The sequence below is a fragment of the Streptomyces yatensis genome, assembly GCF_018069625.1.
Taxonomy (GTDB): Bacteria; Actinomycetota; Actinomycetes; order Streptomycetales; family Streptomycetaceae; genus Streptomyces; species Streptomyces yatensis.
This window is the reverse complement of the sequence record NZ_CP072941.1, coordinates 806010-1036695: the sequence shown is the minus strand read 5'-3', so window position 1 is coordinate 1036695 and position 230686 is coordinate 806010. Positions and strand designations below refer to the sequence as shown.

178 protein-coding genes and 2 pseudogenes (2 of these 180 only partly in view) are annotated in these 230686 nt (G+C 72.6%); 84 read left to right on the top strand and 96 right to left on the bottom strand.

Features of this window, described 5'->3' with window-relative positions:
* On the bottom strand, positions 1-140 hold the 5' end (the start) of the coding sequence (locus tag J8403_RS03945) for a hypothetical protein (RefSeq protein WP_211121880.1). Its footprint begins 754 nt before the window's first position; only the first 140 of its 894 coding nucleotides appear in the window; it begins with the start codon at positions 138-140; its stop codon lies beyond the left edge, outside the window.
* Positions 140-1408 carry a VWA domain-containing protein gene (locus tag J8403_RS03940; RefSeq protein ID WP_211121879.1) on the bottom strand — a complete coding sequence of 423 codons (1269 nt, stop codon included), beginning with the start codon at positions 1406-1408 and terminating at the stop codon, positions 140-142. Before J8403_RS03940 ends, J8403_RS03945 begins: the two co-directional genes overlap by 1 nt.
* A 168-nt stretch (positions 1409-1576) precedes the next feature.
* Here J8403_RS03940 and J8403_RS03935 point away from each other — a divergent pair, with 168 nt between their 5' ends.
* Positions 1577-4381 carry an alpha/beta fold hydrolase gene (locus tag J8403_RS03935; protein ID WP_211121878.1) on the top strand — a complete coding sequence of 935 codons (2805 nt, stop codon included), beginning with the start codon at positions 1577-1579 and terminating at the stop codon, positions 4379-4381.
* Positions 4378-5229, top strand: coding sequence for an ABC transporter permease (locus J8403_RS03930; RefSeq protein ID WP_211121877.1), 852 nt, complete (start codon positions 4378-4380; stop codon positions 5227-5229). Before J8403_RS03935 ends, J8403_RS03930 begins: the two co-directional genes overlap by 4 nt.
* Before the next feature lie 64 nt (positions 5230-5293).
* Here J8403_RS03930 and J8403_RS03925 read toward each other — a convergent pair whose 3' ends face one another.
* Positions 5294-6475, bottom strand: coding sequence for an FAD-dependent monooxygenase (locus J8403_RS03925; protein ID WP_211121876.1), 1182 nt, complete (start codon positions 6473-6475; stop codon positions 5294-5296).
* Between the two features lie 712 nt (positions 6476-7187).
* Between J8403_RS03925 and J8403_RS03920 the strand changes: the two genes are divergently transcribed.
* The 3 genes from J8403_RS03920 (at position 7188) to J8403_RS03910 (ending at position 11497) form a co-directional block, all read left to right on the top strand.
* Entirely contained in the window at positions 7188-9479 is a 2292-nt protein-coding gene (locus J8403_RS03920; protein ID WP_246585679.1) for a glycosyltransferase, read from the top strand.
* Positions 9476-10726 (top strand): acyltransferase family protein, encoded by a 1251-nt coding sequence (locus J8403_RS03915; protein WP_211121874.1) that lies wholly within the window; start codon positions 9476-9478, stop codon positions 10724-10726. The genes J8403_RS03920 and J8403_RS03915 overlap by 4 nt, the downstream gene beginning before the upstream one ends.
* A 246-nt stretch (positions 10727-10972) precedes the next feature.
* Positions 10973-11497 (top strand): extensin, encoded by a 525-nt coding sequence (locus J8403_RS03910; protein ID WP_246585678.1) that lies wholly within the window; start codon positions 10973-10975, stop codon positions 11495-11497.
* A gap of 10 nt (positions 11498-11507) precedes the next feature.
* Here J8403_RS03910 and J8403_RS03905 read toward each other — a convergent pair whose 3' ends face one another.
* The 5 genes from J8403_RS03905 to J8403_RS03885 all read right to left on the bottom strand — a co-directional run bounded on the left by J8403_RS03905 (position 11508) and on the right by J8403_RS03885 (position 17048).
* Positions 11508-12326, bottom strand: a complete 819-nt coding sequence (locus J8403_RS03905) for a lysozyme (RefSeq protein WP_425519880.1) — start codon at positions 12324-12326, stop codon at positions 11508-11510.
* A gap of 319 nt (positions 12327-12645) precedes the next feature.
* Complete coding sequence (locus J8403_RS03900; RefSeq protein ID WP_211121872.1) at positions 12646-13296, bottom strand: TetR/AcrR family transcriptional regulator; 651 nt, start codon at positions 13294-13296, stop codon at positions 12646-12648.
* Positions 13297-13306: 10 nt separating this feature from the next.
* Entirely contained in the window at positions 13307-15469 is a 2163-nt protein-coding gene (locus J8403_RS03895) for a xanthine dehydrogenase family protein molybdopterin-binding subunit (protein WP_211121871.1), read from the bottom strand.
* Positions 15466-16467, bottom strand: a complete 1002-nt coding sequence (locus tag J8403_RS03890; protein WP_211121870.1) for an FAD binding domain-containing protein — start codon at positions 16465-16467, stop codon at positions 15466-15468. Before J8403_RS03890 ends, J8403_RS03895 begins: the two co-directional genes overlap by 4 nt.
* Positions 16464-17048 carry a (2Fe-2S)-binding protein gene (locus tag J8403_RS03885; RefSeq protein ID WP_211121869.1) on the bottom strand — a complete coding sequence of 195 codons (585 nt, stop codon included), beginning with the start codon at positions 17046-17048 and terminating at the stop codon, positions 16464-16466. Before J8403_RS03885 ends, J8403_RS03890 begins: the two co-directional genes overlap by 4 nt.
* Positions 17049-17099: 51 nt before the next feature.
* Here J8403_RS03885 and J8403_RS03880 point away from each other — a divergent pair, with 51 nt between their 5' ends.
* Together J8403_RS03880 and J8403_RS03875 are read left to right on the top strand one after the other, a co-directional pair.
* Positions 17100-18251, top strand: a complete 1152-nt coding sequence (locus J8403_RS03880; protein ID WP_211121868.1) for an XdhC family protein — start codon at positions 17100-17102, stop codon at positions 18249-18251.
* Positions 18252-18332: 81 nt separating this feature from the next.
* Complete coding sequence (locus J8403_RS03875) at positions 18333-19676, top strand: MFS transporter (RefSeq protein WP_211121867.1); 1344 nt, start codon at positions 18333-18335, stop codon at positions 19674-19676.
* Between the two features lie 614 nt (positions 19677-20290).
* Here the strand turns inward: J8403_RS03875 and gndA are convergent.
* From gndA to J8403_RS03855, 4 genes are all read right to left on the bottom strand, one after another.
* Positions 20291-21745, bottom strand: a complete 1455-nt coding sequence (gndA, locus tag J8403_RS03870) for an NADP-dependent phosphogluconate dehydrogenase (RefSeq protein ID WP_211121866.1) — start codon at positions 21743-21745, stop codon at positions 20291-20293.
* Between the two features lie 401 nt (positions 21746-22146).
* The gene (locus tag J8403_RS03865; protein WP_211121865.1) at positions 22147-22443 is read right to left on the bottom strand and encodes a hypothetical protein; all 297 of its coding nucleotides are present in this window, start codon (positions 22441-22443) and stop codon (positions 22147-22149) included.
* Positions 22444-22918: 475 nt separating this feature from the next.
* Entirely contained in the window at positions 22919-24217 is a 1299-nt protein-coding gene (locus J8403_RS03860; RefSeq protein WP_211121864.1) for an amidohydrolase family protein, read from the bottom strand.
* A 77-nt stretch (positions 24218-24294) separates the two neighbouring features.
* On the bottom strand, positions 24295-25464 hold the full coding sequence (locus J8403_RS03855; RefSeq protein ID WP_211121863.1) for a trans-sulfuration enzyme family protein: 1170 nt from the start codon (positions 25462-25464) through the stop codon (positions 24295-24297).
* Between the two features lie 155 nt (positions 25465-25619).
* Between J8403_RS03855 and J8403_RS03850 the strand changes: the two genes are divergently transcribed.
* From J8403_RS03850 to J8403_RS03820, 7 genes are all read left to right on the top strand, one after another.
* Complete coding sequence (locus J8403_RS03850; protein WP_211121862.1) at positions 25620-26057, top strand: Lrp/AsnC family transcriptional regulator; 438 nt, start codon at positions 25620-25622, stop codon at positions 26055-26057.
* Positions 26058-26704: 647 nt separating this feature from the next.
* Positions 26705-33829 (top strand): type I polyketide synthase, encoded by a 7125-nt coding sequence (locus J8403_RS03845; protein WP_211121861.1) that lies wholly within the window; start codon positions 26705-26707, stop codon positions 33827-33829.
* A gap of 5 nt (positions 33830-33834) precedes the next feature.
* The gene (locus J8403_RS03840; protein WP_211121860.1) at positions 33835-38472 is read left to right on the top strand and encodes a type I polyketide synthase; all 4638 of its coding nucleotides are present in this window, start codon (positions 33835-33837) and stop codon (positions 38470-38472) included.
* Positions 38462-38785, top strand: a complete 324-nt coding sequence (locus J8403_RS03835; RefSeq protein WP_211121859.1) for an acyl carrier protein — start codon at positions 38462-38464, stop codon at positions 38783-38785. The genes J8403_RS03840 and J8403_RS03835 overlap by 11 nt, the downstream gene beginning before the upstream one ends.
* A 4-nt stretch (positions 38786-38789) precedes the next feature.
* Positions 38790-39611 (top strand): alpha/beta fold hydrolase, encoded by an 822-nt coding sequence (locus J8403_RS03830; RefSeq protein WP_211121858.1) that lies wholly within the window; start codon positions 38790-38792, stop codon positions 39609-39611.
* Positions 39608-40798, top strand: coding sequence for a glycosyltransferase (locus J8403_RS03825; RefSeq protein WP_211121857.1), 1191 nt, complete (start codon positions 39608-39610; stop codon positions 40796-40798). Before J8403_RS03830 ends, J8403_RS03825 begins: the two co-directional genes overlap by 4 nt.
* Positions 40799-40824: 26 nt before the next feature.
* The gene (locus J8403_RS03820) at positions 40825-42672 is read left to right on the top strand and encodes an ABC transporter ATP-binding protein (protein WP_211121856.1); all 1848 of its coding nucleotides are present in this window, start codon (positions 40825-40827) and stop codon (positions 42670-42672) included.
* Between the two features lie 64 nt (positions 42673-42736).
* Here J8403_RS03820 and J8403_RS03815 read toward each other — a convergent pair whose 3' ends face one another.
* Both J8403_RS03815 and J8403_RS03810 read right to left on the bottom strand, forming a co-directional pair.
* Positions 42737-43573, bottom strand: coding sequence for an SGNH/GDSL hydrolase family protein (locus J8403_RS03815; protein ID WP_211121855.1), 837 nt, complete (start codon positions 43571-43573; stop codon positions 42737-42739).
* A 169-nt stretch (positions 43574-43742) separates the two neighbouring features.
* Positions 43743-44225 (bottom strand): Lrp/AsnC family transcriptional regulator, encoded by a 483-nt coding sequence (locus J8403_RS03810; RefSeq protein ID WP_211121854.1) that lies wholly within the window; start codon positions 44223-44225, stop codon positions 43743-43745.
* 162 nt (positions 44226-44387) lie between these two features.
* Between J8403_RS03810 and J8403_RS03805 the strand changes: the two genes are divergently transcribed.
* Entirely contained in the window at positions 44388-46733 is a 2346-nt protein-coding gene (locus J8403_RS03805) for a transketolase-like TK C-terminal-containing protein (RefSeq protein ID WP_211128063.1), read from the top strand.
* A gap of 146 nt (positions 46734-46879) precedes the next feature.
* Here J8403_RS03805 and J8403_RS03800 read toward each other — a convergent pair whose 3' ends face one another.
* The 4 genes from J8403_RS03800 to J8403_RS03785 all read right to left on the bottom strand — a co-directional run bounded on the left by J8403_RS03800 (position 46880) and on the right by J8403_RS03785 (position 50244).
* Positions 46880-47374, bottom strand: a complete 495-nt coding sequence (locus J8403_RS03800) for a hypothetical protein (RefSeq protein ID WP_211121853.1) — start codon at positions 47372-47374, stop codon at positions 46880-46882.
* Between the two features lie 208 nt (positions 47375-47582).
* Positions 47583-48134 carry a DoxX family protein gene (locus J8403_RS03795; protein WP_211121852.1) on the bottom strand — a complete coding sequence of 184 codons (552 nt, stop codon included), beginning with the start codon at positions 48132-48134 and terminating at the stop codon, positions 47583-47585.
* Positions 48135-48225: 91 nt separating this feature from the next.
* A complete protein-coding gene (locus J8403_RS03790; RefSeq protein WP_211121851.1) occupies positions 48226-49620 on the bottom strand; it encodes an MFS transporter in 1395 nt (464 codons plus the stop codon).
* Positions 49621-49731: 111 nt separating this feature from the next.
* Positions 49732-50244 carry a metallophosphoesterase family protein gene (locus tag J8403_RS03785; protein WP_211121850.1) on the bottom strand — a complete coding sequence of 171 codons (513 nt, stop codon included), beginning with the start codon at positions 50242-50244 and terminating at the stop codon, positions 49732-49734.
* Positions 50245-50346: 102 nt separating this feature from the next.
* On the opposite strand from J8403_RS03785, the gene J8403_RS03780 reads away from it, so the two are divergent.
* Positions 50347-50913, top strand: a complete 567-nt coding sequence (locus tag J8403_RS03780; RefSeq protein ID WP_211121849.1) for a tyrosine-type recombinase/integrase — start codon at positions 50347-50349, stop codon at positions 50911-50913.
* A 108-nt stretch (positions 50914-51021) separates the two neighbouring features.
* Positions 51022-51708, top strand: a complete 687-nt coding sequence (locus J8403_RS03775) for a GntR family transcriptional regulator (protein WP_211121848.1) — start codon at positions 51022-51024, stop codon at positions 51706-51708.
* Between the two features lie 34 nt (positions 51709-51742).
* Here the strand turns inward: J8403_RS03775 and J8403_RS03770 are convergent, their stop codons facing one another.
* Positions 51743-53128, bottom strand: a complete 1386-nt coding sequence (locus J8403_RS03770) for an aminopeptidase P family protein (protein WP_211121847.1) — start codon at positions 53126-53128, stop codon at positions 51743-51745.
* A gap of 147 nt (positions 53129-53275) precedes the next feature.
* Here J8403_RS03770 and J8403_RS03765 point away from each other — a divergent pair, with 147 nt between their 5' ends.
* A complete protein-coding gene (locus J8403_RS03765; protein ID WP_211121846.1) occupies positions 53276-55612 on the top strand; it encodes a collagenase in 2337 nt (778 codons plus the stop codon).
* A 100-nt stretch (positions 55613-55712) separates the two neighbouring features.
* Here the strand turns inward: J8403_RS03765 and J8403_RS03760 are convergent, their stop codons facing one another.
* The 6 genes from J8403_RS03760 to manD form a co-directional block, all read right to left on the bottom strand.
* Positions 55713-59219 (bottom strand): phosphodiester glycosidase family protein, encoded by a 3507-nt coding sequence (locus tag J8403_RS03760; protein WP_211121845.1) that lies wholly within the window; start codon positions 59217-59219, stop codon positions 55713-55715.
* Between the two features lie 159 nt (positions 59220-59378).
* Complete coding sequence (locus J8403_RS03755) at positions 59379-59801, bottom strand: YchJ family protein (RefSeq protein ID WP_211121844.1); 423 nt, start codon at positions 59799-59801, stop codon at positions 59379-59381.
* A 144-nt stretch (positions 59802-59945) separates the two neighbouring features.
* Positions 59946-60953 carry an NAD(P)-dependent alcohol dehydrogenase gene (locus J8403_RS03750; protein WP_211121843.1) on the bottom strand — a complete coding sequence of 336 codons (1008 nt, stop codon included), beginning with the start codon at positions 60951-60953 and terminating at the stop codon, positions 59946-59948.
* A gap of 33 nt (positions 60954-60986) precedes the next feature.
* Positions 60987-62357, bottom strand: coding sequence for an MFS transporter (locus J8403_RS03745; protein WP_211121842.1), 1371 nt, complete (start codon positions 62355-62357; stop codon positions 60987-60989).
* A 33-nt stretch (positions 62358-62390) separates the two neighbouring features.
* The gene (locus J8403_RS03740; protein ID WP_211121841.1) at positions 62391-63824 is read right to left on the bottom strand and encodes a mannitol dehydrogenase family protein; all 1434 of its coding nucleotides are present in this window, start codon (positions 63822-63824) and stop codon (positions 62391-62393) included.
* Positions 63821-65038, bottom strand: a complete 1218-nt coding sequence (gene manD, locus J8403_RS03735) for a D-mannonate dehydratase ManD (RefSeq protein ID WP_211121840.1) — start codon at positions 65036-65038, stop codon at positions 63821-63823. The genes J8403_RS03740 and manD overlap by 4 nt, the downstream gene beginning before the upstream one ends.
* A gap of 169 nt (positions 65039-65207) precedes the next feature.
* Between manD and J8403_RS03730 the strand changes: the two genes are divergently transcribed.
* A complete protein-coding gene (locus J8403_RS03730) occupies positions 65208-65966 on the top strand; it encodes a GntR family transcriptional regulator (RefSeq protein WP_211121839.1) in 759 nt (252 codons plus the stop codon).
* Positions 65967-66018: 52 nt separating this feature from the next.
* Here J8403_RS03730 and J8403_RS03725 read toward each other — a convergent pair whose 3' ends face one another.
* The 13 genes from J8403_RS03725 to J8403_RS03665 form a co-directional block, all read right to left on the bottom strand.
* The gene (locus tag J8403_RS03725; RefSeq protein WP_246585677.1) at positions 66019-66702 is read right to left on the bottom strand and encodes a discoidin domain-containing protein; all 684 of its coding nucleotides are present in this window, start codon (positions 66700-66702) and stop codon (positions 66019-66021) included.
* Positions 66703-67199: 497 nt separating this feature from the next.
* Positions 67200-67760, bottom strand: coding sequence for a phage tail protein (locus J8403_RS03720; RefSeq protein WP_211121838.1), 561 nt, complete (start codon positions 67758-67760; stop codon positions 67200-67202).
* 1 nt (position 67761) lies between these two features.
* The gene (locus J8403_RS03715) at positions 67762-69732 is read right to left on the bottom strand and encodes a putative baseplate assembly protein (protein WP_211121837.1); all 1971 of its coding nucleotides are present in this window, start codon (positions 69730-69732) and stop codon (positions 67762-67764) included.
* Positions 69729-70136, bottom strand: coding sequence for a GPW/gp25 family protein (locus J8403_RS03710; RefSeq protein WP_059142917.1), 408 nt, complete (start codon positions 70134-70136; stop codon positions 69729-69731). The genes J8403_RS03715 and J8403_RS03710 overlap by 4 nt, the downstream gene beginning before the upstream one ends.
* A 3-nt stretch (positions 70137-70139) precedes the next feature.
* Positions 70140-70415: a PAAR domain-containing protein gene (locus J8403_RS03705; RefSeq protein ID WP_211121836.1), complete on the bottom strand. Its 276-nt coding sequence runs from the start codon at positions 70413-70415 to the stop codon at positions 70140-70142.
* A gap of 78 nt (positions 70416-70493) precedes the next feature.
* The gene (locus J8403_RS03700; RefSeq protein ID WP_211121835.1) at positions 70494-72416 is read right to left on the bottom strand and encodes a VgrG-related protein; all 1923 of its coding nucleotides are present in this window, start codon (positions 72414-72416) and stop codon (positions 70494-70496) included.
* A 3-nt stretch (positions 72417-72419) separates the two neighbouring features.
* Positions 72420-73223 carry a CIS tube protein gene (locus tag J8403_RS03695; RefSeq protein WP_211121834.1) on the bottom strand — a complete coding sequence of 268 codons (804 nt, stop codon included), beginning with the start codon at positions 73221-73223 and terminating at the stop codon, positions 72420-72422.
* Between the two features lie 3 nt (positions 73224-73226).
* On the bottom strand, positions 73227-73658 hold the full coding sequence (locus J8403_RS03690) for a phage tail protein (RefSeq protein ID WP_211121833.1): 432 nt from the start codon (positions 73656-73658) through the stop codon (positions 73227-73229).
* A 25-nt stretch (positions 73659-73683) separates the two neighbouring features.
* Complete coding sequence (locus J8403_RS03685) at positions 73684-75264, bottom strand: hypothetical protein (RefSeq protein ID WP_246585676.1); 1581 nt, start codon at positions 75262-75264, stop codon at positions 73684-73686.
* A gap of 126 nt (positions 75265-75390) precedes the next feature.
* Complete coding sequence (locus J8403_RS03680; protein WP_211121831.1) at positions 75391-75534, bottom strand: DUF6760 family protein; 144 nt, start codon at positions 75532-75534, stop codon at positions 75391-75393.
* Entirely contained in the window at positions 75531-75962 is a 432-nt protein-coding gene (locus J8403_RS03675) for a hypothetical protein (RefSeq protein WP_211121830.1), read from the bottom strand. The genes J8403_RS03680 and J8403_RS03675 overlap by 4 nt, the downstream gene beginning before the upstream one ends.
* Positions 75962-76405 carry a phage tail protein gene (locus J8403_RS03670; RefSeq protein ID WP_059142910.1) on the bottom strand — a complete coding sequence of 148 codons (444 nt, stop codon included), beginning with the start codon at positions 76403-76405 and terminating at the stop codon, positions 75962-75964. The genes J8403_RS03675 and J8403_RS03670 overlap by 1 nt, the downstream gene beginning before the upstream one ends.
* 72 nt (positions 76406-76477) lie before the next feature.
* Positions 76478-78046: a phage tail sheath family protein gene (locus J8403_RS03665; protein WP_211121829.1), complete on the bottom strand. Its 1569-nt coding sequence runs from the start codon at positions 78044-78046 to the stop codon at positions 76478-76480.
* A gap of 261 nt (positions 78047-78307) precedes the next feature.
* Here J8403_RS03665 and J8403_RS03660 point away from each other — a divergent pair, with 261 nt between their 5' ends.
* Together J8403_RS03660 and J8403_RS03655 are read left to right on the top strand one after the other, a co-directional pair.
* Positions 78308-81652 carry a phage tail protein gene (locus J8403_RS03660; protein WP_246585675.1) on the top strand — a complete coding sequence of 1115 codons (3345 nt, stop codon included), beginning with the start codon at positions 78308-78310 and terminating at the stop codon, positions 81650-81652.
* Between the two features lie 90 nt (positions 81653-81742).
* Positions 81743-82507: a hypothetical protein gene (locus J8403_RS03655; protein ID WP_211121828.1), complete on the top strand. Its 765-nt coding sequence runs from the start codon at positions 81743-81745 to the stop codon at positions 82505-82507.
* Between the two features lie 89 nt (positions 82508-82596).
* Here the strand turns inward: J8403_RS03655 and J8403_RS03650 are convergent, their stop codons facing one another.
* The 5 genes from J8403_RS03650 to J8403_RS03630 are packed head-to-tail and all read right to left on the bottom strand — an operon-like array spanning position 82597 to position 85044.
* Positions 82597-82869 (bottom strand): SDR family NAD(P)-dependent oxidoreductase, encoded by a 273-nt coding sequence (locus J8403_RS03650; RefSeq protein ID WP_246585674.1) that lies wholly within the window; start codon positions 82867-82869, stop codon positions 82597-82599.
* Between the two features lie 60 nt (positions 82870-82929).
* Entirely contained in the window at positions 82930-83691 is a 762-nt protein-coding gene (locus J8403_RS03645) for an aminotransferase class IV (protein WP_246585673.1), read from the bottom strand.
* A gap of 34 nt (positions 83692-83725) precedes the next feature.
* Positions 83726-84241, bottom strand: coding sequence for a DinB family protein (locus tag J8403_RS03640; RefSeq protein ID WP_211121827.1), 516 nt, complete (start codon positions 84239-84241; stop codon positions 83726-83728).
* Between the two features lie 60 nt (positions 84242-84301).
* On the bottom strand, positions 84302-84652 hold the full coding sequence (locus J8403_RS03635; protein WP_137968999.1) for a VOC family protein: 351 nt from the start codon (positions 84650-84652) through the stop codon (positions 84302-84304).
* 20 nt (positions 84653-84672) lie between these two features.
* A complete protein-coding gene (locus tag J8403_RS03630; RefSeq protein ID WP_211121826.1) occupies positions 84673-85044 on the bottom strand; it encodes a MerR family transcriptional regulator in 372 nt (123 codons plus the stop codon).
* A 222-nt stretch (positions 85045-85266) separates the two neighbouring features.
* On the opposite strand from J8403_RS03630, the gene J8403_RS03625 reads away from it, so the two are divergent.
* Positions 85267-87207: an alkaline phosphatase family protein gene (locus J8403_RS03625; protein ID WP_211121825.1), complete on the top strand. Its 1941-nt coding sequence runs from the start codon at positions 85267-85269 to the stop codon at positions 87205-87207.
* 12 nt (positions 87208-87219) lie between these two features.
* Here the strand turns inward: J8403_RS03625 and J8403_RS03620 are convergent, their stop codons facing one another.
* From J8403_RS03620 to J8403_RS03600, 5 genes are all read right to left on the bottom strand, one after another.
* Complete coding sequence (locus J8403_RS03620) at positions 87220-87825, bottom strand: DUF4291 domain-containing protein (RefSeq protein WP_211121824.1); 606 nt, start codon at positions 87823-87825, stop codon at positions 87220-87222.
* Positions 87826-87910: 85 nt separating this feature from the next.
* Positions 87911-90025, bottom strand: coding sequence for an ATP-binding protein (locus J8403_RS03615; RefSeq protein ID WP_211121823.1), 2115 nt, complete (start codon positions 90023-90025; stop codon positions 87911-87913).
* The gene (locus J8403_RS03610) at positions 90022-90717 is read right to left on the bottom strand and encodes a Pvc16 family protein (protein ID WP_211121822.1); all 696 of its coding nucleotides are present in this window, start codon (positions 90715-90717) and stop codon (positions 90022-90024) included. Before J8403_RS03610 ends, J8403_RS03615 begins: the two co-directional genes overlap by 4 nt.
* 7 nt (positions 90718-90724) lie before the next feature.
* The gene (locus J8403_RS44270) at positions 90725-93475 is read right to left on the bottom strand and encodes a VWA domain-containing protein (RefSeq protein WP_211121821.1); all 2751 of its coding nucleotides are present in this window, start codon (positions 93473-93475) and stop codon (positions 90725-90727) included.
* 225 nt (positions 93476-93700) lie between these two features.
* Entirely contained in the window at positions 93701-94309 is a 609-nt protein-coding gene (locus tag J8403_RS03600) for a helix-turn-helix transcriptional regulator (protein WP_246585671.1), read from the bottom strand.
* 264 nt (positions 94310-94573) lie between these two features.
* Between J8403_RS03600 and J8403_RS03595 the strand changes: the two genes are divergently transcribed.
* Positions 94574-95947 (top strand): COG1470 family protein, encoded by a 1374-nt coding sequence (locus J8403_RS03595; RefSeq protein ID WP_211121819.1) that lies wholly within the window; start codon positions 94574-94576, stop codon positions 95945-95947.
* A 50-nt stretch (positions 95948-95997) separates the two neighbouring features.
* Here the strand turns inward: J8403_RS03595 and J8403_RS03590 are convergent, their stop codons facing one another.
* From J8403_RS03590 to fdh, 4 genes are all read right to left on the bottom strand, one after another.
* Positions 95998-96792 carry an eCIS core domain-containing protein gene (locus tag J8403_RS03590; protein WP_211121818.1) on the bottom strand — a complete coding sequence of 265 codons (795 nt, stop codon included), beginning with the start codon at positions 96790-96792 and terminating at the stop codon, positions 95998-96000.
* Between the two features lie 175 nt (positions 96793-96967).
* Positions 96968-98038, bottom strand: a complete 1071-nt coding sequence (gene nrfD / locus J8403_RS03585) for an NrfD/PsrC family molybdoenzyme membrane anchor subunit (RefSeq protein ID WP_211121817.1) — start codon at positions 98036-98038, stop codon at positions 96968-96970.
* Positions 98035-99060 carry a 4Fe-4S dicluster domain-containing protein gene (locus J8403_RS03580; RefSeq protein WP_211121816.1) on the bottom strand — a complete coding sequence of 342 codons (1026 nt, stop codon included), beginning with the start codon at positions 99058-99060 and terminating at the stop codon, positions 98035-98037. The genes nrfD and J8403_RS03580 overlap by 4 nt, the downstream gene beginning before the upstream one ends.
* Entirely contained in the window at positions 99057-102320 is a 3264-nt protein-coding gene (fdh, locus tag J8403_RS03575; RefSeq protein ID WP_211121815.1) for a formate dehydrogenase, read from the bottom strand. The genes J8403_RS03580 and fdh overlap by 4 nt, the downstream gene beginning before the upstream one ends.
* Positions 102321-102381: 61 nt before the next feature.
* Here fdh and J8403_RS03570 point away from each other — a divergent pair, with 61 nt between their 5' ends.
* Positions 102382-103116 (top strand): DUF429 domain-containing protein, encoded by a 735-nt coding sequence (locus tag J8403_RS03570; RefSeq protein ID WP_211121814.1) that lies wholly within the window; start codon positions 102382-102384, stop codon positions 103114-103116.
* Between the two features lie 213 nt (positions 103117-103329).
* On the opposite strand, the gene J8403_RS03565 is transcribed toward J8403_RS03570, so the two are convergent.
* The gene (locus J8403_RS03565; protein ID WP_211121813.1) at positions 103330-104487 is read right to left on the bottom strand and encodes a transglycosylase family protein; all 1158 of its coding nucleotides are present in this window, start codon (positions 104485-104487) and stop codon (positions 103330-103332) included.
* A gap of 1534 nt (positions 104488-106021) precedes the next feature.
* Here J8403_RS03565 and J8403_RS03560 point away from each other — a divergent pair.
* Entirely contained in the window at positions 106022-106855 is an 834-nt protein-coding gene (locus J8403_RS03560) for an MOSC domain-containing protein (protein WP_211121812.1), read from the top strand.
* A 64-nt stretch (positions 106856-106919) separates the two neighbouring features.
* Here the strand turns inward: J8403_RS03560 and J8403_RS03555 are convergent, their stop codons facing one another.
* Together J8403_RS03555 and J8403_RS03550 are read right to left on the bottom strand one after the other, a co-directional pair.
* Positions 106920-107330, bottom strand: a complete 411-nt coding sequence (locus J8403_RS03555) for an SRPBCC family protein (protein ID WP_211121811.1) — start codon at positions 107328-107330, stop codon at positions 106920-106922.
* 61 nt (positions 107331-107391) lie between these two features.
* Positions 107392-108405 (bottom strand): Lrp/AsnC family transcriptional regulator, encoded by a 1014-nt coding sequence (locus J8403_RS03550; RefSeq protein ID WP_211121810.1) that lies wholly within the window; start codon positions 108403-108405, stop codon positions 107392-107394.
* Between the two features lie 93 nt (positions 108406-108498).
* Here J8403_RS03550 and J8403_RS03545 point away from each other — a divergent pair, with 93 nt between their 5' ends.
* Together J8403_RS03545 and J8403_RS03540 are read left to right on the top strand one after the other, a co-directional pair.
* Positions 108499-110169, top strand: a complete 1671-nt coding sequence (locus tag J8403_RS03545; RefSeq protein WP_211128060.1) for an AbgT family transporter — start codon at positions 108499-108501, stop codon at positions 110167-110169.
* Between the two features lie 47 nt (positions 110170-110216).
* The gene (locus J8403_RS03540) at positions 110217-111371 is read left to right on the top strand and encodes a M20 family metallopeptidase (protein WP_211121809.1); all 1155 of its coding nucleotides are present in this window, start codon (positions 110217-110219) and stop codon (positions 111369-111371) included.
* 121 nt (positions 111372-111492) lie between these two features.
* Here the strand turns inward: J8403_RS03540 and J8403_RS03535 are convergent, their stop codons facing one another.
* Positions 111493-111729, bottom strand: a complete 237-nt coding sequence (locus J8403_RS03535; RefSeq protein ID WP_211121808.1) for a DUF397 domain-containing protein — start codon at positions 111727-111729, stop codon at positions 111493-111495.
* Between the two features lie 5 nt (positions 111730-111734).
* On the bottom strand, positions 111735-112595 hold the full coding sequence (locus J8403_RS03530) for a helix-turn-helix domain-containing protein (RefSeq protein WP_211121807.1): 861 nt from the start codon (positions 112593-112595) through the stop codon (positions 111735-111737).
* 212 nt (positions 112596-112807) lie between these two features.
* Here J8403_RS03530 and J8403_RS03525 point away from each other — a divergent pair, with 212 nt between their 5' ends.
* Positions 112808-113278, top strand: coding sequence for a hypothetical protein (locus J8403_RS03525; RefSeq protein ID WP_211121806.1), 471 nt, complete (start codon positions 112808-112810; stop codon positions 113276-113278).
* Between the two features lie 11 nt (positions 113279-113289).
* Here the strand turns inward: J8403_RS03525 and J8403_RS03520 are convergent, their stop codons facing one another.
* Both J8403_RS03520 and J8403_RS03515 read right to left on the bottom strand, forming a co-directional pair.
* Positions 113290-115263 (bottom strand): pyridoxal phosphate-dependent aminotransferase, encoded by a 1974-nt coding sequence (locus J8403_RS03520; protein WP_211121805.1) that lies wholly within the window; start codon positions 115261-115263, stop codon positions 113290-113292.
* 233 nt (positions 115264-115496) lie between these two features.
* On the bottom strand, positions 115497-117800 hold the full coding sequence (locus J8403_RS03515) for an ATP-binding protein (RefSeq protein WP_246585668.1): 2304 nt from the start codon (positions 117798-117800) through the stop codon (positions 115497-115499).
* A gap of 376 nt (positions 117801-118176) precedes the next feature.
* Here J8403_RS03515 and J8403_RS03510 point away from each other — a divergent pair, with 376 nt between their 5' ends.
* From J8403_RS03510 to J8403_RS03485, 6 genes are all read left to right on the top strand, one after another.
* A complete protein-coding gene (locus tag J8403_RS03510) occupies positions 118177-118371 on the top strand; it encodes a DUF5999 family protein (protein ID WP_208519910.1) in 195 nt (64 codons plus the stop codon).
* Positions 118368-118874, top strand: a complete 507-nt coding sequence (locus J8403_RS03505) for an ATP-binding protein (RefSeq protein ID WP_211121804.1) — start codon at positions 118368-118370, stop codon at positions 118872-118874. The genes J8403_RS03510 and J8403_RS03505 overlap by 4 nt, the downstream gene beginning before the upstream one ends.
* Before the next feature lie 228 nt (positions 118875-119102).
* The gene (locus J8403_RS03500; protein ID WP_211121803.1) at positions 119103-122003 is read left to right on the top strand and encodes a helix-turn-helix transcriptional regulator; all 2901 of its coding nucleotides are present in this window, start codon (positions 119103-119105) and stop codon (positions 122001-122003) included.
* 57 nt (positions 122004-122060) lie between these two features.
* The gene (locus J8403_RS03495) at positions 122061-124817 is read left to right on the top strand and encodes an AAA family ATPase (RefSeq protein WP_211121802.1); all 2757 of its coding nucleotides are present in this window, start codon (positions 122061-122063) and stop codon (positions 124815-124817) included.
* Positions 124807-127614, top strand: a complete 2808-nt coding sequence (locus J8403_RS03490) for an ATP-binding protein (protein WP_211121801.1) — start codon at positions 124807-124809, stop codon at positions 127612-127614. The genes J8403_RS03495 and J8403_RS03490 overlap by 11 nt, the downstream gene beginning before the upstream one ends.
* Positions 127615-127946: 332 nt before the next feature.
* Positions 127947-128552 (top strand): LuxR C-terminal-related transcriptional regulator, encoded by a 606-nt coding sequence (locus J8403_RS03485; RefSeq protein ID WP_165449217.1) that lies wholly within the window; start codon positions 127947-127949, stop codon positions 128550-128552.
* 73 nt (positions 128553-128625) lie between these two features.
* On the opposite strand, the gene J8403_RS03480 is transcribed toward J8403_RS03485, so the two are convergent.
* Positions 128626-130311 (bottom strand): PucR family transcriptional regulator, encoded by a 1686-nt coding sequence (locus J8403_RS03480; RefSeq protein WP_211121800.1) that lies wholly within the window; start codon positions 130309-130311, stop codon positions 128626-128628.
* Positions 130312-130513: 202 nt separating this feature from the next.
* On the opposite strand from J8403_RS03480, the gene J8403_RS03475 reads away from it, so the two are divergent.
* From J8403_RS03475 to J8403_RS03465, 3 genes are all read left to right on the top strand, one after another.
* On the top strand, positions 130514-131773 hold the full coding sequence (locus tag J8403_RS03475) for an aspartate aminotransferase family protein (protein WP_014057220.1): 1260 nt from the start codon (positions 130514-130516) through the stop codon (positions 131771-131773).
* Between the two features lie 89 nt (positions 131774-131862).
* Positions 131863-133335, top strand: a complete 1473-nt coding sequence (locus J8403_RS03470; RefSeq protein ID WP_211121799.1) for an NAD-dependent succinate-semialdehyde dehydrogenase — start codon at positions 131863-131865, stop codon at positions 133333-133335.
* A gap of 126 nt (positions 133336-133461) precedes the next feature.
* A complete protein-coding gene (locus J8403_RS03465; protein WP_211121798.1) occupies positions 133462-134838 on the top strand; it encodes a CAP domain-containing protein in 1377 nt (458 codons plus the stop codon).
* A gap of 49 nt (positions 134839-134887) precedes the next feature.
* Here the strand turns inward: J8403_RS03465 and J8403_RS03460 are convergent, their stop codons facing one another.
* A complete protein-coding gene (locus tag J8403_RS03460; protein ID WP_246585667.1) occupies positions 134888-135622 on the bottom strand; it encodes a peptidoglycan-binding domain-containing protein in 735 nt (244 codons plus the stop codon).
* Between the two features lie 173 nt (positions 135623-135795).
* Between J8403_RS03460 and J8403_RS03455 the strand changes: the two genes are divergently transcribed.
* Entirely contained in the window at positions 135796-137049 is a 1254-nt protein-coding gene (locus tag J8403_RS03455; RefSeq protein WP_211121797.1) for an FAD-dependent oxidoreductase, read from the top strand.
* Positions 137050-137110: 61 nt separating this feature from the next.
* Here the strand turns inward: J8403_RS03455 and J8403_RS03450 are convergent, their stop codons facing one another.
* Positions 137111-138631, bottom strand: a complete 1521-nt coding sequence (locus J8403_RS03450; protein ID WP_211121796.1) for an amino acid permease — start codon at positions 138629-138631, stop codon at positions 137111-137113.
* A gap of 115 nt (positions 138632-138746) precedes the next feature.
* Complete coding sequence (locus J8403_RS03445; protein ID WP_211121795.1) at positions 138747-139754, bottom strand: hypothetical protein; 1008 nt, start codon at positions 139752-139754, stop codon at positions 138747-138749.
* A gap of 233 nt (positions 139755-139987) precedes the next feature.
* Between J8403_RS03445 and J8403_RS03440 the strand changes: the two genes are divergently transcribed.
* From J8403_RS03440 to J8403_RS03430, 3 genes are all read left to right on the top strand, one after another.
* Positions 139988-141484: an FGGY family carbohydrate kinase gene (locus J8403_RS03440; RefSeq protein WP_211121794.1), complete on the top strand. Its 1497-nt coding sequence runs from the start codon at positions 139988-139990 to the stop codon at positions 141482-141484.
* Positions 141485-141556: 72 nt separating this feature from the next.
* Positions 141557-142984, top strand: coding sequence for an NAD(P)/FAD-dependent oxidoreductase (locus tag J8403_RS03435; RefSeq protein ID WP_211121793.1), 1428 nt, complete (start codon positions 141557-141559; stop codon positions 142982-142984).
* Positions 142981-144234, top strand: coding sequence for an NAD(P)/FAD-dependent oxidoreductase (locus J8403_RS03430; protein WP_211121792.1), 1254 nt, complete (start codon positions 142981-142983; stop codon positions 144232-144234). The genes J8403_RS03435 and J8403_RS03430 overlap by 4 nt, the downstream gene beginning before the upstream one ends.
* A gap of 26 nt (positions 144235-144260) precedes the next feature.
* Here the strand turns inward: J8403_RS03430 and J8403_RS03425 are convergent, their stop codons facing one another.
* Positions 144261-144650 (bottom strand): RNA-binding S4 domain-containing protein, encoded by a 390-nt coding sequence (locus tag J8403_RS03425; RefSeq protein ID WP_211121791.1) that lies wholly within the window; start codon positions 144648-144650, stop codon positions 144261-144263.
* Positions 144651-144680: 30 nt separating this feature from the next.
* On the opposite strand from J8403_RS03425, the gene lpdA reads away from it, so the two are divergent.
* Both lpdA and J8403_RS03415 read left to right on the top strand, forming a co-directional pair.
* Positions 144681-146081 carry a dihydrolipoyl dehydrogenase gene (gene lpdA, locus J8403_RS03420; protein ID WP_211121790.1) on the top strand — a complete coding sequence of 467 codons (1401 nt, stop codon included), beginning with the start codon at positions 144681-144683 and terminating at the stop codon, positions 146079-146081.
* 65 nt (positions 146082-146146) lie between these two features.
* A complete protein-coding gene (locus tag J8403_RS03415; protein ID WP_343245248.1) occupies positions 146147-148804 on the top strand; it encodes a SpoIIE family protein phosphatase in 2658 nt (885 codons plus the stop codon).
* A gap of 71 nt (positions 148805-148875) precedes the next feature.
* Here the strand turns inward: J8403_RS03415 and J8403_RS03410 are convergent, their stop codons facing one another.
* From J8403_RS03410 to J8403_RS03385, 6 genes are all read right to left on the bottom strand, one after another.
* Positions 148876-149874 (bottom strand): MBL fold metallo-hydrolase, encoded by a 999-nt coding sequence (locus J8403_RS03410; RefSeq protein ID WP_211121789.1) that lies wholly within the window; start codon positions 149872-149874, stop codon positions 148876-148878.
* Between the two features lie 311 nt (positions 149875-150185).
* The gene (locus J8403_RS03405) at positions 150186-151688 is read right to left on the bottom strand and encodes a glutamate synthase subunit beta (protein WP_211121788.1); all 1503 of its coding nucleotides are present in this window, start codon (positions 151686-151688) and stop codon (positions 150186-150188) included.
* 38 nt (positions 151689-151726) lie between these two features.
* The gene (locus J8403_RS03400; RefSeq protein ID WP_211121787.1) at positions 151727-152785 is read right to left on the bottom strand and encodes an NAD(P)H-dependent flavin oxidoreductase; all 1059 of its coding nucleotides are present in this window, start codon (positions 152783-152785) and stop codon (positions 151727-151729) included.
* Positions 152785-153522 (bottom strand): CoA-transferase subunit beta, encoded by a 738-nt coding sequence (locus J8403_RS03395; protein WP_211121786.1) that lies wholly within the window; start codon positions 153520-153522, stop codon positions 152785-152787. Before J8403_RS03395 ends, J8403_RS03400 begins: the two co-directional genes overlap by 1 nt.
* Positions 153519-154382, bottom strand: a complete 864-nt coding sequence (locus J8403_RS03390) for a CoA transferase subunit A (RefSeq protein ID WP_343245247.1) — start codon at positions 154380-154382, stop codon at positions 153519-153521. The genes J8403_RS03395 and J8403_RS03390 overlap by 4 nt, the downstream gene beginning before the upstream one ends.
* A 6-nt stretch (positions 154383-154388) precedes the next feature.
* Positions 154389-155144 carry an enoyl-CoA hydratase family protein gene (locus J8403_RS03385; RefSeq protein WP_211121785.1) on the bottom strand — a complete coding sequence of 252 codons (756 nt, stop codon included), beginning with the start codon at positions 155142-155144 and terminating at the stop codon, positions 154389-154391.
* Positions 155145-155223: 79 nt separating this feature from the next.
* On the opposite strand from J8403_RS03385, the gene J8403_RS03380 reads away from it, so the two are divergent.
* The 3 genes from J8403_RS03380 to J8403_RS03370 all read left to right on the top strand — a co-directional run bounded on the left by J8403_RS03380 (position 155224) and on the right by J8403_RS03370 (position 158266).
* Entirely contained in the window at positions 155224-156039 is an 816-nt protein-coding gene (locus J8403_RS03380; RefSeq protein WP_211121784.1) for an SDR family oxidoreductase, read from the top strand.
* Position 156040: 1 nt separating this feature from the next.
* Complete coding sequence (locus J8403_RS03375) at positions 156041-156955, top strand: SDR family oxidoreductase (protein ID WP_211121783.1); 915 nt, start codon at positions 156041-156043, stop codon at positions 156953-156955.
* Between the two features lie 132 nt (positions 156956-157087).
* Entirely contained in the window at positions 157088-158266 is a 1179-nt protein-coding gene (locus tag J8403_RS03370; RefSeq protein WP_246585666.1) for a serine hydrolase domain-containing protein, read from the top strand.
* A gap of 46 nt (positions 158267-158312) precedes the next feature.
* Here the strand turns inward: J8403_RS03370 and J8403_RS03365 are convergent, their stop codons facing one another.
* Both J8403_RS03365 and J8403_RS03360 read right to left on the bottom strand, forming a co-directional pair.
* Positions 158313-159305, bottom strand: a complete 993-nt coding sequence (locus J8403_RS03365; protein ID WP_211121782.1) for a patatin-like phospholipase family protein — start codon at positions 159303-159305, stop codon at positions 158313-158315.
* 68 nt (positions 159306-159373) lie between these two features.
* Positions 159374-159754 carry a hypothetical protein gene (locus J8403_RS03360; protein ID WP_246585665.1) on the bottom strand — a complete coding sequence of 127 codons (381 nt, stop codon included), beginning with the start codon at positions 159752-159754 and terminating at the stop codon, positions 159374-159376.
* Between J8403_RS03360 and J8403_RS03355 the strand changes: the two genes are divergently transcribed.
* Positions 159753-160355 (top strand): phytoene desaturase family protein, encoded by a 603-nt coding sequence (locus J8403_RS03355; RefSeq protein WP_211121781.1) that lies wholly within the window; start codon positions 159753-159755, stop codon positions 160353-160355. The two genes, J8403_RS03360 and J8403_RS03355, sit on opposite strands and share 2 nt — an antisense overlap.
* Here the strand turns inward: J8403_RS03355 and J8403_RS03350 are convergent.
* The 5 genes from J8403_RS03350 to egtA form a co-directional block, all read right to left on the bottom strand.
* Entirely contained in the window at positions 160325-161563 is a 1239-nt protein-coding gene (locus J8403_RS03350; protein WP_211121780.1) for a transglycosylase family protein, read from the bottom strand. The genes J8403_RS03355 and J8403_RS03350 overlap by 31 nt on opposite strands.
* A 266-nt stretch (positions 161564-161829) precedes the next feature.
* Positions 161830-162795 (bottom strand): L-histidine N(alpha)-methyltransferase, encoded by a 966-nt coding sequence (gene egtD, locus J8403_RS03345; protein ID WP_211121779.1) that lies wholly within the window; start codon positions 162793-162795, stop codon positions 161830-161832.
* A complete protein-coding gene (gene egtC, locus J8403_RS03340) occupies positions 162792-163547 on the bottom strand; it encodes an ergothioneine biosynthesis protein EgtC (protein WP_211121778.1) in 756 nt (251 codons plus the stop codon). The genes egtD and egtC overlap by 4 nt, the downstream gene beginning before the upstream one ends.
* Entirely contained in the window at positions 163547-164875 is a 1329-nt protein-coding gene (egtB, locus tag J8403_RS03335) for an ergothioneine biosynthesis protein EgtB (RefSeq protein WP_211121777.1), read from the bottom strand. Before egtB ends, egtC begins: the two co-directional genes overlap by 1 nt.
* Positions 164872-166128: an ergothioneine biosynthesis glutamate--cysteine ligase EgtA gene (gene egtA, locus J8403_RS03330; protein ID WP_211121776.1), complete on the bottom strand. Its 1257-nt coding sequence runs from the start codon at positions 166126-166128 to the stop codon at positions 164872-164874. The genes egtB and egtA overlap by 4 nt, the downstream gene beginning before the upstream one ends.
* 250 nt (positions 166129-166378) lie before the next feature.
* Between egtA and J8403_RS03325 the strand changes: the two genes are divergently transcribed.
* The 5 genes from J8403_RS03325 (at position 166379) to J8403_RS03305 (ending at position 171734) form a co-directional block, all read left to right on the top strand.
* Positions 166379-167383: an NADPH:quinone oxidoreductase family protein gene (locus J8403_RS03325; protein ID WP_211121775.1), complete on the top strand. Its 1005-nt coding sequence runs from the start codon at positions 166379-166381 to the stop codon at positions 167381-167383.
* A complete protein-coding gene (locus J8403_RS03320) occupies positions 167380-168585 on the top strand; it encodes an acyl-CoA dehydrogenase family protein (protein WP_211121774.1) in 1206 nt (401 codons plus the stop codon). The genes J8403_RS03325 and J8403_RS03320 overlap by 4 nt, the downstream gene beginning before the upstream one ends.
* A complete protein-coding gene (locus J8403_RS03315) occupies positions 168582-169721 on the top strand; it encodes an acyl-CoA dehydrogenase family protein (protein ID WP_211121773.1) in 1140 nt (379 codons plus the stop codon). The genes J8403_RS03320 and J8403_RS03315 overlap by 4 nt, the downstream gene beginning before the upstream one ends.
* A gap of 126 nt (positions 169722-169847) precedes the next feature.
* On the top strand, positions 169848-171365 hold the full coding sequence (locus tag J8403_RS03310) for a GMC family oxidoreductase (RefSeq protein ID WP_246585664.1): 1518 nt from the start codon (positions 169848-169850) through the stop codon (positions 171363-171365).
* Positions 171366-171539: 174 nt separating this feature from the next.
* Positions 171540-171734, top strand: coding sequence for a hypothetical protein (locus J8403_RS03305; RefSeq protein ID WP_020866016.1), 195 nt, complete (start codon positions 171540-171542; stop codon positions 171732-171734).
* Between the two features lie 36 nt (positions 171735-171770).
* Here the strand turns inward: J8403_RS03305 and J8403_RS03300 are convergent, their stop codons facing one another.
* Together J8403_RS03300 and J8403_RS03295 are read right to left on the bottom strand one after the other, a co-directional pair.
* Positions 171771-173159, bottom strand: coding sequence for a family 2B encapsulin nanocompartment shell protein (locus tag J8403_RS03300; protein WP_211121771.1), 1389 nt, complete (start codon positions 173157-173159; stop codon positions 171771-171773).
* Between the two features lie 71 nt (positions 173160-173230).
* A complete protein-coding gene (locus J8403_RS03295; RefSeq protein ID WP_211121770.1) occupies positions 173231-174643 on the bottom strand; it encodes a family 2B encapsulin nanocompartment shell protein in 1413 nt (470 codons plus the stop codon).
* Positions 174644-175040: 397 nt separating this feature from the next.
* On the opposite strand from J8403_RS03295, the gene J8403_RS03290 reads away from it, so the two are divergent.
* Both J8403_RS03290 and J8403_RS03285 read left to right on the top strand, forming a co-directional pair.
* Positions 175041-175946, top strand: a complete 906-nt coding sequence (locus J8403_RS03290; RefSeq protein ID WP_211121769.1) for a phosphatidylinositol-specific phospholipase C/glycerophosphodiester phosphodiesterase family protein — start codon at positions 175041-175043, stop codon at positions 175944-175946.
* Between the two features lie 80 nt (positions 175947-176026).
* Complete coding sequence (locus J8403_RS03285; RefSeq protein ID WP_211121768.1) at positions 176027-176527, top strand: GNAT family N-acetyltransferase; 501 nt, start codon at positions 176027-176029, stop codon at positions 176525-176527.
* On the opposite strand, the gene J8403_RS03280 is transcribed toward J8403_RS03285, so the two are convergent.
* Both J8403_RS03280 and xylB read right to left on the bottom strand, forming a co-directional pair.
* Positions 176508-177806, bottom strand: a complete 1299-nt coding sequence (locus J8403_RS03280) for an ROK family transcriptional regulator (protein ID WP_211121767.1) — start codon at positions 177804-177806, stop codon at positions 176508-176510. The two genes, J8403_RS03285 and J8403_RS03280, sit on opposite strands and share 20 nt — an antisense overlap.
* A 50-nt stretch (positions 177807-177856) precedes the next feature.
* The gene (xylB, locus tag J8403_RS03275; protein WP_211121766.1) at positions 177857-179314 is read right to left on the bottom strand and encodes a xylulokinase; all 1458 of its coding nucleotides are present in this window, start codon (positions 179312-179314) and stop codon (positions 177857-177859) included.
* A gap of 118 nt (positions 179315-179432) precedes the next feature.
* On the opposite strand from xylB, the gene xylA reads away from it, so the two are divergent.
* Positions 179433-180602: a xylose isomerase gene (gene xylA, locus J8403_RS03270; RefSeq protein ID WP_211121765.1), complete on the top strand. Its 1170-nt coding sequence runs from the start codon at positions 179433-179435 to the stop codon at positions 180600-180602.
* 56 nt (positions 180603-180658) lie between these two features.
* Here the strand turns inward: xylA and J8403_RS03265 are convergent.
* The 4 genes and pseudogenes from J8403_RS03265 to J8403_RS03255 all read right to left on the bottom strand — a co-directional run.
* Positions 180659-181630, bottom strand: a pseudogene (locus tag J8403_RS03265) (pectinesterase family protein); the annotation flags it as partial.
* A gap of 413 nt (positions 181631-182043) precedes the next feature.
* Positions 182044-182157, bottom strand: a pseudogene (locus J8403_RS43420) (Pycsar system effector family protein); the annotation flags it as partial.
* Between the two features lie 12 nt (positions 182158-182169).
* Positions 182170-183447, bottom strand: coding sequence for an SWIM zinc finger family protein (locus J8403_RS03260; protein ID WP_211121763.1), 1278 nt, complete (start codon positions 183445-183447; stop codon positions 182170-182172).
* The gene (locus J8403_RS03255; RefSeq protein WP_211121762.1) at positions 183444-186392 is read right to left on the bottom strand and encodes a DEAD/DEAH box helicase; all 2949 of its coding nucleotides are present in this window, start codon (positions 186390-186392) and stop codon (positions 183444-183446) included. The genes J8403_RS03260 and J8403_RS03255 overlap by 4 nt, the downstream gene beginning before the upstream one ends.
* A gap of 130 nt (positions 186393-186522) precedes the next feature.
* On the opposite strand from J8403_RS03255, the gene J8403_RS03250 reads away from it, so the two are divergent.
* Positions 186523-186705 carry a hypothetical protein gene (locus tag J8403_RS03250; RefSeq protein ID WP_014057263.1) on the top strand — a complete coding sequence of 61 codons (183 nt, stop codon included), beginning with the start codon at positions 186523-186525 and terminating at the stop codon, positions 186703-186705.
* A 197-nt stretch (positions 186706-186902) separates the two neighbouring features.
* Here J8403_RS03250 and J8403_RS03245 read toward each other — a convergent pair whose 3' ends face one another.
* The 3 genes from J8403_RS03245 to J8403_RS03235 form a co-directional block, all read right to left on the bottom strand.
* Positions 186903-187700 carry a hypothetical protein gene (locus J8403_RS03245; protein ID WP_211121761.1) on the bottom strand — a complete coding sequence of 266 codons (798 nt, stop codon included), beginning with the start codon at positions 187698-187700 and terminating at the stop codon, positions 186903-186905.
* A gap of 101 nt (positions 187701-187801) precedes the next feature.
* Positions 187802-188338 (bottom strand): PadR family transcriptional regulator, encoded by a 537-nt coding sequence (locus tag J8403_RS03240; protein ID WP_211121760.1) that lies wholly within the window; start codon positions 188336-188338, stop codon positions 187802-187804.
* A 339-nt stretch (positions 188339-188677) separates the two neighbouring features.
* Positions 188678-189298, bottom strand: a complete 621-nt coding sequence (locus J8403_RS03235; protein ID WP_211121759.1) for a class I SAM-dependent methyltransferase — start codon at positions 189296-189298, stop codon at positions 188678-188680.
* Positions 189299-189539: 241 nt separating this feature from the next.
* On the opposite strand from J8403_RS03235, the gene J8403_RS03230 reads away from it, so the two are divergent.
* Entirely contained in the window at positions 189540-190058 is a 519-nt protein-coding gene (locus J8403_RS03230; RefSeq protein ID WP_211121758.1) for a roadblock/LC7 domain-containing protein, read from the top strand.
* Positions 190027-191220 carry a zinc-dependent alcohol dehydrogenase gene (locus J8403_RS03225; RefSeq protein ID WP_211121757.1) on the top strand — a complete coding sequence of 398 codons (1194 nt, stop codon included), beginning with the start codon at positions 190027-190029 and terminating at the stop codon, positions 191218-191220. The genes J8403_RS03230 and J8403_RS03225 overlap by 32 nt, the downstream gene beginning before the upstream one ends.
* A 53-nt stretch (positions 191221-191273) precedes the next feature.
* Here J8403_RS03225 and J8403_RS03220 read toward each other — a convergent pair whose 3' ends face one another.
* Positions 191274-191702, bottom strand: a complete 429-nt coding sequence (locus J8403_RS03220) for a PPOX class F420-dependent oxidoreductase (RefSeq protein WP_211121756.1) — start codon at positions 191700-191702, stop codon at positions 191274-191276.
* A 119-nt stretch (positions 191703-191821) separates the two neighbouring features.
* Here J8403_RS03220 and J8403_RS03215 point away from each other — a divergent pair, with 119 nt between their 5' ends.
* A complete protein-coding gene (locus J8403_RS03215; RefSeq protein WP_014057270.1) occupies positions 191822-192226 on the top strand; it encodes a roadblock/LC7 domain-containing protein in 405 nt (134 codons plus the stop codon).
* 99 nt (positions 192227-192325) lie between these two features.
* The gene (locus J8403_RS03210; protein ID WP_211121755.1) at positions 192326-193279 is read left to right on the top strand and encodes a DUF6397 family protein; all 954 of its coding nucleotides are present in this window, start codon (positions 192326-192328) and stop codon (positions 193277-193279) included.
* A 30-nt stretch (positions 193280-193309) separates the two neighbouring features.
* Here J8403_RS03210 and J8403_RS03205 read toward each other — a convergent pair whose 3' ends face one another.
* Together J8403_RS03205 and J8403_RS03200 are read right to left on the bottom strand one after the other, a co-directional pair.
* Positions 193310-194224, bottom strand: coding sequence for an acyl-CoA thioesterase (locus J8403_RS03205; RefSeq protein WP_211121754.1), 915 nt, complete (start codon positions 194222-194224; stop codon positions 193310-193312).
* Positions 194225-194285: 61 nt separating this feature from the next.
* Positions 194286-196814 (bottom strand): DEAD/DEAH box helicase, encoded by a 2529-nt coding sequence (locus J8403_RS03200; RefSeq protein WP_211121753.1) that lies wholly within the window; start codon positions 196812-196814, stop codon positions 194286-194288.
* Between the two features lie 136 nt (positions 196815-196950).
* On the opposite strand from J8403_RS03200, the gene J8403_RS03195 reads away from it, so the two are divergent.
* Positions 196951-197742 carry a metal-dependent hydrolase gene (locus tag J8403_RS03195; protein ID WP_211121752.1) on the top strand — a complete coding sequence of 264 codons (792 nt, stop codon included), beginning with the start codon at positions 196951-196953 and terminating at the stop codon, positions 197740-197742.
* A 47-nt stretch (positions 197743-197789) separates the two neighbouring features.
* On the opposite strand, the gene J8403_RS03190 is transcribed toward J8403_RS03195, so the two are convergent.
* Together J8403_RS03190 and J8403_RS03185 are read right to left on the bottom strand one after the other, a co-directional pair.
* Positions 197790-199571: an ABC transporter ATP-binding protein gene (locus tag J8403_RS03190; protein WP_211121751.1), complete on the bottom strand. Its 1782-nt coding sequence runs from the start codon at positions 199569-199571 to the stop codon at positions 197790-197792.
* Complete coding sequence (locus tag J8403_RS03185; RefSeq protein ID WP_211121750.1) at positions 199568-201511, bottom strand: ABC transporter transmembrane domain-containing protein; 1944 nt, start codon at positions 201509-201511, stop codon at positions 199568-199570. Before J8403_RS03185 ends, J8403_RS03190 begins: the two co-directional genes overlap by 4 nt.
* 154 nt (positions 201512-201665) lie before the next feature.
* Between J8403_RS03185 and J8403_RS03180 the strand changes: the two genes are divergently transcribed.
* Positions 201666-202406 carry a L,D-transpeptidase family protein gene (locus J8403_RS03180; RefSeq protein ID WP_211121749.1) on the top strand — a complete coding sequence of 247 codons (741 nt, stop codon included), beginning with the start codon at positions 201666-201668 and terminating at the stop codon, positions 202404-202406.
* Between the two features lie 151 nt (positions 202407-202557).
* Here the strand turns inward: J8403_RS03180 and J8403_RS03175 are convergent, their stop codons facing one another.
* Complete coding sequence (locus J8403_RS03175; protein ID WP_211121748.1) at positions 202558-202998, bottom strand: MarR family winged helix-turn-helix transcriptional regulator; 441 nt, start codon at positions 202996-202998, stop codon at positions 202558-202560.
* Between the two features lie 133 nt (positions 202999-203131).
* Here J8403_RS03175 and J8403_RS03170 point away from each other — a divergent pair, with 133 nt between their 5' ends.
* Entirely contained in the window at positions 203132-205018 is a 1887-nt protein-coding gene (locus tag J8403_RS03170; protein ID WP_211121747.1) for an ABC transporter ATP-binding protein, read from the top strand.
* Positions 205019-205060: 42 nt separating this feature from the next.
* Here J8403_RS03170 and J8403_RS03165 read toward each other — a convergent pair whose 3' ends face one another.
* The gene (locus tag J8403_RS03165) at positions 205061-205858 is read right to left on the bottom strand and encodes an AfsR/SARP family transcriptional regulator (protein ID WP_211121746.1); all 798 of its coding nucleotides are present in this window, start codon (positions 205856-205858) and stop codon (positions 205061-205063) included.
* A gap of 175 nt (positions 205859-206033) precedes the next feature.
* Positions 206034-206231 carry a hypothetical protein gene (locus tag J8403_RS03160; RefSeq protein WP_014057281.1) on the bottom strand — a complete coding sequence of 66 codons (198 nt, stop codon included), beginning with the start codon at positions 206229-206231 and terminating at the stop codon, positions 206034-206036.
* A 178-nt stretch (positions 206232-206409) separates the two neighbouring features.
* Here J8403_RS03160 and J8403_RS03155 point away from each other — a divergent pair, with 178 nt between their 5' ends.
* From J8403_RS03155 to J8403_RS03055, 21 genes are all read left to right on the top strand, one after another.
* Entirely contained in the window at positions 206410-206988 is a 579-nt protein-coding gene (locus tag J8403_RS03155) for a Pvc16 family protein (protein WP_211121745.1), read from the top strand.
* On the top strand, positions 206985-207710 hold the full coding sequence (locus J8403_RS03150) for a carboxypeptidase-like regulatory domain-containing protein (RefSeq protein WP_211121744.1): 726 nt from the start codon (positions 206985-206987) through the stop codon (positions 207708-207710). The genes J8403_RS03155 and J8403_RS03150 overlap by 4 nt, the downstream gene beginning before the upstream one ends.
* A gap of 10 nt (positions 207711-207720) precedes the next feature.
* Positions 207721-209985 carry a phage tail sheath C-terminal domain-containing protein gene (locus J8403_RS03145; RefSeq protein ID WP_211121743.1) on the top strand — a complete coding sequence of 755 codons (2265 nt, stop codon included), beginning with the start codon at positions 207721-207723 and terminating at the stop codon, positions 209983-209985.
* 20 nt (positions 209986-210005) lie between these two features.
* Positions 210006-210461: a phage tail protein gene (locus tag J8403_RS03140; RefSeq protein WP_014057285.1), complete on the top strand. Its 456-nt coding sequence runs from the start codon at positions 210006-210008 to the stop codon at positions 210459-210461.
* A 1-nt stretch (position 210462) separates the two neighbouring features.
* Entirely contained in the window at positions 210463-211956 is a 1494-nt protein-coding gene (locus J8403_RS03135; protein ID WP_211121742.1) for a phage tail sheath family protein, read from the top strand.
* Positions 211953-212471 (top strand): phage tail protein, encoded by a 519-nt coding sequence (locus tag J8403_RS03130; RefSeq protein WP_211121741.1) that lies wholly within the window; start codon positions 211953-211955, stop codon positions 212469-212471. Before J8403_RS03135 ends, J8403_RS03130 begins: the two co-directional genes overlap by 4 nt.
* Positions 212472-212485: 14 nt before the next feature.
* On the top strand, positions 212486-212662 hold the full coding sequence (locus tag J8403_RS03125) for a putative phage tail protein (RefSeq protein ID WP_246585663.1): 177 nt from the start codon (positions 212486-212488) through the stop codon (positions 212660-212662).
* Positions 212663-212774: 112 nt separating this feature from the next.
* Positions 212775-213446 (top strand): CIS tube protein, encoded by a 672-nt coding sequence (locus J8403_RS03120; protein ID WP_211121739.1) that lies wholly within the window; start codon positions 212775-212777, stop codon positions 213444-213446.
* A gap of 10 nt (positions 213447-213456) precedes the next feature.
* Positions 213457-214638 carry a phage late control D family protein gene (locus J8403_RS03115; RefSeq protein WP_211121738.1) on the top strand — a complete coding sequence of 394 codons (1182 nt, stop codon included), beginning with the start codon at positions 213457-213459 and terminating at the stop codon, positions 214636-214638.
* Between the two features lie 2 nt (positions 214639-214640).
* A complete protein-coding gene (locus tag J8403_RS03110; protein WP_246585662.1) occupies positions 214641-215336 on the top strand; it encodes a phage baseplate assembly protein V in 696 nt (231 codons plus the stop codon).
* Positions 215333-215746, top strand: coding sequence for a GPW/gp25 family protein (locus tag J8403_RS03105; RefSeq protein WP_211121736.1), 414 nt, complete (start codon positions 215333-215335; stop codon positions 215744-215746). The genes J8403_RS03110 and J8403_RS03105 overlap by 4 nt, the downstream gene beginning before the upstream one ends.
* Complete coding sequence (locus J8403_RS03100; protein WP_211121735.1) at positions 215743-217692, top strand: putative baseplate assembly protein; 1950 nt, start codon at positions 215743-215745, stop codon at positions 217690-217692. The genes J8403_RS03105 and J8403_RS03100 overlap by 4 nt, the downstream gene beginning before the upstream one ends.
* Entirely contained in the window at positions 217689-219740 is a 2052-nt protein-coding gene (locus J8403_RS03095; RefSeq protein WP_211121734.1) for a putative baseplate assembly protein, read from the top strand. The genes J8403_RS03100 and J8403_RS03095 overlap by 4 nt, the downstream gene beginning before the upstream one ends.
* A complete protein-coding gene (locus J8403_RS03090; protein WP_211121733.1) occupies positions 219737-221701 on the top strand; it encodes a phage tail protein in 1965 nt (654 codons plus the stop codon). Before J8403_RS03095 ends, J8403_RS03090 begins: the two co-directional genes overlap by 4 nt.
* A gap of 12 nt (positions 221702-221713) precedes the next feature.
* A complete protein-coding gene (locus J8403_RS03085) occupies positions 221714-222970 on the top strand; it encodes a hypothetical protein (RefSeq protein WP_211121732.1) in 1257 nt (418 codons plus the stop codon).
* A gap of 2 nt (positions 222971-222972) precedes the next feature.
* Positions 222973-225009 (top strand): coiled-coil domain-containing protein, encoded by a 2037-nt coding sequence (locus J8403_RS03080; RefSeq protein ID WP_211121731.1) that lies wholly within the window; start codon positions 222973-222975, stop codon positions 225007-225009.
* Entirely contained in the window at positions 225006-226142 is a 1137-nt protein-coding gene (locus J8403_RS03075) for a hypothetical protein (RefSeq protein WP_211121730.1), read from the top strand. Before J8403_RS03080 ends, J8403_RS03075 begins: the two co-directional genes overlap by 4 nt.
* Positions 226143-226144: 2 nt before the next feature.
* Positions 226145-226675 carry a hypothetical protein gene (locus J8403_RS03070; protein ID WP_211121729.1) on the top strand — a complete coding sequence of 177 codons (531 nt, stop codon included), beginning with the start codon at positions 226145-226147 and terminating at the stop codon, positions 226673-226675.
* The gene (locus J8403_RS44265; RefSeq protein WP_281427898.1) at positions 226672-228546 is read left to right on the top strand and encodes a serine/threonine-protein kinase; all 1875 of its coding nucleotides are present in this window, start codon (positions 226672-226674) and stop codon (positions 228544-228546) included. Before J8403_RS03070 ends, J8403_RS44265 begins: the two co-directional genes overlap by 4 nt.
* Positions 228547-228551: 5 nt before the next feature.
* Positions 228552-230654 carry an ATP-binding protein gene (locus J8403_RS03060; RefSeq protein ID WP_211121728.1) on the top strand — a complete coding sequence of 701 codons (2103 nt, stop codon included), beginning with the start codon at positions 228552-228554 and terminating at the stop codon, positions 230652-230654.
* Between the two features lie 5 nt (positions 230655-230659).
* Positions 230660-230686, top strand: the 5' end (the start) of a protein-coding gene (locus J8403_RS03055) for a hypothetical protein (protein WP_246586296.1). The gene runs 276 nt beyond the window's last position; only the first 27 of its 303 coding nucleotides appear in the window; it begins with the start codon at positions 230660-230662; its stop codon lies beyond the right edge, outside the window.

The window sequence follows — 230686 nt, the reverse complement described above, 5'->3', positions numbered from 1 at the left end:
GTACGGAAGTTCGTACCCGCCTCGGTGGGGGCGCCGTCCTTCTTGTCGTCCGCGCCGTCCGCGGCGGCCGGGGCGGCGGTGGTCAGCCAGGCGGCGGCACACAGGGTGAGCGCGGCGCCCACGGTACGCAGGGCTCGCATCAGTTGGACCTCCAGACGGTGACACGCCAGCGGGCCAGCCAGCCCCACAGCAACCCCGCGAGCAGCCCGCCCACGGTGAGCACGCCCAGCAGTATCCAGCCGCGGCCCAGGCCGAAGGCGGCCACATCGGCGGGCGGATCGTCGTTGCCGACCACATCGACGGCGAGCTCCACCGGGAGGCCCGGGGCACGCTTGACGGAAGCCGGTGCGGAGAAGGACTGGCTCAGCTCCAGGCACACCGTCCGCGCGGTCCCGTCCTCGTCGTCGTCCACATCGGCGACCGGATAGCGCAGCCCGCTGGAGAGGACGTCCGTACGGCCGCTGCCCGCCTCGCTGCCGCGCACCAGCTCCCGGCCGCCCGGGGTCATCGCCCGCAGCAGCACGCCGTAGTCCGGGTCGACGGCGCGGTCCACGGCCACGCTCGCCGAGGCCCGCAGCTCCTGACCGGGCGCCACGCGCATCCGGTACCAGCGGTGTTCGCCGAAGCTCTCCCGGTCGCTGTAGAGGCCGGAGCCCAGGTACGGGGCCTTCGCGCACTGTGCGGCGCCCCGCACCGGCGTGGGCGTCTGCACGGGGGTGTCGGCGGAGCGCCGGACCAGCTGCTTGATGCGGCTGGAGAGCTGGTCCCGGTGCTGGATCGCCGTATAGGTGCCACCGGTGGCCTCGGCGATGCAGCTGAGCTGCTCGCGGACCTTGCGGTCCAGCGTCAGCCCGAGCGTGTCGACGACCAGGTGGGTTCCCTGGGCGGCCAGTTCACGGGCCACATCACACGGGTCGGGCTGACCGCAGGAGTCCTCGCCGTCCGTGATCAGCACGATCCGGCGGGTGCCGTCGCCGCTGGAGAGGTCCTTGGACGCGCCGCGCAGCGCGAGCCCGATGGGCGTCCAGCCGGTGGGGCGCAGCGTGGCGACGGCCGCCTTGGCCTCGGTGCGGTCCACCTGGCCCACCGGGTAGAGCTGCTCGCTGTCCCGGCAGCCGGCCACGCGGTCCTTGCCCGGGTAATTGGCGCCGAGGGTGCGGATGCCCAGCCGCACCTCCTCGGGAGTGGCGTCCAGCACCTCGTTGAACGCCTGTTTCGCTGCCGCCATCCGGGTGTCGCCGTCGACGTCGCGGGCCCGCATGGAGCCGCTGACGTCGAGCACCAGTTCGACCTTCGGGGAATCGGAAGCCGGTTCGCCGGCCATGGCGGGGGGAGGGGATATCAGGCCGCAGGCGAGGGCCGCGAGCAGCCCCAACGCGCCTGTCGCCAGACGTTTCTTTATGATCACCGGCGCATCTTATGGAGCTTCATCTGACGGATCCAAAAGCCCGGTCGCCGCGGCCGGGGGCATACCGCGCCGGGTGTACGGCAGGTGTCCGGGTACTCCCCCGGGAGGGGACGAGAATCCGTCTGGTGTCAGCTCCGGCGTTCGCATCCTCCTCTTAGGGTTGCGGGTATGGATCTCCGAAAGACCCGGCTGCGAGGCCGGCGCCTGGCCGCCGCCGTGGCCGCCGCGGCCGTCCTCGCGGGCGCGGGCACCTGGGCGGCCGCGGCCTCCGACGACCGGCCGGCCGTGCACCGCCAGGACCGCGTGCTGGACATGCCGGGGGCGCGCATCGACACCTCGTACTTCACCTCGGGCTCCGGCCGAAGGCCCGCGGTCCTGCTGGCCCACGGCTTCGGCGGCAGCAAGGACGACGTACGCGACCGGGCCGAGGAGCTGGCCCGCGACGGATACGCCGTGCTCACCTGGTCGGCGCGTGGATTCGGCAGATCCACGGGGAAGATCGGGCTGAACGACCCGGACCATGAGGTGGCCGACGCCCGGCGGCTGATCGACTGGCTGGCGAAACGCCCCGAGGTGCGGCTCGACGGCCAGGGCGACCCCCGGGTGGGCGTCGCCGGCGCCTCCTACGGCGGGGCGATCTCCCTGCTCGCGGCCGGATACGACCGCCGGGTCGACGCCATCGCGCCCGAGATCACCTACTGGAACCTCGCCGACGCGCTCTTCCCGAACGGTGTCTACAAGAAGCTCTGGGCCGGGCTGTTCTTCACCACCGGCTCGGCCGACCTCACCCAGGCCCAGGGAGGCCAGGAGGACGCGAACGGCGGGGGAGGAGCGGGCGGCGGCATGGGCCAGTCGGACCCGGGAGGCGCGAACGGCGGGGCGGGCCAGGGCGTCCGGGCAGACCCCGGGGACACGAACGGCACGGGGGACGAGAGCGGCGGGAAGCCCCTGGGAGGCCAGGGCTGCGGCCGCTTCGAGAAGCGGCTGTGCGAGATGTACGAGCGGGTCGCGGTCGCCGGGAAGCCCGACGCCGCCGCCCGCCGGCTGCTCGAGGCCCGCAGCCCGTCCGCCGTGGCCGGCCGGATCAAGGTCCCCACGCTGATCCTCCAGGGACAGGTCGACTCCCTCTTCCCCCTCGGCCAGGCCGATGAGATGGCGAAGTCGATCCGGGCCACCGGGGCGCCGGTCGCCGTCGACTGGACGGCCGGCGGACATGACGGCGGTGACCGCGAGACCGCGCGCGTGGGGGCGCGCACCCATGCCTGGTTCGACCGCTACCTCAAGGGCGACAAGGCCACCGACACCGGGCCCGCCTTCCGGATCAGCCGCACCGGCGGCATCGACACCACCAACGGCGCGGTCCAGCTGCGCGGCGCCACCGGCGACCGCTACCCGGGCCTCGGCGACGGCACCCGGAAGGTGGCACTGCCCGGACGCGAGCAGTCGTTCGCCAACCCGCCCGGTGCGGGGCCGCCCTCCATCTCCACGGTGCCGGGCGTGGCCGGGCTGTCCCAGGCGTCCTCGCTCGGCGTCGGCCTCTCCCTCGACGTGCCGGGCCAGTTCGCGCGGTTCGACTCGGAGCGGCTGGGCCGGCCCCTGCGCATCACCGGATCGCCCGAGGTGAAGGTGCGGGTCAGGTCCGACACGGACGACGCCGTCCTGTTCGCCAAGGTCTACGACGTGGGCCCGGACGGACAGCAGGTGCTGCCCGAGCAACTGGTCACTCCGCTGCGCGTCACCGGCGCGAAGCAGGGCCGTACCGTCACCGTCCGGCTGCCCGCCGTCGACCACGAGCTCATCGCGGGCCATCGGCTGCGGCTCGTCCTGGCCTCCACCGATCTCGGCTACGCCTCCCCGACCGAGCCCGCCACCTACACGGTCGGGCTCGTGGACGGCGGCCTGACGGTCCCCACCGCACCCGCGGTGCACACCCAGCCCGCCCCGCTGCCCGCCTGGGTGTGGGGGCTGCCGCTCGCCGCGGCCGTGGTGGCGCTCGGGCTGGTGCTGACCGGCAGGCGGCGTACGGCCACTCCCGCGCCCGATCCCGAATTGGCCGAGGTGCCCCTGCAGATCACCGGTCTCAGCAAGCGCTACGCCAAGTCCGCCGACCGCTACGCGGTGCGCGAGCTGTCCTTCCGCGTCGAGAAGGGGCAGGTGCTCGGGCTCCTGGGGCCCAACGGCGCGGGCAAGACCACCACCTTGCGCATGCTGATGGGGCTCATCGCCCCCGACGAGGGCGAGATCCGTGTCTTCGGCCAGGCCATCAGGCCCGGCGCGCCCGTACTCTCCCGCGTCGGCGCCTTCGTCGAGGGGGCGGGCTTCCTGCCGCATCTGACCGGCAGCGCCAACCTGGAGCTGTACTGGCGGGCCACCGGCCGTCCCGCCGCCGACGCCCATATCGAGGAGGCGCTGGAGATCGCGGGCCTGGGCAGCGCGCTGGAGCGTGCGGTGCGCACCTACTCCCAGGGCATGCGGCAGCGGCTGGCCATCGCCCAGGCCATGCTGGGCCTGCCCGATCTGCTGATCCTCGACGAACCGACCAACGGCCTCGACCCGCCGCAGATCCGCGAGATGCGCGAGGTGATGATCCGGTACGCCGCCGAGGGGCGCACGGTGATCGTTTCCAGCCATCTCCTGGCCGAGGTCGAGCAGTCCTGCACCCATCTGGTCGTCATGGACCGCGGCCGGCTCATCCAGGCCGGCCCGGTCGGCGAGATCACCGGCAACGGCGGCAGTGTGCTGGTGGGCCACGACGGCGAGCTGAGCGACGTCCACGTCGACAAGGTGAACGCGCTGCCCGGTATCGCCTCCGCCGCCCGCACCGCCGACGGACTGCTCGTCCAGCTCGACGGGACCACCCCGGCACGGCTGCTCACCGAACTGGTGCGGCTGGAGATCCCGGTGACCAGCTTCGGGCCCAACCGGCGCCTGGAAGACGCCTTCTTGACGCTGATTGCAGGAGGATCCGCGTGAGCTCCCTGTCCCAGGTCGCGCCCGGCTACCGGGCCCATCACACCCTGCCCCTGCGGGTCGAGGCCGTACGGCAGCTGCGCCGCCGACGGACCCTGGTCATGGGGCTGGTGCTGGCGCTGCTGCCGTTCGTCCTCGTCGCCGCGTTCGCCATCGGCGGCACCCCCGAGGGGCGGGAGGGGGTCACCCTGATGACCACGGCCACCGCCTCCGGCGCCAATCTCGCCGCCACCGCGCTGTTCGTCTCGGCCGCCTTCTTGCTGGTGGTGCCGGTGGCGCTGTTCTGCGGTGACACCGTGGCCTCCGAGGCCAGCTGGTCCTCGCTGCGCTATCTGCTGGCCGCGCCCGTGCCCCGGGCCCGGCTGCTGGGGAGCAAGCTGGCGGTGGCCCTCGCGTTCAGCGCGGCCGCCATGGTGCTGCTGCCGCTGGTGGCGCTCGGGGTGGGCACCGCCGCGTACGGCTGGGGGCCGCTGCGGATGCCCACGGGTGGTGAACTGCCGATCGGGGAGGCCCTCGTCCGGCTCGCCCTCGTGGTGCTGTACATCTTCCTGTCCCAGCTGGTCACGGCCGCTCTCGCGTTCTGGCTCTCGACCGTCACCGACGCGCCGCTGGGCGCGGTGGGCGGCGCGGTGGGGCTCACCATCGTGGGCAATGTGCTGGACGCGGTCACGGCGCTCGGCTCCTGGCGCGACTTCCTGCCCGCGCACTGGCAGTTCGCGTGGGCGGACGCACTCCAGCCCCATATGGAATGGGGCGGAATGGTGAAGGGCGTCTCGGTGTCCGTCGCCTATGCGCTGGTGCTCCTCGCGTTCGCCTTCCGTGGCTTCGGCCGCAAGGACGTGGTGTCCTAGCCGGCCACGGGGTCACGAGGCCACGGGGTCACGGGGTCACGTCCAAGCCCGGCAGGCGGCCCGGTCAGTAGTCCTTGAGGCTGTAGGAGTTGACCACCTCGTAGAAGCCGTCACCGATATGGCTCGAGTCGGTGTCGGGCTCCTGCCCGGGCGACGCGGTCTCCGCGTCCCTCCGTGCCTTGTGGTCCAGCGCGATCTGCTGGTTGGCCGTGGCATAGTCCCGCAGCTCGCGCTCGTAGGCCGCGAAGGCCACGGTGTGGTCGCCGTCGGCGGCCTTGAGCTCGCCCGCCAGGACATAGGCGCCGACTATGGCCAGGCTGGTGCTCTGGCCGGACATCGGCGAACCGCAGTAGCCGGCGTCGCCGACCAGGGCCACCCGGCCACGGGACCAGGTGTCCATACGGATCTGGGCCGACACGTCGAGGTGGAAGTCGGGCGCCCCCCACATGTACTCCAGCAGCCGTGGCATCTCCCAGCGCGCGTCCTTGTGCCGCTCGGCCACCAGCCGCTTCTGCTCCGAGACGCTCCGGGAGCCGAGGAACTGGGCGGGCGGTTCGTCCGAGTCGATGCCGACGTAGACCCGGACCTCGGTGTTCTCGCGGACACTCATCACCATGCCGCCCCAGACGCCGCCGGACATCTGGTAGACGACCTCCCAACGGTCGAGCCCCAGATAGTTCGGCGCCGTCCACACGCCCAGATAGCCCCCCATGAGGTGGAGGAATCGCTCCTCCGGGCCGAAGACCAGCGCCCGGGTGGAGGAGTGCACCCCGTCGGCCGCCACCACGATGTCGAAGGCGCGCGAATCGCCCCGGTGGAAGGTGACCGCCACCTCATCGGGGCCCTGGGCGAGCGAGGCGATCGAATCGTTGAAGAGGTACTCGATTCCGTCGCCCCCCGCGGCCATCAGAACCGAGGACAGCTCGTCCCGGAGAATCTCGACGTCGGGCCTGGCGAGATCTCCGCCGGTCATGGTGCGCTCGGTGGTGCTGAACAGCTCCTTGCCATCGCCGTCGACCATCGACATACCGCGCAGCCCGGTGCGGTGCGCCCGGATCTCCTCCAGCACACCCATGCGCGCGCACGCCTCCAGCGCCGGGCCCCGTACGTCGATCGCCTGTCCGCCCGGGCGCGGCCCCGCGGCGCGCTCCACCACGGTGACCTGGAAACCATAGCGGTCCAGCCAGTAGGCGAGGGCGGGCCCGGCGATACTGGCGCCGGAAATCAGGACCCGGGTATTGCGCATGGTGTTGTCCCTTCCGAATTCAACCACCGAATGTGGTGCCTGGAAAAAGACTGGCCGCGGGTACCGACACCGCACCGACGTGGCGCCGACGCCGGTTCGCCGACCCGCCTATGCCCCACCGACGCGGTACCGACAGAGCTCCGACACCCCGCCGCCGTCGGGAAGTTGGGGCCGGTGGCGAGCGCCCCGTCGGCACGCGGAACTCTCTCATCGGTTAATGAGAGTGTTACTTCGATGTGTTGTGTGGTTCCGTAGTGATCGATGAGACTAAGGATTCCGACCGGTCAGCCCAAAAGATCGGTCGACCCGCACTGGTGACGTTCGGTCCGCCCCCCACGATCCGAACAGGATGGGACCTTATGCGTATTTCCCTGGAGCACGTTCGCGTGTCCCCCGCCGCCGTCGCGTCCGTCTGCCCGAGACCCCGCCGGAGACCTCACCTCTCCCCGCGCGGATCGGCCACGGTCGCGGCGTAGCCGCCTCTCACCACTCACCGAACGGCGGATCGCCCCGGCCTTCCCGGCGACGCCGTCCTCCGGCCTGCCCGTAGCCGCATGCCCCTGTAGGCATGCCCGCGGGCCACGTGGTCTGCCCTGACCCCGGCCGGAACGTCCGCGCGCCCACGGCCCGTTCGGTGACGCACGTCTTCCAGAAAGGAACCACTCAGGTGCTTACTTCGCACCACCCACGATCACGCGAATACCAGCAACCCGTGCCCACCGCTCGCGGCGATGTGTCGGGACCGAGCGGGCGGGTGCTGGCGGTCGGCACACCGGGCCCCAGGCTCGATCAGCTGACCCGGACACTCGTCTCGACCGGGCATGAGGTGAGCCATGCGGAGCCCGGCGACGTCAGCCGTCAGATGCGGCAATCCCCTCCGGACGCGATCGTCGCCCTGGACGACGCCGACGACGGGCTGGACCTGATACGTGAGGTCCGTGCCGTGCCCGCGGGACGGGCGCTGCCCCTGCTCGTGGTCACCTCCGACCCCGGCCCCGTCGGCGTCGCCGGCATGCTGCGCGGCGGCGCGGACGACTGCGTGCCGGACAGCTCCGACCCCGTCGAGCTCTCCGCCCGGATCGAGGCCAAGCTGCGCCGGGTCCCGGTCCCCGTGGAGAATCTGCTGCTCGACCCGCGCACCGGTCTGTACTCCCAGCCCCACTTCCTGGGTGAGCTCGACCGGGAACTCAAGCGGGTCGACGACAGCCGCGTCGGTGGTGTCGTCGCCATGGTCGGCGTCGCCGAGATAGCCGCCCTCGAAGCCCGGCTCGGGCCGCGGGTGCGCCGTGAGGTCGCCGAACGTCTCGCCGGAGTGGCGGAGAAGCTGGGCGGCGTCTGCGACCGGCTCGGCTGGGACGACGACGGCCATCTGCTGATGCTGATGCCCGGCGTGGACGAGGACACCGCGCGCGGCGAACTGCAGAAGTTCGCCAACGCCGTGGCCGGGACCCGCTTCGTGGTCGCCGATGAGAACGTCCGGCTGACCCCGGCGATCGGCTGGACCCCGCTGGCCGACTGCCCGGACCGCGCCCAGGCCGTCGCCAACTCCCGCAACGCGGTGGAGGAATCGATCCGCCACCGGGATCTGCGGCCGGTGAAGTACGCGGCCTGGATGCGCGGCAGCCACCGCCGTCGTCGTCCCCTGGCCACCGCGCTCCGCGCCCTGCTGTCGGCGCTCTCGCCCATCCTGGTGCTGCTCTTCGGCGTGGGCATCCCGTTCGTCTTCTACCAGCAGATGTACGAGCTGGGCTGGGACGTCGGCTCGGCCGCCTACTGGGTCGTGGTGTCCGGGCTGGTGCTCTCCGCCGCGATGATCGTGCTGGAGTGCCTGTTCTCGCTCGACGCCAAACCCCGGCCCGAACGGCCCGCACAGCCGTATCCGCCGGCCAGCGCGGTCATCGCCGCGTATCTGCCCAATGAGGCCGCGACCATCGTCGACACCATCGAGTCCTTTCTGCGCCTGGACTACCCCAACGAGCTGGAGATCGTGCTCGCGTACAACACGCCGCACCCCATGCCCGTCGAGGAGACCCTGCGGGAGATGGCCCGCCGCGACCCGCGGCTGGTGCTCATGCCGGTGGCGGGCAGCACCTCCAAGGCGCAGAACGTCAACGCCGCGGTCACCCGGGTGCGCGGTGAGTTCGTGGGCATCTTCGACGCGGACCACCACCCGGTGCCGGACGCCTTCCAGCACGCCTGGCACTGGCTCTCCAATGGCTATGACGTGGTCCAGGGCCACTGTGTGATCCGCAACGGCGAGAGCTCCTGGGTCTCCAAGCTGGTGGGCGTTGAGTTCGAGGCCATCTACGCCGTCAGCCACCCCGGCCGGACCCGGCTCTACACCTTCGGTGTCTTCGGCGGCTCCAACGGCTTCTGGCGCACCGATCTGCTCGCCCGCACCCGGATGCACGGCACGATGCTCACCGAGGACATCGACTCCTCGATGCGCGCCCTGCACGAGGGGGCCAGGATCGCCACCGACCGCACGCTCATCTCGCGCGAACTGGCGCCCACCACCCTCAAGGCGCTGTGGAACCAGCGGTCGCGCTGGGCCCAGGGCTGGCTCCAGGTGTCGCTGAAGTACCTGTGGCGCGGGCTGCGCTCCCCGGCCTTCACCGCCCGCCAGAAGGCGGGGCTGGTGGTGCTCTTGGGCTGGCGTGAGGTCCAGCCGTGGCTCACCCTGCAGATCCTGCCCGTGCTGCTGTACTCGGCGTGGCGGGCCGGCGGCGTGGACCAGCTCGACTGGGCGGTGCCGGTCTGCCTGCTGGCCACCTTGTTCACCCTGTCCGCCGGGCTGGTGCAGGCGCTGTTCGCATGGCGGCTCGCGGTGCCCGAACTGCGCCGTCGCAGGGCGTGGTTCTGGCGATACCTGTTGGTGTCCACCTTCTTCTACAGCCACTTCAAGAACATCGTGGCCCGTCAGTCGCTCCTCAAGGAGGTGCTGCGGGACCGCCAGTGGCGGGTCACCCCGCGACCCGGCGAGAAGGCGGTGAAGCGGACATGAGCACGGTGTCCACGACCATCGCACCCAGTACCGCCCCCCGGGCGGTCAACGGCACACCCGCCAAGGGCACGCCCTCGCGGAACCGGATGAGCCAGGAGATCCAGGGTCTGCGGGGAATGGCGGCGCTCCTCACCGTCGTCTTCCACGTCTGGCAGCAGTACTACACCTACGACCGGGACGGCGCCCACTCACCGGTGCCCAACCGGTACGCGAACGCGCTGGTGTCGTTGGAGGTCATCGACCTCTTCTTCGTCCTGTCCGCGTATCTGCTGACGCTGTCCTACGCACGGGCGGCGATCGAGGGGGGCTCGACCCGGCCCGGCCGGGTGTTCCTCTTCCGGCGGGCCATCCGGATCGTCCCGCTGTACTTCCTGGCGGTGACGTTCATCTGGGCCACCCGCAATCCCACCCTGCCCGGCGAGTGGTCCGATCTGCTGCACCACCTCACCTTCACCCAGGTCTTCGACCAGGAGCAGATCTTCTACACCATCGGCCCCACTTGGTCGTTGTCGCTGGAAATCATGTTCTATGTGGCGCTGGTGGGACTCGGCCCGCTGGCCGTCCGCGCCTGCCGTCCGCTGCGCCGGAGGGCCTCCCGAGTGGCGGTGTGCGCGGCCGGATGTGCCCTGCTGTACATCGGGCCGTTCATCTGGATCGCGGTCGCCCGCTACGGGCTGGACATCCCGCACACCGAATGGCCGGTGTACTTCGGTCCGCAGGCCCGCTTCGGCGGGTTCGCGGCGGGCATGGGCCTCGCCGTGGCGATGATCGCCCTCGGCGACCGCGGACGGCTCGACGCGAAGGTGGCGATCCCGCTGCGGGCAGCCGCCCTCGTGGGGCTGTATATGTTGTCCTACTCCGGTACGGAGGCGGAGGACTTCCCCACCACCTTCTACCATCCGTTGTCCGCCCTGCTGTGGATGCTGCTGCTGTACAGCACCATCCATGTGCGGCGGCAGGGGCGGTGGCACTCATGGCTCACGGCCCGCTGGCTCACCGGTGTCGGTCTCGCCAGCTACAGCCTCTTCGTCTGGCATGAGCCGATCATGCTGGGGCTGTTCAACGCGGGGCTGCTGCCGCCCGACGGCCAGGAGGGCTTCCCGTCGGCCGTGGTCATCGTGCTGGTGGTGGCGGTGGCCGCCGCCGCGGTGAGCTACTGGGCCATCGAGTACCCGGCGAGCCTGCTCGGCAAGCTCAAGGACGGTCAGGGCCGTTCACGCGACTTCTATCCGGAGGCCGCGCGCTAGCCATGGACAAACGTTCCCCGGTGTACGGGTGGCCGTACACCGGGGGGCCATGGTTATCATCTGGCTCGTTCTTTACTCTGTAACACGTGTGCGTCGGACATCAGTTCCTCTCGGAATCGGGCCTTCCGGTGCACCGCACCCAACCCATGCCATAACGGGGAGACCAGCGAAATGGGTCGACACAGCCGACCGACCGCCGCTCAGCAGGCGCGTACCACGACGCTCAAGGCGGCTACCGCCCTCGGAGTGGCCGGAACCATAGCCTTCGGCCTCCACTCCACGGCCGGCGGTGACAAGTCCGTGCAAGCCCGCTCCGATGTGAACACACAGCAGGAGCAGGCGCCGCACATCGACCCCGCCGTCGACCACTCGCCCTCGCAGAGCCATGTCTCGCCCAGCGAGTCCACGAAGCCGAAGCTGATCTCCGACGAGACGGACGCCGCCACTCCCGGTGGCGGGGCGACGGACCGGAGCGCCGGCGCGCAGCGGCCCGCCACCCCGGCCACCCGCGACGCGGCCCCCTCCAAGGCCCCGACCACCCACGCGGCCCCCACCCCGGCGCAGCGGGACGACCAGGTCCCCTCGGAGCCCTCCTCGCCGAGCGAGACGACCCCGAGCGCCGATCCGACCACCCCCTCGCAGCAGCCCAGCCAGCCGCCGCAGTCCACCCCCGGCGGGAGCGGTCACCACGGCAAGGGTCTGGTGGGCGGTCTGGTGGACGGTGTCGGGGACACGCTCGACGGAGTGCTCGGCGGTGTGCTCGGCGGCTGAGCGCCGCCGCTCACCCCGTGGCCAGCGCCTTGAGGCCGGCCAGGCTTCCGTTGAACCTGTTGTGGTCGCCCACCAGCGGTCCGGTGGCGGTGTACTGCCACAGGGTGTGGGTGTCCCAGCCGGCCGGCAGGGCCCCGGGGGTGGCGGCGTACCGCGCCAGCCACAGCGGGTTCCGCTCGGCGAAGGCGGCACTGTTCCCGGTGCACGTCTGCCACCAGCCGGTGGCCGTGTAGATCACCGGCTGGCGTCCGGTGCGCTCCTTGACCCGCGCGGTGAAATCGCCGATCCAGTCCACGATCTGGGCCGCGGTCAAGCCGAAGCAGGTTGCTCCGTACGGGTTGTACTCGAGGTCCAGGACGGGCGGCAGGGTCTTGCCGTCGTCCGACCAGTCGCCTCCGTTGCTCACGAAGAAGTCGGCCTGGCGGGTGCCGCTGGAACGATCCGGCAGGGCGAAGTGGTAGGCGCCGCGGATCATGCCCTGCTGGTAGGAGCCGTTGTACTGCGCGGCGAACGAGGGGTTCTTGTAGGTCGTGCTCTCGGTGGCCTTCACATAGGCGAAACGGACGTTGTCGTCCCACAGGGCCGCCCAGTCGACCGAACCCTGATGGTCGCTGACGTCCACACCCTCCACCGAGCCCGCTCTGGTGGCCCTGGGCGCGGCGTCGGGGTCGGACTTCTCGTGGCGGGCGATCGTCGAGCCCATCCAGTCCCGCTCGGGGTGCGGGACGGATGCGGGGGCCGGGTCGGAACCGGCGTGGTCGGGGTCGGTCGTCGAGGCCACGGCCGGGACGAGGGTGGCGAGGACGGCGGCGGTGACCGCCACCCCCAGTGCGCCGATGGCGTGCGGCGAGCGCAGACGCGAAGGGGCCCGGTGGGCGCCCTGAGAGCCTGTGTCATATCCCCGGCCGGGCGTGCGGCGTCTGGCACGCACGCTCGCCGCGTTGCCGAAACGCCCACGTGGCTCCGCCACGAGGGCGCTCCGGCGCCTTGCGATCGCACGCACCAGACGCCGCACGCTGATCCGACCGGGGACATGACACAGGCTCTTACCGGATTTCAGGGACATCTGTTCCTCCGATCCGTTCCGCAACGACGGTATGCGCGCCGAACGAAGAACGTGAAGCGGAACGGGAAATTCTGCCCCTCCGTCAGCGGTCCCGTGCCACCACCTCGCCGACGGGCCCCGACGGCACGCCGTAGCCCGCCACCAGCGCCCGCGCGGCCTGGGTCGCCCGGGCGGCGACCCCCTCGACCACCTCCTCGGGATCGCCGAACTTCCCTTCCAGCAATTGGGCGACATACCCCCGGGCGAGTGCATGCAGCGCGTCGAGCAGCGCCACGGCCGTCCCCGGTCCCTCGCCCGGAGCGATCACCTCGAAGGCGCTCGGCAGCAGCAGATCGACGAACTCCCTGGTGCTGTCCCGTAGCTCCGGATGGGTGGCCCGCAAACCCGGGGCGAACAGGATGTCCAGCCCGCCGCGGTAGCGGGCGGCCGCACGCACGAAGCTGCCCGCCACCGTCGCCAGCCGCTCCTGGGCGGACCCGGTCCCGGCCGCGGTCTCCAGGTAGATGGCCCGCAGCCGCCGCGAGACCTCCAGCGCGGCGGCCGCGAGCAGTGCGTCACGGTCGGCGAAATGGCGGTACGGGGCACCGGGGCTGACACAGGTGCGGCGCGCGGCCTCCGCGACGGAGAAACCGCGCACCCCTACCTCGTCGACGATCTCCAGGGTCGCCTCCACCAGCGCGGCGGCCAAGTCGCCGTGGTGGTAGGTGGCGCGTCCCTTCGGCGTGGGTGCCATTCGGGTGACCCTACCCGACCCCAGGCCCCGGCTCGTCAGCCCCTGGCCTGCGCTTTTCGGCGGATCGGGCCACCCGAAGCGCCTCCCGCGAGCGCTCGATGCGGATCGGCAGATCCCGCACCCGCGCTCCGGTCGCATGGTGGAAGGCGTTGCCGATGGCCGCCGCCGCGCCCACGATGCCCAGTTCGCCGATGCCCTTGGCACCCACCGGGTTGGAGGTGTTGTCGGTCTCCTCCAGGCACACCACGTCCAGCCGCGGAACATCGGCGTGGGCGGCGATGTGATAGCCCGCGAAGTCATGGTTGGCGAAGTCGCCGAAGACCGGATCGACCTCGCCGATCTCCAGCAGCGCCATCGACAGACCCATCGTCATGGCTCCCAGGAACTGCGAGCGCGCGGTGTGCGGATTGACGATCCGACCGGCCGCGAACACGCCCAGCATCCGGTCCACCCGGACCTCACCGGTGTCGCCGTCCACCCGCACCCGGGCGAACTGCGCCCCGAAGGTGTGCCGCGACAGATCCGCCCGCTGCCCCAGGTCCTCGGTGGTGTCGGCCACCACCTCGAGGCCGCCGTCCGGGACCGCACCCGCGTAGACGTCCAGCTCCTTGAGCAGCGCACGGCACGCCTTGTCCACCGCCCAGCCCCAGGAGGCGGTGCCCAGCGAACCGCCCGCGAACGGCGCCATGCCCAGCGACGCGCGGCCGATCTCCAGCCGCAGCCGCGACACCGGAATGCCCAGCGCGTCCGCCGCCACCTGGGTGAGGGCGGTGCGGGCACCCGTGCCGAGGTCGGCGGCGCCGATGCGCACCCGGAACGTGCCGTCCTCCTCGGCGCGCGCCACCGCGGAGGAGGGGAAGGTGTAATCCGGGTGGTGCGAGGCGGCCACACCGGTGCCGACCAGCCAGCGCCCCTCGCGCCGGATGCCCGGTGTCGGATCGCGGTGCTCCCAGCCGAAGCGCGCCGCGCCCTCGCGCAGGCAGGCGACCAGGTTGCGGCTGCTGAACGGCTTACCGCTCTCCGGGTCGTGCTCCGGCTCGTTGCGGATCCGCAGCTCGATCGGGTCCATGCCCAGCGCCTCGGCCAGCTCGTCGACGGCCGACTCCAGCGCGAACATCCCCGGAGTGTGGCCGGGTGCGCGGAACCAGGCGGGCGTCATCACATCCAGCGGCGCCACCTTCACCGTCGTACGGGCGTTGGGCGCCGCGTACATCATCCGCGTCGAGGACACCGTCTGATCGGCGAACGGCACCAGGGCCGAGCGCTGCTGCACCGACTCGTGCTGGATCACCGTCAGCCGGCCGTCGCGCCCGGCACCCAGCCGCACCCGCTGGATCGTGGGGGAGCGGTAGGGGATCAGCTGGAACATCTGCTGCCGGGTCAGGGCGATCTTCACCGGCCGTCCGACGGCCCGTGCGGCCAGCGCCGCCAGCACCGTGGGCGAGCGCGGAATGCCCTTGGACCCGAAGCCCCCGCCGATGTACTCGGCGACGACCTCGACCGCGCCCAGCTCGATCCCGAACAGCGCGGACAGCAGCTGCGCGCTCATGTACGGGCCCTGGTCGGAGTTGAACACCGTCAGCCGGTCCTCGTCCCACACCGCGATGGTGGCATGCGGCTCCATCGGGCTCACATGCTCGACAGGGGTGGTGTACGTCCGGTCCACCCGCACCGGAGCGGCGGCCCACGCCGCGTCGGCGTCACCGCGCTCGACCAGGCCGGCGCTGCCGTCGGTCACCGCCTCGGGGATCTCCAGCCGCTCGTCGTCGGCGCGCAGCACCACATCGTGCGGCTCCCGCTCATAGCTCACCCGGACCGCCGCCGCACCCTCGCGCGCCGCCTCCAGCGAGGTGGCCACCACGGCGGCCACCATCTGGCCGTGGTAGGCCACCTGGGGGGACTGCAGCACGAAGAGGTCCGCGCTCGCCTCCGCCTCGGCGTTCAGCCGCGGGGCGTTGGTGTGGTCGAGCACCGTCAGCACACCGGGCAGGGCCAGCGCCGGGGCGGGATCCACCTCCGTCACCCGGCCGCGGGCGACGGTCGCCTGCACCGGCCACACGTAGCCGACGCCCTGAGTGGGGAACTCATAGGCGTAGCGGGCCGCGCCGGTCACCTTGTCCAGGCCGTCGACCCGGGTCATCGGGGCGCCGACGCTCTGCTCCACGGTGGTCATGCGCGGTCCTTCCTCGCGACGAGGTCGCGGACGCCCGCGACGATCAGATCTATGGCCAGGTCGACCTTGAAGGCGTTGTCCGGCAGCGGCCGCGCCTCGGCCAGCTCGGCCCGGGCCGCCTCCCGCAGCGTCTCCTCGTCCGGCCGGCCGCCGCGCAGCCGCTCCTCGGCGATCCGGGCCCGCCACGGCCGGGGCGCCACCCCGCCGAGCGCGATCCGTACGTCCCGGAGCGAGCCGTCCTCCGCCACGGACACCGCGGTGGCGGCGCTCACCAGCGCGAAGGCGTACGACCAGCGGTCACGCACCTTGCGGTAGCGCATCCGGGCGCCCGGCGGCGGCGGGGGCAGCTCCACGGCGGTGATGAGGTCGCCGTGGTCCAGGACGGTCTCCCGGTGCGGTGTGTCGCCGGGCAGCAGATACAGCTCCGCCACCGGAACGGTGCGCGAGCCGCCGTCCACGGACCGCAGATGCGCCACCGCGTCGAGCGCCACCAGTGCCACCGCCATGTCGGAGGGGTGGGAGGCCACGCAGTGGTCGGAGGTGCCCAGCACGGCCAGATCGCGGTGCGCACCCTGGATCGCCGGGCACCCGGAGCCCGGTTGGCGCTTGTTGCACGGCTTGGTCACATCCTGGAAGTACCCGCAACGGGTGCGTTGCAGCAGATTGCCGCCCACCGTGGCGGCCGTGCGCAGCTGCCCGGACGCCCCGGCCAGCAGCGCCTGGGACAGCAGCGGGAAGCGCTCGCGGATGCCCGGATCGCCCGCCAGAGCGCCGTTGCGCACGGTGGCGCCGATGAGCACGGAGCCGTCGTCGCGGTGCTCGATCCGGTCGTACGGCAGCCGGGAGACGTCGATGAGCAGCCCGGGGCCGGTGACGCCGAGCTTCATCAGATCCACCAGATTGGTGCCCCCGCCGAGATAGGTGGCGTCGGGGTGCTCGGCGATCAGCGCGGCCGCCTCGTCGGCGTCGCCCGCGCGGGCGTAGGCGAATTCCTTCATCGGGTGCCCCCGACCGTGGCGGTGTCCTGGGCTTCGGCGCCCGCGGCCTCCAGCACGGCCTCCACGATGCCGTTGTACGCACCGCAGCGGCACAGATTGCCGCTCATGCGCTCGCGCACCTCCCGCGCGTCCAGCTCCGAGACATCGGCCACCCCGGCGGCGGTGTCCTCGGTGACATGGCTGGGCCAGCCGCGCCCGGCCTCGCCCAGCGCTCCGATGGCGGAACAGATCTGGCCCGGGGTGCAGTAGCCGCACTGCAGCCCGTCGTGGTCGAGGAAGGCCCGCTGCACCGGGTGCAGCTCGCCGCCGTCCGACAGAGCCGCCACGCCCTCGATGGAAACGATCTCGCGCTCCTCGGCGGTCACCGCGAACACCAGGCAGCTGTTCACCCGCTCACCGTCGACCAGCACCGTGCAGGCCCCGCACTGACCGTGGTCGCAGCCCTTCTTGGTGCCCGTGAGCGCCAGCCGCTCGCGCAGCACATCGAGCAGGGTCGTCCGGTTGTCGATGGTCATGGAGTGGGACGTGCCGTTGATCCGCAAGGTGATGTCGCTACTCGGTGAGTGATGTGAGAGGCTCATACATTGAATGTATCAACCTCTTACATGGGTCGGCGAGGAGATTTGGATTCCATGCGAGACGTCGTAGCGCAGATGCACCGATGGTGGGGCGAGGGCGAGCCGTTCGCCCGGGCCACGGTGGTGGCGACCTGGCACTCCTCCCCGCTGCCGCCCGGGACGAGCATGCTGGTCGGGCCCGATGGCGCCGCGATCGGCAGTGTCTCCGGCGGCTGTGTCGAGGGCGCCGTCTACGAACTGGCGCAGGAGGTGACCGACAGCGGCAGGCCCGTGCTGGAGCGCTATGGCGTCAGCGACGACGACGCCTTCGCGGTCGGGCTGACCTGCGGCGGAATCATCGATGTGTATGTGGAGCGGGTCGACCCCGAAGGCTTCCCCGAACTGGGCGAGGTGGCCACGGCGGTGGCCGCGGGGGAGCCGGTGGCCGAGGTGATCTGCGTGGCCGTCGAGGGGCCCGACCCGGAGGGGCGGCTGGGCCGCCGGCTGGTCGTACGGCCCGAGGGCAGCTCGGGCTCCCTCGGCTCCGCGCGGCTGGACGCGGCCATCGCCGAGGACGCCCGCGGACTGCTGGCCGGCGGGCGCACCGAGACCCTGCGCTACGGCTACGACGGCACCCGCATGGACGAGGAGCTCACCCTGTTCGTCTCGGTCCACGCCAGCCCGCCGAGGATGCTGGTCTTCGGCGCCGTGGACTTCGCGGCGGCCATGGCCCGGATCGGCGCGTACCTCGGCTACCACGTCACCGTGTGCGACGCCCGGCCGGTCTTCGCCACCGCGCGCCGCTTCCCCGAGGCGCACGAGGTGGTGACCGACTGGCCGCACCGCTATCTGCGCACCGAGGCGGAGGCGGGCCGGATCGACGAACGCACGGTGGTCTGTGTGCTCACCCACGACCCGAAGTTCGATGTGCCGCTGCTGGACGTCGCCCTGCGCCTGCCGATGGCCTACGTCGGCGCCATGGGCTCCCGCCGCACCCACGACGACCGGCTCCGCCGGCTGCGCGCCACCGGTCTCGGCGAGGAGGCGCTGGCCCGGCTGGCCTCGCCGATCGGCCTGGACCTCGGCGCCCGTACACCGGAGGAGACCGCGATCAGCATCGCGGCCGAGATCATCGCCGACCGCGGGGGCGGCAGCGGCACCCGGCTGACCTCCCTGAGCGGCAGCATCCACGGCCGGCGGGTGATGCGTCCCGCGGCCGGAGACTGAGGGAGCCGGGGCCACGGCGCGGGCCGGGGGTCGTCACAATGGTTCCCGGCCCGAATGGATGTAGGAGGAATCGAACCAGCCGTGGAGACCGCCAGAAGCAGCGACGACGAGATAGAACCCACCGCCCGGCACGACGACACGACCCCCGGAGCCGGGGACGGCGCCCCCGCCCCGCCCCCGAAGGCCGGCTGGCGCCGCTGGGTGATGGACACCCGGCCGCTGCGCCACCGCCCCTTCCGGCGGCTGTGGACCTCCACCACCGTCACCGCCGTCGGCAGCCAGCTGACCGCCGTGGCCGTCCCCAAGCAGATCTACGACATCACCGGCTCATCGGCGTGGGTCGGCTACGCCAGCTTCGCGGGGCTCCTCCCGCTGGTGGTCTTCGCGCTGTGGGGCGGGGTGGTCGCCGACCGGATGGACCGGCGCACCCTGATGCTCGTCACCAACGTGGGCATCGCCGTCACCTCGCTGCTGTTCTGGGCACAGTCCTTCGCCGGTCTGGACTCGGTGGCCGTGCTCATGGTGCTGCTCGCCGCCCAGCAGGGCTTCTTCGGCATGAACTCCCCGGCCCGCAGCGCCTCCGTCGCCCGCCTCGTCCCGGCCGACGAACTGCCCGCCGCGGGCGCCCTGCAGTCCACCGTCGCCCAGACGGGCATGATCATCGGCCCGCTGCTCGCGGGCGCGTTGATCCCCGTCCTCGGTCTGCCCACGCTCTATCTCATCGACGCCGTGGCGCTGTGCATCACCCTGTGGGCCGTCTGGCGGCTGCCCGCCCTGCCGCCGCTCACCGAGGACGCCGGGGGCGGGGGCCGACGGGCCGGGTGGCGCGATGTGGTCGACGGCTTCCGGTACATCGCCGCCCACCGCATCCTGCTGATGTCCTTCCTCGCGGACATCATCGCCATGGTCTTCGGCATGCCCCGTGCGCTCTTCCCCCAGCTCGCCTCGCACACCTACGCGCCCTGGGGCGAGGGGTTCGCGCTCGGCCTGCTCTTCGCGGCGATCCCGATCGGCGCGGTGGCCGGCGGCCTGCTGTCCGGCACCTTCTCCCGCGCCCGCCGCCACGGCCTGATGGTCATCGCCGCCGTGGTGGCCTGGGGCGTGGCCATCGCCGGATTCGGGCTCAGCCCGAACCTGTGGTGGGCGGTGGCCTTCCTGGCGCTCGCGGGCGTCGCCGACATGGTCTCGATGGTCTTCCGCGGGGCGATCCTCCAGTCGGCCGCCACCGACGACATGCGCGGCCGGATGCAGGGCGTGTTCACCGTGGTGGTGGCGGGCGGCCCGCGCATCGCCGACCTGCTGCACGGCACCGCGGGCTCCCTCGTCGGAGCCCGCGCGGCGGTCGCCGCGGGCGGGCTGCTGGTGGCCGTCAGCACGCTCGGGCTGGCCGCCGCGGTGCCCGCCTTCCGCCGCTACACGCCCTGACGCCGCGGCCGCGGCGCGACGGCACGGGCGCGGGCGCGGCGCGACGGGCACGGGGGGCCGGGCCTTGGCGCGATGGCCACGGGGGCCGGGCCGCGGCGGGACGCCACGAGGGTCGGGCCGCGGTGCGACGGCGCGGGGGCCGGGCCTTGGCGTGAGGCGCACGCGGGGCCGGGTCGTGGCGCGACGGCCACGGTGGGCTGGGCCGCGGCGGGGCGGGCACGCGGGGCCGGGTCGCGGCGGGACGCCACGAGGGCCGGGCCGCGGCGCGACGGCACAGGGCTGGGCCGCGGCGTGATGGGCACGGGGACCGGGCCTTGGCGCGGTGGGCACGCGGGGCGACGCCACGAGGGGCGGGCCGTGGCACACCCGCACGCACGAGGTCGGTGGTACACCCGCACGACGGCCGTGGCGCACCCGCACGCACGAGGTCGGTGACGCAACCACACGAGGGGCGCGGCGCACACGGCGCGGCCCTCGTGCGGACATGGCGCACACGGCGCGCCCCTCGTGTCGTGCGGGCTCGGCGTACACGGCGCGGCCGCGCACACAACGGCACGAGGGCCGTGTCCTCCCCGCCGGAACCCGGCGCGGGGACACGGCCCTCGCGACGTCGGTCAGGCCGTACGCTCGTCGCGGTCGGCGCCCCACATCGTGTGGAACGAACCCTCGCGGTCCACCCGCCGGTAGGTGTGCGCGCCGAAGAAGTCCCGCTGCCCCTGCACCAGCGCGGCGGGCAGCCGCTCCGAGCGCAGCGCGTCGTAGTACGCCAGCGCCGCCGAGAAGCCCGGGGCCGGCACGCCCAGCTCGACCGAGGTGGCCACCACTCGCCGCCACGCGTCCTGCGCCGCGCCCAGCGCCTCGGCGAAGTGGTCGTCGGTGAGCAGCGTGACGGGCTTGCGGTCCTTGGCGTACGCCTCGGTGATCCGGTTCAGGAACCGCGCCCGGATGATGCAGCCGCCGCGCCAGATCTTCGCGACCGCCCCGGGGTCGATGTCCCAGCCGTACTCCTGGCTGCCCGCCTCGATCTGGTGGATGCCCTGTGCGTACGCCACGATCTTCGACGCGTACAGCGCCTGCTCGACGTCGTCGGCGAACCGCTCCGCCGCCGCGCCCGTGAGCTTCTTGCCGGACGGCCCCGGCAGCCCCTGCGAGGCGTCCCGCAGATCCGCGTGGCCGGACAGCGAACGGGCGAACACCGCCTCGGCGATCCCGCTCACCGGCACGCCCAGGTCCAGCGCGGTCTGCACGGTCCAGCGGCCGGTGCCCTTCTGCTCGGCCTGGTCCTGCACCACGTCCACGAAGGGCTTGCCGGTGGCGGCGTCGGTGTGCCCGAGCACCTCTGCGGTGATCTCGATCAGATACGACTCCAGCCGGCCGCCGTTCCAGGTGCGGAAGACCTCCGCGATCTCACCCGGCGTCATGCCCAGTGCCCGCCGCAGCAGGTCGTACGACTCCGCGATGAGCTGCATGTCCGCGTACTCGATGCCGTTGTGCACCATCTTCACGAAGTGGCCGGCCCCGTCCGGGCCGATGTGGGTGCAGCAGGGGACGCCGTCCACCTTGGCGGAGATGTCCTCCAGCAACGGCCCGAGCGACTTGTAGGATTCCGCCGACCCGCCGGGCATGATGCTGGGCCCGTTGAGCGCGCCCTCCTCGCCACCGGAGATGCCGGTGCCCACGAAGTGCAGCCCGCGCTCGCGCAGGGACTTCTCCCGGCGCCGGGTGTCCTCGAAGTGGGCGTTGCCCCCGTCGATGATCACGTCGCCCTCTTCGAGGAGGGGTGCGAACTCCTCGATGACGGCGTCGGTGGGCGCACCCGCCTTGACCATGATGACGAGCCGCCGCGGCCGCTGCAGGGCCGCGACGAACTCGGCGGCGGTCTCGGCCGGCACGAAGTTCCCCTCGTGGCCGTGCTCCTCCATCAGCGCCTTGGTCTTGGCGAACGTGCGGTTGTGGAGAGCGACGGTGTGCCCGTGCCGGGCGAAGTTGCGGGCGAGGTTGCTGCCCATGACGGCGAGCCCGGTGACGCCGATCTGGGCGGTGGGCTGGGTGGTGGAAGGGCTGGGCATACGGTGTTCCACTCCTGTCACGCGCATCGAATGCTTATGCGAGGTGGCAACGACGAGGGGAGCGGGGATCTTCCCTCCGGGGCAGCCGGGCATCGCCCGGTCATAGTTGCACGATGTTCCCGACGGCGGACGCGTGTCCGAAGAAAGCGCCCGAGGTGTGTCATTTTTCTCCCGCCCGGCCGGTGTGGCGAGTTGTGGAGTGTCCACAAGGCGGCTGGTGGCGGCTTCGTCGAGCCGCCGACTGGTCGTTCTGATCAACAGGGGCGGTTCGTCAGCCACAACAGACGCGCAGAGTCCCCCGCTCCATGCGGGACCCCTCCCGAGAGGTTTGCGCTGTGGGCCGGCTCGCACCGTGGGTCCCGCTGGAGTTCCCCGGCGGCGCCGCGGAAACGGCACTTGCCCTACTTCGCCGGGAAGAGCCGCAGCTTCGCGGTGTCCCCCACGAGGGCGAGAACGGCGATCGACAGCTCGTTGACGGTGGAGGGCCCGCCCTGGTCGGGGCGCTGCCCGAGCAGGTTGGAGGCGAATCCGCTCGCGTCGACCGAGCTCAGGTCCACGCCCTCGGCACCGACGGCGCTCACCGTGAACGGTCCCGCCCGAAGGCCGTCGGCGCGCGGGATCTCGGTGCCCTTCGTCACGACGATCGTGCAGCTTCCGTCCGCACACGCCCGCAGCTCGGCCGGGGTTGACGGCGTCATCGGCTGCACCGCGGTCGGCGACGGTGATGAGGAGGGCTTCGTGGGCGTTGGCGAGGCGGGGGACGGTTCGGCCGAACGCGAGGGTGCGGCTGGCGCGGGCGCCCCCGTGTCGCCGCCCGAGTCGGAGCCGCAGCCGGTCAGCGCGGCGGCGAGGGCCAGGACACAGACGGTCCCCGCCGGGCCGCGCGCCGCGGACAGCCTGGTCCTGTGGCGGTGGGCCGGTGATTCCGATGGCGTCATGGGACCGTTCTAAACGCGGGTGCCCGGGAGGGGTCCCGCGCACCCGTCACGTCGTAGGACCAGGTCTTCTGAGCCATCGGGTGAGATGAGGCCGTTGACGTGGTCTTGGTGGTTGTGGAGGGTCGCCACGTCGGTGTTCTCGCCGCGGTCGATTGCGGCTCCGGCCAGGACCTCGTGCAGCGACCCCATGGTGGAATGCCAGGCGTTGGACGCGCCGGTGTCGATGAGGACGCGGCTACTGGGAGTCGGGCTGCGGGCGCCAGGGGCCGTCGAGCCGGACGCCGGCGGCCGCCGCGATGCGGTCGCGGGAAGCGGTCAGCCGGGTCTTGAGCGCGGGCAGGTCCACGCCCACCAGGGCTCCGTCGCGCTTGACCACGCGGCCGGCGACGAGCACGGTGTCGACCAGCCCGGGATGACCGGCGGAGACGATGGTGCCGGCCGGGTCGGTGACCGGGAACACGGTGATGTCGTCGGTGCGCAGCAGGATGACGTCGGCGTCCTTGCCGGGTGTGAGGCTGCCCGTGCGGGCGCCGAGTCCGCATGAGGCGGCGGCGTCGATGGTGGTGAACTCCAGCAGGTCGCGGGAGCCCAGGCCACCGTCCAGGCCGCGCTGCACCGCGAAGGCGGTGCGCATGGTGGAGAACATGTCGCCGCCGACCGAGGGGACGTCGTCGATGGACAGGGTCGGGCGCAGGCCGGCGGCCAGTGCCTGGCCGGTCAGCGGGTTGCCGAAGCCCATCTTCAGCTCGACGTCCGGGCTGATCGAGATCGAGCTGCCCGCGTCGGCGAGCATCCGCAGTTCTTCGTCGCTGATGCCGTTGCCGTGCACGAACGTGGTGGTGTTCCGGAGCAGGCCGTGCTCATGCAGCTCGGCGATGGGGCGCTGGGTGCCGTCGGAGCCGGTGTGCAGGCTGGTGCGCAGGCCGAGTTCGGCGGCCAGCTTCAGCTCCCGGGCGACGGTGTCCAGGCTCGTGTCCTCGGGCCCGCGCAGCCCCCACGCCATGGTGACCAGGCCGCCGTCGGGCAGCTCGGCGCGGACGCGGCGGATCGCGTCGTCCACGGAGCCGGCGGAGCCCCAGCCGGCACCGAGGCAGAAGACGGACCGCCCCGGTACATCGCGCAGCGCGGCAATGGCCGCGTCCTCGTGCTCAGGGCCCTGCGCAACGTGGTACCAGTCCAGCATCGTGGTCACGCCCGAGTGCAGGGCCTCCAGGCGGCCGAGCAGGGTGCCCAGATATACGTCCTCGGGCCGGTAGTGCGGCTTGACGGTGCCGTGCATGGCGACGGCCCACTCGGGAAACGTCCAGTCCGCGCCCGCGCCCCGGAACGCGGTCTGCCAGGCGTGACGGTGGTTGTCGGCGAAACCGGGCATGACGATCCGGTCACTCGCGTCGATCACCTCGGCGTCGGCCACCGCGATCCGCTCGGCCACCTCGACGATCACACCGTCCTCGATCAGCACGTCGCCTCGGTGGAGATCGCCGACAGTCGGGTCCATGGTGACGACGGTGCCGCCGGAGAGAAGGGTCTTCATCAGTGAGGTCCTTTACTTCGGGTGGTTCACGATCACGTGCGGTACGGCGGGAAGTGGCTGCTGTGGTGCGAGGCCGCTCAGTGGTGTACGGCGTCGGCCGCGGCGAGGGCGTCGGCGACGAGGTCGGCGGTGTCCTCGGTGCCGGCCGCCAGCCGCACCAGGCCCGCCGGGACGGCCTCGGTGATCTGGTCGTCGCTGAGCATTCCGGCCCACATGGAGGCCGGGTGGACGGCGAGGGATTCCACACCGCCGAGGCTGGCCGAACGGCGGGGGTAGCGCAGACGGGACAGGAACGCGTCGGCCATCTCGTATCCGCCGGTGAACTCAACGCTGAGTACTCCGCCGAATCCGTTCATCTGGTCGACCGCCAGCTTGTGTTGTGGGTGGGTCGCCAGGCCGGGGTAGTGCACGCGTGTCACGGCCGGGTGGCCGCTCAGTGCCTCGGCGAGGGCGAGGCCGTTGTCGTTGTGCCGCGGCACGCGCAGTGGCAGGGTGCGTATGCCGCGCAGCAGCAGCCAGGCGTCGACGGGGCCGAGGGTGGCGCCGGTGAGCAGACTGGTGTCCCAGATCCGGTCCAGGATCTCCGCCGGCCCGGCCAGCACTCCGGCGGAGACATCGGAGTGGCCGTTGAGGTACTTGGTCGCGCTGTGCCAGACCACGTCGATGCCGAAGTCCACCGGGCGCTGGTTCAGCGGGGTGGCGAAGGTGTTGTCCGCCAGGGTCAGCACACCGTGGGCGCGGGCCAGGTCGGCGACGGCGCGCAGGTCGGTGATCTGCAGCAGCGGGTTACTCGGTGTCTCCACCAAGATCATCCGGGTCTTGGGGGTGAGAGCCTCCTCGAACGCCTCAGGGTCCCTCTGATCGACCAGCGTGGTGGACACGCCCAGGCGCGGCAGCAGGTTCAGCAGGACCGAGGCGGTGCCGCCGTAGGTGGACTTCTGCCCGACGACATGGTCGCCGGAGGACACCAGGGCCAGCACGGCCGTGGTGATCGCGGCCATGCCGGACGCGGTGACCATCGCGGCCTCGGTGCCCTCCAGTTCCGCGACGACGGCGGCGGCCTGAGCGTGGTTCGGGTTGCCGAAGCGGGTGTAGAAGTCCTGGCCCCGCGGCTCGACGGCGCCGGCGGCGAACGTGGTCGCGTCCTGGGCCGAGAACGCCGCCGTCTGGTAGATGGGCGGCGCCACGGCGCGGCTGGGGTGGGTCTCACGGTCGGTGTGAACGGTGACGGTGCTCTTGCCCGGCATGGCTGGCCCTTCCGGAATGCGGCGCTATGGCGGTATCCAGCATGGCCGCCGTCGACACAGACGTGACCCGGCTGCCGGCAATCTTGGCAAGATCTTGCGCTCGAGTACGGCATTCATTTGTGCTACAGAAGCTCTGTAAGCAATATCCTGCTGTCATGGATGAAGTGGACCGGTCGATCCTGGCCGTACTCGAACGGGATGGCCGTATCAGCAACAACGAGCTCGCCGCCCGCGTCGGGCTGACGCCCTCACCGTGCCTGCGGCGCGTACGGCAGCTGGAGGAGACCGGGGTCATCCGCGGCTACCGGGCGCTGATCGACCCGGCGGCGGTCGGCCGCGGGCTGCGCGTCTTCGCGGGGGTGCGGCTGATGCGGCACACCCGCGCGGCCGTGGTCGCCTTCGAGGAAGAGGTGATGGAGCTGCCGGAGGTGATCGCCTGCCACCACATCACCGGCAACTTCGACTACCTGCTGCAGGTGGAGGTCGCCGACCTGCCCGCCTACGAGGACTTCCACGCCAACCAGCTGGCCGCCCTGCCCGGCGTCGGCACGGTCAACAGCTTCGTCATCATGAAGACACTCGACACCGCATGACAGCCCCGCTGCGGGGGTGACGGTATCGCGACACCCACCGCACGTTCGCCGGCAGCGCCGCACCCCCACCCACTCCCCGCCCCACCTGAGCACGAAGGACGGCCAGTCGAATGCCGTGGTGTCCGTCATTCGCCCAGGGCGGCGGCCTGTTCGGCTTTGACGGATCCAAACCAGCATGTCATCCCGGTGGCATAATTCCCGGCACTCGCAGGAGCGTAAGGGCGGCTAATTGGCATTCATATTCCGCCTCCACCTGGTTTGGTGGGTGACGTGGCCGCAAGACGGCCGTTGTCCTGGAGGTGGGCGCCGGGGGAGTTGGGCTCGCTGTGCGGTCGCTACGGAGAGTGCGGGGCCCGGGTGGGGGTTGTGCGTTGCGCTGGAGAATCGCGTGATCTGCCACACATCTCAGTGACGTTATCGCGACGCCTGTGTTTCTGCCGCATGACGCATTCATGTGGTGGGCACTCCCGCGTCGTGCGGTGTTTCGGTGAATGCCTCGGGGCGGTATCCCGCGTGCGCGGTTTCCCGTATTCAAAAGGGGATGGGCCTTATGAATGGGAGTGAGTTGTCACGCTCAGTGACAGGTTGACTGCTTGTCATGACCCCCAGTTGACTACTGATCATCACTCCCCCCACAGGAGACTCCCATGCGGACGCTCGCCACCCCTGCGCCGTCAGAGGCACCTGCAGACGCCGTCCTCGCGGTCAACCCGCTGCATCGCCCCTCGCCCCGCCTCACCGCCGCGGCGGGCCGGGCAGGGGCCCTCGGTGTGCTCGAACTGCCCGAGCGCCGCCGCGATGCCCTCGAGGTTCTGCGTCGCACCGCGCGCTGGTCCGGCGGCCGTCCCTTCGGGGTCCGGGTCCGTCCTGGCTGTCCGCTGGGCGTCGCGGACCTTCCCGAGGGCGCGACGACCGTGCTGCTCGCCGACCCCGCGCGGACCGCCGCCGCCTTCCCCGGGCGCCGCGTCCTCGTCGAGGTCACCAGCCTCGCCGGAGCCGCAGACGCCGTTCAGGCCGGTGCCGCCGGGCTGCTGCTGCGCGGCGGCGAGTGCGGCGGCCGGGCCGGTGAGCTGAGCACGTTCGTCCTGCTGCAAGGGGTTCTCGCCGACCCGGGGATCGCCGTGCCGGTCTGGGCGTGGGGCGGCATCGGCCCGCGTACGGCCGCCGCCGCGGTCGCCGGTGGAGCGGCGGGCGTGGTGCTCGACGTCCAACTCGCGCTACTCGACGAGGCCGAACCGGAGGCCGAGACCGTCGAGGCTCTCGGCTCGCTGGACGGTTCCGAGAGCGTCCTCGTCGACGGGGTGCGCTTCCTGCGCCGCCGCGGACCGCAGGCCCCCGAGCCGCCCGCCGACGGCGCCGCCGTCGAACGCGCCTTCGCCGCCGCCGATCCCCCGCGGCGCCTCCTGCCGGTCGGTCAGGACGGCTACCTCGCCGCCTCCTTCGCGGCCAGGTCCGCCACCGTCGCCGAGGCGGTCCGAAGGGCCCGCGACGCGATCGGCCGGGCCACCGTCGATACGCGAGCCGCCGCCGCGCTGGCCGAGGGCTCCGCCGGGGCCCGCGCGCTCGGCAGCCGCCTGCCCATCGCCCAGGGCCCGATGACCCGGGTCAGCGACGAGCCCGCGTTCGCCGCCGCCGTGGCGGCCGACGGCGCCCTGCCCTTCCTCGCGCTCGCCCTCGCCGACGCCGCGCGCACCCGCGCCATGCTGGAGCGCACCCGGGACGCGCTGCCCGAGGGCGCCTCCTGGGGCGTGGGCATCCTGGGCTTCGCCGACGAGCGGGTCAAGGAGGCCCAGCTCGCCGTCGTCCGGGAGCTGAAGCCCACGCACGCCATCATCGCGGGCGGCCGTCCCGCACAGGCCGCCGCACTGGAGGCGGAGGGGATCTCGACCTTCCTGCACGTGCCCTCGCCGGGGCTGTTGCGGCAGTTCCTCGCCGCGGGCGCCCGCAAGTTCATCTTCGAGGGCGCCGAGTGCGGCGGTCACATCGGGCCCCGCAACAGCTTCCCGCTGTGGGAGGCGCAGACCGAGGTGCTGCGCGAGTTCCTCGACGAGCAGGGTCCCGCGGCGGCCACGGAGCTGACCGTGCTCTTCGCCGGTGGCATCCACGACGCCCGGTCGGCCGCCATGGCCGCCACCGTCGCCGCCCCGCTGACCGAGGCGGGCGCCGCCTTCGGTGTGCTGATGGGCACCGCCTACCTGGTCACGGCCGAGGCGGTCGGCGCGGGCGCCATCCGGCCGCTGTTCCAGCGACGGGTCCTCGCCGCCGACCGCACCGATCTGCTGGAGACCGCGCCGGGCCACGCCACCCGGTGCGCGGCCAGCGAGGTCACCCGCGACTTCGCCGCGCTGCGGGACGAACTCACCGCCCAGGGCGTGCCGGACCGCGAGGTCTGGGAGCGCCTGGAGCGGTTCAACGTCGGCCGGCTGCGCATCGCCTCCAAGGGCGTCGAGCGGGTCGGGGACGAACTGCGCCCGGTGGACGAGGAACGCCAGGGCGCCGAGGGCATGTTCATGGCCGGCGAGGTCAGCGTGCTGCGTGCCGAGGTCACCACCATCGCGGACCTCCACCGGGAGGTGACCGAGGGCACCGCCGTCTGGCTCGCCGAGCGCGCCGCCACCGTCCCCGCCCCGGCCGCCGAGGAGGCACCCGCGCCGCTGCGCGTCGCCGTGGTCGGCATGGCCGCGATGTTCCCCGGCGCCCGCGACCTGGGCGAGTTCTGGGCCAATGTGGTGTCCGGCACCGACAGCGTCACCGAGGTGCCCGCCGAACGCTGGGACCCCGAGCTGTACTACGCGCCGGACGGTGACGGCGAACGCACCCCCTCCCGCTGGGGCGGCTTCCTGCCCCGGATCCCGTTCGACCCGCTGAGCTACGGCATCCCGCCCGCCTCGCTGCCCAGCATCGAACCCGTGCAGCTGCTCGCCCTCGAGGCCGCCCGGCGCGCACTCGCCGACGCCGGCTATGCGGGGCCGGAGGCCGACCACCGCCGCACCTCGGTGATCTTCGGCGCCGAGGCGGGCAGCGACCTGTCCAACGCCTCCACCCTGCGCACCGTGCTGCCCGCCTACGTCGGCACGCTGCCGCCCGGTCTGGAGGAGCAGCTGCCGAAGCTGACCGAGGACTCGTTCCCCGGCATGCTCGCCAACGTCATCGCGGGCCGCATCGCCAACCGGCTCGACCTCGGCGGTGCCAACTACACCGTCGACGCGGCCTGCGCCTCCTCGCTCACCGCCGTCGACGCCGCCTGCAAGGAACTCGTCACCGGCACCAGCGACCTGGTTCTGTGCGGCGGCGCCGACCTGCACAACGGCATCAACGACTACCTGCTCTTCTCCTCGGTGCACGCGCTGTCGCCCTCCGGCCGCTCGGCCACCTTCGACGCGAGCGCGGACGGCATCGCCCTCGGCGAGGGCGTCGCGTGCGTGGCCCTCAAGCGCCTCGCCGACGCCGAACGCGACGGCGACTGCATCTACGCGGTGATCGACGGCGTCGGCAGCGCCAGCGACGGCCGTGGCCTCGGCCTGACCGCGCCCCGCCCCGAAGGCCAGCGCGCCGCCCTGACCCGCGCCTACGCCAACGCCCGGGTCTCCCCGGCCGAGGTCGGCCTGATCGAGGCGCACGGCACCGGCACCGTCGTCGGCGACCGCACCGAACTCGCCACCCTCACCGAGGTGTTCCGGGAACACGGGGCCGAACCCGGCTCCTGCGCCATCGGCTCGGTCAAGTCGCAGATAGGGCACACCAAATGCGCCGCCGGACTGGCCGGACTGATCAAGACCGCCCTCGCGCTCCACCACGGCGTCAAGCCGCCCACCCTGCACCTCGGCAACCCCAACCCGGCCTGGGAGGCGGACACCAGCCCCTTCGCCTTCCACACCGCCACCGCCCCCTGGGCCGTCGAACCGGCCGACCGGATCGCGGGCGTCAGCGCCTTCGGTTTCGGCGGCACCAACTTCCACGTCGTCCTGCGCGCCCACGACCAGGCGCCCGCCGCACACGCCCTGGACGCCTGGCCGGCCGAGCTGTTCACCTTCCGCGGCCACCAGGAGCAGGCCGCCATCAAGGCGGTCCGCGCGCTGCTCACCCTGATCGAGCAGGACGGCGGCCACGCCCGACTGCGCGACCTCGCGCGCCACGCCGCCCACCGCAGCGACCAGGCCGCCGTGCGCGGCGAACCCGTACAGATCGCGGTGGTCGCCCGCTCGTCGGCCGAACTGCCACAGCTGCTGCGCCGGGCCGCCGAGGGCGAACACGCCCCCGCCGACGGCATCCACCTCGCCCGCGCCGTGCCCCGGGAGGTCGCGGAGGGACAGCTCGCGCTGCTCTTCCCGGGCCAGGGCAGCCAGCGCCCCGGAATGCTCGCGCCGCTCTTCGTGGCCTTCCCCGGACTCCACCGCCATCTGCACCTCGGCGCCCGCTGGGCCGACGCGCTCTTCCCGCCGGCCGCGCTCGACGCCGAGGCCGCGGCCCGCACCCAGGCCCGGATCACCGACACGGCGGTGGCCCAGCCCGCCCTCGGCATCACCGCGCTCGCCGCCACCGACCTGCTCGGCTCGCTCGGGGTGCGCCCCGCCATGGCCGGCGGCCACAGCTACGGCGAACTCGCCGCGCTCGCCGCCGCCGGAGTGTTCACCCCCGACGAACTGCTCGCCGCCAGCGCCGCCCGCGCCGAGGCCATCCTCGGCCGGGTCCCGGAGGGCGACGCGGGGACCATGGCCGCCGTCGGTGCCTCCGCCGACCAGGTCGAGGAGGTGCTGCGCCTCGCGGAGCTGGCCGACGACGTGGTGGCCGCCAACCACAACTCGCCCACCCAGACGGTCATCTCGGGCCCGAGCGAGGCGGTCACCGCCGCCGTCGCGGGGCTGAAGGACGCCGGATACGGCGCCAAGCCGCTGAGTGTGGCCTGCGCCTTCCACAGCCCGCTGCTCGACGGCGCGGGTGAGGACTTCGGCACCCACCTCGCGGGACTGGACCTGCCGACCCCGGCCTTCCCGGTCTGGGCCAACCGCACCGCGGCCCGCTACCCCGACGACGCCGAGGGCATCCGCGCCGAACTGACCGCCCAGCTCGGCTCCCCGGTCCGCTTCGCCGAACAGATCGAGGCGATGTACGAGGCGGGCGCCCGGGTCTTCGTCGAGGCCGGGCCCGGCCGGGTGCTCAGCCGCCTGGTGACGGACGTGCTCGGGGACCGCCCGCACCGCACCGTGCCGCTGGAGGACGGCCGTGACGGCGGACTGCCCGCCTTCCTGACCGCGCTCGCCCAACTCGCCGTCAGCGGCACCGAGCTGCGCACCCGGCCGCTGTTCACCGGCCGCGACACCGTCGACCCCGCTACCGCCAAGGCCGTCCGTCGGGCCGGTTTCACCGTCGACGGCCACCTGCTGCGCCGCGCCGACGGCGCCTTCCCGCCGCACGCCCTGCTCCCCGCCCGACCCGTGACGGAGTTCACCGTGTCCGACCCGCGTCACCTCCCCGCGCCGGCCGCCGGCCCCGAAGCGCTGATCGCGGAGTTCCTCCGCAGCAGCCGGGAGATGGTCTCCGCCCAGCGCGACGTCCTGCTCTCCTACCTGGGAGCACCCGAACTTCCGCCCGGGACGACGACGCGGCCGACCGCGCAGGCGATACCCGCGGCACCCGTCGTCCCGGCCGTCACCACGTCGTCGGCCGATGCCCCCGGGCCCGTCGCAGTGCCCGTCACCGTGCCCGCCGCCGCGCCGGGTGGCTCGGTCCTGGACACCGTTCTCGAGGTGGTCGCGGGGCTCACCGGCTATCCGGTGGACATGCTGGAGCCGGATCTGGATCTGGAGGCCGATCTCAGCATCGACTCCATCAAGCGGGCCGAGATCGCCGGTGAACTGGCCGCCCGGCTGGGCGTCGCCGCCGAGGGAGGCGAGCAGCTGGAAGAGCTGAGCGGCGTCCGTACCGCCGAGGGCATGGCCTCGCTCCTCGCCGCCCGGCTCGGCACCTCCGCAGCCGTCCCGACTGCCGCGCCCGCCCCCGCCGCGGCAGGCGCCCCGGCCCGTGACGTGCCGGTCCTGGACACCGTTCTCGAAGCGGTCGCGGAACTCACCGGCTACCCGGTGGACATGCTGGAGCCGGATCTCGATCTGGAGGCCGATCTCAGCATCGACTCCATCAAGCGCACCGAGATCGTCGGCGAACTCGGCGCCCGCCTCGCCCTGGACACCGCCGAGGCGGACCTCGAAGCGCTCAGCGGCGCCCGTACCGTCGCCGCGCTCAGCGCCCTCCTGGAGGCAGCCCTCGGCTCCGTTCCGGCGCCCGCCGAGGCCCCCGCCCCCACCCTCGCCGTCGACGGGCCACGCCCGGAGATCACCGCCCCGCAGCGGCTGCTGTTCACCGAGCACGTCCTCGAACCGGTCACCGCCCGCCCCGAGCCCGGCCGCCGGGTGCAGATCCTCGGCGGCGGCGACACCGCCGTCGAGCTGTCCGCGCTGCTGGCCGAGGCCGGCATCGAGACCGAGCTGGTCCCCGACGGCGAGCTGCCCGCCGCGGGCGAGGAGACGGTGGTGCACCTGACGCCGCTGGACGCCGAAGGACCCGTACTGCCCGGAGCCTTCGCCCTCTACCAGCGGGTCCTCGCCGCCGGGCCGCGTCGCCTGCTCGCCGCCGACCGCCGGGGCGCCGGGGCGCCCAGTGGGCTGCGCGGCTTCTTCCGTACGGTGGCCCGCGAGTACCCCGAGACCCGCGCCACGCTGGCCGAGCTCCCCGACGGGGCGAGCGCCGCCGAGGCCGCCCGCGCCCTCTTCGCCGAACTCGCCGCCACCGAGCCCGAGCCGGTGGTGCTGTTGGACCAGGGCGGCGGGCGCCGCGCCCCGCGCCTGGCGCTCACCCCGCTCGGCTCGATCGCCACCAGCGGCGCCGGACCGGCGGGCGACGGCGCCGCCGAGGCCGAGGCCGCCGGGCTCGACCGTGAGTCGGTGGTCCTCCTGGTCGGCGGCGCGCGGGGCATCACCGCCCGCTTCGCCCGCACCCTCGCCGCCGCGGCCCGCTGCCGCCTGGTCCTCTTCGGCCGCACTCCGGAACCCGCGGCCGCCGAGGACCCGGCCACGGCCGGTGCCACCGACCGCGCCTCGCTGCGCGGCGCCCTGCTCGCCGCGAAGCTCACCACCACTCCCGCCGAGACCGAACGCCGGGTCTCGGCGATCCTCGCCGAGCGCGAGGTACGCGCCACCCTGGCCGCCCTGCGAGAGCTGGGCGGTGAGGCTGAGTACCAGCGGGTGGACGTGACGGACACGGAGGCCGTCGGCGCCGCGGTCAAGGAGGTGTACGCCCAGTACGGACGGCTCGACGGGCTGGTCTACGCCGCCGGGCTCATCGAGGACAAGCTGATCGCGGAGAAGACCCCGGAGTCCTTCGCCCGGGTCTTCACCACCAAGGCCGACGGCGCCGCCGGCGTCCTCGACGCGGTGGACCGGCTGCCGGTGAGCCCACGCTTCGCCGTCCTCTTCGGCTCCATCGCCGCCGCCCTCGGCAACCGCGGCCAGAGCGACTACGCCGGCGCCAACGACGCCCTGGAAGAACTGGGCCGCCGCTGGTCCGGTGCCGAGCGGCGCGGCCTGACCGTGCACTGGGGCCCCTGGGCCGCCTCCGAGACCGGCGGCGGCATGGTCGGCCCGGAGCTGATGCGCTCCTACGCGGCCCGCGGCATCAAACTGATCGACCTGGAGGAGGGCCCGCTCAGCCTGCTGCGCGAACTCGCCTACGGCGCCCCGGACGAGCACACCGTCGTCTACACCGCCTCCGGCTGGTGACCACGATGCCCACCCCCGCACCCCTCGGCGGGCCCGAGCCACAGGGTGAGCCGATCGCCGTCGTCGGCATGGAGGTCTTCCTCCCCGGTGCCCCCGATCTGGCCGCCTACTGGCACAACATCACCACCGGCGCGGACGCCATCACCGAGGTGCCCGCCGACCGCTGGGACCCGCTCTTCTACGACCCGGCCGCGGCGACCGACCCTGCCGCCGGGCGGCGCAGTGACCGGTTCTACTGCCGTCGCGGCGGATTCGTGGACAGCGGCGCCGAGTTCGACCCGACGCGCTTCGGGATCATGCCGAGGTCGGTGCCCGCCACCGACCCCGACCAGCTCATCGCGCTCGACGTGGCGTACCGCTCCCTTCAGGACGCGGGCGGTGAGTCCGTCCTGCCCGCCCGCCGCGAACGCGCCGGGATCGTCCTCGGCCGCGGCGGCTACCTCACACCGGGCCTGGTCCGCCTGGACCAGCGGGTCCGCACCGCCAACCAGCTCGTGCTCACCCTGCGCGAGCTGGCCCCCCAACTCGACGAAGCCCAGCTGGAGTCGGTGCGCGCCGGGTTCTGCGAACGGCTCGGACCCGAGGAGCCGGAGTCCGCGATCGGCCTGGTGCCCAATCTGGTCGCCTCCCGCGTCGCCAACCGGCTCGATCTGCGCGGACCCGCCTACACCGTGGACGCCGCCTGCGCCTCCTCGCTGGTCGCCGTGGACCACGCGGTACGCGAACTCACCTCCGGGCGCTGCGATGTGATGTTCGCGGGCGGGGTGCACCACTGCCACGACCTCACCCTGTGGAGCGTCTTCAGCCAGCTCGGCGCGCTGTCCCCGAGCGAGCGCATCCGCCCGCTGCACCGGGACGCGGACGGCGTCCTGATCGGCGAGGGCACCGGCGTGGTCGTCCTCAAGCGGCTGGCGGACGCGCGGCGCGACGGGGACCGGATCTACGCGGTGATCCGCGGCACCGGAGTGGCCGGCGACGGCCGCTCCGCGAGCCTGTTCAACCCCGACCCGGGCGGCCAGATCCGTGCCGTCCGCCAGGCGTGGGAGGCCGCCGGGCTCGACCCGCGCGCCGCCGACGCGCTCCAGCTCCTCGAGGCGCACGGCACCGCGACGGCCGCCGGGGACGGCGCCGAACTCCGTACGGTGGCCGAGGTGTTCGGCCCCGCGACCGCCGGGCGCGCCGTCATCGGCTCGGTGAAGTCGCAGATCGGGCACACCATGCCGGCCGCCGGCGTGGCCGGTCTGATCAAGGCGGCGCTCGCCCTGCACCACGAGACGCTGCCGCCCACCCTGCACTGCGACGACCCCAACCCGGCCCTCGAAGCCACCCGGTTCACCACGCTCGCCACCGCCCGTCCCTGGGACGAGGTCGCGGGCGGCGCCCCGCGCCGGGCCGCGGTCAACGCCTTCGGCTTCGGAGGCATCAACGCACACGTGGTACTCGAACAGCCCGCCGCGGTCCGCGGCCGCCGCCCGCGGGTGACCGTCGGCGAGCCGGAGCGCGTACTGCGGCTGGCCGCCCGCACCCCCGAGGAACTGGCCGCCCGGCTCGACGCCGAGGACGGCGCGGTGCTCGCCGCGAGCCTGCCCGAGACGGGCTCGCCCGCGGCGGGCCCGGTGCGGCTCGGCATCGTCGACCCCACGGCACGCCGCCTGAAAACGGCGCGCCGGGCGGTCGGCAAGGGCGAGCCCTGGCGCGGGCGCGGCGATGTGTGGTTCACCCCGCGCCCGGTGCTCGGCCCGGCCGGTGGGCGCACCGCCTTCGTCTTCCCGGGCCTGGAAGCCGAGTTCACCCCCAAGGTCGACGAACTCGCCGCCCGGCTCGGCCTGGACTGGTCCTACGACGAGGAGGCCGAGGTCGGCGACGTCGGCCGGCACGGCGCCGCCGTCTTCCAGCTGGGCCGGCTCCTCGACACCGCGCTGCGCCGCCTGGACGTGGCGCCCGACGCCGTGGCCGGGCACAGCGTGGGGGAGTGGACCGCGATGGCGGCGGCCGGGGTGCACACCCCCGAGGAGGTGGACGCCTTCCTGGCCGGCTTCGACCCGGACGCGCTGCGGGTGCCCGGCCTGGCCTTCGCCGTCCTCGGCACCGCCGCCGACCGGGTCCTCGACCGGCTCACCGGCCGCGAGGACGTGGTCCTCAGCCACGACAACGCCCCCAACCAGTCGATGATCTGCGGACCCGAGGAGGCCGTCGCCGAGCTGGTGGCCGACTTCCGCACCCAGGGCGTCATCGCGCAGGTGCTGCCCTTCCGCTCCGGCTTCCACACCCCGATGCTCGCCCCCTACCTGGACCCGATCCGCGAGGCGGCCGAGCGGTACACCCTGCACCCACCGCACACCGCGCTGTGGTCCGCGACCGTCGCCGCTCCCTTCCCGGCCGAACCGGAGGCGGTCCGCGAGCTGTTCGTGCGCCACCTGCTCGAACCGGTCCGCTTCCGCGAACTCGTCCTGCGGATGTACGAGGCGGGCTTCCGGGCCTTCCTGACCCTGGGCGCGGGCCAGCTCGGCTCCCTCATCGACGACACCCTCGCGGGCCGCGATCGCCTGGTGGTGCCCGCGCACTCCACCTCCCGCGACAGCCTCGCCCAGCTCCGCCGGGTGACGACCGCGCTGTGGACCGAGGGCGCCGACCCGGACGTCACCCCGCTCAACCCTCCTGGTGATCGGGCGAGTTCGAGCATCCGCCCGGTACGCCGCGCCGGGATGAAGCTCGACCTCGGCGGCGCCCTGGTCTCCCTCCCCGCCGCCGGACACGGTCTCCTCGTCACGACACCGGACCGCACCGCGCGGCCCCGGCGCCCGGCTGTCCCGGCCGCCCGAACCGAGGCCCACACCGGCGCGCTCGACCGGTCCGGCCACGCCGGCGGACACCACCCGGTGGCCGCCGAGTTCTCCGCGCTGCTCACCGACACCAACGCTGTCGCCGCGGAACTCCTCGACGCGCTGGGGCGGCGCCGCGGCCCCCGGGTCCCGGCGCGTCACCGGCCCCCGGCCCCGCGGTCCGGCGCCGTCGCACCGCGGGCGGTCAGCCCGAACAGCTCCAGCGGCTCCAGCGGCTCCACCGGCGCCGACGGCCTCGCGGCCGTCCCCGCCGCCCTGCGGATCGACGTGGACCGGATGCCGTACCTCCGCGACCACTGCTTCTTCCGCCAACGGCCCGGCTGGCCCGACGAGGCCGACCGGTGGCCGATCGTGCCCGCGACCACCGTCATCGACCACCTCGTCCGGATCGCGGAAGAGGCGATGCCCAGCCAGAGCGGACAGCGGGTGGTGGCCGTGCACAACGTGCGGCTCCAGAAGTGGATCGAGGCCATCCCCGCTCGTGACGTGCCCGTCGCGGTGCGCCGCTCGGCTCCGGACCGGATCGAGGTCGGGCTCACCGGCTTCGCGGGCGCCGAGGTCCAGTTCGCCCCGGGACCCGCCGAGCCGCCCGCCGTGTGGCCGGTGGACCAGGCCCGCGAACGGGTCCCCGAACTGGCCGCCGAACAGCTCTACACCGAGCGGTGGATGTTCCACGGCCCCGCCTTCCAGGGCGTCACCGAACTCACCGCGATCGGTGAACGGCATGTGCGCGGCGTCCTCACCGCGCCCGGACCACCCGGCGCGCTCCTCGACAACGTCGGCCAGCTCCTCGGCTACTGGATCATGGCCACCCTCACCGAACGCACCACGGTCTTCCCGGTCGGCATGGCCCGGATCGCCTTCCACGGCCCCGAACCGGCCGCCGGCACCGCCCTGGACTGCCATATCCGCATCCGCGAGGTCACCCCCACCACCCTCACCGCCGATATGCAGCTCGTCCACGACGGCCGGGTCTGGGCCGAGTGCGCGGGCTGGACCGACCGGCGCTTCGACACCGACCCCGGCATGCGTCTGATGGACCGCTTTCCCGGCCGGAACACCCTCTCCGAGGAGCGCACCGGGGGATGGAGCCTGGCCCATGAGCGCTGGCCCGATCTCGCCACCCGCGACCTGATCATGCGCAATGTGCTCGGCGGCGCCGAACGCGACCGCTACGCGGACCAGCCTCCGACCCGCAAGCGCCGCCATCTGCTCGGCCGCATCGCCGCCAAGGACGCGGTCCGCAGGCTGCTCTGGGCGGAGGGCGCGGGCGACATCTACCCGGCCGAGATCGCCCTGCACAACGACGCGGCCGGCCGGCCCGTGGTGACCGGTGTGCACGGCCGCAACATCGGCCCGGGCCTGACGGTCTCCCTCGCGCACAGCGCCGAGGCGGCGGTCGCCCTGGCCCGCCGCGGACCCTGCGGCATCGACCTCGAAGAGGTCACCGCCCGGCCCGCCGCCGCCGTCGCGGCGGCCTGCGGCCCCGAGGAGCGCGCGCTCCTCGCCCGTACCGCCGCCGCGGGCGAGGAGAGCGAAGACCTGTGGTTCACCCGTTTCTGGGCGGCGAAGGAAGCCGTCGCGAAGGAGCGCGGTACGGGGCTCGGCGGACGACCTCAGGAGTACCGGGTCACCGCCGCCCGTCCCGACCTGCTGCGGGTGGAACACGCGGGCCGCGCCTGGGAAGTGCGCTGCGATCAGGTGGTGGCCCCCGCGGGGCTGCCCGAACGGAACTATGTCGTCGCCTGGACCACGGGCGGCGCCGAGCCAGTCAGTCAGGAGAGCCAGCATGACCACTGAGGCGACCACCCCCAAGGCCCTCAGCATCGATGAGGACACCGTCCTCGCACAGATCGCCGCGACGCTGCGCGAGCTGCCCGACGCCGGTCTGGAGGACGCCGAGATCAGCCGCGAGACGCTGTTCCACGACGACCTGGAGCTGGAGAGCATCGACCTGGTCACCCTCGCCGGCCTGCTGCGCGAGCACTACGGCGAGCGCGTCAACCTCGCCCTGTTCATCGCGGACCTGGAACTCGACGAGATCATCGCGCTGACCGTGGGTCAGCTCGCCGACTACGTCACCGCCTCGCTCCGCGCCACCGAGGAGAGCTGACCGGATGGCGAAGACACCCACCGGCGACATCACCACCCATGTGCAGGAACTGCGCGCGGGCGCGGCCGCCGAGGGCGAGCCCCCGGTGGTCGTCCTCGTGCACGGTCTGCTCACGGACTCGCTCGCCAGCTACTACTTCACCCTCGGCCCGGCGCTGTCCGCGGCGGGCATGGACACCGTGATGTACGACCTGCGCGGACACGGCCGCACCGACCGGCCGCCCACCGGCTACCGCCTGGAGCACTTCGTCGAGGACCTGGCGCTGCTCCTGGACGCCCTGGGCGAGCACCGCCCGGTGCACCTGGTCGGCAACTCCTTCGGCGGCACCGTCGCCGCGGGGTTCGCCGCCTGGCACCCGGACCGCACCGCCACCCTCACCATGATCGAGTCCGAGCCGCCGGTGGCCACCTGGGCCACCCATATCGCGGACGGCCTGGCGCACGCCCGCCGTGACCTGGTCCACGACCACGCCATCGAGTGGATCAAGGAGCGCTACGGGGCGCACACCGCCCGGCTCTCCCGCACGGCCGCGCGCATTCTGCAGACCACCACGCTGGCCGAGGACGTCCCGGCCGGACGGCTCATCGACGACGACCTGTCCGCGCTGCGCTGCCCGCTGCTCGCCGTCTTCGGCAGCGATTCCGGGCTCAGCGCCCAGGTGCCGGAGCTGGAGGCCAAGGTCGCACAGTGCCGCACCGTGGTCCTTCCGGACCAGGGCCACTCGGTCCTGGTCGAACAGCCCGGCCGCACCCGTGACCTCGTCGTGGACTGGGTGCGCGAGCACCACGCGCGCCGGTCGGGCGCCTGGGCCGGAGCGGCCGGATGAGCCGCTTCCTCCTGGTCGCACCGCCGCTGACCGGGCACATCAACCCGCTCGTCGCCGTGGCCGCCGAGCTGACCGCTCGCGGCCACGAGGTCGAGTGGTGCGGCTACGCCGACCGCATCCGCGACGCGGCCGGACCCGCCGCCGTCGTCCACGAGTGCGTGCTCCCCGAAGCCGGCGAACTGGTCCGCCCGCCGACCCTGACCGGCCCGGCCGCCTTCCGCTTCCTCTGGGAGGGTTTCTTCATCCCGCTCGCCGAGGCGATGGCGCCCGGCGTGGCGAGCGCGGTGCGCGCCTTCCGCCCGGACGCGGTCGTCACCGACCAGCACGCGGTGGCCGGCGCCCTGGTGTGCGAACGCCTCGGCGTCCCGTACTTCACCTCGGCCACCACCTCGGCCGAACTCATCGACCCGCTGGCCGATCTGCCCAAGGTGGCCGCCTGGCTGACCGGCCGGCTGGACGCACTGCGGGCGGCGATCGGCGACCCGGCCGCAACGCACGACCCGCGCTTCTCCCCGTACGGCGTCCTCGCCTTCACCAGCCGGGAACTCGTCGGCGACGAGGCCACCCTGCCCTGGGAGCGGGTCCATCTGGTCGGCCCGGCCATCGCCGACCGGCCCGGGGACCCGGACTTCCCCTGGGAGGCCCTCGACCCCTCCCGCGACCTGGTCTTCGTCTCGCTCGGCACCGCCAACAGCGACGCCGGCGCACGCTTCCTCCACGAGGCCGCCGGAGCGCTGCACCTGCTCGCCGACCGGGTGCAGGGCGTCGTCGCGGACCCCGGCGGCCAACTCACCGACCCGCCGCCCGGCATCCTGGTGCGCCCCTACGTCCCCCAGCTCGAACTGCTCGGCCGGGCCAGGGCGGTGGTCAGCCACGGCGGCCACAACACTGTCTGCGAGACCCTCTGGCACGGGCTGCCGCTGGTGATCGCCCCGATCCGGGACGACCAGCCGATCGTGGCACGCCAGGTGGCCCAGGCGGGCGCCGGTATCCGGGTGCGCTTCGGACGGGTGGACGCGCCCAAGCTCGCCGAGGCGCTGCGCACGGTCCTGGACGACACCGGTGGGCACCGCACCGCGGCGGCGGCCATCGGCAGGTCGTTGCGCGCCGCGGGCGGCCGGCACGCCGCCGCCGACCACCTCGAACAGCTCGTCACGGCGCACCCGGCGGCAGCCGCGGGCCGCTGAACGCATCCCCCATCCCGGAGCACCCCATGACCACAGCCCACCCGATGCCTCCGCCGCAGGCGCCGAGCCCCGCGTCCGACGGGCTGCCGGACTCCGGCATCCGCCCGCTGCGGGCGCTGCTCCAGCAGGCCCGCCCCTACCGGTTCGTCCTCCTCGGCTCGCTCCTGCTCGCCCTGGCCGCCAGCGGCTGCGGGCTCGTCCAGCCGCTGGTGGCGCGGGCGGTCCTGGACGCCCTTGCCGACGACACGGCGGTCACCGGGCCGCTGGTCCTGCTCGGCGTCCTGGTGGTGGCGGGCGCCGTCCTGACCGGACTTCAGTCCTGGTGGCAGCAGCGCACCTCGGAGCAGGTCGTCCGCTCCATCCGCCGCGACCTGGTCTTCCGCCTCATCCGGCTGAAGATCCCCGAGCTGGACCGCCGTCCGCCCGGCGATCTGGTCGCCCGTGTCACCTCCGACAGCGCCCTGGTGCAGAACGCCGCCACCCAGGGCCTGGTCATGATCACCAATGGGCTGCTCACCGTCGTCGGCGCCATCGTGCTGATGGGCACGGTCCACCTCGGCCTGCTCGGCGTCACCCTCGCGGTCCTGCTCGGCACCGGCGCGCTCCTCGGACTGATCCTGCCGCGCATCCGCGAGGCCGTCGCCCGCGCCCAGAGCTCCGTCGGCGCCATCGGTGCCGCCCTGGACCGCTCACTCGGCGCCGCCCGCACCGTCAAGGCCAACGGCGCCGAATCCCGGGAGACCGCCCGCGCCGAGGCCGCCGTCCAGGAGGCGTACCAGGCGGGTCTGACCGGCGCCAAGTATGTCGCCCTGGTCCAGGTCCTGTCCGGCGTCGCCATCCAGGCGGCCTTCCTGGCGGTGCTCGGCGTCGGCGGTGCCCTGGTGGCCTCCGGGGACCTCGACGCCTCCCAGCTCATCGCCTTCCTGCTCTACGTCTTCTACCTGGCCAGCCCGATCGCCTCGCTCCTCGGCGGCCTCGGCATGCTCCAGCAGGGCCTCGGCGCCATCGTCCGCATCGAGCAGGTCAAGCATCTGCCGGCCGAGGACGACGTGGACCTCCCCGAGCGGGTGGCGCCACACGCCGCGCGGTCGGCACCGGCGCCACCGGTCGAGTTCGACGCCGTCCACTTCGCCTACCCGGGGCGCGGCCCGGCCCTGCGCGGCATCAGCTTCACCGTGCCCGGCGCCACCCGCACCGCCCTGGTCGGCCTCTCCGGCGCCGGCAAGACCACGATGTTCGCGCTGCTCCAGCGCTTCTACGAACCGCAGGCGGGCGCCATCCGGATCGGCGGCCAGGACATCGCCCGCATGTCCCGTGCCGAGGTCCGCCGCCGCATCGCCTACGTCGAGCAGGAGTCCCCGGTCATGGCGGGCACCCTCGGCGACAACCTCCGCTACGCCGCGACCGGCGCCGGCGACGAGGACATCGCCGAGGTACTGCGCCTGACCCGGCTCGACTCCCTGATCGCCAGGCTGCCCGACGGCCTGGACACGGAGGTCGGCAACCGCGGCGTCACCCTCTCCGGCGGGGAGCGCCAGCGCCTCGCCATCGCGCGTGCCCTGCTGCGCAGGCCCGAGGTCCTGCTGCTCGACGAGGCCACCGCCCAGCTCGACGCCAGCAACGAACAGGCCCTGCGGGAAGCGGTGGACCAGGCCGCGCGCCGCTGCACCGTCATCCTGATCGCCCACCGCCTGTCCACGGTCACCGACGCCGAGCAGATCATCGTGCTGGAGGACGGCGGGATTCGCGCCGCGGGCTCCCACGAGGACCTGGTCGGCGCCGACACCCTCTACCGCGAACTCGCCGCCTCCCAGATGCTCGTGCCCGCCGTGGACGACCGGCCCCCGGGCCCCGACGCGCACCTGACACTGTGAACGAGCGCCCCGGGCCCCCGCGTTGACGAGGCGGCCCGGGGCCCGGAACGGACGGCTGCCGCCGTCAGCCCGTGATGGCGTTCAGCGCGGGCAGGTAACCGTCGCGGTGCCCGGCCTGGTTCGGGTGGTACGACTCGTTCAGCTTGTCCCACTCCAGGCTGGTCACCCAGGTGGTGTTCCCCGAGCAGATGGTGTGCGGGTCGAAGGCCGGCCGCGGGTCGAGGAAGGTGAAGCCCGCGTTCGCGGCCTGCTGCGCGAGGACGGTGTTGAGGACGTCGGCCGCCGAGTTCAGCGCGCTGCGCTCGGTGTCGCTCAGCCCGAGGATGCCGCAGCTGCCGCCGATCTTGTACAGCCGGGGATACCCCACCACGACCACCCTGGCGCCCGGCGCGGCTCCCTTGATGGCCGTGTAGGTGTCGGCCAGCGTGCCCGGCAGCACACCGGTCGCCGCCGCCTTCGCGGCATCCACCCCGGCGACGCAGTCCTTGTCGTCCAGGGTGAGGATGCAGTTCTGCAGAACGCTCACGAAGCCCACGTCGTTGCCGCCGGCCTGCACCGTCACCAGCGTCGCGTCCGCGGTGAGCTGAGGCACCTGCCGGCTCTTGACCTCCGCGGCGGTCGCGCCGGAGCAGGACGCCTCCACAAAGGAGTACGAGGTGTGCTGCGCCGCCCACAGCCGCGGGTAGGACAGCGGCCCGCGCCGGCAGGCGTCGTTCGGGTCGTCATAGGTCCGGGTGCCGGGCGCGACGGCGTACGAGTCGCCGAGCGCGATGTACTTTCCGGCCGCCTCCGCCCCGGTCGGAGCCGCCTGCGCGGCGGGCGCCGCGGTGACGGCGAGACAGGCCGCCGCCAGCGCGGTGAGAAGAGAGGTCAGTGGTCTGCGTGCGCGTGCAGTGCGCATGCGAACTCCCGTGAGTGTGGGGGAAGTCTGACCACACTGAAGTAACAGTCCCAGGATTCGGAATCGATAACTCCACGGAAAGCCACGGGTGTTCCGCACACCGCGAAAGACATCTTCGGACGGTAGCGAAGACCTCGTCGTAGGCCGGGCCGTGTCCCCCTGCAGCCCGCTATCCACCCGCCGCGGCGCGGCGCAGCAGCGGGGTGAGGCGGTGCGGCACCAGTTCGCGCATGGCCAGGGCCGTCGTGGTGCGCTCGATGCCGGGGATGGCGAGGATCTGTCCCGCGATGCCGTACAGGGCCTCCACGTCCGTGGAGGCCACCCGTATCAGCAGATCCGTCTCGCCGCTGAGGCCGAAGACCTCCACGACCTCGTCGATGCCCGCCAGCGCTTCGGACACCTCGGCCAACCGGTGCTGATGGACCCGCGCGGTGACGAACGCGGTGAGGGGATGGCCCAGCGCCTTCGGGGTGATCCGGCGCTCGAAGGTGTCCAGCGCGCCGCCCTGCTCCAATCTGGCCACCCGGGCCTGGACCGTGTTGCGGGACAGCCCCAGCTGCTCGGCCAGGGCGACGATGGTGGCGCGTGGATCGGCGGCAAGGGCGAGCAGGATCCGCGCGTCGGTGGCGTCCACGCCTCGCTCATCGCTCATGGTGCCCAATCGATGTCCCTCATCCGCCTCGGAGTCTGAGCAGAATGCACAGTCCTGCGGGAACATGTTGTGCATCCAAAGGAATATCTGTCTACTTGCGGAGCACAACGTCAATTTTCGCGGAAGCAAGGTGCGGACAGTGGGGTGCGCTCTGTGACGGTCATGAACTCGGAGCCGAGGCCGGCCGGCGGCAAGGGCCCGGGCGTCGCCCGGGAGGCGGAGCTCGCCGCGCTCGAGGCGGTCGAACGGCGCGTGCTGTGGCTGTCCACGGCGATCATCGATCATGCCAACCGGGTGCGGCCGAACCCCTCGGGCCTGAAGGTCGGCGGTCACCAGGCGTCCAGCGCCTCGATGACCTCGATCATGACGGCGCTGTGGTTCCACGCGCTGACCTCCGAGGACCGGGTGTCGGTCAAGCCCCACGCCTCGCCCGTGCTGCATGCGATCAACTACCTGCTGGGCGAGCTGGACGAGTCCTATCTGACCACCCTGCGCGCCTTCGGGGGCCTGCAGAGCTACCCCAGCCGGTCCAAGGACCCCGACCCGGTCGACTACTCCACCGGTTCGGTCGGCATCGGCGCCACCGCGCCCCTGTGGGGGGCCATCGCGCGGCGCTACGCGGAGGGGCATTTCGGCGGGGCCGGTACCGGACGGCAGTACTCCCTGCTGGGCGACGCGGAACTGGACGAGGGCGCGATCTGGGAGGCGATCCAGGACCCGATGGTGCCGGGCCTGGGCGAGGTGGTGTGGGTCGTCGACCTGAACCGGCAGTCCCTGGACCGCGTGGTGCCCGGTATCGCCGCGGAGCGGCTGCGGGGCATGTTCACCGCGGCCGGCTGGCAGGTGATCAACCTCAAGTACGGGCAGCTCCTGCAGGGGTTGTTCGCGCGGCCGGGCGGCGAGGCGCTGCGCGCCCGTATCGACGCCATGGGCAACCCCGAATACCAGCGCCTGCTGCGCTGTTCCGCCGACGAACTGCGTGAGCGCCTGCCCGGCACCGGCTCCACCGCCGGGCCGATCGCCGACCTCATCGCGCCACTGGACGATGGCTCGCTGCTGGCGGCGGTGCGCAACCTGGGCGGCCATGACATCCGCGCCCTCATGGACGCGTACGACGCCGTGGACGACACCCGCCCCACCGTGATCTTCGCGTACACGGTCAAGGGCTGCGGGCTGCCCACCGAGGGCCATCCGCAGAACCACTCCTCACTGCTGACCGGCGACCAGATGAAGGCGCTGGCCGACCGTCTGGGGACGAACCTCGACCGCCCGTGGGCGCCCTTCGGCGACGGCTCGCCGGAAGCGGCCCTGTGCGCCGCGGCCGCCGATCGGCTGCGCCGCCCCGGACGCGTGTCGCGGCGGCCCCCCGAGGTGCCCGCCGACCTGGCCCGACCGGCGCCGACCGGTACCGGCAACACCCAGCAGGCACTCGGGCGCGTTCTGCTGGACCTCACCCGGCGGGCGCCGGAGGCGGCGGAGCGGATCGTCACCGTCAGCCCCGACGTCAGCTCCAGCACCAATCTCGGTGGCTGGCTCAACAAGGTCGGGGTGTGGTCGCCGACCGAGCGCCCCAACTGGTTCGCCGACGATGCCGAGACGATCCTGCACTGGCGGGAGCGGCCCACGGGCCAGCATGTGGAGCTGGGCATAGCGGAGACCAACCTGGTCGGCCTGCTCGGCGAACTGGGCACCACCTGGAGCCGCTGGGGCCAGCCGCTGCTGCCGATCGGTGTGGTCTACGACCCCTTCGTCAACCGGGCGCTGGAGCCGTGGTCCTTCGGCATCTACGCCGGTGGCCAGTCGATCCTGGTCGGCACGCCGTCCGGCGTCACGCTCGCCCCCGAGGGCGGTGCCCACCAGTCGATCACCACTCCGTCACTGGGCATCGAGCAGCCCGGCTGTGTCACCTACGAACCCGCCTTCGCGATCGACACCGAATGGTGTCTGCTGGCCGCGCTCGGCAACCTCGGCCGTCCGGACGGGAGTTCGGCCTACCTGCGGCTGTCCACCCGGCCCGTCGACCAGTCCGCGGCCGCGGTGCCGACCGACCCGGCCGCGCGTGAGCGGCGCCGCCGGCACGCGGTCGCCGGAGCCTACCGGCTGAGGCGGCACGAGAACCCGGTGGTGACCCTCGCCGCGATGGGCGCACTGGTCCCGGAGGCCCTGGCCGCGGCCGACCGGCTCGCGGCACTCGGCCACGGCGCCGATGTCGTATGCGTGACCAGCCCGGACCTGCTCTTCCGCGCGCTGCAGGCCCGCCGTGGCCTGTCGGAGGACCCGACCTGGATCCTCGACCAGGTCTTCCCCGCCGAGCGGACCACACCGCTGGTCACCGTGCTGGACGGCCACCCGCACACCCTGTCCTTCCTGGGCACGATCCAGAACACGCCCGTCACCCCCCTCGGCGTGACCCGGTTCGGCCAGTCCGGTGCGATCGAGGACGTCTACCGCCACCACGGCATCGACAGCGATGGCATCGTCGCCGCGGCGCTGGACCACGTCGAGTAGGGCCAGGGGCAGTAGGGCCAGGGGCCCGGAGGCCCGCGAGGCCCGCACCTTCGAGGTGCCGCACATACGAGGGTGCCGTCCGGTGGGGGACGGCACCCTCGTATCCGCGGCCATTCCAGCCGTTGGCCGATGTTCTGGGTCCGGTGCTATCTCGGCATCTCCGTGGACGTGCCGTTCACCGTCCCGGTGGCCCTGGTGGGGCGCTCCAGGATGCCCCGGGTGTCGGGCGGGGCCGGTTCCGGGGCGCCGGTGGTGTGCTGCGGGCCCGTGGACTCGGCGGCGGCGCTGCCGTTCGCGGTGCCGTTGTGCGGATGCGCCGACCCGTTGATCTTCTCGATCGCCTGCCGGGCCTGCTCACCGGGGGAGCGGGCCGCCAGCGGCGGCGAGGGGTGGGGCGGCGTGGCCGCGGGCTGGGTCCGCTCCCGCTCGGGCTTGGCGTGGACGCCGAGGGTGTGGGTCCCCTGGCGCAGCCGATGGCTGACCGCCTCGTCGAGACTCACCGGCCGCTGCGTCTGGGCCGCCAGCCGACCGGCCTCCTGGCCCAGCGCGGCGACCACTTCCCAGGGCAGATGGAGCACCAGGCGGACTTCGGCGTCGCCATCCGGCAGCGCCTGGATGGGAGGGATGAACCGGTCATTCATGGACGGGGCCTCCGGTCTCGGTATCGGCCTGTGCGGGCGGCGCGCGTCCCATGGGCAGGACGCACACAGAGCGATACGGAGAACCGGCCCGCGGTGTTCACCCGTGCGACGGCGATCCTTCTCCCCGCCCCGCGCCCGGGCTCCTGGTGGCCCCGCGCCCGGGCTCCTGGCGGCCCCGCGCCCGGGCTCCTGGCGGCCCCGGTGGCCGTCAGGTCTTGCTGAGCAGGATCGTCACCGTCGCCAGGATCGCCGCCAGCACCAGCATGGAGATGCCGTAGATCAGTCGCTGCGACCGCAGGAGGGGGAGGAACGCGTCGACGGAGATCCGGCCGGCACCGGAGAGCGCGAGCCCGGCGGCGCCGACCCCGACCAGCAGCGGGAACTCGAAACCGCCGAAATAGCCGAGCGGCGAGGCGGCGGCGACGGCGTTGGCCATCGTGCCCGCGACGGCCGCACCGGCGAGCGGCGTGAGCAGCCCCACGGCGAGGGCGAGGCCGCCGAAGGTCTCGGTCAGCCCGGCGATCACGGCCATGGCCTTGGGCGCCGGATAGCCGAACTGCGCGAATGCCACGGCCGTCTTGTCGATGCCCAGGCCGCCCCACCAGCCGAAGAGGTGCTGTGCACCGCGCGCGGCGACGATCAGCCCGACGCCGAGCCGGAGAACCAGCAGACCGACATCGTGGGCTCGGAGCACATGCGCCGCTGACCTGGGCGAGGCCGGGGCGGGTGCGGTGGCGTTCTCGGGGTGGGAAGAAGTCATGGCGCCCTCGTCTGGTCGGGCTCGGCGCGGATCGCCGAGCCGAGATCCGATATGCACCTTAAATACTTTTTATTCCACCGAGCTGTGGGGTTCAATCCGGGCAGCCGCCGGCGGCGGACCGGCCTCCGCGTGACCCGCCGGGCGGCCGTACCGTCGTCAGCGCCAGAAGCGCGGCCCCGGCCAGACAGCAGCCCCCGGCCGCCATCAGGACCGCGTTAACCGCTGTGGCCGCGGCGGTGCCGTGCGCGTCGGCGGCGGATCCGGACAGGGCCACCCCCAGCCCCGCCGCGGTGGTGATGACCGTCTTGGTCACCCCCGACGCCTCCCCGGCGCGCTCGGGCCGCACCACCGCCTGGGTGGCGATGAGGGTGAGGGCGCCCGCGACCCCGAGCGCGGCCCCGCAGGCCGTGACCGCGACGAGGAAGACCGGCAGGGTCGGCGCCGCGGCGGCGGCCCCCAGCGCCGCCGCCCCCAGCACCAGGACCCCGGCCATCGCCCGCACCGCGTACGCCGTGCCGATCCGCCCCGCCACCGGCCCGGCCAGCGCCATCGCCGCCGCCGGGGCCAGGAAGGCCGCCCCCGCGCCCGCCGCCGACAGCCGCCACGGCCCCTGCAGCGCCAGGGGCACCGCGAACAGGACGACCACGGTCGCGGCATTGGCCGCCGCCCCCGCCGCCGTGAGCGCCACGAAGGGCCGGTTGCCGAACAGCGCGAGATCCACCAGCGGATGCGCCGCCGCCCGCTCATGCCGTACGAAGACGGCCCCGAGCCCGACCGCCAGCGCCACGGCCACCGCCGAACGGCCCGAGGCCCAGCCCCACGGCTGCCCCCGGTCGACCAGGACCGCGAGCGCCGCGAGCGCGCCGGTCACCGTGACCAGCCCCGCCACGTCCACGGACACCGGCGCGGTGGTGTCGCGCGACTCCCCGGCCCATGCCGCGCACACCGCGGCGATCAGCGCGAGGGGTACGTTCAGCCAGCACACCGCCCGCCAGGACACCGCCTCGGTCAGCACCCCGCCGACGTAGGGCCCGCACACCGTGGCCACGCCCCCGATCCCCAGTGCCCGGCCCATGACCCGCGCCCGCGAACCAGGCGGGCAGGCATTGGTCAGCAGCGCGAGACCGGCTGGCATGGCCATCGCCCCGCCCGCGCCCTGCACCACCCGCGCGCCCACCAGCACCGGAAGCGACGGGGCCAGCGCACCGACCAGCGACGCCCCGCCGAACACCGCGAGCCCCGCCATCAGCAACCGGCGGCGGCCGTACAGATCACCCAGCCGCCCCGCGCCCGCCATCAGCGCGCCGGCCGCGAGCAGATACCCGCTCACCACCCACTGCAGGCCGCCGCCCGCCGCCCCCAGATCCCGCCCGATCCCGGGCAGGGCCAGGTTCAGCGCGAACGCGTCCAGCTGGACGCAGAACACGGTCGCGGACACCGCCGCCAGTGCCCATCGCCCCGCGGACCCGCCACTTACCGTCGTCATCACACACTCCTCGGCATCCGAAAAGGACCTGTCGGACACCGGGGCTGAAAAGAGAGACGAGCGAACGGAGGGAAACGGGCGCGGCCATCACACCCGGGGAACGGCGATCGGTCAGCGGCGGGGCGGCAGCCGGTGCAGCTCCACGGCGGTCAGCCGCCCGGCCTCGATCGCGGCCGTCAGATACGTACAGTACGGCTGCCGGCGCCGGTCGGTGGGGGAGCCCGGGTTGAGCAGCCGCAGCGGCCCCCGCGGCCCCTCGGCCGTGGAGTCCCACGGGATATGGCTGTGGCCGAACACCAGCACATCGAGGTCCGGGAACCGCTCGGCGCAGCGCCGCTCGCGCCCCCGCGCCGCCCCGGTCTCGTGCACCACGCCCAGCCGCACCCCCGCCAGCTCGGCCCGGGCCACCTCCGGCAGCCGCGCCCGCAGCTCGGGCCCGTCGTTGTTGCCGTACACCCCGATCAGCCGGCGCGCTCGCTCCTGGAGCAGATCGAGAGTGGCGAGGTCGACCCAGTCACCCGCGTGGATCACCACATCGGCGTGCGGCAGCCGCTCCAGCAGCTCCCCGGGGAGCGCCTTGGCGCGCCGGGGGAGATGGGTGTCGGACATCAGCAGAAGGCGCACACGGACGACCGTACCGCCGAGATGGCCTTGACGAGGACATCGACGGAGGAAATAGTGTGCCAAGCGACTCGGTGGCGGTCGCGAGGCTCCCAGGGGGTGGACATGGCAGCGCGGTCCCAGCCGCGGACGGCGAAGGAGACGGCGCGGGACCGCTATCCGCGGCCGCTGGTCCAGGCGGCGGAGGCGGAGTGGATCTGGCGGCAGCTGTCGGTGCGGGCGATGGAGGACGGCGCGAAGCCGGAGACCGTACGGCTGGCCGTGGTGGTGGGCCTGGCGCGGGCCAGCGGCGCCCGGTACGGCGGGCTGCTGCGCTGCACCATGTCGGCGCTGGACCTGGACGCCGGATGGGTGACCATCGAGCACGGCAAGCATCGCGTCCCGCGCCGGCACGGCCTGGACCGCGGCACCGTGCTGGTGCTGCGCCGCTGGCTGCGGGTGCGGCAGGAGCTCTGCGCGGAGCTGGAGGGGTCGGTGCCGGACGCGCTGTTGCTGACGGTGCACCACACCCATGACAACGGCGTGACCGTGGTCGCCGGGCTGCCCATCACCCGGCAGGGGCTGGTGCTCTCCTGGCGCCGCTTCGTCCACCGTACGAACGCCCGGTACGCCGGTCGCCGCCCACCGCTGCCCACCCGCTTCGAACAGGTCCGCCGGGTCTGGGACACCTGAGCCCGGACCCCGGCGGGTCCCCGCAGGGCCGTTGTCGGTCCGTCGGCGCAACGTGACATTGTACGCTGGCACTCCGCGCCGACTCGACGTGCCATTCGGAGGGCCGAGATGGGTGAACTCAAGCATCGGAGCCTGGCCACCGTTCAGCACCGGCTGCGCGACCAGGTCGCCCATCAGCTGCGTGCGGCCCTGATAGCCGGTGAACTCCGGCCGGGCACGGTCTACTCGGCGCCCGGTCTGGCCGCGGACTTCGGGGTCTCGGCCACACCGGTGCGGGAGGCCATGCTCGACCTGGCCCGCGAGGGTCTGGTCGAGCCGGTGCGCAACAAGGGCTTCCGGATCACCGAGGTGAGCGAGCGCGATCTCGACCAGTACACCGAGATCCGGGCGCTGATCGAGGTCCCGGTCGTCGGCCGGGTCACCCGCACCGCGACCCGCGCCCAGCTCGAAGCGCTCCGCCCGATCGCCCTGGAGATCGTCGACGCGGCCGCCGCGCATGACCTCGTCGGCTACCTGGAGGCCGACCGCCGCTTCCATCTCGAACTGCTGGGCCTCAATGGCAATGACCGTCTCGTCGAGACGGTGAGCGACCTGCGCAAGCGCTCCCGTCTCTACGGCCTGACCTGGCTCGACGAACACGACCAGCTGCTGCCGTCCGCCGAGGAGCACGTGGAACTGCTCGATGTGATGCTGGCCGGGGACGTCGAGGCGGCGGAGGCCTGCATGACCCGCCACCTCGGCCATGTCCGCTCCCTGTGGGCCCAGGGCCGCGGGGAGGCGGCGCGAGTGCCCTGACGGGCGCCGAACCCCTTGGACGCGCGACCGCGGATCAGCCGGACGGGGTCAGCAGCCGGTCCATCCACTCCTCCACCGCATCGGCCGTGCGGGGCAGGGCCGTTGACATCAGACGGGCACCGTCGGCCGTGATCACCAGATCGTCCTCGATGCGTACCCCGATCCCGCGCAGTTCGAGTGGCAGGGTCGTGTCGTCGGGCTGGAGGTAGAGGCCCGGTTCGACGGTGAGGACCTGGCCCTCTTCCAGGACGCCGTCCAGGTACTGCTCCGCGCGGGCCCGGGCGCAGTCGTGGACGTCGAGCCCGAGCATATGGCCGGAGCCGCACAGGGTGTAGCGCCGGTGGAGGCCGCTCTCGGCGGTGAGCGCCTGGGCGGCGGGGATGCGCAGTACGCCCCAGTCGGCGAGGCCCTCGGCGAGCACGGTGGAACAGGCGCGGTGGAAGTCGCGGAAGCTCGCGCCCGGTTTGAGGGCGGCGATCCCGGCGTCCTGCGCGGCGAGCACCAGTTCGTAGACCCGGCGCTGGACGGGGGAGAAGCGCCCGGACAGGGGCAGGGTGCGGGTGATGTCGGCGGTGTAGAGCGCGTCGGTCTCCACGCCCGCGTCGAGCAGCAGCAGCTGCCGCGGGTCGAGCGGGCCGTCGTTGCGGGTCCAGTGCAGCACACAGGCGTGGGCGCCGGCGGCGGCGATGGTCTCGTAGCCCGTGCCGTTGCCCTCGGCGCGGGCGCGCAGCTGGAAGACGCCCTCGATCCAGCGTTCGCCGCGGGGGTGCCGCAGGGCCGAGGGCAGGGCGCGGACGACGTCCTCGAATCCGGTGGTGGTGTGATCCACGGCCTGCTGGAGCTGGGCCACCTCCCATGGGTCCTTCACCAGGCGCAACTCGCTGAGCGCGGCGGCGAGTTCGGGATCGCGGGTGGCGTCCCGGCCGGGGCCGAGGCGGGCGAGGCCGTCCAGGTGGGCGCAGCGGAGGCCGGTCAGCCGCTCTGCCTCGGCCAGGTCGGGGCGGCGGCCGACCCAGAACTCGCCGTACTTGCGGTCCCGGTAGAACTCCCCGCCCTCGTCGCGTGGTGCCCGCGGCCGCAGGTAGAGCACCGGCTCGCCGTCCGGCTCGAGGACCAGTACGTGGCCGGGCTGGTCCTCGCCGGTCAGCCCGGTCAGCCAGGCGTACGCGCTGTGCGGGCGGAAGCGGTGGTCGCAGTCGTTGGAGCGGACCTTCAGCTCGCCGGCCGGGATGAGCAGCCGCTCGCCGGGGAAGCGGGCGGTGAGCCGGGCCCGGCGGCCGGTGAGCCGCTCGAAGCCGGGGACGCGGGAGTCACCGGCGGGTGGGGTGGGGGCCCAGCCGTCGGCCATCGAGCGGGCGAGGGCGTCCGATACGGGCAAATCATGGCTGCCGGTGTGGAGTTGGGCGGCACGTGCGGTCACGGACACCTCCGGTGAAGGAAATCTGGATGACCTTTTCCTGACGCCTTGTCAGTGCAATTTCACATTACTATGTTACAGGTCACACCTCGTGAAGTGAAGGCCAGTGCCTCGGGCCCACTCACCCCCCACCGCCTCTTGGAGGTTCAGGTGTTACATCCGCGCTCCTCGCGCAGACTCCTGCCGGCCGCGGCCCTCGTCGCCGCGCTCGTGATGCCCCTCGGGCAGGCCGCCGCGGCCGCCCCCAGGGACCTCGCACCATCCGCCCATCCGTGGCAGCCGAAGGCGGCGCCGAAGCCCCCGCCGCGGCCCGCCGCCAACCGCTTCGACCACGCCCAACGCCTCAAGCGAGAACCGCAGTTGAGCGCTCCTCCGGCCCCCGCGCCGCGCTCCGTCACCACCGACGGACGGCCGCCCGGCCCGCTGTCCGGGCCGGCCACCCCGCACCACCACAGGAAGCCGTCGGTCGCCCCCTGCACTCTCGACGGCGTCACCGGGCTGAGCCCCGATCAGCTGGCCGACTTCCTCGCCGACCCCGCGGTCACCGCCGACGGCTGTCTGCGTGACCTCATCTGGAACTGGGACCCGCGGCTCATCCCCGTCATGTCCGACGCGCACGTCCAGACCGTGGCCCGGCGCATCGCCTCCCTCGCCCCCGGCCACGACGGCGCGAACACCGGTCACCTGTACGAGATGTTCACCTACCTGCACGCGGTGGCCTACCACGACTTCTCGCACGACGAGATCGACACCACCGACGCCCCCACCGTCAACGCGGTGCGCGGCGCGGTCGACGCCTTCGGCGCCGCGCCCCGCACCTTCGACGGCACCCGGGCCAACGCCGACACCCTGCGCGAGGCCCTGATCGCCTGCAGCGGGCCCGGCGGACGCCAGTACCAACTCGGCCTGGTCAAGAACGTCCTGGCCACCATGGACCCGGAACACACCGCCACCAGCAGGGACCAGTCCTGGGGCAACGCCGCCCTCTCCGCGCTCTCGCTGAACTACCTGGGCGTCTACTCCGGCAACCAGGACGGGGAGTTCCGGGCCGCGGTCGCCGCCGACCCCGGCTACCGTGCCGCCTTCAAGGCGTTCGCCGACTACACCCACCTCAAGGACACCCCCAACGCCTGGGTCGTCCGCGACGCCCTCCTCGAGTACGGCCGCTTCGGCGAGATCGACTCCCTGAGGCAGCAGACCATCACCGACCTCGGAGCCCTGCTGCCCGTCACCGTCCGGAACTTCGGCGAGGGCAGCGCGCCCTGGGGCAAGGTCGTCTCCTGGCTCATCACCCTCGAGGCGTGCGAGCCCTACGGCGTCTGCAAGAAGGACATCGAGAAGCGGATCTTCCCGAACACGTACTCCTACGACAACGGCGGCATCAAGGTCCGCACCGCCCTCGACCGCGCCACCGTCGATCAGCTCTACTATGCGTCCAAGCAGGTCAGGGCCCAGTTCCACCGGGTGCTCGGCACCGAGGAGCCGCTTGCGGGCGACCCGAACACCACGCTCACCATCGTGCTGTACGCCTCACGCTCCGACTACGAGGTCTACCATCCGATGCTCACCGGCATGGGCACCGACAACGGCGGTGTCTACATCGAGCGGGGCGCGACCTTCTACACCTACCAGCGCCGAGTGCCGCAGGACTCCTCCCTCACCCTGGAAGAGCTCTTCCGGCATGAGTACACCCACTACCTCAACGGCCGGTTCGCCGTCCCCGGCTCCTTCGGCGAGGGCCCCTGGTACGAGGCCGACCGCACGACCGCCATGGACGAGGGCAGCGCCGAGTTCTTCGACGGCTCGACCCGTGACGACGGCATCCGCGTACGCCAATCCCTGGTCCGCGACATCATCAACGACACCCGGGGCGGCAGGCCGCGGATGACGATCAACGAGATGCTGCACGCGACCTACGACCGCGACGGCTTCCGCTTCTACTCCTACGCGGGCACCTTCTTCGAGTTCCTGTGGCGCGACCACCCGGCGAAGCTCCAGGAGATGTACCGGTTCATCCGCGCCGACGACCCCGTCGCCTTCGACAACTGGCGCAACCAGCAGGGCGCGGACGTCAACCTCCAGCTGCAGTACGACGCGTTCCTCGACGCCCAGATAGCCATCGTCGACGACCTGTTCGTACCGGACACCACGTACGTGCCCAACCAGAACCTGACGCTCACCGACGCCGCCGGGGCGCAGAGTGCCTTCTCCCGGGCCACCGGCAACCAGCCCGTCTGCAAGGACAACGGCGACGGCGAGCACGGGCGGTTCGTCTGCACCGGCCGGATCACCGCGAACCTCAGCGATCCCGGCAGCCTCAACAAGATCTTCACGGAGATGTCCGAGGCGGTCGACGCCGATCTGCTCGACCGTTCCGAGCCCGCCGCCGTCGACTTCGGCGATATGAACTGCAGCTTCGGCCGGCCCACCGTGACGGGTAACTCCGGTACCGCGGACTTCAGTTGCGAGGGACCGCTGCGGCGGTGACCTGACGTTCGGTACCGCGCATCCGCACCCGCTCGGTGCGGATGCGCGGGCCGATGTCCCGGCGGGCCGGCCGCCGGAACCGTGTTCCGCCTAAGCGCCCTCAGGCCGCGGGCGCCGCGGCCGCCGCGGTGACGGTGAACCGCGCCTGTGCGGTGGCGCCGTTCACGCTCACCGCGAGGGTGGCCGTTCCCGGGCGCAGCGCGGTCAGCTTGCCGCTGGCCGGGTCGTACGCCGCCACATCACGGCGCCCGGCGTCGTCCGGATCGCCGATGTGGACGCGTGGCGAGCCGGTCCAGTCCGCGCTCAGCGGGAAGCCGACCGGCACCCGGCGGGCATCGATCCCCTCGCCCTGGAAGACGGTCGCCGTGATGTCGGCGGCCTGCCCGGTGTGCAGGTTGTCCGGGGCGGTGACGGTGAGCCCGTCCACATGGGCGCGGGTCTGCACGGACACCCAGTCCGGGCCGCCCTGCCACGGTGCGTGGCGCGCGGCCGCCTGGTCCCGGGCGGAGACGTGGTCCACGCCGACCATCGACCAGCCGGTGAACCCGCCCTGGTTGGGCGGGGTGGCGGGGTTCTTGCCCGAGTTCCCGTTGATCAGGTACGGGACGCCGTCCACCCGTGAGGCGTGGAAGGTGCCGACGTGGCTGCCGATGAACCCCGCGCCCTTGCCCGTCGTGCGGCGGAAGTCGGTCAGCCAGCCCTCCAGCAGCGCCGCCTCCTTGCGGTCGCCGAGCTGGCTGCCCTGCTGTGGGGTGGGGTCGCGCGGCGGCACATGCTCGATCACCATCACCGAGCCGACGTCGGGGTCCTTCGCGGCCGCGTCCAGCTGGGCGCGCAACTCCTTGATCTGGTCGAAGCCACCGGCGCGCAGCCCCAGCCGTGAGGTGTCCAGGGTGAGGAAGCGGGTGCCCTGGTGGTCGAACGAGCGGTGGGCGGGCCCGAATTCGTTTGTGAAGTTGTCGATGGAGCCTCCCATCACCTCATGGTTGCCGGGCACGTAGTACCAGGGCAGCTCATCGCCCAGCTCCTCCTTCAGCACGGTGCGGGCGAAGGACAGATCGGCGGGGGAGCCCTCGTCGACCAGGTCCCCGTTGATCACCAGGAAGTCGGGCTTGGCCGCCTTGATCTCCCGCAGGGTGCGGCGGGCCTGGGCGACGATCGGGCTGCCGGGATCGCGGGCCACGAACTGCGCGTCGGACATCACCGCGAACCGCCAGTCGCGTCCCCGCACCCGCGCGGCGGTGGAGATCAGCGGATCGGGGCGCACGCTCTCGGTGGGCAGTTCGACGGAGGGCGGCACCCGTGCCGACAGGTCGTCGATGACGACACTGCCGGTGTACTGGCGGGTGGCGGCGGTCTCGGCGAGGTAGAAGCGGTTGACCTTCAGGGGATACGCGACTCCGGCCGGGACGGCGAAGTCGACATGCCGCCATCCGGTCCAGGTCACATACGGTCCGCGGAGCAACTGGTCGGAGCCGGCCGCGTCCTTGAGGTGCAGGGTGGGCCACGCCCCCTTGCCGTCGCCCTTGATCCACAGGCCGAAGGACTGCGGCTGCCCGTCCACCTCGATCTGCTGGGGCGGGGTGACATAGGCGGCGCGGGTGGCCGTGGACTGGGTGAAGTCGTAGTCCAGCCGCAGCCCGGTGCCGGTGTGGCCGTCGGGCGTGGCCTCCGCCGAACCGGAGGCGCGGGCCTGGCTGAAGGTCCAGCCGTCGGCGTCGTCGAAGGACGCCTCCTGCCGCTCGGTCAGGCCGACGGTGACGGCGAGCACCGTGGTGGCGCCGCCGACGCGGACCTTGACCTGCCCCGCGGCCTGGTCGTGGCGCGCCGTGACGGTGAAGGTGCCCGTCCGGGCGTCCGGGGCGATGTCGAACAGCGCGTGGTCGTAGGAGAGCCGCACATCGGACGGCTCGACGGGGGCGCTGGTGCCGTGCGCGTCCAGGCCGACGATGCCGAAGCGGCCCGTGGCCTCGGCGTCGGCCAGGCCGACCAGCCGGCTGGTGGGCTGGATCCGGTCCAGCCGGTCCAGGACGGTGAGGCCGAGGTCGCCGTGGGCGGCGCCGTGGCGGGCGGTGACGGTGGTGTCACCGCCGTGCCGGGCGGTGAAGGTGCCGTCGGAGCCGACCCGGCCGATATGGGAATCGGCCGTCCGCCACTGCGGGGCGCCGTCGGCCGGGCCGTACGTCTCGTCGTAACCGGCGGCGGTGAGGCGGCGGGTGAGCCCGGGGAAGACCCGCTCGGGGTGGCCGCCCCGGACCGGGTCGGCGGTGGGCGCGGACGCGCGGTCCATCGCGGTGTCCACCCAGAAGCCCTTGAGCCGGCCGCTGCCGTCGGGCGCGGTGAGGGCCAGGCCGTTGGGGACGGTACGTTCGGCGCCGTCGGACGGGCTGTTCTCCACCCGGGTGGTGTCGCTGCCGGGTTCGCGGGCGACGAGCGTGGAGGAGCCGCCGCCGTCGAGGTTGAGCGCGCTGTAGGCGCCCGCGTCCTTCATCATCAGGCCCAGCTCGGTGAGGGTGACGCCGCCGCTGTCGGCCTGCCGCCCGTCCACGGTGAGGATCTGCATGGTGCGGCCGTCGCGGGAGAAGCCGACCGCGGTGCGCGGCGCCGTGGTGTTGTTGCCCTCGCCGTCGTGGCCGACCGGCTTGCCGTCCACCACCAGCAGTTCCCGGCCGCCGAGGGCCGTGCGCGGCAGGTCGCCGTCGTCGGTGCGCGGCCGGTACTCCATCGACACCGCGTCGCCGACGGCCAGTGCGGACAGCTCGTCGGCCCCGGCGTCCCGGCCGAGCAGCACGGTCGCACCGGCCGGGATCGGGCCCTTGCCGGGCGCGGTGGCCGCCTTGGTGACCTTGCCGTCCACGACCGTGACCTCGGCGGTGCGCCGTGCGCCGTCCACGGTCTGGGCGCGGTCCGCCTCGCCCCACTGGGCGGTGTACGCCCCGATCCCGGTGGCCGGGACGTTGGCGGCGTTGAGCGCCGCGAGCGGATGGGGGCCGTCGGGGAGGGTCAGGGTGCCGTCGAAGTAGAGCTGGAGGACGCGGCCCGCGTCGGCCGGGCCGATGCCGACGGCCTGGGCGGGCCCGGCCGCGGAGGCGGAGTTGACGAGGCGGCCGTCGCCGATGCCGTTGCCCTCGGGGGCGCCGGTCTGGTTGATGTCGAAGAAGTCACCGTTGATCGCCGCGACCGTGCGGCGCCCCGGCCCGGCGTCGTGCTCGGCGGCCAGTTGGGACACCGTCCGGCGCTTGGCGACCTGGTCGGGGTGGAGATAGTCGACCTTGGTGCCACCGGCCAGGTCCACCGACAGCGCGTCGACCCGCAGCCATTTGTCCGACTCCAGCCGGTCGTACGAGGTCAGCTTCACCCCCGGGGCGACCGGCCGCGAGGAGCGGGCGGTCTGCAGCCCGTCGCCGTCGGCCACCGATCGGGTGCCCGGCGCACCGCTGGCGGCGGGCGGCGCGACCGGCCGCAGCATCTCCGTGGAGACCCGCGGCAGGGGTTCGGGCGCCGGGGCGGGGGTGGTGTCGGCGGTGGCCTGGCCGGCGGCGCCCAGCACAAGGGCGGACACCGCGGCCAGGGCCGCCAGGGGTCTGGCGAACGCGACAGGAGGCACGGCAACTCCATGGGGCCAGGGGACTCGCGTGGTTCACACGCACAGCGCCCCAGCATCGCCCGGGAGTTGACCGGGCACCAGAAGGCGTCGGCGACGACACGGGAAACAAATGACCAAGTCGGCGCGGACCGTGATCGCGCCGGCCGCCGTGGGGCGGGGTCAGTCGCCGGTCACACCGTCGAGATACACCCAGTCGCCCTCGTGCCGTACGAAGCGGCTGTTCTCGTGGAGCGAGCCCGTGCGGCCGCCCTCGGTGTAGTGGGCGCGGAACTCGACGGTGCCGGTGGTGTGGAACGCGCTGCCCTCGGTGGTGCCCAGGATCTCCAGGCGCACCCAGCGCAGCCCCGGGTCCGGCCCGGCACCGGACGGCCGGGTGGTGGGGTGCCAGCTGCGCAGCAGATACGCCTCGTCCCCGACGGCGAAGGCGCTGTAGCGCGAGCGCATCAGCTGCTCGGCGGTGGTCGCGCGGGCCTGGCCGCGGTGCAGCCGGCCGCAGCAGTCGTCGTAGGCCGCGGGCAGCCCGCAGGGGCAGGAGGCCGGGGTGGGGCGGGCCGGCTGCGGGCGTCGGGTACGTCGGGACATGATCCCATTGTGAGGGGTGGGACGGGCGGGGTGCCGCCCCGGCCCGGACGGCGGCCCACGGCTCGACTGTTCGGGCGGCCTTGGCTCAGGCTCGGCCGCTCGGACGGTCATGGCTCAGGGCCCGGCCGCTCGGACGGTCATGGCTCAGGGCTCGATGACGACCTTCAGCTGTGCGGGGTCGGAGAGCGCCGTCTCCAGGGCGTCCGCCGTGCGTTCGAGGGGGAAGCGGGCGGTGATCAGCGACTCCAGGTCGATCCGTCCGGTGGCGGCCAGGGACACCGCCGCGGGGAACTCCCCGGCGTAGCGGAAGGCGGTGACCAGGGTGAGCTCCTGGCGCTGCATCCAGGCCAGCGGCAGTGTGGTGCGAGGCCGGGGCGGGTTGCCGACGGCGACCACGGTGCCGCCGGGGCGTACCGCGTGCGCGGCAGCGGCCAGGGCGGACTCGATGCCGGAGCAGTCGAGCGCGATGTCGAACACCGGATCGTGGGGGAGGGGTTCACGGGAGGTGTCCAGGGCGCGGTCGGCGCCCAGGCGGCGGGCGTGGGCCAGCCGGCCGGGGTTGACGTCGGTGACCACGGTCTCGCCCGCCCCCACGGCGCGGGCGGCCTGGAGGACCAGCAGGCCGATCGGCCCGGCGCCGGTGATCAGCACCCGGTCCCCGGCCGCCACCTTGCCGCGGCGCACCGCGTGCAGGGCGACCGCCAGGGGTTCGATGAGCGCCCCGGAGGTGAGGGGGAAGCCGCCCGGGAGCGGGTGGGCGAACTCCGCGGGCACGGTCAGCCGCCCGGTCAGGGCGCCGTCGGTGGGCGGGGAGCCGAAGCAGCGGCCGCGGGGGCACTGGTTGTAGCGGCCCGCGCGGCAGGCGCGGCAGCGTCCGCACGGGATGGCGGGCTCGATCGCGACCCGGGTGCCCGCGGGCAGGGGGCCGTCGCCCGCCACGACCGTTCCGGCCGCCTCGTGGCCGAGCGCGGTGGGGGAGCGGAGCACAGTGGGGCCGTTCTCGCCGTGGGCGTAGTAGTGCAGGTCGGAGCCGCACAGCCCCACCGCGCCGATCTCCACGAGGACCTCGCCGACGGCGGGTTGGGGTATCGGGCGCCGTTCGATGCGCACGTCTTTCGGGCCGTGCAGGATCGCGGCGGTGGCGTCGTTCATCTCGGGGTGGTTCTCCTCGTGCGTGAGTGGGGCTCAGGCCGCGGACAGCCGCAGCGGTTCGACGCGCTGGACGACCAGGCCGTAGGTGAGGGCGCCGACCACGCACAGCGCGCCGGAGAGCATCAGCGGTGCGACGAAGGAGTGGTGGAAGAAGCCCAGCAGCAGCCCGGTGGTGGTCGAGCCGAGGACCCCGGCCAGGTTGGAGGCGAAGTTCTGGATGCCGCCGAGCGAGGCGACATGGCGCGGGGTGGGCGCGACGTCGGCGGGCAGGCTGGCCACCGAGGCGGCGGAGAAGGCCAGGCTCGCGTAGCTGACGGAGAGCAGCACCAGGGCCCACATGGCGCTGGGGACGAGCACGGCGAAGGCGATGACCGAGGAGAAGAGCATGCCGCACACCAGACAGGTCTTGCGGGCCCGGGTCACCGACCAGCCGCGGCGCAGCAGCGTATCGCTGGTCCAGCCGCCGAGCAGACTGCCGGCGATGGCGACGATGCCGGGCAGGGCGCCGTAGAAGCCCAGCTTGAGCAGGTCGAAGCCGCGGGCGTCGACGAGGTAGCTGGGGAACCAGGTGATGAAGAAGTAGATGACGTAGTTGAGGCAGAAGAAGCCGATCATCATGCCCCAGACCGTGCGGTGGCGGAACAGGTCGCGCCAGCGCACGGCGGGCTCCTGCGGCGCCGTCTCCTCGGCGGGGTTCTCCTCGAGCCGGGCGCCGCCCGCCGTGACATACGCGCGCTCCTCGGCGCTGAGCCCGTCGCGCGCCGTGGGCTCGCGGTACGCCTTCAGCCACAGCGCCACCCACAGCAGGGCCACGGCGCCGGTGACCCAGAACGCCATCCGCCAGCCCTGCCAGGCGATCAGCGCGGTCACGACCGGGGCGGCGACGGCGGTGCCGGCGCGGGCGCCGTTGTCCCAGACGCTGTTGGCCAGCGCCCGTTCGCGCACCGGGAACCAGCGGGAGACGGACTTGGCGCACGAGGGGTAGGCCGGGGCCTCGCCCGCGCCGAGGGCGAGGCGGGCGAAGAGCAGGCTGCCGATGCCCCGGACGAAGCCGGTGCCCACGGTGACCAGCGACCAGAGCAGCCCGCCGATGGCGAACATGCGCTTCTCGCCGTAGCGGTCGATCAGCGCCCCGGCGGGCAGTTGGCCCAGCGCGTAGGTCACGAAGAACATGCTGAGGACGACGCCCTGCCACTCGGGGCCGATGTGCAGGTCATCGGTCATATAGGGCAGGGAGATGGAGATGGTGGCGCGGTCGACGTAGTTGACGGTCATGCCCAGGAAACAGAGGAAGACCATCAGCCAGCGGGTGTTGTGCCGCAGGCCGCGTGGGCGTGGCGGCCCGGTCGTGGCCTCGTCCTGGGCCGGCGCGTCGGTGGCGGGGGCGACTCTGGGCGTCTTCAAGGCGGCTCTCCTTGGCAGGGGTGGTGCGTGCGGTCAGCGCGGCGGCCGGGCGCCGGAGTCCAGCTCCGCCCGTACGGACGCGATGAGGGCGGTGTCGTCCGCGAGGTCGCCTGCGCCCAGCAGCCGCAGCAGCCGGCGCGGGGCCCCGGAGTGCGGGCCGTCCCAGGCGCGGCGCAGCTCCTCGGCGCGCGGATCGTCCAGGGGGTGGTCCCGGGTGAGGCGGGCCCACGCGGCCAGGGCCGTGGCAAGGAGGGGGGTGTCCCGTCCGGCGGCGCGCAGCTCGCGCAGCGGGGCGAGCCACCGTTCGGGGATCTTCTGGGACCCGTCCATGGCGATCTGCTGGATACGGTGTTCCATCGCGGGGTTGGCGAAGCGGTCCACCAGGCTGTCGATGTAGGCGGGGAGGTCAAGACCCTCGGTGGGCGGCAGGCTCTGCCCGGCCTCGGCACAGTAGGCGCGTACGGTCTCCTCGCCCCATCCGGTGGCCAGGACATCGGCGACGGTCTCGCATCCGGCGGCCAGGCCGAGACAGGCGATGAGCGAGTGGGCGCCGTTGAGCAGCCGGAGCTTGGCGAGCTGGTAGGGGGCGACATCCGCGACGAAGCGCACCCCCGCCTCCTCCCAGCGCGGGCGGTCGGCGGCGAAGATGTCCTGGAGGACCCACTGGGTGAACGGTTCACCGGTCACCGCGCCTTCGTCGGCCACGGTCAGCGCGCGGGCGGCGGCCCGCCGGTCGGCGTCGGTGGTGGCGGGGACGATGCGGTCGACGACGGTGGCGGGGAAGGCGACCGAGCCGGTGATCCAGTCCAGCAGCCGGTCACGGTCCTCCCACGCGGTCGCGGCGATGAACTCCCGTACCAGGCGGCGCAGTACGGCGCCGTTGTCGGCCATGTTGTCGCAGGACACCAGCGAGACGGGGGCGCCGCCGGCCCGCAGCCGGGCGCGCAGCCCCGCCGCGAGCTGCCCGGCCACGCTCGCGGGGGCGGGCCGTCCCTCCAGGTCGCCCCGCACGAGCGGGTCCGCCAGGGCGAGTCCGCCAGTGGCGGCGTCCCGCCGGTAGCCCTTCTCGGTGACGGTGAGGGTGACGACGGTGACCTCGGGGGAGGCGAGGAGCGCGCCGAGCCGGGCGCCGTCGTCGGCGGCGTGCAGCACCTCGGTGACGGTGCCGACCACGCGGGTGACCGGGCCGTCGGGGCGCCGCTCGGTGAACGAGTACAGCCCGTCCTGCGGGTGCAGCGCGTCCACGACGGTCCGGCTGCGCTGGGTGACACCGGCGATGCCCCAGCCACCGCCGTGCGCCGCCTCGGCGGCTTGAGTGGCCAGGGCCTGGTGGGCGCGGTGGAAGGCGCCGATGCCCAGGTGCACGATCCGGGGGCGCAGCGCGCGCGGGTCGATCGGCGGGCGGCTCTCGGCGGGGACGTCGGGCAGGGTGGCCAGGGACAGGCGCCGCGGGGAGTTGGTGGTCACCAGTCGTGCACCGACCCGTCGGTACGGCGGCTCACCGGAAGGTACTTCGGGTCGTACGGGAAACGGGCGGCCGCCTCCTCGTCGAGCTCGATGCCGAGGCCGGGCGCGGCCGAGGGGTGCAGCGCGCCGTCGCGCAGCTCGTAGGCCGGCCGGAACACCTCATGGGTGAGCGGGTCGTGCGCCATGTACTCCTGGATGCCGAAGTTGGGCACGGTGACATCGAGGTGGACGGCGGCGGACATGCTCACCGGCGACAGGTCGGTGGCGCCGTGCGAGCCGGTGCGCACCTGGTACAGCTCGGCGAGGTGGAAGATCCGCCGCAGATGGGTGATGCCCCCGGCGTGTACGACCGAGGCGCGGATGTAGTCGATGAGCCGCTCGGTGATGAGCTGCTGGCAGTCCCAGATGGAGTTGAAGACCTCGCCGACCGCTATCGGGGTGGTGGTGGAGTGGCGGATCTGGCGGAAGGACTCCTGGAGCTCGGCGGGGGTGGGGTCCTCCATCCAGAACAGCCGCACCTCCTCCAGGCTGCGGCCCAGCCGCCCGGCTTCGGTGGGGGTGAGCCGGTGGTGGACGTCGTGCAGCAGATGGAAGTCGAAGCCGAACCGCTCGCGGACCGCCTCCAGATAGCGCGGCGCGAAGTCCAGATACGCCTCGGTCGACCAGGGCTGTTCCTCGGGCAGCGCGCCGGTGGCGGGCTCGTAGACGGTGGCGACCGCGCCGTGGCGGATGCCGTAGGTCCCCGGTGAGCCGGGGACGGCGGCCTGGGCGCGGATCGCGCGGTAGCCCATCTCCCGGAAGCGGGCGACGTCCTCCAGCAGCTCGGGGACGTCGCCGCCGCTGGCGTGGCCGTAGACCATGGCGCCCTCGCGGGCCTTGCCACCCAGCAGGTCGTACACCGGAAGGCCCGCGACCTTGCCCTTGATGTCCCACAGCGCGGTGTCCACGGCCGAGATCGCGGTCATGGTCACCGGGCCGCGGCGCCAGTAGGCGCCCTTGTAGAGGTAGTGCCAGGTGTCCTCGATACGGGCGGGGTCGCGGCCGATCAGCAGCGGTACGAGGTGGTCCTCCAGATAGGAGGCGACCGCGAGTTCGCGGCCGTTGAGGGTCGCGTCACCGAGACCGGTCACGCCGTCGGAGGTGGTCACCTTCAGGGTCACGAAATTGCGACCCGGCGAGGTGATGATGACCTTGGCCTCCGTGATCGTGGCCATACGCATGTGCTCCTCACTGAGCGGGCTCCCGGGGCCTCCGGGCGGATCCCGGGGGCTGTACCGGGGTTCCGGAGGGCTCCCGAGGGGCTCCGGGGGTGGAGTCCGGGCTGTCGGTCGGCTACCATACAAGTACGTCAGCGAGACGAGTCAAGGGTTCGGAAGGGGTCGGATGGCACCGGCGGAGGGACTGCACGCGGCACGCTCCCGGGGGCGCAACACCCGGCAACTGGTCCATGAGGTGCTGCGTTCGCGCATCGTCAGCCTGGAGCTGGAGCCCGGCTCCGCCGTCTCGGAGAACGACCTGGCGGCCGAGCTCGGAGTCAGCCGCACCCCCGTCCGCGAGTCCCTGATCCTGCTCGCCGACGAGGGGCTGGTCGACATCTATCCCCAGATGGGCACGTTCGTCTCGCGCATCCGGGAGCGCGATGTCGCCTCCGCCCAGTTCATCCGGGAGGCACTGGAGTGCGCCGCGCTGCGGGAGGCCGTGGAGAAGGCCACCGCCCGCGACGTGGCGGAGCTGCGGGTGCTGCTCACCGCGCAGGAGGAGGCCGACCGCCGCTCCGATATGCGGGGCTTCTTCCAGCTGGACGAGGATTTCCACGCCCGGCTGATGGCCGTCAGCGGACACGCCTCCGCCTGGCCCGTCGTCAGCCAGGCCAAGGCCCAGCTGGACCGCGCCCGCAGGCTCTCACTGCCCATGACCCAGCAGATGTCCCTGCTCATCGGCCAGCACCGCGAGGTGGTCGACCTGCTGGAGGAGGGCGACCTGGACCGGGCCGACGAGGCGCTCCGCTCCCATCTGCGGCTGGTCTTCAGCGATGTGGAGAAGATCCGCGCCAAGCACCCGGAGCTCTTCAGCGACCAGGACGCCCCGCTCAGGCCGCGCCGCGACAGCGCCCGGCGCACGGCCTCCCGGGGAGAGGGCTGACCGTGGGCCGCCCAGGGCGAGGTGTGACCGGCCGTCAGGAACGCACCCCACGTCACTGACGGCCGAAGAACTCCACCTCGGCGATGGCCGTCCGCCGGTCGGAGCGGGCGCCGTACGCCGCGTCGACCGACAGCCGGATCCGCACCACGTCCGAGCCGTGCACATCGAAGCTCTGCTGACCGGGCTGGTCCTGGAGGTTGACGCCCTTGGTGGTGCGCTCGCCCTCCGAGGTGACCAGGGTGAGGGTGAGCTCCGAGGGCCGCGCCTGGGTCAGGAACTCATCCGCCTTCGCCGAGCGCCCCGAGGTGATCAGCAGCTTCCGCAGCCGCACCGGCCGGTCGAAGTCGGCCTCCAGGTACTGGCCCGTGCCCGGGCCCGCGGTGGCCGGCGCCCAGTACCGGTTGTTGTAGCCGTCGAAGGCCGCCCCGGCCCGGTGGCCAGGCGCCTGGCTGGAGCCGCGTACCGCCGTGGGATGCAGGGCCTTTGGATCGCCGGTCTGGTCCTGGGTGAAGGTGAAGACCTCGGAGAGCTGGGAACGGGCGAACCACGCCGCCGCGGCCAGCACCAGCACCAGCACCGGAAGGGTCAGCCGGGGCCGTGGCCAGGTCCGGTGGGTGGGCCTGCTGCCCGCGGCCAGCGGGCGCCGGGCGTCGCGCCGGAAGATCCGGCACCACCAGGGCAGCCGACGCGGCCGCCCGGGCTCCGGCGCGGAGTCGAGCAGGATGCCGCAGCGCACACAGAGCCTGCGGTCCGGCGGATTGTCCGCACGGCACCGGGGACACGGGCGGCCGGGGCGGCGCGGCGGGGCGTCCGGCCTCGGGGGCGCGGCCGGGGGCTCGACCGGCGCATCCGGCCGGTGGTCCGGACCGGTACCGGTGTCATCCAGCCGGTCCCCGGGCCGCCGGGGCGCGGCCGCGGGCTCGTTCGGGCGCACGGCGGGCGGTGTCACGGGGTGCGGAGCGGTGTCCGGGGCGGCGGGCGGAGCTACGGGCGGGGCGGCAGGCGGAGCTACGGGCGGAGTGGCAGGCGCAGCGGCGGGCGGGGCGGGTGCCGGAGTGGCCGGGGTGGACGGCGCGGGGCGTGGCCCCTCGCCCGTACCGGAGCCCGGCGGGGTGACGGGCGGCGCCGAGCCCCCCGGCCGCCGGTCCGGTTCCTCGTCCCAGGCCAGGAACGCCTCGCAGGAAGCGCAGAAGTGCGCCCCCGCCTCGTTGCGGTGTCCGCAGTCCGGACAGATCATGACGCCCCCGTCCCCTCGGCCGAGACCTCCACCCGGTAGACGACATGCGCCGGCACCTCCGCGGCGAGCAGCCGCTCCAGCCGCAGCCGGGTCGGCGCCACCGCGTCGGCGTCCGGCACCGTGAGCCGCACCGTCACCCACGGCCGCGCCGAACCGGGCAGCGGCGCCCCCGGTTCGGTGGACCAGTCCGTGGCGCCGCTCTCGATGATCTCCGGTTCGATCCCGGTCTCCACGCGCACGGCCGCCGCCAGCCCCTCCCGGGTGCCCCGCCGGCGGTGGCGGGTGACGGCGCCGGCCACCACCGCGCGCCGCTGGGTCACCGGGCGCTCCGGGTCCACCTCCACCGCCACCCACTCGGCCAGCCACGCCAGCAGATCCTCGGGCGCGGTGCGCGGATGCAGATGCGCGGGCAGATTGTCCAGGGTGAGCAGCACCGGTGCCAGCACCTCGTCCAGGGCGCTCAGAAACCGCTCCAGGAACGGATGGTCGAGATAGACGGCGGGAAGCTGATGGAGCAGGGGATGGGCCGTGGGCAGCCCGGGAAGTGTTCCGCGCACCTCAGGCCTCCCGTACCCGCAGCTGGTGCTCATAGCTGAACACCAGCGCATGCCGGTCCAGTTCGATCCTCGTGGTGGCCTCCGCCCGCTGCCCGGTCACCGGGTCCGCCGGAAACAGCCGTACGTCCTCGACGAGATCCACGCCGGGCACCCGCTGCAGCACCGCGAACACCTCACCGGAGTGCACCGGCCGCCCGAACGGCCAGCCCTGCCCCTCCGGCCCGCCGGTCAGCGGGTTGAAGTAGCCGTACAGCGCGGTCAGCGCCGCCTCCCGCAGCCGCTCGGCGGCCACCCCGCGCCCCGCCTGCACCGAGGCGACCACGGTGACGCCCTGGTAGTACGGCGGTCCCACCGCCAGCCGGGTGCCGATCGGGCGCCGCTCGTCCAGATAGGCCGAGATCATGGCGAGGGTGTCCGGCGGCGGGATCAGCTCCTCGAACCGGATCCGCCCCCGCTCGTCATCGCGACCGGCCGGAACGACCAGCAGCCGCACCCCGCCCGCCGGATCCTCACCCTCGCCACGGCCATCGGCCTCACCCGCCGGTACACACGCCACCCGGGCGGCGTCGGGCGCCACCTCGCGGGCCAGCTGCTCGTAGTCATGCGGTACGACCGCCCGGTGCAGGGTGCGCAGCGTCAACGGGCCCCGCACTCGCGCGTTCTCCACCGTCTCGCCGTCCACCCCGCCCAGCGCCGGGCGCCGGTTCTCCACCCGCGCCACATACGGCAGCGAGCTGCGCAGCACCCGCAGCGCACCGCGCGCCACATTGCCCCGATGCCCGCCACCCGTACGGTAGGCGCGCACCCGCACGGGCGAGCCCTTCGGCGGCACCGCCCCGAACAGCCGCAGCGTGCCGTCGGGCTCCCGCACCGCCGGACCGAAGTCCACCTGCCCGGAGTTGGGGTCCAGCGTGATGTGCCGATCGTACGGCGTGGAGTGCGCGAAGTTGTCCACGCGCGTCCACTCCACCCAGCCGTGGCCCTCGGCCACCTCCACCACGAACGGCTCCTCGCCCGCCACCACCGGGGGCCGCGCCACCCGGAAACCCTGCCCCGGCACCCCCTCCGACAGGCCCAGGACCTCCTCGACCACGCTCTCCGCGTGTGCGGCCTCCACCGTGCCGCCGATGGTGAACGCACTGGCCTGACGCACCGTCGGGGACGCCACATAGGTGGGCTGGTCCGCAGCCGCCTCCAGCAGCCGGCAGCGCAGCCACCCCCCGGACTCGCGCACCAGCACCGAGGAGGTGTGGGTGGCCGGCACATGCAGGATGACCTCGCCGGCCTTGTTGAACCCGCCGGTGTCGTCCTTCTCCACCTCGCAGGACGTCCAGGCGCTGCCGTCCCACGCCTCCCACAGCAGTGGCGGGCGGCGCGGATCCACGCCCACGCCGTCCACCCGGCAGTCCAGCCGCAGCACCACCGCGCAGCCCGGCACCGGCTGGGAGAGACCGAGGTAGAGACAGTCGCCGGGGGTGGGCGTGCGGCCGAAGCAGGGCACATCACGGCCCAGCGCCAGCTCCTGCGAGCGGTCGGTGGCATCGCCGGCGGCCGGCCAGGTGGCCAGACGGGTCAGCTCGCACGGCACCACCGACAGATCGCGGCCGGTGGTGAAGACCACCGCCTCCTCGGTCTCGGTGCGCACCGTGGCCACCTCCGTGCCCGCCTGGATCCGCACCGGCTCCGGCTGCGGCGCCGACAGCCAGAACGTGGCCTCGGTGCGCGCCGCCGTCGGGGGATAGAGCCGCACCCCGATCAGATCGAGGAAGGCCAGATAGTTCTTGTCCGGCACCCGGTTGAGCCGGTACACGAGCTGGTCGACCATGGTGGCGAACGCCTCGATGAGCGTGACACCCGGATCGGAGACATTGTGGTCGGTCCACTCCGGACAGCGCTGCTGCACCAGCCGCTTGGCCTCGTCCACCAAACCCTGGAATCTGCGGTCGTCCAGGTTCGGGCTGGGGAGTGTCATCCGCCCTCCTCGCCGTGCGGGATCACATAGAACGGGAACACGAGGTTGCGCGGGTCGTTCGCGCCGCGCACCGCGTAGCCGATGTCGATGTAGAGCACCCCGTTGTCCGCCTCGTCGAAGCGGACGGCGACGTCCGCCACCTCGATCCGCGGCTCCCACCGCTCCAGGGCCAGCCGCACCTCGTAGGCCAGCTGCCCGGCCGTACCGGCGTCCGCGGGCGCGAACACATAGTCGCCGAGGGCGCAGCCGAACTCCGGCCGCATCGGCCGCTCACCGGGCGAGGTGGCCAGGATCAGCCGGATCGACTCCTCGATCTCCCGCTCCTCGCGGACCAGGGCTATCGATCCGGTGGCGTCCGTACGGGGTGGGAACGCCCAGCCCGCGCCGATGAACTGCCGCCCCATCCCTCACCCTCCGATCAGCACGCTCGGGCACCCGGACGTGATGGGCGAGCCGCACCCCGCCGCGTCACCCACCCGCGCCGCCGGCCGGCCGCCGATGAGCACCGTGGAGCTGCCGGGCGGGGCGATCTGCGAGGTGCTGTGGGCGGCGGGTGAACCGCACTGGTGGGCGGTGCCCACGGTGGCCGCGGGCCGCCCGCCGATCAGCACGGTGGGCTCGCCGGGCGGTCCGATCGTCCCGGGGTGGCCGGTGGGATCGCCGACGCGTGCGGCTGCTGGCATGTGCTGTGCCCCCTGCCTGGTCGCTGTCTCTTCGCTCGCTCGTCTCTTCACACCGACTCGGCGCTGTCGTGTGCGGTGTCAGTTGATGCGCACCATCGGCGCGCTGACGGAGAGCGAATCCCCGCCCTTGAGCTCGGTGCGGGTGGTGCCGCTCACCGCCACCTGGTTGCCCCGCACCTCCACCGCCCCGCCGGTGGACAGCTTCACCTGGCCGTTGCCGCCGTCCACCTGCACGCCGCCGCGGGCGGTCAGCTTCACCGTGGCGCCGCCCAGCTCCAGCGTGCCGTCGCCCGCGTCCAGGGACACCCCGCTGCCCGCCTTGATGGACACCTGCTCCTTGGCCTCGATCTCCACCGTGCCGTCGCTGTGCACCACGATGGCCGTGCCCTTGCGGTCGAGGTTGATCCGGAGCTTTCCATCGCCGGTGACCAGCCGTACGCCCTGCGGGCCGTTCGCCGCGTCGAGCAGCTCCAGCTTGTTGCCGCCACGGGAGCCGAACGCGCGCTTGTTGACCGCGCCGCTGGTGGGGTCGACCGCCGCCGTCTCCTGGCCGTCGCCCTGGCCCCGCTGAGGACCGAGACCCTGCCCCTGCCCCGAAGCGCCCTGTCCCTGCCCCGGTCTGTCCTTGCCGTTGTAGAGACCGGCGAGCACATACGGGCGGTCCAGATGGCCCTGTTCGAATCCGATCAGCACTTCGTCGCCGACCTCGGGGATGAACGCCTCCCCGCCACCGGTCCCGCCCGCCTGGGCGGTGCGCGCCCAGTCGCTGGCGTACTCGTCGGACAGCCAGGGGAACCGCACCTTGACCCGGCCGAGCCCGTCGGGGTCCTTGGTGTCGGTGACCGTGCCGTTGGCCAGCCCCGAACACCGGGTGGCGGTCTCCGCGCCACCGCCACCGGACCCGCCGCCGGTCAGCCCGAACAGCGAACGCTCCTGCTGCCCGGACACCGTCACCCAGGTCTCATAGCCGCGCACCGGGTCGAACACATGCCGCGAGGAGGTGACGGTGTAGCGCCCCTCGAAGGGTTTGCCGACCCCGGCCAGGGTGACCGCGCCACCCGCCCGCACCTCCGGATTGCCCCGGATCACCGCCTCCAGCTCGGCGAACGACCCCGCGATGCGCGCCGCGAGGGCCTTGGCGGCCTGGTCCACCTGCGCCTGGTGGCCGTACGGCGCGTCGGACACCACAAAGCTGGCCTCGCCGAACGGCCGCGCCACCTCCGCCGCCGTCACCCCCAGGTCCAGGGTCGCCGCCTTGCCCGCGTCCGCGCGGCCCACCAGCGGCTGCTTGGTCTTGACGTCCCAGCCCCGCACCTCGACCGTGGACACCTGCTCGGCCGCCGACACCCCGGCCCGGCAGCGCAGCAGATTGTCCCCCATCTCCAGCACCAGGGGGTCGCGGGCGGCGCGCGCCGAGGTGTCCGGGGCGCCACCCGCCTCGGTGGGCTTGGCGAGATGCAGCCGTCCGTCCGTCACATACACCTGGGCGCCCGCCTCCTCGGCGAGCCCGCGGAGGAACTCCCAGTCGCTGATGTTCGGCTGCGCCACATGCTCCAGCACCGGGCCCGCCACATCGACCTTCCCCGGCTTCAGCCCCGCCCGCCGCGCCACCCGGACACAGATGTCGGCGAGGGTCATGTTCTGGTAGCTGGCCACCTGACGGCCCCGGAAGAGCCGGTGCGACTCGTCCAGCCCGCGCACCACCGTGAAGGTGCCGGTGTCGTCGATCTCCACCTCCAGCGCGGTGACGCTCCCGGTCAGCAGGGGACGCGGCGAAGGCCCGCCCCCGGCGCCGGCCAGCAGCCGCACCTCGGTACCGATCTCCACCCCCGCCTGCTCCAGCAGCACCCGGCTGGGGTCGCGAAAGCGCAGCACGAACAGATCGGGCAGCGTACGGCTGTCGTCCACATACCCCTCGACCAGCGTGTTCGCCAGCGCGGGGGAGAGCGGACGGCCGCCGAACTCCACCACCAGGGCCTTGGCGACGCTCTGCTGGGCCATCGCTCACCGCCCCCCGCCATGACCGTCGCCGTGGGCTCCGGCCCCCTCGTCGCGCTCCAGCTCGTCCAGCGCCGGAAGCAGCAGCTCGATCCCGCCTGGCAGCCGCATCGGATCGTCGATCCCGTTGGTCTCCGCGATGACCCGCCAGGCCGCCGGATCGCCGTACTCACGCCAGGCCAGCAGCGGCAGCGTGTCGCCGGTGCGCACGCGGTGCACCCGGCGTGCGTGCAGCGCGCCCGAGGTCGGATTCTGCCCCGGCGTCTCCCCGGTGATCTCCTCCATCGTCACCTGGCACACCGCCCGGATCGGCACACCGGAGGTGGTGAACAGGGTGTATTTCGCCTGCACTTGGCTGACGTAGCCGGGGAACCCGGTGAGCCCGCCCCAGTGGAACACCACCCATGGCGGCGAGGCCCGCTGCTGCTGCCGGGTCTCGTTGGTCGGCACACAGCAGGTGAACAGCCGCTCCACCGAGGTCACCACGCTGGTGTCCTGGGTGTCGCTCGCGTCGAAGAACATCTCGACGGTCAGCTTGCTGGGCTGCGGCCCCTGATACTCGGGCGGCCCCGCGCTCTTCGCCCCCTTGGCCGGGGTGCGCTTCCAGGCCGCCGCCTTGGTCAGGCTCAGCTCCTTGGGGTTGAACTGGAAGTCGATCCGCCCGCACGGCCCACCAGGCGTGAGACCACCACCCGGTGGCGGGGTGCGCAGCTCCAGATAGGCGTGCTCCAGCTTGGGCCGGGCCCCGCCACCTGTCCTGCCCGCGGCGGCCCCGCCGCCCGCCGCGCTGAACGCCACGGGTGAGCTCATGGGTCAGCCCTCCATCACATAGCCGTGGTGGGCGATCTCGATGGTCTCCATGGCCACCTTGGGCGACTCCGGGTTGAACGACGGTCCGGTCCAGCGCACCGGCACCACCTCGAGCAGACCCCACTGCGCCACCTTGTGCCCGTCGCCCGTCCGCGCCTCGATATGCGCGGTGCGGCGGGCGATCCCGGTGGTCATGCTCGCGAACCACTTGGCCACCTTCTCGGTGTCACGGGTCAGTGGCCGGGACAGCTTGATGTTGGGGTACTTCAGCCGGGTGGGCAGCTGCCACAGATGGCTGTTGTTGCCACCCTCCTCGCGCAGTTCCAGCACCACCTCGCAGCCGAGGCCCTCACAGGTGTTGAACGAGCCGAGCTCGATGCCGTCGACCGTGACGACGAAACAGACGCTGACCGCCGGGTCATCGGTAACGGGCATGCCGTGTCCCTTCTCTCCGCACTTGTCAGTGCCTGGTGTTGATCAGATGTCCGGCCCGTTCGCGCTCCAGCCGCAACTCCGCCTTCAGCAGCCGGCTCAGCGGGCCGTACAGCGCACGGACCAGCTCGTCGTCCACCTTGGGCGCCCCGCCCTTGCCACCGTGTCCCCCCGGTTCTCCCGGTGTGCCGTCATGGGGCGCGCCTGCGGGGGACGGCTCGGGAGCGGACTCGAAGGGCGGGCCTGCCGCCGGTGGCACGGCGGGCGGCGGGGCGGACGGTGGCTCGGCGGACAGGTCGGGCGGAGCGGGCGGGTCAGGGGCCGGGGCGTCGGGAGGATCCGGGCTCATGGCATCGCGCTGCACGGGCGGGAGGAACCGCGCCCGCCGCTGTATCCGCGGTGCGGACGGGGCGGGCGGCACGGACGGAACGCGCGAGGGCGGGAACACCACGGAGCCGTCCGCCATGCGCTGCGCCACCCCGGCGGCCACCGCCACCGAACCGGCGTCGACCGGCGGACGGGCCGGGGCCGTCGGGGCGGTGGCCGGTGTCGGCGCGGTGGGGCGGTGCCCGGTGGCCGGGGGCGGGGGAGCGGCGGCCGTGGGCGCCGCCGACCGCTGGGCCGTGGGCGCCGCCGACCGCTGGGCCGTGGGTGTCGTCGGGGGATTCGTGGCCGACGTCCCGCCCGCTGCCGTCGCCCCCGGACTCGTGCGGGCCGGGCCACCGGCAGCGGACCAGCGCACCGGCACGACGGGTGGCTCGGCGGCGGGCACCGGACCGGAGCCGCCTGGCCGGTCGGGCATGTCGTACGCGCCCGAGAACAGCGGCACCGATCGCTGTGCCACGAGCGGCACCACGGGCCCGGCCGCCGGTGCGGGTTCGGCCGCCATCGGCATCCCGCCGGCGGTGGCCCGTTGCAACGGTACGGGTGGGGTCGTGGGGGTGGGAGCGGATGGCGTACCGGTGTCCGCCGTACGCACCACCAGCGGATCGTCGGCGAGCAGTGGCCTGGACGGTGCGTCGCCGCGCGGCAGCTCCGGTGGTACGGCTTCCGGCTGCTCGGGAGTCAGGGCCCCGGTGCTGGCCACGGGTGTGCGCTGGGCGGTCGGCGGCAGCTCGGTCAGCGGCTCGCCCAGGCCGAGGGCGGCGGACCGCTGGACCGGTGGCGAAGGCGATGTCGTAGGGGGCACATCGCCCGCTGCCGCGGCGGGCCGTGGCGTGGCGAGGGGCAACGTGGTCAGCTGCCGTATCCGTTCGTCCGGAGGGCGGGCGGAGATCAGCGGCTCGACCACCTCCGGCGCGTCCGGGGTGGCAGCACCCTCCGCCACCCGCCGTACGGGTGCGCTCCGAGGCGTGGCCAACTCCCGCGCCACGACGGGACCGACCTCACGGTTCACCGTCGGCGGTGTGCGGGCAGCCGGGTTCGGCGTATCGGCAGGGGGCGACGGCATGGCGAGACCGTGCCCCACCCCGGACGGTGCCTCCAGGTCCACCAGATGGCCGAGCGTCCCGAGGAACGACGCGTTCTGCCACGTCCCCAACCCCGCCCGGAACCCCGAGGGATCGGTCACCAACTCGGGCGCCACCACCGTCCGTTGCAACGGCGGCACCTCCCGCCACCCCGGCACGGCAGGCGGCCTCAAGGGGCCCGTCTCCGTCTCCGATCCGGTGTGCGCCGTGTTCCCGGTGCCACTTGGCCGGTGTCCGGCCAGCCAGGACAGCAATCCCATGTCATGTCACCGCTCGTTCAGCCGGACAATGTGGTCCACGTACCGCAATCGGTCGGTGTGCTCGAGGTCGAGGATCTGGTCGAGGGGCCAGTGGAAGTGGTAGGCGAGGTACGCGACCTCCTCATGGATCCGGTCGGCCGCGTACGTCACGATTCCCCCAGGCGACCACCACCGGACAGATCCACCGCGAAGTTCTCCTGGCACGAGGGGCAGGTGACCGCGGCCCTGGTGTGCCCCTCGGCGTTGATCCTGCGGTAGAAGTCCTGCAGAAAGGCGAGGTCGGAGGCGAACAGGTCCTCGACGATGCCCGGATGGATGTCCTCGATCGAGCCGAGCCGGGTGAGCACCCGGGAGATCAGCACCACCGAGAGATAGGCGGAGTTCTCCCGCACCCGGTCGTCCCGCAGCGGGATCAGCTCATCGCGGGCGGTGGCGAGCCGCATGATGCCGTCGCGGTGCACCGTCCCGGATTCGTCCACGTATCCGCGCGGCAGCTCGAAGGGGAACTCCGTCCGCAGGGTCTCGGTCTGCCGGTCCGGGGCCGCCCGCTCGGGGGATGCCGCGATGGTACGCCGCATCAGTCGACTTCCACGCTCTCGTAGGTGATGGCCAGCTTCTCGGTGAGCACGGAGGTGTCACCGGCCTTGAGCGTGCTGATCTCCAGGGACTTGGGCCAGGCGTTGATGAGCTTGTACCGCTTGATCGGAATGCCCTCGTAGTCGTAGACGATGATGGAGCCGTTGCGCCGGGCATTGGTCATCTTCCCGAACCGGGAATCCTTGATCCACTGCTCGAAGCTGTTGTCCTCGGTCAGACCGCGGGTGACCGTGACCTCACCGGCCTTGGGACGGCCGGGCAGCTTCTTGATGGCGTACTTCCCGTCGGCGGTGTTCTGCTTCAGCTCGATCACGTCCTGCTCCATCTTCAGACCACTGACCTCGGTGATCTGCCTGATGAGCACGCTGTCGAATTCCAGCCCGAAGGAATGTCCCACGGAGCTGTCGAGTTCGGGGAGCGGCATACCAGCCTCCTAGGATCGGGTCGGTCGTGGTGGTCATCACTCATCAACCGCTCATCACTCATCAACCGCTCATCACTCGTCAACCGCTCCCGTGCCCGCGGAGAGCTGGGCGAGCCGGAACACCACGAACTCCGCGGGCTTCACCGGGGCCACCCCGACCTCACAGATCACCTGCCCGGCGTCGATGGACTCCGGCGGATTGGTCTCGCGGTCGCATTTCACATAGAAGGCCTCGTCCGGGGTCAGCCCGAAGAGCGCGCCCTTGCGCCACTCATTGACCAGGAACGCCGAGATGGTGCGCCGGATACGGGCCCACAGGGCGTCGTCGTTGGGCTCGAAGACCACCCACTGGGTGCCCGCCAGAATCGACTCCTCCAGGTAGTTGAACAGCCGCCGCACATTGAGATAGCGCCAGGACGCGTCATCGGCGAGCGTGCGCGCGCCCCACACCCGGATGCCGCGGCCGGGGAAGGCACGGATGCAGTTGAGCCCGATGGGGTTGAGGAGGTCGTGCTCGCCCTTGGTGATCTGCGTCTGGAGCGCGACGGCGCCCCGTACCACCTCGTTCGCCGGGGCCTTGTGCACCCCACGCGTCTCGTCGTTGCGCGCCCACACCCCCGCGATGTGTCCGCTCGGCGGTACGAAGGCGTCCCGGCCCACGGCCGGGTCGAACACCTTGATCCACGGGTAGTAGAGGGTGGCGTACCGGGAGTCGAACCCGGTCGTCTCCTCGCGCCAGGTCTTGATCTGCCGCGGGCTCAGGGCGGGCGGCGGGTCGAGAATGGCGATCCGGTCGCCCATCGCCTCGCAGTGGGTGATCAGCCCGCGCTGCACCGTGATCACCGTCTCGAGGTCCACCGCACCCCGCTGGTAGGCGCTCATCAGGTCCGGCGCGGCCACCATGGTGATCTCCTCGACCGCCTCCAGACCGCCGAATCCGGTCCGCTGGTCGGGATCCCCCACGTACGAGTCCGCCGACAGCGCGTCCGGCACCACCGCCGCGCCGGCCCCCGGGCCGGCACCGGGAGAGGCGGCGAGCGTCACCACCTGCGACTCGGGCCTCGCGGGCGCCGCGCCCTTCCCCGGCTCCTCCAGCCTGATCAGCTGGGACCGGGCCCTGACCTGCGTGGCCACGTTCTCCTTGCTGCGCTTGGTGGTCACGGCCGGGTAGGTCTCCACGACCACTCCGTCCCGCTTGACCACCAGCGCGAAGACGTCCTGCGGCGGGTCGTCGCCCTCGGGGTCGGCCACCTCGACGGTGATCTCCCCGGTGGCACCGGGAAGGGTGCGGACGACATACGGCCCGAGCTGGGCCGAAGGCCCCGAGGCGACCTCCTTCGCCGTGCCCGCGCGCTCTCCGCCCGGCTCCGCCTCCTCCGCGCCGCCGATGCGCACGACGTAGCAGATGCCACCACCATTGGCGAAGAAACCGTAGATGGAGGAGGCGAGGTAGGTGCCCTCGACGAAGTCCCCGAAAACGGTGGTGAACTGCGTCCAGTTGGTGATGAGCGTCGGCTCGTTGAACGGCCCCTTCTGCGCGAACCCGATGAAGGCGGCGACCGAGGTCCCGACCCCCTCGATCGGCCGCGACCCGGATTCCACCTCTTCGACGTAGACACCCGGGGACAAGTACGACGGCATGCCACTCTCCTTGACCGGGGAAACGAGAGCGATTGTTCCCGGGAAAAGGATCAACGGGAACGGGCTTTCGGCCGCCCCGGCGTACACAAGGCCCTGCCCGAAGAGGCAGCGGATTCCCTTTCCCGATAGGGCAGAAAGCCCTGCCCCCATCGCTGCCCGGTCTGCCACGGGCTTGGAGGGGGTGGAACCAGCACCCTGACATACATGGCGCGCATACATGTCGCGGACGTATCGCCGGCCGCCCGGTGACCGGATGACGCGATGAAGTCTGCCTCGGAGAAGTCCGGGAAGTCTGCCGCGTCCGCGAAGCCGGGGGCGAGGGAGCGCACGGCACCGCAGCCGACCTCGGCCCCAGCCCCGTCGGCGGCCTCTGAGCAGGCGGCCGCGCCTGTCCCCCCGTCCGCCGCCCCCGGTCTGTCCCCCCGCCACCTCCAGCGCCTGCAGGCCGCGGCCGGGAACACGGCGGTCTCCCGTCTGGTCGCCCAGCGCTACGCGGCGCCGGTGAAGCCTCCACCGGCCCAGGCCCCCGGCTTCCGCAAGGTCCAGTCGGACGTCGCGGCGAAGAAGCGGAAGCTGTCCCAGCACCACCCCGCGACCGCGGAGTCCCGGTCCGCCCAGGACGCGGCGGTGGCCCCGCCGGACGACAAGGAGGCGCAGGGCAAGGCGGCCAACGCGGAGAAGATGAACGCCGCCAAGCCGGGGGAGTTCGACAAGGCGGGCTTCATCGCGGCGGTGAACGAGGCGATCGCGGCGCAGGCGCCCAAGAACCTCGACGAGGCAGACAAGTTCGCCGACTCCGGCAAGGCCGACAAGATCAAGGGCGAGGTCGACGGCAAGGTCACCGACGGCAAGAAGGCGTCCTCGAAGGACATCGAGACGACCACGAAGGCCGCCCCCGACACCTCGAAGGCCAAGGAGAAGCAGGTCACGCCCATGGGGCCGGACCAGCCTCCGGCCAACCCGGGCGCACCGAGCGCCGCCGACGCCACTCCGCGGCAGCAGCCGCCCGAGGTCACGGACTTCTCGGAAGGCCCGAAGAAGACCGATCAGCAGATGGCGGACGCGGACGTCACCGAGGAGCAGCTGGCCAAGAGCAACGAGCCGGAGTTCACGGACGCCCTGGGCGAGAAGAAGAAGGCGGAAAAGCACTCCGCGACGGCCCCGGCGCAGGCCCGGGGAGCGGAGAAGCGGCAACTGGCCACCGCGAAGTCACAGGCGGCCGCGGCCGGCACCCAGGCCATGTCCGCCCTGACCGCCACCCGCGCGGGCGCGGGCAAGCAGGTCGACGGCGGCAAGGGCGAGGCCAAATCGAAGGACGAGAAGAAGCGGGAGGAGGTCACCGCCAAGCTCCAGAAGGTCTTCGACGCCACGCAGAAGGACGTCGAGGGCATCCTCGACGGCCTCGACGGCAAGGTGGACAAACAGTTCGAGGAGGGCGAGAAGAAGGCCCGGGACGCCTTCAACACCGACCAGAAGCGCCGGATGAAGGAGTACAAGGACAAGCGCTACGGCGGCTTCTGGGGCCCGGCCAAATGGGCCAAAGACAAGATCGCGGGCATGCCGGAGGAGGCCAACCAGCTCTTCCAGGAGTCCCGCAAGCTCTACGTACGTCTGATGCAGGGCGTCATCTCGTCCATCGCCGACACGATCGGCACCGAACTGGGCAGGGCCAAGGCCCGTATCGCCAAGGGCCGCGCCGAACTGAAGGCGGAGGTCGACAAGCTCCCCGCCGAACTGAAGAAGTACGGCCAGGACGCGGCGAAGGACTTCGCCGGAAAGTTCGACGGCCTGGAGTCGGAGGTCAACGACAAATCGAAGCAACTGGTCCAGACCCTGGCCCAGAAATACACCCAGGCCCTCAATGCGGTGGACGAGGAGATCAAGAAACTCCAGGAGGCGAACAAGGGCCTGGTCCAGAAGGCCGTGGACGCCGTCGTCGGCGTCATCAAGACCATCAACGAGCTCAAGAACCTCCTGATGGGCATCCTGGCCAAGGCCGCCGGCGCCATCATGAAGATCATCAAGGACCCGATCGGCTTCCTGGGCAACCTGGTCCGCGCGGTGGGCGCGGGTCTCCAGCAGTTCATCTCCAACATCGGCACCCACCTCCAAACGGGCCTGGTCTCCTGGCTGTTGGGGACTTCGGCCAAGGCCGGAATCGAAATCCCATCAAAGTTCGACCTCAAAGGCATCATCCAGCTGATCGCCTCCTTGCTGGGCCTGACCTGGGCGAACATCCGCGCCCGCATCACCCGTAAGGGCGTCCCCGACCAGGCCATGAGCGCTGCCGAACAATCCGTCCCGGTGGCGAAGGCCCTCGCCACCGAGGGCCCGGCGGGCGCAGCCAAGGAAATCACCGCCGAAACCGGCGACCTGAAGTCCACCATCCTCGAAGAGCTCAAGTCCTACCTGATCCCCACGGTCATCATCGCGGGCATCACCTGGATCCTCTCCCTCCTCAACCCCGCCTCCGCCTTCGTCCGCGCGGTCAAGGGCATCATCGACATCGTCACGTTCATCGTGAACCAGGGCGCCCAGATCGTCGAATTCGTCAACGCGGTCCTGGACGCGGTCATAGCCATAGCCAACGGCGGCGCGGCCGGCGTCCCCAAGACGATCGAAACCGCCCTCGCCGCGAGCATCCCCCTCCTGATCGGCCTCCTGGCGTCGCTGCTCGGCATCGGCGGCCTGGCCAACAAGATCAAACAGGTCTTCCAAAAAGTCTCCCGCCCGGTCAACCGCGCCATCGACAAAATCGCCGCCAAAATCGCCCGGGCCGCCAAGAAATTCTCTAATGGCTTCAAGGGAAAGCCTGGATCCGCTGACAGGGGAAACTCGGCGGATGCTGGCGCGAAGCAGTCGGACAAGCGAGCCGCGATTCGAGATGCGGAAGCCCTTCTCGCGTCTCGGCCGACCCGAAGCCAGGCCGCATCAAAACTTCCAGCCCTATCGCGTAACCATCGGGTTCCGCTGCGACTGGTTGTAGAGTCCACCGATGCACAGGGCCAGAAGGTGCATGTTCAGGCGATGGCCACCTCCAGCCATGTGTTGCCGGTAAGGCCCCGAGAGATTCTGTTGTTGAAAACACCGAATCTGGACAGGTTGGAGAAGCTGCAGCCAGGAACGAGTCAGAGATATGTGGACGATTTCAAGAATAAGTACGAAGGGAAGCAGTCTATCGTCAAATACGTTGAGGGGCGAGCGGCGCGCAAACTTGGTCGCGTCAAGGAGAAGCCCGGTATAGACGCCTACAATGCGGAATCCGGAATGGGCGTCGCAAAGAATAACCAGACAATCGAAATATTGAACCTCAAAAAGAAGGTGGAGCGCGAAAGGATTCCCGACTTCTTCCTCAGCGGACAGGTCGTCGGGGATGTCAAGGATGTGGCGGTGCAGAGCTATGACGAGCAGATGAGGGACAACACTCGAATCGCAAAAGGCTTGCGTGTGCGACTCCGTGGCAGCAGTGCAATGCTGCCTGCTGCCAACCGATTTGACATCGTCGTACGCGCCCCTTCGGATGAACACCCCGAGGGCACGCATGTGACCGGGCCCCTCAAGGAGGCCATAGCTGATAGTGGTGGAATAATATACGAGGTGCTGTGAGGTTGGAGTGAGAACCGAAGTGTGCTGAATTATTCCCAGGCGCCTCGAAGTCGCAGTTGATTAAGACATCGACTCGAAAGGATGAGAGAAATGGGAAATGCCTTTCGGGCATCTGTGTACACTCCTCAGGACCTTTCAAGCCTGCGCTCAGTACAGACGCTCTGGCAGGTTCTGGTTGATCCGCTGATTTCTCCATCTCGGTTCGATTCCGTTGAGAGGGCCCGGAGTGAGTTCAGCCCGCAAAGTTTTGGTGCGGCGTGTGATCTCTACTCTGCAGAAGGCGTGCTTTTCGTGCGAGGAAGGAACGCAAAGTTCAAGGCCATGTTCTCGTACCTGTCCGACCGGCTGGCGAAATGGACCTTCTGGTGGGATCTGGCGGCCATGAAAGGTGATCAGGGTGGTCGGTGGCTACAGTGGCTCTACGGACTTTGCATTCAGCTACCGCCGTATTATGGATTCGCCTGTTCGGTCGATGAATACGATGCGAAACATACAGTGGTCGAGACAAGCGGGTCGGGCGCTATGACCCAGGCCGTTGGGGTCTCCGCCGCGGATTTTCGAAGGTTTCTTCCGGGCGTGTACTGGCTGACGATCTTCGGCGCTGATCTGGTAAATCACTTCGGCGCCAAGTTGCAATCACTGCCCGATGCTCACTCCATCAGCATCAGTTCTGATCAGACGGTAGTGCTGCTGGACTCGCCAGTCGTTCCCGAAGCAATGGGGGAACGACTTCGCGTCGAAGCCGACTTGAGGTCGTTGCTGGGTGCCAAGTATTTTTTTGACCGGACCAACGTAGATGTTGAGTACGAACCGGTGCCAGGTCTCGCCAGGGCCTTGGGCGAAACTTCCAGATGAAGGTGGCGGTAGTCAGTTGGCGCCCGTATGGAGGACTTCCTGTTGCCACGCATCGCGGGGCTGGGTGTGGAGGCGCCAGTAGTGGTCCGCTACTCGTCCGGGTCGAAGTCCGTGCCGGGGGCTACGGGGCCGTCGACGGTGACCGTAGCCACGTGGACGCCGGAGGGGCCGTATTCCATGTCGAGGAGTTGCACCAAGGTGCGGACCCCGGCCTTGCCGAAGGACAGGCTCACATAGGCGGGCTTGGGCTGGGGCATGCCGCCCGTGACGATGAACGTTCCGCTACCCCGCTCCGCCATCGTGGGCAGCACATGCGCGGCGGCGGTGGCCGCGCCCACCACGTTGACCGCCCACGCGTCCAAGTGGCCGCGGGCCGACAGCCTGACATCCGTGTCAGAGTCAGGCCCAGGTCCGATCAGGGATCAGATCGCGTCCCACTCCACCGCGTCGTACGCCGCGCCCACTCGCCCCATCAGCTCCTCATCCACCGTGTACTCCACCTCGTCGATCCGCCGCACTGGTGCGAACCCCTGTGAGTTGGTGAGGAACGCCGAGCGATAAGCGGAGAGGTCCGCGAGGGTTACCTGGCGGCGGGTCGAGGGGAGGCGGGGTTCCAGGAGGGCCATCGTGATGCCCCGTAGGGAGGGGGCGTCCGGCCAGGTCACGGATGCGCCGTCCCAGAAGGCGATGTTGGTGATCGCGCCCTCGGCCACCACACCCTGCCCATCCGTCAGCAGAGCCTCGTCGTGTCCGGCGCGGTGCGCGGCCGTGAGGTAGTGGTTCTGGCCGAAGCCGCCCAGGTGCTTGATGTGGGGGAGTTCGCGGACGAAGGGGACCGACATCACGGATTTCGGGCCCCTCGGCATCGTCTGCGGGGGACGCACCGTGACCATCAGGGTGGCCCGCTCGTCGTCCTGGGGCCAGTAGACGTACACCCGGAGCGAGACGTCGCGGACATCGGCGGCGTGCAGGGCGTGCCGGACGTCCGCTCGTACGCGCTCCTCGTCGAGGTCGCCGTCGAACAGTTCCCGGGTCGCCGACCGCAGCCGGTCGAGGTGGAGGTCGAGGCCGCGGACCCGGGCGTCTCTGATCTGCATCGCCGTGAAGTGCCCGTAGCTGGTGAGCGCGGGCAGCCGCAATGTGTCCGCGGTGGCGGGCGAGCCGTTGATCTCGATGTAGGTCACCCGGCCACCGTAGCGGGGCGTCAGGAGTGGCCCTTTAGTAGTAGCCCTTCGCCCCGTCGACGAGTTCCCGAATGGTGTCCATATGGCCGGCGTGGCGGGCGGTTTCCTCGATCATGTGGAAGAGGATCCACCGCAGGCTGGTGGAGGTGGCGTTGAAGTCCGGGTGGCGGCCGGTGTCGTCCAGGGCGTGGGCCGCGATGATCTCGTTGGACACCTCGCACTGCCGCGCGTAGTCCTTGAGGAGCTGGGCGAGCGGGACGCCCTCGACCCTCATATCGGCATCCTCGACGTCCTCGTCGAACCGGGGGCCCTGGGCCGGGCGGCCGAGGAGGACGATCTCGAACCACAGGTGCTCCACCCAGCGCATATGGGAGACGAGTCCGGCCAGGGTCATCTGGGGCGAGGTGGGGAGGAAGGATCGGTGGGCGTCCGCGTCGGACAGGCCCTCGCACTTCCACGCGATGACGGCACGCTGCATATCGAGCCAGCCCAGCAGCTGGGTGCGCTCATCGGCGGTGCGGGGCGGGCGGATGCGCGGTGGTGTCGTCATGAGCGGTGACGCTAGCCCAGTGCGTGGGCGGAGCCCAGAGCGTGGGCGGGGCGCATCGGGTTATCGGCGGTGGCTCAGCACATTGATCACGCGGCCGTTGGGGTCGCGGACGAAGAAGCGGCGCACGCCCCACTCCTCGTCCCGCAGGGAGTGCACGATCTCGGCACCGCTGTCGCACATCGCCGCGTAGGCCGCGTCCACATCGTCCACCTCGACGCTCACATCGGGGACCACCGGCCCGGTCTCGTCGTGGGTCAGCACGCTGATCTGGGCGGTGGGGTTGGTGGTGGAGGCGAGGGTCATGATCCAGCCCTGGTTCATCACCTCTTCGAAGCCCAGGAGACCGTAGAACTCCCGGTTCTCCCGCATCGCTTCGGACCGGACGTTGGGTACGACACGGCGGACGGTCATCGTGGGCTCCCCGGGGTGGGTCAGCTGGCGGTGTTGTTGCTGAGGACGGCGTCAAGGTAGTCGGCGATCGCGTCCCGGTTGCGGGTCAGGCACTCGATGCGTTGGGTCATACGGTCCCGCTCGTTCTCCAGCGTGGCGATCATCTCCGGTGTGGCGTCGGAGAAGTGAATGCGCCGGGGCTTGTCGAGGCACGGCAGGATCTGCTTGATGATCCGGGTCGGAAGCCCCGCGTCGAGCAGCCCCCTGATCTGCAGCACCCGGTCGACGAGACGCTCGTCGTACGAGCGGTAGCCGTTCGCGCAGCGGTCGGGGAGGATCAGCCCCTGCTCCTCGTAGTAGCGCAGCAGCCGGCGCGGTGTGCCGGTGCGCTCCGAGAGCTCTCCGATACGCATGTGTCCGTTCTCCCGCGCTGAATCGAATCCTTCACATCCATGTGAAGGATTCAGCGTATCGTGGGGCGGGAGCGCTCGCGAGCGGGCGGGCGGAAGGCGCCGGGAAAAATGCCAGGTGATTGAACGGAGGCCCCCGGCACGCCGTACGGATAACGACGGGCCCGACTACCCGAGCCGGGGCCGCCGTGCCACCACCGGGCTTCGCAGGGAAGGACCTTCGGGTTGTCGCGCCAATCGAGCTCTCATCAGCGGTCGGAAACGGACAAGGGAACCACGGAGCAGGCCCCGACGGAGGGCCCGACTCCGGAGAGTCCACCTGAGGTTGAGGTTGCGGCTGAGGTTGCGCCTGAGGCCACGCCGGATCTCCCCGCCCAGCGGCAGGATGACACCGGAGAGCGGGACGGGGTCCCCGACCAGGAGGTGAGCTCCGTCCGCGACACGGCCGCCGCCCCCAAGGGCTGGCGGGCCACTTACCCCGCCGTGGCGCGGGCGGTGGCATGGGCGGCCACGGGGCTCTCCCTCGCCCTCGTGTTCATCGCCCTCCTCCTGCCGACCCAGCTCAGCCTCGTCGAACCCAGCGCCTTCATGCGCATCCCGGTGGAGGGCGTGTTCGGCGCCACGCTGCTGCTGATGCTGCCGTCGATGGCGCGGCGGGTGGTGGCGGTGCTCGCCGGGGTGGTTCTCGGGGCGCTGACCATCTTGAACCTGCTCGACATCGGCTTCAACGAGTTCCTCGGCCGTGGGTTCAACGTGGTGCTCGACTGGATACTGCTGGACGACGCCCAGTCGTACGTCAAGGACGCGCTCGGCGAGACGGCCGCCACCGCAGCCCTGATCGGTGTCGTGATCCTCGCCGTCGCCGTGCTCGTCCTGATGGGGCTCGCCGTCCTGCGGATCAGCAACGTCATGGCGAGGAACAGCGCCGTGGCGACCCGTACCACCCTGGTGCTCGGCACCGTGTGGGTCATGTGCGCGGCGCTCGGTGTGCAGGTGGCCGGGGCGCCGTTCGCGTCCCGGAGCACCACCGCGCTCGTCCAGGACCGGGCGGAGCGGGTGCGCAAGACCCTCAAGGACGAGCGGGAGTTCGCCAAGGTGGCCGCCGTGGACACCTACGGCGACACCCCCGGCGACCAGCTGCTGACCGGGTTGCGCGGCAAGGACATGATGTTCACCTTCATCGAGAGCTACGGCCGCTCGGCCATCGAGGACCCGGCCATCGCACCCGGTGTCGACAAGACCCTCAAGAGCGCCACCAAGCGGTTGAACAAGGCCGGGTTCGCCTCCAAGAGCGGCTGGCTCACCTCGGCCACCTACGGCGGCAGCAGCTGGCTGGGGCACTCGACCTTCCTCACCGGCCTGTGGATCGACAACCAGAACCGCTACCGCACTGTCACCGCGGGCGACCACATGTCCATCACCCGCGCCTTCCAGCGCACCGGCGCCTGGCGAACGGTCGGCATCATGCCGGGAGTCACCAAGGGCTGGCCGGAGGGCAAGTTCTACGGCCTCGACCACGTCTACGACTCCCGGGACCTCGGCTACAAGGGCCCGAAGTTCAGCTGGTCGACCATGCCCGACCAGTACACCCTCAAGGCGTTCGAGCACCTGGAACACGGCAAGAAGCGCGACAAGCCGCTGATGTCGGAGATCATCCTGACCTCCAGCCACCAGCCCTGGGCGCCCATCCCCAAGACGATCCCCTGGAGCCAGGTCGGCGACGGCTCGGTCTACAAGGCCATCCAGAAGGCCGGCAAGAATCCCGCGGACGTGTTCACCGACTCCAGCAAGGTGAAGGCCGAGTACGGAAAGTCCATCCAGTACTCGGTGAACAGCCTCATCGACTATGTGCTGAAGTACGGCAACAAGAACACCGTGCTCGTCTTCCTCGGCGACCACCAGCCCCTCTCGCGGGTCAGCGGCAACAACGCCAGCCGGGACGTACCGGTCGCGATCGTCGCACACGACAAGGCGGTGCTGGACCGGATCTCCCACTGGGGCTGGGAGGACGGCCTGATGCCGGGCGCGAAGGCCCCGGTGTGGAAGATGAGCTCCTTCCGCGACCGCTTCCTGGACGCCTACGGCCCGAACCCGGGCGACGGCACGGCCCCCGCGCCGCCGTCATCTTCGCCGAAGGCCTCGGCGAAGGCTTCCGCGAAGCGATAGCCCTCGGTGGTCCTAGGCGCGCAGATGCGTCAGCAATCCGTCGGCGGTCGGATACGGCGGCTCCTGGGGCAGCAACGGGGCGGCCGCCTCCAGGTCGCCCTCGCGGACGAGCGTGTGGATCTCGCGGGCGAGTGGGGTGACGTCGCGGACGGCGACCGTCCACTCGTCCGCGTATCGCCGGGCCGCCTCACCCGCGAGACCCAACTGCAGCGAGCGGTGGGGGAGCGGCCGCAGCAGCAGATCCCGCTCGGGGTCCCACTGCACACGCGAGGGAGCCTGGCGCAACTGCCCTCTCCAGGACGCCTCGTCGGAGTGGAAGCCGCGTACGTAGTGGGACAGGCAGGCGTTGCGCAGCGCCCACTCGAAACCCTCACGGGTGATGTCGACGGCCAGGACGGTCTCCTGCCCTTCCTTCTCGCCCCAGCCGCAGCGGTACATCATCCAGAGGAACGACGGTTTGACCCATGTCATCCGGTCCCGCTTCCAGGCGGCCGGGAACCCGCCGTCGCGAGCCGCGGGCAGGCCGATATGGGGACCGTATGCCTGGTACACGGTGACCGTGGAGGCGGTGTGCCGGGCACGGATCTGGTGGCGGGGCGGGCCGATCGGTTGTTCCATGGTCCACCAGGGTGGCGGTGGCCGATGCGATCCGGCCAGTGATTTTCGCGGCCGTAGTGGTGCACCGGGCCCGCCACCCGGTCCGTCAGTCCGTCAGCAGGGACATGTACGGGCCGAATTCCGAGGCCAGGGTCAGGCGGCCCAGTTTCTGGTATTCGCGCTGCAGTGCGTGGATGAGGTCGGGCATGGTCACCGGGTTGCCGGACTCGGCCGCGAGGTAGGCGGCGGTGACGGCCACCGAGCGGATGTTGCCGCCCGCCAGTTCGAAGGACTCGGCGCAGAAGTCCAGGTCCAGATCGGTGGAGCGGGGGAGGGCGGTGCCCAGGGAGCGGTCCCACAGCAGGCGGCGGTGGTCGGCGTCGGGGAGGGGGAAGTCGATGACGAGGTCGAGGCGGCGGGTGAACGCGTCGTCGAGGTTGGCGCGGAGGTTGGTGGCGAGGATGGCCAGGCCGTCGAAGGTCTCCATGCGCTGGAGGAGGTACGCGCTCTCGACGTTGGCGTAACGGTCATGCGCGTCCTTGACCTCCGAGCGCTTGCCGAAGATGGCGTCGGCCTCGTCGAAGAGCAGAACACCGTTGATGCCGGCGGCCTCGGAGAAGATGCGCTCCAGGTTCTTCTCGGTCTCGCCCACGTATTTGTCGATGACGGTGGCCAGATCGACCGTGTAGAGGTCCAGGCCCAGGTCGGCGGCGATCACCTCGGCCGACATCGTCTTGCCGGTACCGGAGTCCCCCGCGAAGAGGGCCGTGACACCGCGTCCCCGGCCACCGCCCGGCCGCATGCCCCATTCGCCCAGGACCCGGTCGCGGTGGCGGGCGCGGGCGGTGAGTTCATGGAGCTGGGCGAGGGTGCCCGGAGGGAGTACGAGGTCGGACCAGCCCACGGCCGGTTCGATGCGGCGGGCGAGGCGGTCGAGGCCCGCCGCGTTCTGGGCGCGGGCCCCGGCGCGGATGTGGTCGGGATGGAGGGTGCCGCCGTCCAGCGCCGCGCTCTGGGCGGCGCCCCGGGCGGCCCGGGTGATCTGGTCGGGGGTGAGGAGGAACGGGGAGAGCAGGCGGGTGAGGTCGAGGTCCGCGGGGAGCGGGGCGCGGTAGGCGTCCGACCAGAGCGCCGCCCGGGCCGGGGGTTCCACCCGTGGGGCATGCAGCAGCAGCGGCGGACGGGAGGACCACGCGGCGTCCCAGGGGGCGCGGCCGGCCAGCACGACGGGGAGCGGGGTGTCGGCCACCAGCCGGATGACCTCGGGTTTGTCGCGGATCAGGGCGTCGATCGGACCGCACACCAGACCCGAGGAGGTGAGTCGGGCCTCTCGGGAGAGGATCCGCACCGCCTCGGAGGGGTGGGGGTCGCGGGCGAGGCGCTCCAGGTCGACGCCGAGGACGCCGTGGCCCGCCCGGGCGAGGGCGGAGGCTCCCAGCGCCGTGCCCGCGCCGCCCTGGTCCTCCCGTAGATACGCCAGGGGGTCACCGGAGGCGAGGGCGCGGGCGAGCGGCGCCGGATCGCCGACGCCGGACACGTCCTGCCACGGGGCGAGCAGTTCGACGATGCGCGGATCGGGTGTGTCATCGCCGAGAAGGTGCGCCGTGACCCGGTCGGGGACGCGGAGCGCACGGGCCAGGAACGGGCGGTCCGGCTCCTCGACCAGCAGCAGACCGCCCGCGCGCAGCGGGGCCTGCGGGCTCAGCCCGGCCCGTGCGGCCGCGTCGGCGGCGGAGAGCCCGCACAGGCTGAGGGCGAGACCGATGGCGGGCCGACGACGGGTGACATCGTCGTTGAGATAGCCGTAGAACCGCTCGAAACGATCGTCCAGATCCGGGATGAGCGCGATCAGCAGGATCTCCACATCGAGTGCGGGGAGGCCGAAGTCGTGGGCCAGGGCGCTCAGCCGGGTCGGTCGGCCCGCGCGGGCCGCGGCGTCGGCGCGCGCCTCGGTCTCGGCGAGCAGAGCGGCGTCGGTGGTGTCGGGGGTGGCGGTGCCGTCGGGGGCGGCGGAATCGGGGGAGCGTCCGGAGTCGAGAAGCCGGTGGATGGTCTCGTCGCTGAGATAGAGGCCGCGGAAGGCGTCGTCGGGGTTGGGGTCGGTGAGCTGACGGGCGTGGACGGCGCGCCGTATCCGCTGTTCGACGAGGATGGCGCGGTCGAGGAGATGGCGCAGGCTCGGGTTCGGTGTCCCTGTCTCCGCGTCCGTCGTGCTCCTCATTCCGTGTGCTCTTCGGCCACGCGGGAGGCGATACCGGTGCGACGGGCCCCGTACACCGGCAGCTCGGCGCCGCCCGGCATCGGCTGCGTGGGCGCCGCGGGCGCGGGGGCGTCCCGTGAGGAGTCCGAGAAGCCCAGGCGCACCCCCTCCTCGCCCACCTGCGGACCGGCCGGATAGACGGGCGATTCGGTGACCGGCACACTCACCACCAGGTCGAGCGACGGCTTGAGTTCGCCCCCGAGCGCGCTCCACACATCGGCGAACGACCGGTCCTCGGGCGGCGGCAGCGCGACCGTCATGGGCACGGAGACGCCGAGCTCGGCGAGCGTGCCGGTGAGCCGCTCGGCGGGCAGGGCCTCGTACCGCAGCAGACAGGACAGCAGCGAGGAGAGCAGCCGGTGTTCGTCCTCGGGGCGCCTGGTCCACGCGGTGATGAGGTACGAGAGTTTGAAGTACCGGGGCGGGCGGCGCCGGGCCACGATGGCGCCCTGCTCGTCGTACTCATTGAGCAGACCGCGCTCCCGGCGCCGCATGTCCTCGCGGATGTCGTACAGATAGAGATTGACGGTGGGGGCGTTGACCTTGGCGGCCCAGTCGCGGGTGGGGGCGTCGAAGACCACGGTCACCTGGCCGCCCGCCAGGGCCTCGGCCCGGAACATGGCGCGCAGCGCCTCGTCGACCTCGTGGATCACGGATCTCTCACCCCCGGCCGGCGAAGTCGGGCGGCTGCAGATTGCGCCGTACGACGAGCACGGGCTTCTCCAGCCGCTCGAGCCCCGTCACCGCGGCGCGGAGGGTGCGGGGACCGAGCCGGTCCTTGCGCAGCACCAGCACCTGGGCCTCGAACGTGCCGTCGCGACCCACCCGTACGGTCGACCGGGCCGCGGTGACGCCCGGATTCCAGCTGAGCGCGACCGTGGCGCCGGGCGGGAAGTCCTTGCCGCGGGCCACCGCCACATCGCCGGGGCGGGCGACCTTGGGGGTGACGGTCAGCTTGGGTTGCAGCACCTGGACGCGGGCCGTGTCCGTGTTGTCGGCGCGCCGGGGATCGCGTGGCGAACCGCTGACGGAGACCTTCAGATCACCGCGGATCGCGGTGCGGTAGACGGCCGTCTGGGTCACGGTGATCCGTCCGCCCGGCGCGATGGTGCACGGGGTGGTCCGGGTGCAGCCCGACAGCGTGGACAGGTCGCGGTCGTCCGCGTCCTCGGTACGGGGCCAGGCGGTGGTGACCACGACGTTCGTGGCCGCCTTGGGACCGGCGTTGGTGAGGGTGAGGCGGGCCCCGGCCCGCAGCCCGGCGTAGGTCGGCGTGGGGCCGACGGTGGTGGTGACGGCGAGATCCGCCTCGTCCGGCACGGGGGCCGGGAGCACGGTGAAGGTCGCCGTGCCGGTGCCGGTGTTGCCGGACGAGTCGGTGGCGGTGCAGCTGACCCGCGTCCTGCCGACCGGGAAGCGCGAACCGGGGGGCGGATCGCAGCTGACGGGCAGATCGCCGTCGACCGCGTCCTGGGCGGTGGCGGTGAAGTCGACCTCGGTGCCGTTGTCGTCGGTGGCCTCGATGGTGCGGTCGTCCACGGTGACGACGGGGGCGGTCACATCGTTGACGGTGATGCTGATGTGCTGCTGGTAGTCCTCGGGGGTGGGGTCGTCACCGCCGTCCCCGCCGCCGGGGCCGCCGTTCTGACCGCCGTTTTGCTGGCCCCCGTTTTGATCCCCGCCGTTCTGGCCGCCGTTTTGCTGTCCGCCGTTCTGGTCGCCACCATTCTGGCCGCCGTTTTGATCCCCGCCGTTTTGACCGCCGTTTTGCTGGCCCCCGTTCTGGTCCCCGCCGATCTGGCCACCGTTCTGCCCGCCCCCGTTCTGGCCGCCGTTCTGTTGGCCGCCCGCGTTCTGGCCGCCGTTCTGCTGGCCGCCGATCTCCCCGCCGCTCCCGCTGGTGGCTCCGCCGAGCAGCCCGCCGATGACCCCGGCGTTCTGGCCGCCGTCGGCTCCGCCGATCACACCGCCGATGACCCCGGCCACGGAACCGCCGCCCGCACCGTTGCCCCCGGCTCCGGAACCGCCGTTCGCCTCGCCGCCGCAGTCACCGCCGGACCCTCCGATGAGTCCGCCCAGCACCCCGGCGATCACCCCGCCGTTGCCTCCGTTGTCCGAGCCTCCGACACCGCCCACTGCCAGGCCGGCGATCGAACCGCCGCCGCAGCCGTCGGATCCGCTCGACACACCACCGGCAGCGCCGCCGATGAGTCCGCCGTTCCCGCCGTCGTCGGTGCCGCCCACCGCGCCGCCGATGGCCCCCGCGACCGATCCGCCGCCGTCGGGGCCTGAGCCGGTGTCGCCGCTTGCGCCGGTGTCGCCGCTCGCGCCGGTGTCGCCCTCATGCGGGGTGCCCGGGAGGTCCTGGCTGTTCCCGTTCCCCGGCTGACCACGGAATTCCCGGGCGGGTACCACGTCGTCCGGCATCTGCCCGGTCGGTGGTTTGCCGTCGAGCAGGAACTGCACGCCACAGTGCACGGTGGCGCCCTGCGGCGCGTCGTCCGCCACCGTGATGGTTTCGGTGAACGTGGCCACCTCACCGCTGGTCACCTGCCGGGTGGCCGGATCCAGGGTGACCGAGAGGGCGGGGTCGCAGCCGAAGGTCTGATAGCCGACGGTGGTGGGCAGATTGGTCAGCCCCTCCGCCACCGTGTCGGCCACCTCGTCGGCCTCGATGTCCTGGAAGAGCCTGCCGCCCGTGGCCCGGACGACCTTGGTCGCCTGATCGGGGTCGTGTGTCGGCTCCTGGTTCTGGCCCGGGCCGTTGCCGTTGTCGCCGTTGCCGTTCAGGCCGTCGCCGAGCTCGGTCGCCACATCCACGGCCAGGACGCGAACGCCCCCGTCCTTCAGCGCGTTGATGCCATCGGTGAGCGAATGCCCCTTGCTGGGGTCATGGCTGGAGGCGTCGCCGACGAGGACGACGACGGGGCTGGCGCCCTCCCGGAAGGTGCCGCTCGCTCCGTTGGCGATCTGCCACAGACCGTTGATCCAGTCCTCGGCGGGCCCGGGGCTGTACGAGCCGCGGTCGTCGGTGAGCCGGTCGACGCCCGCGCGTACGTCGTCGAGGTCGTCCGTCAGCCCCTGGAGCACGGTGAACACCCGCTCGCCGTCGACCTGTTGGTCTCCGTAGGTGGCGACGGCGAAGCGGGAGTCGGGCTGCTGCTCACGTACCTTGCTGGTGATCTGTTCCAGGTTGGCCTGGACGTTGTCGATGGTGGGCTGCATGCTGCCCGTGCCGTCGACCAGCAGCACCACATCCGGCCGGGGTGGGACCACCGGTGTGCGCACCTTCTTGTCCACGGTCAGCGCGTCACCCGGGTCGAGCGGCTCGTCCACCACGGCCGGGGTGACCGCCGGACCCTCCGCGGCCGCCCGCTTGCCCGCGGCCGCGCCCGGTACGACGCTGATCATCAGGAGCAGAACGGCGGTCAGCGTGCCGACGCGCGACGCGCGAGCCCGCGCGTCACCATGTACCCCGGCAATCGGTCGAAAGTGCTGGAACCCGCGCACAGAACGCACAGAACACCCCACTCGAGATCGGCGCGCCGGGCTCCACGATCGCGTTTCACCGGGGAGTGGCGCACCGAGGGGTGAGCCAGCCCTTAGGGAAGGGCCGGCTGCCCCTTGAGGCAATGCTCATATCAATCCCTGCCGGAGCGCGTATGCCACGGCATGGGAGCGATTACGGAGATTCAGCCGCGTCATCACAGCGTGCAGAACGTTTTTGATCGTGCGTTCGGAGTAGGAGAGCTTCATGGCGATATCCGCCGTGTCATAGCCCTCGGCGACCAGCCGGAGCACCTCGATCTCCCGGGTGGCCAGACCGGTGAAGTTGAGCCCGTTCGGCGCCAGCACCTGGCCCTGGAGCCGACCCACCTGCTCGAGCAGGCTGCCCAGCAGATCCGGGGGAACCCGGCCCTCGCCCTTCGCCACCGCGGCGATCACCTGCACCAACCGCTCCGGCGTCGCCTCCGCGCGGCGGACGACCCCGACGAAGCCGCACTCCGCGGCGTTGACCAGTTGCTGTTCATCGATCTGGGTGGTGACCAGCACCCCCCGCGCGGCGCTGGTCCGTTGAATCTGGCGCAACACGCGTAGAGCGCCGTCATCGAGAACGTCCAGGACGACGACCACGACCTGCGGTGAGTCGGGTTCGTCCCAGTCGATGAGCCTGACCTCGGGCCGGGTGCGCAGTTGGCTGGCCACTCCGGCCCGCGACAGCGGGTCTTGGGCGCGCAGCGCCACCGTAACGCGTTCTCCCGTCGTTTGATTCACGTCGCTCTCTCCCCTCGGGCGACTGAGGGAGGATCATGATGAAACATGCTGAGCATGACGTGTCCATGTCATCTCCACATTTCATTCACATTCGCCTCCCTTTAACGGCCAACCACAGTAATCCCCCTAGTTCTCCAAGGGAATTGGGCGTGGCTCACCGGGCACCGCAATTGCCCGAAAGTGTGACTGCGCGGCCGCTGCCGACGCCATGAACCGGAGAATAGGGTGCGCGGCATGAGTGTTTCGGCGAGCCTGGACGAGTCCTCCGTCGCGGTCGAGCCCGGCGGCGAGGCCGAACTCCCCGTACAAGTGCTCAACTCGGGAACCACCGTGGAGGAGTGCCGCTTCGAGGTGGTCGGGCCCTGCGCCGACTGGACCACCGTGGAACCGGAGACCCTGTCGCTCTACCCGGGCGCGACGGGTACGGCCACCGTGAAGCTGCGTCCGCCCCGCAGCCCTCGGACGGCTCCCGGGGAGATACCGCTCGGGCTGCGGGTGGTGCCCACCAGCGAACACAGCGAGACCACCGTCCTGGAGCGCGGCGTGACGGTGCGGCCCTTCACCGAGGTCACCTCGGAGCTGGTGCCCCGCGGTTCCACCAGCGCCTGGCGCGGCCGTCACAAGGTGGCGGTGGACAACCGCGGCAACACCCCGCTTCCGGTGGCGCTCAGCGCACGCGGCGCCACCGAGCGGGCCAAGCCGGCCTTCGAGCCCGCCGAGCTGACCGTTCCACCGGGCGAGGCCAAGTTCGCCACGCTCAGGGTCCGTCCCACCCAGCGGCTGTGGCGCGGCACTCCGATCACCCATCCGTTCCAGGCGGTGGTGACACCTCGGACGGGGGAGGGTCAGGACCCGTATGAGCCGCTGGTCCTGGACGGCACCTACGAACAACAGGCCATCCAGCCCCGCTGGCTGCCCCGGGCGCTCGCCGCCGCCGTCCTGGTGGCCGCGCTCCTGGTGGGCCTCTGGTACGCGCTGCTGCGCCCCACCGTACGGTCGGCCGCCCGGGAGGCGATCACCCCGCAGGCGGTCGAATCCGCCGTGAAACAGGGGGACAAGGAGAGCGGTGGAGCTCAGGACGGACAGCAGGACGGACAGCGGGGCGGCCGGCAGGGGGCGTCGGGCGGCGGCGGTCAGGACGGCGGCCAGGTCGGGGGCTCGACCGGCCCCGGCGGCGGCAAGTCCCGCGCCCCGTCCGACGGTTCGAATGCCGAACCCGGGGAGCCGGGCGGGCCCGCGGCCCCGACCAGCGCACGGGTGCAGGTGCGCGACGCGGTGGGTGGCGGGGCCGCCGAGCGGACCGCGTACACGGTCCCCGACGGGAAGAGCTTCGAACTCACCGACATCGTGGTGCAGAATCCGCAGGGCGACGCCGGGACGCTGGTCATCTCCAGTGACGATGGACAACTGCTCAATCTGGCGCTGGAGAACTTCCGCGACTCCGACTACCACTTCGTGACCCCCATCCAGGTGGCGGCCAAGGGCAAGGTCACGATCTCGGTGAGCTGCCGTGAGGTGGGCAGGCCGGTGAAGGCTCCGGCGCCGTCCCAGTGCTCGGAGTCGCTGTTCCTGGGCGGCAAGATCTCGGCGACGAAGACCAACGGCTGACGGGACGGTCGCAGGGCGGGGCCACCACCGCAGGGTGGGCCCCGGGCGGTCTATCCCTCGGGCGGGGCCTCCTCCTCGTCCTCGGCCCCGCTCTCGGCCGCCCGCTGGACGAACGACCCCTGGACGTCCGCCGGCTCCTCGTCCTCGTCCGCCTCCTGGCGCTGCACCGGCGGCGCGGCGGTGGAGGGAGCGGCCGCCGCCGGGGCGGGCGCGGGGGCCGGGGCGGGCGACGGCTCCGCCATCACCCGCTCGGCGTTGGCCGACGCCTCCTGCTCGAAGCGGTCGGACGGATCGCTCACCCGGATCCCGCCCGGGGCCTCCGTCCCGTCGACCGGGCCGCTGCGCTGCTGGATGACATGGGTCAGCTCATGGGCGAGCGTGGTGCTGCCCTGATGCGAGGACGGGTCGTAGGCGTCCCGCTGGAAGACCACGTTGTTCCCCACCGTGTAGGCGTGGGCGCCGACCTCCTTCGCCGACTCGTGTGCCGCGGAGCCGGTGTGCACCCGTACGTCCCCGAAGTCGGCGCCGAGCCGGGCCTCCATGTCGCCGCGGGTGTCGGTGTCCAGAGGCTCCCCGCCGCCGGACGCGAGGACGTCATGGACGCTCGACCGCCCTTCGCCCTCCTCGCCCCGCTCGGCGTCCCGCTGGATCGCCGCTCCGACGGCCGAGTTGCCGACCGTGCGCTGCAGGGTGCTCATCCCGGAAGGGCCGAGCACCTCCGTACGGCCCGTGGCGGCGGCCCTCAGGAGATGCCGAAGTTCCGCCTGCTCATCGGGGCCCGGCCGCTTCGGCGAGGCGAGGGATTCGTCGTGCTCGTGTCCGTGGTCGTGCTCATGTGCGTGCATCTGCCGCTCCCCGGGGACTGCCGCCCCACACCGGATGTCCGCCTCCAGCCAGCGTCGCGGGGCGGATGCCGCGCCGTCCAGGCCGGGGCCCACCGGGGAAGGGCAGTGCGGAGTGCCCTTTCGGGCAGCGCCGTACGGCCGCGGCGGGGGCGGTCGTACGGCGCGCCGCGGTGGGTCAGCCGTCCTGCGGCCGGTCCCGCTGTGCGTCGGGCCGTTGCCGCTGTGCGTCGAGTCGTTCCCGCTGGGGCAGGACCGTGTACTTCGGGTCCTCCGCCGACCGGATCCCGGCGTGGAAGACCCCGAAACGGGTGCAGACGGAGGCCGCCAGCAGGGCCGCGCCGCTGAGGGCCGCGGCGGTGCGGCTGCGGCGGCCGAGGAGGGCGCCGCCGAGGGCGCCCGCGGCCGAAAGTGCCTCGGCGGCGCGCATCAGCCGGCCCGCCCGGCCCTCGCGGTAGGTTTCGGCGACCACGCCGACTCGCCGCTCCATGGCCTTGACGGCGGCGTTCTCCAGCGCCGTGCCGAGGACCGCGACCCCGCGCGCCGGCGCGTTCTCGGCGACCGGCGAGACCAGCAGGGCCATGCCGCTCGCCGCCGTGGCGGCCGAGCCGATGAAGACGAACGGCATTTCGCGGTAGCCGTCGTGCCATGCGGGGATGGCCGTGTTGGCGGCCAGCACCGCCGTGTACGAGGCCACCGCCGGGCCCAGCAGCCCCGCCCCCACCGTGGCCGCCCGGCCGGCGCGCGGCAGCCGCCGCGCCACGTCCGAGGCGGCCGCCGCACCGGCCATCGGGCCGTAGACCATCAGCAGCCATGAGCCGACGCTCATCGGCGAGGTGGGCTTGAAGACCCGCAGCATATTGACGAACCGCTCGGGGCGCCCGAGGTCGTGGATCAGCGCGGCGGTGGAGCCGGCCAGGGCCGCCACCGAGGACACCTTGAGCGCGCGGGCCATGACCGGACGGCCGGTCAGCTCGGCACCCGCCGCGAGCACCGAGCCGGCGCCCGCGAGCCCGCCGAGGAAGAGATAGCCCGCGACGTCCCGGGCGCTCCAGGTGGGCGGATTGAGCACCGGCCGCCCGTAGTAGGAGGTGAACTCCGCCCGGGGGACCATCGACTGATCGCCCTTGCGGCCCTTCCCGCCCTTGCGTCCGCGCCGCTCGCCGTTCCCCATCCCCTTGCCGACCAGCGCGTCACGGTCCGGCCGGGCGCCGCGGATGCCGTCACGGGTGACGTCAGACTCGCTCATCGGCCCCACCTTCCGGTGCGGCGCCCGCTCATGCCGCCGTGGGCCGCGAACACGGCGGCCACGCCACCGAGCAGGGTCAGCGCCGCGGCGCCCGCGTGCCGCCACATCGAGGGCAGATCGCGGGTGGTGACGACCGGGTCCGGCGGCAGCCCGTACACCTCCGGCTCGTCCAGCAGCAGGAAGAAGGCGCCGTCGCCGCCGACACCGTCCTCCGGGTCGTGTCCGTACAGCCGGGCGTCCGCCACCCCCACCCGGTGCAGCTCCTCGACCCGGGCGGCGGCGCGCTCGCGCAGCTCGTCCAGGGGGCCGAACTGGATGGAGTCGGTGGGGCACGCCTTGGCGCACGCGGGTTCCTGGCCGGCGCCGAGCCGGTCGTAGCACAGGGTGCACTTATGGGCCCCGCCGTCCTGGGGCCGCACATCGATGACCCCGTACGGACACGCGGCCACGCAGTAGCCGCAGCCGTTGCAGATGTCGTCCTGGACCACCACGGTCCCGAACTCGGTGCGGAACAGCGAACCGGTCGGGCAGACGTCCAGGCATGCCGCGTGCGTGCAGTGCTTGCACACGTCCGAGGCCATCAGCCACCGCAGCCCGGTCTGCCCGTCGGCGGACGGGGACGACGCCGGGGAGGTGGGGGTGATCGCGGCCTCTGCGACCGGGGTCCCGGAGCCCCGCGCCGCGAGGGCCAGCACATCGACATCGCTGTGGTCGACCGCCGCCTCGGCCCGGCCCAGCGGCTTGCTCTGCTCGATGAAGGCCACATGGCGCCAGCTGGAGGCGTCAAGGCCCTGGGTGTTGTCGAAGGACATGCCGGTGAAGTCCAGCCCGTCCTCCGGGATGGCGTTCCACTCCTTGCACGCCACCTCGCACGCCTTGCAGCCGATGCACACCGAGGTGTCGGTGAAGAAGCCGACCCGGGGCGGATGCCCGTCGTGTCCGGCGTCCCCGGCCACGTCCGGTTCGGCTCCGGCCAGCAGATTGCGGCCGATCAGTGACGAGCGCCGGGAGGTGTCGGTCATCCCCGCACCTCCGTTCCGGTCCGCGCCGTGATCCCGGCGCGCCGCCGATAGTCTTCGAGTAGAGCCGTCAGCTCCGGGCCGCGGGGGCGGCGGCCGGGACGGATGTCGGCGCTCAGCGCCTTCACCTCCTGGATGTGGACGTTCGGGTCGAGAGCGATGGCGGACAGCTCATTGGCGGCGTCCCCGCGCGTGTAGCCATTGGGGCCCCAGTGGTACGGCAGCCCGATCTGATGCACCGTGCGGCCCCCGGCCCTGATCGGGGACATCCGCTCGGTGACCATCACCCGGGCCTCGATCACCCCGCGCGCGCTGACCAGCGTCGCCCAGCCGGTGTGCTCCAGATGCCGCTCGCGGGCCAGCTCGGGAGAGACCTCGCAGAAGAACTCCGGCTGCAACTCGGCCAGATACGGTGTCCAGCGGCTCATCCCGCCGGCCGTGAAGTGCTCGGTGAGCCGGTAGGTGGTGATCATGTACGGGAACACCTCGCTGCCCGGCTCGTCCCCGCTGGGATGGAAGGCGTTGTGCACATCGGAGATCACCTCCCGGACCGGGTTGCGCTGCTGCTCCGGATAGAGGGGATTGCGCACGGGTGAGTCCTGGGGCTCGTAGTGCGTCGGCATCGGACCGTCCACCAGCCCGGCCGGGGCGTACAGCCATCCCTTGCCGTCGGCCTGCATGATGAACGGATCCACTCCGCTGAGCGCGTCCGGGCCCCGGGCGTCCTCGGGCGGGCGGTAGGAGGGCGCCCGGTCGGGGATGAAGTCCGGGATGTCATGGCCGGTCCACCGCTCCTGGCTCTCGTCCCACCACACCAGCGCCTTGCGCTCGCTCCACGGCCGGCCGGCCGGATCGGCCGAGGCGCGGTTGTAGAGGATGCGCCGGTTGGCGGGCCAGGCCCAGGCCCATTCGGCGGCGATCCAGTCCTGCTCGGTATGCGGCTTGCGGCGGGCGGCCTGGTTGACGCCGTCGGCGTACACCCCGCAGTAGATCCAGCAGCCGCAGGAGGTGGAGCCGTCGTCCTTCAGCTGGGTGTACGCGCTGAGCGGCGCGCCCCGCGCGTCGCGGCCGTTGATCTCGGCCAGGACCGCCTCGGCGCTGGGCTCGGCGAGCGGGCCCTCGGTGGGATACGACCAGGCCAGATCGTGGACGGCCCGGTCCATGGGGTCGGTGGAGTCCTTCAGCCGCTCCTTGACCAGCCGCCCCAGGTGGTACATGAACCACAGATCGCTGCGTGCCTCGCCGTCCGGCTCCTTGGCGGCGAAATGCCACTGCAGCATCCGGTTGGTGTTGGTGAAGGAGCCGGACTTCTCGGTGTGGGCGGCGGCGGGGAAGAAGAACACCTCGGTGGCGATGTCCTCGGTGCGCAGCTCGCCGGTCTCGATCTCCGGTCCGTCCTTCCACCAGGTGGCGGACTCGATGAGGGAGAAGTCGCGGACCACCAGCCAGTCCAGATTGGCCATGCCGAGGCGCTGCATCTTGGTGTTGGCCGAGCCCACGGCGGGATTCTCACCCATGAGGAAGAAGCCCTTGCAGACTCCGTTCAGCATCTCCTTCACGGTGTGGTAGGTGCTGTGGGAGCCGGTCAGCCGGGGGAGATGGCCGAAGCAGTAGTCGTTGCCGGCGTGCGCGGCGTCGCCGTAGTACGCCTTGAGCAGGCTGACGACATAGGAGCGCATCTCGCCCCAGAACCCCTTGTCGGTCTTTATGGCCTCGACGAAGGTGTCCAGGTCCTCATGGGCGTGGGCGTGCGGCATCGGGATGTAGCCGGGGAGCACGTTGAACAGGGTCGGGATGTCGCTGGAGCCCTGGATGCTGGCGTGGCCGCGCAGCGCCTGGATGCCGCCGCCGGGACGGCCGATATTGCCCAGCAGCAGCTGAAGGATGCTCGCGGTGCGGATGTACTGGGCGCCCACGGTGTGCTGGGTCCAGCCGACGGCGTATACGAACTCCGAGGTGCGGTCCGGGCCCGAGTTCTCCACCAGCGCGCGGCACACCTCCAGGAAGGTGTCCTGGGGAATCCCGCAGGTCTCCTCGACCATCTCGGGTGTGTAGCGGGAGAAGTGGCGCTTGAGGATCTGGTAGACGCAGCGCGGATGCTCCAGGGTGCGGTCGGCGGGGACCTCCGGGGGGACGGGCGCGCCGCCGGAGCCATGGGACTCGGAGTAGGCCGCCGTCGAGACGGACGCGCCCTTGCGGGTGCGCTCCTCGTACAGCTCGTCGGGCGCCCCCTGCGGCGCCTGGACCTGGGCGCCCTCGTAGCCCCAGGTGGAGATGTCGTAGTGGCCGGTCTCCGGGTCGAGGCCGGAGAAGATCCCCGCCAGGTCCTCGGTGTCCTCGAAGTCCTCGCCGACGATGGTCGAGGCGTTGGTGTACTCCAGGACGTAGTCGCGGAAGTCATGGCCGCCGGTGAGCACATGGTTGATGATGCCGCCGAGAAAGGCGATGTCGGTGCCGGCCCGGATGGGCACATACAGATCGGCCAGCGCGCTGGTGCGGCTGAAGCGCGGATCGACATGGATGACCTTGGCGCCGCGCGCCTTGGCCTCCATCACCCACTGGAAGCCCACCGGATGGGCCTCGGCGAAGTTGGAGCCCTCGATCACGATGCAGTCCGAGTTCTGCAGATCCTGCAGAAAGGTGGTGGCGCCACCGCGGCCGAAGGAGGTGCCGAGCCCGGCGACGGTGGAGGAGTGGCAGACCCGGGCCTGGTTCTCCACCTGGATCACCCCGAGCCCCGTCCACAATTTCTTGATGAGGTAGTTCTCTTCGTTGTCCAAGGTGGCGCCGCCGAGGCTGGCGATCCCCAGGGTGCGGTTGACGCTGACCCCGTCCTGCTCCCACTGCCAGCCCTCGCGGCGGGTGCGGACCACCCGTTCGGCCACCATGTCCATCGCGGTGTCCAGGTCCAGCCGCTCCCACTCGGTGCCGTACGGCCGACGGTAGAGCACCTCATGGCGCCGGGACTCACCGGTGGTGAGCTGGAGGGACGCCGAGCCCTTGGGGCACAGCCGGCCGCGGCTGACCGGTGAGTCGGGGTCGCCCTCGATCTGCACCACCCGCTCGTCCTTCACATAGACGTTCTGGGCGCACCCCACCGCGCAGTAGGGGCACACCGACTTGACCACCTTGTCGGCGGTGACGGTGCGGGGGCGCTGCTCACGGGTGGCGGCCGAGGTGGCGGCGGCACCGCGGCCGAGTGGGTCGCTTCCGGTCAGCTGGCGGTAGACAGGCCACTCCTGAATCCATGTACGTACGCCCATCGCCCGTCCCTTCGCGCCGTTCTGCCCCGCACCGGCCCATCCGCATGGTCGGATACGGCGCATGGGTTCCCGTCGCGATGCTTTTCACACCCCGCCCGCACCCGGATGCACCGAATCACCCGTCGTGGGGGTGGACGCCTGCCGCACCGGATGGGTGGCCGTGACCTTGTCCGAGGAGGGCCGGTTCGCCGGGGCGGATACCGCCGGCGGGCTGAGCGAGCTGCTCGGCCGTCTTCCGGACGCCGCCGTGGTGGCGGTCGACATGCCGCTGGGGCTGCTGCAGGCCGGATTGCGCGAGGCGGAGGCCCTGGCCCGGGCGAAGGTGGCCCCGCACGGCTCCCGGGTCTTCCCCGTGCCGCCGCGCGGGGTCTGGGAGGCGGATGACTACGACGAGGCCAATCGGATCTCCCAGCGGCTGACCGGTCAGAAGGTGAACAGCCAGACCTGGGGGCTGGCCGCGAAGCTGCGTGAGGCCAACGCCTGCCGCGACGGGGGCGACCACCGCCTGTACGAGGTCCATCCCGAGGTCTCCTTCGCCGCCGTCAACGAGGGGCGGCCCGTGGCCTGGAGCAAGAAGAGCTGGAACGGCCGGGCCGTGCGCCGCCGGATGCTGGAGGACCAGGGCATCGTCCTGCCCGACGACCTCGGACCGGCCGGCCGGGTGCCGTCCGACGACGTCCTGGACGCGGCGGTGGCGGCCTGGAGCGCGCGGCGCATCGCGCTCGGGACCGCCCGGAGCCTTCCCGATCCGCCTCAGGAGGCGGACACCGGGTTGTCCGCCGCGATCTGGTACTGACCGATCCCCGTGTGGATGGCGGGAGGCCGCCCGAGCCGTGCCTCGGGCGGCCTCCCCTTCCCCCACCCCCTGGAGATGGACCTTGGGGTGTCCGGCGGGTCGTTCCCCTTCCCGCCCCTTCCCGTTGCCGGGGGCGGAGGGGAGCGGCCTGCCGCGGGCGTCACGATCCGCCGGACACCTTCTTGAGGGGCGCGGTGCTTTCGGTGCGAGCCGTCAGACGCCGACGCCGCGTGAGCGCAGATAGGCGAGGGGGTCGATGTCGGATCCGTAGTGCGGGCCGGTGCGGACCTCGAAGTGGAGATGCGGTCCGGTGGCGTTCCCGGTGTTGCCGGACCGGGCGATCCGGCGGCCCGCCTCGACGGACTGCCCGGTGCGGACCGTCAGCGCCGACAGATGCGCGTAGTGGGTGTAGAGGCCGTCGGCGTGGCGGATGATCACCTGGTAGCCGAAGGCGCCGCCCCATCCCGCCGCCACCACGGTGCCCGGGGCGGCCGCGCGTACCGAGGTGCCGATGGGGACCGCGAAGTCCACGCCGGTGTGATGGCCGCTCGCCCACCGCGCGCCGCGGACGCCGTACGCCGCGGTGACCGTCCCGCTGACCGGGGCCGTATGCGGGTGGGCGGCCGCCTTGCGGACCACCGTGTGGCTCGAGATGGCCGAGGCGCGGTGGCGGGGCGCCGCCTTGCGCTGGTGCCGGGCGCCCGAGGGCAGGGCCAGCCGCTGCCCGGGGTGGATCAGATGGGGATTGGGGCCGATGGTCCCGCGGTTGGCGTGGTACAGCGCCTTCCAGCCACCGCTGACCGAGGCACGCGTGGCGATGCGGGACAGCGTGTCGCCGTGGACGACCGCGTAGGAGCCGGACGCCGCGCGGCGGGCGGTGTGCTGCCCGGCCCGGGACTTCGCGGCGGACTTGGCCGACTTCTTGGCGGGCTTGGCCGGGTGCTTGGCGCGGTGTTCGGTGCTGCGGCTCGCCACCTGGGCGGGCGGCCCGGACCGGCTCAGCCGGCCGCGGACGGAGCAGACCGGCCACGCACCCGGACCCTGTGTGCGCAGGACCACCTCCGCCACGGTGATCTGCTGGGCCTTGGACGCCAGATCGGCCCGCGGGGCGTAGGCGGTCCCGCCGAACGCCGCCCAGGTGTGCTGGGAGAACTGTAGCCCGCCGTAGTAGCCGTTGCCGGTGTTGATGTGCCAGTTGCCCCCGCTCTCGCATTTGGCGACCCGGTCCCAGGTGCCGACCGAGGCCGCATGGGCGGGGCCGGTGCCGAGGAGCGGCAGGACGATGCCGACACCGCCGGCGGTGAGGGCCGCGCACAGCGGGGAGACCCGGCTGGGCGATGCGGGGCGTCGGTGACTTCCTCGTACGGCCATGAGGCTGGTTCCTCTCGACACAACGGCTCTCGACGTGCCCTCCGGAGGACCCGGCGGGCTGTACGAGTACCGCAGCCCGGCGCCGCCGGTCACAAGGCGCAGGGGGCCTCATGGACGGCCGCGCGCCGCCCGGTGCCACCCCCGAATTCACTGACGCTCCGTCAGCTGGGCGGTGGGAGGCGCATGGAGGGCCGGGGGCGCACGGCCGTCGTCGGGGCGGGTCCGGCGGTCCGGGCCGGAGGCGGGCGATCATGGCGCGCTGGACGTCCTCGTACGGCGGGAAATGATTCTCCGGGGCGCCGGAGGGGGCGGACGCTATTGCGCCGGATTCGTTTCCGGATGATCGGTGACCGATCCCGGGCGGCGGGCCGGGCGAATTGCGGCCGGGACATGGACGGTTGAAGCGCGGACGAGCGGCGGGCGGCTCAATACGGCGCCTGGCGCCTGCCGGACGTGCGGCCCGGGATCTTCCTCGGCGCTATTGCGTCGCCGCCCGGTCAAGATCGGCCGCTTGGCGGCCGGGCCGCGGCGGGCGGCCGTAACCGCGCGGCACCGCGCTGGAACTGGCTGTTCCGCTCTCCCTGCCGGCAACCGGGGAATGCCGGGGAGCGGAGGAGGGAGAGGGGAGAGCGGGAGGGCGGTGGGAGGGGCGGGAAATAGGACGGCCTTGCGGTGGAGCGGGGGAAGAAGGGGACGTCTGAACGAACGCGCTGGGCGGTCCAGGTGGAGTTTCCCTCGGTGCGGCCGGGCCTTGAAACGTATCTACGGGGGCGTGCCGCCGACCGCGGCGTTCAGCGGCGGGACCGGCCGGGGGCAGGGGGCGTCCCGGGCGAAGACGCGCGGGGAGATGGTGGGGGACTGAGGGCGTTGGGTGTGCGAACCCCGGCTCCGGCTGGTCTCTTCTCCGGCATCCGGTATGGCCCGCGGAACAGGGGGAGTCGCTTGGCGTCTGGACCAACTCGCGGGCGCGTGAACGGACTTGACTCGGCGTTTACCGTATCTCTTGTCGTGCATCGCCCCGCCGACCGCCCGTGCACCGCGGCAGTTCTCCGAAAAGAGCCGATCGTCATGGCGACGGGGAAACTGGCGGAGAATCACGCGGACTGTGTATAGCGGGAACCGCGCCGCCGCGCATACCATTGCCTCACATCGACTTCCCCCCTTCGAGCCGCTCTCAGGGGCGGCCCCGAAATCAGCACCCTTCACCTCGCAGGTCCGGGACCCCGGGCGACGCCGGAGGTCGTGCTTTTCCCGCGATCTCGTCCGCCGCTCCAGGGAAACGGCCGGTTTTGGGTTCCTGTCGGCGGGAGGCGCAGCGCGCCTACGCCATGTGCCGGTGGTCACCGGCCGTGCGCGATGGGTCGTTCGGCGTACTCCGCGCTACGCCCTGCCGCCGGACGCCGGGCCGGGGGCGCATGGCGGAGCCCGGGCGTGCCATGAAACGCCGGTCGGGCACCGGGCGAAGGCGCGGGAGCGCCCCGACCGGCCGATCGGCCACCCGACCCCCGGGCGCGGCCCCGGGTAGGGTTGCCGTGTGGCGACCGTTCTCGAGCTGACCTCCTATCCCGTCAAGGGATGCGCGGGTGTCCCCCTGTCCGATGCGCTGCTGACGGAGGCGGGTCTGCGGCATGACCGCAGCTTCATGGTCATCGGCGAGGACGGGGAGTGCCGCACCCAGCGGCGGGATCCCCGGCTCGCCGTCATCCGCCCCGCCATCGACCTGGACGGCACCCGGCTCACCCTGTCGGCACCCGGCGAGGGCGAGGTGGCCATCGACATCGACACCACCTCCGCCCGGCGCGAGGTCCAGGTGTTCCACAACCCCTTCCTCGGTATCGACCAGGGCGATGACGCCGCCACGTGGCTTTCGCAGGCGCTGGGCGCGCCGAGCAGGCTGGTGCGGGTTCCCCCGGAGCACGACCGGGTGACCGAAGGATGGATCCCCGGCACCTGCGGCTACGCCGACAGCGGCGCCGTGCACCTCGTCTCCCGGGCCAGCCTGGACGGGCTGAACCAGCGGATCGACGAGGCGGGCGGCACCGCGCTGCCGATGAACCGCTTCCGCCCCGGCATCGTGCTCGGCGGATGGGACGAACCCCACCGGGAGGACCGGATCCGCCGGATCGCCATCGGCGGCGCCGAGCTGGGCTTCGCCAAGCTCACCGGCCGGTGCGTCGTGACGACCGTCGACCAGAGCAAGGGCGTCAAAGCGGGTCCGGAGCCACTGCGCACCCTGGCCGGCTACCGGCGCGGCCCGGACGGCGCCACCCTGTTCGGCTGCCAGTTCTCCGTGACCCGCGCCGGCAAGCTGGCCGTGGGCGATGAGGTGGACGTCATCGAGTGGGACGGGCCGCCCCCGGGGGAATGACCGGGGGCGCTCAGGCCGACGCGGCCACTCAGACCGACGCGGGCTCTCAGACCGACGCGGGCTCTCAGACCGACGCGAGCACCTTGGCGAAGCTGTCCAGGAGCTGGGCGGCACCCTCCTCGGCCTGGGCGCACTGCTCCTGCGGCGGGGCCGGCTGCCGGAGCACCACCCGGGTCCGGCCGTCGCCCAGCTCGGCGAAGGTGGCGGTCATCTCCATGACCCCCTGGGGAAGGTCCAGGGTCCACACCAGCCGCTCCTGGCCGACCACCTCGCGATAGACGCCGCGCATCGGCATCTCGCCACCGGGGGTGGCGACGGTCGCCGTCCAGGCGCCGCCCGGCCGGACGTCGAGGGCGACGGACTCGGGGGCGGCGCCGAACCAGCGGGCGAAGTACTCCGGCTCGGTCCACACCCGCCACACCGTCTCGCGCGGTGCGTCCAGGTCCCGGGTGATGGTGATCTCGGTGGCGCTCATGGTCTCTCCTCGGTGAGCGGGAAGGTGCCGTCACCCATCAGACCGGCCCGCCGCACGGAACTCATCGGTCCTGGCCCAGCAGTCTTCCGTCCTCCCGGCCGATCCAGTACCGGCGCAGCACATCGAGGACCACCGACACCTCGCAGGCGTTGATGCCGGGGAGTTTCGCCAGATCGCGGGTGAGCAGCTCGGCGAGGCCGTCCTCGTCCCGGAACACTCCGTGGTGGATCACCGAGGAGGTGCCCGCGACGATCGAGACATAGCGCGCCGAGGGATGCCGGGCCAGCGCGTCGGCCACTTCCTGGATGGCCCCGGGCGCGGCATGCAGCTCGATCACGACCTCCAGCGCATGGCCGAGCAGCGCCGGTTCGATCTCCACCCGGGGCCGTACCAGACCGCGCTGGAGGAGCGACTGGGTCAGCCGGTAGGCGGTGGACCGGCTGATGGCGAGCCCGCGCGCCACATCGGCGGCGCTCGCCCGGCCGTCCTGGCGCAACAGCTCCACGGCCCGCAGCTCGTCATCGCTGAACTCGGTGACGGCGGTGGGCTCCGCCATCGGATCGGCCGCCTTCCGCAGCGCCCGCACCTGGGCGGCGTCCAGCCGCCGCAGCCGCCAGGAGTCGGACTTCGCGGTCGCCCTGAGCACCAGTTCGGTATGGGCCGACCGCACACCGGGGACGGACGGGATCCGGGTCATCAGCAGCTCCCGGGCCCGGTCGCGCCGGGTCGCGTGCAGGGAGCAGTAGACATCGGTGCGGCCCGTGGTCGTGGCGACGAACGGTATCTCGGGCAGCTCGGACAGCCGCCGGGCCACCTGCCACGCCTGCCCCGGGGCCGTGGCCACCCACAGGTGCATGGGGTTGCCCTCGGCCAGCATCGGCCACTCCACCTGACCGATCACCCGAAGCAGCCGTTCCTCCCCGAGCCGGGTCAGCCGGCGGCCGACGGTGCTGGCCGAGCTGCCGAGCACCTCGGCCAGCGCGCTCAGCGGCGCCCTCGGCGCCACCTGCAGGGCGGCCACCAGATCGAGGTCGGCGTCGTCGAGTACCGGTGGTGCGGTGGGAACGTCTGCCATGGGTACGAATCTATCGTGCGATTGGTGCTCCATGCGTGAATCATTCTTGCGTTACAACACTTTTACTTGCCTCATTCCGTCATGCCTTCTCTAATGGACGACCACTACCGCGTCCCCGACGAAGGAGTGCGGACGGTGAGTTCCAAAGACACCACGACCACACCCGACAACACGCCCGGGAAGCCACCCGGCCACGCGCCTCCCGACGGGCCCGGGGAGACCTCGGCGGCGCTGTCCGCACTGCTCCGGGTGCTCGGCGCCGTCGAGCGTGCGGGCAATAAACTTCCCCATCCCTTCTGGCTGTTCGCGATACTCAGCGTCCTCCTCGCGCTGATCAGCTGGGGTCTCGCCACCGCGGACGTCTCCGCCGTCGATCCGGCGGGCGGCAAGACCGTGGCGGTGCGCAGCCTGATCTCGGTCGACGGAGTGCGGTCGATGATCAGCGACGCGATCACCAACTACGCCACCTTCCCGCCGCTCGGCACGATCCTGGTCGTCATGCTCGGTGTCGCCGTCGCCGACCGGTCGGGGCTGCTCGCCGCGATGCTGCGGGCCGGTGTCGCCAAGGTCCCGGCGCGCTGGATGACCTTCGCCCTGGCCTTCACCGCGATGGTCGCCCACATCGCGTCCGACGCGGCCTATGTGGCGCTGGTCCCGCTGGGCGGGCTGGCCTTCCGGGCCGTCGGACGCAGTCCGCTCCTGGGGATCGTGGTGGCCTTCGTGGGCGTATCGGCGGGCTATGACGCCAGCCCGCTGATCACCCCGATGGACGCGGTCCTGTCCGGGCTGACCACGGCCGCCGCGCACACCGTGGACCCCGGCTATGTCGTCACCCCGCTCTCCAACTACTTCTTCTCCCTGGCCTCCTCGGTGGTGCTGGCCGCCGTGATCACCTTTGTCACCGAGAAGGTGCTGGTGAAGCGGGTGGCGGCGCTTCCGCCCGAGCCCGAGGAGACGGCCGGGGACACCGCGGAGACGGGGCGGACCACGGAGGTCGAGCTCGCCCTGGCACCCGAGGAGCGCCGCGGGCTGCGCCACGCCACCATCGCCCTCGTCGTCTTCCTCGCGGTGGTCGTGGTGGCGATGATCCCCACCGGGTCACCGTTGCGCGGCGAGGGCGGCAGCATCGTCGAATCGCCCGTGCTCTCCGGTATCGCCGTGGTGCTCGGACTGCTCTTCGCCCTCCTCGGCGCGGTCTACGGACGTGCGGCCGGCACCGTGCGCGGCGGCCGTGACATCCCGGACTTCATGGCACAGGGCATGCGGGAGATGGCCCCCATCCTGGTGCTCTTCTTCGCCATCTCCCAGTTCCTCGCCTACTTCAAGTGGACCGGCGTCGGCCAGGTGCTCGCCATCCGCGGCGCCGATCTGCTGAAGGATCTCGGAGTCACCGGCCCGGTCGCCTTCGTGGGCATCGTGCTGGTGTGCACGGTGATCAATCTGGCGATGACCAGCGGTTCCGCCATGTGGGCGCTGGTGGCCCCGGTCTTCGTGCCGATGCTGATGCTGTTGCACATCCCTCCGGAGGCCACCCAGGCCGTCTACCGCATCGCCGACTCCTGCACCAACGCCATCACCCCGATGAGCGCCTACTTCGTCATGGCGCTCGGCTTCCTCCAGCGCTACCGGCGCTCCGCCGGAATCGGCACCCTCGCCTCGCTGACCCTGCCGCTCTCCGTGGCCATGCTGGTGGCCTGGACCCTGCTCTTCTACGCCTGGTGGGCGCTGGGCATCCCACTCGGCCCCGGCGCGCCCGTCCGCTGACCCCGGCCGCTCCCTCACCCACGCCACCTCGGGAAGGACCCCCTCGAATGACCCCCTCCGATCTCGCCGCCGCCACCGTCCGGGTGCTGCCCGAGATGATCGAAGACCTACGGACGCTGGTGGAGCTGGAGACGCCCAGCAATGACAAGCGGCTGCTGGACGCCGGGCTCGCCACGATCAGCGGCTGGCTCGTCGACCGGCTCGGCGAGCCGGACGGAACCGAGCGCCACGACTGCGGGGCGTACGGCGATGTGCTGGCCGTGACCTATCGCGGCACGGCCCCCGGCACCGTGCTGCTGCTCTGCCACTACGACACGGTCTGGCCGGCCGGAACACTCGCCGAATGGCCCTTCCAGGTCGAGGACGGCCGGGCGAGCGGACCCGGTGTCTTCGATATGAAGACGGGTCTGGTGCAGGCCGTCTGGACCCTGCGGCTGCTGCGCGAGCTGGAGCTTCCCCACCCCTCGGTGCGGCTGCTGCTGGGCGGCGACGAGGAGATCGGCAGCCCCGCCTCCCGGCGCCATATCGAGCGGCTCAGCGAGGACGTGCTGGCCACGCTGGTCTTCGAGGCGTCGCTGGACGGGGCGCTCAAGACCTCCCGCAAGGGCGTCGGGCTGTTCGATGTGACCGCCCACGGCATCGAATCGCATGCGGGACTCGACCCGTTCGCGGGCGCGAGCGCCATCCACGCGCTGGCCGAGGTCGTCCCGCAGATCGCCGCGCTCAGCGCCCCGGAGCGCGGAACCACGGTCAACGTGGGGCTGATCAGCGGCGGCACCGGGCGCAATGTGATCGCCGCACAAGCGAGCTGCGGTATCGACATCCGGATCGCCGAACCGGAGGAGATGAAGCGGATCGACACCGCGCTGCACGCCCTCACCCCGTCCGACCAGCGGGTGCGGCTGACCGTCACCGGTGAGTGGAACCGCCCGCCGATGGTCCCCAATGACCCGTCCCGCCGGCTGTTCGAGCAGGCCCACGCGGTCGCCGCGGAACACGGCTGGGAGCTGCAGGAGACCGCGGTCGGCGGGGCCAGCGACGGCAACTTCGTCTCCGCGCTCGGCCGTCCGGTCCTCGACGGGCTCGGTGCCCTCGGCTCCGGCGCCCACGCCCGCCATGAGCACACCGTGCTCGCCCCGATCCCGGCCCGTACCGCGCTGACCGTCGGTCTGCTGCGGGCGCTGGCGGCGGACGCCTCCTAGCGTCCGACGCCGACGGCCGGACGGCCGGAAACCCGTGGGCCGCCGCCGTGTCCGGACACGGCGGCGGCCCACGGCGGCACCGGCGCGGCCGCGGTGCGCGGGCCGGTGCACGGGAGGCATGTCAGGAGATGAGGAAATCGGCCTCGCCCGCCTTGGCGCCCTCGATGAACGCCATGATCTCGTTGCGGGTGTAGATCAGCGCCGGACCGTCCGGATCGGTCGACTGACGGATCGCGACCCGGCCGTCGTCCAGCCTCATGGCCTCGACGCAGTTGCCGCCGTTGCCACCACTCCACGGCTTCTGCCAGCCCTCGCTGCCGAGGTCGCTCGCGCGCATGCCGTTGTGAATGCGATCCATTCCGATCAGAGCTCCTTGCGGAAATCGCGGAGGATTTCCTTTGTGCGTCGTGCGGTTGCCGCCTGGGCCGCCATGCGGTCCAGGGCCTCCAGATGGGAGGCCACCTCGATGCGCTCATCCAGGTAGACGGCGCCGGTCAGGTACTCGACGTAGACCATGTCCGGCAGTTCGGGAACAGCGAAGCGGAAGAGGACGAAGGGCCCGTAGGTGCCCGGATGGTGTCCGGAGGTGAACTCCGAGATCTGCAGCGTGATGTGCGGCATCTCGACGGCCTCCAGCAGCCGGTCGATCTGGTCGCGCATCACCTCCGCCGAGCCCACCCGGCGGCGCAGCACCGTCTCGTCCATCACCACCCACAGCCGGGGCGCGTCCCGCCGGCTGAGCAGCGTCTGCCGCTCCATGCGCAGCGCCACATGGCGCTCCGCCCGCCGGGGAGCGGACTGGCCGACCGCACCGGTCTGCATGACCGCGTGGGCGTACTCCTCGGTCTGGAGCAGTCCGGGCACGAAATGCGGTTCGTACGCCCGGATCATCTCGGCCGCGCCCTCCAGGCTGACGTGCACGCTGAACCAGTCCGGGAGGATGTCGTGGAACCGCTGCCACCAGCCGGGCTTGTTGGCCTCCTCGGTCAGGGTGATGAAGGAATCGAGCTCGTCGCCGGTGATCCCGTAGGCGTCCAGCAGCATCTGCACATACGGAACCTTCAGCGCGACCTCGGCGGTCTCCATGCGACGGACGGTGGCGGGCGCGACCCGCAGCACTCTGGCCGCCTCGTCCCGCTTGAACCCCGCCTTCTCCCGCAGGTCCTGCAGCCTCTTGCCGAGGACGACCTGACCCACGGTCGGGGCCGACCGCGGTTCGCTCACCTGAATCCCTCCCTGACCTCCCCAACGCTGATGTTCGCAGTGTGCCATGGCCAGTGCGGAACGGACACATTGCACTTACGACTCTGCACTTTTCAGAGTGCCCCTTGCCAAGTGTGCGCGGCGGTGCGCATAGTTGCGTCATGATCCCGTTACCGCGTTCTGCCGCGGCGACCGCAGGCGCGAGCGGCCCGACCTTTGCGAAGTGCCCCTAGATGACGTACGCCTTCGCCGGTGCGCTGACCGGCCTCGTCCGCGGCCGGTTCGGCCGGCGCGGATTCCGTCCGGCGTTCGGACGCCACCGTCTTCAACTGCCGCCGGCGCTGCGGACGGACCGGGCCTATGACGCGGTGGGGATCGCCGAGCGGCACGGCCCCGGGGTCATGGACCTGCTGCCCCGGGCGGGATGTGTCCTCGCCCGCGCCGGGCGCTGGTGGTGGATCGTGCCGCCGCAGTCGGACATCGGGGTCAACTGGCCCGCACCGGCCGTCTACGCGGTCGGCGCCATGGTGACCGGCCCGCCCGGGCGGTGGACCGGCCCCACCGGGGCCGAGGAGCCCGGTGTGGTGCACTGGCCGGGCGACGGGGAGCCGTACACCCATCCGCTGCTGCTGCATATCGCGGTCTGCGCGGCGGCCGGGGTCTCCCCGGCCTGGCCGTGCGACGAAGGGCTGCCCCGGTCATGACCTCGGCCCGGTCATGACATCGAGTCGTCCTGGAGGTACGCCGCGGGGCGCGGATAGCGCTGCAGGGCCGGAGTCTGCCCGGTCGGGTCGTCCTCCTGCTCGCTGAGGGGCACCACGGGGGCCGCGGCCGCGGCCTTCAGCTCGGCGGGGTCGTAGGTCATGGCCTGCGTCCGCTCCACCGGCGACGGCTCGGGCACCCCGGCATCCCGCTGACCGTAGACCGGGATCTGGTCGACCGTCGTCTCCTCGGGCCGGAACAGGTTGTACCCGACCCCTGCCCCCGCCCCCTGAGCGCCCTGGACCTGGATCATCGGGATCTGACCGGTCTGCGCCTGGGCGCCCTGGTACTGCGCGCTCTGCGGCTGCGGCGCCATCTGCATGAACGGTGCCTGGCCCTGCGGCGCCTGGCTCTGGGCCGGCTGCGACCGCGGGGCCTGGAACTGCTGCGCCGGTGCCTGCTGCGGGATCAGCGGCTGTGCGGCCTGGGCCATCTGGGGCTGGGTCATCTGGGGCTGCGGCAGCGCCGCCGGGGCCTGGTACAGGGGCGTCTGGGCCGGGGGAGTGGCGACATAGGCGGGCGACAGCTCCGCGAGCGGCTGCTGCTGGGCGTAACCCGCCGAGGCACCCGCGAAGGACGCCTGCCCGTACGGATCGCCGGTCACGCCCTGCGGGGCCGGGAGGGCGGCCGCGGAGTACATCGGCTGGGGCTCCTGCGCCATGGGCGCCGCGGGCAGCTGGGGCGGCTGCTGGTAGGAGTAGTCCAGCGACGGCGCCTGTGCGGCGGATCCCCAGGACCCCGGCAACTCCGCGTACCCCGAGGATCCCGCGTACCCCGAGGACACCGACGGCTGCTGGTCCCAGCCGACCTGCGGGGCGTAGAAGGACGTCCCGTACAGCACCGTGCTCAGCCCGGTCAGCAGTCGCTGCACATCGGGCTGGGAGCGCACCACCAGCCGCATGAACTGGCTGCTGCTGCCCAGCTTGTTGCCGCATTCGCGCACCAGCACCCCGTGCTGGGACAGCAGTTGGTCCCGGACCCAGCCGCCGTCCGTTCCGGCCGGCAGTTTGACGAAGACGAAGTTGCCCTGGGAGGGGTAGACCGTCATCCCGGGCAGTCCCGCCAGCTGGGTGGTCATCTGCTGCCGGTCGCGGCTGAGCATGCGCAGACTGTCCACGTACTCCTGCCGGTACCGCTTCAGCATGAAGACGATGACCTCGGCGAAGGAGTTGAGGTTCCATTTGGGCAGCCGGGAGCGGATCTGCACGGCCAGCGACGGATTGGCGACCAGATAGCCGAAGCGCACACCGTGCAGCCCGAAGTTCTTGCCGAGGCTGCGCAGCACGATCACATTCGGGCGCAGGATGGCCTCGTCGACGACGCTGGGATACGCCTCGGCGTCCGCGAACTCCAGGAACGACTCGTCGATCACGATCAGATCGAGGTCGGCCAGGGCGTCCATGATGCCGATGAGGGCCTGGCGGGACACCAGCCCGCCGTCGGGGTTGTTGGGGTTGCAGATCACCGCGACCCGAGAGCCCCGGGAGCGTACGAAGTTGACGAAGGCATTCGGGTCGAGCGCGAATCCGCTCATTTCCGGAAGCTGGAACATGTCGACCCGTTTGCCGGTCTCCATCGGCTGGTCGGTCCAGCGGCCGAAGGTGGGAATCGGCACCGCCAGGCTTTCCTTCACCAGCAGATGGTCGATCCAGGTGATGAGTTCGGTCGAGCCGTTGCCCATCGCCATGGTCTGCGGCTGCAGCCCGAGCACATCGGCCAGTTCGGCGGTGATGGTCTCCGCGGAGCTCGGGTAGTAGGTGAGGATGTCCCGCAGCCTGACCGCCATCACGGCGAACATGGCGGGGGTGGGGAAGTAGGGATTGCAGGGGATGCAGAAGTCCACGAGCTCCTGTCCGCCACCCGTGACCCCGGCGCGGTTGAGCGCGAAGAACGACGGGCTGTGAGCGGTGCCACGGAAAAGTTCCATGGCATCACCGGTATTGCCGACTGCGGCAACAGTCACGGCGGGACCTCCTCGGTCGCATGGGTCGCGTCGACGCGCTGACACGGCCGTTGCGGCTCGTCCCTCGAGCCTGACGCATGATCCCTCGAAGCCGGGCCGGGCGAGGATTTTCGTGGGGCTTGTGAAAACTTCGGGGACATGTGCGCCCGTATCGAATAGAATTCCGCCCCTTGCCCCTTGAGAATGCCGACGCGGACTCAGGCCCTGTCCTCCGGCGGGTGTTCGCCATCGGTCTCGGCGGTGCGGTGCTGTTCCGCTACCCAGACCGCCACCTGCGCACGCGAGGTGAAACCCAGCTTGCTCAAAATGTGCTCAATATGGCCCTCGGCCGTGCGCTGGGCGATGACCAGGGACGAGGCGATCTCCTTGTTGCTGAGCCCCTGCGCGACCAGTTGCGCGATTTCCGACTCCCGGGGCGTCAGCGGCGACGGCCGCCCGCCCACCGCCGTCTCCTCGCTGGGCAGTTCGTCCTCGAGCGCGTACACCATCGCCTCGGCGTAGGACAGCCGGGCGCCCGATTTGAACGCCGCGTTGAAGGCCGCCTTGCCCAGCGCCCGCCGCACCGTGGCCTCGCACTCCTCGTGGTAGTGGACCAGATGCCCGTAGCCGGAGTGGGAGGCGCCGATGGCGTGCCAGATGGTCCGCAGGGCGCCCAGCAGCCTGGCCGCCCGCGTGTGGTCCCGGTCGGTGGCCGCGATCCAGGCCAGCACCTCCAGATTGACGGCGACGCCCAGCGGGTCGTCCAGCGAGCGGTTGAACGTGAGGCTGTCCTTCTCCAGGGCGGCCGCCCGGGCGGTGTCGCCCTGGCGCCATACGTCCATGCCGAGCGCCATCATCGTGTAGGCCCGGTGCCAGCCCTCGCCGTACGCGTCGCACACCGCCAGCGACTCCTCGCCCAGGGCGATCGCGCGGGGTGAGTCGCCGATGAAGGAGTGGGCGAGCGAGAGCCGGATGAGCGCCAGGGCCAGCCCCACCGGATCGCCGGTCGCGCGATGGCGGGTCACGGCCTCCTCGTAGAGCGCGATCGCGGATCGGGTCTCGCCCCGGTACATGGCGACCATGCCGGAGTAGAGCGAGCTGTAGGCGAGCACCGGCTCCAGGCCCAGCCGGGTTCCGATGGACCGGCTCTCCTCGAGCATGGCCGCGGCGGTGTCGGTGTCCGACTGGATGATGGCCAGCCAGCTGTCGGTCCACAGGGCCCGCGCGCGTGCCCCGGTCGGTTCGGTGCACAGCGCCAGGGCCTGGTCCAGCCAGCGGCGGCCCTCGCCGAGGTAGTAGCTGGTGATCCAGTGGTAGAGCAGATCGGCCGCCATCTCCAGACCGCAGCCGGTCTGCCCGGGCTCGGCCAGGCAGCCCTCCAGGGCGGTGCGCAGATTGGCGTGCTCCAGCTGGAGCCGGGCGAACCACTGCACCTGGGCCGGTCCGAAGAGCGCCGCCCGCGCGTCCGCGGCCAGCCCGCGGTAGTAGTCGCGGTGGCGGCCCAGCCGTACGGCCTCCTCCCCGGCGGCCGCCAGCCGCTCACGGCCGTACGTGCGCAGGGTGTCCAGCATCCGGTAGCGCACCGCCGTCCGGTGCTCCTCCCTGAGCAGCACCGACTTGTCCACCAGCTCGGTCACCAGGTCCAGGATCTCCTCGCGGTCGATGCCCTCGTCCGAGCAGACCGCCTCGGCCGCGTCCAGATCCAGGCTTCCGGCGAACACCGAGACCCGGGCCCACAGCAGCCGCTCCCGCTCGGTGCACAGCTCATAGCTCCAGTCGATCAGCGCGCGCAGTGTCTGATGGCGGGGGAGGACCGTCCGGGAGCCGGTGGTGAGCAGCCGGAACCGGTCGTCGAGCCGGTCCAGCAGCTGCTGGACGGAGAGGGCGCGCAGCCGTACGACCGCGATCTCGATCCCCAGCGGGATGCCGTCGAGCCGCCGGCAGATCAGCTCGACGGCCTCCCGGTTGTCCTCGGTGAGCTCGAATCCGGGCACGATGGCCGCCGCCCGCTCGGTGAACAGCCGGATCGCGTCGCATCGCGCGAGCGTGGCGAGGGTGGGCCGGGGCCCCTCGGGGTCCGGCAGCCCCAGGGTGGGGACGGCCAGGCTCTGCTCACCGGCCGTGCCCAGCGCCTGACGGCTGGTGGCCAGCAGCCGCAACCGGGGCGCCGCGCGCAGCAGCCGGTCGGCGAGCCGGGCGCACTCCTCCAGGAGGTGTTCGCAGTTGTCGAGGACGATCAGTGCCTGCCGGTCCCGCAGATGGTCGACGAGCACGTCGAGGGCCGGGCGGCGGGAGTGGTCCCGTATCTCCAGTGCTTCGGTGACGCCCTGGGCGAGCAGCGCGGGGTTGTCCAGCTCGGCGAGTTCGGCCAGCCAGACACCGTCGGGGAAGGCCCGGCGCGCCTCGTCCGCGACCCGCAGCGCCAGCCGGGTCTTGCCCACTCCGCCGACGCCGGTGAGGGTGACCAGGCGCGACGCGGACAGCATCTCCTTGACCTCGGCCGCCTCATGCCGACGTCCCACGAAACTCGTCACCTCGGCCGGCAGCCTCACAGTCTGCCGTCCGGTCGGGGTGCTCGTCGCCACCGCACCCATCGATGCCTCGCACCGGGCTCGGGTGGACGGGCCGATGCCCGCACGGACCCGAAGCCCTCCCATCCAGGCTATGCCCGGGCCGGGAGCCACCGCACGCACTTCGGACGGGCGGTCCGTCTGCCGGGGTGGTGTTTCACCGAGGGTGAGCGGGCGTCGCCCATCCGTGACCGTCCCGGGGGCCGGTGCGGGTTCGGGTACCGATGCGGGGAGATCTCCCCTCGTCGCGCACCGCCCCGCCGATCCACCATGGTGACCTCGGAAACGAGTTCCGCCAGTCCATGGTGGAAGATCGAAGGTTCGGATCATGTGCCTCCATCAACCTCCCTGTCCGTCGGCCGACGCATCGGATCATGATTCGGCGCGTCTGGTGGCCACCCACCCCGAGCAGGGGTGGAGCCTGCTCTGCAACGGAGTGGTGATCTTCGCGGACACGGGTGAACTCCTTCCCGACGGGCGTGCCATCCCCGCCCCCCGGACCAGCCCCGACCAGTCGACATGAACGCGATTACCCTCATCCCCTCGCGCGGCGCCCCGGTGAGCACCGAGCGCCGGCCCGAGGCCGCCCGGCCCCCCGCCACCAGTGGCGGGACGTCGTGGCTGCTGCCCTCCGAGCCCTCTTCGGTGCCCATGGCCCGGCGGCTGGCCATCGCCCAGCTCGGGGTATGGGCACTGCACGACTTCTCCGACGACGCCGAGCTGCTCGTCAGCGAGCTGGTGACCAATGCCCTGCGGCACGCGGGCGGACCGATCCGCCTGACGCTCTCCCTGTGCTCCGTCGACCGCGCCTTCCGGTGCGAGGTGGCGGACGAGGACCCCGAGCAGCCGCGGGTGCGCCGGGCGTGCGGCGATGACGAAGGCGGCCGCGGACTCCATCTGCTGGACCTGCTCTCCCGCTGCTGGGGCTCCACCTGCACGGCGGCGGGCAAGGTCGTCTGGTTCGAGCTCCACCCACCTGCCCTCGCGCTGGAAGCCGCCCTGGAAGAAACGCACATGACCCCGTGAATGTGAGCCGACGAAGGGAGATGCCATAGACGACTTCACGCCTCGTACCCACACAGTGATACCGAAGGGCCCGGGGAACGGAACGGTGATCGCCCTCACCACGCCTTCCGTCTCCGGGCTCCACTGATCGATATTGATCGTCGTCACAGCGGTCGTGTAGCCTCCTGATCGCGGCAGTAGCAGACTTTTCCTGAGAATTGTTCGCGTTTGGTGGCTCGAGGAGGCTGCGTGGTGGACCGGAAAATAGATTCCGGTTTACCCGGCGCGCTGGTCGGGCGCGCTGCCGAACTCGCGGCCCTGACCGCCCACGCGGAGGCCGCCCACAACGGCCGTTCCGGTCTGGTGGCCCTGTCGGGCCCGGCCGGAATCGGCAAGACCAGCCTGCTGCGCGCGTTCCTCGACAGCGACGTCTGCCGGAAGATGACCGTTCTGCACGGCACCTGCGGTGAGGTGGTGGCCGGCGCCGGCTACAGCGGAGTGCGCGCCCTCTTCGGGGGACTCGGGCTCTCGGCCGAGGACGCCCAGGACTCCCCGCTGCTGCGCGGGAACGCCCGCCGCGCCCTCCCCGCGCTCAGCCCCCACCCGGGCGAGGAGGGGCCGCCGACGGCCGCCTCCGTCTACCCGGTGCTGCACGGCCTGTACTGGCTCGCCGCCAACCTGATGGCCCAGGGTCCGCTCGTGCTCGTCCTGGACGATGTGCACTGGTGCGACGAGCGGTCCCTGCGCTGGATCGACTTCCTGCTGCGCCGGGCCGACGAGCTGCCGCTGCTGGTGGTGCTCGCCCAGCGCACCGAGGAGGAACCGGTCGCCCCCGCGACCCTGGCGGACATCCTCGCCCAGCCCCGCTCCTCGGTGATCCGTCTCGACCCGCTCACCGACTTCGAAGTGGCCGAAATGGCCCGCCAGGTCTTCAGGGCCCCCGTCGCGCACTCCTTCGCCGGGCGCGCCGCCGCCGTCTGCGGCGGCAATCCGCTGACCGTCACCCGGCTGCTGCGCGAGCTGCGGGCCAAGGGCGTCTCACCCGACGAGAGCGGCCTGCGCGAGATCGCCGAGGTCGGGCAGTACGTGGTCGCCCTGTCCGTGCGCGCCCTCTTCGACGCCCGGCCCGGCTGGGTCCGGGACGTGGCCACCGCCGTCGCGGTGCTCGGCGAGGAGGACGTGGAGCACATCGGCGCGCTGGCCGGGGTGCCCGCGGCCCGGGTCGCGGAGGCCGTGGAACTGCTGCGCGGGGCCGAGGTGATGGCGCCGGACCGGGCGGACCTGGCCCATGACGTGGTGCGCTCCGCGGTGCTGGAGGCCGCCGGGGAGGAGCCGCTGGCCGAGCTGCGCGCCCGGGCGGCCCTGCTGCTGAGCGATGCCGGCCGGCCCGCCGAGGAGGTCGCCAACCAGGTGCTGCTGGTGCCCGGCACCCCCCAGCCGTGGATGGGCTGGGTGCTGCGGGAGGCCGCCGTCCAGGCCGAGCACCGCGGCGCCCCGGAGGCCGCCGCCCGCTATCTCTACCGCGTCCTGGAGGCGGAGCCGGACAGTCTGTCGGCCCATGTCCCGCTCGCCAAGGCGCTCGCGGAGATCAATCCTGCCGAGGCCATCCGCCTGCTCAGGCGCGCGCTCACGCTGGCCACCGACGTCCGCACCAAGGCGCCCATCGCCGTGCAGTTCGGCCTCACCTGCCTCACCGTCCAGCAGTCACCGACCGCCGTCCGGGTGCTCAGCGAGGTGCTCGACGAGCTCGAGGCCGAGCTGGGGCCCGACCCCGATCCGCGCGACCGTGAGCTGCGCACGCTGGTCCAATCAGCGCTGCTGATCAGCGGATCCGACGAGAAGGCCACGATCCACACCGTCCGCGAGCGCTTCGCGCGGATTCCCGAACCCGCCGGGGACACCCCCGCCCAGCGGCAGATGCTCGCCATGATGACGGTCCTGTCCGCGATGGAGGGCCGCTCGGTGCGGCGGACCGTGGAACAGGCCCGCCGCGCGCTGGACTCCTCGGACCGGCTCGACAACTGGTCGCTGCTCTTCTCCGCGTTCACCCTGGGCCTGGCCGACGAGGTCGAGGGGGCGATGGAGGCGCTGGACCACGCGCTGCGCCAGGGCCAGGACAACGCCGCGGTGTGGTCGTATGTGATCACCCTGTCCTACCGCGCCATGCTGCTGCACGGCTTCGGCGCGATCCCCGACGCGCTCGCCGACGCCCAGACCGCCGTCGAGATCATCGGCGAGGAGCGCTGGAGCGGCAATGTGACCATGCCCCAGACCGCGCTGGCGACGATCCTGATCGACCGGGGCGAACCGGAGCGGGCCGAGGAGCTGCTGGCCGCCGTCACCCGGCCGAATCTGGACGGGTTCGTCATGGAGTACCACTGGTATCTCATGGCCCGCGCCCGGGCCCGCTGGGCGCTCGGCGACAGCGCCACCGCGCTGCGGCTGCTGCTGGACTGCGGCGCCTCCCTGGAGGATTCCGGTTTCGCCAACCCGGCGTTCCTGCCGTGGTGGACCGAGGCGGCCTGTGTGCTCGCGGCCGAGAAGCGGGCGGACGAGGCGCGGGACCTGGTCGAGCACGGCGCCGAGCTGGCCCGCCGCTGGAGCACCCCGCGCGCCTTCGGACTCGCCGCCCTCGCCCGCGGGGTGACCACCCCCGGCGAGGAGGGCATCGCACATCTCACCGAGGCGGTCGAGCACCTCTCCGGCTCGCCCGCCCGCGCCGAGTACGCCCGGGCCGAGTTCCTGCTCGGCGGGGCGCTGCTGGACATCGGCCGGCCGCGCGACGCCCGGGAGCGGCTGCGCTCGGCCGTCGACCTCGCCCAGGGCTGCGGTGCGCTCGCGCTCGCCAAGGACGCCCGTAACCGGCTGGTCGCCGCGGGCGGCCGGATGCGCGAGATCACCGCCTCACCGGTCGACCTGCTCACCGGCACCGAGCGCAAAGTGGCCCAAATGGCCTCGCGCGGGGCGGGGAACCGCGAGATCGCCGAGTCGCTGTTCGTCACCGTACGCACCGTCGAGACCCATCTCACCAGCGTCTACCGGAAGCTGAGTGTCGGTCAGCGCGGTGAGCTGGCCTCGGTGCTCAACACCCCGAGCCGTCCCGACCCACAGGCACCGGCGTGGGTCTTCGCCTCCCGCGGCCGGCGCTGACGCGCACGCGGGGCCGGGTGCCACGTCCGCACCCCGCCCCAGGCATATAGTCACACCATGCAGCTCAACGGGCTCCCGTTCCCCGGCCGTGAACGAGAGCAGGCCATGCTTGCCCAGACCGTCGCCGATCTCGGCAGGGGCCGTTCCTCGGTGGTGACGCTGATCGGCAGGCCCGGCTACGGACAGGGTCGGCTGCTGAACCTCGCCGCCCGGCTCGCCGAGGACCAGGGCTACCGCGTACTGCGCGCCCAGGGGACGCCGGGCGAGCGCGAGGTGCGCTACGGCGTGGTGGCACAGCTGCTGGGCCCGATGGACGGACTCACCGACGGCTCGCTGAAGGCCCTGACCGGACGGGGACCCGAGAGCCGCTTACCGGGCCTCACCGAGTTGCTACGGACCGCGCGTGGACAGCCCACGCTGCTGGTGGTCGACGATGTGGAATGGCTGGACCCGGCCTCGCTGCGCTGGTTCGGGGCGCTCATCCGGCGCCTGCCCGACGCCCGGATCGCCCTGTTGGTGAGCGGCACCGGCCGGCTCCGCCCCGGCGCCTGCCCCCTCTCCACCGCGCCGCACCAAGTGATCACCCTCGAAGTCGAACTGGCCCCGCTCACTCCGCGCGATGTGGCCGCCACGGTGGCGCTGATCTGCGACCGCCCCGGCGAGACCGCCTTCACCTCGGCCGCCCTGGAGGCGAGCGCGGGTAACCCCGAGGTATTGTCCGAGGCGCTGAGGCGCTTCATCAGACGCGGATACGCACCGGTGGCCGGGCGGGTGCCGGAACTGTGCACGATAGCCGAGGCCGTCAGCGGTGAACACGCCGTCCGCGCACTCGGAGTGCTGTCCGACACGGCCGTCGCCGTCGTCCGAGCCCTCGCCGTCTGCGGCGATCTGCTGGACCTGTCCCTGCTGTACGCGCTCGCGGACCCCCGCGCCGCCAGCGAGCCCGGACTGCCCGAGGTACTCCAGGAAAGCGGGCTCGCCACCGCCACCGAAACCGGGCTCCGGCTGAGCCGGCCCGAGGCGCGGAGCTGGATCCTCGCCGAGATGCCCGGCCATGAGCGGGCCGAACTGCACGCCCGCGCCGCCGAGTTGGCCTACCGGGCGGCCGTACCCGACGAGGACATCGCCCGGCTGCTGCTCGCCGCCCGCCCGGTCGACGAGCCCTGGGTGATCCCCGTACTGCGCCGCACCTGCGCCGCCGCACTGCGCGCGGGCCGGACCGCCCAGGCCATCGCCTGTCTGTCGCGGGCGCTGGAGGAGCCGCTGGCCCCGGCGCCGCGCGGCCAGTTGGGCCTGGAGCTGGCCGCCATCGAAGTGCTGGCCGTCCCCGAGGCCGCGGGCCGCCGGCTGGCGGAGATCATCCGCACCGGCGACGGCGGGCCCGGCCGGATCCGGGTGCGCGCCGCCGACCTGGGACTCTCCCGCGGTGACGACAAGGCGCTGCGCCGTGCGATCGCCGATGTGCTGCCCTTCACCGACGGCGAGGAACGCGGGGCCCTGGCCGGGCTGTTCTGGCTCACCGAGTCCGCCGGGCAGGAGGACACCGATCTGGTCCCGGACGGCATCCCACCGCTGCCCCCCGACCCCACCTGCCCGGTACAGGCCGCGGCGCTCGCCTGGCGCCTGGCCCTGCGCGGCGAGGACCTGCCCACCGCCCGGGCGCTGGCCCAGCGGGTCTTCACCGTGGACGGCGCCGCGGGGGCCCTGATCCTGCCCCGGCTCACCGCCGCCCGGACCCTGCTGCTGACCGACGACCTGGACGAGGCCGAGGTGCGGCTGGACGTGCTCCACACCGATCTGCGCAGACGGCACGCCCGCGCGGCCGCCGCCCAGGCCCTGGCCGTCCGCGGCGAGCTGAACCTGCGGCGCGGCCGGCTCGACATGGCCGAACGGGACGTGGCCGCCGCGGAGCGGTCACTGCCGCGCGCCCTCTGGCATCGCTACACCGTCCCGTATCTGATGGCCATCCGGATCCTCATCGCCCTGGAGAACGGCGATGTCGGCCAGGCCGGTGTGCTCGCGGGCGTGTCCGCGCCCGCCGAGTCGCGGGAGGGGGCCTCGTGGGGCTATCTGCTCTTCGCCAGGGCGCTGGTGGCCGTCAAGGACGACCGGCTGCCCGAGGCGCTGGAGCTGTTCCGGTCCACCGGCAGATGGGAGCTGGGCCGCGGGCGGATCAACCCCGCCCTGATGCCCTGGCGTTCGATGGCCGCCCGGGTCCACGACGCCCTCGGCGACCACGAGGAGGCGCGGCGGCTCACCGATGAGGAGCTCGCGCTGGCCCGGTTGTGGGGCGCCCCCAACACGATCGGCTGGGCTCAGCTGGGCGCCGGACGGGTGGCCCGCGAGGGGCAGGTGGACCGTCTCCGCGAGGCGGTGGCCACTCTGCGGGACACCCCGGCCCGGCTCGCCTACGCGGGGTCCCTGATGGAACTGGCCACGGCCGAGCTCGACGCGGGCAACCCGCGGGCCGCGGCCCCCCTGGTGGCCGAGCTGTTCACCTTCGTCATCGCCCACCGGTCCTCCAGCCGGCTGGTCGCGCGGGTGCGCGAGCTGTCCGAGCGGGCCGGGCCGTCCGCCGTTCGCGGACGCCTCCCGCATCCGGCGTGGGCGAGCCTGACCGAACCCGAACAGCGCACCGCGGCCCTTGTCGGACTCGGCCATGGCAACCGGGAGATAGCGGAAACCCTCTCTGTCACCAGACGCACCGTGGAGCTGAGGCTCAGCGGCGCGTACCGGAAGCTGGGGATCAGCGGCCGAGCGGAGCTGATCGCGTTGCTGCGGGCGGCAGAGGGAGGCGGAACGGATGTTGCTTGAGCGGGAGGCCGAACTGGCCCAGGTCGCGGAGGCCCTGCGGGCCGCGGCGGCGGGCGACTCGTCGCTGATGTTGCTCACCGGCCCCATGGGCATCGGCCGCACAGCGCTGCTGCAGCAGCTGCCGATGCTCGCCGACGGCGAGGAGGTCCGTGTCCTGCGCGCCAACGCCGCGCCGGTGGAGCAGGACTTCCCCCTCGGCGTAGTCCGCCAGCTCTTCGACAGCCTGCTGACCGGCGCCCCGGCGGAACTCCACGAGTCCCGGCTGGGGGAAGAGGGCGACCTCTACCGGGCGGTCTTCTCCGACGACGCCCCGCTGCTCGACGACGGCGGAACCCTCACCATGCCCGAGGAGGCGCTGTACGGCCTGCGCTCGGCGCTGGCCGCCGTCAGCGCCGACAGCCCGCTGCTCATCCTGGTGGACGATCTGCAGTGGGTCGACGCCCCGTCGCTGCGCTGGCTCGCCTTCCTCATCAAGCGGTTGCACGGGCTGCGCGCCGTGGTCGTCTGCGGGCTGCGGGACGGCTACCGGCGCCCCGGGGACCCGCTGCTGCGGGAGGTCGTCGACGCGGCCCGGCGGGTGCTGCGCCCCGCGCCGCTGTCGCTGGGCGCCACCAAGGAAGTGATCCACGAGCAGTTCGGCGTGCCGGGGGACGAGGAATTCGCCCGCGCCTGCCACGAGACCTCCGCGGGCAACCCGCTGTTCCTGAAGTCGGTGCTGGCGGACCTGGCCATGGGCGGTCTGCGGCCCACCGCCGGGCAGGTCGAGGCGGTCCGCTCACTGCGCCCCGCCCTGCTGCGCGAGCGGCTGGCCGGCTCCCTGCGCGTCCAGCCGCGGCCGGTACGGGACCTGGCCGCGGCCATCGCGGTCCTCGGCGGCCAGGCGGAACCGGACCTGCTGGCCCGGCTGGCCGGACTGGACCCGATCGGCTTCCTGGCCACGCTGCGCGATCTCCACGAGGTGGGGCTGCTCGCCTCCGAGCATGAGCCGCGCTTCCTCCACCGGGTGGTGCAGGACGCGGTCGAGTCCTTGATGACCGTGGCGGAACGGGAGCGGCTGCACGACGCCGCGGCGGCCCTGCTCTACCACAACGGACGCGCCGCCGAGCTGGTCGCGGCCCAGCTCATGGCCGTCACCGACTCGGGCCATCCCTGGGCGGTGGAGGTGCTGCGGGCCGCGGCGGACACCGCGCTGCGCCGCGGGGCGCCACGTACGGCCGCCCGCTATCTGCGCCGCGCCCTGCTGGACGGCTCGCTGGCGGGGGAGGGCCGGGCCCGGCTGCTGATCGATCTGGCCACCGCGGAGCGCGGCTTCGACCCGGCCGCCTGCGAACGCCATATCTCCCAGGCGATACCCCTGCTGACCACGCCCCGGCTCCGGGCCGCCGCCGCCCTGCGGATCTCGCCGACCATCGTGGGCCTGGGGCCCCCGTCGGCCATCGATCTGCTGCACCAGGTCGCCGAGGACCTGGGGCCCGCCACCTCGCTGGAGGGCACGGCGCGCGATGTGGCGCTGCGGCTCGAGGCGCGGCTGCGGCACGCCGGGCACGAGGATCCGGCGGAGCTGGCCGCCGCGGTGGAGCGGCTGTCCGCGCTGGGGGAGGAGCCGGCGCTGATCACCGCCGCCGAGCGCGAGCTGACGGCGGTGCTGCTCAACTCGGCGGTGCTCACGGCCCGATGGCCCGCGGCCGAGGTCTCCCGGCTGGCGAACCGCATCCTGGAGCGCGAACCGGCCACCTCGGAACAGGTTCACACTCCGCTGCCGCTGGTGGTGATCGGGCTGGTCGCCGCCGATTCGGTACGGGGGATCAGCTCCTGGCTCGCGATGGAACAGCAGACGCGGCGGCAGGGCGGCACGGTCGCCGACGCGCTCGTCAACGTCCAGCAGGCCATGGTGCTCAGCGCCCGGGGGCGCGTCTCCCAGGCGCGTGAGTACGCCGAGCGGGCCGTGCGGCTGGCCGAGGTGCACTGGCAGGAGGCCGGGGTCGTCTCCACCCTCGCCCTCACCCGCGTCGCCCTGGACCTCCAGGACTCCGTACTGATCGAGCGGATTCTGGACGGCCCCGGGCGCCGCCGCTCCTCGAGCCTGGCCCTCACCGCGACGCTGCAGTTCGCCAAGGCGGCGCAGGACGCCGGGAACGGACGCTGGACCGGCGCCCTGGAAACCCTCCTGGCCTGCGGCCGGCAGCTGGAGGCTTCGGGCTGGCGCAACCCCGTGCTCTTCGCCTGGCGGCCCTGGGCGGCCGAGCTCCACCGGCGCGTCGGCGACCCCGGCGCGGCCGGGGCGCTGGCCGAGGAGGAGCTGCTGCGGGCGAGGGAGTGGGGGGCTCCGGTGGCGCTCGGCCGCGCCCTGCGGGTGAAGGCCCGGCTGATCGGAGGTGACCAGGGGGTGCGGCTGCTGCGTGAATCCGTCGATGTGCTGCGCGCCTCGGCCGATGAACTGGAACTGGCCCGCACGCTCCTGCTGCTGGGCAGGCAGTTGAGACCGGGCGGCGAGGCGGCGGCCGTATTCCAGGAGGCCGGGGCGCTGGCCGCGGCGTGCGGGGTCCCCTGGCTGGTCGAGCGGATCCGCGCCGCGGATGGCAGCGGTGCCTCCGCCGCTCCGCCGGAGGCGGCCCTCACCCGTACCGAGCGCACCGTGGCCTCCCTCGTGGGACGCGGCCTCACCAACCAGGAGGCGGCCGCGGAGCTCGGGGTGAGCTCCCGCGCCATCGAGAAGCACCTGACGAGTTCGTATCGCAAGCTGGGCGTTTCCGGACGCCGCGAGCTCATCGAGCTGCTGCCGCGCATGGATTCATGAACGTAACGTTAACGGCGATAATTGGACGGTGTTTGACGAGGATTCGTGAACCGACCGTACCGGCCCACCGAAGGGGTGGGGTGCGGACCGAACCTTCGGGGTACCCCACCACGGGATTGGGCGGCGACACCCCTGTTGACGTTGACTTCCGTGCTCGTAGATCCCTAGTCTCAATTCTGAAATGAACATTTGGAATTGAATATTCAGTATTCAATTCCGAATTCTGAGAATTAGGAAGGGATGGCAGTCCCTTGGCATTGCCTTTACTGACCGATTCGGCTCGGCCAACCCCCCACGAGCTTGGACACGAGCAGACCGAGTACACGGATCTATTGCGCCAGTTCGACCAGCCAGGGGCCTGTGTCGTCTGTCTTGACCCGTCGCTCACCGTCCAGCAGGCGAACCGGGAGTTCTTCCGGCAGTTCGACGACGCCTCCACGGACGTGTGCGGCCGTGACTTCAGTGACCTTCTGCACCCCAGCGTGCGGCAGGCGGTGAAGCGGCAGTTCAGCCGGCTCCTCGACGGCTCCCGTCACCGGTTCACCACCCATGTGGTGGCCATCGGGGCCGAGGGGGCCGCCTTCACCAGCGGGCTCACGGCGGTCGCCGTGCGCGAGGGCTCCGCCCATGTGGCCTCGATCCTCGTGGTGCTGCGGCCCACGGCGGGTGGCGAGGAGGTCGACATGGTCACCGACCGTAAGAAGCTCCTCACCGAGACCGAGGCACGCATTCTGGAGGGCATCGCCGCCGGGCTCTCCACGATCCCCCTGGCCTCCCGGCTGTACCTCAGCCGGCAGGGTGTCGAGTACCACGTGACACGGCTGCTGCGGAAGCTGCGGGTGCCCAACCGGGCCGCCCTGGTCTCCCGCGCCTACTCCATAGGCGTCCTCAACGTGGGCTGCTGGCCGCCAAAGGTCGTCGACGACTTCGTCAAATGACGCGCGCCCCGCGGGTGCCGACAGACGCGCCGTGGCCGGCCCGGATCCGGGCCGGCCATGGCGCGTCGCCCTGTCAGGACGGGGCCGGGCCCCGGGACAGCCGCAACAGCCGGAAGGCGGTGAGCGCCACATGGAGTTGGGTGCGCTGCTCACCCGACTCCAGATCGCAGCCGAGCACCCGCTCTATCGAGTGCAGCCGCTGGTAGAACGCCTGACGGGACAGGTTCGCGCGCTTGGCGGCCACCGTCTTGTTGCCCGCCGCGTCCAGGAAGGTGTGCAGCACCGGCAGTAGATCGGTGCCGTGCCGCTCGTCGTAGTCCACCAGCCGTCCCAACTGCCGCTCCACGAACTCCTGGAGCCGCACATCGCCGCGCAGCGCGTACAGCAGCTGCCGCAGCCCGATGTCGGACAGCTCGTGGAACGCCTTGTCCGGCGTCCCCGGAACGGCGGCGTCCGCGACCCGTGCCGCCTGCTGGAACGACCGTGCGGTCTGCGCCAGCTCCGAGACCTCCGAGCCGACGCTGATCACGGCATCCGGACGGGATTCGCGCACCGACCGGCTCAGCCGCTCCACCAGCGGCCGCCAGGGCGTGGCGGCGGGCAGGGCGAGCAGAACCCCTATGTGGTCACCGGGCACCGCGCCGACCAGCACGGCGGCCCCGGCCGCCCCCAGCTCGTCGGTCAGCCGGTCCTCCAGCTCGGTGGTCTCCCCGGCGCCGGGGCCGGGGCTGACCAGCACCACCATCAGCCGGCGGCCCGCGACCGGCACGCCCAGCGCCTCGGCCCTGGCCCGGGCCTCCCCCATCGAGCGGCAGCGCTGCTCCACCAGGTCCAGCAGCAGCGTGCGCTGGGCCCGCCGCTCCCAGCGGGTGTGATGGGTGAGCCGGGCGATGGTCAGGGCCGTGGCCGTGCGCTCCAGGACCATCGCGTCCTCGGGGCCGACCGCCGAGTGCCCGGCCCCGTCCGGGAGCATCAGCAGCCGCCCCCACCGCTCGCCCCGGTACTCCACCGCGGTCACCAGCCAGTCCTCCGGACCGCTCAGCCCGGTCCGGTCGGGCGAGGGCGTGGCGCGCGAGCGCCGCTCCCAGCCGGTCAGCGCCCCCTCCACCCCGCGCCCCGGCGAACCGCAGATCACGGCCTGGTGCACCAGGTTCTCCAGCACCACGGGATGCCCGCTCATCTCGGCCGCCATGTCCACCACCTCCTCGGGCCCGGCGCCCCGCAGGGTCAGCGCGGTGAAGGTGTCATGGACGTCCTGGGCCCGGCGCAGGCTCTCCACCTGGCTGCCGACGATCAGGGAGTGGAGCACCTGGGTGACCTCCACGAAGTTCACGGTCCGGGAGAGCAGCACGAGCGGGAAGTCCCGCGCCAGACAGGCCCGTACCAGCTCCGACGGCGGCCGGTGGTAGCGCCGCACCAGCTCGATGACCAGCCCGGCGGCGCCGATGTCCGCGAGCTCGTCGACATACCGGCGGACCAGCGCCGGGTCCTCGGGCAGCGGCATGCCGGTGGTCAGCACCAGCTCCCCGCCCTTGAGGAAGGACGCCGGGTCGAGCAGTTCGGTGACATGCACCCAGCGGACCGGCCGGGACAGCTGCCCATGGCCGGACACCACCTCCGGCACCCCGGCGGCCAGCACCGGCAGCCGCAGCACGTCGGCGAGGCTGAGCGGGGAGCGCCCGGGGACCCGCGGGGGCCCGGCGGGGCGGGACGGCGTCCGTCCCGCGGCGTCGTACGCGGTGCCGCCGGAGCCGTTCATGCCGGTCACTCTGGCAAGCCCCCGCGCCGAGCGCAACCATGACCCCGCCCGGAGTCTTGACAGGATCCGTGTGGGAGCTCGTTGACAGATCGTCCATACCGATCACCACCCCGCGACACAGTGATCATTGTCCTGACCGGGTGCGCCCCCTCACCCTCGAAGTGTCCGAGCGCATCGCCGACCTGTGCGTGTGGGAGAGAACATGACCAATCTGTCGCCGCAGCTCCGTCAAGCCACTCCGGTGGTCGCCGTCCGAGGAGAGGGCGCCTACATCGACGGCGAGGACGGGCGGCGATACCTCGACTTCACCGCGGGCATCGGCGTCACCAGCACCGGGCACTGCCATCCGCGGGTCGTCGCCGCCGCGCAGGAGCAGGTGGGCACGCTCATCCACGGCCAGTACACGACTGTCATGCACCCACCGCTGCGGCGGCTGGTCGAGAAGCTGGGCGAGGTGCTTCCCACCGGCCTCGACAGTCTGTTCTTCTCCAACTCCGGCAGCGAGGCCGTCGAGTCGGCCCTGCGCCTCGCCCGCCAGGCCACCGGCCGGCCCAACGTCCTGGTCTGCCACGGCGGATTCCACGGCCGCACCGTGGCCGCCGCCTCCATGACCACCTCCGGCACCCGTTTCCGCTCCGGCTTCTCGCCCCTGATGAGCGGCGTGGTGGTGACCCCGTTCCCCACGGCCTACCGGTACGGCTGGGACGAGGAGACCGCGACCCGGTTCGCCCTGCGGGAGCTGGACTACGTCCTGCAGACCATCTCCCCGCCCGACGACACCGCCGCGATCATCGTCGAACCGGTGCTCGGCGAGGGCGGCTACGTGCCCGCCACCGAGGGCTTCCTCCAGGGCCTGCGGGAGCGCGCCGACCGCCACGGCTTCCTGCTGATCCTGGACGAGGTGCAGACCGGAGTGGGCCGCACCGGACGGTTCTGGGGCCATGACCACTTCGGCATCCGCCCCGACATCCTGGTCACGGCCAAGGGGCTGGCCAGCGGCTTCCCGCTGTCCGGCATCGCCGCCTCCGAGGAGCTGATGAGCAAGGCATGGCCCGGCTCCCAGGGCGGCACCTACGGCGCCAATGCCGTGGCCTGCGCGGCCGCCGCCGCCACCCTCGACGTGGTCCGCGAGGAGAACCTGGTGGCCAACGCCGAGGCCATGGGGGCCCGGCTGCGCAGCGGTCTGGAGGACGTGGCCGCCAAGACCCCCGCCATCGGCGATGTGCGCGGCCTCGGCCTCATGCTGGCCAGCGAGTTCGTCACCGAGGACGGGGAGCCGGACCCGGCGACCGCGGCCCGGGTGCAGCGCGCCGCCGTGGACGAGGGACTGTTGCTGCTCCTGTGCGGGGCCTGGAACCATGTGGTCCGGATGATCCCCGCCCTCGTCGTCGACGAAGCGGCGATCGACGAGGGTCTGCGCGCCTGGTCCGCCGCCGTCAGCGCCGGAACAGCGGACTCCTGACGCGCACCGCACATCGCCCAACGGGAGCCCGATCCGCCCGCCGGTCCGAACCCCTCGGACCGGCGGCGGTCACGAAGGAGATTGCCCCTATGTCCACCCCCTCGTACCCCTCGGCCGCCGAGGTCCTCGCGGCGGTGCCCAAGCAGCTCTACATCGCCGGGTCGTGGTCCGACGCGGCCGGCGGTCAGACCATGCCGGTCGACGACCCGGCCACCGGTGAGGTGCTGTGCGACGTCGCCGACGCCTCCCCCGCCGACGGGCAGCGCGCCCTGGCCGCCGCCGAGGACGCCCAGGAGAAGTGGGCGGCCACCGCGCCCCGCGCGCGCAGCGAGATCCTGCGCCGCGCCTATGAGCTGATCATGGAGCGGGCCGACGCGCTCGCCGCGCTGATGACCGCCGAGATGGGCAAGCCGCTGGCCGAGGCGCGGGGCGAGGCGGCCTACGCCGCGGAGTTCTTCCGCTGGTTCTCGGAAGAGGCCGTACGCATCGAGGGCGGGTTCTCCACGCTGCCGGACGGCAGGAACCGCATGCTGCTGATGCGCCGCCCGGTCGGCCCCTGTCTGCTCGTCACGCCGTGGAACTTCCCGCTGGCCATGGGCACCCGCAAGATCGGCCCGGCCATCGCCGCGGGCTGCACCATGGTGCTCAAGCCCGCCCCGCAGACGCCGCTGTCCAGCCTCGCGCTCGCCGGCATCCTGGCGGAGGCGGGGCTTCCGGCCGGGGTGCTCAACGTGGTCACCACCTCCCGCGCGGGCGAGGTCGTGGAGCCGCTGCTGACCGGCGGACACGTCCGCAAGCTCTCCTTCACCGGCTCCACCCAGGTCGGCCGCACCCTGCTCGCCCAGTGCGCGCCCGCGGTGGTCCGCACCTCCATGGAACTCGGCGGCAACGCCCCCTTCATCGTCTTCGAGGACGCCGACCTCGACGTCGCGGTCGAGGGCGCCATGACCGCCAAGATGCGCAACATGGGCGAGGCGTGCACGGCGGCCAACCGGTTCTTCGTCCACTCCTCCGTCGCGGCCGAGTTCGCCGACCGGCTCGCCCGCCGCATGGGCGCGCTGGAGGTCGGCCCCGGCAGCCGGGCCGGTGTCGACGTCGGCCCGCTGATCGACCAGGCCGGCCGCAGCAAGGTCGAGGAGCTGGTCGCGGACGCCGTGGCGCGCGGCGCCGAGGTCCTGGTCGGCGGCAGCACCCCCGAGGGCCCCGGCTGCTTCTACCCGCCGACCGTGCTCACCGGCGTCTCCCCGGCCAGCCGGCTGATGGGGACCGAGATCTTCGGACCGGTCGCGGCCGTTCTCACCTTCGACGACGAGGACGAGGTCGTCGCCACCGCGAACAGCACCGAATGGGGCCTGGTGGGCTATGTGTTCACCCAGGACCTGAGCCGTTCGCTGCGGGTGAGCGAGCGGCTCGAGGTCGGCATGGTCGGCCTCAACACCGGTCTGGTCTCCAACCCCGCGGCCCCCTTCGGCGGCGTCAAACAGTCCGGGCTAGGACGTGAGGGCGGCCGCGTCGGCATCGACGAGTTCCTGGAGTACAAGTACGTCGCCGTACCGGCCTGACGACCGCCCCCACCGCCGGAACCGCCCCCACCGCCGGAACCGCCCCCACCGCCGGAACCGCCGGGCGCGCCCGGGCGTTGCCTTCATGACGCGTCGCCTCCAGATGCGCGGCGGTGAGGAGCGGACATGGGCGAGTTGGTGCCCGGCGGGAACCAGGCGCTGCCCGACGGCGCGCTGACCATCCGGGTGCCGGGCCCGTTCGACCTGTCCGCGCTGATCACCGGCGAGGACGGCAAGGTCGCGGGTGACGGCGACTTCGTCTTCTTCAACCAGCCCACCGCGCCCGGCGCCCGGCTGGACGGCGACACCGTCACCCTGCGGCCCCGGGGGCTGCGGCCCGGCGCCGCCCGGGTCACCCTCGTCATCAGCCCCGCCGACCCGGGCACCCCGCTCGGGCGGCTGCCGGCGCCCGTGCTGAGCGTCCTGGACCAGCGGGGAGCGCAGCTGGCGCGGTTCGCCCCGCCGCGCCCCTCGGCGGAGACGGTGCTGCTGCTCGCCGAGATCTACCGTCGCGGCGGCGGATGGAAGGTGCGGGCGATCGGCCAGGGCTACGCCGACGGACTGGCCGGTGTGGCACGGGACTTCGGCGTCGACGTCGCCGACGACGGCGTCCCGCCCCCGTCCGGGCCGGCCACCCGGACCATGCCCCCGCCGGCCACTCGGGCCGGGTCCGCGCCGTCCGTCCGGGCCGCACCCGCGCCTCCTTCCCGTCCGCCCGCCGACGGGGCCTCACGACACGCCCTGGAGGTGGTGAACGCGGGGCGGGCCCGGGCCGGGGCAGCCCCCGTGGCCCTCGACGGACGGCTGACCGCGGCCGCCGAGGCGCACGCCCGGGCCATGGCCGCCCACGGCGCGCTGGGGCTGGAGACCCCGGACGGCATAGCGCTCTTCCACCGGATCGCCGCGCATGGATACACCCCGCTGACCATCGCCGAGCACATCGTCTCCGGGCCGCGCACGCCGCGGGAATTCGTCGACTACTGCCTCCAAGGCGACGAGAGCCGGGGCCCGTTCCACGATCCGGACCTCGTCCATCTGGGCATCGGCCGGGCCGACGGCCCCACCGGGGACGTCTACTGGACGGCGGTATGGGCCCGGCCGTTCACCCCGGACGGACTCCTGCGCCTGGCCTCCGAGGTCATCGCCCTCACCAACGCGGAGCGCGCCGCCGCCCGGCTGGCGCCACTCGCCCCGGACCCGCGGCTCACGGCGGCCGCGCAGGCGCACAGTGACGACATGGTGGCCCGCGACTTCTACTCCCACACCGGCCCCGAAGGACATCAGCCCTGGGACCGGGCGCGGGCCGCCGGGGCCACGCACCGCGGTATCGGCGAGAACATCGCGTGCGGCCAGCGCTCACCGGCGGAGGTGGTGCGCGGCTGGATGAACAGCCCGGGCCATCGCGCCAACATCCTGAAGCCCGACTTCACCCATATCGGCGTCGGCCATGCCACCGGCAGCCGCGCGGGCACCTACTGGACGCAGGTCTTCGGCGCCGTCTGACGACTCCGGTCGACGGTCCCCCGGACGGAGACGCCGCATGGCGGAAGGGTCAGGTGCGGGACTCCAGCTGCTGCCGCGTGGCGGACCCGTACACCCCGTTCGCGTCGCCCCGGATCCCGTACCACACCTGGAACCGGGAGACGGCCTGGGCGAGGGTCTGGTCGTACTGCCCGTTGACCGACCCGTCCTGATACACGTTCGGAATGCGCAGCAGACGCTTCTGGAGCTCGGTCACCTCGGGGCCGGTGTCCCCGAGGGTCAGCACATCGCCCGGATCGCCCGGTGGCGGTAACGCGTCGTCCGGCGGCCGCGAGGCGGGCGCGCTCGGCGTCCCGGGCGCGGCGGAGGTCACGGGCGCCGTCGGCGTGGCCGGCGCGCCGCCCTCGGCCGCGCCGGACGCCGAGTCCCGGGGCACCATCACCACCAGCGAGAGGGCGACCCCGGCGCCGATTCCGGCCAGCACCAGCAGGGCGGCCCTGGGGTAGCGCCGTCCGGCCGGGGATGGCGGCTCGGCCGGACGGCGCGGCTCGGCCGGTGCGCCCTGAACCGGCCAGGCGTCGGCCGCGGCCGGACCGCCGGTGATCTCCTGGGTGTCCGCATCCGCCATGGGCGGTGCCTCGGGCGGGAGTTCGGTGCCCGGCGGCCGGAAGAGGTCGAGCTCCTCCATCCATCCCTCGACCGGTGCCTCCGAGTCGTCGTCGTACTCCGGCGTCGCACGGAAGATCGCGGTCGGCTCGAGCACCTCGCGCCCGGCCGGCCGGTCCGGATCGGGTTCGGCTGCCATACAGACCTCCTTATGCGCCCCACACCATCACGCGGGGATACGGACGCGGGCCCGGGAGGATTCAAGCCGATCGTGATCGGGCCCACGCCCGGCCCCGGTGTGGCGTGCCGTCAGGGGGTAATTCCTCCTGAGAGGGTGCCCATGGCCTCGGGGACGTCGAAGGGAGCCGTGAGATGGAGCGGACCACATGCTGTGTGGTGGGCGGCGGGCCCGCCGGGATGGTCCTCGGACTGCTGCTGGCCCGGGCCGGGGTGGAGGTCACCGTCCTGGAGAAACACGGGGACTTCCTGCGCGACTTCCGCGGCGACACGGTCCATCCCAGCACCCTGCGGCTCCTGGACGACCTGGGCCTCGCCGAGCGGTTCGCGGCCCTGCCGCAGCGGCATGTGCACGCCGTCCAGCTCCCCATCGGACGGGACGGCGATCTGTTCACGGTCGGCGAGATCAGCTCGCTGCCGGGGAAGTACAACTACGTCGCGATGGTGCCGCAGTGGGATCTGCTCGATCTGCTGGCGAACGAGGCCAAGCGGGAGCCCACCTTCCAGCTGCGGATGAACACCGAGGTGACCTCCTTCCTCATGGAGCGCGGACGGGTCACCGGAGTGCGCTACCGCGACCGGGTCACCGGCTCCACCGGCGAGCTGCGCGCCACCCTCACCGTGGCCTGCGACGGCCGGGGGTCGCTCGCCCGCGCTCTGCCCGAGCTGGGGCTGCGGGAGTTCCCCTGCCCGATGGACGTCTGGTGGTTCCGGCTGCCGCGCGAGGAGCGCGACCCGCAGGGGCTGGTGGGCAACGCCGGTGACCGCTATCTCACGGCCATGATCGACCGCGGGGACTACTGGCAGTGCGCCGCCCTGATCCCCAAGGGGGCCGACGACGCCTGGCGCGCCCAGGGCCTCGACCGGTTCCTCGCCTCGTTCGCCGAGGCCACGCCGTGGATACGGCAGGGCGTGGCCGACCGCGACCCCCGCCCGCGGTCCTGGGACGACGTCAAGCTGCTGGACGTCCGGATGGACCGGCTCCGCCGCTGGCACCGCCCCGGACTGCTGTGCATCGGGGACGCGGCCCACGCGATGTCGCCCGTGTTCGGGATCGGCATCAACCTCGCCGTCGAGGACGCGGTCGCCGCCGCCCGCCATCTGGCCGAGCCGCTGCGGAATGGCACCGTGGGCCTCGCCGACGTACGGGCCGTCCAGCGCCGCCGGTGGCCGACCGCCGCCGGCACGCAGATGCTGCAGCGGATCGCCCACGCACGGGTCATCGAGCCGCTGCTGCAGGGGCGTTCACCGGGCATCGCGGGTCAGCCGCTGCGGCTGACCCAGGTGCTCACCAAGGCGCCCTGGCTGAAGCGGGGACCCGCGTACTTCCTCGCCTACGGCGCGGGCCGCGAGCGGCCCCCGGCCGCCTCGCTGCGCCGTTCCGGATGAGTCCGATCGCGCGGAATCGGGGTGCGCGATCCCTCCGCACCCCGGTTCCGGACAGCCGTCTTCAGACGATGCCCTCGGCGATCTCCGCCTGTTCGCGCGCCGTGCCGTACGCGGAGGGCGTGTTGTACGAGCGGCGGGCCACGAACCACCAGATCGTGGCCAGCAGCAGCACCACGGCCAGGGCGATCGAGGCGTAGTTCATCGAGTCGGCCGTCACCGGGCTGGACTGCGGCAGACAGAACAGCACCGTCACCAGGGCCACCCACACCACCGCGATCCAGCCCACCGGTTTGCTCCAGCGGCCCAGGTGCCACGGGCCCCGCTGGAACCGGTCACCGGCGCGCAGCCGCAGGTAGATGGGGATGGCGTAGGCGGGGGTGATCCCGATGACGTTGATGGCGGTCACCGCGCCGTAGGCCGTCTCGGAGTACAGGGACGGCAGGGCCAGCACACACGCGACCGCCACCGACAGCCAGACCGCGTGGACCGGCGTCTGGGTGCGGGAGCTGACCCGCTGCCACAGCCGTGAGCCGGGCAGCGCGCCGTCCCGGCTGAAGGCGAACACCATCCGGCTGGCCGCCGCCACCTCGGCGTTCCCGCAGAACAGCTGCGCCACGATGACGATGAGCAGCATCGCGGTGGCACCGCTCGTCCCCAGGGCATCGATCAGGATCTGCGCCGGGGGCACTCCGGTGGCGCTCTTCTGCGTACCGGCGTAGTCCTGGATGGCGAAGGTGAGCCCGGCCAGCAGCACGAACCCGGCCACCCAGGACACCCAGATGGCGCGGACGATCCCCCGGGCGGCGAAGACGGAGGCGTTGGAGGTCTCCTCGGACAGATGCGCGGAGGCGTCGTAGCCGGAGAAGGTGTACTGGGCGAGCAGCAGCCCGATCGCGCCCACGTACAGCGGATTCGACCAGCCGGTGTTGTTGACGAATTCGGTGAAGACGAACTCGGGCGACTGGTGGTGGGAGGGCACGATGGCCAGCGCGCCGACGATGATGGCGACGCCCGCCAGATGCCACCACACACTGACCGAGTTGAGCACGCTGACCAGCCGCACCCCGAACAGATTCAGCGCCGCGTGCACCAGCAGAATGCAGACGAAGATGACCATGGTCGATTCCGGTGTGGGATCGAATCCCCACTGGAGGTTGAAGAGCGCGCCGGTGAACAGGGCGGCGCCGTAGTCGATTCCGGCGATGGCCCCGAGCAGCCCCAGCAGATTGAGCCAGCCGGTGTACCAGCCCCAGGTCCGGCCGCCCAGCCGGTCCGCCATGTAGTACAGCGCTCCCGAGGTGGGATAGGCGCTGGTCACCTCGGCCAGGGCGAGCCCGACGCACAGGACGAAGAGTCCCACTCCGGCCCAGCCCCACATCATGACCGCCGGGCCTCCGGTGTCCAGCCCGAAGCCGTACAGCGTCATGCAGCCGGAGAGAATGGAGATGACCGAGAAACTGATGGCGAAATTGCCGAACCCGCCCATGCGGCGGGCCAGTACGGGTTGATAGCCGAGCTCACGCAGTCGCTGTTCGTCATCCCGTTGGGGAGCGGGACCCGAACTCGACCATGGCGTGGACATGAATGTACCTCCCGAATGCTGGGGCGGGCGAGGGTGGTGGTACAGGTGGGGAAATCAAGTGGGCGGACGGGCAGTTGGGGGAGCGGTGGTCGGGTATGCCGGGGAGAGCCCCGGCTCAGCCGCTGACCCCGGGTCTTGGCCCGCGGGCGCCGGCCAGCGAGCGGACCCGGGCGCGAAGAAACATTTCTTCAGCGACGGCGCGATCGGCGGGGTCGGGGGTGCGGTAGGCCCAGGGGAGCGGGGTGAAGTACGGTCCCAGCGCCTCGAAGACGCGGGCCGCGTCGGAGAATCGCAGCGCGCCCCACAGGGCGTGCGCCAGATGGTTGAGATCCAGCAGGGAACTCGTCGCGAGATCCGCGTGGTCGAACCAGCCGTGCAGCGCCTTCTGGGCGTCCCGGGTGGCGTCCTCGGTGGCCCAGTGCAGGTCGAGCGCCTTCTCGTAGCCCCGCTCCTCGCGGTACCGCTCGACGTGCACATACAGCGGCAGCACCTGCAGCGCGGACTCCTCGGGCGCGCCCGAGGACACCCACTGCACGAAGTTGACGGCCTCGGCCAGCGAACCTCCGGCCCGCCGGGCGTACACGAACTGCAGCATCCGGTGGTACGCCTCGCGGTTGTACGGATCGCGCCGGTCGGCCTCCGCCAGCAGCCCCCAGGGCCCGGGGAACAGCAGCGGACCGGGCGGGGGCACCCGGTGCTCCTCCTGCCGCTGCTCCTTGTCCAGCTGGGCCAGGGCCAGCAGACACACCCAGGGCACCGGATCCGCCGGGGAGTGGTGCGCGGCCAACTGGCAGGACTGCCACGCCTCCCGCCACAGCTCCCGCGTGCGGGGATGTCCCTCGCGATGGGCGCGCACCGCGCGTTCCACGCCGACCCGGGCGCCCATCACCAGCGCCGCCACGCTCTGCGGCTCCTCGGCCCGCCACGCGTCCACCACAGTGGATCCGGCGGCGGCCGTGGCCAGCACCTGGGTCCGCTGGGTCCACAGTGCCCAGGTGGGAGTCTCGGCCAGCAGATTGCGCATCGATATCCAGCGTCCGGTGCGCAGGTCCTGCAGCGCGATGCGCAGTCCGCCGTCATAGCCCGCGGGGTGGTACACGGGGCGGAACTCTTCCTCGGGCATCGGATGACTTTCGTACGGAGCTGACGTACCGGACGCGGAAAACGAGGGGCCTGGGGGATGGTTGCACGGATCCTATAGTCCCGCCGCGGCGGCCCGGGCACGGGGGACCACGGGCCTGCCCGGACCGGCCGTCTTGACGCCCGCCCCGCGCCTGCATCAGGCTTTCCGGCAAGATCCCCGCGCACCGCCCCCCGAGCCGAAGCGATTCACCCGTCCCGAGCGAAGAACCGGACATGCTGCCTGCAGAGCGTCGCCACCGCACCCCGGCCGACCCCGCGACCGGCCCGGTCCTCGCCGTCGACCAAGGCACCTCGGGCACCAAGGCGTTGGTGCTGTGTCCCGAGCGCGGGGTGATCGGCTCCGCGGAGGTGCCCGTACGCCCCCGCTATCTCCCCGGCGGACTGGTCGAGGTCGATCCGGCCGCGTTGCTCACCTCGGTCCTCGAGGCCGGACGCCAGGCTCTGGCCGCCGCGGGGGAGCCCGTCGTAGCGGTCGGACTGGCCAACCAGGGCGAGACCGTGCTGGCCTGGGACCCCGTCACCGGAGACCCGCTGACCGACGCGCTGGTCTGGCAGGACCGGCGGGCGCGGACGGTGTGCGAACACCTCGCGCCGCACGCCGAGACGCTGCGCGAACTCACCGGACTGCCGCTCGATCCGTACTTCGCGGCGCCCAAGATGGCGTGGATCCGGCGCCATCTGACCGGCGAGGGCGTGGTCACCACCAGCGACGCCTGGCTGATCCACCGGCTCACCGGCGCCTTCGTCACCGACGCCGCCACCGCCGGGCGCACCGGGCTGCTCGACCTCGACCGGGTCGCCTGGTCCCCGAAGGCGCTGGACCTCTACGGGCTGACCGCCGAACGGCTGCCGCGCGTCGTCGACGCCGCCGGGCCCGTCGGCACCACCACGGCCTTCGGCGGCGAGGTCCCGCTCACCGGGCTCCTCGTCGACCAGCAGGCCGCCCTGCTGGCGCAGCGGGTGACCGAGCCGGGCACCGCCAAGTGCACCTACGGCACCGGCGCCTTCCTCCTCGCCAACACCGGGGACCGGCCCCGGCGCGGGCCCCACGGCCTGGTCGCCTGCGTGGCCTGGCGGTTCGGCGGGCGCACCAGCTACTGCCTGGACGGCCAGGTGTACACCGCCGCCTCCGCGGTGCGCTGGCTCGGCGACCTGGGGGTGATCCAGGGGCCCCAGGACCTGGACCCGGTCGGCGGGACGGTGCCCGACACCGGGGGAGTCACCTTCGTACCGGCGCTCGCCGGACTCGCGGCGCCGTGGTGGCGCGGCGACCTCAAGGGCTCGCTGACCGGGCTCGGCCTCGACACCACCGCCGGGCATCTGGTGCGCGCCCTGTGCGAGGGCATCGCCGCCCAGGTGGTGGAGATCGCCGAGGCGGCCGCCTCCGACCTGGGCGCGCCGCTGACCGTCCTGCGCGTCGACGGGGGACTGACCCGCTCGGCGCTGCTGATGCAGACCCAGGCCGATCTGCTGCAGCGGCCGGTGGAGGTGTCTGCGCTGCCGGATGTCACGGCGCTGGGCGTGGGCGCCGCCGCGCGGCTGGGGCTCGACCCGGGCCTGACGGTCGAGGAGGCGGTCCCGGCGTGGCAGCCCGCCGCCGTCTACGAACCGCGGATCAGCGCGGAGCGGGCCGCCGAACGCCTGGCCGGTTTCCGCTCGGCCGTGGCCGCGCTGCTGGACCGGGCGCCGACGGCCGCCGCCCACGACTGAGGACCCCGCTGAGGACACCCGCCCAGGACCGCCGCGCGCCAGGCCGTTCGCACCACCGAGCAAGGGACCACAATGACCGTTACGACCACGGGTGACCTCCCCGGCGAGGTCTACGACGTGGCCATCATCGGCGCCGGGGTGGTCGGCACCGCCATCGCCCGCGAACTGGCCCGCCACCGGCTGCGGATCGCCCTCGTCGAGGCGTCCGACGACGTCGGGAACGGCACCTCAAAGGCCAACACCGCGATCCTGCACACCGGCTTCGACGCCACCCCGGGCACCCTGGAGGCCCGTCTGGTGCGCGAGGGCTACCAGCGGCTGACCGCCTACGCCGCCGAGACCGGCATCCCGCTCGAACCGCTCGGCGCGCTCCTGGTCGCCTGGGACGCCGAACAGCTCGCCGCACTGCCGTCCCTCGCCGAGAAGGCGGTGCGCAACGGCTACGACGAGACGAGCATCCTCGACGCGGACGCGGTCTACGCCCGCGAACCCCATCTGGGACCCGGCGCCCTCGGCGCGCTCGAAGTCCCCGGGGAGAGCATCATCTGCCCCTGGACGACGACGCTCGCCTACGCCACCCAGGCGGTGCGCGCGGGCGTCGCCCTGCATCTGAACTGCCCGGCCGGGGCCATCACCACCGGCGAGGACCACCACGAGATCGCCACCCCGCGCGGGGTGCTGCGCACCCGTCACCTGGTCAACGCCGCCGGGCTGTACTCGGACGAGATCAACCGGCGGCTCGGCCACGGGGAGTTCACCGTGACCCCGCGCCGCGGCCAGCTGATCGTCTTCGACAAGTTCGCCCGCGGCCTGGTCGACCACATCCTGCTGCCGGTGCCCACCGCGCTCGGCAAGGGAGTCCTGGTGGCGCCCACCGTGTACGGCAATGTGATGCTCGGCCCCACCGCCGAGGACCTCGACGACAAGACCGCCACCGGATCGTCGGCGGACGGACTGGCCTCGCTCCGGGAGAAGGGCGCGCGGATCATGCCGGAGCTGCTGGCGGAGGAGGTCACCGCGGTCTACGCCGGACTGCGCGCCGCCACCGAGCACGGCGACTACCAGATCCACGCCGACCCCGGCCGCCGGTATGTCGCCGTGGGCGGCATCCGGTCCACCGGACTCACCGCCTCGATGGCCATCGCCGCGCATGTGGCCGAGCTCCTCACCGAATGCGGTCTCGACCCCGGGCCCGAGCGGGAGATCGAGCCCGTGCGGATGCCCACCATCGGCGAGGCGTTCCCACGCCCCTACCAGCGCGCCGATCTCATCGCCGCCGACCCCGCGTACGGCACCGTGGTCTGCCACTGCGAACGCGTCACCCGGGGCGAGATCCGCGACGCGCTGACCGCCACCGTGCCACCGGGCTCGCTGGAGGGCCTGCGGCGCCGCACCCGGGCCCTCGGCGGGCGCTGCCAGGGCTTCTTCTGCGGCGCCGCGGTGCGCGCCCAGTTCGACGCGGCCACCGCGGCCCAGGACCGGACGGAGGCCCGGCGATGACCCCCACCGACCGTACCCACCGCACCGTCGACGTGCTGGTCATCGGGGCCGGACCGGCCGGACTCGCGCTCGCCGCGCGCCTGGCCGCCGCCGGGGTGGACCGGGTCGAGGTCCTCGACCGCGAACCGCAGGCGGGCGGCGTTCCCCGCCACTGCCACCACACCGGATTCGGACTGCGCGATCTGCGCCGGGTGATGAGCGGCCCCGACTACGCCCGCCACCACATCGCCGCCGCCACCCGCGCCGGAGCCGTGCTGCGCACCTCGGTCACGGCCACCGGCTGGGCGGCGCCGAGGACCGTGGACATCACCGGCCCGACGGGCCTGGAACGCATCACCGCGACCGCCGTCGTCCTGGCCACCGGCGCCCGGGAACGCCCGCGCAGCGCCCGGTTGGTGCCCGGCACCCGGCCGGCGGGTGTCCTCACCACCGGACAGCTGCAGCAGGCCGTCCATCTGCACCATCAGCACGTCGGCCGGCGCGCCGTCATCGTCGGCGCGGAACGCGTGGGCTACTCCGCGGTGGCCACCCTGCGCCGGGCCGGGGCCGAGGTCGCCGCCATGGTCACCGACCAGCCCCGCCACCAGACCCATCCGGCACGCCACCTCGCCACCCGGCTGCGCTCTGGCTTTCCGCTGGTCACCGACGCCACCGTGACCGAACTGACCGGCCAGGGGCGGCTGGAGAGCGTGCGGCTGCGGCACCGGGACGGCAGGACGGCCGCCGTCGCCTGCGACACCGTGGTGTTCACCGGCGACTGGATCCCCGACCACGAACTGGCCAGAAGCGCCGGAATCGCCCTCGACCCCGGCACCCGGGGCCCCGCCGCCGACGCCGAGTTCCGCACCGGCGAACCCGGGGTCTTCGCCGTGGGCAATCTGCTGCACCCCGTGGAGACCGCCGATATCGCCGCCCTCGACGGCCGGTTGGCCGCCGGGCCCGTGCTGCGCCATCTCGCCGGGCGGCCGTGGACCCCGGGGGCGCTGCCCGTGCGGGTCGAGGCGCCGCTGCTATGGGTCTCACCCAACCGGATCGCCCCGGACGGGCCCCGTCCGCCGCGTGGCCGCTTCACCCTGCGCACCACGCGGTTCCTGACCCGGCCGGTGCTCACCGTCGCCCAGGACGGCCGGACGCTGCACCGCGGGCGCCTGCCCCGCACGGTGGCGCCGGGCCGGCCGTTCCACCTGCCCGCCGACTGGATCGTCGGGGCCGACGCACACGGCGGCCCCGTACGGATCACGGTGGACTGACCGGACCTCGGTGGACCGACCGGCTCTCAGCCGAGGTCGCCGGGCGCACCGCGCAGCCGCTCCATCTCGCGCCGGTCGCGCTTGGTGGGGCGGCCCGCCCCGCGGTCGCGCAGCCCGATCGGCACCGTGTGCTCGCGCGGCGGCGGAGGCGGGCTGTTGTCGACGAAGCACTCCGCGGCCACCGGCGCGCCGACCCGCTTGCGCACGATGCGCGAGACCACCACGACCCGGTCGCGTCCCGCATGGCGCAGCCGCACCTCGTCTCCGGACCGCACCGGGTGCGCGGGCTTGACGCGCTCGCCGTTGACCCGGACGTGCCCCGCGCGGCAGGCCGAGGACGCCATCGAGCGCGTCTTGGTCAGCCGCACGGACCAGATCCAGCTGTCCACCCGTACGGACCCCTCGTCTGAAGCCATACCCCGACTCTAATGTCTAAGGTGCGACGCATGAGCGCACATTTCGACGTGGTGGTTCTGGGAGCCGGGCCGGGTGGCTATGTCGCCGCGATCCGCGCCGCCCAGCTGGGCCTGACCACGGCCGTCGTCGAGGAACGCTACTGGGGCGGCGTCTGCCTCAACGTGGGCTGCATCCCGTCCAAGGCTCTGCTGCGCAACGCCGAGCTGGCCCAGCTGTTCATCCATGAGGCCGAGAACTTCGGCATCCGGGTGAACGGCGATGTGACCGTGGACTACCGCGGCGCGTTCGAGCGCAGCCGCAAGGTGGCCGACGGACGGGTCAAGGGCGTCCACTATCTGATGAAGAAGAACAAGATCACCCAGTACGACGGACGGGGCACCTTCACCGGGCCCCACGAGCTGCGCGTCAGCCTCTCCGACGGTGACACCGAGACGGTCACCTTCGACCACTGCGTCATCGCCACGGGCTCGATCACCAATCTGCTGCCCGGCACCTCCCTGAGCGAGCGGGTGGTGACCTACGAGGAGCAGATCCTCGCCCCCGCCCTGCCCGGCAGCGTCCTGATCGCGGGCGCGGGCGCCATCGGCGTGGAGTTCGCGTACATCATGCACAGCTACGGGGTGCAGGTGACGCTGGTGGAGTTCATGGACCGGATCGTGCCCCTGGAGGACGAGGAGGTCTCCGCCGAACTCACCCGCCGCTTCCGCAGGCTCGGCATGAACATCCTGACCTCCACCCGGGTGGAGGCGATCAACGACGCGGGCCCCGCGGTCAAGGTCATGGTGACCACGGGCGGCCAGCGGCAGACCCTGCAGGCCGCCCGGGTGCTGCAGGCCATCGGATTCCGGCCGCGGGTGGACGGATACGGGCTGGAGCACACCGGCGTCCGGCTGACCGAGCGGGGCGCCGTCGACGTGGACGGACACTGCCGCACCAATGTGCCGCACATCTTCGCCATCGGCGACGTCACCGCCAAGCTGATGCTGGCACACGCCGCCGAGGCCATGGGCATCGTCGCGGCGGAGACCATCGCCGGGGCCGAGACCATGGAGCTCGACTATGTGATGATCCCGCGCGCCACCTTCTGCCAGCCGCAGATCGCCAGCTTCGGCTGGACCGAGGCCCAGGCGCGGGAGCGCGGCTTCGACGTCCAGGTGGCGAAGTTCCCGTTCACCGCCAACGGGAAGGCCCAGGGCCTCGGCGACCCCGTCGGCTTCGTGAAGCTCATCAGCGACGGCCGCCACGGCGAGCTACTGGGCGGCCATCTCATCGGCCCCGAGGTCACCGAGCTGCTGCCCGAGCTCACCCTCGCCCAGCAGTGGGATCTGACCGTGCACGAGGTGGCCCGCAACATCCACGCCCATCCGACCCTCAGCGAGGCGGTGAAGGAGGCCGTCCACGGGCTCGCCGGACACATGATCAATCTCTGACGGCCGATGCCCCGCCCCGGCCGCCACCGGGTGTGCGACCCGGGGATATGCGCTAGACAGAGCATGTGAAGGTGCGCTCGGCGCTGGGCTCGCGCAGTGTCGGCGGGCAGGTGTGCGCCCTGATGCTGATCATCGTGACGCTCCTGGTGCTCGCCGCGGGTGCCACGCTGTCCCTCCAGGCCCGCAGCAGCGGGGACAGCCAGGCCCGGGCCAGTGCCCTGACCGTCGCGCGGACCGTCGCCCTCGCCCCCGGCGTCCAGCGGGCGCTGGAGTCCCGCAACCCCTCCACGACCCTCCAGCCCTATGTCGAGAAGGTCCGGCACCGGACCGACGTCGACTACATCGTGGTGACCTCCCCCGGGGGCATCCGCTGGACCCATCCCAATCCGAAGCTGCTCGGCAAGCACATCGGCCGCAGCCTCTATCCGGCCACGGCGGGCCGGCCCTTCACCGACAGACTCCCGGGCATCACCCGCTCGGCACCCTCGATCCGCGCCGCCGTGCCGGTCACCGACGACCGCGGCCGGGTGATCGGCATCGTCAACGCCGGGGTCTCCATCCCCTCCGTCGGCCGGACGGTCGGCCGCCAACTGCCGGTGATCTACGCCTCCACGGCGTTCGCCCTCGTCCTGGGCGGGGGCGGCGCGGCTCTCGTGGCCCGGCGGCTGCGGCGCCAGACCCACCGGCTCGGCCCCGCCGAGATCACCAGGATGTACGAACACCACGACGCCGTGCTGCGCAGCGTCAAGGAGGGGGTGCTGATCGTCGACGACGAGGGGCGGCTGCAGCTCGCCAACGACGAGGCGCTGCGTCTGCTGGGCCTCACACCCGACGCGCACGGACGGCAGATCACCGACGTCGGCCTGCCCCCGGAGCTCGCCGGACTGCTCGCCTCCGGCCGTGCGGCCACCGACGCGGTGCACCAGGTCGGGGACCGGCTGCTGGTGGTCAACCAGCGCCCTGCGGAGCGGGACGGAGCGCCCTGGGGCAGCGTCGCCACCCTGCGGGACACCACCGAGCTGCGCGCCCTGACGGACAAGGCCGACCGGGCCTACGCACGCCTGCGGCTGCTGTACGAGGCCGGTGTCCGGGTGGGTAGCAGCCTCGACATGGAAGGGACCGCCCAGGAACTGTCCCGGGTCGCCGTGCCGCGCTTCGCCGACTACGCCACCGTCGATCTGCACGAGGCCGTCCTGCGCGGCGAGGAGCCGGGCGACCGGGAGTCGCCGCTGCGCCGGGTCGGCTTCAGCGGCATCCGGCAGGACCCCCCGCTGCGCCGGGTCGGCGAGCGCGTCTCCGCCTTCCCCGTCACCCAGCGGGCCGGCGGCACCGGCCAGGCGCGCGTTGTCGCCGTGGAGCAGTTGCCGTCCTACTCCGACTGGACGCCACAGGAGCCCGAGCGGGTGGGATGGCTGGTGGCGTACGGCATCCGCTCGCTGCTGACCGTGCCGCTCAGCGGGCGCGGCGTCCGGCTGGGCCAGGTGGCGTTCTGGCGCTCGGGGGACGCCCCGCCGTTCGATGAGGAGGACCGCTCCTTCGCCGAGGAGTTGGCCGGCCAGGCGGCCGTCGCCATCGACAACGCCCGCCGCTACGCGCGCGAGCACGCCACCACACTGGCCCTCCAGGAGAGCCTGCTGCCGCGCGGCCGCCCCGAACAGCAGGCCGTCGTCGCCGCCCAGCGCTATCTGCCCGCCCCCGGTGGGGTGCGAGGCGACTGGTTCGACGTCATCCCCCTGTCGGGGGCCCGGGTCGCCCTCGTCGTCGGCGATGTCGTCGGCCACGGACTGCACGCCGCCGCGACCATGGGCCGGCTGCGCACCGCCGTGCTCAACTTCTCCGTCGTGGACCTTCCCCCCGATGAGCTGCTCGCCCGGCTCGACGACGTGGTCGACCAGGTCGACCGGGAGGACACCGCCGTGAACGGCGGTGTCGGGGCGGTCGGGGCCACCTGTCTGTACGCGGTCTACGACCCGGTCTCCCGGCACTGCACCCTGGCGCGGGCCGGTCATCCGCCCCCGGCCCTGGTCCACCCCGACGGCTCCGCGGCCTTCCTCGACCTGCCCGCCGGACCGCCGCTGGGACTCGGCGGCCGGCTCTACGAGGCGACCGAGACGCAACTGCCCGAGGGCAGCCGCCTCGTCCTCTACACCGATGGACTGGTCCGCGACCGCGAACGGGACCTGGTGACCGGGCTCGACCACCTGCGTGACGCCCTCACCGACGCCGACCCCGACCCGGAGCGGGCCTGCGACGCCGTGATGGCCGCCCTGCTCTCGCCGCGCCGCACCGACGACGTCTGCCTGCTCATCGCCCGTACCACCGCCCTGGACGAGCGCCGGGTGGCCTCCTGGGAGCTGCCGCCGGACCCGGAGGTCGTGGCCCGGATGCGGGCGGCCGTCGCCCGCACCCTGGCCGACTGGAACCTGGAGGAGGCCGCCTTCACCACCGAACTGGTGGTCAGCGAGCTGCTCGGCAACGCCATCCGGCACGCCGTCGGCCCCGTGCGGCTGCGCCTGATGCACAACCGGGCACTGATCTGCGAGGTCGCCGACGGCAGCACCACCGCACCGCATCTGCGCCGGGCGGGCAGCACCGACGAGGGCGGACGCGGGCTGTTCCTCGTCGCCCAGATGGTCCAGCGCTGGGGCACCCGCTACACCAAGAACGGAAAGATCATCTGGACCGAGCAGGATCTGTCGGCCGCGGAACGCGCCCCGCGCTGACACCGGCCCGTACGGACCGGGCCCGGCGGCCCTCCGTGGCTCCCGTCGCCGGAGTGCCGCCGGGGGCGCGGTCAGGCCGAGGCCGTCGCCGCGTCCTCGCGCCGCTCCCATGCCACCTGGGCGAGGTCGGCCATGGTGGCCACGAGATCCGCCGGCTCGTCCGTGCCGTTCAGATGCCGGTACTCCGAACCCACCGTGATCACCAGCCGCTCGGGCAGGCCCAGCGCCGGATGGGTGTTCTCGGCGATCAGGGTGCGGGCGGCCTCCAGGGCCGGTACCCCCGCCGTGTGCAGCTCCCGGGTGCGGTCCCGCAGCTGCTCCAGATAGCCGATGTGGCCGCGGACCCCCTCCCGGTCGAGGACCGGCCCATGGCCGGGGACGATCACCTCGGCACCGGTCGAGAGCACCCGCTCGCACGCGGAGATCACATTGTCCAGGGGGCCCGCCCAGTGCACCGCGTGGTCGCCCGGGTCCTGGGGGCCGGAGGCGAAGATGACATCGCCGGTGAACGCCACCCTCTGCCGCGGCAGATACGCCACCAGATCGCCCGTGGTGTGCGCGGACGGCAGACTGAACAGCCGCACCGGCACCTCGCCCACGCGCAGGTCGAGTTCGCCCACGAAGGTGAGGGTGGGCTCGACCACCTCGGTGCCGGACCAGTCGAACCGCCCGAAGTGCCGCTGGAGATACCAGCCGAGCGGAGTCGCCGGATCGCTGCCGTGCACCAGGGCGTGCAGCTGCTGCGGCGAGGGCTCGTACTCGATATGGCCGAGCGCCTCGCGGGTGGCGACGATCTCCGCGTCCGGTACGACCTCCGCGCCCCACAGATGGTCGCCGTTGGCATGGGTGACGATCACCCGCTCGATCCGGCTCCCGCCGGGCAGCAGGGCGCGGCTGCGCTCCAGGAAGTCACCGGCCATCCGCCGGTCGTAGGGGGTGTCGATCCAGGCGGCGGCGCCGTCGGGCGAGACGATCAGACCGCAGTTGGCCAGCCCCCATCCGGCGCTGGGGGTGGGGGACCAGATGTGCACACCGTCGGCCACGGTGAGGAGGGGCGATTGCGAGATCATGGACGCACACTATTCCCGCGCCGTACGCCCGCGGCAGGCGGCCCGCCCTCCGGGCACCGGTGTACGGGCGCGACGGTTCCAGATGCCGGTGTCCGTGTGCCGGTGTCCGTGCACGTGTCCGTGTGCGCAGATGTCCACGTGCGCAGATGTCCACGTGCGCAGGCGTCCGGCCACCGGTGTCCGTGTGCGCAGGCGTCCGGCCACCGCTGTCGGCCACCGGCCAAGGCCACCGATGTCGGCCACCGGCCAAGGCCACCGGTGTCGGCCACCGGCACCGGGACACCGGCCAAGGCCACCGGAGTGCCGCTCCGTCAGGCCGTCATCGGGCGGTCGGCCGGCCCGACCGGCGCCGGGAGCGTCGTGGAGCCCGCGAGATAGCGGTCCACGGCGGCCGCGGCGGAGCGGCCCTCGGCGATCGCCCAGACGATCAACGACTGGCCACGGCCCGCGTCGCCCGCCACGAACACCCCGTCCGCGCCGGTGGCGAAGGACGCGTCGCGCACGACGGTGCCGCGCTCGTCGAGCTCCAGCCCGAGCTGGTCGAACAGCCCGCTCTCCGGCTCCGCGCCACGGAAGCCGAGGGCCAGCAGCACCAGATCGGCCCGGAGCACCCGCTCCGCGTCCGGTCCGGGCTGCCCATCGGCCCGGGACCCGATCAGGCGCAGCGCCCGGACGCCGCCGTGCGGCCGCCCCGCGTCCGGTGCCGTCCCCTCGAAGCGGACGGTGGTCGCGGAGAAGACCCGCGCGTCCACGTCCGCCTCCGGAGAGGCCGCCAGCTCCATGGCCTCCTCATGGGCGGCGGACATCCGGTAGATCTTGGGGTAGGTGGGCCAGGGCTCGCCGTCGGCCCGTTCGTCGCCGGGGCGGGGGTGGATGTCCAGCTGGGTCACGGAGGCGGCGCCCTGCCGCAGCACGGTGCCCAGGCAGTCCGCGCCGGTGTCCCCGCCGCCGATGATGACGACATGCTTGCCCTCGGCGGTGATCGGCGGCCGGGCGTAGTCGCCCTCGCGCACCCGGTTGGCCATCGGCAGATACTCCATCGCCTGATGAATCCCGGCCAACTCCCGTCCCGGTACGGGGAGTTCGCGCCAGGCCCGGGCGCCCACCGCTATCACGAGCGCGTCGTAGCGCGCCCTGAGCTCGGCGGCGTCCAGATCGCTGCCGACGTCCACACCGGAGCGGAACTTGGTGCCCTCCGCGCGCATCTGCCCCAGCCGCCGGTCAAGATGGCGCTTCTCCATCTTGAACTCGGGGATGCCGTAGCGGAGCAGCCCGCCCACCCGGTCGTCGCGCTCGTACACCGCCACGGTGTGTCCCGCGCGGGTGAGTTGCTGGGCCGCTGCCAGGCCCGCGGGCCCCGAGCCGATCACGGCGACGGTCCGGCCGGACAGCCGCTCCGGTGGCTTGGGGGTCACATATCCGCTCTCCCAGGCCCGGTCGGCGATGGCCACCTCGACGTTCTTGATGGTGACCGCCGGCTGGTTGATGGCCAGCACACAGGCGCTCTCACAGGGGGCCGGGCACAGCCGGCCGGTGAACTCGGGAAAGTTGTTGGTCGCGTGCAGCCGCTCGCTCGCGCGCAGCCAGTCGTCACGGGAGACCAGGTCGTTCCACTCCGGGATGAGGTTCCCCAGCGGGCAGCCCTCGTGGCAGAACGGGATGCCGCAGTCCATGCAGCGGTCCGCCTGGGCGTTGACGATGGGCAGCAGGGCGCCGGGTGCCTGGACCTCGTTCCAGTCCCGCACCCGCTCGTCCACCGGACGGCGGGGCGGAAGACGACGGGGTGTGGTGAGGAAACCCTTGGGATCGGCCATGATGACCTCCCACTACCCGTGTCATGGTCTGGCCGCTTTCACCCCACTGTACGACCGCCGGTCAGCCGGTCCAGGGTCGTGGCGGCCTCGGCCATGATCCGGTCCACCAGATCCGCGCAGCAGGGCAGATCCTCGATCACCCCGGCCACCTGTCCGGAGGCCATCACCCCCGTGTCGGTGCGGCCGTCCACCATCGACGCCTTCAGCAGCATCGGGGTGGTGGCGGCCAGCAGGACCTGGCTCCAGGTGAGGTCCTTGCCGTGCCGCAGGGCCAGCCCGTCGCGCACCATCCGCGGCCAGCTCAGCCCGGCCAGTCGACGGAAGGCGGCGGCGTGGCGCACGGCGCGCAGCAGTGCGGCGGTGCGGCCGGAGCGCTCCAGGGAGTCGACCAGTTCGCTGCGGAGCATCCGGTGCGGGAGCCCGTCCACCGCCGTGGTGACGGTGACATCGGTGACCGCCGCCGCCAGATAGCGGGCCTTCACGGCGTCCGGGACGGTGCTGTCGGAGGTGAGCAGGAATCGGGTGCCCATCGCGATCCCCGCCGCCCCGTAGGCGAGCGCGGCCGCCAGCCCCCGTCCGTCGTGGAAGCCGCCCGCGGCCACGACCGGGATGTCCACCGCGTCCACGACCTGGGGGAGCAGCACGGTGGTGGCCACCTGTCCGGTGTGGCCGCCGCCCTCGGCGCCCTGCACCACCACCGCGTCCGCGCCCCAGCCCGCGACCTTCTCCGCATGGCGCCGGGCGCCCACGGACGGGATGACCACCACGCCCGCGTCCTTCAGCAGGTCGATCAGCTCGCGCCTGGGGGCCAGCGCGAACGAGGCGACCCGCACCCCCTCCTCGATGATGATGCGCACCCGCTCCCCGGCGTCCCCGGCGTCGGCGCGCAGATTGACGCCGAAGGGCGCGTCGGTGCGGGCGGCCACCTCGCGGACGGCCGAGCGCAGCCGCTTCGGCGACATGGTCGCGGAGGCCAGGATGCCCAGCGCCCCGGCGTTCGCCACGGCCGACACCAGCCGGGGCCCGGCCACCCACCCCATGCCCGTCTGGACGAGCGGGTGGCGCACTCCGATGAGCCTGGTCAGTGGGGTGTCCATCAGGACGGCACCTCCCGCTCGCGGGCCCCCTCCGGGTCGATGACCTCCCGGATCAGCCGCAGCTCGGCAGGGGTCGGCTCCCGGGTGTACGGGACGTCGTCGGCGATGTCGAGGGGGAACCCGGTGGCCTCCCGCACCGCCTCGGCGGTCACCCCCGGATGCAGGGAGCGCACCCGCAGGGTGCGGTCGGGCGTGGCGAAGTCGAGGACCGCGAGATCGGTCACCACACACCGGAGCTCATGGAAACGGGCGGCGGGCCCGATGGCCGCCGCCCGGTCGTAGCCGACCCCGCACACCATGTCGACGTGTTCGACGAAGACCCGCCGTGAGTGCCGGGGCACCCAGTAACTCGTGGGGTTGTTGAGGGTGTTGACCGGCGCTCCGCGCACCCCCAGCAGCTGCCGCCTGGGCCGCTTCCAGTCGCCGACGCACGCGATGTTCTGATTGCCGTGCCGGTCGAGCTGGCTCGCGCCCATCATCACATGGCGCCGCCCGCCGGTGACCAGCGCCAGATGCGCCCGGTACGGCAGCCACCCCTCCACCACCTCCGGATCGCCGCCGACGATCATCGCCTCGCCGTCCGTCAGCAGCAGCTCGGGCGCGAAGGTGAGCCTGGCCAGCCGGGCGCCGACCCTGGGCACCGCACCCATCGGGGCGGCCAGGATCTCCCCGTCGCCCCGCCATGCCTCGGCGCAGGCCACCACGCAGTATTCGGCCCGGGTCACCCCGCCGGTCATACGCCCTCCCTCCCGAACGCCGCCACCGCGGCCCGGTACCGCTCCTCGTCCCCGGACAGAAACCGCTCGGTGAACTCCCGCCACGCCTCCGGATCGGCGGCCGCCTTGGCGTAGGCGCTCTGGAACGCCTCGTCCCGCTCGTAGTCGGGGGCGCAGGAGGTGAAGTGCGCGCCCCGCGGGGTCTCGATCACACCGGTCACCGCATGCCGTTTGACCAGCAGCGTCCGCGGGCCGCCCGCGGTGGCGAACTCGCCGGTGGCGACGATGCGTTCGCATGAGAGATACGCCTCGGCCGCCGCCTCGCAGAACAGGTCGTCGAAGTACGGATCGGGCCCGAGGTACTGCCCGTTGCCCTGCGCGTCCGCCCGGTTGAGGTGCACCAGCGCCACATCCAGCCGCAGCGCGGGCACCGCCACCAGCTCCTCCCCGTCCTCGTACGGCGAAGTGACCGTCCGCAGCGAGGGGTTGACCGTCATGACGTCCGAGCCCAGGCCCGCCCGGACGGGCAGGAACGGCAGGCGGTGCACGGCGGCGGTCAGCCCCCACATCATCATCGCCTCGTCCAGCTCGGTCAGTTCGATCTCCCCCCGCTCGCGGGCCGCCCGGAAGTGCGGCTCCAGGGGGATCGAGTCGAGGGTCGCGAACGCCGTCACCAGCCTGCGGATCTTCCCGGCGGCGGCCAGCAGCCCCACGTCGGGGCCGCCGAAGGAGACCACCGTCAGATCGGTGACCTCCGACCGCAGCAGCGCGCGGACCAGGGCCATGGGCTTGCGCCGTGAGCCCCAGCCGCCGATGCCGACCGTCATCCCGCTGCGGATCCGGCCGACGGCCTCCTCGGCCGTCATCGTCTTGTCGGCCAACGCCGCTCACCCCTTCCCGGTGCCCTTGGCGACGAACGCGTCGCGGTGTCCATCGGACAGCCCCGCCAGATTGGCCTCGAAGGTGAAGCCCTGCTCGAAGCGGTAGCTGCGGCGCACATCGACCGGGTCGATGCCGTTGATGGCCGCCTTCGCCAGGCGCAGCAGCGCACCGTCCTTGGCGGCGATCTCACCGGCCAGCTCCAGCGCCGCCTCCCGCAGCGCGGCGCGCGGCACGACCCGCCACACCGAGCCATGGCGGTGCAACTCCCCGGCGGTCGCGGTGCGCGAGGTGTAGTACAGCGCGCGCATCAGATGCTGCGGGACCAGCCGCGCCAGATGGGTGGCCGCGCCCAGCGCGCCCCGGTCCAGCTCGGGCAGGCCGAACGTGGCGTCCTCGCTCGCCACGATCGCGTCGGCGTTCCCGGCCAGCCCGATGCCGCCGCCCAGGCAGAAGCCGTGGACGGCGGCGACGACCGGGACCGGGCAGTCATAGACGGCGGCGAACGCCTCGGCACAGCCGTGGTTGGCGCCGATGAGCGCCGTATGGCCCTCGGCCGCCTGGATCTCCTTGATGTCCACGCCCGCGTTGAAGCCCCGGCCCTCGGCGGCCAGCACCACACATCGCACCGATGGATCGGCGCCCGCGCCGCGCAGCGCCGCGGCCAGCTCGTACCAGCCCTGGACGGGCAGGGCGTTGACGGGTGGGAAGTCCATGGCGACCAGGCGGACGCCGGCCGCCGGTGCGGAGGTGGAGACACCCATGAGCAGATCCGCTACCTTTCCACCAAACATTTGTTAGGTGAGAAGGTAGCAGTGCTCACCGCACAGCGGGAGGTGTCTCGTGGCCGTCACCATCGATCTCGCCGGGCGCGTCGCCGTGGTCACCGGCGGCACGCGCGGCGTCGGGGCGGGGATCACCCGGGCCCTGCTCAGCGCCGGGGCCGAGGTGGTGATCTGTGCGCGCCACGCCCCCGGCAAACCCGTCGAGGCGGACGGGCGCACCGCGAGCTTCGAACAGCTCGACGTCCGGGACGCGGACGCGGTCGCCGCGTTCTTCGACCGGCTGCGCCGCTCCCACGGGCGGCTCGACCTGCTGGTCAACAACGCCGGAGGAAGCCCCTACGGGCTGATCGCCGAGGCCGGGCAGCGGCGCGCCGCCCGGGTCGTCGAACTCAATCTGATCGCTCCCATGACCGTCTCCCTGAGCGCCTATGAGCTGATGCGCCATCAGGAGGGCGGGGGCTCGATCGTGATGATCGGCAGCGTCAGCGGCACCCGGCCGTCCCCCGGCACCGGACCCTACGGCGCCGCCAAGGCCGGGCTGGAGAACCTCGCCCGCACCCTGGCCGTGGAGTGGGCCCCCGCGGTCCGGGTCAACACGCTCGTGCTCGGCATGGTCCGCACCGAACTGTCGCATCTGCACTACGGGGACGAGGAGGGCGTCGCGGCCGTCGGCCGGACCGTGCCGCTCGGCCGGCTGGCCGAGCCCGTCGAGGCCGGTACCGCCTGTGTGTTCCTCGCCTCCGGGCTGGCCGAGTACATCAGCGGCGCCAGCATCGCCATCCACGGAGGCGGGGAGCGCCCCGCGTTCCTCGACGCCGCCAACGTCAACCAGCCGGCCCCCGGCACCGGCCGGGCCGACCGACGGGAGAGCTGAGATGAGCGGACTCTGCGACGGGCGCGTCACCGTCGTCACCGGAGCGGGCCGCGGCCTCGGACGGGCGCATGCGCTCGCCTTCGCCGCCGAGGGCGCCAAGGTCGTCGTCAACGATCTCGGCGTGGCCCCGGACGGTGCCGGGGCGTCGGCGGGCCCGGCCCGGGAAGTCGTCGAGGAGATCCGGGCCGCGGGCGGGGAAGCGGTCGCGCACGGCGGGGACATCGCCACCACCGACGGCGCCGCCTCCCTCGTCGCCACCGCCCTCCACACCTACGGCCGGCTCGACACCCTCGTCAACAACGCCGGATTCCTGCGCGACCGCATGCTCGTCAACCTCGGCGAGGACGACTGGGACGCGGTCATCCGCGTCCACCTCAAGGGTCACTTCCTGCCGCTGCGGCACGCCGCCGCCCACTGGCGCGCCGAGGCGAAGGCGGGCCGTGCGCCGGTCGCGCGGGTGGTCAACACCAGCTCCGGGGCCGGGCTGCTGGGCAGCGTCGGACAGGGGAGCTATTCCGCGGCCAAGGCCGGGATCCTCGGCCTGACCTCGGTGGCCGCCGCCGAACTGGGCCGCTACGGAGTCCAGGTCAACGCCATCGCACCGGCGGCCCGCACCCGGATGACGGAGACGACGTTCGCCGGGGCCATGGCCGCCCCGGACGACCCCGCCGCCTTCGACGCGATGGCCCCCGCCAATGTCTCACCGCTCGTCGTCTGGCTCGGCTCGGCCGCCTGCGCCGGGGTCACGGGCCGGGTCTTCGAGGCGGAGGCCGGGCGGATCACCGTCATGGAGGGCTGGCGGCCGGGCCCGACCGCCGAGAAGAGCGCCCGCTGGGACCCCACGGAGGCGGGCGAGGCCGCGCGGAAACTCCTCGCCGAGGCCGAACCGCCACGACCGGCCTACGGGGCACCCTGACGGGCTCTCCGGCCCCTACGGGGTGGGGACAACCCCCGTAAGGGACGGACGGCAGCGGGATGGGAGCCCGGTGCGCCGCGACGGCACGATGATCCGCGAACGGCACACGGGGACAAGGCGAGGAGCGGGTTCGTGGGAGTTCGGGTCAAGCGCGCGGCGCTGTGGACGGGGATCGGCGCGCTGGCGGTGACGGCGACCGTCACCATCGCCACGGCCCAGGGGGAGCCGTCCGGGCCGCCGGCACCGGCCGGCTTCGAGGAGGCCGTCGGCCGGACGGTGAAGGACGGGTTCCCGGGCGCGGTGGCCTATGCGCGGCGCGGCGGCGACGAGTGGCGGACGGCGGCCGGGGTCGCGGACCGGGCGACCGGCGAACGTGCCCGGCCGGAGCAGCGGTTCCGGATCGCCAGCAACACCAAGGCGTTCGTCTCCACGGTGCTGCTGCAACTCGAGGGCGAGGGGCGGCTCTCACTCGACGACAGCGTGGAGAGGTGGCTCCCCGGCGTCGTCCAGGGGAGCGGCAACGACGGTAAGGCCGTCACCATCCGCCAACTGCTCAACCACACCTCGGGGATCTACGACCCCACCACCGAAGCCTCGTTCTTCGCCCCCTATCTGGAGGACGGCGACCGGGACCACGTCATCACCCCGCGCGAGGTGATCGCCCGCTCGGTCCGGCACCAGCCGGAATTCGCCCCCGGCAAGGGCTGGTCGTACTCCAACACCAACTATCTGCTCGCCGGCCTGGTGATCGAGGCGGTCACCCACCGCTCCGCGCCCGACGAGATCCACCGCAGGATCCTCGCCCCGCTGGGGCTGACGGACACCTCCTTCCCGGTGACCGACCCCGAGGTGCACGGCTCCCATCTGCACGGCTACGACCTCCAGGGCCGCGATATGACGCGGTTCAGCCCCTCCTACGACTGGACCGCCGGAGCCATGATCTCGACCGTCGACGAGCTGGCCCGGTTCGAGCGGGCGCTCTTCGGCGGCGAGTTGCTGCGTCCCGCCCAGCAGCGCGAGCTGAAGACCCCGGTGGAGTTCCCCGACGCCCCGGCGTACGGACTCGGGGTGCAGCGCATGGAGGTGCCGTGCGGCACCGGCGCGGAGCGGCAGGCCGAACCGCTCACCGCCTGGGAGACCGACGGCGCGGGCCCCGGCTACACCAGCGTCTCGCTCACCACCGACGACGGTGAGCGTCAACTGGTCCTGGCCGCCACCGCCTACGACCTCGCCGCGGAGCTCAAGGGCGACCCGCCCGTACCGGACAGCAAGGGGCTGCTGAAGGCGCAGACGGCGGTGCTGTGCGACTGAGCGCCGCGCAGTGGGGAGGAGCCGGGGGGAGGGCCCGCCACCCCGCTCAGGAGCGGGCCGCCGGGGCGAACTGGGCCGTGATGGCCCGGCGGCCCGCCTCGAGAGCCTCCTCCAGCAGAGCGCTGTCCGTTTCCAGACGGCTGATGGCCGGTGCCGCGGCATCGGGGCGGACGGACAGCACGGCGGGGTCGGTGGGCGCTTCGGCGGCGTCGGTGTCGTAGGCGGCCAGCAGCCGGTCGTCGTCGGCCAGCCGGGCGGGCCGGTTCAGGAAGGCGGCGCGGAACTGAGGGGTGTACTGGCGGAAGGCCACCGCGGCGACGAGCCGGGAACCCATCGACGGGGTGGCGCGGAGCGCGGGGGCCTCGGCCGGCGGTCGGCTGCGGAGGACGAGGACATGGGTCGCGCCGTCCCGCAGCGCCTGGCGGAACGGGATCGACTCGGCCAGCCCGGCGTCGTAGAAGCGGCGCCCGCCGAGGGTGACCGGACCTCCCGCCAGCACCGGCAGCGCGGCGCTCGCCCGCAGGGCCAGGCGGAGGGCGACCTCGTCCGTCAACTCCTCGTGCAGATCCGCCGGTTGGCCGGTTTCGAGCTCCGTGGCCAGCGGATGCAGGGCGATGGGTGCGGCGAGCACCGAGGCGTAGTCCAGTGGGAATTGGCGGATGTAGACCTCTTCGATCAGGGTCTCGATATCGACCATGGGCCGCCCGCGCAGCAGATTGCGCTTCCTGATGAGCGCGCTGGCGAAGCGCGGGTCGGCCCAGCCGCGCAGGCCCTCCGGCCGCGAACTGACCAGCCAGGCCGCCGAGATGGCCCCCGCCGAGGCCCCGTACACCGCGTCGAACGCGTTCAGCAGCCCCAGCTCGTGCAGGGCCAGCGCCATACCGGCCGACAGCGTGCCGCGCATCCCGCCGCCCTCGATCGCCAGCACCACCCGGTATCCGTCCGTACGCGCCCCGGGCAGGCTGCCGGCCTCCGTCCGGTCGGCGAGCACCTTCATCAGCCGGTGGCGGTCGAGGCCGCGCTGGGACTGCTCCGTCACTTCTCGTCTCCTTGGGGGCGATGCCGGCCGCGGGCGAAGGTGCGGCTCCCGAATCGCCGTCGTAGCCACTACTGCGCCGCGGTCATCAGTATCGGCACACAGCGGGCCCGGTGCAGCAGGGTGGTGAAGCGCGAGGCGAGGTCCGGATGGCCGGCGGCCGCGGGATGCAGGCGGTCCGCGCCCTCGGGCCCGTTCAGCCTGGGCGCGGGGTCGGCCTGGTAGCGGCAGACGAGCCAGGCGCTGTCGGTGCGCAGCGTCACCCGCACCCCGGACGGCATCGCCGCCCGGCCCAGCCCGCCCTCGGGGAGATACAGCGCCGCCTCCTCGCGCGGCAGCCGCCAGGGGGCGGTCCACCCGGGGCCGCGCTGCAGCGACACCGCACCCCGGTAGCGCAGCCGTGGATCGTCGTGGCGGATGTCGAGCGGGGCGCGGACGGGGTGGGTCTGCATGAGCGCGAGTCTGGCACCCCCCTACGACACCTACTCCTCATGGCATCCGCTGTTCGTCCCCGGCCCGGCGTACGCGCGTCCCGGGGAGCTGCTGCACTGCCATGGGCTGGAGTACCGCAACACCGACGAGTGGGTCACCGCCAGCGTGGACGACGGCCGGCTCACCCTGGCCCACCGCGATCCGCGGCGCACCGCCGAGGGTTTCGCGCACGACGAGGACCGGGCCGCGTATCTGGCCGCGCTCGGCCGGCTGGGCGAGAACATGGCGGCGATCGGCGGCCTGATGAGCGGTGAGCTCCGCTCGCCGGCCGTCTTCCGCCAAGTGGCCGCGCTGCTCCGCGGCAGGGGTGGAGCGGTGGCTGCGCTCGGTGGCCACCAGACAGAGCTTTCTCTGGCGCCCCCTGCCCTCCTCCGGACGGCATGCGAGCGACATCCGCGGGCTCTGGCACATCGGCGCCTCCACCCACCCGGGGCCGGGGCTGGGCGGCGGCTCCGGGCACATGGTGGCCACCACGCTCACCACAGGGGCCCGATTCGCCCGCCTGCCCCGGCTCTCACCCGGGCGCCGGATCAGAGGCTGACGCCGTGTGACCGCAGATAGGCCAGCGGATTGACATCCGAGCCGTAGCCGGGGCCGGTGCGGATCTCGAAGTGGAGATGGGGTCCGGTGGCGTTGCCGGTCGAGCCGGAACGGCCGATCTGCTGGCCGCCGTTGACGCTCTGCCCGGCCCGCACCGACAGCTGCGAGAGATGGGCGTACTGGCTGTACTTGCCGTCCGGATGCCGGATGACCACCTGATAGCCGTACGCGTCGCCCCAGCCCGCCGAGACCACATGGCCCGTGCCCACGGCCTTCACCGAGGTGCCGATGCCGACAGGGAAGTCCACGCCCGTGTGATAGCCGCTCGACCAGCTGGAGCCGGCCGCCCGGTAGGCGGTGCTCGGGTTGACGCCGCTGACCGGGGCGGTGAAGCCCGAGGAGGCGACGCGCTTGGTGTGCTGTTCCCGGCTGCTGCGCGGCTTCTCGGCCTTCGGCCGCGGTGCGGGCTTCGCCTTGGGCTTCGGCTTGGGCTTTTCCTTGGTCTGGTGGTGGCGCTCGGGTTCCGCCTTGGGCTTGGCGGTGGCCTTACCGCCCTTCAGGGAGAGCTTCTGACCGGGGTAGATCAGATCCGGATCGCCGCCGATGGCCTCGCGGTTGCTCGCGTAGAGCGCCTCCCAGCCTCCGGTGACATCGTGGGAGTCGGCGATACCGGACAGCGAGTCGCCGCTGACGACCACATAGCGGCCGGACTTCGTGGAGTTGTGCCCCGGGAGGCTGGTGGGGGTGGGCTTGCTCGCCGCCGCCTGCCGCACCTTCTCGGCCCGCTGTGCCTTCTCGGCCGGGGCGGCGGACGTCTTGACGATCTTCGGCGCACTCTGCGGCGCCGCGTCGCCCCGCGTCAGCCCGGCCTTCCCCGAGCACACCGGCCAGGCGCCGGGGCCCTGGCCGTCGAGCACCTTCTCGGCGATCGCGACCTGCTGGTCCTTGGTGGCCAGATCGGCCCGTCCCGCGTAGGCGGTGCCGCCGTACGCCTCCCATGTGCTCTGCGTGAACTGCAGCCCGCCGTAGAAGCCGTTGCCGGTGTTGATGTCCCAGTTGTCGGTGGACTCGCACTGGGCGACCTTGTCCCAGGTCTCGCCCGAGGCCGCGGACGCACCCGCGGCGCCGATGAGCGGAAGGGCGATTCCGGCGCCGCCCGCCGTGACGCTCAGTGAGGCACGGGAGATGCGGTTGGGCTTGTAACGGCGGTGGCGTCCCCGTAAGGGCATGGACGGCTCCTTCTCGTGCTGCCGGGTGCGGCGCGCTGCCGGGCGGGCCAAAGATAAGGGGGCCGATTTGGCCACAACAAGAGGGGGATCGCCTGGAAAAAGGGCCACAGCGCGCTGTGCTGCGGCCCTCTTCGGCTTATGTGATGTGCATCACACTATTTCTGTCGGTGGTTCGACCGGAACGCAGGGTGACGGGCGCGCCCGCGAACGAGCCACCGCCCGGGGTCGGGGCCCCGGGCGGCGGAGTGCGGTGAGCTGTTGGACGGTCAGCGGCGGACGGCCAGCGACACCGCGAAGCGGCCCTGCGCGTCGGTCCACCAGCGCCGCGAGTCCATCCCCGCGGCGGCCAGTTCGGCCCGCACCTTCTCCTCCCGGAACTTGCTGGACACCTCCGTACGGACCTCCTCCCCGGCCGCGAAATGGACCGCGAGATCCATGGCGGGGATCTTCGCGGTGAGGTCCTTACGGGCCCTCAGCCGCATCTCGATCCACTCCTCCTCGGCGTTCCACATCGCCACATGGTCGAATTCGGAGGGGTCGAAGTCGGCGCCCAGTTCGCGGTTGAGCACCGCCAGCACGTTCTTGTTGAACGCCGCGGTGACCCCCTGTGCGTCGTCGTAGGCGGAGACCAGCGTGGCCTCGTCCTTGACCAGGTCGGTGCCGACCAGCAGCGCGTCGCCGGGCGCGAGCAGGTCGCTCACCGAGGCGAAGAACGCGGCCCGCTCGGCCGGCAGCAGATTGCCGATCGTGCCCCCGAGGAAGGCCAGCAGCCGCGGACCCGGGGTGTCGTCGGGCAGCGCGAGCCCGTTCATGAAGTCGGCGACCAGCGCGTGCACCGTCAGCCGTGGATGCTCGGCCAGCAGCGCCTCCCCGGCCAGTTCCAGTGCGCTCTCGCTCACGTCGACCGGGACGTAGACGCGCAGATCCGGCAGCGCCCGGATCAGGTGGCGGGTCTTCTCCGAGGAGCCGGAGCCCAGTTCGACCAGGGTGCGGGCTCCGGTGGCGTCGGCGATCTCCGCCGCGCGGGCGATGAGGATCTCCCGCTCGGCACGGGTCGGGTAGTACTCCGGCAGCCGGGTGATCTCCTCGAAGAGCGCGCTTCCCCGGGCGTCGTAGAACCACTTGGGCGGAAGCTGTTTGGGGGTGCTGGTCAGCCCGTCGGCCACATCGGCGCGCAGCGCGGCCGCGGTGGCATCGGCGGGCAGGGTGCGGGTGACGGTGAAGGGGCTCAACGGGAAGCCTCCTTAAGGGCGGTGAGCAGTACATCGGTGCGGGTGGCGGTGAGCAGGGTGCGGTCGGGGACCTCCGTCCAGCCGGGATCCTGGTCGTACGGCTCGGAGGCCACCACCACGCCCCGGTCCGGTTTGGCCAGGTACCACAGGGTGTCGCCCCAGGCGGTGGCGGCGATGGTCTCCCCGTCCATGAGCAGCAGGTTCAGCCGTGAGTCGGGGGACGCGCCGGCGAGCTGCTCGACGGCCTCGGCCAGCGCCTCCGGCGGCTCGTGGCCCAGCCGCAGCCGGCGCAGCACCAGCGCCCAGACGAACGCCGAGTCGCACCGTGCCTCCAGGCCGAGCAGATCCACGGGCGGCAGTGAGGCGGCGAGGTCCGCGACCGCGTGCGGCCAGTCGCGGAGCGCCCCGTTGTGGCTGAACAGCCACGTCCCGGCGGCGAACGGCGAGGCGCCCGCCTCGCCGTCCGCACTCGCCTCGGTGGCGTCCCTCACGGCGGCCATCAGCGCCCCGGTCCGCACCACGCGGGCCAGGTCGGCGAAGGACAGATCGCCCCAGATGGGCCCGGCGCGGCGGTAGCGCGCGGGCACCGGGTCGCCCGAGGCGTACCAGCCGACGCCGAACCCGTCGGCGTTGACCGTGCCGTGCGCCTGCCGCCGCGGCGCCCACGACTGCCGGAACAGGCTGTGCTCGGGCGCCATGACCACCTCGCCGATGGGGGTCCGCGGCCCGAGATACGCCAGATGCCTGCACATCAGGACGCGTCCCGCGCGGTGCGGAAACCCGAGAAGATCTGGCGGCGGACCGGCAGGTCCCAGTTGCGGAACGTGCCCCGGCAGACCACCTCGTCCACCGCGAAGGAGCCGCCGCGCAGCACCTTGTGCCCCGGGCCGAAGAAGACTTCCGAGTACTCGCGGTACGGGAAGGCACGGAACCCCGGGTAGGGCAGGAAGTCGCTCGAGGTCCACTCCCACACATCGCCGATGAGCTGCCGCACCCCCAGCGGGGAGGCCCCCTTCGGATAGCTGCCGGCCGGTGCGGGCCGCAGATGGCGCTGGCCGAGGTTGGCCTGGTCGGGCGCCGGATCGGCGTCGCCCCACGGATAGCGCCGGGACCGGCCGCTGTCCGGGTCGTGGCGGGCGGCCTTCTCCCACTCCTCCTCGGTCGGCAGCCGCCGCCCCGCCCAGCGGGCGTAGGCGTCCGCCTCGTACCAGCTCACATGCACCACCGGCTCCTCCGGTGGCACCGGCTCGGTCACCCCGAACCGGCGGCGCAGCCACTGCCCGCCCTCGCGCCGCCAGAACAGCGGGGCGGCGAGGCCGTGCTCCTGGATGTACGCCCAGCCCTCGGCCGTCCACCAGCGCCGCTCGCCGTAGCCGCCATCGGCTATGAACCGCTCGTACGCGCCGTTGGTCACCGGTGTGGTGTCGATGTGGAAGGCCGGGACCAGCCGGTGGTGCGCGGGCCGCTCGTTGTCCAGCGCCCAGGGCTCGGTCGAGGTGCCCATCGTGAACGGGCCGCCCGGGATCAGCACCTCCTCGGGCAGCGCCGCGCCGTCAGCCGTTTCGGGCGGCGGCGGGGCGGTGAGCGCCGCGGGTCCGCGGCGCAGCTGGTGGGTGATGAGCATCGTTTCGTCGTGCTGCTGCTCATGCTGCGCGATCATGCCGAAGGCGAAGCCCGCGTCGATCAGCGGGGCGCCGCGCAGCTCGATCCGCTCCAGGATGTCCAGCACCCGGCCGCGCACCTCGTGGACATAGCCGCGGGCCTCCGTGGGTGCCAGCAGCGGCAGGGAGGGCCGCTCGGCGCGCGGATGCTCGAAGGCGTCGTAGATCGAGTCGATCTCGGGACGCAGCGCCTCACGTCCGCCGACCGCGCGCAGCAGCCACTGCTCCTCCTGGTTGCCGATATGCGCCAGATCCCAGACCAGCGGGGACATCAAGGGGGAGTGCTGGGCGGTGAGGTCGGGCTCGTCCACGCATGTGGTGAGGGCGTGGGTGCGGTCGCGCGCGGTGCGCAGTGCCAGCTCGGCGCGCCGGCGCAGCGCCTCGGGATCGATGGTGAGGTCCGAGTCGGGGGCGGTCATGGCCGTCCCTCCTTACCGGTGAGAGGAGCGAGCAGATCGTCGGCGGGACATCGGCCGCGGGCCACATAGCGGTCGGTGAAGCCGGCGACGGCGGCGATGATGGCGGGGGAGGCGCCGATGCGGGGCAGCGCTTCCAGCGCCGTGGCGAAGCAGCTGACGGCGGCGGCGCGCAGCTCGGGGTCGGCCAGACCGTGACGAGCCGCGGCCCGCCACAGCCGATTGCCCGGTGCGGGGCGTGCGCCCGCCGTCTCGGCGAGCGGCTTCACCACCCGGTAAACCGTTTCAGCAGCCTGCGGATCGTCGAAGAGGGCGACCGTGACGGCGAGGGGGACGATCCAGCCGTCCTCACCGCTCTGCGCGTCGATCATGCGCAGTTCCAGATGGCCGCGCGGGCGGACGGGGGGAAAGAGCGTGGAGGCGTGGAAGTCGAGATCGTCGAGGGTGGGTGGCCGGGGAAGCCCCGTCCGGGCCCACTGGCGGAAGGTCACCCCGGACGGCACCGCCCAGGGCGCCTTCTCGTCCCGGATGGCCATCACGGGTGCGTCCAGCACATAGTGGACCCAGGCCGTGCGGGGATCCCCGCCGTCGGGCGGGGCGTGGGTGCGGCCGGGCTCCATCGCCGTCCACACCGCCTGCCGGGTGGAGCGGTAGCCCGTGGGGCGGCCCTGGCGCAGCGGCGAGTTGGCGAACGCGGCGGTCAGCACCGCGCCCAGCAGATGGGCGAGCCGCCAGCGCCGTGCCATCCCGAGCGGTCCGGGCTCCTCGTGTCCGGCGTCCACGCAGACCTGCACGGAGGCGGTGCTGCACATCATGGAGCGCCCGGCCGGCCCCCGGCGGTCGAAGTAGGTCTCCATGGACTCGTACCGGGGCGTGGTGAGGAACCGTCTCGGCGGGCGCCAGGGGTCGTGGCCATGGCCGGCCAGGCCGAGGCCGAGCCCGGCGAGAAGGGTTCGTACGAGGACCAGATCGGCGGCGGCGGACTCCACACACGCGGTGAGGGAGTCGGCCGGGAGGGAGCTGAGCTCCACCTGGCCGCCGGGTTCGAAGGTGATGGCGGACCGCAGCGGCAGTCCGCGCAGGGCGGTGACCGCGGCTTCGAGCCGGGCCGCCTCGATGGGTCGTGCGGGGATGTGCGGGTCGTACAGGAGCCATTCGAGCTCGACTCCGATGCGGCGCGGCGGCCCTGTCTTGAAGCAGATGCCGTGCAGCCGGGCCTCCATCTCGGCCTCGCTGATCGCCTTGTCGTCGGGCACTGTCGTTTCTCCCGTCCCGTTCCGGCATCGGCTCGCCGTGAAACGAGCCGATATGTCGCCGTCCACCTTTACCTGCAGACGCACCGGGCTCAAGGGTGCCTCCAGAGTTGCACAAGAGTTCATCCGCCGCCGGGTGGGCAGGGCAGGATGGCTGACGGGCGGCGACGGTTCCCCTCGTCGTACCGACTGGTTAGTATGTGCGCCCGGCGCGGGTACCGCGTCCCGACGATCCGTTTGTGGAGGCCACCGGATGCAGGCATGGCGAGTGCACGACAATGGCGAGCCGGGTGCGGTGATGCGCCTCGACGATGTGCCCGATCCCCAGGCGGGGCCGGGACAGCTGCTGCTGCGGGTCCGGGCCGTCAACGTCAACTTCCCCGACGCCCTGCTCTGCCGCGGCCAGTACCAGGTCCGGCCGCCCCTGCCGTTCACCCCCGGCGTCGAGGTGTGCGGCGAGGTCGTCGCCGTCGGCGAGGGCGCCGAGGGCGAGGTGGGCTCCCGCGTCCTGGCCACGCCCACGCTCCCCGCGGGTGGCTTCGCCGAGCTGGTGCCCGTGGCGGCGTCGGCCGCGCTGCCCGCGCCCGACGCCCTGGACGACGCCGAGGCCGCGGCGCTGCACATCGGCTACCAGACCGGCTGGTTCGGCCTGCACCGCAGGGCCCGCCTCCAGTCCGGCGAGACGCTCCTGGTGCACGCCGCCGCGGGCGGGGTCGGCAGCGCCGCCGTCCAGCTCGGCAAGGCGGCCGGGGCGACGGTGATCGGGGTCGTCGGCGGCGACGACAAGGCCCGGGTCGCCCGCGAGCTCGGCTGCGACCTCGTCCTCGACCGGCGCGCCGATGACATCGTGGCGGCCGTCAAGGAGGCCACCGGCGGACGCGGCGCGGACGTCGTCTACGACCCGGTCGGCGGCGACGCCTTCGCCAAGTCCGTCAAATGCGTCGCCTTCGAGGGCCGGATCGTTATCGTCGGCTTCGCCAGCGGCGTCGTCCCCCAGGCCGCCCTCAACCACGCCCTGGTCAAGAACTACGCCATCCTCGGCCTCCACTGGGGCCTGTACAGCACCCACGACCCGGCCGCGGTCCGCGCCTGCCACGAGGAGCTGACCAAGCTCGCCGCACAGGGCACCGTCAAGCCGCTGGTCAGCGAGCGCGTACCGCTGGAGGGCGCGGCCGACGCCGTGCAGCGCGTCGCCGACGGTGTGACCACCGGCCGTGTGGTGGTCGTCCCCGGGCAGTCCGCCGGAGGCGCCCGATGAGCGCCGCCGGGCAGCACCCCGCCGTGGACGCCGACGAACTGCGCCGCCGCGTCCGCGACCTCCTGGACGCCCATCCGCCCGCCACCACCGCCCCCCTGGACTTCCTGCGCGCCCGCTTCGACGCCGGACTCGCCTGGGTGCACTATCCGGCCGGACTCGGCGGCCTGGACGCCCCGCGCTCCCTGCAGGCCGTCGTCGACGCCGAGCTGGCGGCCGCCGGGGCACCCGACAACGACCCCCGCCGCATCGGCATCGGCCTGGGCATGGCCGCCCCCACCATCCTCGGCTTCGGCACCGACGAGCAGCGGCGGCGGCTGCTGCGTCCGCTGTGGACCGGTGAGGAGGTGTGGTGCCAGCTGTTCAGCGAGCCCGGCGCCGGATCCGACCTCGCGGCCCTGGCCACCCGCGCCGTGCGCGACGGCGACGACTGGGTGGTCGACGGACAGAAGGTCTGGACCTCCAGCGCCCATATCGCCCGCTGGGCCATCCTCATCGCCCGCACCGACCCCGACCAGCCCAAACACCGCGGGATCAGCTACTTCATCTGCGATATGACCGACCCCGGGGTCGAGGTCCGGCCGCTGCGCCAGATCACCGGCGAGGCGGAGTTCAACGAGGTCTTCCTCACCGGTGTCCGGATCCCCGACAGCCGGCGGCTCGGCGAGATCGGCGAGGGCTGGCGCGTCGCCCAGACCACCCTGATGAACGAGCGGGTCGCCATCGGCGGCGGCCGCGTCCCCCGCGAGGGCGGCATGATCGGCCTGGTCGCCGACACCTGGCGCGAACGGCCCGAACTGCGCACCCACGACCTCCACCAGCGGCTGCTGCGGCTGTGGATGGAGTCCGAGGCGGCCCGGCTCGCGGGCGAGCGGCTGCGTCAGCAGCTCGCGGTCGGCCAGCCCGGCCCCGAGGGCTCGGCCATGAAACTCGCCTTCGCCCGCCTCAACCAGCACATCAGCGCGCTGGAGGTCGAGCTGCTGGGCGAGGAGGGGCTGGGCTACGACGACTGGACGCTGCGCCGCCCCGAACTGGTGGACTTCACCGGGCGCGAGGCCGGCTACCGCTATCTGCGCGCCAAGGGCAACTCCATCGAGGGCGGCACCTCGGAGGTGCTGCTCAACATCATCGCCGAACGCGTCCTGGGCCTGCCGCCCGAGCCGCGGACCGACAAGGACGTCCCGTGGAAGGACCTGCCCCGATGAGCACCCCGGACCTGCTCTACTCCGAGGCGGAGGACGATCTGCGCGCGGCCGTACGGTCGCTGCTCACCGACCGCTGCCCGCCCGCCACCGTGCTCCTCGAGGCCGAGAGCGGCCGGGCCCACGACATCGCGTTGTGGGGCGCCCTCGGCGCCGAGATGGGCACCGCCGGGCTGATGGTGCCCGACAAGCTCGGCGGCCAGGGCGCCACCGCCCGCGAGGCGGCCGTCGTCATGGAGGAGCTCGGCCGCGCCGTCGCCCCCGTGCCCTACCTCACCAGCGCCGTCCTCGCCGCCGGTACCCTGCTCGGCTGCGACACCGACCAGGAGCCGGTGGCCCGGCTGCTCGGTGCGCTCGCCGAGGGCCGCACGGTCGGCGCCCTCGCGGTGCCGCTGTCCACCACGGCCGGTGCGCCCGGCCCGCCCACCGCGACCGTACGGGCCGACGGCGACGGAACGCTCAGCGGCCAGGTCTCCGGGGTCGCGGGCGCGGCGGGCGCCGATGTGCTCCTCGTCCCCGCCACCGGTGCGGACGGATACGGGCTGTACGCCGTGGAGACCGCCGAGGCCAGCGTCACCGTCGAACCCCTCACCTCGCTCGACCTCACCCGTCCGCTCGCCGCGGTGACCCTCACCGGCGCCCCGGCCCGCCGGCTGGCCGGGCCCGACCGGGCCGCGGCGGCCATCGGGCGGGCGCTGCTGACCGGGGCCGGGCTGCTCGCCTCCGAGCAGCTGGGCGTGGCCGAATGGTGTCTGACCGAGACCGTCCGCCACACCAAGGAGCGCCATCAGTTCGGGCGTCCCGTCGGCTCGTTCCAGGCGCTCAAACACCGCATGGCCGCGCTGTGGCTGGAGCTGGTCTCGGCACGTGCCACCGCCCGGTACGCGGCCGACGCACTGGCCACGGACAGCCCGGACACACCGGTCGCGGTGGCCGTGGCCCAGGCGCACTGCGCCGAGGTGGCGGTGCGCGCGGCCGAGGAGTGCGTCCAGCTGCACGGTGGTATCGGCATGACCTGGGAGCACCCGGCGCATCTGTATCTCAAGCGGGCCAAGAGCGACGAGATCGCGCTGGGCACCCCCGGCCGCCACCGGCAGGCGCTCGCCGGGCTGGTCGATCTGGCGGCCCCCACCGGCTGACCGGCCGGATCCGGCGAACCCGCCCCCGTTCCGCGATCACGCCACTAGAGTGCCGCACAGCCGTTCGGCGCTCTGGTGGCGAGCGGCCGTGCGGCACGTCGGGCGAGGCCGGAACAGGGGCACATGATGAGCGACTTCGACTACATCGTGGTGGGCGCGGGCTCGGCCGGCGCGGTGCTCGCGGCCCGGCTGACGGACCTCCCGGACACGCGGGTGCTGCTGCTGGAGGCCGGTAAGGACGACGCGGCCGAGCAGATCCACGACCCCACCGCGTGGTTCACCCTCATCGGCGGTGAGCACGACTGGGGCTACACCACCGTCCCGCAGCCGGGCCTGGCCGGGCATCCGCAGGCCGCCGCGCGCGGCAAGGTGCTCGGCGGCTCCAGCAGCATCAATGTGATGACCTATGTCCGCGGCCACCTCGGCACCTTCGACGCATGGGCCGCCGACGGCTGCACCGGCTGGGACGCCGCGTCGGTGCTGGAGATCTTCCGCGCCATCGAGCACACCGAGGGCCGTGACCCCCGCTTCCGCGGTACCGGCGGCCCCCTGCGGCTCAGCCGGGCCGACACGCCCAACCCGCTGTCCGCCGCCTTCCTCGACGCCGCCAAGGAACTCGGCCATCCCTACAACGACGACTTCAACGGGGCGGAGAGCGACGGCGCCGGACGCCATGAGTGGACGATCCACGAGGGGCGCCGCCAGAGCACGGCGGTCGCCTACCTCGATCCGGCGATGGACCGACCCCACCTCACCGTCCGCACCGAGGCGCACGCACACCGGCTGCTCTTCGAGGGCACCCGCTGCGTCGGCGTCGAATACGCGGGCTCCGGCGGAGTGGCACGTCGGGTGCGCGCGGCGCGGGAGGTCATCGTGTGCGCCGGTTCGATCGACTCGCCCAAGCTGCTGATGCTCTCCGGGATCGGCCCGGCCGGCCATCTGCGCGAGGTGGGTGTCCCGGTGCTGGTGGACGCCCCGGAGGTGGGGGCCAATCTGCAGGACCACCCCCTGGTCGGGCTGGTCCACGAGGCGGGCACCCCGCTGCCGCCGCCCCCCTTGACCACCGCCGAGGCGGCCCTGTTCACCCGGACCGACCCCGGGCTGCCCCGCCCCGACCTCGAGGTGTTCCTCTTTCACATCCCCTTCCACCCGAGGCTGCTGCCGTTCCCGCGGAACACCTTCACCCTGACGGCCGCCGCGATGCAGCCCCACAGCCGGGGCACGGTCCGGCTCTCCGGCGCGGACCCCGAGGACCGGCCGCTGATCGACCCCGGCTATCTCGGCGACGCAAGGGACCTCGCCACCCTGGTCCAGGGAGTCGAACTGGCCCGGTCGCTGGCCGCCACCGACGCGTTCGCGGCGTGGCAGCCGCGCGAACTGCTGCCGGGCCCCGGTGTGAGCGACCGGGACGGCCTGGCCGACTTCGTCCGCGAGAACACCGGCACCTACTTCCACCACGTCGGCACCTGCCGGATGGGCGGGGACGAGGAGTCCGTGGTGGACCCCCGGCTGCGCGTACGGGGCGTGGAGGGGCTGCGGATCGCCGATGGATCGATCATGCCGTCGATCGTCTCGGCCAACACCAACGCGGCCTGCGTCATGATCGGCGAGATGGCCGCCGAGCTGATCCGCGCCGACGCCTGAGACGGCTCGCCACGCCCGCTCGCCACGCCCGCTCACCACCCCGCGGCGATGGCCGGGGAGTAACCGCACAGCAGATCGGCACCCGTATGGAGCACCAGCCGACGGCGGTGCAGGGGCGATTCTGGGCCACACTGACGGCCGGATTCCGATGCTCCGTGGCCGAGGAGGCTCCCCATGGCCATTTCCATCTCCGTGGTCCTGCTGCTTCTGATCCTGACGGTGGTCTTCCTCCGCAGCGGCGGATTGCGCATCTCGCATGCGCTGGTCTGTGTGACGCTGGGCTTCTACCTGGCGAGCAGCAGTGTGGCGCCCACCATCTCCGAGGGGCTCGCCGCCACCGCGGACGTGGTCAGCAGCGTCCGTCCCTGACCCACGCCCGCGGCGACCGGCCTCTTCCGGCCGGGCTCAGCGGCCGATCTCGACGTCCTCCAGCACACCGACCGCGTCGGGCACCAGAATCGCCGCCGAGTAATAGGCGGAGACCAGGTAGGACGTCACGGCCTGCTCGCTGATGCCCATGAACCGGACGTTCAGACTGGGCTCGTACTCATCCGGGATACCGGTCTGATGCAGACCGATGACCCCCTGGCTCTCCTCCCCGGTGCGCATCGCCAGGATGGAGCTGGTGCCCGACTCGCTGATCGGGATCTTGTTGCAGGGCAGCAGCGGAACCCCGCGCCAGGCCCGCACCGCGACCCCGGCCACCTCGATGCCCTGCGGATACAGACCACGGTCGCTGCACTCACGCCCGAAGGCGGCGATGGTGCGCGGATGCGCCAGCAGGTACTGGGTCTTGCGGCGCCGTGCCAGCAGCTCGTCGAGGTCGTCGGGGGTGGGCGGTCCGCTGCGGGTGTGGATGCGCTGGGACAGGTCGGCGTTGTGCAGCAGGCCGAATTCGCGGTTGTTGACGAGCTCGTGCTCCTGGCGTTCGCGCAGGGCCTCGATGGTGAGGCGGAGCTGCTGCTCGACCTGGTTCATGGGTTCGTTGTAGAGGTCGGCGACGCGGGTGTGGACGCGCAGCACGGTCTGGGCCACGCTGAGCTCGTACTCGCGCGGCGCCAGTTCGTAGTCCACGAAGGTGCCCGGCAGGACCGGCTCGCCCGCGTGGCCGGACGCGACGGCGATATCGGCCTCGCCGCGCCGGTTCTGAGCGGGCGTGGAGCGCTCCGAAAGCCCCTGGAGATGGTCGCGCAGCGCATCGGAGCGGTCGGCGGCCTCCTGGACGACGCGGCGCGGGAGGGTGAGCACCGTGGTCCGGGTGACGGCCCGGGCGGTGAACTCCCAGGTGTGCTCCGGACCGGTCAGCACCGCGTCGCCGAAGTACTCCCCGTCGGCCAGCACCGCCAGCGTGGTGCCCTCGTCATAGGCGCCGGGGGCGATCTGGCGGACCTTGCCGTGGGCGATCAGGAACACCTGGTCGGCCGGGCGGCCCGCCTCGACCAGCACATCCCCGGGCGCGTACTCGCGCTGGACGCACCCGTCGGCCAGCGATTCCAGTACGCCGGTGTCCCCGAAGCCGCGCAGCGTCGGCAGCTCGCCCAGCTCCGGTGGGATGACCCGCACCTGCGATCCGGTGCTGATGAACTCCACCCGACCGTCTCCGACCGTGTACGTCAGTCGGCGGTTCACCCGGTACGTACCGGCCGACACCTGCACCCAGGGGAGGACGCGCAGCAGCCACCGGGAGGAGATGGCCTGCATCTGCGGAACGGACTTGGTGGTGGTCGCCAGATTCCGTGCGGCGGCCGTGCCCAGACTCAGCGGCTGCTCACCGGACTCCACGGAAGTGGTCATAAGTGCTCATCACCCATTTCGGTAGATCTTCGGGAAGGTATGCGAAGGCCATGGGCCCGGTCGGGTGGGCGTCAGAGCCCGATTTCCACGTTCTCCAGAATTCCGAGCGCGTCCGGGACGAGCACGGCCGCGGAATAGTAGGCACTGACGAGATACGAGATGATGGCCTGCTCGCTGATTCCCATGAATCGCACCGAGAGGCTCGGCTGGTATTCGTCGGGAATTCCGGTGCGGTGCAGTCCGATGACCCCCTGGTTCTCCTCCCCGGTGCGCAGGACGAGAATGGAGGTCACCCCGCTCCGGGACACCGGAATCTTGTTGCACGGGAAGATGGGCACGCCCCGCCAGGCCGGCATCGCATGGCCGTTCACCTCCGTGGGCTGCGGGGAGATGCCACGGGCGTTGAACTCGCGGCCGATCGCCGCGATGGCGCGCGGATGCGCCAGGATCAGCCCCGGGTCCTTCCAGACGGTGGCCAGCAGCGCGTCGAGGTCGTCGGGGGTGGGTGGTCCGCTGCGGGTGTGGATGCGCTGGGAGAGGTCGGCGTTGTGCAGCAGGCCGAATTCGCGGTTGTTGACGAGCTCGTGCTCTTGGCGTTCGCGCAGGGCCTCGATGGTGAGGCGGAGCTGCTGCTCGACCTGGTTCATGGGCTCGTTGTAGAGGTCGGCGACGCGGGTGTGGACGCGCAGCACGGTCTGGGCCACGCTCAGCTCGTACTCGCGCGGCGTCAGTTCGTACTCCGCGAAGGTGCCCGGCAGGACCGGCTCGCCCGAATGCCCCGAGGCCAGCGCGATGGCCGCCTCCCCGTGCTCGTTCTGCTCGGCCTGCGGCGCCGAGCGCACTCCCTCCACATGCGCCCGCAGCTGGGGTGAACGGTCCAGCTGCTCCTCGAACTCCTGCCGGGGCAGGGCCAGTACCGTGCACGAGGTCACGGCCTTCACGGTGATGCCCCAGGTGCCCGCCTCGGCGGCGGTCAGCTCCGGCTCCCCGATGTGGTCGCCGCCGGCGGCCGAACCGATCACCGCGGGTTCGTCGAACGCGCCCTCGGTCAATTTGTCGACCTTGCCATGGGCGATGAGGAGGAGCTCATCGGCCGGGCGCCCGGCCTCGACCAGCACATCGCCCGGTGCGAATTCCCGCTGGGTGAAGCGGTCCGCCAGGGCCCCGAGCACCGAGGCGTCCTCGAAACCGCGCAGCAGCGGCAGCTCGCGCAGCTCGACCGGGATGACCCGCACCTCGGACCCGGTGGTGGTGAACTCCACCCGGCCGTCGCCGAGCGTATGGGACGCCCGGCGGTTCACACGATAGGAACCGCCCGGAACCTGCACCCACGGCAGCATGCGCAGCAGCCATCGGGAACTGAGGCCCTGCATTTGCGGAACGGATTTGGTCGTCGTCGCCAGATTCCGCGCGGCCGCCGTGCCGAGGCTCAACTGCGGCTGCGAATTCTCGGTACCGGAACCCGGTTCAACGGACGTCGTCATCGTGAATGCTCACCCATCCCTGTACGGACCTTGAGGACAAATTCCGCTCGAGCAACTGCCAAGCTATCAGCGGACTTTGGGTGGTGCATTCACTCAAAAGAGTGCCCGGGTGATGGTTATGTCGGCGGCCGCGGACGGGTAAACACTCCGAATGCGCGCCGCGGGCCGACGGCCTCCGCGACCCCGCCCGTTCACCCGGCGCCCGCGCACCCGTCACGCGCCCCCGCGGGCGGGCGCGGCCATCGCCTCGGCACCCCGGGAACGGTGAGGAAATGGCCGGGGACCACCCGTGGAACTCTTCGCGCAGCACTGCCCTTTGAGCGCACGGCCGCCCGATACTCACTGGCGTCCATCCTGCGTATCCGGCACCGCGCCGGGACGAGAGCCGGGAGGCCCCATGGTCCGCCGTACACGCCGTGCCTTTGTCGTCACCCTCGGAGCCGCTCTGGCGGGCGGCGCGGCCGCGCCCGCGTTCGCCAGCACGGCCAGCTCGTTCGGCACCACCTCCGTCTCGAAGGACGGCTCGAAGGACCTCTCGAAGGGCAAGCGGCCGCTGGCCAGAGCCCATGCCCACAACGACTACGAGCACCCGCGTCCGCTCCTCGACGCGCTCTCCCACGGCTTCGGCAGCGTCGAGGCCGACATCTGGCTGGTCGAGGGCGAGTTGCTGGTCGCGCACGACGCCACCGACCTCGACCCCACCCGCACCCTGGAGTCGCTCTACCTCGACCCGCTGGCCCGGCGGGTGAAGGCCAACGGCGGCCGGGTCTACCGCGGCCACGACCTGTCGCTGCAGCTGCTGATCGACCTCAAGACCGCCGGGGAGGCCACCTACCTGGAACTGGCCAAGCGGCTGCGCCACTACGGCCCGCTGTTCAGCGCCGCCTACGGCGGGGTGGACGGCCGGGTGCGCCGCGGCGCGGTGACGGCCGTCATCTCCGGCGACCGCGGCGCACGGGCGCCCATGGAGGCCGAGAAGGTGCGCCACGCCTTCTACGACGGACGTCTGGAGGACCTCGGCTCGGGCGTGCCCGCCTCCTTCATCCCGCTCATCAGCGCCGACTGGACCAAGACCTTCACCTGGACGGGCACCGGTCCGATGCCGCGGGCGGAGCGCGAGACGCTGCACCGCCTCGTCGCCTCCGCGCACGCCGCCGGGCAGACCGTGCGCTTCTGGGCCACCCCGGACGTGGCCGGACCGGAGCGCGACGCCCTGTGGCGTGAGCTCCTGGCCGCCGATGTGGACTACCTCAACACCGATGACCTGGCGGGGCTGGAGGCGTTCCTGCGCGCGGCCCGCTGACGCCTCGCGGGCGGCGGCCGGGAAAACCCTTCGCGGGCGGCGGCAGGGAAAACCTCTCGCGCGCCGTCGCCCGCACCGTCATGCTGGCCCGCATGCCGATCAGGACCGCCACCGCCGAGGACTGGCCCGCCATCTGGCCCTTCCTGCGCCGCATCGTCGCCGCGGGTGAGACCTACACCTACCCTCGCGACCTGGACGAGGACGGGGCCCGCGACATCTGGATGCCGAGCCCCCCGGGCCGTACCGTCGTCGCCACCGACCCTGACGGCACGATCCTGGGCTCGGCCAAGATGAACCCCAACCACATGGGACCCGGCGCGCATATCGCGGGGGCCAGTTTCATGGTGGCGCCCGAGCACGGCGGGCGCGGTGTGGGCCGGGCCCTGGGGGAGCATGTCCTGGAGTGGGCGCGCGCCGAGGGCTACAAGGCGATGCAGTTCAACGCCGTGGTGGAGAGCAACACCCGGGCGGTGGCGCTGTGGCGCTCACTGGGCTTCGAGGTCATCGGCACCGTCCCCAAGGCGTTCGACCACCCCACGAAGGGCTATGTGGGGCTGCACATCATGCATCGTTTCCTCTGACCTCGGCCGGCTCACCGGCTCCGGCCGGATCCCTGAACCCCGCCGGATCGTCGAGGACCGCCTGCACCACCGAGTTGGCCGCGCCCAGCAGGGGACCGTCCGGGCCGAGCCGGGAGACGGTCACCGCCCCGCTGCCCGGACGGGCCGGGTCGGTGAGGCGCCGCCCCAACTCCCGCTCCAGGGCGGGCAGCAGCCAGGGCGCCAGCGGCGTCAGCGCGCCGCCGAGCACCACCTTCTCCGGGTCCAGGAGGTTCACCGCGCCCGCGAGGGCGATCCCGAGCGCCGAGCCCGCGCCGCGCAGCGCCCGCCGCACCCGCTGGTCGCCGCTCGCCGCCCTTACGGCCAGCACGGTGATGCGGCCGCCGGGGCCCGGGTGCTGGGCCGCGGCCTCCTCGGGGGACAGGCCGCTCGCCCGCAGCACCGCCTCCTCGCCCGCGTACTGCTCCAGACAGCCGCGGCCGCCGCAGGCGCACTCGGGCCCCTCGGGGCGCACCGGCACATGGCCCAGCTCGCCCGCGAAACCGTGGGTGCCGCGCAGCAGTTGGCCCTCCAGCACGACCGCGGCGCCGATGCCGATCTCGGCCGAGACATGGACGAAATCCCGGGGCGCGGGGTCGTGGCCGCCCCGCCACAGCTCGGCCAGCGCGCTCAGATTCGCCTCGTTGTCGACGGTGACCGGCAGACCGGGCAGCGCCGTGCGCAGCTCGGGGCCGATGTCCACCCCCTCCCAGCCCAGGTTGGGGGCGCGGACGACCAGCGAGGAGTCCCGCGCCACCAGACCGGGCACCGCCACCGAGAGCCCCACCGGCCGCAACCCCATCAGCTCCGCCTCCGCCGCGACCTGCCGCACCAGGGAGGAGAGCTGGGTGAGCACCGGGGCCGGTGAACGGTCGCGGTTCGCCGACGCTATCTCCGTGCGGGCCCGCACCCTCCCGGTGAGGTCCACCGCGCACACCGCGAGATGGTCCACCCCGATCTCCGCGCCGAGTCCGGCCGGACCGCGCTCATTGAGCTGCAGGGCGCTGCCGGGGCGGCCGACCGTACCGGGCCGGGAGGGGCCCAGCTCGACCAGCAGCCCGTCCCGGATCAGCTCGTCGACGAGCGTGGAGACGGCGGCCCGGGTGAGCCCCACACGGGCCGCCACCGACGCGCGGGACAGCGGGCCGTGCGCGGCCACGGCGTGCAGCACGAGGGAGAGATTGCGCCGGCGCATCGCCTGCTGGGTGTTGGGCAGTGGCGCTGCCACCTGAATCTGTCTCCTCTCGCCCGATCCGCTCATTGTGCCCGGCCGGTACGACACCGGTCCGTCCGGCCGCCGCCGTACGGCGCTCACGCGTGGCGCAGCAGGCCCTCCGCGTCCGCCAGCACCCGGGAGAGCCGCTCCAGCGCCGCCTCGTCGCGGGGCACCGGACCGTAGGACGGCCCTTCGGCGGTCGCCCAGCGCCGTGCCACTGCCGCCGGGTCCTCGCCCAGCACCAGCCCCGCGGCCTGCGCGGCGGCCCCGAGGGCGACCAGCTCCTCGGCCCGGGGCACCTGCACCGGGCGTCCGCTCAGCCGCCGGACCGTCTCCCGCCACGCCGTGCCCTTGGCACCACCCCCTATGAGCAACAGCGGGGCGTCGGGCGCCGCGTCCGCGTCCAGCACCTGGTCCAGCGCGGTGAGCAGGGCGAAGACGGCCCCGTCGTAGGCGGCCTGGAGCACCTGCCCCGGTGTGGTGTCGTGGCGCAGACCGTGCAGCAGCCCCGAGGCGTGCGGCAGATGGGGGGTGCGCTCGCCGTCGAGGAACGGCAGCAGCACGGCCGAGCCGCCCGGCTCCACGGCCTCCCGGTCGCGGCCCAGCAGCGCCGCGATCCGGTCCACCGCGAGCGTGCAGTTGAGCGTGCACGCCAGCGGCAGCCAGGCGTCCCGCGTGTCGGCGAACCCTGCCACCACCCCGCTGGGGTCGGCGGGCCGGTGGGCGGAGACCGCGTAGACGGTGCCGGAGGTGCCCAGGCTGAGGACCGGCTGCCCCGGCCGCAGTCCGAGCCCCAGGGCGGCCGCCATGTTGTCGCCCGTGCCGGTGGCCACCAGGGCTCCGGTGGGCAGCGGCAGATCGGGCAGCTCCCGTACGGTTCCGGCGGCCTCGCCGTGGCGCAGCACGCGCGGCAGCAGCTCGGGCGAGAGCCCGGCCCGGTCCAGGATCTCCTCGTCGTAGGACTCGGTGGCCGAGGACCACCAGCCGGTGCCCGAGGCGTCACCCCGGTCGGTGGTGCCGTAGCCGGTGAGCCGCTCGGTGAGGTAGTCGTGGGGGAGCCGGACGGCCGCGGTGGCGCGGGCCGCCTCCGGCTCGTTCTCCATGAGCCAGGCCCACTTGGTGACGGTGAAGGCGGGCGGGGGCACGCTGCCGATCCGCTCCGCCCATGCCTTCGGGCCGCCCAGCTCCTCGATGAGCCGGTCGCGCTGCGGCGCGGAGCGCACATCGTTCCACAGCAGTGCGGGCCGCACCGAGCGGCCAGAGGCGTCGAGGGTGACCAGGCCGTGCTGCTGGCCGCCCACGGAGATCGCGGCGGCCTCCCGGGCCGGGGTGCCGCACTGGCGCAGCGCCTCGGTCAGCGCCTCCCACCACTGCTCGGGGGCGGACTCCTTACCGGTGCCGTCGTCGCCGCCGCCGACGGTGTGCGGGGCCTGTCCCCGGGCGACGACCGCACCGGTCGCGGAGTCGACGACGAGCGCCTTGGTCGATTGCGTGGAGCTGTCCACGCCGACGACGAGCGGTCCTTGCGGCACGGGCACGGCTGCTGCTGCCATCTCGCGCTCTCCCTTGCGTCCATGGGTCGTGCGGTGTGCGGGTGGAACGGGTCTTCCCCGGAATGCTCGCGCATACTAATTTGTAAAGCGCCATGACGAAATAGGCGAGGGAGCCGCGATGAGCTACAACCCCACCCCCGAGGACAGGTTCACCTTCGGACTGTGGACGGTCGGCTGGCAGGGCCGGGACCCGTTCGGGGACGCCACCCGCCCGGCGCTCGACCCCGTGGAGTCCGTGACCCGGCTCGCCGAACTCGGCGCGTACGGCGTCACCTTCCACGACGACGACCTCATCCCCTTCGGGGCCTCGGCGACCGAGCGCGAATCGCATATCAAGCGCTTCCGGCAGGCCCTGGACGCCACCGGGATGACCGTGCCCATGGCCACCACCAACCTCTTCACCCATCCGGTCTTCAAGGACGGCGCCTTCACCGCCAACGACCGTGATGTGCGCCGCTACGCGCTGCGCAAGACCATGCGCAATATCGACCTCGCCGCCGAACTGGGCGCCAAGACCTATGTGGCCTGGGGCGGCCGCGAGGGCGCGGAGTCCGGCGGCGCCAAGGACGTGCGCGCCGCGCTCGACCGGATGAAGGAGGCGTTCGACCTGCTCGGCGCCTACGTCACCGAGCAGGGCTACGATCTGCGCTTCGCCATCGAGCCCAAGCCCAACGAGCCGCGCGGCGACATCCTGCTGCCGACCGTCGGCCACGCGCTGGCCTTCATCGAGCGGCTGGAGCGGCCCGAGCTGTACGGCGTCAACCCGGAGGTCGGCCATGAGCAGATGGCCGGGCTGAACTTCCCGCACGGTATCGCCCAGGCACTGTGGGCGGGCAAGCTCTTCCACATCGACCTCAACGGCCAGAACGGCATCAAGTACGACCAGGACCTGCGGTTCGGCGCGGGCGATCTGCGGGCCGCCTTCTGGCTGGTCGACCTGCTGGAGACGGGCGGCTACGCGGGACCGCGCCACTTCGACTTCAAGCCCCCGCGCACCGAGGACATCTCGGGCGTCTGGGCCTCGGCGGCCGGCTGCATGCGCAACTACCTCATCCTCAAGGAGCGGGCGGCCGCCTTCCGCGCCGACCCCGAGGTCCAGGAGGCGCTGCGCGCCTCGCGCCTGGACCAGCTGGGCGAGCCGACCCTTCGGGAGGGCGAGACCCCGGCGGCGCTGCTCGCGGACCGCACCGCCTTCGAGGACTTCGACGTCGAGGCGGCCGCCGAGCGCGGTATGGCCTTCGAGCGCCTGGACCAGCTCGCCATGGACCATCTGCTCGCCGCGCGCTGACCCGCGTCCGGACGCCGGTCCCGCCCCCCGACGGGACCGGCGGCCGGGGCTCATCGTCAGGCCGACGGCTGCCAGCCGCCGAGCCAGTCGGCGATCTCGTAGTCCGCGGCCTGGGCGTCGGTCAGCTGCGGCCGGTCGGTGCTCGCCGCACCGGAACCGGCGCCGGTGTTCTTGTACTCCCCGAAGCGGTCGTCCTTCCAGGAGAAGCCACTCATGTCCGTCCACGGAGTGGTCTTGATCGCCGCTGACAGATCCGTATTGCGGACGATCGCCTGCGGATCGAGGCTGGCGTCGCCGCCCGCGTGCCAGGGGCGGCCGAGGTAGTACGACCGGCTGCCGACATCCCCGGTGATGTTGCTGTTGATGAACAGGAAGCCCTTCCTTCCGGCCGCCGTCGAGGGCGCCGCGACATAGCCGCCGGAGCTGCCGTCGTAGCGCTTGACGAGCCGGATCGCCGACCTGTCGATGACGGCGGAGGCACGGCCGAAGATGAAGTCGACGTTCCCCTGGATCCAGGCGTTGTTGATGTACACCCGGCCCACGGTGGACTTGCTCGCGGAGTCCAGCAGCAGGGTGTCCTGGTCCCCGACCGCCCCGATGTTGTCCAGGACGATCCGGTCGCCCGCGGTGCGCAGCGCCACCGCCTGCTTGTCGGTGATGGCGCTGTTGGCCTCGTTGAAGTCGTTCACGAACCGCAGATTGCGGGCCTGGAAGTCATCGGCCTCGACGGCGACGGTCGCGCTGCCGCTGGTGCCGTAGGTGCCTCCGCCGGGCTTGGGGGTGCCGGAGGCGTTGTTGTAGACGATCGTCACATCGTTCTTGCCGCTCGTCGTGCCCACCAGCCGGATATGCGGCTTGTCGGCGGGGACCTTCACCGTCTCGCGGTACGTACCGGGTTTGACGGAGATGGTGACGGCGGACGGGTTGTTGGCCGGCACCGCGTCGACGGCCGCCTGCACGGTGGTGTAGTTGCCGCTGCCGTCCTTGGCCACCACGATGGTCGCCGCCGCGGCCGGAGGCGTGGCGGCATGGGCCCGGGCGCCGTCGCCGAGCCAGCCGGCGGCCGGAGCGGCGACGAGCCCGGCACCCGTGGCCAGGGCCAGGGAGCCGATGAGCGGAGCGGGGCGGCGCCGCCGGGGGCGCCGTGGGCTGAGGGTCATGGTGGGTGACTCCGTCCCGTGGAGACGTGCCGAGGGGGTTGACGCCCTTACGGTCTCCACGGCCCACCCAAAGGTTGCCGCCCCGCCCCTGCGGCCCGGCCGGATCTGCCACCGGTCCCGTCCGCCCTCACCGGCCACGGGACGGCGGCCGGGAGGGGCAGCCCCGAGGCCGCCCCCGCGCTGGGGTGACGGCCTGGGGGCCACTCACTGGCGCGCCCATCCTTACGGGCGGCGCCGTCGACGCCGGGTGGCTTCCCGGCGCACGGCCAGTGGCAGGGGAATGCCGCCACGGGCCGTGCGCCGCCCGCGTACGCCAGGTCGACCGCGCGGCGCAGGCAGGTGAACGTGGCGACCGCCCGCAGGGACAGCCCGGCGACGTCGGCGGCCAGGCACCGGCCGTGGGCCGGTCAGCCGTCGGCGCCGGGCACCGCCAGCGCCGCCGCCGGGTCCTGTCCGGCCGGGCCCGCCGGCCACCAGCGGCCGCGTTCCTTGCGATACGGCCACCAGCGGCCGTCGCGTCCGTAGCGCACCTGGAGATCGGCTCCCACCACGGTCCAGCGGTTCCCCGCGGCGCGCAGTTCGGGCGCCCGCTCGTCCTCCTCCCAGGCGGTGGCGAGCTGGACGCGGGCACGCGCGAGGGCTGCCGCGTCCGGCGCCCACTCCTCCTCCAGAACGGTGAGCGCGGCGGCCCCGCCGTGCTCCCAGGCACGGACGGCACGCGCCAGATCGGTGCGGTCGCGCCCGCAGCCGGCGGCCAGCCGGGCGGCGATCGGCGCCGGGGGACCGGCGGCGGTCAGCCGCACCGTGTCCTGCCACACCGTCAGCGCGGCCGGAATCGGGGAGGAGCCATGGCCGGGCGAGAGGGCCTCGGCCAGCAGCCGCTGGGCGCGTACGGCGGCGTCCGCCGCCAGGAACTCCAGCGCGGCGACGTCCAGCCCCTCGGCCGGGTCCGTGCCGCCCGCCAGCGCCGGGGGCCGGCCGGGCACCGCGACGGCGGGCGGCGGGGCGGGCAGCGGCGGCGGACCGGGCGCGGCGAACGCCTCCCGGGCCGGTACGCCCCTCGGTGCCGGGGAGGTGGCGTCCTCCGCCGCCCGCGGGAGGTGCGGGGCGGCCCGCGCCGCGCTGCGCACCTGGAGCTCGTCCAGCAGCTCCCGCTCCCCGCGTCCGCGCATCAGGAGCAGCAGATACGGATCCTCGTCCAGCAGCCGGGCCAGCTGGTAGCAGAGCGCGGCGGTGTGCGGGCAGTGGTCCCACGCCTCACAACCGCACTCCGGCTCCAGATCACCTATCCCCGGCAGCAGTTCGACGCCCACGGCCGCCGCGTCCTCGGCCAGCTGCGGGGGCATGTCGCGGTCCAGCAGGGCGGCGATATGGCCCGAGCGGTCCGCGACCACCTCCAGCAGCCGGTCCCACTCCGCCTCGGTGAACTCCCGCAGCAGCACATCGGATCGGTAAGGCGTGCGGTCGCGGTCCCGCACCACGCCGGTGACCCGGCCCGGACGTACGCACACCGCCCCCACCGCGCCCTCGCGCGCCTGCTTGCGGCCGCGCTTCAGCTGCTCCCCGTCCAGCGCCGTGTCCTCCAGGGCCTTCAGCCACGCCCGTCCCCACCAGGTGCCGGCGAAGCCGCGGCCACGGACGGGCGGCAGGGCGGCGAAGGTGCGCTCGACCTCGGCACGGCTCATCGTTCGGTCCCCCGCAGCTCCACGAGCTCTGCCAGCTCGGCGTCGGTCAGTTCGGTCAGCGCGCCCTCGCCGGAGCCGAGCACGGCGTCCGCCAGCTCCTGCTTGCGCGTCAGCATCGCGGCGATGCGGTCCTCCACGGTCCCCTCCGCGATGATGCGGTGCACCTGCACCGGCTGGGTCTGGCCGATGCGGTACGCGCGGTCGGTGGCCTGCGCCTCGACGGCCGGGTTCCACCAGCGGTCGTAGTGCACGACATGCCCGGCCCGGGTGAGGTTGAGCCCCGTGCCCGCCGCCTTCAGCGACAGCAGGAACACCGGGACCTCGCCGTCCTGGAAGCTCCGCACCATCTCCTCGCGCCGCGCCACCGGCGTACCGCCGTGCAGCAGCTGGGCCGGTACCCCGCGCGCGGCCAGATGGCCCTCGAGGATGCGCGCCATCTGGACGTACTGGGTGAAGACCAGGACGCTCGCGCCCTCGGCCAGGATGGTGTCCAGCAACTCGTCGAGCAGCTCCAGCTTGCCGGAGCGCCCCGGGATCACGGGCCGGTCCTCCTTCAGATACTGCGCCGGGTGGTTGCAGATCTGCTTCAGACCGGTGAGGAGCTTGACGATGAGCCCGCGCCGGACGAGACCGCCGGTGCCGGAGATCTCGGCGAGGACCTCGCGCACCACCGCCTCGTAGAGCCCGGCCTGCTCCTTGGTGAGCGCGACGGCCCGGTCCGTCTCGGTCTTGGGCGGCAGCTCGGGCGCGATACCGGGGTCGGACTTGCGGCGCCGGAGCAGAAAGGGGCGGACCAGTTTCGCCAGCCGCGCGGCGGCCTCGGGGTCGCTTCCGCTCTCCACGGCCTGGGCGTAGCGCCTGCGGAACGCGCCATGGGTGCCCAGCACCCCCGGCGTGGTCCAGTCGAGGATCGCCCACAGCTCGGAGAGGTTGTTCTCGATGGGGGTTCCGGAGAGCGCCACGCGGGCCTGCGCGCCGATGGTGCGCAACTGCCGGGCCGTCGCCGAGAACGGGTTCTTCACATGCTGCGCCTCGTCCGCGACCACCATGCCCCACGGTCCGGCCTCGGCCAGCCGCTGCGCGTCCAGCCGCATCGTGCCGTAGGTGGTGAGGACGAACTCGCCGTCCGCGAGGCCGTCCAGGCTGCGCGCGGGGCCGTGGAAACGGCGCACCGGGGTGCCCGGCGCGAACCTCTCGATCTCGCGCCGCCAATTGCCCATCAGCGAGGTGGGGCAGACCACCAGAGTGGGCCCGGAGGCTTCGGGGATGGATCTGCGGTGCAGATGGAGGGCGATCAGGGTGATGGTCTTGCCGAGCCCCATGTCGTCCGCGAGACAGCCGCCGAGGCCGATCGAGGTCATACGGACCAGCCAGTCCAGGCCGCGCAGCTGATAGTCGCGCAGTGTGGCGGCCAGAGCGGCCGGCTGGGACACGGGCGGCGGCTGTGTGCCTCCGGTCCCCTCGGGGTCGGCGAGATGGTCCCGCAGGGCCTCCAGCCAGCCGGTGGGCCGCACCTCCACCTCGGTGCCGTCGGCCTCCGCGCGACCGGTAAGGACGGCACCGAGGGCGTCGGCGGGGGTGAGTTTGCGGTCCTGCCGGTCGCGGATCCGGCGCGCCGCCTCGGGGTCGAGGAGGACCCATTGGTCGCGCAACCGCACCACCGGCCGGCTGGCCTCGGCGAGCTGGTCCAGCTCGGCGCGGGTGAGCTCCTGGTCGCCCACGGCGAACCGCCAGCTGAAGCGCAGCAGCGCGTCGGCGGAGAGGAAGGCGGGGAACCGGAGCCCGGCATCGTCCTGGGCCTCGTCGTCGCCGTCCGGGCCGATGACGGCACGCGCGGTGAGCCCGCGGGCCAGCTCCCTGGGCCAGTGCACCTGGACCCCGGCGGCGTCCAGCGCCCCGGCCGCCGGGCCGAGCAGCTCGGCGACCTCCTCGTCGGCGAGGTCCAGGGCGTCGGGCACGGCGGCCGACAGCAGCGGGGCGAGCGGCGCCCAGGCGCGGGCCGCCCGCCGCAGGGTCAGCAGCGCGTCCATACGGGCGCGCGGACCGAGGGCCGGGATGACGGGCGAGGTGCCCGCCCAGACATCGGCGGCGTCCGCGACCAGCGCCGGGTCGGTGAGGCTGTGCAGCTGGAGGACGGCACGGAAGTGCGGCCTGTCCGCCTTACCGTTCCCACCGCCGCCGTGCAGCAGCTCGATACGGACCGAGAGCCGCACCCCCGCGTCATGCCCGGCGGCCACATCGGCGGCCCAGGCACGCTGTTCGGGCATCCGCCGGGGTGCGGTGGCGGCGAAGGCGGGGCCGCCCGCGGCCGGCGCCGCGGCGGGCGAGCGCGGCAGGCCGTCCGCCACCCCGTCCAGGAACGCGCGCAGATGCCGCTCGGGCTCGGGCAGCAGCAGCGGGCCGGAGGCGGGCAGGGGCGTCGCGTGCGCGCTGGCCGGCATGGCTGCGGCCAGTTCACGCACCCGTGTCAGGTCGTCGGGGGTGAGCGGGCCGACGCGCCAGGCGTCGTGGTCGGTGGCGGTGAGCCCGGGCAGCAGCTTTCCCCGGGCCGCGAGTTGGAGGGCGAGTACGGCGGCGGCGCCCCAGAAGGCCGTGGCGGGGTCGCATTGCCCCGGACCGGCCTGTGCGGCCCGAGCGCGGGCCCGGGTGAGCACCGGGAGCGCCTCGCCCAAGGGCAGCACGAGCGCCCGTACGGTCCGTGTCCGGACGTCGGGGCCGGTGGGCGTGGGGCCGGTGGAGCCGTCGTCGGGGTCCACCGGGACGGCGACCGTCAGCTCCTCGGCGGAGCCGGTGGCGGGGCCGGAAGGGGGCGAGCCGTCCGGCCGCCAGAAGGCGATCCGGCCGGTGCGTGCCGGGTCACCGGGAAGGAAGACCGCGGTGCAGCGGGAGAGTTCGGCGACCTCGGAGGGGGTTGCCGCGGAGGGTGGGGTCACAGCGCTGAGCATTCCTCAAATTTGACTAGTGGAGCCCGGGCCGCCCGAGGGTACAGGATGAGGGCGCGAGGAGGAACCGGGTGCCGTCGGTGTCCGTTGTGTGGAGTGAGTGCGGCTATGGGCCGTGAAGGAGGCGGGTGAAATGTCCACACGCGCGAAGGTCGCCACCGGTGGTGTGGTGGCAGGTGTGATCCTGCTCTGGGTGTTGCCCTTCTGGGCGGCGCTGCTGGTGATCGTGGGGGTGCCGGCGGCGGCCTATCTGCTGCTCGACTCCTCCCAGCGCCGCAGGCTGCACAGGGTCTCCCGTAAGCAGCTGGGTCGCTGAGGCAGCCGGGCCGCCGAGCGCGGCCGCGGAAGGCGGCCGGCCGGGCTCGGGGCCACGGGCGGCGCGCAGCCGGGAGTGACCGTGCAGTACCGATCGCGGACCGCCCGCGACCCCGTTTCGGGGCCCGGCCGGCTGGGGGAGCGGTGTCTCAGCGGGGCCGCGCTCTCAGTGGGGTCGCGCCTCAGTCGGGTCGCGCCTCAGTGGGGTCGCATGGCCAGCTTGTCCAGGGCCGTCAGCAGCTCCGGCAGCTCGGGGCCACGGCCGACCGGCAGCACCTCGCCCGGAGCGTCGTCCAGCAGCACGAAGGCGATGTCGTCGGTTCGGGCCACCATGCTCCAGCCCGGGCCGTCGGCCCGCAGCGTCCGCGCGTCACCGGAGGCGAACGCCGAACGGATCCGGCCCGCCGGCGGGGGCGAGGCCAGATAGCCGCGCGCCTCCTCCAGCACCCGCCGTACGCCCCCGTGCGGCTTCTCGCCGGGGGCCACGAACGTCACATCGCTGTCCACCTGCTCACGCCAGATCGCCCACTGGAGCGCGATCTCATCGGCGCCGAGCCGCCGCTGGGCCGGGCCCCACCGCTCGGAGTCCGGCGGCGTCAGCGGCGCCCGGGAGGCGTCCGCCCCCAGTTCGGCGCCGGGAGCGGGGTCATGGGGAGCCGGAATGCCCGGGGCGGCCACGGCCACCGCGAGCGGCCAGCCGGGAAGGGAGGCGACCACCGTCCGGTCGTCGATGGCCAGGGCGTACTCCATACCGCAGTCCCAGGTCGCGATGGCACACGCCACCAGTGACACATCGTCGGTGACCACCGTCCAGCGGGCGCCGCCGCCGTCCTGCCCCAGCACCAGTCCGTAGCCGGTGTCGTACGGCTCCAGCCCGAGCACGGCACATGCCTCGGGATAGTCGTCACCGAGCACGCTCGGGAATTGAGCGGGTGTCAGCAGCACCGCGGTCAGCACATACAGTGCCTCGTCGCCTGACTCCTCCGTGGCGGGCACGACAGCCTCCTCTTGCGCATGCGGATCCGAAGGGCGATCCGTCGTCGCGCACCTTAACCACCCAGTAGCCATGGAGTCGAGACATCGGGTCGCGGTCGGCGTCAGTCGTCGGTCGCCGCCCGGAGCGTGTCGAGCGTGCGCCGCAGCCAGGACAGTTCGGCCTGGCCGGCGGCCCGGGCGATGGTGAGGATGCCACGCCGGAAGGGGTCCTCCACCTCTTCGGCCCGCAGCGGACGGTCGCCGTCGTAGAAAAAACTCGACGGCTGCCGCAGAAAGGCCATCCGGCGTTCCAGCAGCTCCGTCTGTGCCGACGGGTCCTCGAGATGCCGCAGAAACGCCAGCAGGGTGAACCAGCGGTTCTCGTCGGTGATGTCGATGTCCGCCGGATGCGCCAGGCGGCGCCGCAGCTCCGCACGTCCCTCGGCGGTCAGCGTCAGGACGTGCCGGGGTGCCGCACCCGCGCCGGGCTGGGTCCGGCGGGCCAGCAGTCCGGCCTTCTCCAGCCGCTTGATCGCCGGATAGAGGGTGCTCTCGGCCACGGGTTTGACCTGTCCGGTCAGTGCGGCGATGCGCTTGCGCAACTCGTAACCGTGCAGAGGGGCGTCATGGAGGAAGCCCAGGATGGCGAGTTCGAGCATGGCCGCATTGTGCCCGATGACCGCTGTACCTCGTAGATGTCATACATCGAGGGCGATGTATTGCCAGTGTATTGTCGGGCGCCCGGCGCGAACCGCACCGATCCGGGGCGGGGCACAACGTCATGGTCGACAACGCCCCCGGCCGCGCGGCGGCGATCGCGGATCAGCCCTGGCCGGTCCGGCCCGTCTGAGCGGCCTCGATGAAGCCCGGTGCGGTTCGGGTGCGGCCCGAAGGGGCGCGGTGCTGTGTCGATATGCGGCTCCGCCGCGTGGCGGCCACGACACAGCCGCGGATGGACGACCGCACCTCGCGGCACTTCCCGCGGAGCGCCAAGTCGGTCAGTCGGTTTCGCGGACGGCGAGCGCGAGAAAGCGTGCGTCTTCGTCGGCGTAGGACTCCAGGCGCCAGCCGGCGCCCGCCAGCAACGGCCGCAGCTGGGGCTCCGCCCGCAGGTCGTCGGGGGTGAGGGTGCGGCCGTGGCGGGCGGCGAGAGCGGCCCGCCCCACCGGATGGAACAGCGCGAGCCGCCCGCCGGGGCGCACCACCCGGGCCAGTTCCCGCAAGCCCGGCCCGGGCTCGGCGAGGTGGGAGATCAGTCCGGCGGCGAACACCGCGTCGAGGCAGCCGTCACCCAGCGGCAGCCGCGCCACATCGGCGAGGGCGAGGCCCGCGAAGCCGTCCCGGCCCGCGCGTACGGCGGCGTCCAGCATGGCGGGCGTGAGGTCCACGCCGAGGACGGTCCCCTCGGGGCCGACCGCGGCGCGCAGCGCGGGCAGCGCGCGCCCCGTCCCGCACCCCGCGTCGAGGACCGCGTCCCCGGGGCGCGGTCCGAGGTCGGCGACGGCGGCGGCGTAGGCGGGGCCGTCGTCCGGGAAGCGGCTGTCCCAGTCGGCCGCCCGGGGGCCGAAGAAGTCCCTCACGTCGGCCGCGCTGTTTCCGCGGGAGGGCTCATGTGGCACGGGAACTCCTCGGGACACCTTGGATACGAACGGTGAAGCGATGCGGTGAACAAGCAGCCTACGCCCGCATCGAGTGCAGATTCGGACGCTGGCCGATCGCACTGGCATCTGACTCTGTCAAATTTCAACAGGTTCCGTAATGCGCCCCCAATGTGCGCCCCCGCCGGGTCTAGCGTCCCTGGCCCAGGGGACACCTGGAGCGCCGCACGGCGCGGCGCATCCCGACCGAGGGAGACCGCCCATGACCAAGCCCCGCAGCGCCGCCCAACGCTCCATGGCCGATCTCGACCGGATCCTGGACGATCTGGTGGCCGGGGCCGGAGGCGTACGCCATGCCGTGCTGCTCTCCCGGGACGGGGCGACCGTCAGCGCGTCCCGTGGGCTCTCCCGTCAGGAGGCCGAGCACCTGGCCGCCGTCGCCTCCGGGTTCCACCGCGTCGCCGCGAGCGCGGGGCGCCGGGGGCGCGGCGGTCCGCCCCGGCGGACGATGATCGAGATGGCGGCCGGGCTCCTCTTCGTCGCGGCGCTGGCGGACGGCGCGTGCCTGGCCGTGCTGAGCACCGCGGGCGCCGAGCCGTCGGTGGTCGCCGCGGAGACATCCCGGCTCGTGGACCTGGTGGACCGGCGGCGCGGGCCGTGGTCCCGCCGGCGCTTCGGCCGGATCCGCCGGGGTACCCGTAGCGGCCCCCGGAAGACCATGCCGACGACCACGGCGAAGGGATGCGGCGATGCGAGCGGTGACCTGGCAGGGCCGACATGATGTGCGGGTCGAGACGGTGCCGGACCCGATCATCAAGGAGCCGACGGACGCGGTCGTCCGGATCACCACCACCGGCCTGTGCGGCTCCGATCTGCATGTGTACGAGGTGCTCACGCCCTTCATGACCCCCGGCGACATCCTCGGCCACGAGCCGATGGGCATCGTGGAGGAGACCGGTCCGGAGGTGACGCACATCAGTCCCGGCGACCGCGTGGTGGTTCCGTTCCAGATCGCCTGCGGACACTGCTGGATGTGCCGATCCGGTCTGCAGACGCAGTGCGAGACCACCCAGGTCGCCGAGCACGGCATGGGGGCGGAGCTCTTCGGCTACACCAAGCTCTACGGCGCGGTGGCCGGCGGCCAGGCGGAGTATCTGCGGGTGCCGCAGGCCCAGTACGGCCCGATCAAGGTGCCCGAAGGAGTCCAGGACGACCGCTACGTCTATCTGTCCGACGTGTTGCCCACGGCGTGGCAGGCCGTCGAGTACGCCGGGATTCCGCGCGGCGGCACGCTCGCGGTCCTGGGACTGGGCCCCATCGGCATCATGGCCTGCCGGGTGGCGAAGGTGCGGGGCCTGGCCGACCGGGTCATCGGAGTGGACCTCGTCCCCGAACGGCTGCGCCGAGCGCGTGCCGACGGTGTCGAGGTCCATGACCTCGATGACTTCTCCCGTCAGGAGGACCTGGTCGAGGCCGTCCTCTCGACCACCGGCGGCCGCGGACCGGACGCGGTCATCGACGCGGTGGGGACGGAGGCCCACGGCAGCCCGCTCGGCCGGACCGCCCAGCGGGTCACGGGCCTCCTTCCGCGGGACTGGGCCGCCAAGCTCACGGAGAAGGCCGGGGTCGACCGGCTGGCGGCGCTGCGGCTGGCCATCGCGCTGGTGCGGCGCGGTGGAACGATCTCCCTCAGCGGGGTGTACGGCGGCATGGCCGATCCGCTGCCGCTGATGACCATGTTCGACAAGCAGATCCAGCTGCGGATGGGCCAGGCGAACGTGCGGCGCTGGGCCGACGACATCTTCCCGCTGCTGACGGACGACGACCCGCTGGGCGTCGACGGGTTCGCCACCCATCGCATGCCGCTGGAGGAGGCACCCCGCGCCTATGAGATGTTCCAGCACAAGGAGGACGGTGCGATAAAGGTCCTCATGCGCCCGTAAACGTCGGATGGGCGGGGGTGCGCCGTGAAGGAATGGATTTCGGTCGAATCTCGCTAGTCGGCGACTCCGGCGAGCGCGAGTACCTTGTCGATGCGCACCCTGACCAGCAGCTCGCCCGGCACGCCGTTGCGGTCGCCGAACTCCTTCGCGCGGTCCTCGCCCATATAACGGGCGGCGATCCGGGTCGCCCAGTCGCGGACCTGCGGCAGATCGTCGATGAGTTCGGCCCGGCCCCGCAGCGTGACGAAGGCGAACGGCGGCCTGTCGTCGTCCACGCAGATGGCGACCCGGCCGTCCCGGGCCAAGTTGCGTCCCTTGACCGTCTCCTGACCTGTGTTGAAGACGAGGTCGTCACCGTCCAGCAGGAACCACACGGGGGCGATATGGGGGCTTCCGTCGGCCCGCACGGTCGACAGCTTCGCGGTGCGGGTGCCCTCCATGAGGAACTTCTGCCACTGATCCTTGGTCATGTTCTGTGCCATGTCCCCATCCTGCGTCAATCAGCGCACAACCGTGGGGTGCCGGGCGGGGCGGGTTGCCCAGACGGCGGCAGTGAGAAAGGCTGGCACGCAGCTGAAGGGGAATCGGGGAGGAATCGGATATGGCAGTGAACAAGGGGCTCGACTGGTTACTGGACGACCTGACCGAGCGGATCGCGGAGATACGGCATGCGCTGGTGCTGTCCAACGACGGGCTGGTGACGGGGGCGAGTTCCACACTGGTGCGCCAGGACGCCGAGCACCTGGCCGCGGTGGCCTCGGGGCTGCACAGCCTCGCCAAGGGGTCCGGGCACCACTTCCGGACGGGCCGGGTGCGGCAGACGATGGTCGAATTCGACGAGGGCGTCCTCTTCGTCACCGCGGCCGGGGACGGCAGCTGTCTGTGTGTGCTCACCGGGCCGGACTCCGATGTGGGGCAGGTCGCCTACGAGATGGCGCTGCTGGTCAACCGGGTGGGGGAGCATCTGGGAGTCGAGGCCAGGCAGGAGACCGGCACCCCCGGCTGATGTCGCGCGGAAGTTATCCACAGGCCTGACCGACCGTCGTGCTTCGCGGCTATCGTCGTCACTGTCAGTGATTGAGGCAGTGCGGGGGAGGGCGTCGCGATGGCAGTGCGGATGGATCAGGAGCTGCGGGAGAGCCAGGGGCCGTGGAGCCTGGAGTGGCTCGGCGAGCCGGGCGTACCGGGGCAGGCGAGCGGGCCGGAAGACCCTGGCGGGCCGGCGGAGCCGGGCGAGAGCGTCGGGTTCGGCGCGGCGGCCCGGGCGCTGGGGCTGAAATCGCGAGAGTTCGAGCTGGCCGTGCAGCTGGGAGAGGTGCGCACCGTCACCACCGGCCTGGGTCGGCGGGTGGCGTGCGAGGAGCTGAGGCGGGTGACCGCCGCCGAGGGCTTCCCGGAGGCGCTCATCGCCCGTCTGCGCGTGGTCGGCACGGCGGAGGGCGCGCAGCTGCTCGGCATCAGCCAGGGCCGGCTCAGCCGTCTCGCGCGCGGGGGATTCTTCGCCCCCGTCCGGTTCTATGTCAATCGCTATCGGGCCGTCGTATGGCTCTATCTGGCGTCGGAGCTGACCGAGTTCGCCATCAGGCAGCCGGAGTTGCTGAGCGGCCGCACCCCGCCGGGGCTGAGCGCCGCATTGGCCGCCGGGGAGGACTGGCGGGCCGCGAAATGGCGTAGCCGCCGGATCGGCCAGTTGCTCGACCAGACCGAGGACCCCTGGGAGCGGGCCGCGGTCCTGGCCTCGGTGCTCGGCTCCGTCGAACTGGCCTCGGCCGTGGCCGATCCGTATGAGCGGACACATCTGCGGCAGCTTCGCCCCGCGCTCGTCCGGATGCGCCCCGAGGCCGGCGCGGTCCGGGATGTCATCGATGCGGTGGTCACGGCCGACGACCCACGGGAGATCCGGCGCTATCGGGTCGCCCTCGCCTCCTCACTGGGCGACGCCCGCCGGGCCCGGCCGGCGCCGCGCCCGGACGCCGGGGCGGAGCGGCCGATCGAGGACCGCACCCCGGCTCCGGGCCGCCCGCGGAGCCTGTGGCAGAAGCTGGTCGGCAGGCGATGAGGCTCGGCGCGGCACACACCCCGGTGGCGCTCAGCCACCGTCGGCGGCGCCTTCGGCCGCTCCTCCGGCAGCACCTTCGGCGGGCCGCAGCGGGCGGAACAGCCCCTCCTGCACCACCGACACCAGCAGCCGGCCCGCACGGTCGTAGATCCTGCCGCGCGCCAGTCCCCGGCCGCCGGTGGCCACGGGCGACTCCTGGTCGTAGAGAAACCACTCATCCGTGCGGAACGGCCGGTGGAACCACATGGCGTGATCCAGCGAGGCCATGTCGAAGCCCCGTGGGCCCCACAGCGGCTCGACCGGCATCCGCACCGCGTCCAGCAGCATCATGTCGCTCGCATAGGTGAGCGCGCAGGTGTGCACCAGCGGGTCGTCCCCGAGCGGCCCCACCGCGCGCATCCATACGGCGCTGCGCGGTTCCACGCCCTTTAAGTCCTCGTCCGTCCAGCGCAGCCGCTCCACATAGCGGACGTCGAAGGGCTGCCGGCGCTCCATGCGGGCGAACGCCTCGGGGAGCGCTCCCAGATGGGAGCGGACCTCGTCGGCGAGAGTCGGCAGACCTTCCGGCCCGGGCACCTCGGGCATCGGCAGCTGCTGCTCGATACCCGGCTCAGCAGAATGAAAGGAGGCCGTCAGATTGAAGATCGTGCGACCCTGCTGGATGGCGACGACCCGGCGGGTGGTGAAGGAGCGCCCGTCCCGGATTCGCTCCACCTGGTACACGATGGGCACGCCCGGCCGTCCCGGCCGCAGGAAGTACGCGTGCAGCGAGTGCACCGGACGCAGCCCGTCGGTGGTCCGTCCGGCGGCCACCAGCGCCTGGCCCGCCACCTGCCCGCCGAACACCCGCTGCAGCGATTCATCGGGGCTGAGGCCGCGGAAGATGTCCTGCTCGATCCGTTCCAGATCGAGCAGATCGACCAGGCGCTCGGCGGGATTGGTCATCGGTGGTGCTCCTTCACTGAGGGGGCCGGGCCGGTCCTCGGCGTGGACCGCGTCCGGGAGGCTACAGTTGGCCCACGTCGGTGACCCGGACCACGGCCCGGCCCTCCTCGTCGGAGGCGGCGAGATCGACCTCCGCCGAGATGCCCCAGTCGTGGTCGCCGTTCGGATCGTCGAAGGTCTGCCGCACCCGCCACAGGCCGTGCTCGGGGTCCTCCTCGATCAGCAGCAGCTTCGGCCCGCGGGCCTGCGGCCCGGTGCCGAGCTCCTCGTACTCCTCCCAGTACCCGTCCATCGCCTCCGCCCAGGCGTCCTCGTCCCAGCCGGAGTCGGCGTCCATCTCCCCGAGCTCGGCGACCTTGTCCAAAGCGGCCAGCTCCACCCGGCGGAACATCGCGTTGCGCACCAGCACGCGGAAGGCGCGGGCGTTCGCGGTGACCGGCCTGACCTGGTCGGCGCGCTCCTGCGCCTCCTCCGCCGACTCGTCCTCCGGATTGGCCAGTTGCTCCCACTCGTCGAGGAGGCTGGAGTCGACCTGCCGCACCATCTCGCCGAGCCAGGCGACGATGTCCTGGAAGTCGTCGGACTTCAGGTCGTCCGGCACGGTGTGGTCCAGGGCCTTGTAGGAGCTGGCCAGGTAGCGCAGCACAATGCCCTCGGTCCGCGCCAGGTCGTAGAACGAGGTGAACTCGGTGAAGGTCATCGCCCGCTCGTACATGTCGCGGATCACCGACTTGGGCGACAGCGGGTGGTCACCGACCCAGGGATGGCTCTTGCGGTAGAGCCCGTACGCGTGGAAGAGCAACTCCTCCAGCGGCTTGGGGTAGGAGATGTCCTGGAGCCGCTCCATGCGCTCCTCGTACTCGACGCCGTCCGCCTTCATCGCGGCGACCGCCTCACCGCGCGCCTTGTTCTGCTGCGCCGCCAGGATCTGCCGGGGATCGTCCAGCGTCGACTCGACGACCGAGACCATGTCCAGGGCGTAGGAGGGCGATTCGGGGTCCAGCAGCTCGAAGGCGGCCAGCGCGAAGGTGGACAGCGGCTGGTTGAGGGCGAAGTCCTGCTGCAGATCCACCGTCAGCCGGACGATCGGGGCGCCCCCGTCCGCACCGTCGGCGCCCTGTGGCTCCACCCGCTCGACCACCCCGCCGTCCAGCAGCGAGCGGTAGATCGCGATGGCGCGGCGGATGTGCCGGAGCTGGTTCTTGCGCGGCTCGTGGTTGTCCTCCAGCAGGCGGCGCATCCCCTCGAAGGCGTTGCCGGGCCGGGCGATGACCGACAGCAGCATCGCGTGGGTGACCCGGAACCGGGAGGTGAGCGGCTCGGGTTCGGAGGCGATGAGCTTCTCGAAGGTGTTCTGGCCCCAGTTGACGAAGCCCTCCGGCGCCTTCTTGCGGACCACCTTGCGGCGCTTCTTCGGATCGTCCCCGGCCTTCGCGAGCGCCTTCTCGTTCTCGACGACGTGCTCGGGCGCCTGGGCCACCACAAAGCCCGCGGTGTCGAAACCGGCCCGGCCGGCCCGGCCCGCGATCTGGTGGAACTCCCGGGCCCGCAGCGTCCGCACCCGCTGACCGTCGTACTTGGTCAGCGCGGTGAACAGGACGGTGCGGATGGGCACATTGACGCCCACGCCGAGGGTGTCCGTACCGCAGATGACCTTGAGCAGCCCGGCCTGCGCCAGCTTCTCCACCAGCCGCCGGTACTTGGGCAGCATGCCCGCATGGTGCACGCCGATCCCGTGCCGGACGTAACGGGACAGGTTGCGGCCGAACTTGGTGGTGAACCGGAAGTTGCCGATCAGCGAGGCGATCTCGTCCTTCTCGGCGCGCGAGCACATATTGATGCTCATCAGCGCCTGGGCACGCTCGACCGCCGCCGCCTGTGTGAAGTGCACGATGTAGACCGGCGCCTGCTGGGTCTCCAGCAGCTCGGTCAGCGTTTCGGTCAGCGGCGTCGTCCGGTATTCGTAGCTCAGCGGCACCGGCCGGGTCGCGGACCGCACGACCGCGGTCGGCCGCCCGGTGCGCCGGGTCAGGTCGCCCTCGAACCGGCTCACATCACCGAGCGTCGCCGACATCAGGATGAACTGCGCCTGCGGCAGCTCCAGCAGAGGGATCTGCCACGCCCAGCCCCGGTCCGGCTCCGCATAGAAGTGGAACTCGTCCATCACCACCTGGCCGATGTCGGCGTCCTTGCCGTCCCGCAGGGCGATGGACGCCAGCACCTCGGCCGTACAGCAGATGACCGGCGCGTCCGCGTTGACCGACGCGTCCCCGGTCAGCATCCCGACGTTCTCGGTGCCGAAGAGCTTGCACAGCTCGAAGAACTTCTCCGATACCAGGGCCTTGATCGGCGCGGTGTAGAAGGTGACCTGGTCCCGGGCGAGCGCGGCGAAGTGGGCGCCCGCCGCCACCAGGCTCTTGCCCGATCCGGTGGGGGTGGACAGGATGACATTCGCCCCGGACACCACCTCGATCAGCGCTTCCTCCTGGGCGGGGTACAGGGAGATGCCCCGCTCCTCGACCCAGGTGGAGAACGCCTCGAAAAGTGCGTCGGGGTCGGCGTCGCTCGGCAGCTGATCGATAAGAGTCACGCACCTATACTGCCTGGTTTCCCCGCCGGGACGGGAACCGGCTGTGCGGACGAAGATCGCCCGCCGCTAGGCTGTGCCGGGCCGAAGCAGTCAACTCCCGCGCGGAAGCGGGAAAGAACAGGGGCGGGGTACGACCATGATGGGACCGGCGCATTCGCTGTCCGGAGCGGCGGCCTGGCTGGGGGTGGGGGCGGCTGCCGCGGCGGCCGGCCACTCGATGCCCTGGCCGGTGCTGGTCGCCGGCGCGCTGATTTGCGCGGGAGCGGCGCTCGCCCCCGACCTCGATCACAAGGCGGCGACCATATCGCGCGCCTTCGGGCCCATCTCCAAGGGACTGTGCGAGGTGATCGACAAGCTCTCGTACTCCGTCTACAAGGCGACCAGGAAGCAGGGCGACCCGCGCCGCTCGGGCGGCCACCGCACCCTCACCCACACCTGGGTATGGGCGGTGCTGATCGGCGCCGGAGCCTCGGCGCTCGCCCTGGTCGGCGGGCGCTGGGCGGTGCTGGGCATCCTCTTCGTGCATATGGTGCTGGCCGTCGAGGGGCTGCTGTGGCGCGCCGCCCGGGTCTCCAGCGATGTCCTGGTGTGGTTGCTCGGCGCGGCCAGCGCCTGGATCCTCGCCGATGTGCTGCACCGGCCGGGCAACGGCTCGGACTGGCTGTTCAGCGCACCGGGCCAGGAGTACCTCTGGCTCGGCCTGCCGATCGTGCTCGGCGCCCTGGTCCACGACATCGGGGACGCGCTCACCGTCTCCGGCTGCCCGATCCTGTGGCCCATCCCGATCGGCCGCAAGCGCTGGTACGCGCTCGGCCCGCCCAAGGGCATGCGCTTCCGAGCCGGCAGCTGGGTCGAGCTGAAGGTGCTGATGCCGGTCTTCATGCTGCTCGGCGGCATGGGCGGACTGGCCGCCCTCGGCGTCATCTGACCCCCGGACGGGACGAGGGCGGCCGCGCCGGGGCGCGGCCACCCTCCTCACTGATGCCAGGAGCGCCACAGCGCGGCGTAGGCCCCGTCCGCCGCGACGAGTTCGTCATGGCTGCCCAGCTCGGTGATCCGGCCGCTCTCGACCACGGCGATCACATCCGCGTCATGCGCGGTGTGCAGCCGGTGGGCGATCGCCACCACGGTCCTGCCCTCCAGCACCCGGCCCAGCGAGCGCTCCAGATGGCGCGCCGCCCGCGGGTCCAGCAGCGAGGTGGCCTCGTCCAGCACCAGCGTATGGGGATCGGCGAGCACCAGCCGGGCCAGCGCGATCTGCTGCGCCTGTGCGGGGGTGAGCGCGAGACCGCCCGATCCGACCTCGGTGTCCAGGCCCTCGTCCAGCGCGCGGGCCCAGCCATCGGCGTCGACCGCGCCCAGCGCCGCCCACAGCTCGGCGTCCGTGGCGACGGCGCGGGCCAGCAGCAGATTGTCCCGCAGCGAGCCCACGAAGACATGGTGCTCCTGGTTGACCAGCGCCACATGCTCACGGACCCGCTCGGCCGGCATCCGCGCCAGCTCCGCGCCGCCCAGCGTCACCCGGCCGGTGCGCGGGGAGTAGATCCCGGCCAGCAGCCGCCCCAGGGTGGACTTCCCCGCCCCGGACGGGCCCACCAGCGCCAGCCGCGTCCCCGGGGGCACCTTCATGGACACCTCGTGCAGCACATCGCTGCCCTCGTGGTATCCGAACCGCACCTCGTCCGCCCGCACCTCCCGGCCGCCGGGGACCACCCCCTGGTCGGCGGGGCCCTCCTCGATCTCCCGCACCCCCACCAGCCGGGCCAGCGACACCTGCGCGACCTGCAGCTCGTCGTACCAGCGCAGGATCAGCCCGATCGGCTCGACCAGCATCTGCGACAGCAGCGCCCCGGTGGTCAGATCGCCGATCGACATCCAGCCCCGCATCACGCACACGCCGCCGATCATCAGCACCGAACCGGTGATCAGCGTGTAGCTCACATTGATCACCGGGAAGAGCACCGAGCGCAGCCAGAGCGTGTAGCGCTCCCACGCCGTCCACTGCTTGATGCGCAGCTCGGACTGGGCGATCCGCCGGTCGCCCAGCCGGTGGGCCTCGATGGTCCGCCCGGCGTCCACGCTCTCGGTGAGGGACGCGGACACCGCCGCATAGCCGGCCGCCTCCGAGCGGTAGGCGCTGGGCGCGCGGCGGTAGTACCAGAGACAGCCGATCACCAGCACCGGAAGCGCCACCAGCACCGCGAGCCCCAGCGGGGGAGCGGTCAGGGTCAGCGCGCCGAGCAGCAGCCCGGTCCACACCACGCCGATGGCCAGCTGCGGCACGGCCTCGCGCATCGCGTTCGCCAGCCGGTCGATATCGGTGGTGATCCGGGACAGCAGATCCCCCGTCCCGGCCCGCTCCAGCACCCCCGGGGGCAGGCCCACCGACCGGACGAGAAAGTCCTCCCGCAGATCCGCCAGCATTTCCTCGCCCAGCACCGCACCGCGCAGCCGCACCATCCGGACGAACACGGTCTGCACCACCAGCGCCACCGTGAACAGCACCACGATGCGGCCGATGTGGAGGTCCTCCTCGCCCTGGGAGAGGTCCTCGACCAGGCCCCCCAGCAGCTGCGGGCCGACCATGGAGGCGATCACCGCGGTCGCGTTCACGACCATCAGCACGGTGAACGCGGCCCGATGCCGCCGCAGCAGCTCACCCACATAGGCCCGCACGGTGGGGGGTGTGCCGACCGGCAGCGTCGTCGCCGACTCCGGTGCGGCCGGGTCATAGCCGGGCGGTGCCACGCCGATCATGCCGACTCCTCGATCTGTTCCTCGATCCGCCCGATGTCCTCCAGGCCCGGTCCGGCCGGCCCGGCGCTCCGCCCGGCCCGCCGCACGGCGGCCTCGTCCTCCGTCTCGCGGGTGACGACCGCGCGATACGCGGGATCGGTGCCCAGCAGCTCACGATGGGTGCCCACCCCCGCCGCCGCGCCGTCGGGCACGAACACCACCCGGTCGGCCCGGTCCAGCAGCAGCGGGCTGGACGTGAGCACGATGGTCGTCCGGCCCGCCCGCAGCCGCCGCACCCCGTCGGCGATCCGTGCCTCGGTGTGCGAGTCCACCGCGGAGGTCGGCTCGTCCAGCACCAGCACCTCCGGATCGGTCACCAGCGAACGGGCCAGCGCCAGCCGCTGCCGCTGGCCACCCGACAGCGAGCGGCCACGCTCGGTGATCCGGGTGCGCATGGGGCCGGCGTCATCCCCCTCGGCCGCCGACGCCTGCGCCAGCGCGTCCAGCACATCGCCGCACTGGGCCGCCTCGAGCGCCTTCTCCGCCGAGACCTCGCCGGACCTCGGCACATCCAGCAGCTCGGCGAGCGCCCCCGACAGCAGCACCGGATCCTTGTCCTGCACCAGCACCGCGGCGCGCGCCGTGGTCAGCGGCAGCTCGTCCAGGGCGACCCCGCCCAGCAGCGCCGACGGTGCCCCGGCCTGGTCCCCGTCGCCCGGGCCGTCGTGCGTGGGATGTCCGCCGAGCCGGTCGGCCAGCCGCCCCGCCGCGTCCGGGTCGCCGCACACCACCGCGGTCAGCAGCCCGCTGGGCGCCAGCATCCCGCTCGCCGGGTCGTACAGATCCCCGCCGAGCGGCGCGGTGGTCTGCTGCGCCTGCCCGCGCTCCCCGCCGTCCCCAGTGGTCTCCTGCGCCTCCCCGCGCTCGCCGCCGTCCCCGGTGGCCGCGCCCTCGCTGCCCGGAGAGGAGCGTCGCAGCGCCAGCACCCGGGCCGCGCGCCGCGCGGAGGGCCGGGAGAAGGAGTACGCCATGGCGATCTCCTCGAAGTGCCGCAGCGGGAAGAGCAGAAAGGTCACCGCGCTGTACACGGTGACCAGCTCGCCCACCTCGATCCGTCCGTCGCGCGCCAGCGACGCCCCGTACCAGACGACACCGATCAGCAGCAGCCCCGGCAGCGCGACCTGCACGGCCGCGATCAGCGCCCACATCCGCGCGCTGCGCACCGCCGCGACCCGCACCTCCTGCGAGGCGTGCCGGTAGCGGCCCAGGAACAGCTCCTCCCCGCCGATGCCCCGCAGCACCCGCAGACCGGCCACGGTGTCCGAGGCCAACTCGGTCGCCCGGCCCGCCTTCTCCCGCTGCTCATCGGCCCGGCGCGCCGCGCGCGGCAGCAGCGGCAGCACGGCCAGCGCCAGCGCGGGCACCCCGACCGCCACCACCACTCCCAGCGCCGGCTGGTAGAGAACCAGGGCCACACAGACCGCGACGGTGGTGATCGCGGCCGCCGTGAAGCGGGAGAGGGCCTCAACGAACCAGCCGATCTTCTCGACATCGCCCGTGGAGACGGCGACGACCTCACCGGCCGCCACCTTCCGGGTGAGGGCGGACCCCAGCTCCACCGCCTTGCGGGCCAGCAGCTGCTGCACCCGTGCCGCCGCCGTGATCCAGTTGGTGACCGCCGCGCGGTGCAGCATGGCGTCCCCCAGCGCGGTGAGCACGGTGAGCCCCACCATCAGCGCTCCGGACATAGCCAGCCGGGAGCCGGAGCGGTCCACGACCGCTTGCACACCGAAGCCGATGGCAATGGGGAAGGACACCAGCGCGGCCATGTGCACCAGACCCCAGAGGGCCGCCTTGACCTGCCCGCCCAACTGATTCCTGCCCAGCCAGAAGAGAAACCGCGGACCTGACCGTACGTCGGGTCGGCCGGGGTCGGGATACGGAAGATCGCGAATGTGCATGACGTCCCAAGGTCGGGCGGGCTGAGGAGGGCTGGTAGGAGACGTGAAAGGTTGACGTTCCTACGGTGCGGAATTCAACTGGTTTTCCCCGCAGCGGCCGGAACACGCCAATCCCGCATACGGCACTGTCCTACGCAGGTGGGACCATGGGGACATGCGAATCTCCGGCACGATGTCCATGCGCGCGGCGGCCGCGGCCGCCGCGGCCCTTGTCCTTCTCACTGCCTGCGGCGACGGCGGCGGGGATGACGGCGGTGACAAGGGCGGAAACCAGGGCAAACAAGCGCTGCGCAGCGGTGCGCCCGCGCCGGATCCCACGCGTATCCCTGATGTGGGGGACAAGCTCCAGTCCCGGATCCCGGACCAGTCCCGGCAAGTCGTGGCGGTCTACGGCAAAGGGGTGAACTCCGCGGACGCGACCGTGGTCCTCTATACCAAGCAGGGCAAGGCATGGGAGCGGACCCGCAGTTGGACGGCGCACAACGGCAAGCGCGGCTGGACGACGAGCCATCATGAGGGCGACAAGCGCAGCCCGGTCGGGGTCTACACGCTCAGCGACGCGGGCGGGGTGCTGCCCGACCCCGGCGCCCGGCTGCCGTACACCGCCTCCGGCTCCTTCGCGGCGCCCCACTACTGGCCCAAGTCCCACTGGACGGACTTCAACTACGTCATCGCCATCGACTACAACCGCGTCAAGGGCGCCTCGCCGCTCGACCAGACCCGGCCGGAAGGGCAGAGCAAGGGCGGCAGCATCTGGCTGCACATGGATCACGGCAGCGGCACCTCGGCCTGTGTCAGCCTCTCCAAGTCCGGTATGGAGTATTTGCTGAAGAACCTCGACCCCAAGCTGCACCCGGTGGTGGTCATGGGGGACAAGGCGCATCTGGCCGCCTGAGCGCGGCGAGTACGGCTTGAAGGCCGTGTGGGCGCAGGGGAAGTGGGTGGCGCTGTGATACGGCGTCGCGCCGCTCTTCCCCCGCGTCCAGCTGCCCTTTCGCCACGGCCGGCCGCTCTTTTCCTGCGTCCGGATGCCCGTCACCGCGACCTCAGCAGCGGTGGTCCGGGGTGCCGGAGAGGGTGTTCAGCAGATCGCCCAGCGCGTCGCGCTGCTGATCGCTGAGCGGTGCCAGGATGTCCTCCGCGGCGGCCCGGCGCGCCTCGCGCAGCGCGCGCAGCGTCGCCCGCCCGGTGTCGGTGAGCTCGATGCGCACCACCCGGCGGTTGGACGGATCCGGTACGCGGCGCACCGAGCCATGTGCCTCCAGGGCGTCCACCAGCGTCGTCACGGCGCGCGGGACCACCTCGAGGCGCTGCGCCAGGTCCGCCATCCGCGGCGGCTGGTCGCTGTGGGACACGGTGCGCAGCAGGCGGGACTGGGCGGGGGTGATGCCCAGTGGCTCCATATGGCGCTTCTGGGCGCGATGCAGTCTGCGGGTCAGGCGCAGCAGCTGCTCGGCGAGGAGGCCGGATGTCTCGGGGGTGGGCATGATCGCAGTTTATCAGGACCGGGTTCATTGTGAGTATAGGTAACAATGAGCTATGCTCTCAAAGCCCGCGCCGCCGCGATCGGCTCGACCATGCCGTCACCCGCGGCGGCCTTCCTGACTCCTGAAGGAGCCCATGCACCCCGACACACCACCGTCCTGGACCCCGTCCGCCCAGGAGTCCGAGCGGCCCGCCCAAGTGCGGCGCATCCTCCGGCTCTTCCGTCCCTACCGCGGCCGCCTCGCCGTGGTCGGCCTGCTGGTCGCCGCCTCCGCGCTGGTCTCGGTCGCCACCCCGTTCCTGCTCCGGGAGATCCTCGACACCGCCATCCCCGACGGCCGCACCGGGCTGCTCACCCTGCTCGCCCTCGGCATGATCGCCGCGGCCGTCGTCAACAGCGTCTTCGGCGTTCTGCAGACCCTGATCTCCACCACCGTCGGCCAGCGCGTCATGCACGATCTGCGCACCGCCGTCTACGACCGGCTGCAGCGCATGCCGCTCGCCTTCTTCACCCGCACCCGCACCGGCGAGGTGCAGTCCCGTATCGCCAATGACATCGGCGGTATGCAGGCCACCGTCACCTCCACCGCGACCTCGCTGGTCTCCAACCTCACCAGTGTGGTCGCCACCGTCGTCGCGATGCTCGCGCTCGACTGGCGGCTGACCATCGTCTCGCTGCTCCTGCTGCCGGTGTTCGTCTGGATCAGCCGTCGTGTCGGCGCCGAGCGCAAGAAGATCACCTCGCAGCGCCAGAAGCAGATGGCGGCCATGTCCGCGATGGTCACCGAGTCGCTCTCGGTGAGCGGAATCCTCCTCGGCCGCAGCATGGGCCGGTCCGAGTCGCTCACCCGGCAGTTCGCCGAGGAGTCCGAGCGCCTCGTGGGCCTGGAAGTGCGCTCCAACATGGCCGGCCGCTGGCGGATGTCCACCATCGGCATCGTCATGGCCGCCATGCCCGCGTTGATCTACTGGGCCGCGGGAATCGCCCTCCAGGCCGGTGGCCCGGCCGTCTCCATCGGCACGCTCGTCGCCTTCGTCTCGCTCCAGCAGGGGCTGCTCCGGCCCACGGTCAGCCTGCTCTCCACCGGTGTGCAGGTGCAGAGCTCCCTCGCCCTCTTCGCCCGCATCTTCGAATACCTCGACCTGCCGATCGACATCACCGAGCCCGCCGATCCGGTGCGGCTGGAGAAGGTGCGCGGCGAAGTCCGCTTCGACGGCGTCGACTTCGACTACGAGGGCACCGCCCCCGGCGCGCCGAAGGGCGGCCCTTCGACGAGCTCGAACGGCGGCTCGTCGAAGAGCGCGAAGGACGGCTCGTCGAAAGGCACCCTCCGCGGCATCGAGCTGACCGTCCCCGCGGGCGGCAGCCTGGCAGTCGTCGGACCGACCGGTTCCGGCAAGACGACCCTCAGCTATCTGGTGCCCCGGCTCTACGACGTGACCGCCGGCCGGGTGCTGCTCGACGGGGTGGACGTCCGCGACCTCGACTTCGACAGCCTCGCCCGGGCGGTCGGCGTCGTCTCCCAGGAGACCTACCTCTTCCACGCCTCCATCGCCGAGAACCTGCGCTTCGCCAAGCCCGACGCGACCGACGAGGAGATCGTGGCGGCGGCCGAGGCCGCCCAGATCCACGACCACATCGCCTCCCTCCCGGACGGCTACGACACCCTCGTGGGGGAGCGCGGCTATCGCTTCTCCGGCGGGGAGAAGCAGCGTCTGGCCATAGCCCGCACGATTCTGCGCGACCCGCCCGTCCTCATCCTCGACGAGGCCACCAGCGCCCTGGACACCCGCACCGAGCAGGCCGTTCAGCAGGCCATCGACGCCCTCTCGGCCGGTCGCACCACGATCACCATCGCCCACCGGCTCTCCACCGTGCGCGACGCCGACCAGATCGTCGTCCTCGACGGCGGCCGAATCGCCGAGCGGGGCACCCACGAGGAGCTGCTGGCCAAGGACGGGCGCTACGCCGCACTGGTGCGGCGCGACACTCATCTGGCGCCGGTGGTCCCTGCCGTCTAAGGCCGCTGGTCCGCTCGTCAGCTGGTCCGCGCACCGCGCCCGTTACGCGGGCACGGTGCCCGCCGGGGCCGAGGTGCCCGTGTCCTGCGCCGGGGCATCGCCCGCCGGGCGGGAGACGATCCGGCGCGCCGGGGGCTCCGGGGTGCCACCCCCGGGTGGCACCAGGTTTCTCAGCGTCGGGGAGGGCTCCAGACCCAGCTCGTCGAGCAGGACGCGGCGGCATTGCTCGTACTGGCGCAGTGCCGCGCCCCTGTTGCCGGCGGCGAGATGCGCGTTCATGAGCACGCGATGAGCGCTTTCCCGCAGCGGCTCCGCGCGTACGGCGGCCAGCCCCGCGGCCACGGCCTCGCCATGGCGGCCCGCCGCCGTCAGCCGCTCGGTCATCGCCTCCAGGGCATACAGCCGGAGCTCGTGGTACTGCTCCTGCTCGACCAGCACCCACTCGTTCTCCGACCACTCGGGTAAGAGGTCGGCCGACAGGTCCTCCCGCATCTGGGTGGTGAGGATGTCGTCGCACGGGCGTGACATGTCGAGCAGCCGGTGTGCGCGCGTCGCCGCCGCGTGGATGTCCACGGTGATGTGCTTGCAGATCGCCAGTTCCTGTGCGGACGCGTCGATGACCTGATGCCCCGTTCGCGTGGCGCGCCATAGCGACGATCGGAGATTGGCGTTGGCACGGGACGCGGTGACGTCCGGCCACAGCGTTCCGGCCACATAGGTGCGGCTCCGTGGCATGTTCTGCAGGGCGAGGAACGCGACGAGGCGCTGGGCGCTGGAGGATATCGGAACGCGTTTGTGATCGACCGACAACGCGAAACTCTTGAGCAGTCTCAACGTCATGACATGGCCTTCTGCGCTCATCAGCCCCCCGGGGCGATATTGGCTTCAGCGAGCCATCCCATGCGTCCCATCGGGATGCCCTAAAGCCATGTTACGAGCAGATCATGATCGTGTGTCCGGCCTTCCCGCTAAAGGACGCTATATGGCCAGGCATCACCGTGCCGTCGCGGCACCGTCACCTGTCGGGCTCGATGAACTGATCGAGCCAGGCGCGCACGGCGGTGAGCGCGTCGTCGACCGCGCTCACCGCGGTGGGGGGTGCCTGATGCCGGTCCTCCGTCCGCACGATGCGAGCACGGAACCCGTCCGGCCTGCCGCCTTCCACCCAGACCCGGAGGATCAGGACACCGGTCCGTTCTGAGGGGATTTCCATGAAAAGAAGATATGCCTCCCCCTGTCACCTCGGCGTTGTCGGTGTGTGTCCGGATTCGTCTTCGTCGGCCTCGAAAACGGACCGGTGACGCTCGTGTGATGAGCGCATCGCGGTCCGGCCACGCGGGGACCGGCATTCTCTCGGAGCACGCTTTCGAGCGCGGAGAGGGGGGATTCGCATGGGGGACTTCGGCGTCATCGCCGATGTCTCGACGGTCATCGTGGAGAGCCTGACCCAATCCCTGCGCGGGCTCAGCCAGGTGGAACCGCCGATCGCGGAACTCAACGACCTCTCCGAGACGGTGCAGACCCCGCCGCCGAAGCTCACGGTCTTCCTCTACGAGATCGCCGAGGACCCCACATCGCGCAACCGGCCGCCGGTGCGCTCCCAGCCACCCGACCCACCGACCACCCGCAAGCCGCCGATGGCCCTGCTGCTGCGCTATCTGGTCACCCCCTGGGGCGGCGACCAGGCGACCCAGCACCGGATGCTCGGACGGGCCCTGCAGACCTTCTACGACGACGCGATCCTGGACGGCGTCCAGCTGTCCGGCAGCCTGGCGGCGAGCACCGACTCGCTGCACCTCAGCCTCACCCCGCTCACCTTGGACCAGAAGTCCTGGGTCTGGTACGCGATTCAGAAGCCCTACCGGCTGTCGCTGAACTACGAGGTCCGCGTCGTCAACCTGGACTCCGCGATCGAGACCCCGGTCCGCCCGGTGCACAGCCGGGTCATCAGCGGGACGGCGATGCCATGAGCCGCTTCGTACCGCTGGAGCGGTCGACCCTCCACAGCCCGGTCTGGTTCATCCCCTTCGACGACTACGCCCGGCGGGTGCGCGGCGCCGGGGTGACGGTCCAGCTGGACCGCTACGAGGACGGCGACTGGCTGCCGCTGGACGACCTGGCGGTGCGCACCCCCAGCGCCGCCTTCGCCTATCCGGGTCTCGGCCGGTGCGCCGAGCCGTGGGCGGCCCGGCCACGGCGCCACCGGGCCCGCTTCGCGGCCGCCGGCTACCAGCCGTTGTACCCGGCCGACGGCCAACCGTTCTCGGCCGCCCTGGTGGGCGTCGAGTTCCTGGTGCACCCGTATGACGACGCCCACCCGCCGCCCGCAGTGACCGAGCCACGGCTGGTCCGGCTGCTGCCGAGCGTCTCCTTCCCCTACCCGCCGGGTCTGCGCACGGTGCACGGCGCCGTGGTCGACGCGGCCACCCGATCGCCCATCGCGGGCGCGCTGGTCGAGGCCACGGGACGGACCGGCCGGGACCTGACGCCATGGCACGAGCGCACCCTGACCGACGCCGCGGGCGCCTTCCGGCTGGCCCTGCGGTGGGAGGGCGAGAAGGCCGATGAGCACGCCGTCGAGGAGACATTCCGCCTGCAGGCCACCGAGCGGCCGGGCCGGACCGGATCGCTGGTCGTGCGGCTGCCCCAGGACATCGAGCGCCGGCACGTCATAGAGATCCGCGAGAGTTAAGGAGCCGTCCATGGCGGAGTATCTGAGCCCCGGGGTCTACATCGAGGAGATCGATGCGGGCCCACGGCCGATCGCGGGGGTGAGCACCAGCACGGCGGGCATGGCCGGGGTCACCGTGCGCGGTCCCTACACCGGCAAGCCCAAGCTGGTCACCAACTTCCTGGAGTTCCAGAACACCTTCGGCGGATTTCTCCGTGAGCCGGACCCGCTGATCCGGGACACCTGGGCGAACGACCCGGCGGAAGGCGGCCGTTGGTGGCTGTTCCCGCTGGCGGTCAAGGGCTTCTTCGACAACGGCGGCCAGCGGCTGTACATCAAGCGGGTCGCCGGCAGGCAGGCGAGCCCGTCCTCGGGCGTGCTGGGCCACGGCCTGGTCAGCCCGGTCGCCGGCGATGCCGCCAAGGGCGCGACCCGCCTGGAGCTCGGCCACCTGATCGGGTTCTCCGGCGTGGGGCAGCAGATCCAGCTCTTCCGCGGCGACGATCAGCAGTCGATCCACAGCGCCGGTGTCGCCGCCTACGACGCCGCCACCCGCCGGATCGAGCTGGACGCCGCGCTGCCCGCGGAGGTCAGGGCGGGCCGCGGCGACTACGTGCAGATCGGGACGCGCAACGCGGAGGAGACACTGGAGTTCGCCGCCGTCAGCCCCGGCTCATGGGGCGACGCGGTGCAGGTGCGGATCCAGCCGATGGCCTCGGCCGCGCTGCCGGTGCTGCCGGATCCGCAGGAGGGCGCGCTGTTCGTCACGCGGCTGGCCGCGGACGCCGCCGCGGACAGCGAGACGGTCGAGGTCGCCGCGGTGACCGGGCTCGACCCCGACGAACTGCCGCCCGACATCTGGGTGCAGATCGGCTCCGGCCGGTTCAAGGTCCAGCTGAGCCAGCCGGCGGACGGGAAGGTCACGCTGACCCTGCCGTCCGGCACCGCACATGAGGCGTGGCGGAGCGGGCTGGTGGTGCGCCGCGTGCGCCGGGGCACCACCTCGGCGGGGCCCACGCTGCGGATCGGCGGAGCGAGCCGGCTGTACGAGGGTGCCGTCGTCCAGCTCGACGACGGCACCCATCTGACCATCCGCACCGTCGAGTCGATCGCCGCGGACGTCGTCACCCTGGATGGGAACGTGCCCGGGACGCTGTTCGAAACCGACCGGCTGCAGCTGGTCGAGGCGCAGGTCGACGCCCGGTTCACCGATCCGTCCGGGACCGTGGAGACGGAGACGCACCGCAACCTCCGGCTCACCGGCGACACCGCGGCGAACCTGGTGACCACCCTGGCCGTCCGCTCCCGGCTGGTGCGGGCGACGGCGCTGGGCGGCCTGTCAACCGACCCGACGAAGTTCCCCCTGCCCGCGGTCGGCTCCTGGCTGACGCTGGGAGGCGGGGACGACGCCTACGGGAGCCTGAGCGTGGCCGACTTCGTCGGCGAGGACGGCGGCAGCGGCAAGCGGACCGGGATCACCGCACTGGAGGACATCGACGAGATCGCGGTCTGCGCGGTGCCGGGCATGTGGTCGGGGACGGTCGAATCGGCCCTGGTCACCCACTGCGAACTGCTCAGGGACCGGTTCGCGATCCTCGATCCGCAGGACGGCCTGGATCTCGAGGGCGTCCAGGCGTTCCGCGAGCGCTTCGACACCAAGTACGCCGCGCTCTACCACCCGTGGCTGGTCACCCGCGACCTGTCGGCGGGCCGCGATGTCGAGGTGCCGCCCTCGGGCCATATGGCCGGGATCTACGCCCGCGTGGATGTGGAGCGGGGGGTGCACAAGGCGCCCGCCAACGCGGTCATCCGGGGCATCCGGCCGACCGACGGCATCGCCCAGGACATCACCAAGCGTCATCAGGACGTGCTCAACCCCAAGGGCATCAACGCGCTGCGGTTCTTCCCCGGGCTCGGCCACCGGGTCTGGGGCGCGCGCACGCTCTCCTCGGACAGCTCGTGGAAGTACGTCAACGTCCGGCGGCTCTTCCTCTACCTGGAGGAGTCGATCGAAGAGGGCACCCAGTGGGTGGTGTTCGAGCCGAACGACGAGGCGCTGTGGTCCTCGGTCCGCCAGACGGTCACGAACTTCCTCACCACGGTCTGGCGCGGCGGCGCACTCGCCGGCACCACCGCCGACGAGGCGTTCTTCGTCGCCTGTGACCGCACCACGATGACCGAGGACGACCTCGCGGGCGGCCGTCTGATCTGCGCCATCGGCGTCGCGCCGGTCTTCCCGGCGGAGTTCGTGATCTTCCGGATCCAGCAGAAGACCCGCGAGACCCAACTCGCCTGAGTGCCCGAGGAGAGTCCACCATGCCGCCTGTGACCAGGGACGATCCATACGCGTCCTATAACTTCAAGATCTTCGTGTTCAACGTCAGCGACGACGGGCTCGCGGTGAGCGGGTCCTTCACCGAGGCGAGCGGGCTGGAGCTGGAGATCCCGCCGATCGAGTACCGCAACGGGAGCGAGGACATCACCGTCCGCAAGATCCCGGGACTGAAGAAGTTCACCAACCTCACCTTCAAGCGCGGCATCACCGGCCACGCCGCCTTCTGGAAGTGGGTGGCCGACGCGCTCAACGGCACGGTGAAGCGCACCCACGGCTCGATCGTGCTGTGCGACGAGAACCGCAACGACGTGATGCGCTGGAACTTCGACCGTGGCTGGCCCACCAAGTACACCGGCCCGACGCTCAGCGCCACCAAGAACGAGATCGCCATGGAGACGCTCGTCCTGGCGGTCGAGAAGCTGGAGATCGAAGTCTGACATGGCAGGCGAAGCGCTCCCCGGCGTATCCCTCGCGTTCGCGCCACGCGACTCCGGCACGGAGCCGCTGCGCACCGATGTGGCGGCGTTCCTGGGCCGGCTCCGCCGCGGCCCGGTCGCCACTCCGGTCCGCGTGGAGAGCTGGAACGACGTGGTGGCCACCTTCGGGCCGCCGGAGGGCGCCTTCGCCACCCCGTACGCACTGCGCGGCTTCTTCGAGAACGGCGGCCGCACCGCCTGGGTGCTCCGGGTGTCCGGACCGGCCACCACGGCCCGTACCGGGTGGGCGGTCGGGTCGCTGAGCGGCTGGGACACCACGCGCTACCAGGTGATCGCCACCAGCCCGGGCGCCTGGGCCAACGGCGGGCGCGTCGCCATCCGTTACCAGGCCAGCACCGTCGCCGGACCGCCCACCGTGGGCGTACGGGTCATGATGCCCGGCGAGCCGCCCGAGACCTTCCCCGGACTGCCGCCGGCCGCCCTGGCCGACCGGCTGATCGCGTCCCGCTACATCCGGCTGGTCCCGGACGGGCCGTCACCGCCACCCGGGCGGCCCGGCCCGATCTCGATGTCCTGGGACCTGACGCTCGCGGGCGGCGCCGACGCCGCGCCCACCCGCGACGCGTACACGGACGCCGTGGCCGTACAGGCCGAACTGCCCGAACCGGCGCTGGTGGCACTGCCCGACCTGGGCACGGACCTGTCCGGGGCCGCGCACACCGACGTGGTGCTCGAACTGCTGCGGAGCGTACAGCCGTTGCACGACCGCCTCGCCGTACTGGACGTGCCGCCCCGGCTGTCCTCCGTGGACCAGGCGGTCGACTGGGTGGGCGCTCTCGCGGCCACCGGCGACAGCGGGCTGCTCGGCTGCGCCGCCGTCTACCACCCGCCGCTGCGCACCCCCGACGGGCAGGACATGCGCACCGTCCCGGCGTCCGGGCACGTCCTGGGCGTCATCGCCCGCCTCGACGGCGAGCGCGGGGCACACCACACCCCCGCGGGCGCCGTGATCCTGGAGGCGGTCGACCTCGCCGCCGAATACCCCGAGCCGCAGCAGGTCCGGCTCTTCGACGCGGGTCTCGACCTGATCCGCTGCACCCGCGGGCGGGGACTGGTGGTGTGGGGCGGGCGCACCCTGTCCACCGACCCGAACACCCGCTACATCGCCCACCGCCGGCTGGTGCACCTGCTGGTGCGCGCGATCCGGCGGGCGGCGAGCCCGCTGGTGTTCGACGTCAACTCGGCCGAGCTGCGGCTGACGTTGGTGCGCGCGCTGACCTCCGTGCTCCTCTCGGCCCACCGGGCCGGGGCGCTCGCCGGCGCCCGGCCCGAGCAGGCGTTCCGGGTGGTGTGCGACGACACGAACAACCCGCCCGAGCAGGACCCGGGGCAGCTGGTCTGTGAGATCGAGGTCGCCCCGGCCGTCCCCATGGAGTTCATCCGGCTGCGTCTCGTACTCGGCCAGGACCGAGGTCTGGAGGTGATCGAGGCATGAGCCTGGATCCGCTGCCGAAATACCGCTTCCTGGTCACCCTCGACCCCGGCGACGCGTATCTGCCGGCCGCGCAGGCGCTGCTGCTGCCCCTGGCCGCCTCCGGCGCGTTCCAGGAGGTCACCGGGCTCGGCGCACAGCTGGAGGTGACGAGCTACGCGGAGGGCGGCCGCAACGACTCGGTCCACCAACTGCCGCTGCGCCACTCATGGAACCGCATCACGCTCAAGCGCGGCGTGGTGCGCGACCCGGGGCTGTGGTCCTGGTACCAGGCCGGGCTCGCCGACTCGCTGGGCGCCCGCCGCGACGGCGCGGTGCTCGTACTCGGCCCGGACGGGGTGCCCGGCGCGGCGTGGGCCTTCCACGGCGGGCTCGCCGCCAAGTGGACCGGCCCGGACTTGCACGCGGAGCAGAACGCGATCGCCATCGAGTCGCTGGAGATCGCGCACGAGGGGCTGACGAAGGTCCTGCAGGACGCCGCCGCGAGCGCCTTGCCGCGCCTGAGCCGAGGGAGGTGACCGAGGTGCCGAAGGTGACCATTCACCATCTCGAGGTCCGGTTCCAGGTGGACGGCGACGACGGCGCCGTGTTCACCCGCCTGTTCAACCAGCACATCCAGGCCTGGGCGAAGTTGTACGAGGACCAGTGCGCGCGCGCCCAACACACCAAGGACGAACGCAGTTTCGGCGACGGGGAGGTGCAGCTGTGAGCGTCGCACGCGCGGCCGCCGGGCCGCAGACAGCGACGAAAGCCGCACCTCTGCGCCGCGCGGGCGACAGTGACATGAGCCGCTGCCGCGGCGGGGCGAACGAGGAGGCGCCGTGAGTGTGACGCCCGTGTCCTTCGCCCGGCAGGGTGCCGCCAAGGCCCGGCTGGAGATCGTCCGCCCGGTGATCCCCGACGAGCGGCAGCGGCGGATTCCGCTGCGGTTCAACCCCACCGACTACAAGCTCAGCAAGAGCAACACCTTCGCCGAGATCACCATCCCCGGCCTGGAGACACCGCCCCTGCAGTACGTCCGCGGCGGCACCGAGACCCTCACCGTGCAGGCGCTGGTGGACACCTCCGACACCCTGGAGAACGTACGGAAGCTCTACGTCAACGCGGTGCGCAACCTCCTGCGGCCCGACAGCCGTGAACACGCCCCGCCGGTCGTCCGGTTCGTCTGGGACGAAGAGGTGTTCACCGGCGTCGTGGAGAAGCTGGACGTCAACTACCAGCTCTTCCGGCCGGACGGTGTGCCGCTGCGGGCCATGCTGGACCTCTCGCTCAAGGAGTTCCGCACCGCCGCCGTGCAGGTCGCCGAGACACCGCGCTCGTCGCCCACGGTGGAGAAGAGCTATGTGGTGCGCCGCGGCGACACGCTCAGCTCCATCTCCGCCGCGCTCTACCGGCGGCCCGACGCCTGGCGGGAGCTGGCCCGCGCCAATGGCATCAGCGACCCGCGGGAGCTGCAGCCCGGCCGTGTGCTGACCGTGCCCCGGCTGCCGTGAGGAGCGCGCGATGAGCACTCCCACACCCGAGGTCGCGTCGCCCGACCGGTACGCGCCCGAGTTCGACGTGCGCATCGAGGGCCTGGAGATGGACCCGTCCACCAAGAACGACATCATCGACATCAAGGTGAACCGGGACATCGACGAGTTGTCCGGGTTCGACCTCACCCTGAACAACTGGGACGACGCCAATCTGCGGTTCAAGCACAGCGATTCGCCGCGCTTCCGGCTCGGCGGCCGGGTCTCGGTGCGGCTCGGCTACGCCGACAAGCTGCTGACCGTCGCCACCGGCACCATCTCCACGCTCAGCCCGAAGTTCACCGACGGCGCCTCGCCCACCGTCCAGGTCAGCGGGGTGGACGGGCTGCTGCGGCTCAAGGACCGCAAGCCCACCGAGAACGAGACCAAGATCTACCGCAATCTGCCCGACTGGCGGATCGCCGAGCAGATCGCCCAGCGCAACCATCTGCGCATCGAGGTCACCAGGGAAGGGCCCACCCACGTCCGGGTGGTGCAGAAGAACCAGGACGACGCGACGTTCCTGCTGGAGCGGGCCAAGCGGCTCGACTTCGACTGCTACATCCTCCCCGACCCGAAGACCGGCGAGGACACGCTGTACTTCATCAAGCCGACCGACGGCCGCGACGGCCGCCCGATCCGGCTGTACCGGCTGGCGTACGCGCCGGGGCTGAGCACCGGCCCCACCGGCCGGCCCGCGGGGCTGATCCCCAACCTGATCGAGTTCACCCCCACCCTGACCGTCTCCCAGCAGGTCAGCAAGGTCACCGTGCGCGGCTGGGACCCCCGCACCAAACAGGCCATCGCGTTCACCGCGACCGCCGAGAACCTTCCCGCCGGGCAGAACACGGCCGATGGGCAGAGCGGGCCGCAGGCCGCCGAGTCCACGCTGCAGGGCCGCCAGGAGGTCGTCGTCGACGCGCCCGTCGGCAGCGACCAGGAGGCCCGCGAACTGGCGATCAGCCTGCTGCGCGAGCGGGCGTACGAGTTCATCACCGCGACGGGCAAGGTGGCGGGCCTGCCCGAGCTGCGGCCCGGGGACAACCTGGAGATCTACGGCCTCGGCCGCCGCTTCTCGGGCACCTACTTCGTCAAACGGGTCGAGCACACCCTCAACACCAGTGGTTTCTTCACCCAGTTCACCGCTCGGCGGATCCATCAGGGGGACCAGTGACCATGAGGGGCACGCCACGCGCCCGCTCCACCGACAAGCGCTACTACGGCGTCGTCGAAGCGCTCGTCGTGGAGAACGAGGGCGATGACGAGGGCCAGGTCAAGCTGAAGTTCCCCTGGTTCGACGACACCACGGTCACCGACTGGGTCCGGGTCGGCCAGCTGTACGCGGGCGGCGGCTACGGCTCGGTGTTCGTCCCCGAGAAGGGCGATGAGGTGCTCGTCGCCTTCGTCCACGGCGACATGCGGTACCCGATCGTGCTCGGCGGCCTCTACAACGGCGAGGACAAACCGCCGACCGCCCGCACCGAGGGCCGCGACCAGAAGATGATCCGGACCCGGCACGGCCATGAAGTGCTCTTCGACGACACCGAATCCAAGGCCGCCGTACGCATCACCTCCGCCGCCGGGCATGTGGTGGAACTGGACGACCAGGGCAAGGCGCTGCGGATCACCGCGGCCGAGGGCGGCAGCGTCACCGTGACCGCGCAGGGCGAGATCACCCTCAAGGCGCCCAGGGTGACACTCGATTCCCCCTCCATCGACCTCGGCGGCGGCGCCACCGAACCACTCGTGCTCGGCAACGCGCTGCTCCAGGCGTTCAACACCCACACCCACCCCTCCGCCGCCGGGCCGACCGGCCCGCCCACCCCGCCGCTCACTCCCGCCGTACTGGCCAAGAAGGCGAGGACGGCATGAGCGAGGAGTTCCTCGGGACCGGCTGGCGGTTCCCGATCCTGCCCGACGCGTCCGGGCGGCTCGGGTACGCCGTCGGGGAGGAGAGCATCGAGCACTGTCTGCGGGCGCTGCTGCTCACCGGCACCGGCGAGCGGGTGATGCGGCCCGAACTGGGCACCCGCGCGCACGAGTTGGTGTTCGCGCCCGGCAGTGTGCAGAACCTGCGCGACCTGGAGCAGTCGATCGCCGCCGCCGTCCGTGACCATGAGCCACGGGTGGAACTGGAGGAGGTCCGCGCGGAGGCCGATCCGGCCGATGAGTCGCGGATCACCGTCTCGGTCGTGTACCGCATCCGGCGCAGCAACACCAAGGCGAACCTGGTGTTCCCGTTCTACACCGGACTCACCGGCTTCACCGGGGGCGGCTCATGACCCTGCCCGCACCGAAGCTGGACGACCTCACCTGGGCCGACATGATGGCGGCCATCCGCCGCCGGATCCCCGCCGAGTCCGACGGCACCTGGACGCTGCACGCGCCCGTCGACCCGGGCGTCACCCTCCTGGAACTCTTCGCCTACCTCCTCGAACAGCGGCTGTACTGGCTCGATCAGGTGCCGGACGCGCTCGTGGTCGCCATACTGCGACTGCTCGGCCTCGAACCGCCCCGCCCCGCCCGCCCCGCCGCCACCGTGCTGCGCCTCGCCGCCCGGCAGGAGGGCACCGACGTCCCCGTGGTCCCCGCCGGGACGGCGCTGACCCGGGACCCCAGCGGGCAGGTGGTCTTCACCCTCGACGACGCCGTGGCCGTCCTCCCGCTCGCCGAGGGCGGTGAGGTCACCGTGTGGACCGACCGCGACCGCACGGCGGACCTGCGGGCCCGCCGCGGTATCGCGCTGCTGGCGAGCGACGGAGCCCCGGCACAGGTCCGGTTCACCCTGCCGCTCACCGGGGCGCACCCCGCGCCCGGCCCGATCGGCCTGCTCGTCGAACTGGACGCGCCCGCCGCGTCCGTGCCCTCGTGGCTGCCCGGGGCGGCCGCCGACGTACCGCCTCCGGCGGAGCTGACCTGGTCCTGGTTCCGGCCGGGCACGGAGGTCTCCGGCGGGTTCGAGAAGGTCGAGGACGGCACGGCGGGGCTCAGACGCTCCGGTGTCGTCCGGCTCCATCCCCCGGCCGGCTGGACCACGCGGGACACCGGGCTCCTGGTCTCGACCCCGGCGGCCACCTACCCGGCCCCGCCCCGCCTCCTCCAGCTCGCCGTCAACGTGTCCGCCGCGCACCACCGTACGCACCGCACCGTGAGCGGCGGCGAGCTTCGCGAGCAGATCGACGCCTGGCTCAGACTGCCCGGCCAGCATCTCGTCCTGCCGGACGCCGCGGGCCGCCTCCTGGAGGCCACCCTGCGGCTGGCGGGCCAGGGGTGGCAGCCGGTGCCGGACTTCACCTTCGGCGCACCGGCCGACCGGATCTTCGTGCTCGACCGGGCCGAGGGCGCGCTGGTGTTCGGCGACGGACTCACCGGGCGCATCCCCCGCCCGGACCCGGACGCGCACATCGACTACGTGACCGGCGGCGGCCGGGGCGGCAACGGCGGCATGACGGGCAACTGGCGGCCGGCCGACGACCTTCCGGCCCCGCGGGCAGCGGTCTCGGCCGCCAACCTCGTCCGGGCCGAAGGCGGCGCCGACCCGGAGACGATCACCGAGGCGCGCCAACGCGCTGCCGCTTCCCTGGGCGAGGTGACCCGCGCGGTTACCGCCGACGACCACGTCACCCTGGCCCGCACCACACCCGGCGTCGCCATCGCCCGCGCCCACCCGGCCGTCGGCGAACACCCCGGCTTCCCCTGCGCCACCGTGCCCGGTGCGGTGACCGTCCACATCGTCCCGGCCGCGCCCCGCGACGACCTCACCCGCGAGGACTTCGTCGCCGCGCCGCTGCCCGACCCGGGCACCCTGCGCGCGGCCGCCGCCCGCCTCGAACAGGCACGGCTGCTCACCTCCGAGGTCTTCGTCCGCGGGCCCCGCTACCGCGAGGTGGCGCTGCGCGTCACCCTGTCCGGCGACCCGGCCGACCGCACCCGCGTGTCCACCGCCCTCACCGCCGCGCTGCGCCGCTACCTCGACCCGCTGGTGGGCGGTGAGGACCAGGACGGCTGGCCGTTCGGACAGCCGCTGCCGCCCTCGGCCCTGCTGCGGGCCGCGCAGCGGTCGCTGGGCGACCTCGCGGACATCGCCGCCGTGGCGATCGGCCTGGACGGGGCCGAACCGGCCGAGGAGTGCGACGAGGTGCCGCTCGGCGCGGGGGAGCTGCCCGTCCTGCGGACGGTCCACACCCGGATCGTGCCCGCCGCCGAACCGGGGGAGGGGCTGGCATGACAGGCGACGTGTGGTGGGAGAAGGACGCGCGCGAACGGGAGCGGGAGGACGGGCGGATCGTGCCCGGCCCCGGCCCGACCGGCGTTCAGCCCGAACTGGTCGACGCGACCCGCGAGGCCGTCCGCGCCGACGTCCGCGCCCGGATCGCGGGCTACACCCCGGACTGGACCGACCCCGACCGGCAGGACGCCGGTGTTGCCCTCGTCCGCCTCTTCGGCACCCAGGCCGAACCCGTGCTCGGCCGCGTCAACCGGCTGCCGGAAAAGGTCCTGGCCGAACATCTGGCGACGGCGGGGGTGCGCCGGCGTCCGGCCGGTGCGGCGGCGGCGCTCCTGGAGTTCACCGTCAACCCGCCGGACGGCGCCTCCGTGCTCGTCCCCGCCGGGTTCCAGAGCGCGGCCTCGACCCCGGCCGGGCAGGTCGTCTACGAGACGGACCAGGACCTGTACGCCACCCCGGCCACTCTCGCCGACCTCGCCGTTCAGGAGGCCGGAACGCTGCAGGCCCTGCCGCTGGGGCCGGCCGGGCCCAGCCGCCCCTTCGAGCCCTTCGGCCGCGACCCGGAGCCCGGCAACGCGCTGTGGATCGGACTCGCCGGACCGGCCGCCCCCTACCCGCGGCTGTCGCTGGGCTTCGTGGTCGTCGCCGCACCCCCCGCCCCCGCGGCCTCCGGCGGCGCGGCGCCCCTGCCACTGCCGCCCGCGCCGCTGCTGCGCTGGGACGTGCTGGACGGCTCCCGGCTCGTACCGGCCGAGGTGATACGGGACTCCACGGCCGGGCTCGGCGCCGATGGGACCGTCGAGCTGAGGGTCCCCCGCTCCTGGCAGCCGGGCAGTCCCTCCGGCACCCGCCCCCGGCTGCGCTGGCTGCGCCTGCGAATCGCGCACGGCGCCTTCGCCGGACCGGCCCCGGTGCTCTCCGGACTGCGGCTGAACGTGGTCGCCGCCACCGCCGCCCGCACCATCCGGGACGAGCCGCTGCAGCCCGTCCAGGACCCCGCGGCGACCGGGCGGCGTCGCATGAAGCTCAGTCAGGTGCCCATCCTCGCCGGGTCGGTGGTCATCGAGGTCGACGACGACACGGGCGGCGATGTGTTCGGCACCACGGCCGGCACCGCGTCCCGGTGGCGTGAGGTGGAGAGCCTGGCCGGGTACGGCGCCGACGACCGGGTGTTCACCGTGGACCACGAGAGCGGCGAGGTGACCTTCGGGGACGGGGTCAGCGGCGCGGCCGTTCCGCCCGGCTTCCGCAACGTCCGCGCCGTGCGCTACCGCGTGGGCGGCGGCAGCGCCGGCGCCGTGGCGGCGGGCGCGGTGAACGGGGTGGTGACCGCGCTGCCGTTCGTCACCGGCGTGGGCAACCCGTTCCCGGCCTCCGGCGGCACGGACGCCGAACCCGACGCCGACGCCATGCGCCGCGGCGCCGGTGAACTGCGGGCCCGCGGCCGGGCCGTGGCCCCGGCCGACTACGGGCAGCTCGCCACCCGCGCGCCCGGCGCCTCGGTGGCGCGCGCCCGGGGCGTGCCCGGCCTCCACCCCGACTTCGCCGGGGTGCCGATCCCCGGCGTGGTGGGAGTCCTCGTCGTACCGCCGCTGCCGCCGGGTGGCGACGCGGGCGAACCGCCGGTCCCCACCGCCGCGACCCTGCGGGCCGTCGCCGACTTCCTCATCCGTGAAGCCGCCCCCGCCGGAGTCACGGTGGTCGCCGCCCCCGCGCCGTACCGCCGCGTCGCCGTGGAGTCCTGGGTCTCCCTCGACCCCGACCTCGACCGGGCCGCGGTCCTGGCCCGGGCCGGGGACGCGGTGCGCACCTACCTGGATCCGCTGCGCGGCGGGGAGGACGGCGCGGGCTGGCCGTTCGGCGGCGCGCTGCGCCACACCGCGCTGGTCCGGCGGCTGCTGGCGGTCGACGGAGTGCTGGCCGTCACCCGGCTCGCGCTCACCGTCGACGGGGTGCGCCGCCCGCCCTGCACCGACCACCTCCTCCCGCCCCACACCCTGATCTGGCCGGAGCGCCCGCTGCTGATCCCGGTAGGAGACCGGCCATGACGTGCACACCGCACCCCGCGACCTTCCGGCTGCTGGACGCCTATGTCGGCTGGGACGAGCCGGCCGGCGGCGAACCGGGCGTGGACGGCATCGTCGGCTTCGACGACCCGGCCGGCCTCCGGCTCGCCCACCAGGGCGCCGACCCGGAAGGCCCCATCCGCGACCAGCTGCTGCCGTGGTTCCCCGACCCCCGCCTCGCGCCCGGATGCGGACCGTGCGGCTGGTATCTGCTCGTCCCCGGCGAGCGGCGGCTGCTGCGCCGCGATGGGTGCGGCGGCGCCTTCACCCCCGTCTGGCCGCCCGACCGCGACCCCGGCCCGCTGCGTGAGCCGGTCTCCGTCGCCGCGCGCGGACACCGGCTGGCCATGGTGGAGTCCGATCGGGTCCTGGTGTGGCGCCGGGAGGGCGAGCAACTCGCCGGTGTGATCCGGGCCGAGCGGCCCCGGTGGGCCGCCCTCGGTCCCGGCGACGACATCCTGGTGGCCTGTCAGGGCGGCACGGACCTGCGGCGGTACGATTCGACCGGCGGCTTCCGCGGTGTGCTGCGCACCGGCGCCCCCGGCGAGGTCATCGGCCTGCGCACCGGGCCGGAGCGGACCGTATGGCTGCTCACCGACGACGGCGGACGGCTCGGGATCCACCGGGGCGGTCACGGCCGCCCCTTCCGCCCCGCCACCGTGGACGAACTGGCCGCGGCCCTGCCGCCGTCCGCGCTCACCTCGGCGGACGAGGACGGGTTCTGCCTGGGCGAGAAGGGCCCGGAGGGCCCCGAGACCCGCTGCTTCACCTGGCAGGGCCTGCCCCGGGACCCCGCGCCACCGGCCACCGACACGTATCTGACCAGCGGTTCGTACCTCACCACCCTGATCGACAGCGGCATCTCGCGGTGCCGCTGGCACCGGGTGCGTGTGGACGCCGAGGTGCCCGCCGGGACGGCGGCCGCCGTCGAGATCGTGGTGAGCGAGGACGGGCGGTACGAGGAGAGCGACTGGCAGGCGTCGGCTGCCGGCGCCACGGACTTCCTCGTCGACCAGCCGCCCGGCCGCTTCCTGCGGCTGCGGCTGCGGCTGTCGGGCGACGGCGGCTCGACTCCGGTCGTCCGCCGGATCCGGCTGGACTTCCCCCGGGTCACCAGCGCCGATCTGCTGCCGCCCGCCTTCCGCGAGGACCCCGCGGCCGACGACTTCACCGAGCGCTTCCTGTCGCTGTTCGACGCCACGCTCGACCAGCTCGACCGGGTGATCGAGCGGTATCCGTCGCTCCTGGACCCGGCCGGTGTCCCGGACCAGGCGCTGCCGTGGCTCGCCGGTCTGCTGGGCCTGTCGTTCGAGGCGGGCTGGGACGCCCGCACCCGGCGCGCGCTGCTGGCCGCGGCCCCGGAGCTGTACCGGCGCCGGGGCACGCCGTGGGCGCTGCGGGAGGCGGTGCGCATCGTGTTCGGGGTGACTCCGGTCGTCGACGAGCTGGCCACCGACCGGCGCTGGGCGTGGCTGGGCGCAGCACAGCGAGGAGACGGACCGGCCCAAGGGCTCGGCGCCGTGCGGCTGTTCGGCCGGTCGGCGAGCCGGTTCCGGGTCGGTGGCACGGCGATGGGCTCGGCGCCGCTGCGCGCGTTCGGCACGCCGGACAGCGACCCGTTCACCGCGCATGCGCATCGATTCCGGCTGCTGCTGCCCGCCGGGTCGGCGGACGAGGCGGCGCTGCGGCGGCTGGTGGAGCGGCAGGCGCCCGCGCACACGGTGGGCTCGGTACGCACCGGCGGCGCCGGGTTTGTGGTCGGTTCGCGGTCCACGGTCGGCGTGGACACCGCGTTCGTCCCGCTCCCGGCGCCCGTACTGGGCGGTGCGCACCCCGTGCGGCTGAACCGCGACGGGGTGCTCAGGCCAGGACCGAGAGGGTTGCGCCGAGGGGTGGGCGTGGGAGTCGTCTCCGCCGTCGGCATCCAGACACAAGTGTCGTGAGAGGACGGGGCGATGACCGAGCCAGGAACACCGAGGACCGAGGAGTTCGACGCGCCACCACTGCGCCGGCTGCGGTACTTCCACGGCCAGATGCTGGGCGCGCGGGACTTCCAGCGCGAACAGGAGTACCACCGTGAGAAGTTGAGACTGCGCATGCGCTGTCTGCTCGGCTACGGCGTGGTGTGCGGCCTGCAAGTGGAGCCGGTGCCGCGGGACGAGGACGACTGCCCGCCGGACGACGCCGCCGAGGAGTCCACCCGGCCCGGGGAGGGCGCCGAGGAGGGCGGCACCGAGCCGGAGCGCACCCGGCGCAGGGCCAAGGTGCGGATCACTCCCGGTCTCGCCGTGGACTGCGAGGGCAACGAGGTCGTGGTGCGCGGCGGCTGCGTGATCGACCTGTGGAAGGCGCTGCCCGCGCACGAACGGGACACCGACACCGTCTGGGTGGGCATCGAGTACGCCGAGCGGCCCGTCGAGCCCACCCGCGCCGTCTACAACGACGCCTGCGCGGACACCTCCGACTGCGAGTTCGGCTGGACCGAGGAGTGCTACACGGTGCGGGTCACCGGATGCGAACCACCGGTGGACGAGCGCTGTGACACCTGCTGCTCGGCGTGCGAGCACACGGTGCTGTGGCTGGCCAGGATCGACCGCGTGGACTGGTACGAGCCGGTGTGCCGCGACCAGATCCATATGAACGTACGCCGCCCGTTCGGCCGCCATCTGCCCACGGTGATCACCGGTATCAACTGGATCCACGGACACACCTACACCATCGACGAGGCCAAGGACCTCCTCGGCACCCAGAACGAGGACGGCGGGCTCGTGGTGCGCTTCTCCGCCGACGTACGGTCCGACACCCTGCGGCCCGGTGTGGTGGAACTCCAGGTGATCGAGGGCGGCAGCGGCCGCAACGCCTCCACCTGGTACATGGGCGGCGCCTTCGCCGACCCGGACCCGGAAGCCGAGGAGTGCGACGAGTTCACCCGGGAGTTCCGCTACCGCCAGACCACCCGCGAGACGCTTCAGGACGGCGACCGCGTACTGATCACCGTCCGCGCCGCGTTTCTCCTGGACCGCTGCTGCCGTCCGGTCGACGGCACGCATGTCGGCGGACGCGTCCCGGTCATCCACACCGGTGCGACCATCTCGGCCGCGCACGCCGACGCATGCTGTGACCTCCCGCCCTCGGGCATCGGGCCCTGGACGTCCGGCACCGGCGCGGGCGGGGACGTCTTCGAGAGCTGGTTCTTCGTGAAGGAGCGCTGATCATGCGAACAGACTGCGGATGCGGCTGCGGTGGCGACGCCACCCGGACCTCCGCCTTCGTACGTCCTCGCTTCTTCGCAGGGCAACTGCTGACCGAGGACGATCTCAGCCTGCTGGTCGAGTACACGACGGCGAAGGCCAGACTGCGCAACCGCTCCCTGTACGGGCCGGGCGTCATCTGCGGCCTCGGCGTCACCTGCGACCCGTGCGGCGGCGGAACCGTGGCGGTGCACCCCGGACACGCGCTGGACTGCGCCGGAAACGACATCGTGGTGCCCTGCACCGAGCGGGTCGACGTCCAGGCCCTGGTGCGGGAGCGGCGTATCAGCGGCCTCGGCGTGGACTGCGGCGAGGACTGCGACGATGAGGGCGGGCGCCGCTACGGGCTCTATGTGCGCTACCGGGAGCTGCCCGTCGAGCCGGTGGCCCCGTACGCCACGGAGGAGCCCTGCCCCTCACCGGGATGCGTGCCCTCCAGGATCCAGGAGGGGTTCCAGTTCGTCGTCAAATGCGACGACTTCGAGGACCACCGCCACAACCCCGGCACCCGGCTCCTGATGAGCCTCGGCGACCTCGCACGGGCCGACCGGGCCCGCACCCGCGACCGGCGGCTCGGCCACTACACCGACGCCCTGACCGTCGCGTCGCTCGCCACGGGCCGGGCCTTCCGCTTCGACGCCGCCGACGCGGGACGGTACGCCACCGCCCTCGCCTGGCTGCGCGAGAACGCGGGCGGAGAGGGCCCGCCCTCCCCGCCGACGGCCCGCGAGATGACCGAGCACGTCCGCGCGCTGGCCGCCGCCGTCGCCCGCTACGACACCTACGACCCGGCCGGACAGGAGCAGCTCGGAAGGGACTACCCGGACCTCGCCACCGTGCGGGAGGCCCGCGGCGTCCTGGGCACGGCCTGCGAACGGCTCAAGGGCGCCGATAGGGAAGCCTCGTGGCCGGACCCGCTGCGCCGCACGATCGCCCACGCCGTCGTCACCGAGACCGCGGCCCGCGTCGTACCGGAGCGGGGCGACCAGGACGCCCCGCTGGAAGTGCGCATGCTGGCCCAGGGAACGCCGCTCGCCCACGCGCTGCGGGTGGAGTTCCGCGCGGACCTCGGCCTGATCCGGGAGTGGCTGCTGTGCCGGCTGGACCAGGCCGCCGACCTCGCCGACCGCGCGCTGCGCACGGACGTCGCCGCCGCCGACGTCCCCCCGCTGCTGCCGCCCCCGCCGCCGGACAGCACCGAGAAGGCGACCGTCGCCGAGGTGCAGCAGATCGCGGAGGCGGCCGCGGTCCTGGGCACCGCGCTGAGCCGGTTCCTGACCGACGCGGCGTGCGCCACGCTCAACCCGCCGTGCGGCGACTGCACCGACACCGATGTCCTGCTCGCGCGCCTGGAGCTGGACGGCTGCGATGTCGTACGGGTCTGCTCGGCCACCCGGGAGCAGGTGCTGCCGGGCGGATCGGCGTACGGCGAGTGGCTGCCCAAGCTCTACCGGCTGCGGGAACTCGCCGAGCGCGTGTGCTGTCTGCCCGTGCCCCAGCACGAGAAGCCGACGCTCCCGTCCGAGGGCCCGGTGGCGCGCCCGTACGCGGACGACCTGCTCGGCGACTGGCCGCGCACTGGGGACGTGGAGGAGATGCTGTCCCTGCTGCTGACCCCCGCACCCGGCGAGACACCGCCCAAGGCGCTGCACGAGCAGGTCTACACGACCCCCAGCGAAGTCACCGACAGCATGCAGGAGCTCGCCCGGCTCAGGACCCAGGTCTCCGACCTCACCGCCGCGGTGGAGGGGCTGCGCGCCCAACTGGGCAGCGCCCGGACGCAGATGAGCCACCTGGAGGAGCAGGTGCCGGAACGGCTCGGGACCCGCCTCGCGGACCTCGAAGGCACATCGGACCGGGCGGCGGATCAGGGACCGGATCAGGGACCTGACCAGCCGGATCAGCCTGACCGGACGCCGGAGCAGGGGCCCGAACCCGCCAAGCCCCCGGCCAGACGCAGCCGTTCGCCCCGCACCCGGAAGCCCGGTGAGACGCCATGACGGGCCCCCTGCGCCCCGCCTTCCACGAGGGCCAGGTGCTGGCCGCCGCGGACCTGTCGGCCACGGTGGAGTACGCCCGCGCCGGGGCCGCCCGGCACGCGCGGCACCTGCACGAGTGGGGCATCGTCGAAGGGCTCGGCCTCGTCACCGAGCCCCGTACCGACCCGCTGACGGGCGTCCGCCATGTCGAGGTCAGCGTCTCGGCGGGGATCGCCGTCGACGGGACGGGCCGCGAAGTGGTCGTCACCGAGCAGGTCGTGCTGCGCGAGAGCGACTTCGAAGAGGTCAACGGCGCGGACCAGTCGACGGACGAGCCCTACCCGGTCTTCCTCACCGCGGCCGACCGGGAGCCCGCCCAGCTCCCCGGGCCGGTCTCCTGCTCCGGCGGCGCCACGAAGACCCGGGTGGAGGAGTCGTACCAGATCCTCTTCGGGCGCCGCGGCGACGAGCGGCTGGCGGCGGAGCAGCAGCCGCCCGCGATCGGCGCCCCACCGGCCGATCCGCCCGCCCGCTGGCTGGTTCTGCTGGGCTATGTCCACTGGGCGGACGGCCACTTCAGCGGTGTCGAGACCACGGCGCGCGGCGTCGCGGCGCGGTTCGCCGGAGTGCGCGCGGACACCGTCTCGGCCCGGTCGGGCTCGTTGACCCTGCGGACCGGCACGCAGGCCGAGGAGGGCAAGCCCGCCCTCGTCCTGTCCGGCGGCGCCCGGCCCACCCTGGTCTTCGGCCTCTACCAGGGCGGCGGCGCGGTCGCCCCGCTGATGACCGTGGCGGCCAACGGCAATCTGACGATCGAGGGCAGCTTCAGCGGCCGGATGCCGGCCGGCAGCACGCTGGTGACCTCCGGGACCGCCACCGACGGAATGCTGCTGCCGCTACCGTCCGGCATCACCCCGGAACAGGTCGCCGACGGCCGGGTCGTGATCCATGTCCATCTCACCCCGCGCACACCGCCCCTCGGGGACACCACGCTGTACAGCCCGGTGGAGGCCACCGTGGACGGCGACCGGCGGGTCCGCTGCCGGGTGCGCCTGTACGACCCCCTGAAGGCCACGGCCGAGGTCGTCGAACGGCCCGGAGCGGTCGACTTCCTCGTGCTGGCGACGGTCGCGCCGACGAACGGAGGTGGCTGACGATGGCGCTTTCCGTGGTGTACGCCGCCGACACCGGCCACGTCGTGGGCGCGCTGGCCCTGACCGGCACCGGTGCCCCGGACGAGGTGGCCGCACTCGTCGGCCGCGCGCTGCCGTTGCGCGTGTCCCTGGACGGAGGCCGCGTCGCGGCCCTTCCGCTGAGCGCCCGGGACCTCGCCGTGGCGGCCGTGGACGACGAACCGGCGGTCCTCGGCGAGCCGTTGGCCTTCGGGGTCGAGGTGACGTCCGAGGGCAAGCCCAAACCGGCGCTGGTACGGCTCGCGTCGTGGACCGAGGGCATCGCGCTGGCCACGGACGGGCTCACCGTCACCGTGCAGGTCGCCGTGGCCCGCCCCACCCCCGTGGTCGCCCTGATCTCCGACGAGCAGGACACCCATGTGCTCGCCGGGGAGATCCCCGCCCAGCAGACGCAGGTGAAACTGCCGGTGACCCTCGGGGCGGGCAGCGTGCACGGTGTGCTGGTGCTCGCGGCCGGCTGGGCGGGCCGGCTGGGGAAGGTGAGGGTGACGTGAGCGCGCCCACCGCGCCGGCCGCCGGCGGGACCGGCGGGATCGGCGACGACGGTGAGCCCGCCGGGATCACGGTGCACCGGTGCACCGTGACGGTGGTCCGGCGCGGTGGGTGGAGCTGGGGGCCCGAGCCACGCGGCCTGGTCCGCCGGGTGGTGGAGGCCCTGCCGGAGTTGCTGGCGGACCACTTCGCCGAGCGGCTGGCGGCCGACGGGCCGGATGTGGAGATCACCGAACCGCTGACCGTCACCGTCCGGCCGGGCCGGGACGGCTGGTCCGGCCGGACGGCGGGCGGTGGGCCGCCCGTCGAGGTCCGCTTCGCGCCGGTTCCGATGGTGAAGGTTCCCGCAGACGCGCCCGCCCCCGATGCCTTCTCGTTCGAGGAGTCCTTCGCGGCGGCGCCGGATCCGTGGGCCGCCCCGAGCGCCGCCTCGCTCTTCGCCGAACTCGCCGAGCGCGGCGAACTGGACGCGCTGCTCGCGCTGTTGCCGGACGCGTCGCTACGGGCGTATCTGCTCGCCCTGCTCGGCGTCGACGACCCGGCGGCCGCCCGGCTGCTCGCCGAACTCGTCGGGCGCGCCCTCGCGGCAGACCCTCCGCCCGCCGGTCCGTACGGCGAGGCCGACCGCCCCGGGCCCGTCGAGCCGCTGCCCGAGCGGCTGCGCGCGGCGGTCGCGGGCGCCGACGCGGCGGACCTGCCGAGGCTGCTCGCCGACCTCCTGGCGTCGGCGGACCGCGAGGAGGCGGTACGCCTGGCGAGGTCCCCGGCAGGACCGCACGACCCGGGCGCCGAGGAGCCGTCCGGCGCGGTGGGCGGCACCGGCGCGGCGCGTAGTACCCCCGCCGGGGCGAGCACCGCCGCCGGAGTGCGCACCACGGGGGAGGTACAGGTGTGGTCCGCCCTGCCCTTCCTGCTCGCCGGGCCGCTGGCCCGCATCGGCTACCTCGACGCGATCGGGCCCGCCCTGTCCGGCGTCGAACTGGCCGAGGACGCACCGCTGTTCGCGGCGGCCCTGGCGTACAAGGTGCTGGGCGCCACCGCACGGGGCTGGCGGCGCGCCGAACGGGACAGCGAGGCCGCGGCCGCCTTCGCCGGTCTCTCCCCGCCCCTCGACGAGGACCGGCTGACCGCCTTCGCCCGCCAGGTGCGCCCCGCGCTCCCGGTCCTCGACGGCGTCCTGGCGCTGTCCGTGTGCCGGGGCCACGACCCCGCCGACCCGCTGCTGCTCAACGGCGCCGACGACGGGCTGTTTCTCCTCGACGCCCAGGGCATGTTCCCGATCGCCTGGGCCGCGGAGGCCGCCGGGCTGCTGCCGCACTGGCGGTCCTGCGGGCGGCCGTCCGTGCTGCTCTGTGACGGGCCCCTGCCCCCGGGCACCCTGAGCGACCTCGCCTCCGCGGACGTGCCGTTCCTCACCGGCGTACGGCCGCTGCGCGGCGACCCGGTGGCGCGGCTGCCCTGGCGCACACCACTGTGGAGCGCGCCGGGCGCCGCACCCGACATGCGCCTCGCCGCGGAGCTGCCCGCCCACGCCCGGCGGTGCGCGGACCTGGTGACCGCCCTGGTCACCGAGCGCCGGGCGGTGCCGCTCGCCCAGGACGGCGGTCTGGAGCGCACCGTCACGCTGGCCGCCGGGCTCGGCCTGTCCACGATCGCCTGGACGCTCTGGCGCGAGCGGGAGACACCGGATCCGCTCCTGGCCCTGGACCGCTTCGCCGACCTGGAGGCCACGGTGCGGTTCGAGGCCGCGGCCGTCCGGGTCCGCGTCCCGATGGGGCGGCGCCACGCGGACCTCCTGCGCGGCGGGCTGCTCGCCGATGTGCCCGACGTGGCCTGGCTGGGCGGCCGGACCCTGACCTTCTCGGCCGGGTGAGACACATGGGCGAACCAGCGCTCGAGCATCTGCGGCTACGGCTGGCGGGCCTGCACCGGGCGCTCAGGGCCGCCGTCGAGCGCCAGGCGTCGCTCGCCGCCCGGCTCACCAGGCCCGACCTCACCCCGTACTGCGTGACCGACGAACAGGTCGAGGTGCTGCTGGGCGAGGTGCACGCCTTCACCGACACCATGGCCGAGCCGTGCGCCCCCCGTCAGCCCGAGCCGGAAGCCGAACGGGACCTGAGGCGGCGCGCCTGCGCCGAGGGCACGGCCCTGCCGCTGGACGCGCTCGCCACCCGGTTCGGCCTGACCCGCGCCGAGCAGGACGCCCTGCTGCTGACCGTCGCGCCCGAACTGGACCGCGGCTATGAGCGGATCTACGCCTACGTCGTGGACAACCTGAACCGGCGGCTGCCGAGCGTGGAGTTGCTGGTGACCGTGGGCGCGGACACCGCGCCGGCCCGCCTCGCCCTGCGCCGCTCCCTCGGCCCGGCCGGGCCGCTGCGCCGGTACGGGCTGCTGCGCGCGCACGGCGAGGCCGCGGTCGAACTGGCCCAGGAACTGGTACCCGGACCCGGGGTGCTGGACTTCCTGCTGGGCTGGGGCGGCGACGTGGGACTGCTCGGCCACGACCCCGGCGAGGTCGCACCGCCGGAGCCGCGCGTGCTGTCCCCGTACCTCTCCTCGGACCGGCTCATCCGGCTGGGCCGGGCGCTGGGCTCCGGCGACCTCGACCTGGCGGGGCTGTGGGGCTGCCCGCCCGACGGCCAGCTCGACGCCGTACAGGCGCTGGCCCGGGCCGCCGGGGCGCCGCTGCGCACCCTGACCGCCGACCCCGAGGCCGATCTGCGGACGGCCGCCGCACTGGGCGCCGTGCTGTGGATCCCCACCGACGACCTGCACGGCGAGCAGCAGGGGCCAGCCGCCGACGCGGTGACCGCCGCGCTGCTGCGCTCGCGCGTGCCGGTGTGTCTGACCGGCCTGAAGCCCTGGCGCCCGGCGGGCCTGCTCGCGGTGCGCGCCTACGCCGAACTCACCGTGCCCGTCCCCGGGTTCACCGAGCGCCGGGCGATGTGGTCGGCCGCGCTCCCGGACCTGACCGGAACCCTCCTCGAAGACCTCGCCGTCCGCTACCGGATGAGCGGCGGCGAACTGCGCGCCGTCGCCTCGGTCGCGGACGCCGGGGCACGCCTGGCCGGCAACGGACATCCGGAGCCGGTCGCCGACCATGTCGAGCCCGCCATCGCCACCGTCACCCGCGGCCGCAGCGGCAGCGCCGTCCACGCGATCACGCCCCGGCGCACCGTCGGGGACCTGGTCCTGCCCGATGTCCAGTTCCGCCAGATCCTGGAGATCGCCTCCGCCTTCCGCGCCTGGCCCCGGATCGCCGAGAGCTGGGGCTTCGCCCGCCGCTCGGGGCACGGCGGGGTCAAGGCGCTCTTCACCGGTGAGCCCGGGACCGGCAAGACCATGTCCGCCGAGATCGTCACCGGCATGCTCGGCCTGGAACTGCTCAAGGTGGACCTCGCCCAGGTCGTCTCCAAATGGGTGGGGGAGACGGAGAAGAACATGGAGATCGCGTTCCGGCAGGCCGAGGAGAGCCACGCCGTGCTGCTCTTCGACGAGGCCGACGCCCTGTTCGGCAAGCGCGGCGAGGTGAAGCACGGCACCGACCGCTACGCCAACCTGGAAGTCGGCTATCTGCTGCAGCGCCTGGAGGCCAGCGACGGCCTGGTCATCCTGACCAGCAATCTGAAGGACAACATCGACCCGGCCTTCACCCGGCGCTTCCACTTCGTCGTCCACTTCCCCCGCCCGGCTGCCGCCGAACGCCGCAGACTGTGGCGCCTTGCCTTCCCCGAGGAGGCCCCGCTCGCGCCCGACGTGGACCTGGACGCCCTGGCCCGCCTGGACATGACGGGCGCCGCCATCGCCGCGGCGGCCCGCGCGGCGGCCCTGGGCGCGGCGGACAGCGGCGGCGCTACGATCGAGATGCGCCACATCGTCCGCGGGGTGGCCCGCCAGTTCCAGCGCGAGGCCCGCCTCCTCCGCCCGGCCGAACTGGGCCCGCACGCCCATCTGCTCGACGACGGAACCCCGGGGTGACACCGATGCTGCCCACCGAACCCCCACTCTCC

Bases quoted from the DNA above. Each gene is read 5' to 3' on its own strand.
- J8403_RS03850 (WP_211121862.1), top strand. From the start codon at position 25,620: ATGGATGAAGTGGACCGGTCGATCCTGGCCGTACTCGAACGGGATGGC.
- J8403_RS03675 (WP_211121830.1), bottom strand. From the start codon at position 75,962: ATGCGGCGTACCATCGCGGCATCCCCCGAGCGGGCGGCCCCGGACCGG.
- J8403_RS03595 (WP_211121819.1), top strand. From the start codon at position 94,574: ATGAGTGTTTCGGCGAGCCTGGACGAGTCCTCCGTCGCGGTCGAGCCC.
- J8403_RS44270 (WP_211121821.1), bottom strand. From the start codon at position 93,475: ATGATCAGCGTCGTACCGGGCGCGGCCGCGGGCAAGCGGGCGGCCGCG.
- J8403_RS03315 (WP_211121773.1), top strand. From the start codon at position 168,582: ATGAGCACCCCGGACCTGCTCTACTCCGAGGCGGAGGACGATCTGCGC.
- J8403_RS03220 (WP_211121756.1), bottom strand. From the start codon at position 191,702: ATGGCACAGAACATGACCAAGGATCAGTGGCAGAAGTTCCTCATGGAG.
- J8403_RS03350 (WP_211121780.1), bottom strand. From the start codon at position 161,563: ATGCCCTTACGGGGACGCCACCGCCGTTACAAGCCCAACCGCATCTCC.
- J8403_RS03710 (WP_059142917.1), bottom strand. From the start codon at position 70,136: ATGGGGCGGCAGTTCATCGGCGCGGGCTGGGCGTTCCCACCCCGTACG.
- J8403_RS03160 (WP_014057281.1), bottom strand. From the start codon at position 206,231: ATGGAAATCCCCTCAGAACGGACCGGTGTCCTGATCCTCCGGGTCTGG.
- J8403_RS03510 (WP_208519910.1), top strand. From the start codon at position 118,177: ATGTGCCTCCATCAACCTCCCTGTCCGTCGGCCGACGCATCGGATCAT.
- J8403_RS03405 (WP_211121788.1), bottom strand. From the start codon at position 151,688: ATGGCCGATCCCAAGGGTTTCCTCACCACACCCCGTCGTCTTCCGCCC.
- J8403_RS03540 (WP_211121809.1), top strand. From the start codon at position 110,217: ATGACCCCCTCCGATCTCGCCGCCGCCACCGTCCGGGTGCTGCCCGAG.
- J8403_RS03135 (WP_211121742.1), top strand. From the start codon at position 210,463: ATGGCAGGCGAAGCGCTCCCCGGCGTATCCCTCGCGTTCGCGCCACGC.
- J8403_RS03240 (WP_211121760.1), bottom strand. From the start codon at position 188,338: ATGCTCGAACTCGCCATCCTGGGCTTCCTCCATGACGCCCCTCTGCAC.
- J8403_RS03385 (WP_211121785.1), bottom strand. From the start codon at position 155,144: ATGGGTGTCTCCACCTCCGCACCGGCGGCCGGCGTCCGCCTGGTCGCC.
- lpdA (WP_211121790.1), top strand. From the start codon at position 144,681: ATGAGCGCACATTTCGACGTGGTGGTTCTGGGAGCCGGGCCGGGTGGC.
- J8403_RS03225 (WP_211121757.1), top strand. From the start codon at position 190,027: ATGCGAGCGGTGACCTGGCAGGGCCGACATGATGTGCGGGTCGAGACG.
- J8403_RS03635 (WP_137968999.1), bottom strand. From the start codon at position 84,652: ATGACCGTCCGCCGTGTCGTACCCAACGTCCGGTCCGAAGCGATGCGG.
- J8403_RS03180 (WP_211121749.1), top strand. From the start codon at position 201,666: ATGCGAATCTCCGGCACGATGTCCATGCGCGCGGCGGCCGCGGCCGCC.
- J8403_RS03325 (WP_211121775.1), top strand. From the start codon at position 166,379: ATGCAGGCATGGCGAGTGCACGACAATGGCGAGCCGGGTGCGGTGATG.
- manD (WP_211121840.1), bottom strand. From the start codon at position 65,038: ATGGCCACGATCACGGAGGCCAAGGTCATCATCACCTCGCCGGGTCGC.
- J8403_RS03755 (WP_211121844.1), bottom strand. From the start codon at position 59,801: ATGTCCCGACGTACCCGACGCCCGCAGCCGGCCCGCCCCACCCCGGCC.
- J8403_RS03655 (WP_211121828.1), top strand. From the start codon at position 81,743: ATGGGAAATGCCTTTCGGGCATCTGTGTACACTCCTCAGGACCTTTCA.
- J8403_RS03205 (WP_211121754.1), bottom strand. From the start codon at position 194,224: ATGACCAATCCCGCCGAGCGCCTGGTCGATCTGCTCGATCTGGAACGG.
- J8403_RS03705 (WP_211121836.1), bottom strand. From the start codon at position 70,415: ATGCCAGCAGCCGCACGCGTCGGCGATCCCACCGGCCACCCCGGGACG.
- J8403_RS03100 (WP_211121735.1), top strand. From the start codon at position 215,743: ATGACCCTGCCCGCACCGAAGCTGGACGACCTCACCTGGGCCGACATG.
- J8403_RS03550 (WP_211121810.1), bottom strand. From the start codon at position 108,405: ATGGCAGACGTTCCCACCGCACCACCGGTACTCGACGACGCCGACCTC.
- J8403_RS03295 (WP_211121770.1), bottom strand. From the start codon at position 174,643: ATGACGACGTCCGTTGAACCGGGTTCCGGTACCGAGAATTCGCAGCCG.
- J8403_RS03495 (WP_211121802.1), top strand. From the start codon at position 122,061: ATGCAGCTCAACGGGCTCCCGTTCCCCGGCCGTGAACGAGAGCAGGCC.
- J8403_RS03505 (WP_211121804.1), top strand. From the start codon at position 118,368: ATGAACGCGATTACCCTCATCCCCTCGCGCGGCGCCCCGGTGAGCACC.
- J8403_RS03545 (WP_211128060.1), top strand. From the start codon at position 108,499: ATGGACGACCACTACCGCGTCCCCGACGAAGGAGTGCGGACGGTGAGT.
- J8403_RS03820 (WP_211121856.1), top strand. From the start codon at position 40,825: ATGACCACAGCCCACCCGATGCCTCCGCCGCAGGCGCCGAGCCCCGCG.
- J8403_RS03445 (WP_211121795.1), bottom strand. From the start codon at position 139,754: ATGCCCGAGGAAGAGTTCCGCCCCGTGTACCACCCCGCGGGCTATGAC.
- J8403_RS03490 (WP_211121801.1), top strand. From the start codon at position 124,807: ATGTTGCTTGAGCGGGAGGCCGAACTGGCCCAGGTCGCGGAGGCCCTG.
- J8403_RS03460 (WP_246585667.1), bottom strand. From the start codon at position 135,622: ATGGCAGCCGAACCCGATCCGGACCGGCCGGCCGGGCGCGAGGTGCTC.
- J8403_RS03865 (WP_211121865.1), bottom strand. From the start codon at position 22,443: ATGACGCCGTCAACCCCGGCCGAGCTGCGGGCGTGTGCGGACGGAAGC.
- J8403_RS03620 (WP_211121824.1), bottom strand. From the start codon at position 87,825: ATGGAACAACCGATCGGCCCGCCCCGCCACCAGATCCGTGCCCGGCAC.
- J8403_RS03470 (WP_211121799.1), top strand. From the start codon at position 131,863: ATGTCCACCCCCTCGTACCCCTCGGCCGCCGAGGTCCTCGCGGCGGTG.
- J8403_RS03825 (WP_211121857.1), top strand. From the start codon at position 39,608: ATGAGCCGCTTCCTCCTGGTCGCACCGCCGCTGACCGGGCACATCAAC.
- J8403_RS03450 (WP_211121796.1), bottom strand. From the start codon at position 138,631: ATGTCCACGCCATGGTCGAGTTCGGGTCCCGCTCCCCAACGGGATGAC.
- J8403_RS03590 (WP_211121818.1), bottom strand. From the start codon at position 96,792: ATGCACGCACATGAGCACGACCACGGACACGAGCACGACGAATCCCTC.
- J8403_RS03665 (WP_211121829.1), bottom strand. From the start codon at position 78,046: ATGCCGTCGTACTTGTCCCCGGGTGTCTACGTCGAAGAGGTGGAATCC.
- J8403_RS03535 (WP_211121808.1), bottom strand. From the start codon at position 111,729: ATGGATCGCATTCACAACGGCATGCGCGCGAGCGACCTCGGCAGCGAG.
- J8403_RS03255 (WP_211121762.1), bottom strand. From the start codon at position 186,392: ATGCTCAGCGCTGTGACCCCACCCTCCGCGGCAACCCCCTCCGAGGTC.
- J8403_RS03115 (WP_211121738.1), top strand. From the start codon at position 213,457: ATGAGCACTCCCACACCCGAGGTCGCGTCGCCCGACCGGTACGCGCCC.
- J8403_RS03565 (WP_211121813.1), bottom strand. From the start codon at position 104,487: ATGGCCGTACGAGGAAGTCACCGACGCCCCGCATCGCCCAGCCGGGTC.
- J8403_RS03150 (WP_211121744.1), top strand. From the start codon at position 206,985: ATGAGCCGCTTCGTACCGCTGGAGCGGTCGACCCTCCACAGCCCGGTC.
- J8403_RS03130 (WP_211121741.1), top strand. From the start codon at position 211,953: ATGAGCCTGGATCCGCTGCCGAAATACCGCTTCCTGGTCACCCTCGAC.
- J8403_RS03520 (WP_211121805.1), bottom strand. From the start codon at position 115,263: ATGGAACTTTTCCGTGGCACCGCTCACAGCCCGTCGTTCTTCGCGCTC.
- J8403_RS03925 (WP_211121876.1), bottom strand. From the start codon at position 6,475: ATGCGCAATACCCGGGTCCTGATTTCCGGCGCCAGTATCGCCGGGCCC.
- J8403_RS03715 (WP_211121837.1), bottom strand. From the start codon at position 69,732: ATGACACTCCCCAGCCCGAACCTGGACGACCGCAGATTCCAGGGTTTG.
- J8403_RS03730 (WP_211121839.1), top strand. From the start codon at position 65,208: ATGGCACCGGCGGAGGGACTGCACGCGGCACGCTCCCGGGGGCGCAAC.
- J8403_RS03775 (WP_211121848.1), top strand. From the start codon at position 51,022: ATGGGTGAACTCAAGCATCGGAGCCTGGCCACCGTTCAGCACCGGCTG.
- J8403_RS03860 (WP_211121864.1), bottom strand. From the start codon at position 24,217: ATGAAGACCCTTCTCTCCGGCGGCACCGTCGTCACCATGGACCCGACT.
- egtC (WP_211121778.1), bottom strand. From the start codon at position 163,547: ATGTGCAGGCATCTGGCGTATCTCGGGCCGCGGACCCCCATCGGCGAG.
- egtB (WP_211121777.1), bottom strand. From the start codon at position 164,875: ATGACCGCCCCCGACTCGGACCTCACCATCGATCCCGAGGCGCTGCGC.
- J8403_RS03260 (WP_211121763.1), bottom strand. From the start codon at position 183,447: ATGAGCCGTGCCGAGGTCGAGCGCACCTTCGCCGCCCTGCCGCCCGTC.
- J8403_RS03305 (WP_020866016.1), top strand. From the start codon at position 171,540: ATGGCCATTTCCATCTCCGTGGTCCTGCTGCTTCTGATCCTGACGGTG.
- J8403_RS03430 (WP_211121792.1), top strand. From the start codon at position 142,981: ATGACCCCCACCGACCGTACCCACCGCACCGTCGACGTGCTGGTCATC.
- J8403_RS03290 (WP_211121769.1), top strand. From the start codon at position 175,041: ATGGTCCGCCGTACACGCCGTGCCTTTGTCGTCACCCTCGGAGCCGCT.
- J8403_RS03880 (WP_211121868.1), top strand. From the start codon at position 17,100: ATGCGAGACGTCGTAGCGCAGATGCACCGATGGTGGGGCGAGGGCGAG.
- J8403_RS03085 (WP_211121732.1), top strand. From the start codon at position 221,714: ATGACCGAGCCAGGAACACCGAGGACCGAGGAGTTCGACGCGCCACCA.
- J8403_RS03070 (WP_211121729.1), top strand. From the start codon at position 226,145: ATGGCGCTTTCCGTGGTGTACGCCGCCGACACCGGCCACGTCGTGGGC.
- J8403_RS03580 (WP_211121816.1), bottom strand. From the start codon at position 99,060: ATGACCGACACCTCCCGGCGCTCGTCACTGATCGGCCGCAATCTGCTG.
- J8403_RS03355 (WP_211121781.1), top strand. From the start codon at position 159,753: ATGAGCGCGAGTCTGGCACCCCCCTACGACACCTACTCCTCATGGCAT.
- J8403_RS03670 (WP_059142910.1), bottom strand. From the start codon at position 76,405: ATGCCGCTCCCCGAACTCGACAGCTCCGTGGGACATTCCTTCGGGCTG.
- J8403_RS03480 (WP_211121800.1), bottom strand. From the start codon at position 130,311: ATGAACGGCTCCGGCGGCACCGCGTACGACGCCGCGGGACGGACGCCG.
- J8403_RS03855 (WP_211121863.1), bottom strand. From the start codon at position 25,464: ATGCCGGGCAAGAGCACCGTCACCGTTCACACCGACCGTGAGACCCAC.
- fdh (WP_211121815.1), bottom strand. From the start codon at position 102,320: ATGGGCGTACGTACATGGATTCAGGAGTGGCCTGTCTACCGCCAGCTG.
- J8403_RS03455 (WP_211121797.1), top strand. From the start codon at position 135,796: ATGGAGCGGACCACATGCTGTGTGGTGGGCGGCGGGCCCGCCGGGATG.
- xylB (WP_211121766.1), bottom strand. From the start codon at position 179,314: ATGGCAGCAGCAGCCGTGCCCGTGCCGCAAGGACCGCTCGTCGTCGGC.
- J8403_RS03935 (WP_211121878.1), top strand. From the start codon at position 1,577: ATGGATCTCCGAAAGACCCGGCTGCGAGGCCGGCGCCTGGCCGCCGCC.
- J8403_RS03185 (WP_211121750.1), bottom strand. From the start codon at position 201,511: ATGCACATTCGCGATCTTCCGTATCCCGACCCCGGCCGACCCGACGTA.
- J8403_RS03190 (WP_211121751.1), bottom strand. From the start codon at position 199,571: ATGATCGGCGTGGCACCGCCCGGCTATGACCCGGCCGCACCGGAGTCG.
- J8403_RS03700 (WP_211121835.1), bottom strand. From the start codon at position 72,416: ATGGCCCAGCAGAGCGTCGCCAAGGCCCTGGTGGTGGAGTTCGGCGGC.
- J8403_RS03615 (WP_211121823.1), bottom strand. From the start codon at position 90,025: ATGAGGAGCACGACGGACGCGGAGACAGGGACACCGAACCCGAGCCTG.
- J8403_RS03410 (WP_211121789.1), bottom strand. From the start codon at position 149,874: ATGATCTCGCAATCGCCCCTCCTCACCGTGGCCGACGGTGTGCACATC.
- J8403_RS03435 (WP_211121793.1), top strand. From the start codon at position 141,557: ATGACCGTTACGACCACGGGTGACCTCCCCGGCGAGGTCTACGACGTG.
- J8403_RS03250 (WP_014057263.1), top strand. From the start codon at position 186,523: ATGTCCACACGCGCGAAGGTCGCCACCGGTGGTGTGGTGGCAGGTGTG.
- J8403_RS03285 (WP_211121768.1), top strand. From the start codon at position 176,027: ATGCTGGCCCGCATGCCGATCAGGACCGCCACCGCCGAGGACTGGCCC.
- J8403_RS03555 (WP_211121811.1), bottom strand. From the start codon at position 107,330: ATGAGCGCCACCGAGATCACCATCACCCGGGACCTGGACGCACCGCGC.
- J8403_RS03475 (WP_014057220.1), top strand. From the start codon at position 130,514: ATGACCAATCTGTCGCCGCAGCTCCGTCAAGCCACTCCGGTGGTCGCC.
- J8403_RS03640 (WP_211121827.1), bottom strand. From the start codon at position 84,241: ATGACGACACCACCGCGCATCCGCCCGCCCCGCACCGCCGATGAGCGC.
- J8403_RS03170 (WP_211121747.1), top strand. From the start codon at position 203,132: ATGCACCCCGACACACCACCGTCCTGGACCCCGTCCGCCCAGGAGTCC.
- J8403_RS03140 (WP_014057285.1), top strand. From the start codon at position 210,006: ATGCCGCCTGTGACCAGGGACGATCCATACGCGTCCTATAACTTCAAG.
- J8403_RS03195 (WP_211121752.1), top strand. From the start codon at position 196,951: ATGATGGGACCGGCGCATTCGCTGTCCGGAGCGGCGGCCTGGCTGGGG.
- J8403_RS03210 (WP_211121755.1), top strand. From the start codon at position 192,326: ATGGCAGTGCGGATGGATCAGGAGCTGCGGGAGAGCCAGGGGCCGTGG.
- J8403_RS03840 (WP_211121860.1), top strand. From the start codon at position 33,835: ATGCCCACCCCCGCACCCCTCGGCGGGCCCGAGCCACAGGGTGAGCCG.
- J8403_RS03915 (WP_211121874.1), top strand. From the start codon at position 9,476: ATGAGCACGGTGTCCACGACCATCGCACCCAGTACCGCCCCCCGGGCG.
- J8403_RS03075 (WP_211121730.1), top strand. From the start codon at position 225,006: ATGACGGGCCCCCTGCGCCCCGCCTTCCACGAGGGCCAGGTGCTGGCC.
- J8403_RS03750 (WP_211121843.1), bottom strand. From the start codon at position 60,953: ATGAACGACGCCACCGCCGCGATCCTGCACGGCCCGAAAGACGTGCGC.
- J8403_RS03080 (WP_211121731.1), top strand. From the start codon at position 222,973: ATGCGAACAGACTGCGGATGCGGCTGCGGTGGCGACGCCACCCGGACC.
- J8403_RS03230 (WP_211121758.1), top strand. From the start codon at position 189,540: ATGACCAAGCCCCGCAGCGCCGCCCAACGCTCCATGGCCGATCTCGAC.
- J8403_RS03395 (WP_211121786.1), bottom strand. From the start codon at position 153,522: ATGACCGGCGGGGTGACCCGGGCCGAATACTGCGTGGTGGCCTGCGCC.
- J8403_RS03805 (WP_211128063.1), top strand. From the start codon at position 44,388: ATGAACTCGGAGCCGAGGCCGGCCGGCGGCAAGGGCCCGGGCGTCGCC.
- J8403_RS03900 (WP_211121872.1), bottom strand. From the start codon at position 13,296: ATGGCACCCACGCCGAAGGGACGCGCCACCTACCACCACGGCGACTTG.
- J8403_RS03300 (WP_211121771.1), bottom strand. From the start codon at position 173,159: ATGACCACTTCCGTGGAGTCCGGTGAGCAGCCGCTGAGTCTGGGCACG.
- J8403_RS03810 (WP_211121854.1), bottom strand. From the start codon at position 44,225: ATGAGCGATGAGCGAGGCGTGGACGCCACCGACGCGCGGATCCTGCTC.
- J8403_RS03630 (WP_211121826.1), bottom strand. From the start codon at position 85,044: ATGCGTATCGGAGAGCTCTCGGAGCGCACCGGCACACCGCGCCGGCTG.
- J8403_RS03280 (WP_211121767.1), bottom strand. From the start codon at position 177,806: ATGAGCGGATCGGGCGAGAGGAGACAGATTCAGGTGGCAGCGCCACTG.
- J8403_RS03110 (WP_246585662.1), top strand. From the start codon at position 214,641: ATGAGGGGCACGCCACGCGCCCGCTCCACCGACAAGCGCTACTACGGC.
- J8403_RS03360 (WP_246585665.1), bottom strand. From the start codon at position 159,754: ATGCAGACCCACCCCGTCCGCGCCCCGCTCGACATCCGCCACGACGAT.
- J8403_RS03830 (WP_211121858.1), top strand. From the start codon at position 38,790: ATGGCGAAGACACCCACCGGCGACATCACCACCCATGTGCAGGAACTG.
- J8403_RS03890 (WP_211121870.1), bottom strand. From the start codon at position 16,467: ATGAAGGAATTCGCCTACGCCCGCGCGGGCGACGCCGACGAGGCGGCC.
- J8403_RS03835 (WP_211121859.1), top strand. From the start codon at position 38,462: ATGACCACTGAGGCGACCACCCCCAAGGCCCTCAGCATCGATGAGGAC.
- J8403_RS03105 (WP_211121736.1), top strand. From the start codon at position 215,333: ATGAGCGAGGAGTTCCTCGGGACCGGCTGGCGGTTCCCGATCCTGCCC.
- J8403_RS03790 (WP_211121851.1), bottom strand. From the start codon at position 49,620: ATGACGACGGTAAGTGGCGGGTCCGCGGGGCGATGGGCACTGGCGGCG.
- J8403_RS03845 (WP_211121861.1), top strand. From the start codon at position 26,705: ATGCGGACGCTCGCCACCCCTGCGCCGTCAGAGGCACCTGCAGACGCC.
- J8403_RS03795 (WP_211121852.1), bottom strand. From the start codon at position 48,134: ATGACTTCTTCCCACCCCGAGAACGCCACCGCACCCGCCCCGGCCTCG.
- J8403_RS03090 (WP_211121733.1), top strand. From the start codon at position 219,737: ATGACGTGCACACCGCACCCCGCGACCTTCCGGCTGCTGGACGCCTAT.
- xylA (WP_211121765.1), top strand. From the start codon at position 179,433: ATGAGCTACAACCCCACCCCCGAGGACAGGTTCACCTTCGGACTGTGG.
- J8403_RS03425 (WP_211121791.1), bottom strand. From the start codon at position 144,650: ATGGCTTCAGACGAGGGGTCCGTACGGGTGGACAGCTGGATCTGGTCC.
- J8403_RS03885 (WP_211121869.1), bottom strand. From the start codon at position 17,048: ATGAGCCTCTCACATCACTCACCGAGTAGCGACATCACCTTGCGGATC.
- J8403_RS03375 (WP_211121783.1), top strand. From the start codon at position 156,041: ATGAGCGGACTCTGCGACGGGCGCGTCACCGTCGTCACCGGAGCGGGC.
- J8403_RS03695 (WP_211121834.1), bottom strand. From the start codon at position 73,223: ATGAGCTCACCCGTGGCGTTCAGCGCGGCGGGCGGCGGGGCCGCCGCG.
- J8403_RS03095 (WP_211121734.1), top strand. From the start codon at position 217,689: ATGACAGGCGACGTGTGGTGGGAGAAGGACGCGCGCGAACGGGAGCGG.
- J8403_RS03800 (WP_211121853.1), bottom strand. From the start codon at position 47,374: ATGAATGACCGGTTCATCCCTCCCATCCAGGCGCTGCCGGATGGCGAC.
- J8403_RS03145 (WP_211121743.1), top strand. From the start codon at position 207,721: ATGGCGGAGTATCTGAGCCCCGGGGTCTACATCGAGGAGATCGATGCG.
- J8403_RS03320 (WP_211121774.1), top strand. From the start codon at position 167,380: ATGAGCGCCGCCGGGCAGCACCCCGCCGTGGACGCCGACGAACTGCGC.
- J8403_RS03525 (WP_211121806.1), top strand. From the start codon at position 112,808: ATGACGTACGCCTTCGCCGGTGCGCTGACCGGCCTCGTCCGCGGCCGG.
- J8403_RS03690 (WP_211121833.1), bottom strand. From the start codon at position 73,658: ATGCCCGTTACCGATGACCCGGCGGTCAGCGTCTGTTTCGTCGTCACG.
- J8403_RS03215 (WP_014057270.1), top strand. From the start codon at position 191,822: ATGGCAGTGAACAAGGGGCTCGACTGGTTACTGGACGACCTGACCGAG.
- J8403_RS03060 (WP_211121728.1), top strand. From the start codon at position 228,552: ATGGGCGAACCAGCGCTCGAGCATCTGCGGCTACGGCTGGCGGGCCTG.
- gndA (WP_211121866.1), bottom strand. From the start codon at position 21,745: ATGCCCAGCCCTTCCACCACCCAGCCCACCGCCCAGATCGGCGTCACC.
- J8403_RS03465 (WP_211121798.1), top strand. From the start codon at position 133,462: ATGGGCGAGTTGGTGCCCGGCGGGAACCAGGCGCTGCCCGACGGCGCG.
- J8403_RS03440 (WP_211121794.1), top strand. From the start codon at position 139,988: ATGCTGCCTGCAGAGCGTCGCCACCGCACCCCGGCCGACCCCGCGACC.
- J8403_RS03165 (WP_211121746.1), bottom strand. From the start codon at position 205,858: ATGACGTTGAGACTGCTCAAGAGTTTCGCGTTGTCGGTCGATCACAAA.
- J8403_RS03780 (WP_211121849.1), top strand. From the start codon at position 50,347: ATGGCAGCGCGGTCCCAGCCGCGGACGGCGAAGGAGACGGCGCGGGAC.
- J8403_RS03175 (WP_211121748.1), bottom strand. From the start codon at position 202,998: ATGCCCACCCCCGAGACATCCGGCCTCCTCGCCGAGCAGCTGCTGCGC.
- J8403_RS03895 (WP_211121871.1), bottom strand. From the start codon at position 15,469: ATGACCACCGTGGAGCAGAGCGTCGGCGCCCCGATGACCCGGGTCGAC.
- J8403_RS03155 (WP_211121745.1), top strand. From the start codon at position 206,410: ATGGGGGACTTCGGCGTCATCGCCGATGTCTCGACGGTCATCGTGGAG.
- J8403_RS03310 (WP_246585664.1), top strand. From the start codon at position 169,848: ATGAGCGACTTCGACTACATCGTGGTGGGCGCGGGCTCGGCCGGCGCG.
- J8403_RS03815 (WP_211121855.1), bottom strand. From the start codon at position 43,573: ATGCGCACTGCACGCGCACGCAGACCACTGACCTCTCTTCTCACCGCG.
- J8403_RS03400 (WP_211121787.1), bottom strand. From the start codon at position 152,785: ATGGACACCCCACTGACCAGGCTCATCGGAGTGCGCCACCCGCTCGTC.
- J8403_RS03660 (WP_246585675.1), top strand. From the start codon at position 78,308: ATGAAGTCTGCCTCGGAGAAGTCCGGGAAGTCTGCCGCGTCCGCGAAG.
- J8403_RS03570 (WP_211121814.1), top strand. From the start codon at position 102,382: ATGGGTTCCCGTCGCGATGCTTTTCACACCCCGCCCGCACCCGGATGC.
- nrfD (WP_211121817.1), bottom strand. From the start codon at position 98,038: ATGAGCGAGTCTGACGTCACCCGTGACGGCATCCGCGGCGCCCGGCCG.